General features: G+C 59.1%; 204 protein-coding genes and 1 other RNA gene (1 of these 205 cut by a window edge). 140 read left to right on the top strand and 65 right to left on the bottom strand.

The window, feature by feature from the left end; translation table 11 throughout:
• The 7 genes from F4V60_RS08505 to F4V60_RS08475 all read right to left on the bottom strand — a co-directional run.
• Positions 1–78: the beginning of an ABC transporter ATP-binding protein gene (locus tag F4V60_RS08505; RefSeq protein ID WP_075730192.1), read on the bottom strand. The gene continues 699 nt to the left of window position 1, outside the view; 78 of the gene's 777 nt are visible here — the first part of the coding sequence; the start codon lies at positions 76–78; the stop codon falls past the left edge of the window.
• The gene (locus F4V60_RS08500; protein ID WP_075730191.1) at positions 75–1172 is read right to left on the bottom strand and encodes a FecCD family ABC transporter permease; all 1098 of its coding nucleotides are present in this window, start codon (positions 1170–1172) and stop codon (positions 75–77) included. The genes F4V60_RS08505 and F4V60_RS08500 overlap by 4 nt, the downstream gene beginning before the upstream one ends.
• On the bottom strand, positions 1165–2208 hold the full coding sequence (locus F4V60_RS08495) for an ABC transporter substrate-binding protein (RefSeq protein ID WP_075730190.1): 1044 nt from the start codon (positions 2206–2208) through the stop codon (positions 1165–1167). Before F4V60_RS08495 ends, F4V60_RS08500 begins: the two co-directional genes overlap by 8 nt.
• A gap of 55 nt (positions 2209–2263) precedes the next feature.
• The gene (locus tag F4V60_RS08490; RefSeq protein WP_075730189.1) at positions 2264–2686 is read right to left on the bottom strand and encodes a hypothetical protein; all 423 of its coding nucleotides are present in this window, start codon (positions 2684–2686) and stop codon (positions 2264–2266) included.
• A gap of 264 nt (positions 2687–2950) precedes the next feature.
• Positions 2951–3625: an HAD hydrolase-like protein gene (locus F4V60_RS08485; RefSeq protein WP_075730188.1), complete on the bottom strand. Its 675-nt coding sequence runs from the start codon at positions 3623–3625 to the stop codon at positions 2951–2953.
• A 15-nt stretch (positions 3626–3640) separates the two neighbouring features.
• Positions 3641–4639: an SURF1 family cytochrome oxidase biogenesis protein gene (locus tag F4V60_RS08480; protein WP_075730187.1), complete on the bottom strand. Its 999-nt coding sequence runs from the start codon at positions 4637–4639 to the stop codon at positions 3641–3643.
• 10 nt (positions 4640–4649) lie between these two features.
• Positions 4650–5114 (bottom strand): low molecular weight protein-tyrosine-phosphatase, encoded by a 465-nt coding sequence (locus F4V60_RS08475; protein ID WP_075731234.1) that lies wholly within the window; start codon positions 5112–5114, stop codon positions 4650–4652.
• A 218-nt stretch (positions 5115–5332) separates the two neighbouring features.
• Between F4V60_RS08475 and F4V60_RS08470 the strand changes: the two genes are divergently transcribed.
• From F4V60_RS08470 to F4V60_RS08450, 5 genes are all read left to right on the top strand, one after another.
• Positions 5333–6508 (top strand): Nif3-like dinuclear metal center hexameric protein, encoded by a 1176-nt coding sequence (locus F4V60_RS08470; RefSeq protein WP_075730186.1) that lies wholly within the window; start codon positions 5333–5335, stop codon positions 6506–6508.
• Positions 6509–7222, top strand: coding sequence for a zinc ribbon domain-containing protein (locus F4V60_RS08465; RefSeq protein WP_075730185.1), 714 nt, complete (start codon positions 6509–6511; stop codon positions 7220–7222).
• Positions 7222–8400 carry a bifunctional RNase H/acid phosphatase gene (locus tag F4V60_RS08460; protein ID WP_075730184.1) on the top strand — a complete coding sequence of 393 codons (1179 nt, stop codon included), beginning with the start codon at positions 7222–7224 and terminating at the stop codon, positions 8398–8400. The genes F4V60_RS08465 and F4V60_RS08460 overlap by 1 nt, the downstream gene beginning before the upstream one ends.
• Positions 8401–8415: 15 nt before the next feature.
• Positions 8416–8836, top strand: an RNA gene (gene rnpB / locus F4V60_RS08455) — RNase P RNA component class A.
• A 26-nt stretch (positions 8837–8862) separates the two neighbouring features.
• Positions 8863–10257 carry an RNB domain-containing ribonuclease gene (locus tag F4V60_RS08450; protein ID WP_075730183.1) on the top strand — a complete coding sequence of 465 codons (1395 nt, stop codon included), beginning with the start codon at positions 8863–8865 and terminating at the stop codon, positions 10255–10257.
• Here the strand turns inward: F4V60_RS08450 and F4V60_RS08445 are convergent.
• Positions 10254–11531, bottom strand: coding sequence for a galactokinase family protein (locus tag F4V60_RS08445; RefSeq protein ID WP_075730182.1), 1278 nt, complete (start codon positions 11529–11531; stop codon positions 10254–10256). The two genes, F4V60_RS08450 and F4V60_RS08445, sit on opposite strands and share 4 nt — an antisense overlap.
• 201 nt (positions 11532–11732) lie before the next feature.
• Here F4V60_RS08445 and F4V60_RS08440 point away from each other — a divergent pair, with 201 nt between their 5' ends.
• The 3 genes from F4V60_RS08440 to F4V60_RS08430 all read left to right on the top strand — a co-directional run bounded on the left by F4V60_RS08440 (position 11733) and on the right by F4V60_RS08430 (position 14490).
• Positions 11733–11927 (top strand): hypothetical protein, encoded by a 195-nt coding sequence (locus F4V60_RS08440; protein ID WP_075730181.1) that lies wholly within the window; start codon positions 11733–11735, stop codon positions 11925–11927.
• A gap of 68 nt (positions 11928–11995) precedes the next feature.
• Positions 11996–13209 (top strand): IS3 family transposase gene (locus F4V60_RS08435; protein ID WP_373862540.1). Its coding sequence is split into 2 segments (ribosomal slippage): positions 11996–12257 and positions 12257–13209, totalling 1215 coding nucleotides; the frame shifts between segments, so codons are not numbered across the junction.
• A 276-nt stretch (positions 13210–13485) separates the two neighbouring features.
• Positions 13486–14490, top strand: a complete 1005-nt coding sequence (locus F4V60_RS08430) for an HNH endonuclease signature motif containing protein (RefSeq protein ID WP_075731231.1) — start codon at positions 13486–13488, stop codon at positions 14488–14490.
• 368 nt (positions 14491–14858) lie between these two features.
• Here F4V60_RS08430 and F4V60_RS08425 read toward each other — a convergent pair whose 3' ends face one another.
• The gene (locus F4V60_RS08425) at positions 14859–16622 is read right to left on the bottom strand and encodes a CYTH and CHAD domain-containing protein (protein ID WP_075730179.1); all 1764 of its coding nucleotides are present in this window, start codon (positions 16620–16622) and stop codon (positions 14859–14861) included.
• Between the two features lie 138 nt (positions 16623–16760).
• A complete protein-coding gene (locus F4V60_RS08420; protein WP_170216837.1) occupies positions 16761–17627 on the bottom strand; it encodes a DUF2786 domain-containing protein in 867 nt (288 codons plus the stop codon).
• 437 nt (positions 17628–18064) lie between these two features.
• Here F4V60_RS08420 and F4V60_RS08415 point away from each other — a divergent pair, with 437 nt between their 5' ends.
• The 5 genes from F4V60_RS08415 to F4V60_RS08395 all read left to right on the top strand — a co-directional run bounded on the left by F4V60_RS08415 (position 18065) and on the right by F4V60_RS08395 (position 24144).
• A complete protein-coding gene (locus F4V60_RS08415; protein ID WP_075730178.1) occupies positions 18065–19402 on the top strand; it encodes a glutamine synthetase family protein in 1338 nt (445 codons plus the stop codon).
• Between the two features lie 8 nt (positions 19403–19410).
• The gene (locus F4V60_RS08410; RefSeq protein WP_075730177.1) at positions 19411–22467 is read left to right on the top strand and encodes a bifunctional [glutamine synthetase] adenylyltransferase/[glutamine synthetase]-adenylyl-L-tyrosine phosphorylase; all 3057 of its coding nucleotides are present in this window, start codon (positions 19411–19413) and stop codon (positions 22465–22467) included.
• A 174-nt stretch (positions 22468–22641) separates the two neighbouring features.
• Positions 22642–22974: a hypothetical protein gene (locus tag F4V60_RS08405; RefSeq protein ID WP_075730176.1), complete on the top strand. Its 333-nt coding sequence runs from the start codon at positions 22642–22644 to the stop codon at positions 22972–22974.
• Positions 22975–22985: 11 nt separating this feature from the next.
• Positions 22986–23414 (top strand): hypothetical protein, encoded by a 429-nt coding sequence (locus F4V60_RS08400; protein WP_075730175.1) that lies wholly within the window; start codon positions 22986–22988, stop codon positions 23412–23414.
• Between the two features lie 10 nt (positions 23415–23424).
• Positions 23425–24144, top strand: coding sequence for an AAA family ATPase (locus F4V60_RS08395; RefSeq protein ID WP_075730174.1), 720 nt, complete (start codon positions 23425–23427; stop codon positions 24142–24144).
• Between the two features lie 15 nt (positions 24145–24159).
• Here F4V60_RS08395 and F4V60_RS08390 read toward each other — a convergent pair whose 3' ends face one another.
• The gene (locus F4V60_RS08390; RefSeq protein WP_075730173.1) at positions 24160–25461 is read right to left on the bottom strand and encodes an MFS transporter; all 1302 of its coding nucleotides are present in this window, start codon (positions 25459–25461) and stop codon (positions 24160–24162) included.
• Positions 25462–25499: 38 nt separating this feature from the next.
• Between F4V60_RS08390 and thrC the strand changes: the two genes are divergently transcribed.
• Genes thrC through F4V60_RS08375 form a run of 4 tightly spaced genes read left to right on the top strand, consistent with a single transcriptional unit; the run spans position 25500 to position 28664 of the window.
• A complete protein-coding gene (gene thrC, locus F4V60_RS08385; protein WP_075731227.1) occupies positions 25500–26942 on the top strand; it encodes a threonine synthase in 1443 nt (480 codons plus the stop codon).
• Complete coding sequence (locus F4V60_RS12535) at positions 26943–27104, top strand: hypothetical protein (protein ID WP_170216838.1); 162 nt, start codon at positions 26943–26945, stop codon at positions 27102–27104.
• Positions 27067–28101: a trypsin-like serine protease gene (locus F4V60_RS08380; RefSeq protein ID WP_232315908.1), complete on the top strand. Its 1035-nt coding sequence runs from the start codon at positions 27067–27069 to the stop codon at positions 28099–28101. The genes F4V60_RS12535 and F4V60_RS08380 overlap by 38 nt, the downstream gene beginning before the upstream one ends.
• Before the next feature lie 26 nt (positions 28102–28127).
• On the top strand, positions 28128–28664 hold the full coding sequence (locus F4V60_RS08375) for an NUDIX hydrolase (RefSeq protein ID WP_075730172.1): 537 nt from the start codon (positions 28128–28130) through the stop codon (positions 28662–28664).
• Here the strand turns inward: F4V60_RS08375 and F4V60_RS08370 are convergent.
• A complete protein-coding gene (locus tag F4V60_RS08370; RefSeq protein ID WP_075730171.1) occupies positions 28661–30202 on the bottom strand; it encodes a glutamate synthase subunit beta in 1542 nt (513 codons plus the stop codon). The genes F4V60_RS08375 and F4V60_RS08370 overlap by 4 nt on opposite strands.
• Positions 30202–34782 (bottom strand): glutamate synthase large subunit, encoded by a 4581-nt coding sequence (gene gltB / locus F4V60_RS08365; RefSeq protein ID WP_075730170.1) that lies wholly within the window; start codon positions 34780–34782, stop codon positions 30202–30204. The genes F4V60_RS08370 and gltB overlap by 1 nt, the downstream gene beginning before the upstream one ends.
• Positions 34783–35265: 483 nt before the next feature.
• Between gltB and F4V60_RS08360 the strand changes: the two genes are divergently transcribed.
• Positions 35266–35679, top strand: a complete 414-nt coding sequence (locus tag F4V60_RS08360; RefSeq protein WP_075730169.1) for a hypothetical protein — start codon at positions 35266–35268, stop codon at positions 35677–35679.
• Positions 35670–36500 (top strand): hypothetical protein, encoded by an 831-nt coding sequence (locus tag F4V60_RS08355; protein ID WP_141256004.1) that lies wholly within the window; start codon positions 35670–35672, stop codon positions 36498–36500. Before F4V60_RS08360 ends, F4V60_RS08355 begins: the two co-directional genes overlap by 10 nt.
• 143 nt (positions 36501–36643) lie before the next feature.
• Here F4V60_RS08355 and glnA (F4V60_RS08350) read toward each other — a convergent pair whose 3' ends face one another.
• The 3 genes from glnA (F4V60_RS08350) to glnA (F4V60_RS08340) form a co-directional block, all read right to left on the bottom strand.
• The gene (glnA, locus tag F4V60_RS08350; RefSeq protein WP_075730167.1) at positions 36644–38080 is read right to left on the bottom strand and encodes a type I glutamate--ammonia ligase; all 1437 of its coding nucleotides are present in this window, start codon (positions 38078–38080) and stop codon (positions 36644–36646) included.
• A 308-nt stretch (positions 38081–38388) separates the two neighbouring features.
• Entirely contained in the window at positions 38389–39852 is a 1464-nt protein-coding gene (locus F4V60_RS08345; protein WP_075730166.1) for a carboxylesterase/lipase family protein, read from the bottom strand.
• 195 nt (positions 39853–40047) lie between these two features.
• Positions 40048–41481 (bottom strand): type I glutamate--ammonia ligase, encoded by a 1434-nt coding sequence (gene glnA, locus F4V60_RS08340; protein WP_075730165.1) that lies wholly within the window; start codon positions 41479–41481, stop codon positions 40048–40050.
• 118 nt (positions 41482–41599) lie between these two features.
• Between glnA (F4V60_RS08340) and F4V60_RS08335 the strand changes: the two genes are divergently transcribed.
• Positions 41600–42073 (top strand): RDD family protein, encoded by a 474-nt coding sequence (locus F4V60_RS08335; RefSeq protein WP_075730164.1) that lies wholly within the window; start codon positions 41600–41602, stop codon positions 42071–42073.
• A 123-nt stretch (positions 42074–42196) separates the two neighbouring features.
• Here F4V60_RS08335 and F4V60_RS08330 read toward each other — a convergent pair whose 3' ends face one another.
• The 8 genes from F4V60_RS08330 to sucB form a co-directional block, all read right to left on the bottom strand.
• On the bottom strand, positions 42197–42979 hold the full coding sequence (locus tag F4V60_RS08330) for a DUF4191 domain-containing protein (RefSeq protein ID WP_075730163.1): 783 nt from the start codon (positions 42977–42979) through the stop codon (positions 42197–42199).
• A 49-nt stretch (positions 42980–43028) separates the two neighbouring features.
• Positions 43029–44093 (bottom strand): lipoyl synthase, encoded by a 1065-nt coding sequence (gene lipA, locus F4V60_RS08325; protein ID WP_075730162.1) that lies wholly within the window; start codon positions 44091–44093, stop codon positions 43029–43031.
• A gap of 151 nt (positions 44094–44244) precedes the next feature.
• Positions 44245–45066, bottom strand: coding sequence for a lipoyl(octanoyl) transferase LipB (gene lipB / locus F4V60_RS08320; RefSeq protein WP_075730161.1), 822 nt, complete (start codon positions 45064–45066; stop codon positions 44245–44247).
• Positions 45067–45254: 188 nt separating this feature from the next.
• Positions 45255–45644 carry a glycine cleavage system protein GcvH gene (gene gcvH / locus F4V60_RS08315; RefSeq protein WP_075730160.1) on the bottom strand — a complete coding sequence of 130 codons (390 nt, stop codon included), beginning with the start codon at positions 45642–45644 and terminating at the stop codon, positions 45255–45257.
• An 81-nt stretch (positions 45645–45725) separates the two neighbouring features.
• On the bottom strand, positions 45726–46838 hold the full coding sequence (gene gcvT, locus F4V60_RS08310; RefSeq protein WP_075730159.1) for a glycine cleavage system aminomethyltransferase GcvT: 1113 nt from the start codon (positions 46836–46838) through the stop codon (positions 45726–45728).
• 3 nt (positions 46839–46841) lie between these two features.
• Positions 46842–49691, bottom strand: coding sequence for an aminomethyl-transferring glycine dehydrogenase (gcvP, locus tag F4V60_RS08305; protein ID WP_075730158.1), 2850 nt, complete (start codon positions 49689–49691; stop codon positions 46842–46844).
• A gap of 182 nt (positions 49692–49873) precedes the next feature.
• Positions 49874–50308, bottom strand: coding sequence for a MepB family protein (locus tag F4V60_RS08300; protein ID WP_075730157.1), 435 nt, complete (start codon positions 50306–50308; stop codon positions 49874–49876).
• A gap of 182 nt (positions 50309–50490) precedes the next feature.
• Complete coding sequence (sucB, locus tag F4V60_RS08295; protein WP_075730156.1) at positions 50491–52539, bottom strand: 2-oxoglutarate dehydrogenase, E2 component, dihydrolipoamide succinyltransferase; 2049 nt, start codon at positions 52537–52539, stop codon at positions 50491–50493.
• 123 nt (positions 52540–52662) lie between these two features.
• Between sucB and F4V60_RS08290 the strand changes: the two genes are divergently transcribed.
• On the top strand, positions 52663–53058 hold the full coding sequence (locus tag F4V60_RS08290; RefSeq protein WP_075730155.1) for an oxidoreductase: 396 nt from the start codon (positions 52663–52665) through the stop codon (positions 53056–53058).
• A 49-nt stretch (positions 53059–53107) separates the two neighbouring features.
• Here the strand turns inward: F4V60_RS08290 and F4V60_RS08285 are convergent, their stop codons facing one another.
• Positions 53108–54655, bottom strand: a complete 1548-nt coding sequence (locus F4V60_RS08285; protein ID WP_075730154.1) for a leucyl aminopeptidase — start codon at positions 54653–54655, stop codon at positions 53108–53110.
• A gap of 113 nt (positions 54656–54768) precedes the next feature.
• Here F4V60_RS08285 and F4V60_RS08280 point away from each other — a divergent pair, with 113 nt between their 5' ends.
• Positions 54769–55866, top strand: a complete 1098-nt coding sequence (locus F4V60_RS08280) for a branched-chain amino acid aminotransferase (protein WP_075730153.1) — start codon at positions 54769–54771, stop codon at positions 55864–55866.
• 100 nt (positions 55867–55966) lie between these two features.
• Here the strand turns inward: F4V60_RS08280 and F4V60_RS08275 are convergent, their stop codons facing one another.
• Both F4V60_RS08275 and F4V60_RS08270 read right to left on the bottom strand, forming a co-directional pair.
• Complete coding sequence (locus F4V60_RS08275; protein WP_075730152.1) at positions 55967–56956, bottom strand: nicotinate-nucleotide--dimethylbenzimidazole phosphoribosyltransferase; 990 nt, start codon at positions 56954–56956, stop codon at positions 55967–55969.
• A 22-nt stretch (positions 56957–56978) separates the two neighbouring features.
• On the bottom strand, positions 56979–57671 hold the full coding sequence (locus F4V60_RS08270; RefSeq protein ID WP_075730151.1) for a DUF3043 domain-containing protein: 693 nt from the start codon (positions 57669–57671) through the stop codon (positions 56979–56981).
• 207 nt (positions 57672–57878) lie between these two features.
• Between F4V60_RS08270 and F4V60_RS08265 the strand changes: the two genes are divergently transcribed.
• Positions 57879–58232, top strand: coding sequence for a HesB/IscA family protein (locus F4V60_RS08265; RefSeq protein WP_075730150.1), 354 nt, complete (start codon positions 57879–57881; stop codon positions 58230–58232).
• Between the two features lie 163 nt (positions 58233–58395).
• On the opposite strand, the gene asnB is transcribed toward F4V60_RS08265, so the two are convergent.
• The gene (gene asnB / locus F4V60_RS08260; protein WP_075730149.1) at positions 58396–60318 is read right to left on the bottom strand and encodes an asparagine synthase (glutamine-hydrolyzing); all 1923 of its coding nucleotides are present in this window, start codon (positions 60316–60318) and stop codon (positions 58396–58398) included.
• Between the two features lie 403 nt (positions 60319–60721).
• Here asnB and ctaC point away from each other — a divergent pair, with 403 nt between their 5' ends.
• The 6 genes from ctaC (at position 60722) to qcrB (ending at position 67230) form a co-directional block, all read left to right on the top strand.
• Positions 60722–61804, top strand: coding sequence for an aa3-type cytochrome oxidase subunit II (gene ctaC, locus F4V60_RS08255; protein ID WP_075730148.1), 1083 nt, complete (start codon positions 60722–60724; stop codon positions 61802–61804).
• 17 nt (positions 61805–61821) lie between these two features.
• Positions 61822–62253, top strand: a complete 432-nt coding sequence (gene ctaF / locus F4V60_RS08250) for an aa3-type cytochrome oxidase subunit IV (protein ID WP_075730147.1) — start codon at positions 61822–61824, stop codon at positions 62251–62253.
• 567 nt (positions 62254–62820) lie between these two features.
• Positions 62821–63432: an aa3-type cytochrome oxidase subunit III gene (ctaE, locus tag F4V60_RS08245; protein WP_428840512.1), complete on the top strand. Its 612-nt coding sequence runs from the start codon at positions 62821–62823 to the stop codon at positions 63430–63432.
• 71 nt (positions 63433–63503) lie between these two features.
• Positions 63504–64391: a cytochrome bc1 complex diheme cytochrome c subunit gene (gene qcrC / locus F4V60_RS08240; RefSeq protein WP_075730145.1), complete on the top strand. Its 888-nt coding sequence runs from the start codon at positions 63504–63506 to the stop codon at positions 64389–64391.
• Positions 64388–65608, top strand: coding sequence for a cytochrome bc1 complex Rieske iron-sulfur subunit (qcrA, locus tag F4V60_RS08235; protein ID WP_075730144.1), 1221 nt, complete (start codon positions 64388–64390; stop codon positions 65606–65608). Before qcrC ends, qcrA begins: the two co-directional genes overlap by 4 nt.
• Complete coding sequence (qcrB, locus tag F4V60_RS08230; RefSeq protein ID WP_075730143.1) at positions 65608–67230, top strand: cytochrome bc1 complex cytochrome b subunit; 1623 nt, start codon at positions 65608–65610, stop codon at positions 67228–67230. Before qcrA ends, qcrB begins: the two co-directional genes overlap by 1 nt.
• A 94-nt stretch (positions 67231–67324) precedes the next feature.
• Here qcrB and F4V60_RS08225 read toward each other — a convergent pair whose 3' ends face one another.
• Positions 67325–68704, bottom strand: a complete 1380-nt coding sequence (locus F4V60_RS08225; RefSeq protein ID WP_075730142.1) for a PepSY-associated TM helix domain-containing protein — start codon at positions 68702–68704, stop codon at positions 67325–67327.
• An 834-nt stretch (positions 68705–69538) separates the two neighbouring features.
• Between F4V60_RS08225 and F4V60_RS08220 the strand changes: the two genes are divergently transcribed.
• From F4V60_RS08220 to F4V60_RS08195, 6 genes are all read left to right on the top strand, one after another.
• Positions 69539–70162 (top strand): C40 family peptidase, encoded by a 624-nt coding sequence (locus F4V60_RS08220; RefSeq protein ID WP_075730141.1) that lies wholly within the window; start codon positions 69539–69541, stop codon positions 70160–70162.
• Positions 70163–70317: 155 nt separating this feature from the next.
• Positions 70318–71388 (top strand): C40 family peptidase, encoded by a 1071-nt coding sequence (locus F4V60_RS08215; protein WP_232315907.1) that lies wholly within the window; start codon positions 70318–70320, stop codon positions 71386–71388.
• A gap of 11 nt (positions 71389–71399) precedes the next feature.
• Positions 71400–72533: a glycosyltransferase family 4 protein gene (locus tag F4V60_RS08210; protein WP_075730140.1), complete on the top strand. Its 1134-nt coding sequence runs from the start codon at positions 71400–71402 to the stop codon at positions 72531–72533.
• 39 nt (positions 72534–72572) lie between these two features.
• Positions 72573–73526: an ROK family protein gene (locus F4V60_RS08205; protein WP_075731221.1), complete on the top strand. Its 954-nt coding sequence runs from the start codon at positions 72573–72575 to the stop codon at positions 73524–73526.
• Positions 73527–73557: 31 nt separating this feature from the next.
• Positions 73558–74316 (top strand): lysophospholipid acyltransferase family protein, encoded by a 759-nt coding sequence (locus F4V60_RS08200; RefSeq protein ID WP_075730139.1) that lies wholly within the window; start codon positions 73558–73560, stop codon positions 74314–74316.
• A gap of 3 nt (positions 74317–74319) precedes the next feature.
• On the top strand, positions 74320–75501 hold the full coding sequence (locus F4V60_RS08195; protein ID WP_075730138.1) for an acyltransferase family protein: 1182 nt from the start codon (positions 74320–74322) through the stop codon (positions 75499–75501).
• Here F4V60_RS08195 and F4V60_RS08190 read toward each other — a convergent pair.
• Positions 75404–76675, bottom strand: coding sequence for a glycosyltransferase family 87 protein (locus tag F4V60_RS08190; protein WP_075730137.1), 1272 nt, complete (start codon positions 76673–76675; stop codon positions 75404–75406). The genes F4V60_RS08195 and F4V60_RS08190 overlap by 98 nt on opposite strands.
• 92 nt (positions 76676–76767) lie before the next feature.
• On the opposite strand from F4V60_RS08190, the gene F4V60_RS08185 reads away from it, so the two are divergent.
• Together F4V60_RS08185 and F4V60_RS08180 are read left to right on the top strand one after the other, a co-directional pair.
• On the top strand, positions 76768–77298 hold the full coding sequence (locus F4V60_RS08185; protein ID WP_075730136.1) for a polyadenylate-specific 3'-exoribonuclease AS: 531 nt from the start codon (positions 76768–76770) through the stop codon (positions 77296–77298).
• A 24-nt stretch (positions 77299–77322) separates the two neighbouring features.
• Positions 77323–78711: a class II 3-deoxy-7-phosphoheptulonate synthase gene (locus tag F4V60_RS08180; RefSeq protein WP_075730135.1), complete on the top strand. Its 1389-nt coding sequence runs from the start codon at positions 77323–77325 to the stop codon at positions 78709–78711.
• Positions 78712–78770: 59 nt separating this feature from the next.
• On the opposite strand, the gene F4V60_RS08175 is transcribed toward F4V60_RS08180, so the two are convergent.
• Complete coding sequence (locus tag F4V60_RS08175) at positions 78771–80132, bottom strand: serine/threonine-protein kinase (protein ID WP_075730134.1); 1362 nt, start codon at positions 80130–80132, stop codon at positions 78771–78773.
• A gap of 81 nt (positions 80133–80213) precedes the next feature.
• Between F4V60_RS08175 and F4V60_RS08170 the strand changes: the two genes are divergently transcribed.
• Positions 80214–80606 (top strand): Rv2175c family DNA-binding protein, encoded by a 393-nt coding sequence (locus F4V60_RS08170; RefSeq protein ID WP_141255930.1) that lies wholly within the window; start codon positions 80214–80216, stop codon positions 80604–80606.
• On the opposite strand, the gene F4V60_RS08165 is transcribed toward F4V60_RS08170, so the two are convergent.
• The 3 genes from F4V60_RS08165 to F4V60_RS08155 form a co-directional block, all read right to left on the bottom strand.
• Complete coding sequence (locus F4V60_RS08165) at positions 80603–82177, bottom strand: alpha-(1->6)-mannopyranosyltransferase A (protein WP_075730132.1); 1575 nt, start codon at positions 82175–82177, stop codon at positions 80603–80605. The genes F4V60_RS08170 and F4V60_RS08165 overlap by 4 nt on opposite strands.
• A gap of 121 nt (positions 82178–82298) precedes the next feature.
• Complete coding sequence (locus F4V60_RS08160) at positions 82299–83390, bottom strand: polyprenyl synthetase family protein (RefSeq protein WP_373862521.1); 1092 nt, start codon at positions 83388–83390, stop codon at positions 82299–82301.
• Between the two features lie 35 nt (positions 83391–83425).
• Positions 83426–83992 (bottom strand): GNAT family N-acetyltransferase, encoded by a 567-nt coding sequence (locus tag F4V60_RS08155; RefSeq protein WP_075730131.1) that lies wholly within the window; start codon positions 83990–83992, stop codon positions 83426–83428.
• Positions 83993–84297: 305 nt separating this feature from the next.
• Here F4V60_RS08155 and F4V60_RS08150 point away from each other — a divergent pair, with 305 nt between their 5' ends.
• From F4V60_RS08150 to ileS, 22 genes are all read left to right on the top strand, one after another.
• The gene (locus tag F4V60_RS08150; protein WP_307722795.1) at positions 84298–84744 is read left to right on the top strand and encodes an SAV_6107 family HEPN domain-containing protein; all 447 of its coding nucleotides are present in this window, start codon (positions 84298–84300) and stop codon (positions 84742–84744) included.
• A gap of 148 nt (positions 84745–84892) precedes the next feature.
• Positions 84893–85291: a DUF3040 domain-containing protein gene (locus F4V60_RS08145; RefSeq protein ID WP_075730130.1), complete on the top strand. Its 399-nt coding sequence runs from the start codon at positions 84893–84895 to the stop codon at positions 85289–85291.
• Positions 85292–85860: 569 nt separating this feature from the next.
• A complete protein-coding gene (gene mraZ / locus F4V60_RS08140; RefSeq protein WP_075730129.1) occupies positions 85861–86295 on the top strand; it encodes a division/cell wall cluster transcriptional repressor MraZ in 435 nt (144 codons plus the stop codon).
• A 212-nt stretch (positions 86296–86507) separates the two neighbouring features.
• Positions 86508–87593, top strand: a complete 1086-nt coding sequence (gene rsmH, locus F4V60_RS08135) for a 16S rRNA (cytosine(1402)-N(4))-methyltransferase RsmH (protein ID WP_075730128.1) — start codon at positions 86508–86510, stop codon at positions 87591–87593.
• The gene (ftsL, locus tag F4V60_RS08130) at positions 87590–88435 is read left to right on the top strand and encodes a cell division protein FtsL (protein ID WP_075730127.1); all 846 of its coding nucleotides are present in this window, start codon (positions 87590–87592) and stop codon (positions 88433–88435) included. Before rsmH ends, ftsL begins: the two co-directional genes overlap by 4 nt.
• A gap of 325 nt (positions 88436–88760) precedes the next feature.
• The gene (locus F4V60_RS08125) at positions 88761–90626 is read left to right on the top strand and encodes a peptidoglycan D,D-transpeptidase FtsI family protein (protein ID WP_075730126.1); all 1866 of its coding nucleotides are present in this window, start codon (positions 88761–88763) and stop codon (positions 90624–90626) included.
• Between the two features lie 95 nt (positions 90627–90721).
• Positions 90722–92302: a UDP-N-acetylmuramoyl-L-alanyl-D-glutamate--2,6-diaminopimelate ligase gene (locus F4V60_RS08120; protein WP_075730125.1), complete on the top strand. Its 1581-nt coding sequence runs from the start codon at positions 90722–90724 to the stop codon at positions 92300–92302.
• Complete coding sequence (locus F4V60_RS08115; RefSeq protein WP_075730124.1) at positions 92299–93825, top strand: UDP-N-acetylmuramoyl-tripeptide--D-alanyl-D-alanine ligase; 1527 nt, start codon at positions 92299–92301, stop codon at positions 93823–93825. Before F4V60_RS08120 ends, F4V60_RS08115 begins: the two co-directional genes overlap by 4 nt.
• A 92-nt stretch (positions 93826–93917) precedes the next feature.
• Positions 93918–95024 (top strand): phospho-N-acetylmuramoyl-pentapeptide-transferase, encoded by a 1107-nt coding sequence (mraY, locus tag F4V60_RS08110; protein WP_075730123.1) that lies wholly within the window; start codon positions 93918–93920, stop codon positions 95022–95024.
• 72 nt (positions 95025–95096) lie between these two features.
• A complete protein-coding gene (gene murD / locus F4V60_RS08105) occupies positions 95097–96533 on the top strand; it encodes a UDP-N-acetylmuramoyl-L-alanine--D-glutamate ligase (protein WP_075730122.1) in 1437 nt (478 codons plus the stop codon).
• 117 nt (positions 96534–96650) lie between these two features.
• Positions 96651–98204: an FtsW/RodA/SpoVE family cell cycle protein gene (locus F4V60_RS08100; RefSeq protein WP_075730121.1), complete on the top strand. Its 1554-nt coding sequence runs from the start codon at positions 96651–96653 to the stop codon at positions 98202–98204.
• 35 nt (positions 98205–98239) lie between these two features.
• The gene (gene murG / locus F4V60_RS08095) at positions 98240–99400 is read left to right on the top strand and encodes an undecaprenyldiphospho-muramoylpentapeptide beta-N-acetylglucosaminyltransferase (RefSeq protein WP_075730120.1); all 1161 of its coding nucleotides are present in this window, start codon (positions 98240–98242) and stop codon (positions 99398–99400) included.
• A 1-nt stretch (position 99401) separates the two neighbouring features.
• On the top strand, positions 99402–100871 hold the full coding sequence (gene murC / locus F4V60_RS08090) for a UDP-N-acetylmuramate--L-alanine ligase (protein ID WP_075730119.1): 1470 nt from the start codon (positions 99402–99404) through the stop codon (positions 100869–100871).
• 1 nt (position 100872) lies between these two features.
• Positions 100873–101562 (top strand): cell division protein FtsQ/DivIB, encoded by a 690-nt coding sequence (locus tag F4V60_RS08085; RefSeq protein ID WP_075730118.1) that lies wholly within the window; start codon positions 100873–100875, stop codon positions 101560–101562.
• A gap of 253 nt (positions 101563–101815) precedes the next feature.
• A complete protein-coding gene (gene ftsZ, locus F4V60_RS08080; RefSeq protein WP_075730117.1) occupies positions 101816–103129 on the top strand; it encodes a cell division protein FtsZ in 1314 nt (437 codons plus the stop codon).
• 30 nt (positions 103130–103159) lie between these two features.
• The gene (pgeF, locus tag F4V60_RS08075; RefSeq protein WP_075730116.1) at positions 103160–103915 is read left to right on the top strand and encodes a peptidoglycan editing factor PgeF; all 756 of its coding nucleotides are present in this window, start codon (positions 103160–103162) and stop codon (positions 103913–103915) included.
• Positions 103916–103968: 53 nt separating this feature from the next.
• On the top strand, positions 103969–104706 hold the full coding sequence (locus tag F4V60_RS08070; protein ID WP_075730115.1) for a YggS family pyridoxal phosphate-dependent enzyme: 738 nt from the start codon (positions 103969–103971) through the stop codon (positions 104704–104706).
• A gap of 128 nt (positions 104707–104834) precedes the next feature.
• Positions 104835–105284, top strand: coding sequence for a cell division protein SepF (locus F4V60_RS08065; protein WP_075730114.1), 450 nt, complete (start codon positions 104835–104837; stop codon positions 105282–105284).
• 90 nt (positions 105285–105374) lie between these two features.
• Entirely contained in the window at positions 105375–105668 is a 294-nt protein-coding gene (locus tag F4V60_RS08060; RefSeq protein WP_075730113.1) for a YggT family protein, read from the top strand.
• 299 nt (positions 105669–105967) lie between these two features.
• Complete coding sequence (locus tag F4V60_RS08055; RefSeq protein ID WP_075730112.1) at positions 105968–107134, top strand: DivIVA domain-containing protein; 1167 nt, start codon at positions 105968–105970, stop codon at positions 107132–107134.
• A 106-nt stretch (positions 107135–107240) separates the two neighbouring features.
• A complete protein-coding gene (locus F4V60_RS12770; RefSeq protein WP_075730111.1) occupies positions 107241–107567 on the top strand; it encodes a hypothetical protein in 327 nt (108 codons plus the stop codon).
• Between the two features lie 329 nt (positions 107568–107896).
• Complete coding sequence (ileS, locus tag F4V60_RS08045; RefSeq protein ID WP_075730110.1) at positions 107897–111082, top strand: isoleucine--tRNA ligase; 3186 nt, start codon at positions 107897–107899, stop codon at positions 111080–111082.
• Between the two features lie 200 nt (positions 111083–111282).
• Here the strand turns inward: ileS and F4V60_RS08040 are convergent, their stop codons facing one another.
• The 3 genes from F4V60_RS08040 to F4V60_RS08030 form a co-directional block, all read right to left on the bottom strand.
• Positions 111283–112290, bottom strand: a complete 1008-nt coding sequence (locus tag F4V60_RS08040) for an HNH endonuclease signature motif containing protein (RefSeq protein ID WP_075731215.1) — start codon at positions 112288–112290, stop codon at positions 111283–111285.
• Positions 112291–112538: 248 nt separating this feature from the next.
• On the bottom strand, positions 112539–114050 hold the full coding sequence (locus F4V60_RS08035) for a mannitol dehydrogenase family protein (RefSeq protein WP_075730109.1): 1512 nt from the start codon (positions 114048–114050) through the stop codon (positions 112539–112541).
• 93 nt (positions 114051–114143) lie between these two features.
• Positions 114144–115502 (bottom strand): RbtT/DalT/CsbX family MFS transporter, encoded by a 1359-nt coding sequence (locus F4V60_RS08030; RefSeq protein WP_075731213.1) that lies wholly within the window; start codon positions 115500–115502, stop codon positions 114144–114146.
• Positions 115503–115920: 418 nt separating this feature from the next.
• Between F4V60_RS08030 and F4V60_RS08025 the strand changes: the two genes are divergently transcribed.
• Together F4V60_RS08025 and xylB are read left to right on the top strand one after the other, a co-directional pair.
• Positions 115921–116754, top strand: coding sequence for a DeoR/GlpR family DNA-binding transcription regulator (locus tag F4V60_RS08025; RefSeq protein ID WP_075730108.1), 834 nt, complete (start codon positions 115921–115923; stop codon positions 116752–116754).
• A 44-nt stretch (positions 116755–116798) separates the two neighbouring features.
• On the top strand, positions 116799–118202 hold the full coding sequence (gene xylB, locus F4V60_RS08020) for a xylulokinase (RefSeq protein ID WP_075730107.1): 1404 nt from the start codon (positions 116799–116801) through the stop codon (positions 118200–118202).
• Positions 118203–118289: 87 nt separating this feature from the next.
• Here xylB and F4V60_RS08015 read toward each other — a convergent pair whose 3' ends face one another.
• Both F4V60_RS08015 and F4V60_RS08010 read right to left on the bottom strand, forming a co-directional pair.
• Positions 118290–119474, bottom strand: a complete 1185-nt coding sequence (locus F4V60_RS08015; RefSeq protein WP_075731211.1) for an MFS transporter — start codon at positions 119472–119474, stop codon at positions 118290–118292.
• A 149-nt stretch (positions 119475–119623) separates the two neighbouring features.
• The gene (locus F4V60_RS08010) at positions 119624–120274 is read right to left on the bottom strand and encodes a GntR family transcriptional regulator (protein ID WP_075731209.1); all 651 of its coding nucleotides are present in this window, start codon (positions 120272–120274) and stop codon (positions 119624–119626) included.
• A gap of 202 nt (positions 120275–120476) precedes the next feature.
• Between F4V60_RS08010 and F4V60_RS08005 the strand changes: the two genes are divergently transcribed.
• On the top strand, positions 120477–121901 hold the full coding sequence (locus F4V60_RS08005; protein WP_075730106.1) for a DNA polymerase IV: 1425 nt from the start codon (positions 120477–120479) through the stop codon (positions 121899–121901).
• 13 nt (positions 121902–121914) lie between these two features.
• Here F4V60_RS08005 and F4V60_RS08000 read toward each other — a convergent pair whose 3' ends face one another.
• Entirely contained in the window at positions 121915–122853 is a 939-nt protein-coding gene (locus tag F4V60_RS08000) for an asparaginase (RefSeq protein ID WP_075730105.1), read from the bottom strand.
• A gap of 170 nt (positions 122854–123023) precedes the next feature.
• Here F4V60_RS08000 and F4V60_RS07995 point away from each other — a divergent pair, with 170 nt between their 5' ends.
• Complete coding sequence (locus F4V60_RS07995) at positions 123024–123644, top strand: WKL family lipoprotein (protein ID WP_075730104.1); 621 nt, start codon at positions 123024–123026, stop codon at positions 123642–123644.
• Between the two features lie 310 nt (positions 123645–123954).
• Complete coding sequence (locus F4V60_RS07990) at positions 123955–124962, top strand: HNH endonuclease signature motif containing protein (RefSeq protein ID WP_075731207.1); 1008 nt, start codon at positions 123955–123957, stop codon at positions 124960–124962.
• Positions 124963–125027: 65 nt separating this feature from the next.
• Here the strand turns inward: F4V60_RS07990 and F4V60_RS07985 are convergent, their stop codons facing one another.
• Positions 125028–125990: a hypothetical protein gene (locus F4V60_RS07985; RefSeq protein WP_075730103.1), complete on the bottom strand. Its 963-nt coding sequence runs from the start codon at positions 125988–125990 to the stop codon at positions 125028–125030.
• A gap of 32 nt (positions 125991–126022) precedes the next feature.
• On the opposite strand from F4V60_RS07985, the gene lspA reads away from it, so the two are divergent.
• From lspA to F4V60_RS07965, 4 genes are read left to right on the top strand one after another with little or no spacing between them, the layout of a single operon-like run.
• Positions 126023–126526, top strand: coding sequence for a signal peptidase II (gene lspA / locus F4V60_RS07980; protein ID WP_075730102.1), 504 nt, complete (start codon positions 126023–126025; stop codon positions 126524–126526).
• A gap of 40 nt (positions 126527–126566) precedes the next feature.
• The gene (locus tag F4V60_RS07975; RefSeq protein WP_075731205.1) at positions 126567–127445 is read left to right on the top strand and encodes an RluA family pseudouridine synthase; all 879 of its coding nucleotides are present in this window, start codon (positions 126567–126569) and stop codon (positions 127443–127445) included.
• Positions 127442–128029: a hypothetical protein gene (locus F4V60_RS07970; protein WP_075730101.1), complete on the top strand. Its 588-nt coding sequence runs from the start codon at positions 127442–127444 to the stop codon at positions 128027–128029. The genes F4V60_RS07975 and F4V60_RS07970 overlap by 4 nt, the downstream gene beginning before the upstream one ends.
• Before the next feature lie 24 nt (positions 128030–128053).
• Positions 128054–128326: a hypothetical protein gene (locus tag F4V60_RS07965; protein ID WP_075730100.1), complete on the top strand. Its 273-nt coding sequence runs from the start codon at positions 128054–128056 to the stop codon at positions 128324–128326.
• On the opposite strand, the gene rarD is transcribed toward F4V60_RS07965, so the two are convergent.
• Positions 128323–129210 (bottom strand): EamA family transporter RarD, encoded by an 888-nt coding sequence (gene rarD / locus F4V60_RS07960; RefSeq protein ID WP_075730099.1) that lies wholly within the window; start codon positions 129208–129210, stop codon positions 128323–128325. The two genes, F4V60_RS07965 and rarD, sit on opposite strands and share 4 nt — an antisense overlap.
• A gap of 89 nt (positions 129211–129299) precedes the next feature.
• Between rarD and dnaE the strand changes: the two genes are divergently transcribed.
• Both dnaE and F4V60_RS07950 read left to right on the top strand, forming a co-directional pair.
• A complete protein-coding gene (dnaE, locus tag F4V60_RS07955; RefSeq protein WP_075730098.1) occupies positions 129300–132872 on the top strand; it encodes a DNA polymerase III subunit alpha in 3573 nt (1190 codons plus the stop codon).
• A 171-nt stretch (positions 132873–133043) separates the two neighbouring features.
• A complete protein-coding gene (locus F4V60_RS07950) occupies positions 133044–134246 on the top strand; it encodes a cobalamin-independent methionine synthase II family protein (RefSeq protein ID WP_075730097.1) in 1203 nt (400 codons plus the stop codon).
• Between the two features lie 25 nt (positions 134247–134271).
• Here the strand turns inward: F4V60_RS07950 and F4V60_RS07945 are convergent, their stop codons facing one another.
• Positions 134272–134757: a hypothetical protein gene (locus F4V60_RS07945; protein ID WP_075730096.1), complete on the bottom strand. Its 486-nt coding sequence runs from the start codon at positions 134755–134757 to the stop codon at positions 134272–134274.
• Between the two features lie 201 nt (positions 134758–134958).
• Here F4V60_RS07945 and ilvA point away from each other — a divergent pair, with 201 nt between their 5' ends.
• Genes ilvA through F4V60_RS07925 form a run of 4 tightly spaced genes read left to right on the top strand, consistent with a single transcriptional unit; the run spans position 134959 to position 137561 of the window.
• Positions 134959–136242: a threonine ammonia-lyase IlvA gene (ilvA, locus tag F4V60_RS07940; protein WP_075730095.1), complete on the top strand. Its 1284-nt coding sequence runs from the start codon at positions 134959–134961 to the stop codon at positions 136240–136242.
• 11 nt (positions 136243–136253) lie between these two features.
• The gene (locus F4V60_RS07935; protein WP_075730094.1) at positions 136254–136901 is read left to right on the top strand and encodes a YigZ family protein; all 648 of its coding nucleotides are present in this window, start codon (positions 136254–136256) and stop codon (positions 136899–136901) included.
• 25 nt (positions 136902–136926) lie between these two features.
• Complete coding sequence (locus F4V60_RS07930; protein ID WP_075730093.1) at positions 136927–137166, top strand: hypothetical protein; 240 nt, start codon at positions 136927–136929, stop codon at positions 137164–137166.
• Positions 137167–137174: 8 nt separating this feature from the next.
• Positions 137175–137561: an RNA-binding S4 domain-containing protein gene (locus F4V60_RS07925; protein WP_075730092.1), complete on the top strand. Its 387-nt coding sequence runs from the start codon at positions 137175–137177 to the stop codon at positions 137559–137561.
• Here F4V60_RS07925 and F4V60_RS07920 read toward each other — a convergent pair.
• The 4 genes from F4V60_RS07920 to F4V60_RS07900 all read right to left on the bottom strand — a co-directional run bounded on the left by F4V60_RS07920 (position 137558) and on the right by F4V60_RS07900 (position 143582).
• Positions 137558–138589 carry a GTP pyrophosphokinase gene (locus F4V60_RS07920; protein WP_075730091.1) on the bottom strand — a complete coding sequence of 344 codons (1032 nt, stop codon included), beginning with the start codon at positions 138587–138589 and terminating at the stop codon, positions 137558–137560. The two genes, F4V60_RS07925 and F4V60_RS07920, sit on opposite strands and share 4 nt — an antisense overlap.
• 810 nt (positions 138590–139399) lie before the next feature.
• Complete coding sequence (locus F4V60_RS07910) at positions 139400–140782, bottom strand: exonuclease domain-containing protein (protein WP_075730090.1); 1383 nt, start codon at positions 140780–140782, stop codon at positions 139400–139402.
• 21 nt (positions 140783–140803) lie between these two features.
• Entirely contained in the window at positions 140804–143011 is a 2208-nt protein-coding gene (gene glgX / locus F4V60_RS07905) for a glycogen debranching protein GlgX (protein WP_075730089.1), read from the bottom strand.
• Positions 143012–143060: 49 nt separating this feature from the next.
• A complete protein-coding gene (locus tag F4V60_RS07900) occupies positions 143061–143582 on the bottom strand; it encodes a TetR family transcriptional regulator (RefSeq protein ID WP_075730088.1) in 522 nt (173 codons plus the stop codon).
• A gap of 223 nt (positions 143583–143805) precedes the next feature.
• On the opposite strand from F4V60_RS07900, the gene F4V60_RS07895 reads away from it, so the two are divergent.
• Both F4V60_RS07895 and F4V60_RS07890 read left to right on the top strand, forming a co-directional pair.
• Positions 143806–144498 carry a hypothetical protein gene (locus F4V60_RS07895; protein WP_075730087.1) on the top strand — a complete coding sequence of 231 codons (693 nt, stop codon included), beginning with the start codon at positions 143806–143808 and terminating at the stop codon, positions 144496–144498.
• Positions 144485–145003 carry a hypothetical protein gene (locus tag F4V60_RS07890; protein ID WP_232315906.1) on the top strand — a complete coding sequence of 173 codons (519 nt, stop codon included), beginning with the start codon at positions 144485–144487 and terminating at the stop codon, positions 145001–145003. Before F4V60_RS07895 ends, F4V60_RS07890 begins: the two co-directional genes overlap by 14 nt.
• 3 nt (positions 145004–145006) lie before the next feature.
• On the opposite strand, the gene F4V60_RS07885 is transcribed toward F4V60_RS07890, so the two are convergent.
• Positions 145007–145936 (bottom strand): YbjN domain-containing protein, encoded by a 930-nt coding sequence (locus F4V60_RS07885; RefSeq protein ID WP_075730085.1) that lies wholly within the window; start codon positions 145934–145936, stop codon positions 145007–145009.
• A gap of 209 nt (positions 145937–146145) precedes the next feature.
• On the opposite strand from F4V60_RS07885, the gene hisD reads away from it, so the two are divergent.
• The 14 genes from hisD (at position 146146) to pyk (ending at position 158523) form a co-directional block, all read left to right on the top strand.
• Positions 146146–147459, top strand: a complete 1314-nt coding sequence (gene hisD / locus F4V60_RS07880) for a histidinol dehydrogenase (RefSeq protein ID WP_075730084.1) — start codon at positions 146146–146148, stop codon at positions 147457–147459.
• Positions 147460–148563 carry a histidinol-phosphate transaminase gene (locus F4V60_RS07875; RefSeq protein ID WP_075730083.1) on the top strand — a complete coding sequence of 368 codons (1104 nt, stop codon included), beginning with the start codon at positions 147460–147462 and terminating at the stop codon, positions 148561–148563.
• A gap of 11 nt (positions 148564–148574) precedes the next feature.
• A complete protein-coding gene (hisB, locus tag F4V60_RS07870) occupies positions 148575–149177 on the top strand; it encodes an imidazoleglycerol-phosphate dehydratase HisB (protein WP_075730082.1) in 603 nt (200 codons plus the stop codon).
• 3 nt (positions 149178–149180) lie between these two features.
• Positions 149181–149348, top strand: coding sequence for a hypothetical protein (locus tag F4V60_RS12530; RefSeq protein WP_170216827.1), 168 nt, complete (start codon positions 149181–149183; stop codon positions 149346–149348).
• A gap of 65 nt (positions 149349–149413) precedes the next feature.
• Positions 149414–150604, top strand: a complete 1191-nt coding sequence (locus tag F4V60_RS07865) for an MFS transporter (RefSeq protein WP_141255901.1) — start codon at positions 149414–149416, stop codon at positions 150602–150604.
• A 3-nt stretch (positions 150605–150607) separates the two neighbouring features.
• Positions 150608–151246 (top strand): imidazole glycerol phosphate synthase subunit HisH, encoded by a 639-nt coding sequence (hisH, locus tag F4V60_RS07860; protein WP_075730081.1) that lies wholly within the window; start codon positions 150608–150610, stop codon positions 151244–151246.
• A 14-nt stretch (positions 151247–151260) separates the two neighbouring features.
• Positions 151261–152040, top strand: a complete 780-nt coding sequence (priA, locus tag F4V60_RS07855; RefSeq protein WP_075730080.1) for a bifunctional 1-(5-phosphoribosyl)-5-((5-phosphoribosylamino)methylideneamino)imidazole-4-carboxamide isomerase/phosphoribosylanthranilate isomerase PriA — start codon at positions 151261–151263, stop codon at positions 152038–152040.
• A gap of 3 nt (positions 152041–152043) precedes the next feature.
• Positions 152044–152817 carry an inositol monophosphatase family protein gene (locus F4V60_RS07850; protein WP_075730079.1) on the top strand — a complete coding sequence of 258 codons (774 nt, stop codon included), beginning with the start codon at positions 152044–152046 and terminating at the stop codon, positions 152815–152817.
• 108 nt (positions 152818–152925) lie between these two features.
• A complete protein-coding gene (hisF, locus tag F4V60_RS07845; protein WP_075730078.1) occupies positions 152926–153702 on the top strand; it encodes an imidazole glycerol phosphate synthase subunit HisF in 777 nt (258 codons plus the stop codon).
• Positions 153703–153779: 77 nt separating this feature from the next.
• Positions 153780–154163, top strand: coding sequence for a phosphoribosyl-AMP cyclohydrolase (gene hisI / locus F4V60_RS07840; protein ID WP_075730077.1), 384 nt, complete (start codon positions 153780–153782; stop codon positions 154161–154163).
• Positions 154156–154845, top strand: coding sequence for a TIGR02234 family membrane protein (locus F4V60_RS07835; RefSeq protein WP_075730076.1), 690 nt, complete (start codon positions 154156–154158; stop codon positions 154843–154845). The genes hisI and F4V60_RS07835 overlap by 8 nt, the downstream gene beginning before the upstream one ends.
• A 130-nt stretch (positions 154846–154975) precedes the next feature.
• On the top strand, positions 154976–155806 hold the full coding sequence (locus tag F4V60_RS07830; RefSeq protein ID WP_075730075.1) for an indole-3-glycerol phosphate synthase TrpC: 831 nt from the start codon (positions 154976–154978) through the stop codon (positions 155804–155806).
• Positions 155807–155924: 118 nt separating this feature from the next.
• On the top strand, positions 155925–156905 hold the full coding sequence (gene lgt / locus F4V60_RS07825; RefSeq protein ID WP_075730074.1) for a prolipoprotein diacylglyceryl transferase: 981 nt from the start codon (positions 155925–155927) through the stop codon (positions 156903–156905).
• A 187-nt stretch (positions 156906–157092) separates the two neighbouring features.
• A complete protein-coding gene (pyk, locus tag F4V60_RS07820) occupies positions 157093–158523 on the top strand; it encodes a pyruvate kinase (protein ID WP_075731199.1) in 1431 nt (476 codons plus the stop codon).
• A 95-nt stretch (positions 158524–158618) separates the two neighbouring features.
• Here the strand turns inward: pyk and F4V60_RS07815 are convergent, their stop codons facing one another.
• On the bottom strand, positions 158619–161006 hold the full coding sequence (locus F4V60_RS07815) for a glycogen/starch/alpha-glucan phosphorylase (protein WP_075730073.1): 2388 nt from the start codon (positions 161004–161006) through the stop codon (positions 158619–158621).
• Between the two features lie 127 nt (positions 161007–161133).
• Positions 161134–162336, bottom strand: coding sequence for an amidohydrolase (locus F4V60_RS07810; protein WP_075730072.1), 1203 nt, complete (start codon positions 162334–162336; stop codon positions 161134–161136).
• A gap of 36 nt (positions 162337–162372) precedes the next feature.
• Between F4V60_RS07810 and F4V60_RS07805 the strand changes: the two genes are divergently transcribed.
• The gene (locus tag F4V60_RS07805) at positions 162373–162774 is read left to right on the top strand and encodes a hypothetical protein (RefSeq protein WP_075730071.1); all 402 of its coding nucleotides are present in this window, start codon (positions 162373–162375) and stop codon (positions 162772–162774) included.
• 67 nt (positions 162775–162841) lie between these two features.
• Here the strand turns inward: F4V60_RS07805 and F4V60_RS07800 are convergent, their stop codons facing one another.
• Positions 162842–163951 (bottom strand): glycerate kinase family protein, encoded by a 1110-nt coding sequence (locus F4V60_RS07800; RefSeq protein WP_075730070.1) that lies wholly within the window; start codon positions 163949–163951, stop codon positions 162842–162844.
• 115 nt (positions 163952–164066) lie between these two features.
• On the opposite strand from F4V60_RS07800, the gene gdhA reads away from it, so the two are divergent.
• Together gdhA and F4V60_RS07790 are read left to right on the top strand one after the other, a co-directional pair.
• Positions 164067–165413, top strand: coding sequence for an NADP-specific glutamate dehydrogenase (gene gdhA / locus F4V60_RS07795; protein WP_075730069.1), 1347 nt, complete (start codon positions 164067–164069; stop codon positions 165411–165413).
• A 100-nt stretch (positions 165414–165513) separates the two neighbouring features.
• Complete coding sequence (locus F4V60_RS07790; protein WP_075730068.1) at positions 165514–166215, top strand: DivIVA domain-containing protein; 702 nt, start codon at positions 165514–165516, stop codon at positions 166213–166215.
• Between the two features lie 39 nt (positions 166216–166254).
• Here the strand turns inward: F4V60_RS07790 and F4V60_RS07785 are convergent, their stop codons facing one another.
• Positions 166255–166818: a hypothetical protein gene (locus F4V60_RS07785; RefSeq protein WP_075730067.1), complete on the bottom strand. Its 564-nt coding sequence runs from the start codon at positions 166816–166818 to the stop codon at positions 166255–166257.
• Positions 166819–167004: 186 nt separating this feature from the next.
• Here F4V60_RS07785 and F4V60_RS07780 point away from each other — a divergent pair, with 186 nt between their 5' ends.
• From F4V60_RS07780 to F4V60_RS07765, 4 genes are read left to right on the top strand one after another with little or no spacing between them, the layout of a single operon-like run.
• Positions 167005–167562, top strand: a complete 558-nt coding sequence (locus F4V60_RS07780) for a YceD family protein (RefSeq protein ID WP_075730066.1) — start codon at positions 167005–167007, stop codon at positions 167560–167562.
• On the top strand, positions 167559–168329 hold the full coding sequence (gene rnc / locus F4V60_RS07775) for a ribonuclease III (protein WP_075730065.1): 771 nt from the start codon (positions 167559–167561) through the stop codon (positions 168327–168329). Before F4V60_RS07780 ends, rnc begins: the two co-directional genes overlap by 4 nt.
• A gap of 9 nt (positions 168330–168338) precedes the next feature.
• Complete coding sequence (mutM, locus tag F4V60_RS07770; RefSeq protein WP_075730064.1) at positions 168339–169187, top strand: bifunctional DNA-formamidopyrimidine glycosylase/DNA-(apurinic or apyrimidinic site) lyase; 849 nt, start codon at positions 168339–168341, stop codon at positions 169185–169187.
• A gap of 11 nt (positions 169188–169198) precedes the next feature.
• Positions 169199–169684: a hypothetical protein gene (locus tag F4V60_RS07765; RefSeq protein ID WP_075730063.1), complete on the top strand. Its 486-nt coding sequence runs from the start codon at positions 169199–169201 to the stop codon at positions 169682–169684.
• Positions 169685–169752: 68 nt separating this feature from the next.
• Here the strand turns inward: F4V60_RS07765 and F4V60_RS07760 are convergent, their stop codons facing one another.
• The 4 genes from F4V60_RS07760 to F4V60_RS07745 form a co-directional block, all read right to left on the bottom strand.
• Positions 169753–170346 carry a GNAT family N-acetyltransferase gene (locus F4V60_RS07760; protein WP_075730062.1) on the bottom strand — a complete coding sequence of 198 codons (594 nt, stop codon included), beginning with the start codon at positions 170344–170346 and terminating at the stop codon, positions 169753–169755.
• A gap of 187 nt (positions 170347–170533) precedes the next feature.
• A complete protein-coding gene (locus F4V60_RS07755) occupies positions 170534–171127 on the bottom strand; it encodes a DUF6892 domain-containing protein (RefSeq protein WP_141255899.1) in 594 nt (197 codons plus the stop codon).
• A gap of 57 nt (positions 171128–171184) precedes the next feature.
• Entirely contained in the window at positions 171185–171688 is a 504-nt protein-coding gene (locus F4V60_RS07750; protein WP_075730060.1) for a DUF7738 domain-containing protein, read from the bottom strand.
• Between the two features lie 42 nt (positions 171689–171730).
• Positions 171731–172210 carry a hypothetical protein gene (locus F4V60_RS07745; RefSeq protein ID WP_075730059.1) on the bottom strand — a complete coding sequence of 160 codons (480 nt, stop codon included), beginning with the start codon at positions 172208–172210 and terminating at the stop codon, positions 171731–171733.
• 239 nt (positions 172211–172449) lie between these two features.
• Here F4V60_RS07745 and F4V60_RS07740 point away from each other — a divergent pair, with 239 nt between their 5' ends.
• The 14 genes from F4V60_RS07740 (at position 172450) to ffh (ending at position 191203) form a co-directional block, all read left to right on the top strand.
• Positions 172450–173091, top strand: a complete 642-nt coding sequence (locus F4V60_RS07740) for a hypothetical protein (protein WP_075730058.1) — start codon at positions 172450–172452, stop codon at positions 173089–173091.
• Positions 173092–173231: 140 nt separating this feature from the next.
• The gene (locus tag F4V60_RS07735; RefSeq protein ID WP_075730057.1) at positions 173232–173513 is read left to right on the top strand and encodes an acylphosphatase; all 282 of its coding nucleotides are present in this window, start codon (positions 173232–173234) and stop codon (positions 173511–173513) included.
• Positions 173514–173571: 58 nt separating this feature from the next.
• Entirely contained in the window at positions 173572–177093 is a 3522-nt protein-coding gene (gene smc / locus F4V60_RS07730; protein WP_075730056.1) for a chromosome segregation protein SMC, read from the top strand.
• A 95-nt stretch (positions 177094–177188) separates the two neighbouring features.
• On the top strand, positions 177189–179006 hold the full coding sequence (gene ftsY / locus F4V60_RS07725) for a signal recognition particle-docking protein FtsY (protein ID WP_428840511.1): 1818 nt from the start codon (positions 177189–177191) through the stop codon (positions 179004–179006).
• Positions 179007–179293: 287 nt separating this feature from the next.
• Positions 179294–182272 carry a DUF4040 family protein gene (locus F4V60_RS07720; RefSeq protein WP_075730055.1) on the top strand — a complete coding sequence of 993 codons (2979 nt, stop codon included), beginning with the start codon at positions 179294–179296 and terminating at the stop codon, positions 182270–182272.
• Entirely contained in the window at positions 182272–182784 is a 513-nt protein-coding gene (locus F4V60_RS07715) for a cation:proton antiporter subunit C (RefSeq protein ID WP_075730054.1), read from the top strand. The genes F4V60_RS07720 and F4V60_RS07715 overlap by 1 nt, the downstream gene beginning before the upstream one ends.
• Complete coding sequence (locus tag F4V60_RS07710) at positions 182785–184326, top strand: monovalent cation/H+ antiporter subunit D family protein (RefSeq protein WP_075730053.1); 1542 nt, start codon at positions 182785–182787, stop codon at positions 184324–184326.
• Positions 184327–184854: a monovalent cation/H+ antiporter subunit E gene (locus F4V60_RS07705; protein ID WP_075730052.1), complete on the top strand. Its 528-nt coding sequence runs from the start codon at positions 184327–184329 to the stop codon at positions 184852–184854.
• 3 nt (positions 184855–184857) lie between these two features.
• Complete coding sequence (locus F4V60_RS07700; RefSeq protein WP_075730051.1) at positions 184858–185148, top strand: cation:proton antiporter; 291 nt, start codon at positions 184858–184860, stop codon at positions 185146–185148.
• 2 nt (positions 185149–185150) lie between these two features.
• Complete coding sequence (locus tag F4V60_RS07695) at positions 185151–185513, top strand: Na+/H+ antiporter subunit G (RefSeq protein WP_075730050.1); 363 nt, start codon at positions 185151–185153, stop codon at positions 185511–185513.
• Between the two features lie 106 nt (positions 185514–185619).
• Positions 185620–187026, top strand: coding sequence for an ammonium transporter (locus tag F4V60_RS07690; RefSeq protein ID WP_075731195.1), 1407 nt, complete (start codon positions 185620–185622; stop codon positions 187024–187026).
• A gap of 3 nt (positions 187027–187029) precedes the next feature.
• Positions 187030–187368 (top strand): P-II family nitrogen regulator, encoded by a 339-nt coding sequence (locus F4V60_RS07685; RefSeq protein WP_075730049.1) that lies wholly within the window; start codon positions 187030–187032, stop codon positions 187366–187368.
• Positions 187369–187376: 8 nt separating this feature from the next.
• Entirely contained in the window at positions 187377–189512 is a 2136-nt protein-coding gene (locus F4V60_RS07680) for a [protein-PII] uridylyltransferase (RefSeq protein WP_373862518.1), read from the top strand.
• Positions 189513–189559: 47 nt separating this feature from the next.
• Positions 189560–191203 (top strand): signal recognition particle protein, encoded by a 1644-nt coding sequence (ffh, locus tag F4V60_RS07675; protein ID WP_075730047.1) that lies wholly within the window; start codon positions 189560–189562, stop codon positions 191201–191203.
• Positions 191204–191308: 105 nt separating this feature from the next.
• On the opposite strand, the gene F4V60_RS07670 is transcribed toward ffh, so the two are convergent.
• Together F4V60_RS07670 and F4V60_RS07665 are read right to left on the bottom strand one after the other, a co-directional pair.
• The gene (locus F4V60_RS07670) at positions 191309–193585 is read right to left on the bottom strand and encodes an acyltransferase family protein (protein ID WP_075730046.1); all 2277 of its coding nucleotides are present in this window, start codon (positions 193583–193585) and stop codon (positions 191309–191311) included.
• 191 nt (positions 193586–193776) lie between these two features.
• Complete coding sequence (locus F4V60_RS07665) at positions 193777–193968, bottom strand: hypothetical protein (protein WP_141255896.1); 192 nt, start codon at positions 193966–193968, stop codon at positions 193777–193779.
• Here F4V60_RS07665 and rpsP point away from each other — a divergent pair.
• Positions 193967–194479, top strand: coding sequence for a 30S ribosomal protein S16 (gene rpsP, locus F4V60_RS07660; RefSeq protein ID WP_075730045.1), 513 nt, complete (start codon positions 193967–193969; stop codon positions 194477–194479). The two genes, F4V60_RS07665 and rpsP, sit on opposite strands and share 2 nt — an antisense overlap.
• Before the next feature lie 280 nt (positions 194480–194759).
• Here the strand turns inward: rpsP and F4V60_RS07655 are convergent, their stop codons facing one another.
• Positions 194760–195767, bottom strand: a complete 1008-nt coding sequence (locus F4V60_RS07655; protein ID WP_075731193.1) for an HNH endonuclease signature motif containing protein — start codon at positions 195765–195767, stop codon at positions 194760–194762.
• A 288-nt stretch (positions 195768–196055) separates the two neighbouring features.
• Between F4V60_RS07655 and rimM the strand changes: the two genes are divergently transcribed.
• From rimM to F4V60_RS07590, 13 genes are all read left to right on the top strand, one after another.
• Positions 196056–196556 carry a ribosome maturation factor RimM gene (rimM, locus tag F4V60_RS07650; RefSeq protein WP_075730044.1) on the top strand — a complete coding sequence of 167 codons (501 nt, stop codon included), beginning with the start codon at positions 196056–196058 and terminating at the stop codon, positions 196554–196556.
• Positions 196553–197419, top strand: a complete 867-nt coding sequence (gene trmD / locus F4V60_RS07645; RefSeq protein ID WP_075730043.1) for a tRNA (guanosine(37)-N1)-methyltransferase TrmD — start codon at positions 196553–196555, stop codon at positions 197417–197419. The genes rimM and trmD overlap by 4 nt, the downstream gene beginning before the upstream one ends.
• 165 nt (positions 197420–197584) lie before the next feature.
• Positions 197585–198235: a hypothetical protein gene (locus F4V60_RS07640; RefSeq protein ID WP_075730042.1), complete on the top strand. Its 651-nt coding sequence runs from the start codon at positions 197585–197587 to the stop codon at positions 198233–198235.
• A 135-nt stretch (positions 198236–198370) separates the two neighbouring features.
• The gene (locus F4V60_RS07635) at positions 198371–200692 is read left to right on the top strand and encodes a Tex family protein (protein WP_075730041.1); all 2322 of its coding nucleotides are present in this window, start codon (positions 198371–198373) and stop codon (positions 200690–200692) included.
• 188 nt (positions 200693–200880) lie between these two features.
• Positions 200881–201225 carry a 50S ribosomal protein L19 gene (rplS, locus tag F4V60_RS07630; RefSeq protein WP_075730040.1) on the top strand — a complete coding sequence of 115 codons (345 nt, stop codon included), beginning with the start codon at positions 200881–200883 and terminating at the stop codon, positions 201223–201225.
• A gap of 341 nt (positions 201226–201566) precedes the next feature.
• Positions 201567–202334 carry a signal peptidase I gene (gene lepB / locus F4V60_RS07625; protein WP_075730039.1) on the top strand — a complete coding sequence of 256 codons (768 nt, stop codon included), beginning with the start codon at positions 201567–201569 and terminating at the stop codon, positions 202332–202334.
• Complete coding sequence (gene lepB / locus F4V60_RS07620; RefSeq protein WP_075730038.1) at positions 202309–203043, top strand: signal peptidase I; 735 nt, start codon at positions 202309–202311, stop codon at positions 203041–203043. Before lepB (F4V60_RS07625) ends, lepB (F4V60_RS07620) begins: the two co-directional genes overlap by 26 nt.
• Entirely contained in the window at positions 203030–203671 is a 642-nt protein-coding gene (locus F4V60_RS07615; protein ID WP_075730037.1) for a ribonuclease HII, read from the top strand. The genes lepB (F4V60_RS07620) and F4V60_RS07615 overlap by 14 nt, the downstream gene beginning before the upstream one ends.
• A 65-nt stretch (positions 203672–203736) precedes the next feature.
• Positions 203737–204042 (top strand): DUF2469 domain-containing protein, encoded by a 306-nt coding sequence (locus tag F4V60_RS07610; RefSeq protein ID WP_075731191.1) that lies wholly within the window; start codon positions 203737–203739, stop codon positions 204040–204042.
• A 184-nt stretch (positions 204043–204226) separates the two neighbouring features.
• A complete protein-coding gene (locus F4V60_RS07605; RefSeq protein WP_075730036.1) occupies positions 204227–204610 on the top strand; it encodes a YraN family protein in 384 nt (127 codons plus the stop codon).
• Positions 204597–206183, top strand: coding sequence for a YifB family Mg chelatase-like AAA ATPase (locus F4V60_RS07600; RefSeq protein ID WP_075730035.1), 1587 nt, complete (start codon positions 204597–204599; stop codon positions 206181–206183). Before F4V60_RS07605 ends, F4V60_RS07600 begins: the two co-directional genes overlap by 14 nt.
• Positions 206180–207367, top strand: a complete 1188-nt coding sequence (dprA, locus tag F4V60_RS07595; protein WP_075730034.1) for a DNA-processing protein DprA — start codon at positions 206180–206182, stop codon at positions 207365–207367. The genes F4V60_RS07600 and dprA overlap by 4 nt, the downstream gene beginning before the upstream one ends.
• Positions 207368–207434: 67 nt before the next feature.
• Positions 207435–208334, top strand: coding sequence for a tyrosine recombinase XerC (locus F4V60_RS07590; RefSeq protein ID WP_075730033.1), 900 nt, complete (start codon positions 207435–207437; stop codon positions 208332–208334).
• Positions 208335–208337: 3 nt separating this feature from the next.
• Here the strand turns inward: F4V60_RS07590 and F4V60_RS07585 are convergent, their stop codons facing one another.
• Positions 208338–208889, bottom strand: coding sequence for a M23 family metallopeptidase (locus tag F4V60_RS07585; protein WP_084559266.1), 552 nt, complete (start codon positions 208887–208889; stop codon positions 208338–208340).
• A 411-nt stretch (positions 208890–209300) separates the two neighbouring features.
• Between F4V60_RS07585 and rpsB the strand changes: the two genes are divergently transcribed.
• The 5 genes from rpsB (at position 209301) to F4V60_RS07560 (ending at position 213786) form a co-directional block, all read left to right on the top strand.
• Entirely contained in the window at positions 209301–210137 is an 837-nt protein-coding gene (gene rpsB / locus F4V60_RS07580) for a 30S ribosomal protein S2 (RefSeq protein WP_075730032.1), read from the top strand.
• 269 nt (positions 210138–210406) lie between these two features.
• Positions 210407–211219, top strand: a complete 813-nt coding sequence (gene tsf / locus F4V60_RS07575; protein WP_075730031.1) for a translation elongation factor Ts — start codon at positions 210407–210409, stop codon at positions 211217–211219.
• A gap of 287 nt (positions 211220–211506) precedes the next feature.
• Entirely contained in the window at positions 211507–212193 is a 687-nt protein-coding gene (gene pyrH, locus F4V60_RS07570) for a UMP kinase (RefSeq protein ID WP_218024730.1), read from the top strand.
• A 68-nt stretch (positions 212194–212261) separates the two neighbouring features.
• Positions 212262–212819, top strand: a complete 558-nt coding sequence (gene frr, locus F4V60_RS07565) for a ribosome recycling factor (protein WP_075730029.1) — start codon at positions 212262–212264, stop codon at positions 212817–212819.
• Positions 212820–212871: 52 nt separating this feature from the next.
• Complete coding sequence (locus tag F4V60_RS07560; protein WP_174775545.1) at positions 212872–213786, top strand: phosphatidate cytidylyltransferase; 915 nt, start codon at positions 212872–212874, stop codon at positions 213784–213786.
• A 55-nt stretch (positions 213787–213841) separates the two neighbouring features.
• Here the strand turns inward: F4V60_RS07560 and F4V60_RS12970 are convergent, their stop codons facing one another.
• Positions 213842–214381 carry a LapA family protein gene (locus F4V60_RS12970; protein WP_084559172.1) on the bottom strand — a complete coding sequence of 180 codons (540 nt, stop codon included), beginning with the start codon at positions 214379–214381 and terminating at the stop codon, positions 213842–213844.
• A gap of 93 nt (positions 214382–214474) precedes the next feature.
• Here F4V60_RS12970 and rlmN point away from each other — a divergent pair, with 93 nt between their 5' ends.
• The 3 genes from rlmN (at position 214475) to F4V60_RS07540 (ending at position 218127) form a co-directional block, all read left to right on the top strand.
• A complete protein-coding gene (gene rlmN, locus F4V60_RS07550; protein WP_075730027.1) occupies positions 214475–215581 on the top strand; it encodes a dual-specificity RNA methyltransferase RlmN in 1107 nt (368 codons plus the stop codon).
• A gap of 67 nt (positions 215582–215648) precedes the next feature.
• Entirely contained in the window at positions 215649–216503 is an 855-nt protein-coding gene (locus F4V60_RS07545; protein WP_075730026.1) for an ABC transporter ATP-binding protein, read from the top strand.
• Between the two features lie 103 nt (positions 216504–216606).
• Positions 216607–218127 (top strand): hypothetical protein, encoded by a 1521-nt coding sequence (locus F4V60_RS07540; protein WP_084559171.1) that lies wholly within the window; start codon positions 216607–216609, stop codon positions 218125–218127.
• 92 nt (positions 218128–218219) lie between these two features.
• On the opposite strand, the gene F4V60_RS07535 is transcribed toward F4V60_RS07540, so the two are convergent.
• Positions 218220–218672 carry a DUF2631 domain-containing protein gene (locus F4V60_RS07535; protein WP_075730024.1) on the bottom strand — a complete coding sequence of 151 codons (453 nt, stop codon included), beginning with the start codon at positions 218670–218672 and terminating at the stop codon, positions 218220–218222.
• Between the two features lie 156 nt (positions 218673–218828).
• Here F4V60_RS07535 and dxr point away from each other — a divergent pair, with 156 nt between their 5' ends.
• The 5 genes from dxr to map all read left to right on the top strand — a co-directional run bounded on the left by dxr (position 218829) and on the right by map (position 225321).
• Entirely contained in the window at positions 218829–219989 is a 1161-nt protein-coding gene (dxr, locus tag F4V60_RS07530; RefSeq protein ID WP_075730023.1) for a 1-deoxy-D-xylulose-5-phosphate reductoisomerase, read from the top strand.
• A gap of 16 nt (positions 219990–220005) precedes the next feature.
• Positions 220006–221214 carry a M50 family metallopeptidase gene (locus F4V60_RS07525; RefSeq protein ID WP_075730022.1) on the top strand — a complete coding sequence of 403 codons (1209 nt, stop codon included), beginning with the start codon at positions 220006–220008 and terminating at the stop codon, positions 221212–221214.
• 105 nt (positions 221215–221319) lie between these two features.
• A complete protein-coding gene (ispG, locus tag F4V60_RS07520) occupies positions 221320–222483 on the top strand; it encodes a flavodoxin-dependent (E)-4-hydroxy-3-methylbut-2-enyl-diphosphate synthase (protein WP_075730021.1) in 1164 nt (387 codons plus the stop codon).
• A gap of 72 nt (positions 222484–222555) precedes the next feature.
• Positions 222556–224409: a penicillin-binding transpeptidase domain-containing protein gene (locus tag F4V60_RS07515; protein ID WP_075730020.1), complete on the top strand. Its 1854-nt coding sequence runs from the start codon at positions 222556–222558 to the stop codon at positions 224407–224409.
• 42 nt (positions 224410–224451) lie between these two features.
• Positions 224452–225321: a type I methionyl aminopeptidase gene (gene map / locus F4V60_RS07510; protein ID WP_075730019.1), complete on the top strand. Its 870-nt coding sequence runs from the start codon at positions 224452–224454 to the stop codon at positions 225319–225321.
• 56 nt (positions 225322–225377) lie between these two features.
• Here the strand turns inward: map and mtr are convergent, their stop codons facing one another.
• Together mtr and F4V60_RS07500 are read right to left on the bottom strand one after the other, a co-directional pair.
• Positions 225378–226769 (bottom strand): mycothione reductase, encoded by a 1392-nt coding sequence (gene mtr / locus F4V60_RS07505; RefSeq protein ID WP_075730018.1) that lies wholly within the window; start codon positions 226767–226769, stop codon positions 225378–225380.
• Positions 226770–226869: 100 nt separating this feature from the next.
• The gene (locus F4V60_RS07500) at positions 226870–227892 is read right to left on the bottom strand and encodes an alpha/beta hydrolase (RefSeq protein WP_075731187.1); all 1023 of its coding nucleotides are present in this window, start codon (positions 227890–227892) and stop codon (positions 226870–226872) included.
• 273 nt (positions 227893–228165) lie between these two features.
• On the opposite strand from F4V60_RS07500, the gene mqo reads away from it, so the two are divergent.
• Positions 228166–229662, top strand: coding sequence for a malate dehydrogenase (quinone) (gene mqo / locus F4V60_RS07495; RefSeq protein WP_075730017.1), 1497 nt, complete (start codon positions 228166–228168; stop codon positions 229660–229662).
• Positions 229663–229990: 328 nt separating this feature from the next.
• Here the strand turns inward: mqo and F4V60_RS07490 are convergent, their stop codons facing one another.
• Positions 229991–230554: an HNH endonuclease signature motif containing protein gene (locus F4V60_RS07490; RefSeq protein WP_075730016.1), complete on the bottom strand. Its 564-nt coding sequence runs from the start codon at positions 230552–230554 to the stop codon at positions 229991–229993.
• Between the last annotated feature and the right edge of the window lie 132 nt (positions 230555–230686).

Here is a 230686-nt window from a genome sequence, read left to right as displayed (position 1 = left end):
GATGGAGACATCGTTGACAATGTTGCGACCGTTGATGGACCAATGGAGATTGTTGGCTTGGAGGAGAGCAGTGCTCATGAGCGTTTACCTCCGGCCTTGACCATGACCGCCACGAATACCGGAACGCCGATGACGGCGGTGAATACCCCGACAGGAATCTCTTGAGGCTCAGCCACGGTGCGCGCCAGGGAATCAACCCATACGAGCATGACCGCGCCGATCAGCATGGACACCGGCAGGAGACGCCCATGGCCGGGGCCCACCAACATTCGGGCGATATGGGGGACGACTAGACCTACGAAGCCGATGGCGCCGGAGGTTGACACGGCGACTGCGGTGACGATCGCGGTGACAAAAAGTAGCATCCAGCGCAGCACCGCGATGTTGATTCCCAGGCTGGTGGCGGCGTCTTCGCCGAAAGCCATGGCATCGAGGTTGGCGGAGACGGCTAGGCACACAAGCATGCCCGCGACCAGAATCGCACAAGTGATCCAGACCTCTGACCACGACGCGGAACCGAAGGAACCGAGCATCCAAACCATCACTGAACGCGTGGTGTTGGGATCCGCACCAAGCATGACCACGAGCGAGGTGATGGCGGAGAAAAATTGTGTGGCGGCGATACCTGCCAAAACGATGCGGTCGGAGGTGCCGCCGGCCATCCTGGCCAATAAGAGAACCACGGCGAAGGAGAAGATCGCTCCAACGAAAGCGCCGCCGCGCATACCGATGACGCTGCCGCCGACGCCGAGCACGATGACAAGCACCGCACCAGCGGACGCCCCAGAACTGATGCCAAGAATATATGGATCGGAGAGGGGATTGCGCAGCAAGGACTGCAAGATGACGCCGCACATAGCTAAAGCTGCGCCGACGAGTGCTGCCAGCAGCGCGCGCGGCAGGCGCAGATTCCATACGGTCATCTCCTGCAAGGTGGTGATGTCGCCGCTCAGGGAGGAGACAAGTCCTAGCCGGTGAGCCACGATGTTCCACACCTCAAGCGGGCTCAAGGAGACTGGCCCGAAGGTCACAGCAATGAGTATCGAGGCGCACAGGAGGAGAATGCCGCCGGTGATATAGGCAAAGACCTTCCACCCGCCCGCGCCTCGTGGCCGGGGCAGCGCATAAGTACTCTTGGTGCCGCCTGCGGCGCTTCGCTGGGTCTTAAGCATTATTGAGGTTGAACTCCGTCAAGCCTTTGGCAACCTTTTCGATACCGTCAACGGTACGGATGGAGGGATTCATGTCTGCGCCGGCGACGGAGACGAAGCGCTCGTTCTTCACAGCGTCGAGCTGGCTGGCAACGGGGTGCTTCTTCAAGAAATCGATCTTGGCCTTGGCGCTTTCTGCGGAGAAGTTATCGCGGGTGAGGTCGCCGACGACGATGACATCTGGGTTCTTCTCTACGAGGGCTTCCCAGCTGACCTGGGGCCACTCTTCCTTGCTATCGGCAAAGACGTTGTCGAGGCCGAGAGTATCGGAGATGAGCTGCGGAGCGCCGACGCCGCCAGCCATGTACGGTGCCTCAGAATCGGAGAACCAGTAGGCCACGGATACGTTGTCGGTCTTGGTGGTGCGTTGCGCGGAGTCCATGCGTTCTTGCAGGTCTTCTACGAGCGCCTCTCCCTTGTCCTTGACCTCGAAGAGGGTAGCGATGTCAGAGATGTCGTGATAAACCGCGTCCATGGTGACGCGCTCTTCGCGGGCGCCGTCGTTGGCAAGAGAAGTCTTGGAGCAGTCGCTGTAGGCCAAGTAAGCCGGCACGCCGACCTCAGCGTACTTCTCGCGGTTTCCTCCGCCGGACTCAGAGAGGGTGGGGTAGAAGGAAGCGGCGACGGAATCAGGCTCAGCCTTGAGGACCGTTTCCAGGGAGGGGATGTTCGCCGAGATACGCGGAACCTGCGAGTTTGCATCCTCCAGATCCTCGCGCACAGGGTCCGTCCACGTGGCAGTTCCGGACATTCGGTCCGCCAGCCCCAGGCTGAGCATGATCTCGGTCATTCCCTGGTCCAAAGAAACAGCGGACTCGATGGGCTTGTCTATCTCGATCTCGGTGCCGCAGTTGTCAATGCTGACGGGGTAAGCGCCGTTGGCTTCGCTGCTGGATTCCCTGCCGGCCTGGGTGCTGTCCGCATTAGAGCCGCAGGAGGTGAGGAGGAGGGCGGCGGTGGCCAAGGCGGTGGGCGCCAGGAGACCTGCAAAGGTCATGAAGGTGTTCTTAGATGATGAGGAGGATATGAGAATTCAGGGATTGATGCGAGCGTTACTTGCTCAGCAAGCCGCGGTTAAGGGCCCATCCGAAGATGGCCACAGGAATCGCGGAGAAGAACACTGCGCTGGCGATGTTCTGGGAGGTATCTGCGGTGAGAACCGTGGTGGTGTCGCTGCCAAGCATGAGGAAGGCGCAGACCGCGGCGGTAGCGATGCCCGCAGCGAGGATGCACAGGCCGAGCACTTGGGTGCTTGACGACGCCGCCGCGCTAGCATTCGTGCGCCGCGTCAAGGCTAGGAGCACCAGCAAGACGACCATGCCGACGAGGAGAGCGGAGGCGGTGGCCCGCGGTTCCTTGGCGTTGAGTGTGAAGTAGACACTGGCGAGAACGGTGAGTGCGGATACCACTAGCATCGCTACGGCCAGAGCCGTGGCGGGAGCCGTCTGGTCCTTCTGGGACTTTTCTTGGAGCATGTAGTGCGCTTTCTGTAGAGAGTGAAAAGAACAGAGAGAAACTCAAGGAAAAACTGAGAAAGGGGGGGATTTGTTCATGGTCCCGGAGGAAGCTCTCCCCCTCGGGAACTCCTATTGGGAACGAACATAACGTATACAAGGCAAGCCTTAACTAAACAAGTTTAAGAAACGCTACATAAGGTTATGCTAACCCCAAAGGGTGGCCTCAGTTGGCGTCGCGGGATACGCCATGGGGGTATGTGTGGGGTGGTTAACCCTGGGACATTAAAGTCGGTCTACGATGGCCTTGAGCTCGGAAAAGTCAGAGGCGAAGAAGTCAGCAGCGCGGTATTCAGCAGGGCTGCCGTGGCCCCAGCCCACCAAAACGGTAGGGATACCCAAAGGCCGCGCGCCGTCGATGTCGTGATGACGATCTCCCATCATCAACAAGTGGTCTATGTCGGGGCGCAAACCGGTGGAAGCAAGCACCCATTCGATGACTGCCCGCTTGTTTTGGCGGGTTCCGCCCATATCATCCGCACCGCCGATGAAGTCAAAGAACTGTGCCGCACCGAGGTATCTCAGCATCTTTTCCGCCACGGCCTGATCCTTGCTCGTGGCCGTGCACAAAGTAATCCCGGCCTCTTTCCATTCGGTGAGGGCTTCTTCCCAGCCGGGAAAGAGCCGACAATTCGACCACCCTGTGGCACGGTAGTAGCTCCGGAATTGTGCCACGGCGGCCGGGAGAATCTCCGGCGAAAACCCAAAATTCTGCAGTGTGACGGGCAAGGGCGGCCCCGGCAGGCGGTGCAACTGTTCTTCCGCAGGAACCGGAAGGCCAAAATCGATCATCGTCTGCACAGCGCAGGCACGAATCCCGGGGTAGGAATCAATCAGGGTTCCATCGACATCGATAAGCACGGCTCTACGTGCAGGCTCCAACGGGGTGTGAGGTGCCATGGAATTTCTTAAGTCCTAGAAACGTTCTTGGTTGCGCTCGCGCAGCTTCGAGTAGAAATCCGGCTTGGAGGAGCCGTAGCGTGCGCGGGACCTGCGGCTAGGCGCGGCCCCAGCATCCGCGCCTTCCTCAGCTGCGCTGGGCTGCGGGGCATGCTCGCCGGTGTCCTGAACAGGAGGCACAGCGCTTCCTGCGGCGACCGCGGCTGAGGCTTCCGTATCTTCCGTATCTTCTGTGTCCTCTGTGTCCTCTGAGTCCGTCGAGGCTTCTAGGGCGAGTTTCTCAGCGCGGGCAAGACGGCGCTCCTTGAGCTCAGACCAGACAAAATAGCCCAGGCCGAGCGGTGCCATAATGCCAAAGGCTATCCACTGATAGCCGTAGGAAAGGTGATTTCCTCGCTCCAATTGCGGCACGGGCATGGGGTTGAGAACACCCGGCTCTTCATCCGATAGCTGCAGGTAATCCTGCCCCATGGCAACTCCGGTGAGCTCCCCAACCTGCGGAGGGTTGATGGAATAGACCTGCCCGTAGCCCTCTTGGAAGATAGGCGCCGATTGGTGCACGGCCTCAGCCTTGCGCACCATTCCCACGATGGTCACCTCATCAGAGGGAGCGCGGGGAATATCAGGAACCGCATTGCCCTCCTCGGCTTCCACCCAGCCGCGGTTGACCAAGATAATCAGGCCAGAATCAGTGTGAAAAGGAACCAGGGACTGATAAGAAGGCCCCGTCCCAGCTGGGCGCAGGCGCAGCAGCACCTCGTCCTCGGGGAGGTACTTTCCCTTTAGGATCGCGCGTGACCACTCGTCTCCCACGATAGATCCCTTAGCATCGAGCACCTCATCCACGGGGCGCGGATCTTGCTCGTAGGCCTCGGTGATGTGTTGGTTGCGTTCCACAATCTGATCGTCTTTGCCCAACTGCCACGGCGCCAAGACCGTAAAGGCGAAGTAAGAGAAGGCGATGACGAAAAGGAGCAGGAGTACCCAGCCCGGTTTGAGGAACGTCTTCAGCATGTCGCTTAGTCTAGTCCTTGTGGAGAGAAACCCAATCGAGCAGGCCCGGGACGGCAGCTTCGATCTCGCGCCTAGTCCGCGCAAAATCGGCGTCGCTCCCGTAATAAGGATCCTCTACCTCTGCGCCTTCAGGTGAGTGCGGGTCGAAGCTGCGCAGGAGGAATACTCGCGCGGGATCGATGCCGCGGGCGAGGAGCTCGGCCTCATGCCCAGCGTCCATGGCGATGAAGGCATCGGCGCAAAGATCGGCTTCCCCGAGTTGCGCCGCGCGATGGGAGGCTCCGTCGTGCCCACCGCTGCACAGTTGCGCGACTGCGCGCTCGTCGGCGCCTTGGCCCACATGCCAGCCGCCGAGCCCGCGAGAGCACGCCTTCGCAACGGAATCGAGCCCGCGCTCCTCGAGAGCATCACGGACAATGATTTCGGCCATGGGAGAACGGCAGATATTTCCAGTGCAGACGAAGACCAACTGCATGACCTTTGAACTCGCATCCTGTCGCTGGAAGGCGCGGTCGGAGGCGGGGACAGCGGTGGAAACGGAACGACCCGGGGTAGTGGATACCAAGTGAAAAACCTTTGCGCGAATAGGGCAGCATGACAACGAAAGTTAGGATATAGCAGTACCGTGGTCTGGGAGAAAAAGACCCGGAGTTCTCGCCCCGCAACACGCCATCTTATAAGGAGTCTCAAACTATGGCAGCAGGTCACACCCAACCTCGCGCCTCCAGCCAACTCACGGTTGGGGACATCCGCGGCGTCCTCGACGCTGCCTATCCGCCTAGCTTGGCGGAGTCTTGGGATGCAGTGGGGCTCATCTGCGGTGACCCGCAGGACCCAGTCAACTCAGTTGGCTTTGCCCTTGAGTGCACACAGGGCGTGGCGCAGCGTGCGGTCGAGCGGGGTCTAGACATGCTGGTGGTGCACCATCCCCTGCTGCTGCGGGGTGTGGATTCCGTTGCTGCGGATACCCCTAAGGGCAAGGTCATTCACACCTTGGTGCGCGCCGGGATTGCACTCTTTGCCGCGCATACCAATGCTGACAAGGCTCGCCCGGGCGTCAACGACCGCTTGGCGGAACTGATCGGCATCAGCGCTGGACGCCCGGTTGTCCCGGTGGATCCACAGATCCTAGATAAATGGGGAGTTCAGGTCCCGCCGGAGGCAGTGGAGCAGTTAAAGAACGCGCTCTTCGAGGTCGGCGCGGGCCAACTCAGCAACTATTCTCACTGCAGCTTCGACATCGCCGGTACCGGGCAGTTCCTGCCTCAGGAGGGGGCGCGGCCGGTTGTGGGCGGCGTCGGCAAGCTGCAGCGGGGCCCCGAAACCCGCATCGAGTTCGTGGCGCCTTCTACCTTGAGAGCGACGTTGACAGCGGTGCTCAAGGAGGCACACCCCTATGAGGTGCCCGCCTTCGATCTGGTAGAAATGGCCGCGAGCGACACGGCGCTGGACCAGGGGTTGGGTCTTGGACGCGTCGGAGAACTGCCGGAGGCGATGACGCTGGGTGAGTTTACCCAGCAGGTGGCCGATGCCCTGCCGGAAACGGTCTGGGGAGTGCGTGCGGCTGGTGACCCACAGCGCCTAGTCAAGAAAGTCGCAGTGTGCTCTGGTTCGGGGGATTCCCTCCTCAGTGCGGCGGCGCGGCTGGGCGTTGACGTGTACCTAACCTCGGATCTTCGCCATCATCCCGTAGATGAGCACCTGCGGGCGGGAGGACCCGCGGTGATAGACACCGCGCACTGGGCCAGCGAGTTTCCCTGGACTGCCCAAGCGCGGGATATCTTAAAGAGAGAAACCGGCGTGGAAACTGAAATTATCAACATTCGTACCGATCCGTGGACGATATCCGCGCATCCAAAGGAGTCTTAAGTGAAACTGTCCCCGCAACTGCAGCCCACCTTGTTGGAGCTGGCCAACCTTGAGCGTTCGCTGGACGTTCCGGTTAGTCAGACCACCCCGGAGGAAGAGGCCTACGAGCGCGCCCGCATCGAGCACAAGCGCCTGCTCGATGCCGCGGGCTCGGCACAAATGGCAGTCGATGATATGGAAGCCGAAATCCTGCGGATCCAGGCGGATGAGAGCAAGTTGCGCCGTCGTGTTAAGGACGACAAGGCTCAGCTCGGCGCCGAGACCGATCCCGAGCGTCGCCGCGACATCGAGCACGATCTTTATGCGGCGAAGTCCCGCATCGCCGACTTGATGAGCGAGCTCCAAGAGGCGCACAACGAGATACATGCGCTGCGCGCCAACGTGGATGTCCATGGGGCGCGGCTGACGGATTCGGAAAGAAAGGTAGAGAAGCTGGGGCGTGCCGCCCAGGCAGCGCGCGATGCGCACGACAACGCCCCGGCACCTGCCGAGCGTATTGCGCAGCTGCGTGCGCAACTGCCGGAGGATGTCCTTGCTGAGTATGACGCCGTGCGTTTGGAGAACAAGGTGGGGGTTGCGGCTTTCAAGGGTCGTGCCTGTGGAGGCTGCTACATCGTGCTTCCTCCAGCCGAGCAGAATGCCATCCGCAACGCACCCGCCGATGAGCTTCCCCAGTGCAGCAACTGCGGCTCCTATCTGGTGCGGGCAGCCTAATGAAGGTCATCATCTATGCCGATGGGGGATCGCGGGGAAACCCGGGAATCGCCGGCTCTGGCACCGTTGTATATTCCGCCGACCGCAGCACAATCCTGAAGGAGATTGTCTACGTCGCGGGGACCTCTACTTCTAATAACGTTGCTGAATACAACGGGCTCTTGCGTGGCTTGGAGGCTGCTACTGAGCTGGGGGCCACGGATGTGGAGTTCCACATGGATTCCAAACTCGTCGTTGAGCAGATCAACGGGCGCTGGAAAATCAAGCACCCCGACATGCAGCAGCTGGCTCTGGCCGCGCGCAAGCTCATCAAAGGCTTCAACAATTTCAGCCTCGCCTGGGTGCCCCGGGCAAAAAACAAGGCCGCGGATAAGCTCTCCAACGATGCCATGGACGCCGCGGCTGCGGGCCACCCAGTAGGAATCGTGGGCGCTCAGGCTGAAGGTCCGCCCAGCGCCGCGCAAGAAGGCGCCGGTGATGTCGCGCCTGCGGACGAAGTCACTTCCGCCCAGGCAGACACTGCAACCACCGCACAGCCGGGGGACTGGCGTGCAGATCGGGGCCCCGTCACTCGTTTCATTCTGCTACGGCATGGACAAACCCCCATGTCGGCCGCGCGACAATACTCCGGACGGGCCAATCCCGCCTTAAGTGAGCTGGGAGAAAAACAAGCCCTCGCCGCGGCGCAAGCCTTGGCAGACGTCGAGCTTGATGCCATCGTGGCCTCACCGCTGCAACGTTGTCAGCAGACGGCGCGGGCCGTGGCTCAGGGAAGAGACCTCGACATAGAAACCGTGGAAGATCTCATCGAGGTAGATTTCGGCCAATGGGAAGGCAAGACTTTTGCGCAGGCCAGCGCGGCAGACCCCGAGCTGCATGCGCGCTGGATGGAAGATACCGGCGTGGCCTGCCCCGGTGGCGAGTCCCTCCAGGCGGTCCATCTCCGGGTGCGTCGCGCACGTATCGCACTGTGCGAGCGCTTTGCGGGAAAGACAGTGTTGGTCGTCTCTCACGTCAACCCCATCAAGTCCTTCGTTAGGCAAGGCCTCGATGCTGGGCCCTCCGTATTCCACCGGCTATTTTTGGATCTGGCCTCAATCTCTCGGGTTGAGTTCTGGGATGGTGGCGCCGTCGTGCGCGGAGTCAACGATGTGGGGCATATGGATGGTCTGCGCTAGACTCTCAGGTGCGAATGAGCCAGCCGGGTGATCGCGGCAAACGAACCGGCGCCCTCCCCTAGGGCGGCGTCAGGCGGATGCCGAGGAAAGTCCGGACTCCACAGAGCACGGTGGTTGCTAACGGCAACCCGGGGCGACCCGCGGGCAAGTGCAACAGAAAGTAGACCGCCCAGTTTTCTGGGTAAGGGTGAAACGGTGCGTTAAGAGCGCACCAGCGCTGTCAGTGATGGCAGTGGCTAGGTAAACCCCACCGGGAGCAAGGCATCATAATCCGCCTTATGGCGGGTTTGATCAGGCGTTGTAGGGTGACTCGCCCGAGCCTGAAGGTAGCTGCTTGAGGTCAGCCGGCAACGGTTGATCCAGATGGATGATCACCGCGCGCGGGCCTGCGGCCCGCGCGAAGAGACAGAATCCGGCTTATAGGCTGACTCATTCGCCCCAGCTCTGCAAGAATAGGGCAGCATGAAGCTCTACGCAGCCCCCCTAGATTTCCGCGCCATCGTGGCCGAGTACTCTGTGCCCACCGAATTTCCGGAGGAGGTCATCCAGGCTGCCCGCGACGCGGAGGACCGCTTTCGCGGCGTGCGCGATGACGCTCGAGACGTAGAACTAGTGACCATCGATCCTCAAGGCTCTATGGACCTCGACCAAGCGCTGTGCATCTCGCAACGTGGCAGTGGTTTCCGCGTCTACTACGCCATCGCTGACGTCGCCGCTTTCATCGAGCCGGGTGGGCCGATAGAAGCAGAGTCTCTGCGTCGCGGGCAGACAATCTATCTCCCCGATGAACCCGCTCGCCTGCATCCCGCGGAGCTTTCTGAGGACAAGGCTTCGCTGTTGCCGGGCCAAGACCGTCCCGCCATCTTGTGGAGCTTTGACTTGGATGAGAACGGCGAGGTCGAAGCCTTTAGCCTGCGCAGGTCGTTGGTGCGTTCCAGGGAAAGACTCGACTACGACGGCGTTCATGCTGACCTGTTGGCAGGGAGCTTACATCCCTCGATTGCTCTTTTGCCGCAGGTAGGAAAGTTGCGGCAGGCCTCGTCATTGCGGCGCAACGCGATTTCTTTGCGAATGCCTTCTCAGCGCGTAGTAGAAGAAGACGATGGGCGCTTTGGGCTAGAAATTGAGCCGCGTTATGAAATCATGGACTATAACTCGGAAATTTCGCTTTTGACCGGCATGTGCGCGGGTCAGCTCATGGCGAGCCGGGGTGTAGGCTTCCTGCGTCCACTGCCGGGAGCAAGCCCCGCAGCGGAAAAGGAGTTTCGCGCTGAGATTCAGGCCTTGGGATTTGCAATGGGCCAGGCCTCTATCTCGGAGTTCCTCTTGAGCATCGATGCAGATACCCCCAAGGGCATGGCCGCCATGCGGGAAGCCCAGCGCCTACTGCGCGGGGCAGATTACATTTGGCTGGCGGAAAGATCAGCTGAGATTCACGCCGGAATCGGCGGCTATTACGCGCACGTGACTGCCCCTCTGCGGCGCCTGTCTGATCGCTTCGCCGCAGAGGTATGCCTGGCGCTATCGACTGGGTCGGAGCTTCCCACATGGGTCAGTACCAGGGCACACGACGTCGTCGCGGCCATGCGCGCCAGCTCCCACCTAGCGGCGCAGGTGGACAAGGCCTGTCTCAATCTCACAGAAGCAACCGTCCTTGCACCATGGGTGGGTAGTATCTTTTCTGCCATCGTTGTTCACAACAACGAGAAACGGCAGCGTTCGCGCCTTTTTGTGGCTAACCCGCCGGTATTCGCTGCATCGATCGGCACTCCTGAGATGGGGAGGGAGACTGCGGTTTCACTCATCACTGCAGATACAGCCACGCGTGAGGTGCTTTTTGCCTGGCCGGCTGACTAGGCCTCGAGCACGGCCGGCACACCGGGGTTGAGAGCGCAAACTGCGAGGCGATCTCCGGCCAAATCAGCCGCGAAATTCAAGGCGTTCTTGGCTGGGACGTAGGCGATCACAGAGTTGAAAACACCGGCAAAGGCACAACGAGCGGCAAGTGCGCCGCGGGACATTGCAAGCTGGGCCAAGTGCGGGGCGGCTCCCAGATCGTAGACGCCATTAAGCCCGCCCTGTGACTGTTCTAAAAGCGGGAAGAGTGCAGCGCCGCGACGTGAGCGCAACGCGCTGGCGAACTCTTTAGCGCGCTGAGTCTCTTCCTCGTAGAAGGCTAACCACTGTGTGGCCTCCGCAATGGAAGGCTGTCCTTGAGCTCCATAGACTTTATGGACCGCCTGCAACCAATCAATCACACGCTGCGGGGCATCAGGCAGCATCCTTAAAGACTCAGTCCCAAAGGCATGGCAGGCGGCATCAATGAAGCGTTCGCGGCGACGTAGCTCTGCTCCTGCCTCTACAGCGTCGAAGTCCTGGGGGGCGGTAATTGCGTAAGCCTGTACTTCTTGGGTAACTGGGTGTGGTGCGTGAGTCACGGATCCATCGGCGTAGTCGACTATGGTCACGGCATCTTCGGCCCCGCGCAGCGCACTTGAGTGGCGTGCGTGAACCGGCGGAATGGCGGAGAAACATCCTGCAGCCTGTGTGCACACATCTGCGATTCGGGCGCGTACAGGAGCGTCCTTGAGTTCTGAGTCCTCGCCCACTAGAGCAAGCGCGAGGGCAACATCCACGGCAGAGTAGGCTCCAAGACCAGCGTTGCAGGGAATATCAGAGACCACCGTAATATCGAATCCCGCGGTATCGCGGGAGAGTAACTGACGGTTGATCATGGTGTGGACAACCCCGCCCCAACGAGCAGCCATTCCGCCTGTAGGCGGGTCGGGATAGACCGTTAGACCTTCAGAATCCGTGCCAAGCTGTTGCGCGGCGGCCAGCTCTGCGAGCTGCGCCAAAGTAATGGAATCCTCTTGGGGGGAATCCGAATCTGCCGAACAAGTATAGGAGACGTTTATCGCCCCATCATTGCGTGCGCTAACTGCGACTGCAACGCGCAGATCTGACAACCCTGCGATAACTACACCACCGAAGTAATCGACATGCTCACCGATGAAAGCCCACGTAGCCGGTGCCGACGCAATGTGAGTGGGTGCGATCCCTATGGCGTCGACATGGGCGGCGCTTACCCTTTGAGAGATAGGGGCAGAAGATGGGGACCGCAAAGGCATCGTGGAATTACTCCTTCAAGATATTTGGCAAGACATTCGGGGCACATGGCAAAAGTCATTGTGTGACGTTCACATTCTAGCTGGCTCGCAGACACAGGCGGGGGACTTAGTGACTGTAGTCTTGAGTCATCGCACGCCCCAAGGTACGGGAGACTAACCCGAACCTTGGTTACTCGTATGATTAGACACAAGGAGAAGACCATGGCTGATTCAGAGAAGAAATGGTATTTCGACATGAGCACCGGCGAAGTTTCCCAGGGCAAGAAAGACAGCTGGGGAAGCCGCATGGGGCCCTATGATTCGGCGGAAGAAGCCTCTCACGCCTTAGAGATTGCCAAAGCCCGCAACAAGGCGGCCGATGCGCAAGATGCCGCTGATGAGGATTGGGGAAAGTAAACCGGATCTGAGGTTACCCTCGAGTAGTGGACACCCTATTAGTACGGATTTTGTGTCCGTAGGAGAGGATGTTCATTGTGAGTCAACAACGCAAGAAATATACCCCGGAATACCGGCAGGAGGCAGCTCGGCTGGTGCTCGAATCCGAGCGTCCGATTGCGCATGTAGCACAGGAAATTGGCGTATCAGCCACAATTCTGGGCAGGTGGGTAAAACTCGAGCGGGAACGCCAAGGATCGGCTGATGGCCGCAGTGATGCCGATATACGAGCCGAAAACACTCGTTTGCGTCGTGAATTGGCTGAGGCAAAGATGGATAATGAGTTCTTGTCAAAAGCCACCGCCTTCTTCGCTGCGAAGCAACGAGATCGGAAAAATTTGAGCTAATACAGCTGGAGAAGGCGAATTACAGTATTAAACGAATGAGCAGGTTATTAGAGGTTTCTCGTTCGGGATACTACAGATGGGCACACACGCAAGCTAGTCGAGAGCGTGGAGAGGATAATCGTCAGAATTTTCTCGACCAATTGGACAAGCGAGTCCACGATATCTGGGAGGAGTCTGGCGAAGTTTACGGTGCTCCTCATATTACTGCAGAATTGGTTGAGGAAGGCATCTTTATCAATCGTAAAACCGTGGCTAAGCGCATACGGATGATGGGTATTGAGGGTATCTCGCCCAGGGCGTTTGTTCCAATAACCACGATCCGATCCAAGTACAAGTCCGTGCTTCCTGACCTGGTGAAACGATTGTTTGATCGCGGTCAGCTTAACCGAGTGTGGATGTCAGATATTACCTATCTACGCACCGGTGAAGGTTGGCTGTACATGTGCGCGATCCGAGACGGACATTCCCGACGTGTTTTGGGCTGGGCCATGGATAGCGTGCAGGATTCTCATCTGGTTGAACGCGCTTTGCGTATGGCTCATACTCTGCGTGGTGAGATACCTGATGGGCTGGTATTCCACGCGGATCGCGGCACTCAGTTCACGAGCGAGCAATTGTGGCAAGTCTGTCAAGAACTGGGTATAGCCCAATCTGTCGGCCGGACTGGTGTGTGTTTCGATAATGCGATGTCAGAATCATTCTGGTCAGCGCTAAAGACCGAGTTTTATAACCGGAAGAAATGGTCAACCCGAGATGAAGCCCGAAAGGCTGTAGCTCGCTGGATTGAGATCGTCTACAACCGGCGCCGCCGTCACTCAGCCATCGGGATGGTCAGCCCCGTCGATTTCGAAACACAGGTCAAATCCCAACAGGATAAGAAAAAAGCCGCTGCTTAACCACTAAGTAGCTTAACTAAGTGTCCACGATTTGCGGGCAACCCCAGATCTTCCGGTTTTGGAGTGGAGTGTTTTTGTTGGCCAGTCGTCCTGAGTACCGACATGAGATTAACCATTCAGGATAGGCCGGATGGCCTTGCTACCGCACTGCCGAGTTCTGGTTAGGCGGCCCGTCTGTGGATAACCGCCCCGGGCCTGGTGGGTTATCCACAGTTTCCTTACTGGGTGCGGGTCTGGGATTGTCGTACCGCGTGGCGGTGGCTTAGCGTGACGGGCATGGGCTTGCAGGAGTACTTCGCACAACTTAGCCGAGGTGTTGACCTCGTAGCCGAGTGCTCGGGGCTATCTGCCCCAGACCTTGAGAAGATGGGGGCTAGCGCGCAGGATGCCGCCGAGCTTATAGGCCTGCACACCATCTACTTCGGCCCCACACCTTATACCGGCAAGCAGCGCTTAGCCCTTGATGCTGCTCGGCGCAATGGGCACGCCCTGAGCACCCTGCACCACATCGAATCTTTTACCCGGCGCATTACAGGGAAACTGGATGCGTGGAACCTGCGGCTAGAATTATGTTCCACGTCAAGCGAGCAGGTTACTGCGGTAGCCAGGCGCCGGCTGCGTGAGTTGCGTGTCCCCCGCACGTATTGCGAGCGCGCACTGCTGCGCCAGCACCCCAACGGGCTAGCCACCCTGACAGTGACCGGCAATGGGTTAGATATGGCAGATGCTTTCCGGACTATTGACCATAAGCATCCGGGTAAGAGTTTTATCGCCCGCATGCTCGGCAAAGCAGACGAGGCCACCACACGTACTCGGGTGACGACCATGGCAGTCCTCCAGTTGGAGGACTACGGGAAGCTTGTACGCCGCGAGGGCGATGATGTGATGATACGCACCACTAGTGGGGCTGTTATCACCGGCGCGCAGCTTGTAGAGCGTGCCTGTGCCAACGAGGGTCTTATTACGGTGATAAGCCGGGCGCAGGGGCCGGTGGACTTGTACCGCTTTGAGCGATTCGCATCGGTCAAGCAGCGCACGATGCTGGCAGCAGAGCACCCTACGTGTGCGTGGCCGGGCTGTAACACCCCAGCAGAAAGAGGGCAGTTTCACCATCTCACCCCGTGGAAGCACGGCGGGGAGACTAACGTTGCCAACCTGGTGACCTTGTGCAACTACCACAATGGTGTTAATGAGGATGATCCGAATGCGCCGCCACGGCGCGGGCGCCTTACCCGCGACGGCGGGACAATAGTCTGGCAGCCCCCGCACACCAGCCGTTAGGACAACACCGCCTAACGGCGACTTTCAGCACCCCAAAACAAACCCCAGCGGGCAAGCACCAACAATGAGCAGGACTATGACTGCGCGGTGGAGATGATCCCGGGAAATACCGACATTATCGCAGTCAGGACACCGATCAATGGAGGTTTAGGCGTCAGCTTCGATAAGGGTGACATCCCCAGCAGAATCCATGAACACCGTCCCCTTGTCGGTTATGACTAGATTCGATACCTCAACCATCACCGACAAGGGGACTTACTTCTTGTCTGCCACTCCCACCACGCACTCTAAAACCGGAAGAGTGAGTGAAACCTTTACCCCGATCGCAACATGCCGGGCTCCATTTGGAGCCCGGCATAAGGCTGGTTTTACTTGGCCTTGCGCAGTTTCTTCTCCAAAGGCTTGAAGGCGTCCTTGATGTCCTTGTAGGACTTCTCATACTCCTGTAGGGAGCCCAAGCCCACTGCGCGTTCTCGCTGGTAGAGAAGCCCGTAGCCAAAGGTGTCCTCGCCTCGCCGGCGTGCAGCGGCCGCCAGTTCAAGCAGCTTATCGCGCGAGGTCACAGAGTCTTGGAAATCCCCTAAGACCGATTGCATCTTCTTGCAGGACTTGTAGAGGCGCTTGGTTTTCAATGTGGTTGCTGCACCGGCTGCCTCTGCGGCATAACGCAGCTTCTTCGCTGCTTTGCGCATGTCGTGGAAGTAGCTTTCGCGTTCGTGCAGTGAAAGCTCGGGATTACCCCAATTGCTTACTGCTTTCTTATGGCGCTTCACCAGTTTTTGATAAGCAGCGCCCAAGTGCTGGGCTAAGACAACCTCGATGTCGTGGGCAGGATCCTCGTGGACTTCCTCCACGGATTCAGTGGGTGCGGGGGGCTCCGCTGCAGATTGTAGTTCTTCAAGAACTGTCACTTCCGCTGAATCCTCTGGAAACCCAGTTGCTTCAGCAGCCTCAACACCGTCGATATTCTCGGTTACTTCAGTGGGCTCAACCTCTGCAGTGCCGTCATGCTCGGCAACGGGAGGATCCGCCAAGAAGCAGTCGAGTGACTCGAGGAGATCGAGGTAGCGATCAGAATCTAGTGCAGTGATTACTCGCCGGTGTGCCCGACGGTAAGCCCGCCCCATATCGTGGGCGATGTGCTCGCGCGTAGGTGCGTCGAGAGTGTCCGAATCTTCCGACGCAAGCAAGGCTTGCCAGCGTTCTTCGACCACCTCGGCGTCACGTGCCACACCCAAGAGCCCGGCTAGGGTCTTAAGCTCCGACTCGATGCGCTCCACCTGCGGGCCCACCACGATCCCGTGGAAAGTCTGCAGGTGGCTGCGCAGCTCGCGGGTGGCCACCCGCATCTGATGCACGGAATCCCATTCATTGCGGCGCACACGAGGATCGAATTCGACGAGTTTGTCGCGATTAGCACGCAACGCGGCCACCACCGCAGCAGCTGGGGAATCCGGGTCTACGTTTGGGGTTAGCAAAGAAGGCGGAAGAGGCGCGTTGTTGATGGAGTATCCGAGTGCGGTAGCGAGCTTGGACGGGGAAGAGGAAACCCGTGCGCCCGCTCCAATCAACAGGGACGTGGCGTTGCGCAGTGCTGAAGCCCCGTGCTCCGTCGCAGCAATGCCCTCCGCTAGCTCGATCTCCCACTCCCGCCAGGAATTCTGTTGGCCGCCGGGGAGGAAAGAGAAGCTGGTGACGTGATCATCACAGAACTCGGCGACTGGCTTGCGCTGTGAATCGGCCAAGAGGAGCTCGGTGCGGTTGTTATCTACTTGTGCGATGGGCGCGACGGGATTCTTGCGGATGATTGAGCGAACGGCGTGCAGAAGGTCGGCCGGAACCTCATAACGGCCATCGATCGGTTCCCCCAGCTCGGCGCGTATCTCGGTGCGGCCGTGCTTGCCGGGGAGCTTTATATGCCAACCGTCATCGTTGCCGCCCGTGCGCCGGCGCAGCGTGATCTTGGCACGGGTGAGGCGGAGATCCGCAGTGTCATAGTAGATGGCTGAAAGGGCGAAATGGCGGGTCTCGGCGATGGACTCCACTCCCTCGAGACGCGTGAGCTCGGGTGGCGGGGTGGACTCGGCAACAGCAAACTTGGCTTCGACCTCAAGAAAAGTCTTCGTAGACATACTCAAACACCTTATGGTTTATATAACTTCAATTGCTTAGGTGAAACACTACCCGCACAATGACAGCCATAAGCGCCGAGCAGCCAAGACTGACCGCTTAAAGGGGGCTGATACTCAGTGCTTTAGGCACGGAGCGCTTTAAGCACTGAGCTCGCGCCGCGCCTGCAAGTTTGGGGCACAGCCACTCCAGTGGGAGTTATCCGCCGCGAGCAAACCGTCCCGAGCCCCAGTCCAGTCACCGATGCGCAGAGAGAATGAAGTCAAGTCTGGAAAAAGACGGTCCCGGGCAGCTTCCGCGAGTAGCTGTCGCTGTTCTAGGAGAACCAAGTAGGGCGCTAACTCTAGGATTGGAGTCTGCGCAAAGCCGCCGGGTGCATCAAAGCCATAGCGGTCGAGCAAGACTTCTTCGGAGTCTGGAGTGACTGTCGCCCCACGGGAATTCGCATCAGTAAGCAGCTGCGCTATCCGCGTGGCGTAGGAGGAACGGAAGGAACGCCTATAGGACGCACATTGCCCTCTGGTGCTGGCTTCCTCTGCACTGGGGCCTTGGCGCATAAAGAAGTCACATTGCCGGTTGAGGGATTCAAAAAGGCTGCTCGTGTACCTTGCATCCGCCATCTCTCCTAGAATGCAGGCCACTCCGGCAGGGTGGACAAGCACACAGGAGCAGCCATTAGCCTGTGCAATGGCGCTTAGCAGCCCGAGTTGATGCTTGATATAAGGAGGGTGCAGGTGGATACGGAGTGAGCGGACAAGGTCTGGGTGCTCGCCCGTGCCATCCGCAGTGGGAATTCTATCCGCCATGGAAAGGTCGTGGAGGCGGTGGCGCTGTTGCAGCAACTGTGCGCGTTCCACTAAGGCCGCAGCCTCGTGTTCGAAAGTAGTTGACTCCGCCTTCTCGAGCAGGCGGCGGATCTTCTCTTGTACCCTAGCCCTAGAGCCCATCCCAGACCTAGAATTATCATCCGTGGCGAAGGCATCTCCGAGGATTGCGGTGTCTTTCATTGCGGGGAGACAGGAGAGAAGCCGGACGCATTTGGCCAGAGACTGCTTACGTGCTCGCAGTCGCGCGGGAGGATCGAAGTGAAGCCATTCTCTTCTTAAGTGATTCGAACTAATGCGCGCTGGAACGCGTATAGCTGCACGGTAAATGATCCCGTGTGCCTCTTTGCCCAAGATGTGGAGGAGATCTAGGGGAGACCAGCCCATTTGGGCAGCTTTGAGGATGAGATTAAAGGCTTGGTTGCTGAGGGGATCTAAACGGTTGTCCATCATTTTCCTTAGTACGTGTGTTCGTTTATGGAATGATTCAAGCATGACCCAACGACGCGACTGCCCGGTTCCTCCCCTCCGCACTACCCCCGCCATAACGGCTCTACCTGCGGCAACCTATCGAGTAAACCCGTCCATTCCATTAAGCAACGCACGGTAAGGTCTAAAGCATGAATAGCCAACATGAGTTCGTCCTCCGCACCGTCGAAGAACGCGATATTCGCTTCATCCGCCTGTGGTTTACAGATATTCTGGGTGCCTTGAAATCCGTCGTCATGAGTCCCTCGGAGTTGGAATCGGCTTTCGAGGAAGGCGTGGGCTTTGACGGTTCTTCGGTTGAGGGTTTCTCGCGCATTTCGGAATCGGACACCATCGCGCTTCCGGATCCTTCTACCTTCCAGATTCTTCCTTTCGATCAGGATGAACCGGACTTGCAATCCGCACGCATGTTTTGCGATATTGCGCAGCCAGATGGCCAGCCAGCCCTCGTGGACCCGCGTCACATCCTGCGCAGGCAGGTCACTGAGGCGGCTAATGATGGTTTTACCTGCATGGTCTCGCCAGAAATAGAGTTTTACCTTCTGGAAAACACGCAAGACATCACCAAGCTTTGCCCGACGGATAATGGCGGTTACTTCGACCAGGCTACGCACGACAACGCACCGAGCTTTAGGCGGCGTGCCATGTTGGCATTGGAGTCAATGGGGATTGCCACGGAGTTTAGTCACCACGAGACCGCGCCGGGACAGCAGGAAATAGACTTGCGGCACGCGGACATCTTGTCCATGGCAGATAACATCATGACCTTCCGGCACCTCATCAAGGAAGTAGCACGGGCCCAAAGCGTGCGTGCGACGTTCATGCCCAAGCCTTTCGAACATCTTCCTGGCTCCGGCATGCACACGCACATGAGCCTTTTTGAGGGCACATCCAACGCCTTCCACGATCCGGATGATGAGTTTTCGCTCTCGGATACTGCCAAGCAGTTCATCGCCGGCATCTTGAGGCACTCGCTCGAGATGACGGCAGTGACAAATCAGTGGACCAATTCCTATAAGCGCCTCATGTTTGGCAGCGAGGCGCCAGGTGCGGCCACGTGGGGCGTTTCTAATCGTTCTGCGTTGGTGCGTGTTCCCACCTATCGCCTAGGCAAGGCGGAGTCGCGCCGGGTGGAAATCCGCTCGATCGATTCCGCGATGAACCCGTACCTGGGCTACGCGGTGCTCCTTGCGGCAGGGCTTAAAGGCATCCGTGATGGCTATGAACTGGGAGATCCGGCTGAAGATGACGTACACAAGCTCACGCACCGTGAACGCCGCGCCATGGGGTATCAGGATTTGCCACTTAGCCTTGATCATGCGCTGCGGCTTTTTGAGAAGTCGGAGTTTCTGGCTGAAGTCTTAGGTGAGCACGTCTTTGAATATTTCCTGCGCTCCAAGTGGGAAGAGTGGCATCTATACCAAAAGCAGATAACCACCTTTGAGCTCAAAAACAACCTCAACTTCTAGGGAGAGTCATGCGTCCTGCCACAGTGCCTTCACCGGCAACTTTGGGGCTAACCCGTGCTAACGCAGCGGCCGATCTAGCGGAACTGGGTTGGAATAACCTGCAGTCGGTCGATCTTTTGTGGACTCTTGCTGCTGCGGGCAACCCTGACCTGGCCCTCAACACGTTGATCCGCATCTACGAATTGGCACCCGAGTTGGATAGTCACGTTCGCGATAACGAAGAATTGCGTGTGCGGCTCATTGCTCTCGTCGGTGGTTCGACAGCCTTCGGAGATCATCTCGCCGCCAATCCTCATCTGTGGAAGGAATTGGCCAAGCCTCTGCCAACTCCAAAGCAGATGCTGCAGGAGTTACTGTCCGTGGTGGGCGCGCAGCCTGCTACTTATGCGCAGAATGTGGATCGACCCGATACCGCACGGGACGATCTTTCGACGCCAGGCACGTATCGCGCTGCTGAGGGAGACTTTCATTCCGAGCTCAAGGCTGCCTATCGTACGTTGATGATGCGCATTGCCGCCTTCGATCTTGCCGGCACTTTTTACTCCCGCAAGGGTCAGAACAAGCCCCAGCCGCGGATTGAGTTTAGCGAGGTAACGAAGCTCACCACCGCGCTTGCCGACGCCGCTCTTACAGCAGCCTTGGCCGTCGCCGTGCGCCGTGTTTATGAAGACGCCCCGCTTGATGCGCAGCTAACGGTTCTTGCGATGGGCAAGTGTGGGGCGGGAGAGCTGAACTATATTTCGGACGTCGACGTGATTTTCGTCGGCAGTGAGGCATCCCAGAAAGTCACCCGCCTGGCCTCCGAGTTCAACCGAGTGGGTTCGCAGTGCTTCTTTGAAGTAGACGCCAACCTCCGCCCAGAGGGGAAGTCCGGTGCCCTAGTGCGCACACTGGAATCCCACGTGGCCTATTACCAGCGGTGGGCGGAAACCTGGGAGTTTCAGGCTCTGCTCAAGGCCCGCCCACAGACGGGCTACCTACCGCTGGGCCAGGACTATCTCCGCGAGATTGGGCCGATGGTCTGGACGGCCTCGCAGCGTGAATCTTTCGTCGAAGACATCCAAGCCATGCGGCGCCGGGTACTGGAGAACGTGCCAGATGAGCTCAAACAGCGTGAGATCAAACTCGGCGTGGGCGGCCTGCGTGACGTGGAGTTTGCCGTTCAGCTTTTACAGCTGGTGCACGGGCGCTCCGATGAGTCTTTGCGCGTGCTCTCCACCGTCGATGCTCTTTCGGCCCTCATTAAGGCCGGGTATGTTGGACGCGAGGACGGCATGCAGCTCATCGACGCCTATGAGTTTATGCGCCTTCTGGAGCACCGTCTTCAGCTAGAACGCTTCCGGCGCACCCATACGCTTCCTCCGGATGATGACCAGCCCGCGCTCAAATGGCTTGCCGTTATTGCGGGCTTCTCCGCCCAGAGCAATAAGTCTGCGGCGCAGAAGATGAATGATTACCTGCGCAAGGTCCGTTTGCGGATCTCTGAGCTGCACTCGCGGTTGTTCTACCGCCCGCTGCTCAATTCGGTGGTATCGATGTCTGCGGACGAACTCAAGCTCTCTCCGGAAGCAGCTAAGCTGCAATTGGCAGCCTTGGGCTACATCTATCCCGAGCGAGCTTTCGAGCACCTGAATTCGCTGGCGGCCGGCAATTCGCGCAAGGCGCGCATCCAGGCCATCTTGTTGCCGACCTTGATGAACTGGCTCTCGAGCACCGCCGACCCGGATATGGGTCTGCTCAACTATCGCAAGCTGTCTGAGGCAGCGCACGATAGCTCGTGGTTCCTGCGCATGCTGCGCGATGAAGGGATCGTCGGCCAGCGCCTCATGAAGATTCTGGGGACCTCTCCTTTTACATCCGACCTCATCATCGCCGCCCCAGACGTGGTCAAGCAGCTTTCCGACGGCGCTTCGGGCCCTAAGTTGTTGGAGACAAAGCCCGAGCAGGTTTCTAAGGCGCTGGTCAATTCCACCAAGCGCCACGCTAACCCCGATAAAGCGGTGGCGGTGGCTCGTTCGCTGCGCCGCGTCGAGCTGGCCCGCATTGCCGCAGCCGATCTGCTGGGGTTGATGTCCGTGCAACAGGTCTGCCATGAGTTGTCCACCATCTGGGACGCGGTGCTCGAGGCTGCGTTGCGAGCCGAGGTTCGCGCTTGGCGTAACGAGAGCGAGAGCCTGCCTCCCGCCCGCATCGCCGTCATCGGCATGGGGCGCCTGGGAGGAATGGAACTTGGGTTTGGCTCGGATGCCGATGTTATCGTCGTCGCCGACCCCGTGCCGGGACAAGATGAGTCAGATGCCGTCAGATGGGCGATAGGGATTGTGGATAAGCTGCGGCGCAGGCTATCTAAGCCTTCGGGTGATCCGCCCCTCGACGTGGACTTAGGCTTGCGCCCAGAGGGGCGATCTGGTGCGGTGGTTCGCACGATTGCCTCTTACGAGCGCTATTACCGGCAATGGGGCGAATCCTGGGAGATGCAGGCTTTGCTGCGCGCCGCCTTTGTTGCTGGAGACCACGAGGTAGGAGAGCGCTTCCTGGCTATGATTGATGAGTTCCGTTATCCCGCTGACGGGGTGAGTGAGGCCGTTATAAGGGATATTCGCCGGATGAAGGCGCGAGTAGACAATGAGCGCTTGCCGCGAGGAGCGGATCGCAATACTCACACGAAGCTGGGGCGAGGCGCTCTGACAGACATCGAGTGGACGGTTCAGCTCCTGACCATGATGCATGCCCACGAGTATCCGCAGTTGCATGATCCCTCCACGCTGCGGGTGCTCGATGTCCTGGAAAAAGAGGAGATTATTCCGCCGTCCCAGGTCCAAGACCTGCGCGCGGCCTGGCTTATGGCTACCGACGCCCGCAACGCGCTGGTGCTTGTGCGCGGCAAGCGCGTCGATCAGCTGCCCACACCCGGCCCCCAGTTGGCGCAGGTGGCGGGAGCGGCCGGCTGGCCCCCGGAGGAAAATCAAGAGTTCTTGGAGTCTTATCTGAAGCTGACCAGGCACGCGCGCAAGGTCGTCGATGAGGTCTTTTGGGGCGAAGCGGAGTCCTTCGAGCACGACTAGGTGACATCCCTGATCTTTCCCGGAGCTTCGCCATCCCGGGTGCCGAGCCCTGGGCTACGCGTCTAGTCTGGGGCTATCAATGCCACCTACCTACGGGCACGTTCTCAAACATTGAGGAAGCATTGATGGCCCGACGCGTGGTGGCGTGCCGCGAATAGAAACCTAAGGAGAATCATGTCCCTCACTTTGTCGCTAGACCTCAGTTCTGCCAGCGTGGCGGAGCTCTCGGCTCTGCTTGCAGCCGCCCGTGCTGCCGGCGTACAACCCTCAACGAAACTGTCGGTGGAAGGCTCGGTGCTCACAATTGACGTCACGCAGCCAGAAACCAATCCGGCCCGCCAAGAAGGGTGGGAGGACCTCCGTGCTAACACTGGACGCACAGGACGCTCAGATCGTCCGGTGGGGGAGACGACTATTCGCTCTCTGATCGACCTCTTGAACGAGCGCCTCGATCCCCCGCGTGGTTCCTTTGGCTCTTTTCTCGATCCGGATGGAAATGGCCGCTAGGATAATGCGGTGTGAAGAACTATAAGATCCTCTACCTATGGGCGGTGGTGGTCCTTGCCATCGCCGTCGTCATAGGCTGCGGGGTATGGGCCAGCACGCGAAATGATACACCGGTAGGCTCGCGCACGGTCAGCGAGGCCATTTCCGGTGGCGTTAGTCAAGAACAGCAGTCAGGCAGCGCTTCTTCTCTTCAAGATGACCAAGTCCTCTCCTTGGCATCCTCGTTGGGGATTCCCTTGGACTCCGTTCCGCGCGGAATCCTCAAGGAGCAAAGCTCGCGCGAACAAAATCGCGAGGAGCTGCGGCGCACACTCAACGTGGCAGTGGAAAACGGCTTGCTCACCAGCTTTGAGGCCCACGGCGTAATGCAAGCATTTGATGCTGGCCTGGTTACCTCAGCGGTCGATAGTTTTGTCGCAGAAAGCAGCCCTGCTCGATAGGCTCTAGTTCATGCTGGTTGAAAACTTCTACCTAGATGGAACACCCACCGAGGAGTTCTTGCTCGACCTGCCCTGCGTGAGCTACCTGGTCGACCTCCCTCACTTTGCGCTGCGCCAACCCGTGACCTGCTTCGTGGGTGACAATGGGATTGGCAAGTCCACTTTGTTGGAAGCGATTGCCTTAAATCTGGAGTTTGACGCCCGCGGTGGGAGGATAGCGGACCCAGCGCGCGTGAACAGGGACTCGCCACTGGCACGAAACCTGCGCTGCACGGTGAAAGAAAACCTTCAGCGTGGCTATTTCTTGCGGGCAGAGACCCATAGCGAGTTGTTGGAAGCCGGAAGCACCGAGGAGGAGCGTGGCGGGCGCTCGCGGCTAGACCCGAATATCGATCTCCATTCGCGCTCGCACGGTGAGTCTCTCTTTGACGTTATAGAAGAGCACGTCTCTGGGACGGGAATCTACATTTTCGATGAGCCGGAGGCGGGCTTAAGCGTGGTGCGGCAGATGGCGCTTATAGCGGAGATCTATCAGGCCGTAGAGCGCGGAGGGCAATTCATTATAGCCACGCATTCGCCCATCCTCTTGGGCTACCCAGGTGCAGACATCGTGGAGCTTAACTCGCTGGGATTCGAAAGAATCGACTTTGACTCCGCCGAAGCAGTTGCTGCCACGAGGGAGTTCCTAGAAGATCCGTGCGGGTCGGTGGATTACATTCTCCACGGCTAAGTTTGCTCAGTGTTTTTAGTCTTCTTCGATGGCCTTGACTGGCGGGCGTGTGCCGCCCGAGCGAGCACGCAGAATGTGGGTGATTATGACTCCCACGATGCCGATAGTCCAGATGGCCAGCACCGCTAGCGAAGCCACGCGGAAGTCGCCGAATCCATAGTCGGGCGCGCTGCCGCGGTGGTCAAGGATGATACCGAAGATCTGGGCGCCGACCATAGCGGAAATGAATCCTCCCATGTTGCCCAGCCCCGTGGCGGTGGCGACAACCTTACGGTCTAGGAACTCACGGACGATGTCGAATCCATAGTTGGAGGAGGGCGTGCACGCCGCCATGACGAAGATCAGGATCAGCATCGAGGCTAGGCCTGTGCCAAAGGCGAAGAAGACAAACCAACCCACAATGTGGATGAGCGCAAAAACTATAGCTGTCCAATCCCGGGTGCCACGCGCGCGTGCAGAGATGCTTCCGTGCAGGGGGCCGATGAGGATGATAAATACGGTGTAGGCCGTGAGTACCCAACCTGCGTGTATGGGGGTGATGCCCATGCCCTGAGTCATCATGGGCATGCCCCACAGCATGATGAAGACGTTGGGGGTAAGCATTCCGATGTAGTGGATGAAGAATGCCTGCCAGGCCACGGGGGAACGGAACACAGTGGCCAGCTGTTTGCCCACCGAGGCAGAACTCTCCCCGGGCTGTTCGCTCAGTGGCTCGAGGATTCCGAGCTTTTCGGGGGAATCAGCCACAGCAACGGCGGCGGCGACGCCGATGAGGATTCCGACTGCACCTAGGGTCACAAAGGCAACCGTCCAGCCGCTATAGCCCAGCAGCCACAGGAAAGGCACTGCGGATAGGAATTGTCCTACCTGTCCCAAAGATACGGTTACCTGGGTAAACATGGGCGTGCGATGCAGCGGGAACCAATAAGGCAAGATGCGCATGACTGACAGGAATGCGGTGGCATCGCCGGCGCCAATGAGTACACGGGCTGCGATGGCCACCCAATAGCTTGAGGTAAAACCCAAAAGGACCTGACCCACGCCCATGACTATTGCTCCGACAACGAGCAGTTTGCGCGGACCGAACCTGTCTATGAGTAGACCGGTAGGTATTTGGGCAAAGGCATAGACCCCCAGTTGCACTGAGGTAAAGACGGCAATTTGGGAGGCCGTGACTCCAAAACGGTCTATGGCATCGAGCCCGGCCACACCAAAAGAGGTGCGTCCGGCTATCGCCACGATATAGACCAGCACCGCCGCGACCCATATTGAAAGGGCCTTGGTGGTGACAACCTCACGAGGATTGGGCGCAGACATGGCTGATACTTTACGCGTGCCCTACTAAGATGCTTGATGTGAAGTACATTTCTACACGCGATAGCGACCGGACCCCAGCCGCCTTTACCGATATTCTCCTGGGAGGCCTAGCCCCCGACGGTGGGCTTTTCCTCCCGGAGGCGTATCCGCAACTCGATAGTGCCACCTTGAATAACTGGCGCAGCCTCCTCGCGGAGAAGGGGTATGCGGCCCTCGCGGCGGAGGTGTTGAAAGTCTTCGTCGACGATATTCCGGGCGAAGACCTCGAGGTCATCGCCGCGCGCGCCTATACCTACCCCAAGTTTGACTCGCCGGAGATTGTCCCGGTCAGTGAGCTAGGTAATGGGCTCTACATCGGTCACCTCTCCCAGGGTCCTACTGCAGCCTTCAAGGATATGGCCATGCAGCTCCTCGGTGAACTCTTCGAGTACGAGCTCGGAAGGCGGGGACAGACCCTCAACATTCTCGGTGCCACGTCGGGAGACACCGGATCTTCGGCCGAGTACGCCATGCGGGGACGCAAGGGTATTCGCGTATTCATGCTTACCCCTGCAGGCCGGATGACCCCGTTCCAGCAAGCACAGATGTTTGGCCTCGAGGACCCGAATATCTTCAACATCGCTCTCGATGGTGTCTTTGATGACTGCCAGGACGTGGTCAAGGCGGTTTCTTCTGACGCTGAGTTCAAGGCCAAGTACCGCATCGGAGCGGTTAACTCCATCAACTGGGCGCGGCTTATGGCGCAGGTTGTCTACTACATCAGCTGCTACTTCAAGGTGACCGCGGATAATGAGGAGAAGGTGTCCTTCTCCGTCCCCACCGGCAACTTCGGTGACATCTGCGCGGGACACATCGCGCGCCAGATGGGGCTGCCCATCGATCGCCTTATCGTCGCAACCAACGAGAACGATGTGCTCGATGAGTTCTTCCGTACCGGTAGCTACCGCCCCCGCCCCGCCTCCGAGACGCTGGCTACGTCTTCTCCCTCGATGGATATTTCACGCGCCTCCAACTTTGAGCGCTTCGTCTTCGATCTTTTGAGCCGCGACGCTGCAGAGACCTCCGAACTCTTTGGAACCAAGGTCAAGCAAGGCGGATTCGTCATCGACGCCGATCTTGTAGAAAGAGCGCGGGATGAATACGGCTTCGTCTCCGGTTCCTCCACTCACGCTGAGCGCTTGGAAACTATCCGCGACATCGAAAAGCGCTACGGCTACCTTTTGGATCCGCATACCGCCGATGGAGTAAAGACCGCACAGCGTGCGCAAGAGGCAGGGGTGCAGACCCCCATCGTGTGCCTGGAGACGGCGTTGCCGGTGAAGTTCTCCGAGACCATTGAAGATGCCACAGGACACGCGCCCGCAGTGCCGGAGCGCTTTGCGGATATTCTCGCCGCGCCGCGCCACATCAGCGACTTGCCTAATGACGCCGCCCAGGTCAAGGACTTCATCGTCCATTCAATCGAGAAGACGGAGGTTTAGATGGCTCAGGAGAGGTTCGCCGCAGCGGAGTACTTCAACGAATTTGATCCGGAGAAGTTCATTCGCGAGCTAAATAAAAAGAACGAACAATGCCCGGTGGAAAGTACTTCCACCGAGGACAACAATGGCGAAGAGACTGACGGGCCTGGTGAGAAGCGCTAAGACCGCGCGGAGCGCACTGGCTGCAGTATCCGCGTGCGCGTTGCTCGGTTTCTTGAGCGCGTGCAGCGGTATCAGTGAGTTTTCCGAGCAGTTTTTGCCTGACAAGGGCGCCGATACGGGGGATGCTCCCGAGAGCGGAACTCAGGGCGGTCCTGGAGCAGGGATCCATGACCACCAAGCGGAAGGCGCGTTTGATGGCCAAGGTGATAGCCCGGGTGATAATCCAGACGCTAATGCACAAGACGCGGATCGCGCGCCGGGCATGACCTCCTATAAACCGGCGCTTGCGGCTTTGCCGCCTGGCACGGCGATTGATATTTCGGGGCAGGTGCCAACTCCTGGGGCTTCTTTCAACTTTCAGGTCTGCACCGCGGCATGGTCTTTTCAGCTGGAGGATGGCCGCAGCATTGCCGTCGCGGCATCGCATTGCGCGAAGCCGGGAGAGAAGGTGTGGGCGGGAGTGCAATCGGGGGAGTTTCGCTACCCGGCCGAGCCCATCGGTGAAGTGATCTACTCGGATCTCTATGCGCAACCAACGCATGACTTGGACGTGGCATTCATCGAGCTCTATCGCAATGCCGAGTATTACACTCCTGAATGGATGGGCACAGAGATCGCACAAAGCCTAGATCATCTTCCCAGCCAGGTGTGCAAGCTGGGGCGCAGCACCGGGCAAACATGCGGGCAGTTCAGTCACGACACTCAGCCATCCAAGCTGCTGGCCGGCGAGGATTCTCTTGAGTCAAACGCTGCCAGCGCGTCGGTGTGCGCTGCGGCGGGTGATTCCGGCGGGCCGGTCTATGCGCAACTGTCACAAGGACCCGTCATCGTGGGGTTGGTTTCAGGGACGAACCGGCATTTGGAGCCAGGGGAGACGTGTAGCACGGGGAGTGAGACGGGCATCGCGGCAGAGAAAAGCATCGAAATGTCTTTTACCCCGGCATCTGATATCGACGCTCTCATTCACCAAGTGCTGGGCACTCCGGCGCGGGCCTAGGCACGCGCTGCGCTAGAATGCGGACTATGCCAACTCCGGATTTCATCATTCGTTTGCGCGAGAAAATCGGCCACGATCCACTCTTTCTTCCCGGCTGCGTCGCCGTCATTGTGCGGGACGTTCCCGTTGGGGCGCCGTTGTGGGAGGTTCCTTCAGTGCTTCTAGTGCGCCGAGCCGATACCGGTGCATGGACGCCTGTCTGCGGGATCTGCGAGCCCGGCGAAGACGTCGGGGAAACGGCAGTGCGTGAGGTCAAAGAAGAGGTGGGCTTAGACGCTCAAGTCGAGGCGCTGCTGGGAGTGGGGGCGGGAGAACCCGTCACCTATCCCAACGGAGACCAGTGTTCCTTCATCGAAACTGCACTGCGCCTATCAGTCGCAGATGACGCGCAGGCCAGCATCAGCGACGAGGAAAACACTGAGTTGCGTTGGTTCTCCGCGACCCAGCTTCCGCAGGAGATCAATCCGCGCCACCGCATGATGATCGCAGATGGCGTGGCGCAGATGAAGCACCCCGCAGGCTTTCGCCCGCGGGTGGGATTCCACAAACGCTCGCGGGCTTAGACTCGCAGCGGGTTGGTGCGTGGGGTGACGGCGACGGGCAGGGCGGTCTCGCCCATGAGGTCGGCGTCGACAGCCGCGGCGGCAGCGCGGCCTTCCGCGATGGCCCAAACAATGAGGGACTGGCCACGCCCATTGTCGCCCGCGACATAGACCTTGGGCTTGAAGCCGGGGAAAAGCGGCTTTACCTGGGCGCGGTATTCCTCGTCGCGCACCATGCGGCCGCGCTCGTCGAAGGCGACTCCGAGTTCATGGATGAGCCCGGAACGCTCCGCGCCTTGGAAGCCAAGGGCGATGAGTACGAGGTCGGCATCCAATTCGAAGTCCGTATCCTCCATGGGCTGGCGGCGCCCGTCGACGACCTCCACCTCGTTGCCGCGCAGCGAGGTTACTCGGCCTTCTGAGCCGTGGAAGGAGACGGTGTTGACGGAGTAGATACGGTTGCCAAGAGTGTTCCCCGGCACGCGGGTGGCAAGACCCAGGGCGGCGATTTCCTCGGCGGATTCGTCGCCGGAGATGGTGTACTCGCCTTCCTCGTGAGCGGTAGCTGTGCGGTAGAGGAGCGGATACATTGGCCACGGCGTGGAGGCAGCCCGGTTGCGGGGCGCGCGCGGGCGGATGTCGAATTGAGTAACCGAGGCCGCACCTTGGCGCAGTGCGGTGCCGAAGCAGTCGGTGCCGGTATCGCCGCCGCCGATGATAACAACTTTCTTTCCCTGTGCTGAGATAGCGGACTCTTCGTAGTCGCCCTCATTGACGCGGTTCTGCCAGGTCAAGTACTCCATGGCCGGGAAGATTCCAGAGAGCTCACGTCCGTCGACGGGAAGATCGCGGGGCACCGGGGTGCCCGTGGCGAGGACTACTGCATCGAATGCGGAGAGGTCCGCGGCGGTGGGGGAGACTCCCGTGCGGAACTCGGTGCCCTCTTCTTCCATTTGGGTGATGCGGCGATCGATCCAGCGGTTATTCATCTTGTACTCGGGCACTCCGTAGCGCATGAGCCCGCCGAGACGATCATCACGCTCAAAGACAGTGACCTTGTGACCTGCGCGAGTCAGCTGCTGGGCTGCGGCCAGACCTGCGGGCCCAGAGCCGACGACGGCGACGGCCATGCCGGTCACAAGTGAGGGCCGGATGGGCTGCACCCAGTCCTCGTCGAAGGCCTTTTCGACGATGGTCAGCTCAACGTTTTTGATTGTCACGGCATCGTCATTGATGCCGAGCACGCAGGCTCCCTCGCAGGGGGCTGGGCACAGGCGGCCAGTGAACTCCGGGAAGTTATTGGTCGCGTGGAGCCGGTCGTAGGCCTCACGCCAGCGGTCTTGACGCACGAGATCGTTCCACTCGGGAATAATGTTGCCCAAAGGACAGCCCTCGTGGCAGAAAGGGACGCCGCAGTCCATGCAACGAGTGGCCTGCTGTTCGATCTGGCCGTCGGGGGCCTTCTCATAGACTTCGCGGAAGTCGAGCAGGCGCAGCGGCACGGGGCGGTGTGCGGGTTCGCGGCGGTCATACTTTTGGAATCCATGTGGATCGGCCATTATTTCACTGCCTCCATGATTGCTTCGTTGATGTCGCGACCCTCTTGGGAAGCGACGTCGATGACGTTGAGTACGCGGCGGTAAGGGGCGGGAACGATCTTCACCATGTCCTGCGGGCGCGCGGTGGTTGTGGAGCTGGTGCGGGCAATGTGCTCGGCGATGATGGCGGAGAGGAACTCGATGTCCTCCTCGCCCAATTCCTCGATTCCGTCGGCCACGTCCTTGCTCAAGCGCGACTGCACATCGGGGCTGTTGAGGAGGTAGGCGGTTCCGCCGGACATTCCGGCGCCGAAGTTATCTCCCACCTCGCCCAAGATGACGACCTTTCCGCCCGTCATGTACTCGCATCCGTGGTTTCCGGTGCCTTCCACCACTGCGGTGGCACCCGAATTTCGCACGCAGAAGCGCTCGCCTACGGTGCCGCGGATGAATAGCTCGCCCGAGGTTGCGCCATAAGCGGTGACGTTTCCCGCGATGATATTCGGGTTAGTGGGCAGCTGCCGCGGAGTAGCAGGGGAAGGCCGGACAACGATGCGCCCGCCCGATAGGCCCTTGCCTACGAAGTCGTTGGCGTCACCAACCAGGTCCAAGGTGAGCCCGGAGGGGATGAAGGCACCGAAGGAGTTTCCGGCCGAGCCGGTGAAACTGATGGTGATGGTGTCCTCGGGCAGGCCCTTGGCACCGGAAGCGCGGGTAATCCGGGAGCCCAGCATCGTGCCCACCGAGCGATCGCGGTTGGAAATGGGATGGTGCAGGTGCACGGAAGGGTTCTCCGAGGCACTCATCCAGCTGGGCGCGTTGGCTGAGGACTTCGCAGCGGCGGCGTCGATTGTCAGCTGGGACTCGGAGATGAGCAGGTTGTCGAGTGCGTTCTCCAGGGAGTGATCCTGGGTGCGCGTGCACCGCAGGTTCTGGTTGCGGAAGTGCGGGGATTCAACGCGCTCGAAGATCGGGCTCAAGTCCAAGGCGGCGGTGCGCTCGCTCGGAGCCTCCGTGCGCTGGTTCAGGACCTGGGCCTGACCCACCGCCTCGTCGATGGAGCGGAAGCCCAGCTGGGCGAGGTACTCGCGCACCTCTTGGGCAATAAAGGTGAAGAAGTTGACCACGTGTTCGGCGCGACCCGTGAACTTCTTGCGCAACTCCGGATTCTGGGTCGCAACACCGACCGGACAGGTATCGAGGTGGCACACGCGCATCATGATGCAGCCCTCGACGACGAGGGGGGCGGTAGCAAAACCGAATTCCTCGGCGCCCAGCAGAGCGGCGATGATGACGTCGCGGCCCGTCTTGAGCTGTCCGTCGCACTGCACGCGGATGCGATCGCGCAGACCATTGAGCAGCAGCGTTTGCTGAGTCTCCGCTAGGCCAAGCTCCCAGGGGCCGCCGGCATGCTTGAGCGAGGTCAGCGGGGAAGCGCCGGTGCCACCGTCATGGCCGGAGATGAGGACGACATCGGCGTGGGCCTTGGAAACACCCGCGGCGACGGCGCCGATGCCCTGCTCTGCCACGAGTTTGACGTGGATGCGAGCGTCAGGATTAGCGCACTTGAGGTCGTGGATGAGCTGGGCCAGATCCTCGATGGAGTAGATGTCGTGGTGCGGCGGCGGGGAGATGAGGCCGACGCCTGGGGTCGTGATGCGGACCTCGGCGATCCACGGATAGACCTTGTTCGGCGGCAGCTGACCACCTTCTCCGGGCTTGGCGCCCTGCGCCATCTTGATCTGGATGTCGGTGCAGTTGTTGAGGTAGTGGCTCGTGACACCGAAACGGCCGGAGGCCACCTGCTTGATGGCAGAGCGGCGCCAATCGCCATTGGCCTCGATGTCGAAGCGCTTGGGGTCCTCGCCACCCTCGCCGGAGTTGGACATGCCGTGCAGGCGGTTCATGGCGATGGCCAGAGTCTCATGCGCCTCGGAGGAGATGGAGCCGTAGGACATCGCACCGGTGCTAAAGCGGGTGACAATATCAGCGACGGGCTCGACCTCATCGACGGAGATGGCCGGGCGATCCGGTGCGAACTCGAAGAGCCCGCGGATGGTAGCCAAGCGCTGGGATTGGTCGTTGACCGCGCGAGTGTAGTCCTTGAAGATCTGGTACTGGCCGGTACGGGTGGCGTGCTGCAGCTTGAAAATGGTCTCCGGGTTGAACAGATGGAACTCGCCCTCGCGGCGCCACTTATACTCGCCGCCCAGCTCCAGCTCGCGGTGCGCGTGCTCCTCGGGGCGGGGCAGGAAGGCGCCGCGGTGGCGGGCCTCGACGTCGGCTGCGATATCGTCCAAGCCGATGCCGGAAATAGGGGAGTTGATTCCGCCGAAGTACTCGTCGAGGAGCTCTTGGCGCAGACCCGTGACATCCGCAAGCTGGGCGCCGCGGTAGGAGGACACGGCGGCGATACCCATCTTGGACATCACCTTGAGCACGCCGGTCGTGGCGGCCTTGATGTAGTTGGCGCACGCCTCGTCGAGGGTGAACTCGCCGAGCTGGCCTTTAAGCCGCAGCTCATCGATGGTCTCGAAGGCCATGTAGGGGTTGATGGCATCGGCACCGAAGCTGATGAGCATCGCCAGATGATGTACCTCGCGAGCGTCACCAGTTTCGATGACCAAGGAGGCACGCGTGCGGGTGCGCTCGGCCACGAGGTGTTGGTGGATGGCAGAAGTAAGCAGAAGGGAAGGGATTGGGGCGAAGCGCTCGTCGGATTCGCGGTCAGAGAGCACGAGGAGGGTTTTGCCCTCGGCGATGGCGGCGGAGGCTTCGCGTCGCACGCGAGCAATAGCCTCGCGCAGCCCGCGGCCGTGGTGCGCCACGGGGTAGAGCCCGGAGATGACGGCGGCGCCAAAATTCTCGGCTTTGCCCTCGTCATTGGCGTGGACCAGGGTGGTAAAGGCCTGGTTGTCGATGATGGGGCCGTCGAGGTGGATGCGGCGGGCGGCCGTGGCATCGGGGTTCAAGACATCGGACTGCGCACCTAGCAGGGTGTACATCGAGGTGATGTTCTTCTCCCGGATGCTATCGAGCGGCGGGTTCGTTACCTGCGCAAAGCGCTGCGCAAAGAAGTCGAAGAGCATGCGCGGGCGGTTGGACAAGGTGGCTATGGGAGTATCAGAGCCCATGGAGCCGATGGCCTCGGAGGCGTTGAGCGCCATCGGCCGGATGATAAGGTCCACATCTTCTTCGGTGATTCCGAAGACGCGCTGGCGCAGCACCGCCCGGTTGTGGGGCATGTAGTTGTATTTGGTTTGCGGCAGGTCATCAATGTGCACGAAGTTCTCACGGATCCACTCGCCATAAGGCTCTGCGGTGGCCAAGGCGTGCTTGATTTCCTCGTCGTCGATAATGCGGCCCTGTGCGGTGTCCACCAAGAACATGCGGCCAGGTTGGACGCGGGTGCGCTTGACGACGCGCGCTGGGTCGATGTCGAGCACTCCAGCTTCAGAAGCCATCACGACGAGGCCTTCATCCGTGATCCAGATACGTCCTGGGCGCAGTCCGTTGCGGTCGAGAACAGCGCCCACGACGGTTCCATCCGTGAAGGCGATTGCCGCAGGCCCATCCCAGGGCTCCATGAGGCAGGAATGATACTCGTAGAAGTCCCGCAGCTGGGGGTCGAGCGCATCGGCGTGCTCCCAGGCTTGGGGCACCATCATCATTACCGCGTGGGGCAGGCTACGCCCGCCGAGGTGCAGGAGCTCAAGTGCTTCGTCGAAAAGCGCGGTGTCAGAACCGGAGGGCGCGCAGATGGGAAGCACGCGGTCGAGCGGGCCTAGCTGCGCCGACTGGATGAGGGACTCGCGGGCGCGCATCCAGTTCTCGTTGCCCTTGACGGTATTGATCTCGCCGTTGTGCGCGACCATGCGGTAGGGGTGGGCAAGCGGCCACGAGGGGAAAGTATTGGTGGAAAAGCGCGAGTGTACGAGAGCGATGGCAGATTCCATCAAGGGATCGCGCAGGTCGCGGTAGAAGCTCGCCAGCTGCGGGGTAGTGAGCATGCCCTTGTAGACAATGGTGCGCGAGGACAAGGACGGGAAATAGATGGTCTCTTCGCCGTTCTTGGTGCCGAGCTCGCGTTCGCAGCGCTTGCGCACGAAGAACATGACTCGGTCTAAGTCAATGCCCTTCTTGCCGTCGGCGCTCAGGAAGATCTGCTCGAAGTGGGGCATGGCCTCCTTGGCCATTTCACCCAGCTCGGCTGGGTTGACCGGAACTTCGCGCCAGCCTAAGACGGTGGCGCCTTCCTCGGCGGCGATCGCTTCGATCTCGCGCTTTGCGTCCAACATGGACATGCGCTTCTTGGGCAGGAAGGCGATGCCGGTGGCGTAGCTTCCTGCTGCCGGAAGATCAAATCCCTCCTGCGCGGCGGCTGCACGGCAGAAGCGATCAGGGATCTGAATGAGGATGCCGGCGCCGTCACCCGTATTGGTCTCCGCTCCCGCGGCACCTCGGTGCTCGAGGTTGACCAGCGCCTGGATTCCCTTCTCCACGATGTCGCGCGACGAACGTCCATACATATCGGCGATGAATGCCACGCCACAAGCGTCATGCTCGTGCGCGGGATTGTAGAGGCCTTGTTTCTTGGGCATATCTACCTCGTTTACTCCATGGCAGTTCGGCCTCCTCTCGCCGCTTCTCCCAGGGGTAGGGGGAGTAGAAAGCAGTTGCGAGGGTGGAAACCGGTCCACCGTTATCTATTGCACGATAGAAAGATTAGCCTATCCCGCTATAGAAAAGCCAATTTTTTATTTATCTACCCCGCATAGACCACCCGCATGGGAGCTCCGCGACGCCCGCCTGTACCCACGTTGCACCGTGCTCGAGTATGCGGGCAGGGGAGCGTTCCCCACAATCTTCGAGGCAGGCAAAAAGCTGCGTAGCGTGCTCTTTAACAGAGAAACGCGCAAGCGTAACTCTCACTTCTCTCTTCCATGATTCTTTCTCAATAAGGAGCATTTCACCATGTCCTACACCTTGTACCAATCACTAGGCCTTGACCGCTCATTACCGCCGGAGGCCCTTGCCGCGCAGATGGAAAGCATGCTGGCCCAGCCTGGCTCGAAGCCTATCGCATGGGTGAATTGCAGGCGGCACACGCCATCTTGGGCAACCCCAGCAAACGCGGCATGTACGATAGGCGCATCGATGATCCGGCGGCACCTCCCATGACTGTGGCCGAGATGCAGGCCCTAGCCGCTGACCACCTGGGTGGGAACCCCGGCAGAAATGCCAGCGAGGACCCGAGGGAAGGCCTCCGAGAAGACCGCCGAGAGAACCAGACGCTTGGCTCGATACCTGCAGCAGCAAGCTCAAGGGCAGGCGCGAAAGACTCTTTTGCCGCGGTGGGCACGAAACTCCACGACAAGCTGCCTGTCGCACGTGCTGCCATCTCCCGCGGCGCAACGGCTGCCAAGCAGCGCTTTACCCAGGCCTCGGCCCCGTTCGCGCGGGCGTTGCGGCTGGTGCCGTCGCAGTTGTGGCTTTAGGGGCCGCCGTGGGCACGGGCGTCCTCGACGGGAAGGGTGGATTGCGTGGGGGAGGACAGATCTCTGCTTATGACGAGGACGATATCCGCAAGGTGGCGGAGAGCAACTTTGCCGAGCAGAAATTCCTCAGTCCGGGTGATGAAGTAAAGATTCGGACCGGCAAACCCTATACATATGAAGACGGACGCGTAGAGCGGACCGGAGGTATGGAGCTCGGGGTAAAACTCGACAACTTCCGCTTGGTTGATGAGATTTCCAAGGGGGATCCAGACGCCCCTGCGGATCATCCGACTCACAAGGACCACAAAACAGGCACGTGGCTGTGTTATGACCTAACTGGCCGGATAATCGGTGCTGATGAGAAGGTTAAGGCAGGTTTGGAGGCGAATTCTGCAGAGAAACTGAAGTCTGCGATGAAAGAGTTCAATAGTGGCTTTAAGGCAGGTGTACAACCGATTATCGATGACTCTCGGTCCGGTCTTACTCTGACGGATAGTTACGATGTTGAGGTGCCACCTGGATCCGGTACCCCGTTACAACGAGTCTATGAAACGGGCATGCCCAATGTTGTGGACGAGCGGGACAAGGCCGTATTCGACGAGACAACCAATTCTCTTGTGACTAGCAAGTGCGTTGCGGTGACTGGCCCGGCTGCCGACGAATCCAATGATTTGGATCTCGGGACTACAGTCAGCGAGCAGGCTGATATTCCGGAAGGGGTCACCGGTTTCACTTTCACACCCAGCCTCGATCACGTGGAGAGCTATGATGCCGAGCCTAACTGGTTTACGGAGGTTTCTGGCTGGAGGGCCGACCTTTAGGAGGCATCCTTTGAGCTTGACGTCTAAGCGCTTAGGTGCCTAGCACAAAAAGCGCCCGCCCTTCCGTGGTAGGAAGGGCGGGCGCTTTGATTTTGGCTCTAAGGCCTGCCTGGTGTTAAAGCCGGGCTGGCGCTAGGCGCGATTTAGCAGTCGAAGTACATCTCGAACTCCTGCGGGGTGGGACGCAGGCGGGTCGGGGCGATTTCGTTGTCATACTTGTACTGCAGGTAGGTGTCGATGAGGTCTTCGGTGAAGACATCGCCCTCGGTCAGGAAGGAGCTATCCTCTTCCAATGCCTTGAGGGAGGACTCCAAGGAGGTGGGGGCCTGCGGGATGGCGGCGGCCTCTGCCGGCGGCAGCTCGTAGAGGTCCTTGTCCACAGGGGCGTGCGGCTCGATACGGTTCTTCACGCCGTCGAGGCCGGCGAGCATCATCGCAGCGAAGCCGAAGTAGGGGTTGCCTGAGGGGTCCGGCGCGCGGAACTCGATGCGCTTTGCCTTGGGGTTGGAACCGGTAATCGGAATGCGGATGGCCGCAGAGCGGTTACGCTGCGAGTACACCAGGTTGATGGGGGCCTCGAAACCAGGGACCAGGCGGTGGTAAGAGTTCAGGGTCGGGTTGGTGAATGCCAACACGGCGCCAGCATGCTTGAGGATGCCGCCGATGTAGTAACGGGCAATATCGGACAGGCCTGCGTATCCAGCTTCGTCATGGAAGAGGGGCTTGCCGTCTTTCCACAGAGACTGATGAGCGTGCATACCCGAGCCGTTGTCACCTGCCAGAGGCTTAGGCATGAAGGTTGCAGTCTTGCCATTCTTGGCGGCGGTGTTCTTGATGATGTACTTGAAAGTCTGGATGTCATCAGCCGCGTGCAACAGGGTGTTGAAGCGGTAGTTGATTTCCTGCTGTCCGCCGGTGCCCACCTCGTGGTGGTAGCGCTCAAGGGCGAAGCCTGCGTTGGCGAGGTTGATGGCCATCTCATCGCGCACGTCGACCGTCTGGTCATAAGGTGCGGTGGGGAAGTAGCCGCCCTTGATGCGGGTCTTGAACCCAGTGTTGGGGGTGCCGTCGAGGTTGGTCTCGTTGCCGCGGTTCCACCAGCCTTCATTCGAGTCGACCTCGTAGAAGGAGTTGTTGATGTCAGTGGAGTAACGCACGGAGTCGAAGAGGTAGAACTCTGCCTCGGCGCCGAAGTTACAGGTATCGGCGATGCCGGTCGAGGCCAAGTACTCCTCGGCCTTGCGGGCGACGTTGCGTGGGTCACGGGAGAAAGGCTCCAGCGTGAAAGGATCGTGGACGAAGAACTTGATGTTCAGCGTCTTCTGAATGCGGAATGGATCCAGCACTGCGGTGGCCGGATCTGGCAGCAGCGCCATATCGGACTCATCGATACTGGTGAAGCCGCGAATGGAGGAGCCGTCGAAGGCGAGTCCCTCGTTGGCAGCCTCCTCAGTGAACTGATCCGCCGGAATGGTGAAGTGGTTCTCGGTGCCAGGGACGTCGGTGAAGCGGACGTCGACGAAGCGGACGTCCTCATCCTTGATGAACTTGACCACGTCATGAATAGACTCGAAAGCCATGGTTTATCTCCTCGAATGCAACTTTGTGCGCTGTCTTGATAGTCTCCTGAGCAGCTCAGAGGCAGGGCTAACTTGCCCGTGAAGCGCATGCTCAATAGGATATCTATAAACTAGCAGTTAGCGCAGATAATTCCTATTGAATAATAGAAAAAAAATCACTTTTTGCTTTTCTTTTCCCAGATTTCTCCAGCTCAACCGCCAAATGTGGCGTTGGTTACCCCCGGTATTGTCGGTAGGTGTTCAGAGTTAAGTGTTCGGGGCTTGTGTTCTGAGGCTGGGATTCCCTCAGAAGCCTTCAACGAAGCTTTCTAGCCAAGGAGAGGACCCAGCCCAGCATAGCCGTGTTCGGAGAAACTCACAGGAGCATCTTCCTTTCCCAGCACTGCAATCCGTCCGTGGACGTCATCCCACTGGGGCCAATCGGGGCCCACGCCTTCGACAAGCTTCACTGCTGCGCCGTGAATAGCGTTCGCTAGGGCTTGGGGAGGTCTACCACCGGCAATCGGACCCACATCCGCGCGATCGAGTACGTCCCAGAAGAAAGGAAGATCCAAGCAATGGATTGCTCCCTGCTTGGTCGGGGAGGGCCAGCTAAAGCGATACAGGTGCGTGCTGGCCATGGCCTGAGCGCGGACGCGCGCCACCCGGACCACTTGGCGGCGGAAAACGCGGTCGGTGACTTCTTGGTCGAGCGTAGCCGCCGCGCCGCTAACGCCGGCAAGGCGTTGCTCGCTTTGGTAGTCCCGCAGCTGATGGCCGCGCAGCCCCGTGGCGTAGAGAAGCACAGCATCGGGCACAAGGTCGAGCCACCGGGGCAGGGCCTTTTCCGGAAACATAATCTCTTGATCATTGGAGCCCACGACCAAGTCCACGTGTCTGCCACTGCCATGTTCTAAGGCATCGAGTGTGGGCTCAACAATGAGCTCGCCATCGACAACGGGGCTATAAAAGGGCGAGTATTCAATGAGTCTAGATAGCGAGACACCGCGAGGACGCGCCGCCTTCATCTGCTCGGCAAGGATTGTTTCTTCCGTGACCGCAGAAAGACCCTCCCTCGTTGCAGCTACTCCCAGACGCTTAGCTAGACGCCTCGTAGTTTCCTCGGCCTCGGCGCGAGTGCGCACCGGCAAGACCGGCGATGCGGCCCACGCGGCGCGGAACAATGATGTTGCTGCCGGGATTCCCAGAAGAGTTAAGACCGCGCCCGCCCCAGCGGATTGGCCCGCTAGGGTGACGCGCTGTGGGTCACCGCCGAAAGCAGCAATGTGCTCTTGAACCCACTTGAGCGCAAGAATCCAATCGTGAACACCGAGGTTGGCCTCGGCCCCAGGGATGGCTGCAAAGCCCGCGAAGCCAAGCCGATAGGAAACAACTACGGTGACGATCCCATCGCGGGCAAAGCTTCGGCCGTCATACCAAGGGCTCGCCGGCGATCCGCCGGTATAAGCACCGCCGTGGATCCACACCATCACGGGCAGCGCCGCCAGTGGATCAGGGAAAGGGGTATAGACCGATACGTTGAGGATATCCTCGCCGGGAATCGCAGGCTCAGGAACCAGCCCTGCCTCTTCTATTTGCAGCGGAGTGGGGCCAAACGCGGTGGCCGGGCGCACACCCTCCCAACTTGATGCAGGAACTGGCAACGCGAAGCGGAGCCCATTAACCGGAGCTTGTGCATAAGGAATGCCATGAAAGGAAGCATAGCCCGAGTGCCGGATGCCCTCGAGTTTTCCATTGGGGGTGATGACTATTGGGCCACGGATTTTAGACATCGATTCGCATTTCTAGGAGAAGACAATGGCACTTCAGCAACAAAAGTGCCTAAGCATTTAAAGTGCCTAGAACTCTTAACTTAGAGAAATCAGCTGGCCGGTGCTGATTAAACACCGAGTAGATGAGAAAATCCCCCACATTGCTCTAAGAATGCGGGGGATTGGGGCCGAAGACGAAGTATCTTCGTGATGCCTCTAGCAGTCGAAGTACATCTCGAACTCCTGCGGGGTGGGACGCAGGCGGGTCGGGGCGATTTCGTTGTCGTACTTGTAGTTGATGTAGGTATCGATGAGGTCCTCGGTGAAGACATCGCCCTCGGTCAGGAAGTCCATGTCCTTCTGCAGGGCCTCAAGTGACGCCTCCAGGGAAGTGGGGGCCTGCGGGATGGCGGCTGCCTCTGCTGGCGGCAGCTCGTAGAGGTCCTTGTCCACAGGAGCGTGTGGCTCGATGCGCTTCTTGATTCCGTCGAGGCCGGCCAGCATCATCGCACTGAATCCGAGGTAGGGGTTGCCTGAGGGGTCCGGCGCGCGGAACTCGATGCGCTTTGCCTTGGGGTTGGAACCAGTAATAGGGATACGGATGGCTGCAGAGCGGTTGCGCTGCGAGTACACCAGGTTGATGGGGGCCTCGAAGCCAGGCACCAGGCGGTGGTAGGAGTTCAGCGTCGGGTTGGTAAAGGCCAGTACGGCGCCGGCGTGCTCCAGAATGCCGCCGATGAAGTAGCGGGCGAGATCGGACAGACCTGCGTAGCCAGCTTCATCGTGGAAGAGCGGCTTGCCATCCTTCCACAACGACATGTGGGCGTGCTGCCCAGAACCATTGTCCCCAGCCAGCGGCTTGGGCATGAAGGTGGCGGTCTTACCGAATTCCGCGGCAGTGTTTTTGACGATGTACTTGAAGGTCTGGATGTCATCCGCCGCGTGCAACAAGGTGTTGAAGCGGTAGTTGATCTCGTTTTGCCCGGCACCGACCTCGTGGTGGAAGCGCTCGAGCGAGAAGCCTGCCTTGGCTAGGTTTAGCGCCATGGCGTCACGGACCTCGCCGTGCTTGTCATAAGGAGCGGTGGGGAAGTAGCCACCCTTGATGCGGGTCTTGAACCCTGTGTTGGGGGTGCCGTCGAAGTTTGTTTCCTCACCACGGCCCCACCACCCCTCATCGGAGTCGACCTCGTAGAAAGAGTTGTTGATGTCGGTGGAATAGCGCACGGAGTCGAAGATGTAGAACTCTGCCTCGGCGCCAAAGTTACAGGTATCGGCGATGCCGGTCGATGCCAAGTACTCCTCAGCCTTGCGGGCGATGTTGCGTGGGTCGCGGGAGAATGGCTCCAGCGTGAAAGGGTCATGGACAAAGAACTTGATGTTGAGCGTCTTGACCGAGCGGAAGGGGTCCAGCATGGCGGTGGCCGGATCCGGCAACAGAGTCATGTCGGACTCATCGATGCTGGTGAAGCCGCGAATGGAGGAACCGTCGAAGGCGAGCCCTTGCTCGGCTGATTCCTCGGTGAACTCGCTGGCGGGTAGGGAAAAGTGGTGCTCGGTTCCGGGAACGTCGGTGAAGCGGGCATCGACGAAGACGACGTCTTCTTTCTCGATGAAGGCGATGACGTCCCGAATGGTCTCAAAAGACACTGTTGACTCCTAGTGGTTGAGCTTTATATTCTCCCTCCAACCCTACTAGGTTCAATTACTTTGGGTGCATATGTGTCCTTGTTTCCTTAATGGATCGGCGCCCGCTAAATTAGTGACCATGGCTGATAAGCGAACGTGGCTCGATGGCCCGAATATTCCGGGTGAGAACGACGATATGTCCGGCCCCGGCAAGTGGCCGGGGGAGAAGCTCGGGTTGCCGGAATCGGGGCCAGGATCTTTGGCCCCGGTCGCACGTCGCGCAGGCGCGGTGCTTATTGATTGGATAGTGTGCATGCTCCTGGCCAATCTCATAACCATGTTTACCTCGGTCCTCGGGGACGTGGCCTTTTTGGGCTACCTCCTGTGGGCCATCGTGGGAATCCTCGGCGGCTGGCTTTTCGCCCGTACCCCCGGGATGCTGCTGTTGGGAATGGGCGTCGCTCGTTTGGACGTGCCGGGCGAAAGGGTCGGTTTGTGGCGCGCGGTTGTTCGCACCCTGTTGACGGGTTTGATCTTCCCCGCAGCGCTTGTCGACGCCGATGGGCGAGGCATCCATGACCGCGCCACCGGTACCGCGGTCATTCGCTCCTAGAGTTTCTACCGCCTCAAGTCAAGTGCTAAAGGACTATAAAGACAGCAAAAAGCGGCTTCTATTTCCTCTACCGTTGTTGGGCGAGGAAATAGAAGCCGCTTTTTAGGCTCTTTAAGTGGCTTTTTATTTGCCCTTGCGCTGCTGAGCGCGACGCAGCCGCCGGTTCATGCCGGCCATGTTTTGAGCCTGGCGTGGCATAGGACCCTTGGGCATACCAGGCATGGCGCCGGGCATGTCATCCATGGCCTCGATCTTGCGGATGTAAGCGTAGGTCTCATTCTTGTTGAAGTTACGCGGTAGACGCATGATCTTGCTGCGCAGCTTGGAGACAGGAACCTCATCTTCGCCGGTGCCCACGTAGATGACGTGGACGGGAGCGCCAGCCGCGAGTTTATCAATGCGGTGCTTGAGCTGCTTGATGGTCGGGGCGAGGTGGTTGCGATTTCCCTCGCAGACGAGAACCACGCCGGGGTTACCAATGACGCGGTGCACGAGATCCTGCTGGCGGGTAGCGGCGATGCCGGTCTTGACCTTCCAGACCACACCGATGGTGTTACGCAGCTGCTGCTCGAGAGCCCAACCGGCGACGCCCGGTTGGTCCTCAACGCGCTTGTACATATCGCGCTCGAGGCGGCGGGTGAACAGAAACATGGCGAGGACGGCACCGAAGCCCAAGCCCAAGACCAACATGAACCACTGGCCGTTGAAGAGCAAGCCGATAAGGAAGAACAACAGGCCCAAGCCCAAGAAGGCGGCGAGCATGATAGGAATGAGCGCCTTATCCTGCTTGCGCTGCATGTTAAACGCTTGCCACATTTGCGAGCGGGTTTGCTTGCGCCGCGCGCGCTTGCTTGCGCGTTCTTGCTTCTTTGCAGCTTTCAGCGCTGCCTTGTCGTCTTGTGCCATGACTCCTACTTTAAAGCTCAGCCTAGAGAATTAATAAACCACCCCCAGCCTAGCGAACGGTCGCAGCAGCCGAAGCGCTGTGGGCAGGGGTCTTGACTAGACGGGTGGTAACCGGGGTCTCCTGGGAGGGTCCATACTTGTCAATGAGCGTGGAAGCCTCTTGGGCCGTGGCTCCCTTGGAGGTTTCCGCCAGGTGCTGGAGACTAGCCGGCAGCTCGAAGCCGCGCGCCTCCATGGCTTGGACATAAAGCCGCCCAGCCCGGTAAGAAGAACGCACGAGCGGTCCGGACATGACACCACCGAAGCCGAGGCTCTTGGCGAGCTTAGAGTGCGCGACGAATTCTTCGGGGCGTACCCAGCGCTCGATGGGGTGGAAACGCGGCCCAGGGCGCAGGTACTGAGTGATGGTGATAATGTCGCAGCCCGCGGAGCGTAGATCCCGAAGCGCCTCCTCGATCTCCTCGGCGGTTTCTCCCATGCCAAGGATCAGGTTTGACTTGGTGATGAGCCCGAACTCATGTGCCTGCCGGATGACATCGAGCGAGCGCTCGTAGCGGAAGGCGGGGCGGATGCGACGGAAGATACGCGGGACAGTCTCTAGGTTATGGGCAAAGACCTCTGGCCGCGCCTCAAAGACCTCCTGGAGGAGATCAGGCTTGCCGGAGAAGTCCGGCGTAAGGTTCTCTACGCCCGTGTGAGGGTTGAGCTCATGGATCTTGCGGACAACCTCGGCATAGAGCCAAGCGCCCTCATCCGGGAGATCGTCACGAGTAACACCGGTGATGGTGGTGTAGTTGAGGTCCATTTCCTGGATGTTTTCGGCTACACGCCGTGGCTCATCACGGTCAAGAGCCTCGGGACGCCCCGTGGCGATGTCACAAAAGTCGCAGCGGCGGGTGCACTTATCGCCACCGATGAGGAAGGTTGCCTCGCGGGATTCCCAGCACTCATGAATGTTGGGGCAGCCGGCTTCCTGGCACACGGTGTGCAGCGAGGCACCGGAGACGCGCGACTTCATGTCTTCATAACCTGGTCCGGTCCGAACCTGGTTTCTGATCCAGCGGGGCTTCTGCTCGATCGGGGATTCCGCATTCTTCTTCTCGATGCGGAGCATTCTGCGTCCTTCAGGCTTTACAGTCACGGCACTCACTCTACGCGGTTGATTTGGTCATGGCTAATACCCCTAAGGGGGTCTATCTTCTTCAATTCCTCGCAGAGCGAGGTTATTCCGGCCTACCCCCGCTTGTTCGCCGTTCAACTACCGTTTATCTGCCGCCGTTGCGCGCAGCTGCTTCCGCGTGGCGCCGTTCGCGGGCTTTCTTGTTAGCAATCTTGGTTGGGTCCGGGGCGGAAGCGAAGGTGTGATCGGCAACGACGAGGCTGCCGGAGAGGGCGTCTTCGAGCGCGGTCAACAAAGGAGAGGCGGCCTCCTCCAAAGCGACGGGGCGGCCGAGCTCGAGCGACAACGTGGTCACGTCGGCGTCGTCAATGCCACAGGCCACGATGTGCTCGTAGTAGTCGAGGGTATTAGAGCAGTTTAATGCCAATCCATGCATGGTCACGCCCCGGGTGATGCGGATTCCCAGCGCTGCAATCTTGCGGTCGCGACGTGGAGCTTCAGGTGAGGCAGGCTCGGTGGTGGAGGGCACCCATACGCCCGAGCGGCCATCGATGCGCCCGGCAGTGGACACCCCGAGCTCGCGCACGGCAGCGATGATGGCCTCTTCGAGGCGGCGGACATAATCAACGACATCGACGGGCTCGGCGAGCCGAATGATGGGGTAGACCACGAGCTGGCCCTCGCCGTGCCACGTTATACGCCCGCCTCGATCGACCTTGATCACCGGCAAACCGTTATCGGGCATGTCCTCCGGCTGGGTGCGCTTGCCGGCGGTGTAGATATTGGGGTGCTCGACTAAAAGGATGGTGTCGGGCACCTCGTCACGCGCCCTCTTGGCCGCGAGATCTGCCTGAAAGTCCCACGCCTCCTGGTAGTCCATGCGGCCCATATTCCGGATATCCAATGCTTCACTTGAGGCGCGGATAGAAAGGTGCGCCGGGAAGAAAGGTTTGCGTGGAGCAGTCATGAATAGTCCTTGTGCGGGCGGGGAGAGGGGAAAGCTTAAAGCCTGTGATCTGCATCTTAGGAGCGCGGATTCGGCTTAAGCAAAAGTGCAGTACAACAGACCGACAGCAGCCCATCAAGAGGCCAACAAAAGGGCCAAGGAGAAAGGCCTCCTCCTTGGCCCGAACACCAGTATGCGTGGAGTTCTAGTTAGACACCGTTGGCGGCGCTGTAGTGCTCTGCGGACATGAGATCGCCGGCCTCTGTGACCTCGACCTCCCACAGCCAGCCCTCGCCGAAAGGATCGGAATTGATGAGGGAGTAGTCTTCTCCGATCGCCTCGTTGATGGCGGTGACGGTTCCGGTTACCGGGGAGTAAAGATCAGACACGGACTTGGTGGATTCGACCTCACCGCAGGACTCGCCTGCGGTCACGGCATCACCGACGGCGGGAAGCTCGGCGAAGACAACCTCACCCAGGCGATCAGCTGCCACCGAGGTGATGCCTACGCGCACGGTCTTGCCTGCGACGTCATCAGCAGGGGCGTTGATCCATTCGTGGTCTTCCGAGTAGGAATAATCAGCGGGTAGTTGAGACATAATGGGGAAGGTTCCTTTCTGGGAAACAGCAATCCGGAAAAGCAGCTAACCGGAGTTAATGGAAAAGATTCTAGCCAGTGATTAGTGCTCGCGCTTATAAAACGGCAGAGCACTGATGGTGAAGGGATAACGCTTTCCCCGGATGTCTACTTCGACGGCATCTCCAGGCTGAAGCTGTGCAGCGGTATCTACCAAGGCGAGGGCGACGGGGTGGCCCAGCGTGGGCGAGGGCTGGCCGGAAGTTACCGTCCCGACCTGCTTTTCCCCGGCATAAATGGCAGATCCGCTGCGTGCAGCACGTTTTTGCTCGGAGGTCAGACCGATAATGGAGCGCTGCGGACCTTCAGCCGCGCGCTCACGCATGACAGCAGCGCCGACGAAATCGACGTCCTTCTTGGCAAAGGCGCGTGCCATACCGGCCTCTACCGGGGTGATGTCGCGAGAAAGCTCATTGCCGTATAGAGGCATGCCAGCCTCCAAGCGCAGAGAGTCTCGTGCTGCCAGGCCGGCTGGGCGCAGGCCGAATTCTTCGCCGGCTTTGAGTAGCTCCTGCCACAACTCGGGGGCGTCAGCGTTGTAGACGATGAGCTCGAAGCCATCCTCCCCGGTATATCCGGTACGGCAGATAAACGCGTACTTGCGGGCGATTTTGCCAGTCATCGCGGCATAGTAGGGCAGCTCGAATACTGCCTCTTGCTTGTTGTCTTCCACGAGCGGGACGAGGATCTCCGCTGCCTTTGGGCCTTGGATGGCGATCATAGCTACATCGCGGGACTCATTCTTCAGATCAACGTCAAAGTCCGCGGCGCGTTGATTAAGCGCTTCCCACACGGCATCCGTGTTGCCCGCATTGGGAACGACGAGAAACTTAGTTTCCCCGAGACGGTAGGTGATGAGATCATCGATGATGCCGCCGTCTTCCGCGGTGATCATGGAGTACTTGGCTTTGCCGATCTTCAGGTTGCTGAAGTCCGAGATGAGGCTATAGCTCAAGAAGGCAGCTGCGTCGGGGCCATTGACCCAGATTTCGCCCATGTGAGAGAGATCGAAAAGGCCGGCTGAAGAGCGCACTGCGCGGTGTTCTTCGAGTTCGTTGCCATACTTCAGGGGCATATTCCACGGTCCAAAGGCGGTGAAAGTCGCGCCCAATTGCTCGTGCTCGGAGTGCAAGGGGGAGGTCAAAAGCTCGGTCATGGTCTAGTTCTCCTCTGTGGAATCGGTGCTGTAGTCAAAGGCCTCGGGCGGTGGGCAGGAACAGACGAGGTTACGGTCTCCGTAGGCCTCGTCCACTCGGCGCACCGGCGGGAAGTACTTATTCTGACGCAGCGCAGGCACGGGGTAGGCGGCCTTCTCGCGGCCAAAGCCGTAATCCCAGGTATCCGATACCAGGGATTCGGCGGTGAAGGGGGCGTGGTGAATAACGGAGTCCTCGTAGGAAACCTTGCCTTCTATGATCTCCTGGATCTCGGCGCGAATCTGCCGCATGGCAGCAATAAAGCGATCAAGCTCTCCCAGGTCCTCGGATTCGGTGGGCTCCACCATGAGGGTTCCCGCGACGGGGAAAGCCAAGGTCGGCGCGTGGAAGCCGTAGTCGATGAGCCGCTTGGCGACGTCGGCCGCAGTGACCCCGGAAACCTCCGTCAGCTCGCGCAGGTCGAGGATGCACTCGTGGGCTACTAAGCCCTTGTTTCCGGTATAGAGCACGGGGAAAGACTCTTGCAGGGAGGTGGCGATATAGTTTGCGCCGAGGATAGCGTGTGCTGAGGCATCAGCGGCACCTGCGGAGCCCACCATGGCCAGGTAAGCCCAGGAAATGGGCAAGACTCCCGCCGATCCATATTTGGTGCTGGAGATGGGAACCCCCGTGCCGACTGGGGCCGGTGCAGCCGGATCGACGCCCGGGCCATTGGGATCAGCAGGAAGGAAAGGAATGAGGTGCTTGGCCACGCCCACCGGACCTACGCCGGGGCCGCCGCCGCCGTGCGGAATGGTGAAGGTTTTGTGCAGGTTGAGGTGGCTGACATCGCCGCCAAAATCCCCAGGGCGGGCCCAACCAGTAATGGCGTTCATGTTCGCGCCGTCAATATAGACTTGACCGCCAGCGGCGTGTACCTTATCGCAGACTTCGCGGACCTCTGGGTCGAATACCCCGTGGGTGGAAGGATAGGTGATCATGATTCCCGCGATGTGCTCACCGTATTTCTCAATCTTGGCATCGAGGTCGCTCACGTCAATTGAGCCATCATCCGCGGTGGCGACGACGACGACGCGTAGGTTCGCCAGGGTGGCGGAAGCGGCGTTCGTACCATGCGCGGAGGCGGGGATAAGGACGACATCGCGGCCAGTATCTCCGTTGGCGACGTGATAGCGCCGAATGGCAAGCAACCCGGCCAGCTCGCCCTGCGAGCCAGCATTTGGTTGAATCGAAATCTTGGCGTAGCCGGTGATCTCAGCCAGCCAGCCTTCGAACTCTGCAATGAGCTCACGCCAACCCGCGGTGGTTTCCTCCGGGGCATAGGGGTGAATACCCGCGAATTCAGGCCAAGAGATGGGCTCCATGGCTGCAGTGGGGTTGAGCTTCATGGTGCAGGAACCGAGCGGAATCATGGTGCGGTCCAGCGCCAGATCCTTGTCCGCCAAGGTGCGCAGATAGCGCATCATCTGAGTCTCGGAGTGGATCCGATTAAAAATGTCCTCCTGCAGAGGCGCTTGTTCACGCACCAGCTTCTCTGGGATGGAGGACTCTGCGGAGATAACCTCGGCGCCAAAGACCTCTGCCAAGACAACCAGATCGGCTTGACTTGCGGATTCGCCGAAAGAAACCGAAACCTTGTCTGGGCCGATGGCGCGCACGAGGTATCCCAGGTCTTGCAGCTCCGCCTTGATGGAAGCCGAGTCCACACCGGAGACGGTTACGGTATCGAAGAAAGAATCCGAGACAATGTCCTTGCCCGCATCAAGCACAGAGGCTGCAAAGGAGGAGGCCAGACTGTGGACCCGCTCTGCTATCTTTTTGAGCCCTTGGGGGCCGTGGTAGACGGCGTACATGGAGGCAACATTTGCCAGAAGCGCCTGTGCGGTACAGATATTGGAGGTAGCACGTTCGCGGCGGATATGCTGTTCGCGTGTTTGGAGCGCCAGGCGGTAGGCGGGACGCCCCGCAGCGTCGATGGAAACACCGACGAGGCGGCCAGGCATCTTGCGCTTAAGCTTGTCAGCCACGGCCATATAAGCCGCGTGTGGGCCTCCGAAGAAGAGCGGAACGCCGAAGCGTTGCGCAGAGCCAATGACTACGTCTGCACCGAAAGAGCCGGGGGCTTCGAGGAGTAGCAGAGAAAGCGGATCAGTGACCACCGTTGCTAGTGCGCCACGAGCGTGCAGATCAGAAATGACGGATTGGGGATCAAAAATATCGCCCTCGGTCCCCGTGTATGCGATGACGGCTCCGAGCAGATCCTCACCGACAATGCCGGCGCGAATGTCGATGACCTCGACCTCGATGTCAATCGCTCGGGCGCGAGCGGCAGCTACGTTGAGAACCTGCGGATGTAAACGCGAGTCCAAGAGAACACGCCGACCCTTCTTGACCGAGCGAGCCATGAGGCCAACGGCCTCGGCGGCTGCGGAGGCCTCGTCGAGGAGCGAGGCATTTGCGATGGGAAGCCCTGTAAGGGATTCGATCATGGTCTGGAAGTTCAGCAACGCCTCCAACCGTCCTTGAGAGATCTCAGGCTGATAGGGCGTATAGGCCGTGTACCAACCCGCATCCTCGAGGAGCCCGCGGCGAATGACTGCTGGCGTGAGGGTGTCTGAAAAGCCCTGACCATAAAAGGACTTCAAGACAACGTTGTGGTTGGCGTATTCACGGAGCTTGTCTTGCGCTGCTTCCTCGCTCAATGCATCTGGAAGCTGGGGTAGCGCGGCGGTGCGAATGCCTTGTGGGATAGCAGCGTTGACCAGGTCTTCGACTGATGCATAGCCAACGGCCTCGAGCATGGACGCACGCTCCGGTGCGTTGGGGCCGAGATGGCGGGAAAGGAAAGCCATGAATTCAAGTGCTCCTTGTGAAATGGGCTGAGGATAACCGTAGCTAAGTATAAAACCTCGGAGCGACATAAAGGAACGTTTTCTGTTCGGCTTAGCTCTGCAGGCACTTTTAAGGAGCCATGCCAAGCCGTGTTCAGGAGTAAAGAACCCGGGTGGCAAAGATTTAGGAATAGCAGGGGGCTTCAGTACTCTTTGAAGGCTGATGCCTGTGCACGTTGCGTTTCCTTTGCTCGAGAGTTCAAGTCTTCGCACCAAGCGGGATAGGCGCGAAAGCCGCGTTTGCCTGGTTGGTTGGATCCGAAAGTGATGCCCAACTGTTCAAGATGTTCGGGAGTAAAAGTGAATACTCCGCGTCGACCTTGCTGCTCCACGAATACCATAAGGCCAGAATTCATCTCATCCCCACTAAATGGACGCGTCCGTCCATCCACCCCTCGGCACCAAAAGGCCACGAATGCTCCTGGTTTTGAGGGTGTGTTCCTAGCAGTTCGAATATGCCACTCACAGCCTGCAATCTGAGCCACACCTGATTCGTAGTCACTAGTTTGTTCCTCAGCCTTCACTGAAACAGTAAGTCCTACCTCGGAAGCCCAGAGCTCCAACGCACTAAATCCCATAAGGGAAAACCCTAACAGTGTTTTCGGGGCTATCCTGCACGCAGCCTATTCGAGTCATTGACCGAGACATCACCGCTCGGAAAAAGCAGATACCGCCCGATACGCTCTGTCCCTGTAGGTGGGAGAAGGTATCGGACGGTAGAACTACGAAGCTGGGAGGGGAATCGAAAACGGGAGGGGAATTAGAGTCCCAGGTCAGCCTCGAAGTTAGCGGTTTCCAACCGGTCCTTAATGGTGGTTACGAAACGGCCGGCATCTGCACCATCAACAACCTGGTGGTCGTAGGTGAAGGGCAGGTAGCACATCTGGCGGATGGCAATAGCATCCTGACCGTCCTCAGTCACGACAACCGGGCGCTTGGTGATAGCCGCGGTGCCCAGGATTCCGGCCTGCGGCGGAACCAGGATCGGGGTATCGAGCAGTGCACCTTCGGAGCCAATGTTGGTGATGGTGAAGGTAGCGCCGGTCAGGTCATTCGGCTTGAGCTTGTTGTTGCGTGCCTTATCAGCCAAACCGGCGATGGCCTGAGCGATCTCTGGCAGGCTCAAATCCTGAGCCTTGTGGATAACCGGGGTCAGCAGACCACGTGGGGTATCGACGGCGATAGCAACGTTGACGTCGGAGTGATAAGTCATCTCCTTGGTCTCCGGGTTGTAAGAGGCGTTGACGTTCGGGTGCGAAACCAGCGCCTCGACGGTCGCCTTCACGATGAAGGGCAGGTAGGAGAGGTTGGCGCCGTATTTCTCAACGAAAGCAGGCTTGTTCTGCTTGCGCAGGTTGGCCACAGCAGTGATGTCGACCTCTTGAACATGGGTGAGCTGAGCAGAAATCTGCAGAGCCTCGACCATCTTCTTCGCGGTGATCTCGCGGATCCGGTTGACCTTCTGGGTGGTGCCAATAAGCTCCTGCTTCTGCGGATCCACCGACTTGGTGGACCAGCGTGCGCGCGGATCCGAGGAAGCTGGTGCAGCTTCCTGGGTGGAAGCCTCACCCTGGCCTGCAGCGGCCATGACGTCTTGCTTACGGATACGTCCGCCGACACCAGTGCCGTTGACAGTGTTGAGGTCCACGCCGTACTTATCGGCGAGCTTGCGTACCAATGGGGTGACGTAGGGGATGTTATCGCCCTTGTTCACCGGTGCGGAAGCCGGCTTCTCTTCCTTCTTAGCGGCAGGCTTTTCTTCCTGGGATGCTGCCTTGGGTGCTTCCTCTTCCTTGGCTTCTGCCTCAGGCACTGCCTGCTTTTCTTCCTTGGCGGGCGAGGATTCCTGTGCCGGCTGTGCGTTGGCATCACCGATGCGGGCGATAACGGAGCCGACCTCGATGGTGTCGTCCTCGTCGGCGAGGATCTCTACGAGGATTCCTGCGACGGGGGAGGGGATTTCGGTATCAACCTTGTCGGTGGAAACCTCGAGTAGGGGTTCGTCGACCTCTACGGTGTCGCCGACGGACTTCAGCCACTGGGTGATGGTGCCTTCGGTGACGGATTCGCCGAGTTCGGGCATTTCGACGTCGGTGGCATCGCCGGAAGCGGCAGGCTTTTCTTCCTGGGCTGCTGCCTTGGGTGCTTCCTCTTCCTTGGCTTCTGCCTCAGGCACTGCCTGCTTTTCTTCCTTGGCGGGCGCGGATTCCTGTGCCGGCTGTGCGTTGGCATCACCGATGCGGGCGATAACGGAGCCGACCTCGATGGTGTCGTCCTCGTCGGCGAGGATCTCTACGAGGGTTCCTGCGACGGGGGAGGGGATTTCGGTATCAACCTTGTCGGTGGAAACCTCGAGTAGTGGTTCGTCGACCTCTACGGTGTCGCCGACGGACTTCAGCCACTGGGTGATGGTGCCTTCGGTGACGGATTCGCCGAGTTCGGGCATTTCGACGTCGGTGGCATCGCCGGAAGCGGCAGGCTTTTCTGCCTTGGGTGCTTCCTCTTCCTTGGCTTCTGCCTCAGGCTCTGCCTGCTTTTCTTCCTCTTCAGAGGAGGAAGATGCAGATTCGCCTTCATCACCGATGATGGCGATGACGGAGCCGACCTCGATAGTGTCGTCTTCGTCGGCCTTAATCTCTATCAGGGTACCCGCTACCGGGGAGGGGATTTCGGTATCAACCTTGTCGGTGGAAACCTCGAGTAGTGGTTCGTCGACCTCTACGGTGTCACCGACGGATTTCAGCCACTGGGTGATAGTGCCTTCGGTGACGGATTCGCCCAGTTCGGGCATCTCAACGGAGTGCGCCATGAGTAATAAGACTCCTCGGAAGTTGGAATTAAATATCGCTGTCGACCAATCCTACAGCGTCATTGAAACCAGCGCGTATATCCGGGTCTGATAGTTACCCTCATGAGGGTAAGATGTGAACTTATGTTTAATATCTTCCGCCGCAATCAATCCCGATCGCAGCTTCGTCCCCCGCGCGCACCGGGAGACACCATCAGGGCGGAAGATGCGCGCGCGTTGCAGCAATGGGCTGCTGGGAGGGCTTTTATCGAGGCTTTCATCGAGCCCGAGACCGTCCTCAACGAGATGTCTGTTGTGGTGGTGGACCACGAGGGAGAGTTCACCCGCCGCAGAATCGGGGGGCCAAAAGGGATCGATGCTGTAGCAAAGCTGCTTGATTGCGCCGTGTATGACGTCGAGGAGACCGGCTACCCACAGCGCATGCGTGAGCGAATGGAACGCGAGAGGATTCTGCGTCGCAGGGAAGAACAACGCGAAAGGCGCGCCAGGTTTAATCGGGGCGAGACCCCCGAGTCCTAGGCGCGGCCACAGCGATAGCAGTTATTACTGCTGATGCTTCGTTGTTTCTCTATTTCTTGTCTTGTGCTGCGATTTCTTCCAAGACGGCCACTACCGTGCGTACCGGTACGCCAGTGGCGCGCTTAGGCGTGTAGCCGCGGGGACCGCTGCCGTTCCAGGCTGGGCCAGCGACGTCGATGTGCGCCCAAGCGATGTCCTCCCCGACAAAGCGCTGGAGATAGGTGGCTGCAAACTCCATTCCGCCCTCGCGCTTGACGTGGATGTTGCGGATGTCAGCGGCGGGGGTTGAGATCTCCTCGTCGTGCTCCTCGAGCAGTGGCATGGCCCAAGCGTTTTCGCCGACTTCTCGACCCACTTCGGCCACGCGATCGCGGAAGTCTGCCGTGCCCATCACTCCGGCGGTGCGGCTACCCAAAGCGACGATCTGGGCACCGGTCAAGGTGGCAGTATCAATAAGGTAATCGGGGTCGTCTTCGCTTGCGCGGGCGATGGCATCGGCCAAGACAAGGCGGCCTTCTGCATCGGTGTTGAGCACCTCGGAGGTGATTCCGCCGTAGTGGGTGATGACATCGCCCGGACGGGTAGCAGAGCCCGAAGGCATGTTCTCTGCGAGTGGCAAGGTAGCAACTACCTTGACAGGGATTTCCAACTTGGCGGCGGCCAGTACGGAAGCGACCATAGCTGCGGATCCGCCCATGTCAGAGATCATGTCCCACATTCCGTTGCCAGGCTTAAGGGAGATTCCGCCGGTATCGAAGGTTATTCCCTTACCAACCAGCGCGACAGTCTTCTTTGCCTTCTTAGGGCTCCAGGTCACACGAACAAGACGCGGGGGGCGCTGCGAGCCTTTGCCTACCGCAAGGATTCCACCGAAGCCCTGCTTTTCCAGCTCCTTCTCGTCGAGGATCTCGACATCCAGACCGGCTTCCTTAGACTCGGCGCTGATGAACTGCGCGTAGGACTCGGGGTAGAGAACATTGGCCGGAGCGTTAACGAGGTCTCTGGCTAGGATGACGGATTCCGCAGTGATCTTTGCGTGCTCGAAGGCGTCTTTTTGATCCTTTCCACCAATGAAGTAGAAAGTTCCAGGCTGCTTCTTCTCGGCGGCCTTATCTTTGGATGTTGCCTTGTCCTTGTCAGAGGACTCGGGCGAGTGGATTCCACGGTACTCATAGCCGCCAAGGAGTACTCCTTCTGTTGCTGCTGCAAGCAGGGGAGCGGGGACGTCAATTACTGCGGTCTCCACCTTGCGTAGGTGGCGTGCCGCGGAACCTAGTGTGCGCCGCGCCTGCTCCGAGTCGAAGTCTTCCATATTATCTAGGCCCAAGGCCACGACCGAGGTGAAGCCGGACTTGGCAGGGGCGGGTACGCGCTTGAGTTCACCTGCCTTGCCGGTGGCACCAACGGCAACGAGCGAATCAAATACGGTGCGGGTGGCGCCGGCATCCAGCAGTGAGGTAGCGCAAAGCTCGAGGCCGTCCTCGCCTTTGACGGCAAGCACGATGAGAGCTTCCGCGTGCTTGGGGGCCTTCTTGAGTAATTCGACGCCGGGAAAGACGCCGCGAGCCGGTAGTGCAAACGTGGAAGTAGCCACCATTTTCCTCCTGAGAACTGAAAGATTCGATTACCTCAAACATCATACGCGTGGACGAGGAGGTCCTCTCGGGGCCTTTTAGCCCGCATGCGTGGCCTGCGGAGTATTGTGTAGGCATGCTTAATTTCACGGTAACCCGCACTGATAATCCCACCTCCCCGGCCGAAATCGCAGAGATTCTTAAGAATCCTGGGTTCGGCAAGTACTTCACTGATCACATGGTGACCATCGACTGGAACGAAGAAGAAGGCTGGCACGACGCACAGGTTCGTCCTTATGCCCCTATCGAGCTCGACCCGGCCACCACGGTTTTGCACTATGGGCAGTCGATCTTCGAAGGCATCAAGGCTTACCGCCAGGCAGATGACTCCATCGTCACCTTCCGCCCTGACCAGAACGCTCAGCGCATGATCAATTCCGCCAAGCGCATGGCCATGCCGCCATTGCCTCAGGAGGACTTCATCGAGTCTTTGCGCCAGCTGGTTGAGGTCGATAAGGCCTGGACCCCGGCTGCAGGCGGAGAAGCTTCCCTTTACATACGTCCCTTCATGATCTCTACTGAGGTTTCCGTTGGTGTCCACCCCGCAAACGCTTATCGCTTCATGGTCATCGCCTCGCCGGCAGGTGCCTACTTCAGCGGTGGCATCAAACCAGTCTCGGTCTGGGTCTCTACCGATTACGTTCGTGCCGCACCAGGTGGTACCGGCGCTGCCAAATTCGCAGGAAACTATGCTGCGTCCCTGTTGGCACAGGCCCAAGCCGAAGAAAAGGGCTGCGATCAGGTTGTGTGGCTCGATGCCATCGACCGCAAGTACATCGAAGAGATGGGCGGCATGAATCTGATGTTCGTCTACGGATCCGGCGCGGATGCCACTATCGTCACCCCGGCTTTGTCTGGTTCCTTGCTGCCGGGTATCACCCGCCAGTCCTTGCTGCAGGTTGCCCAAGACTTGGGCTATGGGGTTGAGGAGCGTCGCATCACCATCGATGAGTGGCGCGAGGACGTCGCCGCAGGCAAAATGACCGAAGCCTTCGCCTGTGGCACTGCCGCAGTCATCACTCCGGTTGGTCGCGTCATGAGCAATGATGGCGAGTTCGAAGTCAACGACAACAAGGCTGGCACGATCACCATGCAGCTGCGCGAAGAGCTCACCGGAATCCAGCGCGGTACTGTCGCTGACAAGCACGGCTGGCTCTACCCGCTGACCAAGTAATTCCTTGTTCGAGTTCCTGTTCCTGTTCGCGGGTCTCGTTGGGGTGAGAGGCGGGCGCTGCAGGACAGGGGGAGAGGAAGAGCCCAAGCTCCCAGTTAGCCTAGTCCAGCTGGGAGCTTATGGCTGTGACCTCATCTGCGGCTAGGTCAAGGGCACTTTCCACCAAGGGCAAAGCAAGCAAGGCTCCGCAGCCTTGGCCGGCGCGAAGCTCAATCCGAAGGAGTGGCTCAAGACCCAGATCTTCGAGCGCCAAATGGTGGGCAGGCTCAAGACCTTCACTCGCTGCGTAGAGCCATTTCTTGGTGCCGGGAGCGAGACGCTCGGCGATGACGGCAGCGGTGGCAACCAAGGGGCCGTCGACAAGCAGGGGCGTGCGGCGAGTCGCCGCCTGAATGATGAAGCCAACCAGCGCTGCAGTGCTGGGGGAGGAAGAGACTTCCAAAAGCTCTTCAGGGTCGAGATTGCGGGCCCTAAACATCGCATCACGGATGACCGTAACCTTGGTCTTCCACATGGAATCCGTGGTGCCCGAGCCAGGGCCAACAATGGCCACAGGCTCGGTTGAACTCAAGGTTCCCATGATGACTGCGGCGACTGTGGTTGCGCCGACGCCGAGCTCCGCTGGGATGAGCAAGTCAGCGCCCTCGTCGATCTCCACATCGGCCGCATGCTGGCCCGCCGCGAGCGATTCATTGAGTACCTGCGCCGACATGGCGTCCTCAGTATCAATGGGGGCGGAACTGGGCAGGGTGACTACTCTAATTCCTGCATTGACGCGGCGCGCGATGGCGTGCGTAGGACCAGCGCCGACGTTGAGCTCTTGGAGAATCTCCGCATCGGCCTCGGGGGCGAAAGCAGATAGTCCGACCCCTTCAAAGGTTCTGCCGACAATGCCGTGGCCGCCAGCAAAAACCACAACGCGCGCGCGTTGAACTTGCTCAGCGGGTACCTGCCCGCGGCAGCCGGCGTACCACTGAGCGACTGAGCGCAGGCGTCCGAAAGAGGCGCCGCGAGGTGAGGAAGCAAGCCCCAATTCCATCGCTGACCGTGCCTCGAGGTCGGGGCCGGGAATGGACTCAAACTTAAGCATTGGACGTTACCTTTACCTGGAACTAGACGCTTGCGCCGCGCTCGACCTGGGGGCGGGGAGTGCGCCACTTCCGGGGCTGGGTTGCGCGGGAGTAGGCGTAGAAGCCTAGCCCGAAGCCGGCCTCAGTGGTGTTCGGGAACTTGAGGCGAACCGCATTGTTGCATCGACGGCCCAGGAAGATGCCTTCGAAGGCGAAGACCGCGATGAAAGCCATGGCGACGATAGAGGTGATGTTGGCAAAAGTGGGGTTGGAGCTACCCAAGAAGGTAAAGAGCAGCAGGATAAGGGCGAAAGGCATGACCCATTCGGTCAAGAAGCGCTGGGAATCCACCCAATTACGCACGAAGCGGCGTACCTCGCCCTTATCTCGCGGTAAGAGGTATTGTTCCTCCCCGGATTCCATGCGCTTTTGCGCAACTTGGTTGCGTTCGCGGATTTCCTGGCGTTCCTTCTTCTTATAGGCTTTCCACTCTTCTTTAGACATGGAGGCCTTGAGTTCCTTGCGCCGCTCACGGCGCTGTGGATCGCTCGCGCGGTTGGGATCGCGGATTACGCCCTTGGCAATTTCCTGGTCATGCCTTTTGGGGGTGGGCCTGCCTTTAGGAGGGGTAAATCCCTTGGGGTAGGTCACCTCCGGGTGCTCGGTGTCTTCCGCCCCCGCGTGCGCTGCAGCTTTGTCGGAGGTCTTATTGTCTTTTTGCCACGGTAGTTTCACGTCATTTAGGTTACAAGGTTGCCGGCCCTGAGTGGGAATAGGCCCGCGAGCGAGAGTGTTGAACTACACATAGCCATTGCCTCCGTTCTTTTTCATCTTTTCTCGGCTTAGGTGGGAGGGTAGGATGGTGGCAAGAAATTTTCCACACGTCGAAACCGAATATCGATAACGAGTATTCGAAATCAAGTCTTTGTTTGAGGAGAAGAAATGACCGCTCCAACTTCCGCAACTTCCGCAACTGGCGTTATCCTGACCGATGCTGCAGCAGCTAAGGCTAAGGCCCTGCTGGAGCAGGAGGGCCGTGATGATCTTTCGCTGCGCATTGCCGTACAGCCCGGTGGTTGCGCCGGCCTGCGCTACCAGCTCTACTTCGATGATCGCACGCTTGATGGCGACAAGGTCGATACCATCGGCGGAGTGAGCCTCGTGGTTGACAAGATGTCGGTGCCCTATCTCAGTGGCGCGAAGATTGACTTCTCGGACACCATCGAATCCCAGGGTTTCACCATTGATAACCCGAATGCGGGCGGCTCTTGCGCCTGCGGCGACTCCTTCAACTAAGGAACCTGCTCAGCGCATCTCAAGCGGAGAAATCTAGCTTCGCATTGTGCTTCACATAGGTTTAAGGCCCGCACTTTGACGTGCTCTTTCTTAATCGAAAGGGACAGTCAAGGTGCGGGCCTTTTGCTTCTATTGCGGCGGTACCGCGCAGGGTGTGCGGCGGCTAGAGCCTGACGGGGTAGTCGCGCTGTTCGATCTTGGGGTCGATGCGCTTTTCCACGAAGATTCCGTGCCAGATCATGAAGGAGATAACCGTCCACAGCCGCCGGGAATGATCAGAAACGCCGTCGCGGTGCTCCTTGAGCATCTCTAAGACTGCCTTCTTGTTGAAGATGTTCTCGGTCTGGGACTCCTGAATAGTCTGCTGAGCCCAGCCGTAGAGCTCTTCACCGGCGAGCCAGTGGCGCATGGGTACGGGGAACCCGAGCTTGCGGCGGTGCAGAACATGTGGCGGAACGATGTTTTCAAGGGCCTTGCGCAGGGCATACTTGGTGGTGCTGTGGGCAATCTTGAGGTCATAAGGAATTGTCTCCGCCACCTTAAATACCTCTTTATCTAGGAAAGGCACGCGCAGCTCGAGAGAGTTGGCCATGTTCATCTTGTCGGCCTTGACGAGGATATCTCCGCGCATCCAGGTGAAAAGGTCGAGATGCTGCATGCGTGCGACGGGATCCATCCCCTCAGATTCCGCATAAATCGGTGCGGTAACTTCGCGGTGATCCCACTCGCGCTTGGCCCAAGGCATGACGCGGTGGAGCTGGTCGAAGTTGAAGGAACGCGCGTTGCCGTAATAACGCTCCTCCATATCCATCGAGCCACGCTCTAGGAGTGACTTTCCCTTCATCCCATCGGGCAAAACCTTGGAGAGCCTTCCCAGTCCACGGCGAAGCGGGGACGGTAGCTTCTCAAAAGGAGCTAGAGAAAGGGGTTCCTTGTAGATGGTGTACCCGCCGAAGAGCTCGTCCGCACCCTCACCGGAGAGCACTACCTTCACGTGCTTGCGTGCTTCCTGTGCCACGAAATACAGGGGAACGAGGGAAGGATCGGCCACAGGATTGTCGAGGTACCACATGATTCTCGGCACGGCATCCGCGTATTCCTCGGGCGAGACAATCTTGACAATATGCTCAACGCCAATGGCGGCAGCAGATTCTGCGGCCACGTCGACCTCGGAGTAGCCTTCGCGCTCGAATCCAGTAGTAAAAGTCAAAAGGTTGGGGTTGTGCCGTTTGGCCAAGGCAGCAATGGCGGTGGAATCGATGCCACCGGAAAGGAAGGAGCCGACAGTCACATCGGCGCGCATGTGCTTTTCGACGGAGTCTTCTAAGGCCCGGGTGATCCGGTCAAAGAGGTCCTGTTCCTTGCCCTTAGGCACTTGTTGAACAGGGAAGGTGGGACGGAAGTAGCGCTTGGCCACAACATCTTCTCCCGGGTGCAGGGTAACGGTGGAGCCAGACTCGACGCGGCGAATATGGGCGTGCAGAGACTCCGGCTCGGGAACGTACTGCAGATCGACGTAATGCTCGATGGCGCGCTTATCAAGGTTGAGTTCTAGACCAAGAGCCTCCGCCATCTCGAGGATGCACTTCATTTCGGAGGCAAAGACGGTGCCTGCTGCAGTAGTGGCGTAGTACAAAGGCTTGATGCCGAACTGGTCACGGGCGGCGAACATGGTCTTCGTCTCGGTGTCCCAGATGACAATGGCAAACATCCCGCGGAGGTGATTGACTACGTCCTCGCCCCAGTGATGGAAGCCAACGACGATGGGCTCGCCATCGCCCTCAGTATTAAAGGAATAACCTTCCTTCTTCAGCTGCTCGCGCAGTTCAATGTAGTTATAGATCTCCCCGTTGAAAGTCATGGCGTAGCGCTCAGGATTCTCGGCGGGTCCCCAGCGCAGTGGCTGGTGAGAATGCTCAATGTCGATGATGGAGAGCCGGTTGAAACCGAAGGCGGCGTCGGCATCGTGCCAGGTTCCTGCCGCATCAGGCCCACGGTGACGCATGCAGGGGAGGGCCTTTTCTACGGCCTCCACAAAGTCCTCAGCGTTGTGTTTAGCCGCTAATAAGCCGCACAATCCGCACATAGAATGTCTACTCCTTTAATATGAGGTTCTTTCTAGGCAACACTTTACGGCTATCTCTGCCATTTCCCGCAACACGCCACGGGGAGGCGAAGCGGCATCGGGCGCATCGCGGGTCAGAGAAGCCTGAGAATCTTCCCCGTAATGGTGCGAACTTTCGTATGATGACCTCCCTGCCTCTTTGTGAATTGTCACACAGAATAGCGGCGGGCCTATATGCTTGCGTTATGGCATTGTGCAGGTGGGGCGGTAGCATCTTCCGCATTGACTGTCGTGGGGCGGTGTAAGCCCTGCGGTCGAGGGCCGTTAAAAGGTCTGTGGCAGCATTCCTATCAACTATCCTAGTTGGGTAGGGATGCTCTGTGAGTATTCGAGAAGTTTGTGTGGACAGAAAGGCAGAACACACGTGGGACAGCGTAAAAAGCGCAACCTTGCCCGGAAAGCAGGCATCGCCGGCGCACTCGCACTTGGCGGCCTTACCTTGGCAGGTTGTGAGACGGCGGCACCGACCGCGGTCGAGAATATTCTAGGCTTTGGCTGGCCAAAGGGAATTACCCCAGAGGCTGAGTCGATGTACAACTTCTGGATCTGGGTATGGGTTGCCGCGTGGATCATCGGCTTCGTCATGTGGGGTCTTTTCCTTACTGCTATCTTCCGCTGGAGCGCGAAGAAGGCCAAGAAGGACGGCAAGGGCGAGTTCCCGAAGCAGACGCAGTACAACATCCCGCTAGAAATGGTGCTGACGATCGTCCCGATCCTCATCATCATGGGCATCTTCTTCTTCACCGTTCAGGCGCAGCAGAAGGTTACGGCCTTGGACAAGAACCCAGAGGTCACAGTTGACGTCACCGCTTATCAGTGGAACTGGAAGTTTGGTTACGCCGAGAACAAGGTTAACGGCGAGAACTACAACGGTGCTGATACCGAGCGTCAGCGCTTGGCTGAGCAATCTGCCAAGGATCCGGAAGGCGTTAAGAACGCCAACCCGATTCACGGCAAGTCCATGGGTGACCTTTCCTACTTGAACTACAACAAGATTGAGACTGTAGGAACCACCGAGGAAGTTCCGGTTTTGGTTCTTCCTTCTGGAACTCCAATTGAGTTCCGTTTGGCTTCCGGCGACGTATCCCACTCATTCTGGGTTCCGGAGTTCTTGTTCAAGCGTGACGTTTATGCGCACCCCGAGAACAACTCTCAGGAGCGTCGTTTCCAGGTTGAGGAAATCAATGAAGAAGGCGCCTTCGTCGGCCGTTGTGCTGAGATGTGCGGTACTTACCACTCCATGATGAACTTCGAAATCCGCGTGGTATCCCCAGAGGACTTCAACGAGTACATGGCCTTCCGTGAGCAGAACCCGGACGCGACCAACGCCGAGGCGCTGGAAAAGATCGGTCAGGAGCCTTATGCAGTGAGCACCTCACCATTTAGCTCACAGCGTGACACCGCCGATGCAGACAACTTCGTTGACGCTAACAACGCCGCGGCATAAGAGATAAGGAAAAACAAATGCGCGCAACATCCATGGTCTTCTATTCACTTGCGACCTACCTGTTTGTTTCCCTCATCGTCTACATTTTCGGCCTTAACCTCGTTAAGGATGACGGTTACCTCTACGGCCCGGAGTGGGCGGGAATAGTGGCCTTGGCCCTTTCCTTCCTGCTGTGCATCATGCTGGGTGTTTACCTCCACTTCACTGATAAGCGTGTAGACATTGCTCCCGAAGACTGGGAGGAGGCCGAGACTGAAGACGGTGCAGGCATCCTCGGATTCTTCTCTCCGAGCTCCATTTGGCCGCTCGCTATGACCGGCTCGGTGGCTGTCCTCGGTTTGGGCATCATCTTCTTGTACTTCTGGTTGATTGCTTTGGGCGCTGTCTGCCTCATTGCTTCCGTAACCGGACTATCCTTGCAGTACGGTCTGCCGAAGGAAAAGCACTAAAGCCGCTCATACTTTCGGCTTAGCTTTCGCACACTTCTCAAGCCCTTTCCCGGCCTTTTTGGTCGGGAAAGGGCTTTGGTGATCTCGCGTCGTATACAGGTCAGGAAAAGTTCCAAACGATCTGGAAAAAGTTCAGGGGAGTGCTCTAGCTGTGACAGCTAGAGGGGAGTGCGCGCGGGATATGCGCGCATGCGTCTAGGGGAGTATGGGCACGTAGATGGGCATTTTTGTTGGGGGTCATACGAAAGTTGCAAACCTGCAATTATGCGCCGGTGTGTAAATGTGATTTATCTCATGGACTATTTTGGGCAAACCGCTTGCAAAGATTGCTCTTTGGTTGGTCCGGGGTTAGTCCTTATTGACATTCCTTGTGTTGTTAGGCCTAGCGCGCGTGCGCTACCTGCGCTGATGTGGGTTCGTGACCTATGCCATATAGTTCCCCGGGGGGAGGATGGCAGCTGTATGTGGCATGGCTTGGTGGAGGCTTCGGGGCGGGTCGGTTAAAGGATTAAAGGAACGGGGGGAAGCGAAGTGACTTAGGGGGCGCTCCCGTCCATACTTATATGCGTGACGAGCGTAGTTTCTAACCAAGGTATGGCAGCACCACGTGTAGCCTCGCTGAACCGACCCAATATGGTCAGCGTGGGCACCATTGTGTTCCTGTCTCAGGAATTGATGTTCTTTGCCGGACTGTTCGCGATGTGGTTCACCTCGCGAGCTAACGGTATGGAAGGCGACTGGGCGGAGCATACCGCCCATATCAACGTGCCGATGGGCTTTCTCATCACGGCAGTGTTGATTTCTTCTTCCGTTACCTCCCAGTTCGGCGTGTTTGCAGCAGAAAGGGGTGACGTTTATAAGCTTCGCATTTGGTACTCCGTGACTCTTGCGCTTGGTGTCGTGTTCTTGGGCATCATGGCCTTCGAGTGGACCGAACTTATTCTTCACGGTGTGACCGTGCAATCCAGCGTGTTTGGCTCGGTGTTCTACATCATCACCGGCTTCCACGCCGCGCACGTGACAGCAGGACTTATTGCATTTGCCATCATCTTGGCACGTATTTCTAAGTCCAAGTTCACGCCAGCACAGGCAACGGCAGCGATGGCAGTTTCTTATTACTGGCACTTCGTCGACGTTGTTTGGATCGGCGTTTTCACTGTCATTTACTTGATTCAGTAGGCCGTAGAATGCCGAAGTTCATTCCTCGGCCTACAGCCATTCATTTCCGTGTACGAGTTATCTAAAGGAAAATGATGGATAACAATCCGCAGACCGTCTCAGTGGAAGCCTCCACTGACTCGGCAAAGAAGACCCGTCGCCGTCGTAAGGTCAAGCGCACTCTAGCCGGCGCCTTTGCTCTTACGGTCGGCCTATCCGGGGCGGGCGTCCTCGCATCTGCATTGACGCCAGACGCACAGGTAGCCACCGCTCAGAAAGATGACCAGGCCCTCATTCAAGAAGGCAAGGACATCTACGACACCGCTTGCATTACCTGCCACGGTGCCAACTTGCAGGGCATCGATAAGCGTGGACCTTCGTTGGTCGGCGTGGGTGCTGGTTCCGTGTACTTCCAAGTGCACTCCGGCCGCATGCCCATGATGAGCAACGACGCTCAGGCCGAGCGTAAGACTCCTCGCTACACCGAGCAGCAGACGCTTGCTCTTGCCGCTTTCGTGGCTGCCAATGGTGGCGGCCCCGATATCGTCTACGACGAGAACGGAAACATCGCACAGGAGTCTCTGCGCGGCGCCAACTTCGACGGCAACATCCAGAACGAGGATGTGGCAAAGGGCTCTGAGCTCTTCCGCATGAACTGCGCTTCCTGCCACAACTTCACCGGTCAAGGCGGTGCGCTTTCCTCTGGTAAGTACGCGCCTGCGCTGGCACCGGCGAATGAGCAGGAGATCTACCAGGCCATGCTCACCGGTCCGCAAAACATGCCGAAGTTCTCTGACCGTCAGCTCACTGCTGATGAGAAGAAGGACATTATCGCCTACATCAAGTCGGCTAAGGAAACGCCCTCCCCGGCAGGTTGGGATTTGGGTGGCCTCGGACCAGTGGCCGAGGGCCTAGCAATGTGGATCATTGGCATTAGCGTTTTGTGCGCTGCCGCAATGTGGATTGGATCGCGCTCATGAGCAACGTAAAGAAGAACTACACTGAGGCCGAGCTCAACAACATGAACAATGACGAACTCGCTGCACTCGGCACGCAGCTCGATGGCGTCACCGTTGCCTTCCGGAAGGAGCGTTTCCCTGTTGAAGGTGATCCGGCAGAGAAGCGTGCTTCCGCCAACATCATCATCTGGCTTGTGCTTTCCGTGCTCGGTGGGTTGGCCTTCCTAGGGGTCTACCTTTTCTGGCCTTGGGAGTACAAGTCCCTTGGCGAGGATGGTCTGTGGTGGCACACTCTCTATACGCCGCTTCTCGGAATTACTTCCTTCGTGGCTATCTGTGCACTCGGTATTGCCATTGTCCAGTACGTTAAGCGGATCCTCCCAGAGGAAATCTCCGTTCAGCGTCGCCATGATGGTCCTTCGGATGAAGTTGACCGCCGTACACTGACCGCTCTTCTCAATGACTCTTGGAAGACCTCGACCTTGGGTCGTCGTACCACCATCAAGGGTCTGCTCGGCGGAGCAGGAGTGCTCTTCGGTTTGACCGTCATTGCTCCCCTCGGCGGCACCGTCCGCAACCCTTGGAAGGTTCGCCACGATCTTGATTACTCCGGTGACGGCACGTTGTGGACCTCCGGCTGGACCTTGGCAAACGAAGGCGTCAAGCTCTACCTTGCTCGTGACACCAGCACCATCGCCGAGATGCACGATGGCGAATCCGGTTCGCACTACAGCACCAAGGGCCTTGCCCGTCTGGTGCGCGTACGTGCAGAGGACTTGGCTGCCGGCGGCATGGAGACCGTGTTTCCGCTTGCGGAGCAGGACGTCAACGATGGTGACAAGTGGTCTAAGGACAAGGAAGTCTACGAGAATCACATGCACTCCATCCACGGCAACCGTAACGCCGTGATGCTCATCCGCCTGCGTCACTCTGACGCACAGAAGGCTATTGAGCGTGAGGGTCAGGAAGACTTCCACTACGGCGACTACTACGCCTACTCCAAAATCTGTACACACATTGGCTGCCCGACCTCTCTCTACGAGGCGCAGACAAACCGTATTCTCTGCCCGTGCCACCAGTCGCAGTTTGATGCTTTGCATTACGGCAAGCCGGTCTTCGGTCCTGCCGCCCGTGCTCTTCCGCAGCTGCCGATCACCGTGGACGAAGAGGGATACCTCGTCGCGCAGGGTAACTTCATTGAGCCTGTCGGCCCGGCATTCTGGGAGCGTAAATCATAATGAGCAAGAAACTCGCCAAGATTGGCAATAATATTGATTCCCGCTACACCGCAGCGGGGATGATTCGTACACAGCTCAACAAGGTCTTTCCGACCCACTGGTCCTTCATGTTGGGTGAAATGGCGCTCTACAGCTTCATTATCCTTCTGCTGACCGGTGTCTATCTTGCCTTGTTCTTTGATCCTTCGATCACCAAGGTCATTTATGACGGTACATACGCGCCTCTCAATGGCGTTGAGATGTCCCGCGCTTATGCAACCGCCCTCGATCTTTCCTTCGAGGTCCGTGGTGGACTCTTCGTTCGCCAGATGCACCACTGGGCAGCGCTCATGTTCATGATGTCCATGATTGCCCACATGCTTCGTATTTTCTTCACGGGCGCCTTCCGGCGTCCCCGCGAGGCCAACTGGATCATCGGTTGCTCGCTCATTCTTTTGGGCATGATCGAGGGCTTCCTCGGTTACTCCCTTCCAGATGACCTTCTTTCCGGTGTTGGTCTGCGCATTATGTCGGCCATCATCTTGGGGCTGCCGATTATCGGTACCTGGCTGCACTGGGCCATCTTCGGCGGTGACTTCCCCTCGGATCTCATGCTGGACCGCTTCTACATCCTGCACGTCCTTGTCATCCCCGGCATTATTCTCGGCCTGATCGCCGCACACCTTATCCTCGTCTGGTACCAGAAGCACACCCAGTTCCCCGGACCTGGCCGTGCTGAGAACAACGTTGTCGGCGTGCGCATCATGCCAGTATTCGCCACCAAGGCTATTGGCATGGGCATGATGGTTGCTGGCGTGCTGGCGCTTATGGCCGGCGTCCTCACCATTAACGCCATCTGGTTGCTCGGACCCTACAACCCCTCGCAGGTCTCTGCTGGTTCCCAGCCTGATATTTACATGCTCTGGACTGACGGTGTGGCTCGTGTCATGCCCGCGTGGGAGCTGTACTTGGGTAACTACACCATTCCTTCCGCTTTCTGGGTGGCTCTGCTCTGTGGTCTCATGGTTGTACTGCTGTTCGCTTACCCGTTCATCGAGAAGAAACTCACCGGTGATGACGCGCACCACAACTTGTTGCAGCGTCCTCGCGATGTCCCCGTTCGCTCGGCGATTGGTGCCATGGCTATCACATTCTTCCTGTTGGTCACCATGTCTGGTGGTAACGACCACGTCGCGCACTTCTTCCAGATTTCGCTCAACGCAATGACCTGGGTGGGACGTATCGGCCTGATTGTTCTGCCTCCGATTGCTTACTTCATGACTTACCGCATCTGCGTTGGTCTACAGCGCTCTGACCGCGAGGTCCTCGAGCACGGTATTGAGACTGGTGTCTTGAAGCGACTCCCGAGTGGCGCCTACATCGAGATCCACCAGCCTCTCGGCCCGGTGGATGAGAACGGTCATCCAGTGCCCCTCGAGTACGCGGGCGCTCAGGTTCCCAAGCAGCTCAACCAGTTGGGCCTCGCAGACTCTGAGACCCAGGGCTGGTTCTCGCCGGATGATCCGCAGCTGATGGACCGCGTCCACGAAATTCATGAGGAGAACCATGAAGAGGAGGCGGAGATGTTCCGTCGTCTCAACGAGGCAAACCGCCGTGAAGACGAGGAGAACGGTCGCAGCTAGTCCGACCGCCTTCTTTAACACGCTCACAAGCTCACCGGCTCCCTTATATATAGGGAGCCGGTGAGCTTTTTGTTTTTATGTGTAGGGAGGAGCGCTACTGGGTTGCTGTGGCTTCGCTACGGAGCTGGAGGAGATGCCGTGCTTGCGCGAATGCGACATCGATAAGCACGAAGGCGAGCAAACTAAGCCCGAACAGTGGAGCAAGCAGTGAGTAGGCAATGAGGAGGATAACTACCACCGTGCGTGCCAAGGGGCTCGCCTTCTTCCATTGTCCGGCAGTGGGGAGGCTTCCAAACCCCTTGTCGCGCCCTCGCATCCACCACATTCGGTATCCCAGACAAATGATGTCCAGGAGACCGGCAGCGACCATTGCCAAAGCCAGTTGATTGATCCAGCCGAACAGCATTCCCATATGCAGCTGAATCATCCAGTTCGAGAGCCTTGCTGCGATGGGCCACTGGTCGGCCTCGACCTTGTCAACGACCGCCCCAGTGGACCCATCAATGGATACTGCGTCGTTGCTGAACGTCCATGGCTGGCGAGCTTCCTTGACCACCCACGCGCTGTTGGAGCCTGCTGGGACGGTGACGTCGAGTAGCCCGCTTAGACCTTCGGCGCGCGCCGCGTGGACCACAGTGTCCACCACGGCACTGCTTTGTGAAGCCACTATATCGTGAGCTGCGTGTCCTTCGTGGAGGGAATGATTACTGTGTTCCTCGTGCGCCCCGTGTCCAGAGTGCTCGGCGTGAGCTGTGTGTTCGCTATGGTCGTTGTTAAGAACGCTAGTCGAGGAGGCACTCAAGGAGGTTGCCGGCTTTGGCTCAAGCCAGTTCAATTCGGCGCGAAGGTCGCCTATGGTGGCCCCAGCGACCATTGACCACGTCAATCCAGTAACGGTGAGGAAAAGGAAGCCAGGTAGGAGCCACAGACCTAGTCGGGAGTGTAGTTTCTCCAGGCGCCTGCGGGCGCCAGGTTTCCGGGTACGCGCGGATGCTGCTAGGCGACGTCTCCGCGACCACCAGACCCATGCACCGGCCAGAGTGATGGCACCCAACCATGAGGCCGCGGTCTCGGAATAGACGCGCCCTGGTTCGCCCATCCATAGTGAACGGTGGCCCTCGGAAATCCACGTCCGAAGCGGCAAGGCCTGGGAAGATCCGTATTGAACGAGATCGCCCCTGATCTCGAGGCTGCCTGGATCGACGAACACTGCTCTCTTGTAGCTCGAGCCCGGAAACGCCGGATCGGTGAAGAGAACTCGGGTAGTAGTCGATTCGTCGTCGGATACCTGCATTCCTGAAATAGCAAGCTCTGGGTGAAGGGCCTGAGCCACCTCGGCTTGGGACTCCAGTGATTGCGCAGGAATGCCCGGATTCGCGTGCATGGCATCGCGATAGACCCAAGCTTCGGCCGTTGGGGTCACCGCATAGAACAACCCAGTTAGGGCAGCGAGGAAAAGCAGGGGGGGCGACAAAAATGCCAGCTAAGATATGGATTCGGCGCACCATGCCTTCTACGCTGAGCTGCCAGCGCTTCGCTGTTGCTTTGTTTGGTCGACGCGGTCGCTCCCGTGCCGGGCTGATTGCAATATCCATAGAGAACTAGTCGCCACGTTGCCGAAAAAGTTCCCGGGACAACTCTCTGTTCTTAGGTGTTGCCACTCCTGGTTTGAACCCGCCCAAAGTTCCCACGGTCCCTGAGTTGTGATGAAGATCTGGAGAATCACTCGCCGCCCGGGGCCACCGTATACCGGTGACTGATGTGAACCATGTTGCGAGATTAAAGATTCCAACAGGGCATGTGAGCAAGAACACATCAGTAAAGATTTCGCTCGAGGAGTTCGTGAAGTGCGCCCGACTGGGTTTCAAAGGTGTTGGTTGTCTTGTAAACAACCGTGCAGGTTATACGGCGACAATGCGCTAATGGTCTATATACATGTGTTGCCGATCGGCATTCCATTTCGGTAGGGTCTACTTTTGATAACGGGAAGATAACGATGCGGCCCGGCCTCGAAAATTCGACATGATGCGTGATGATTTCGTAACCTGATTGAGACATTGAGTTACTCACCGATGAGTTGCCCAATAAGAACTAAACACTTGAACACCGCATCTGGCCCCTTTCAATTGGGGGCCGAGTGGAGACAGTCCTAAAGGAATGGATTGTCGTCGAACGCTAGGCCCGTCCACGGGCTAGAGCCTCGCAGTCCTAGATGGGACCAAAAAGAGAGTGACTTCAAGGCAGCTTTAAAGAGTTGCCGTTCTCTTTTGCGCGGGGTAGGTGAAATTAAAGATTTGGAGTTTTATTCGTGGCTAAGCACCGTCGTCAGGGCGCAATCATTACCCGTCGTTTCGCAACCAGCGCAGTTATCGCTGCGGCTGCTGCTGTCACCGTTCCTGGTGTCGCACAGGCTGCCGAGGTCGTCGTCCCTAACACTGACTACCGTTTCGAGGTAGCCGGCTTGGAGAACGTCCCCAACATCGACCAGGTCCCTAACATCGGTACCTACGTTCCCAGCCAGAACCAGGCTAACAACTACTCTGCACCAGCTGCTGCTCCTGCAGCTGCACCGGCACCGGCCGCGCAGACTGCTGGTCAGAAGGCTCTTGAGGCTGCTCGCTCCGCGATTGGCTCCCCATACGTTTATGGTGCTGCCGGCCCCAGTGCTTTTGACTGCTCTGGTCTGACTTCTTGGGCTTACCGCCAGGCTGGCGTTGAGATTCCTCGCACCTCGCAGGCACAGGCTGGTGCTGGCCAGAAGGTTGCTCTGGATGCGCTGCAGCCGGGTGACATCATTGCCTACTATGGCGGTGCATCTCACGTCGGTATCTACACCGGCCACGGCACCATCATCGACGCTCTGAATGACGGCGTTCCGGTTCAGGAGCGCGAGTTGAACTACATGCCGATCCACTCGGCGGTTCGGTTCTAAGCGGCTGCGCTAGTCCCTAACTACACCCCGTTATCCCGCGTTGTTGCAGCGTTGGGAAGCGGGGTATAGTTATTTTTTAGTTTTTACTGGCAACCTTCGTTCTTTGGGGTACTCTTTAGCTGGTTATTACACTTTCTTAAGTTGAGGGCTTAATTGTGTCTGGTTTTTACTTTCGCCGCGGCTTGCTGTCTGCTCGCGTAGTCGGCGGTGCCGCCGTTTCGGCCATGCTTCTTTCTTGCGTTTCCACTGCACCTGCTGCCTTTGCTCAGGAGACTGTGGAGTCTGCAGCTAGCGTAGACGTGGCGGATCTCGTCGCGCGCGTGTCTGACGTGGCGCAGAAGGTTTCGGCCAAAAATGAGGAAGTAAAAGGGATGGAGGATCGCCTGGGGGAGGCGCAAGCTCAGGTCGATGACTACACCCGCAAAGCACAGGAAGCCGAGGACGCTGCGGAGGCAGCTGCCGCCCAGGTCGCCGAGAAGCAGGGTCGCGTCGACGGAATAGCACAATCCCGTTACCGCGGTGACTCCCGTGACTTTGTCCGCGGCGCATTGGCTGCCCAAGACCCAGCCACGGCGGTAGAGCGCATGGGTTACCTGGGCGCAATTTCGCAGACGGCTAAGAAGCAGTTGGATGCAATGTCCGCCGCAGCAAGGGACGCGCGGGGGAAGAAGAGTGCGGCAGATGAGGCCGTAAAGGTTGCCCATGCAAAGGCAGAGGATCTTGCCAAGCAAAAGGAGCAGCTGTTCAAGGAAAAGGAGAGCCTCGATAAGCAGCAACAGGACATCGAAGCTCAGGTCAACGCCCTCAGCCCTGAACAGCGCGCCCTGTGGGAGTCTCAGTTCGGCGGCTCCACCAAGATTGATCTTGCCTCACTGGGAAGTGGATCTTCTTCTGCAGCGGTACAAGCAGCTCTCACGAAGCTCGGCGCCCCTTATGGATGGGGAGCAGTCGGCCCAGACGTCTTTGACTGCTCAGGCCTCATGCTTTGGTCCTATCAACAGATGGGCAAGAGCATTCCGCGTACCTCTCAGGCGCAGATTGCGGGAGGGACCCCGGTTCCAGTTGCTCAGCTTCAGCCAGGAGACATCGTTGGCTACTACGAGGGTGTTACCCACGTTGGGATGTACATCGGCGATGGTCAGGTAGTTCATGCATCCACTTACGGAGTACCGGTTCAGGTCGTCCCGCTCAACTCGATGCCCATCACCGGTACCGCTCGCTACTAGGGTAGGGGCTTATGGCTCGTATCCTTCTCGTCAGCAACGACTTCCCGCCCACTATCGGTGGCATTCAGTCCTACTTACGTGACTTCGTCGACACCCTAGACCCGGCCGAGGTTCTCGTATTCGCTTCGACCCAGGATAAGGCCGCGGCGGCCTCTTATGACGCCGGATTGTCCTATCGTGTTATTCGCTGGCCGCGCAGAATCATGCTTCCCACTCCGGCGACTATAAAAGAGATGCAGCGTATCATTCGGGAAGAGAACATAGAGATCGTTTGGTTCGGCGCGGCAGCCCCGTTGGCATTGATGGGCAGGGCTGCTAAGGATGCGGGGGCGAGGAAGGTTGTCGCCACCACCCATGGGCATGAGGTGGGCTGGTCCATGCTTCCCCTCGCCCGCACGGCCTTGCGTCTTATCGGCAATAGTGCGGATTGCGTGACATACATTTCTGAGTACACCAAGCGGCGTCTCGTGGCGGCTTTTGGTCCGCATCCGCGCTGGGTGCATCTTCCCTCCGGCGTGGACTCGCAGGAGTTTCACCCGGGCACCGCAGAACAAAAACTCGCCGCCCGCCGGCATTTCGGCCTTAAGGAGCATGGCCCACTCATCGTGTGTATTTCGCGGATGGTTCCGCGCAAGGGCCAAGATCAGCTGTTGCGTGCCATGCCAGAGATTCTAGAACGCTTTCCTGACGCGCAGCTTCTCCTTGTCGGGCGCGGGCGCTACCGCGCAACTATAGAAAAGCTGTCCAGCATATACTTTCCCAGAGCAGTAATTCATGAGGCCAAAGACTCGAAAGAATTAGCGCAAGCTCTGCACGCGGCTGATGTTTTCGCCATGCCTGCGCGTACTAGGGGGGGCGGCCTTGATGTGGAGGGGCTGGGAATTGTCTATCTCGAGGCCCAAGCGGCAGGCTTGCCTGTCGTGGCAGGAAATTCCGGTGGCGCACCAGAGACCGTAACGGGGGCCACTGGCATCGTGGTAAATGGTGCTAGCGTGCCGGAACTGACGGCTGCTCTCATAGCTCTTCTTAGTGATCCGGTGCGAGTGCGGGCCATGGGGGTGGCGGGGCGTGATAACGTAGAAAAGCACTGGAGCTGGGACATTATGGGTAGTCGGCTTAGAGAGATCCTAGCGAAAGAGCGATGAATGTGACCCAAGGCCGCGTTGCGGTATATCCTTTTGTTCATGCTTGAACATACTCGCCCCGCCGCGGGGGCCGACGGATCCTGCTTGAGCATCGGGTTCGATATCGGCGGCACCAACCTGCGGGGTGGGGTAGTTGATGAGAACGGAACCGTCCTGGAGACTCGCACCGTCCCCACATCCCAGGACGCGCGCGCTCTAGAGGACGATATTGTCCGGGTAGTAGAGGACTTAGGGGCCAAGTACAGCATTTCGGGTGTCGGGCTGGCGATAGCCGCCTTTTTGGATCCCGGCTGCGAGAACGTCCGCTTTGCTCCCCACCTGCCGTGGCGGGATTCTCCGGTTCGCCAAATCTTGAGCGACCGACTCGGAGTGCGAGTCAGGCTCGAGCATGATGCAAACTCTGCGGCGTGGGGGGAGTGGCGTTATGGAGCAGGCCGAGGCGCTAAAGACTGGGTATTTTTCGCGGTAGGCACCGGCATCGGCGCTACGTTGATGACCGAGGACAAGATTTACCGGGGAGCTTTTGGTACAGCCCCTGAATTTGGACACCTCGTGGTGGTTCCAGGTGGGCGGGAATGCTCGTGTGGAAAGCGCGGTTGTCTAGAGCGATACGCCTCCGGAACCGCCTTGCCTGATACCTTTGCCGAGCTTAAGCCGTATTACGAGACATCTTTGCCAGGCGCTCCAACCGGCGAGCAAATTGCACAGAGGGCGCGCGAAGGTGACGCATTGGGCCAAGCCGTGATGAATGATTTCGGCCTCTGGCTGGGACAAGGGCTATCTATTGTGGCCGATGTCCTCGACCCCGAGCTCATAGTTCTTGGCGGCGGAGTTTCCAAGGACGCAGACTTATTTCTCGATATTTCGCGGCAGGCAATGTCCCGGGAGATAGTGGGGGCCGGATACCGGCCCTTAGCGCGCGTAGCGGTCGCCGAGTTGGGATCTGCGGCAGGTATGATTGGTGTCGCTGACCTTGCTCGAGAAAACCGATAGCACCTTTGAGAAGAAACGTTGAGGACGCTCGATGAACAACAAATGGTACTGGGCCTTTAAGTACGTCTTTTTCGGGCCGGCTCTCCGCCTATGGAACCGCCCGTGGACAGAGGGGATGGATAATATCCCCGACCGCGGTCCGGCGATCCTCGTATCCAACCACCAATCGGTGATGGACTCTTTCTTCTTCCCGCTCATGTGCCCGCGGCAGATCACCTTCCTTGCGAAGGCCGAGTATTTCAATTCCCCCGGTCTGGTGGGAAGGGCGCAGGCATGGTTCTTCAAGGCTGTTGGCCAATTGCCGGTCGAGCGCGGTGCAGATTCCGCAGCAGAGGCCATGATTTCTGCTGCGAAGAAGGTTCTCGAGAAGGGCGATCTTTTCGCTATCTATCCGGAGGGAACGCGCTCCCCGGATGGGCGTATCTACCGCGGGCGAACTGGCATGGCTCGTTTGGCTATGTTGACGGGCGTTCCCGTGATCCCTTTGGCCATGTTTGGTACCCGTGAAGCTAACCCCATCGGTACCTGGGTCCCTCGCCCGAAGAAGGTGGGGATGAAAGTAGGGGATTCCATAGCTCCCTGGGAGTGGGCAAAAGAGCGTGACCTCGATGTCAACAGCCGCGAAACGGCACGCGAGTTCACCAACTTCATCATGGACAAGCTGGTGGAGCTCAGCGGCAAGCCTTACGTAGACGTTTATGCATCAGACGTGAAAGCATCACTTAATGCGGGGCATGGTTACCCGGCCGGGTCTGAGCCAGGGGGACCGAGAGAGACGGAGGCGCGCTAGTCAGTGACTTCTAGTACTACAACTCGCTTAGCTTGGCCGGATGTGGCCAAAGGAATCTCCATTTTGGGCGTGGTCTTACTCCATGTCACCCTAGCCGTGCCCGAGGCTCAAAATGCGTGGCTTGCGCATTTCAATGTCTGGCTCGACCCGCTCCGCCTCCCGCTGTTCTTCTTAGTTAGCGGCTATTTCTCAACCAAGGTGCTGCGTTTTTCTTTCGTGGAACTCTTCACTCGCCGCCTCTGGTTCTTCCTGGTTCCTTATTGCATCTGGGCCGGCATTGAGCTGTGGCTGAAGAAGATTGAGTATCACTGGGTATTCGATACTCCGCTGCTGCAAAAAGAGGACCTGTTCCACGCTTTGTTTTTCGGCTCCACCATGGCGTGGTTCCTGCATGCTCTCATCGCCTTCAATATCTTCCTGTGGGCGGTTCGCAAGCTTCCCGCATGGCTCGCCATTGCTCTGAGCTTTCTACCCATGCTCTTTATGGCGTGGAATGCGCAGTTTAGCTTCATTTCTAAAGCCGTGATGTTCCTTCCGATCTTTATCGGTGCGGCCTATCTCAAGGACTTCATCACGAAGTATGCACAGGCCCTTGCTGTGCCTTTCCACAGCAGGCTGAACGCTTTAAGCCTGTGGGCGTATGGCGGCACGTTCGTGGCTTATGCTACAGGATTCATTCTGCGCCGGGCGTGGGACAAACAGGGTGATGAGGTGCTCTTCCCGTGGCTCCTGCCCGGTGCAGACATGCTGGGGCATGATGACCTCAACGTGCTAATTCGCTTTGCGGAGCAGCTCCTAGAGGTGCCACTCGGGGTTTTGCTTGCCGTAGTGATTTCTCACCTTGGAGGACTATCCCAGGCGTTGCAATTTGTGGGGCGCCACACGCTGCCCATTTATCTGGGCCATCCCATTGGGATGACTCTCGGCGTCGGCTTTTACCTGGCGTGGAACCCACGGGCCATCTCCCTTGCGGGGGACTGGCCTATGGACAATACCTGGTTCTGGCTGACAGCCTGCATGGTGTGCTCCGGCTTAGCCGGCCTAGTGCTGTGGTTGATAGGCAAGACTCCGGTGCTTAAGTGGTCCCTCACGCCACCGCCTTTGGCTGGGCGTTATCGGCAGTTTCGCGAGTGGACGAGCCAGAAAAGCTCGAAGCCGCAGCCAGCGCAATCAGAGCGCAGGTAAGCCAAAGATAGTCGTTGCCTGGTACTTGCTGCCACAGCGACCACGTCAGTTCTTGATCGTTCGTGCTCGGCACGAGCCAGTGTCCGCGAGCGAAAAGCACGAGCCACGAGAGTGCTGCCGCCCAGTAGCAGCGCCGCACCGTAAGGAAGGCGGCGGCCAAGGTGAGCCAGATGAAGTGATGCGACCACGACACGGGTGAGCATAGCAACGCCGCTGCAGAAGCCAACAGAAGCAGCTCGACGTCGCCCACAGTGCTGTTGGGCGCCTCCGGACGGGCCGGCTGAGTTAGGCCGCTTTGAGAGACGCGGTGCATGATCCACCACAACGCTGCGACCACGATTAGACAGGTGATGAGCCACGCGGCGCTAGCGTGCTCAGGGGCGACGCGGGAGAAGAATCCCCTTAAGGACTGGTTGGAGGCGTAGGCCAAGCCACCGATCCGTTCCGAGTTGCGCAGAGTCTCAGTCCAGTACTGCAGAGAACTTGAGGCGGAGAACAGAAAACCCAGTGCAGCACACGCTACGAAAGAGACAAGCGTGGTAGCCATTGCCCTCCACTGCCTGCGGATGAAGAAGTATCCCAAGAAAACTGCGGGAGTGAGCTTGATGGCCACGGCGATGCCGGTGAGAACGCCACGCCAGCGTGAAGTGCTGGGGACGGCGAGAATGTCAATGACGACGAGAGCAACGAGGATAATGTTGATCTGCCCGAAGTTGATGGTCTGGGTGACCGGCTCGGTCAGGCACGCTGCCACGAGGAGCCAACAGGCCCAAGTCAGGGTTGCGCCAGTGCTCTTTTCTGGCGCTGCGCTGCGGACAAACAGGTACAAAATACAAAAGAGCAGAGCCAAGGAAGCCAGGGCCAGCAGCAAAGAGTTGAGACCATAAGGCAGCCAGGCGAAGGCGGCGAAAAGTGCGGCGGCAAACGGGGGATAGGTAAAAGGCAACGTGATGGATCCGCTATGGCGGGGGTCTCCAACGACGTAGTCCTGCCCATAGAGGTTTTCGCCGCTGAGCAGTGCCTGCCCGCCCTTGCGATAAACGTCAAGATCGATCAAATAAGCCAGCCGAAACCCTTGTGGAGAGTTCCAAGAGGAGAAATCGACGATGAGGGCGGTAACGATCGTGATGCTGATGAAGAGGGGAAAGAGCTGGTACCAGCGGAGTTTTTTCACTTGACCAATTCTATACAGTTGCATAAGCTGCGCAAAAAGCATGAGCACCCTCAAACGGCTCCGGCAGGACCACGACGGCTACTATGTAGTCCGTGCGTTACTTTTATGACACCGAATTCATCGAAGACGGTGAGACCATAGAGCTCGTCTCCATCGGCATCGTCGGGGAGGACGGCAGCGAGTACTATGCCGTCTCCACGGAGTTTCATCCCGAAAGGGCGAATGCGTGGGTGCGTGAGAATGTTCTACAGCAGCTTCCCAGCCCTTGTGATTCGGTGTGGAAATCCCGGCGCACCATCCGCGAAGATGTGTATGCCTTTTTGAACAAACACTCGACTCCAGTTGAGCTGTGGGCGTGGGTAGGGGCTTATGACCATGTGGTTATCGCGCAGTTATGGGGCGATATGAAGTCGCTTCCCAAGAGGCTGCCGCGCTATACCAGGGAGCTCAAGCAATACTGGGAATTTGCCGGTCGTCCGGCCCTTCCGGAGGTACCTAGGGGCAACCATGACGCGCTTGTCGACGCCAGGCACAACCTCGCCAAGTTCAAGGTGTGCGCGGCTGCACTCCCCCTCGAGAAGGGGAATCGAGTCTCGAAAACCTGTTTAACTTCCTATAACTAATCTCTGAATGGTTAAATAGCTGGTGTGAGTTGGACAGTAGATATTCCCAAAGAAGCCCTTCCCGATCTTCCTCCCCTGCCGGAAGGCATTGAAGAGGTCTTTCAGGACGTGGTCAAGCGTGATGCCAAGCAGCAACCCAGCTGGGATCAGGCGCAGGCTGACAACGTCCGGAAGATCCTTGAATCTGTGCCTCCCATCGTTGTCGCGCCGGAAATCGAGGTTCTGAAGAAGAAGCTCGCCGACGTCGCTTTGGGCAAGGCATTTCTCCTCCAAGGTGGCGACTGCGCCGAGACCTTTGAGTCCAATACCGAGCCGCACATTCGTGGCAACGTTAAGACCCTCCTGCAGATGGCTGTGGTATTGACTTACGGCGCCTCGACCCCAGTGGTCAAGCTGGCACGTATCGCCGGCCAGTACGCCAAGCCGCGTTCTTCCGATATGGATGCAAACGGCCTGCTTAACTACCGCGGTGACATCGTCAACGGCGTGGAACCTACCGAGGAAGCCCGTCGCCACGATCCGGCCCGCATGGTGCGCGCTTATGCAAACGCCTCCGCAGCCATGAACCTGGTGCGTTCTCTGACGGGTTCCGGCACGGCGGATCTCTACCGCCTCCACTCTTGGAACCGCGAGTTCGTTGCTCAGTCGAGCGCCGGTGCACGCTACCAGGCACTGGCGGATGAGATCGAGAACGGCCTTAAGTTCATGAATGCCTGTGGCGTCTCCGACGAGACCCTGCGCTCGGCAGACATCTACTGCTCGCATGAGGCACTCCTTAAGGATTATGAGCGCTCCATGCTGCGCCTTGGCCAAGACGCCAATGGCGAGACCAAGCTCTATGATCTTTCCGCACACCAGGTGTGGATCGGTGAGCGGACCCGTGGCCTCGAGGACTTCCACGTCAACTTCGCTGCTCTCATTGGCAACCCCGTCGGCATCAAGCTTGGCCCTGGCGTGACTCCAGAGCAGGCCGTAGAGTACGCCGAGCGCATCGACCCCAACCGCGAGCCTGGTCGTCTGACCATGATCGCGCGCATGGGCCACGACAAGGTACGCACTGTATTGCCTCCCATCGTCAAAGCTGTTGAGGAATCCGGGCACAAGGTGGTCTGGCAGTCAGATCCCATGCACGGCAATACCTTCACGGCCTCCAATGGTTATAAGACCCGCCACTTCGACAAGATCCTCGATGAGGTTCAAGGCTTCTTCGAGGTGCACCGCGAGCTCGGTACTCACCCAGGCGGAGTCCACTTGGAGTTCACCGGAGAGGACGTCACCGAGTGCTTGGGCGGCGCCGAGGACATCACCGATGTCGATCTGCCGGGTCGCTACGAGTCCGCCGTGGATCCTCGCCTGAACACGCAGCAGTCTCTTGAGCTGTCTTATCTCATCGCGGAGATGCTCCGGAACTAATCTCTGGAACTGGTTTCCGGGAACTGGCCGGCGGGATTAGGCTCTGCCGATCCCGCGGCCTAGTAAAGGCGCCAGAGCACCGGAATCTCGCCATAGGAGCCTGAACCGAACCACCAGGCTCCTATGGCTACGGCGCCTGCGCCTAGCGCTACGACGATGAAGAATGCCAGCAGGGCTAGCGGCCCGCGGTTGCTCAGCGGGCGTTCTGGCGGTTCTTCCTCCGTAGCTAGTGCCGTGCTCGCGCTTCCGACGGGCCTGGGTGAAACTCTCTCAGGAGAAGCAACGGGCACGTTGGGCACTGGCGTGGCAGGGGGCAGGGCAGGCGGGATCGCAGCGGGGGCCTGCGGCATATCTAGACGTGTCTCGAAGCCAAGCGGTGCGCGTTGCGAGAAATCTCGTGTGAGATCCGGACTCGGGGATAGACTCTCCGGTTCGTGGGGGCCAACTGCCGGGGGTTTCGTGGGTGCTGGGATATTCGTCGTGGCATCGAAGATTCCTGTGTTGCCTGAAACGCTGAAGCTGGTGGGTGCTGCAGCGGTTCTGGCGGCAGCAGAGTTCTTAGGAACCGGCACAGTAAAAGGCGGAAAGCTAAGTTCGCGGGCCACATCATCTACGGCGGCGAGAAACTCGCCGGCGTCGGAAAAGCGCTCATGCGGATCGCGCGCGGTGGCTGTGGCCACGAGGGCGTCGACAAGCGTGGGAACCTCGTAGGTGGCGCGGGCGGATGGAGGACTGACCACGCCCTGCAGCCGCGCCGTCGCGTGCAAAAGGGGAGTATCGCCGCGGAAGGGGACCGTGCCAGTGAGAAGTTCGTAGAGGACGATTCCTGCGGAGTAGACGTCAGAGGCGGGGGTGATTGCCTCCCCGGTTACCTGCTCTGGAGAGAGATAAGACACGGTGCCGACTATCTGTCCAGACGTGAGCTGGTGTGCGTTGGAGGAACGCACGAGCCCGAAGTCTCCGAGCTTGATGCGGTGATTGGCGGTAATGAGAACATTGTCGGGCTTGATGTCTCGGTGAACAAAGCCCGCCTCATGAACCTCCTGCAAACCCGTGAGCAAAGAGTGCATGACGGCCACTGCGCCATGCGCAGGCATTGGGCCACGTTCTGCCAACAACTCGCGCAGAGTGCCGCCGGTTATCAGTTCCATGATGAGGTAGATGGGCTCGCCATCAGCCGAAAAGTCATGCACGGCTACGAGATTGGGATGCTGGAGGCGTGCCATGGCTCTAGCCTCGCGCTTGAAACGCTGCAGGAAGACTGGGTCATCCGCGTAGCGCTCATCCATAACCTTCGCTGCTACGGCCCTGCCGAGGCGTAGGTCTATGCAACGGTAAACCGTCGAGGTACCGCCCCGCGCGATCGCACGGTCGATGCGGTAGCGATCCTCAAGAATATCTCCCACCTCTAAGCCAGTCATAGCAACCAGTATGGTGGATTTGAGGGCAAATGTGTTACCCGCACTACTACTCATTTGGGTTATCGCACTAGGGTAAGGAGAGTGACTAATCTAGATAATCGCTCGCAGGATTCCGCGCCGGATCTTGTACAGTTGCTGGCCGGAGAAGAATTACTTACCCTCGCAGACGTCGCGGAGAGGCTAGATCTAGCCATCACCCGTGCTTATGACTTGCTCAATGACCGCAAGTTCATTGCGTGGCGTAGCCCGGAAGGCACCAGGCTCGTGCCGGCGTCTTTCTTCAACGACAAGGGCAGTATCAACAAGTATGTCTCTGGCGTCATTACGGTCTTGAGCGATGGCGGATACAACGATGAAGAGATTCTTGCCCACCTTTTCAGCGCGGATGACTCACTTCCCGGGCGGCCGATTGATGGCCTGCAGGGGCATCTGGCGCGCGAGGTAATTCGCCGCGCGCAGGCAGCAGCTTTCTAGCTCTGCGCGCCGCCCACTGGAGTGCTTTTCTCGGTAACGCCATCATTTTCTTTGTCTACCGCTTGCCCTAAAGGAGTTTCCTCACCGGAGGAGGGGGCAACGCCGGCGAAAACCCATTGAGTCATAAACCAAGCTCCAATGATGAGGCCGATGTCCCACCACCAGTTATACATTTGGTGGTTGCCGTCTCCAGCGAAGGAGAGCCCGATAAAGACTGTGGCACCGGTGGTGAATTTGACCAGCCATAGTGGCGGGCGGAATGTGCCCATGAGGGTGAGCACGGAGGCGTAGTACCATGGCAGGGTAACAGAATTAAAGAGGAATGCTGCCTGGTAGGCGGCAGCGGTTCCCGCGATGGCGCGTCGTGCACTGCGGCGGCTGAGCCACCAGACAACCGCCAAGCAGAGGAGCATGACCACCATCGAGGCGTTGCGAAGCACGGACAGGATCGCATTATAAGTGGCGTCCGGGGAAAAGACCTGTACTAGTGGAACTACGATGTCGGCTGCCAGAGTGGGGCCGGCGAGCGGGTTGACCACTTTTGAGTTGCCACTGATTTGGCTCAGCCAGCCCCAAGAAGATCCAGAAACCCAGGTTATGAGAGCCACCGTTGCTGCAATCTCGACCACCGCGATGATTCCTGAGACAACAAATGCTATGCACTGCCTTATGCGGCCACGCTGTTGTGGCGCGTAGTGCAAGACCATCAGCCAGACAATGAAAGGCATGGCAAAAATCGCGGTGGCTTTCAGCGCCACGGCAATTCCTACGAACACGAATCCAACCTGGAAACGGCGATGCAGCGCGGCGAGGAGAGCTAGAGATACTAGCGCGACCATGACCGATTCATTGTGCATGCCGCCCACCAAGTGCAAGACCACCACTGGGTTAGCGACGCCCAGCCACAACGCCAGCGTGGGATCTCCGCCTAGTGCCCGGGCGATTTTGGGAATCGCCCATGCGATGATGGCAAAGCCCAGAACCGAGATCAGCTTATACGTGATGATTCCCGCTGCCACGCTATCGCCGACGAGCCGGGTAACGCCCTCTCCCATCCACAGGTGGAGGGGTCCGTAGGGCGTCGTGGTATTGCGCCAGTCGTGGGAGACCTCGAGGAGGAAAGGGCCGGGGTTGACCGCGGCGCCTTCCGTGTAGGGATCGAAGCCGTCACGCACCATGGCTCCTTGCATGAGATAGGAGTAAACATCGCGGGAGGCCAGCGGAGCTGCAAGAAGCAGCGGAAGGACCCACGCCCACATCATGGTGCGGATGCGGCGAAAGCTCTCGTCATCCTTGGGCGAAGAAGACTTGAGATGAGGGGCAAGCACTTGGCGGCCAGCCAAAATCCAGGCCGCTACTAGTCCAAACAGTCCCACCCAGTACGCGACCATGCCGAGGTTTCGGCCATGTCCATAGGCAAGGAAGCCCACGTTGAGAACTTCAAGAAGCCCGCCGCGGTTGCGGGTTGCGCCACCGGAGAAAGAGGCCAGCATCAACACGACTGATGCCATCACCCCCAGCGTTAAGGCCTGGGGGATTCTTATACGGACCTTGGTGGAGGAGGAGGCCATATTAACGCTTCTCTTTTCAGGACTCGGACGGAAACAAAACATGGAGGTCAGTAGCTCGACAAGCTCGACATGGGGCTAGTGGCTAAATAAATGCAGGCAAAACAAGTGCAGAAACAAGCACCTAACTCCGACGAGCGGTGGCCTTAAGCGCAAGCGCTTCGAGTGTCTCAGTCACTTCTGGGGCCACCCCGGACTCACGCAGATGGCGTAGCCCTGAGGACGTAAGCGCTGCGATTCGCTGCTCGATGAGCGCAGGGGCGCCGGAGTCCGTGATGATCTGCGCGAGGCGCGCTATGTCTGCTGGGTCCTCAACGTTGCCGATTTTCGCTCGCAATTCCGCTGCCGCAGCTGGGTTGCTTTCGTCGGCACGTTGGAGAGCGAGAGCTAGCAGCACCGTGCGCTTTCCTTCCCTCAAATCATCACCGGCTGGCTTGCCGGTGACTTCCGGGTCTCCGAAGACTCCTAGCTGATCATCGCGCAGCTGGAAAGCGACGCCGATATCGCGACCATAGCCCCTGAAAGCGGCGATGAGGGCCTCGTCGGCTCCTGCAATCGCAGCTCCCAAATGCAGTGGCCTTTCGATGGTGTAGGCGGCAGTCTTGAAACGGTTGACGGAATTCGCCAGATTCTCGTCCTCTGAACCAGCGGCCTCGAGGGATACATCGAGTAGCTGGCCGCCGATCACCTCGGTGCGCATGCCACGCCACGGATCGCGCGCTCGGCGCAGCGCTTGGAAGCTCAATCCCGAGTCTTGGAACATATCCTCTGCCCAGACAAGGGCCATGTCGCCCACGAGGATCGCTACAGACTCTCCGAAGGCCTCCGGATCACCTAGGTGCTGCCGGCTGCGGTGGACGGCTTCTACTCCTCGATGCACGGTGGGTTGCCCGCGCCGAGTATCAGAGCCATCAATAATGTCATCGTGGATGAGGGCGGATGCCTGGATGAACTCCAGGGACGCTGCAGCACGGAGCATGGCCTCAGGATCCTCGTCTCCATCGAGCCCTCCGGCGCCGACGAAGCCTGCCCATGCATAAAGCGGACGTATGCGCTTTCCGCCACCTAAGACAAAGGACTCGAGGAAAGCCGTGGCGTTAACCACTGGGGCGCCGATCTTCTCGATCTCGGGGCGCTGCGCACTGACAAACGCTGACAGCTCTTGATGGACAGCCCCGGGAATCTCATCGAGGTTGGGAGTATGGTGCAAAGTCACGAAGTTGAGGATACCGGCTGGCGCGCCTTATTAGGTCAGGCAGGCGGGTGCAGCGGCAGCGTGGCGCCCAGAATTGCGAAAGCACGTGAGTCTGCGGGGTACTCCAGATTACGAAGAACATCAAAGAAACCCAATGAACGGTAGAGCCCAAAAGCTGAATTAGCTTCATGAGCGACTTCTGGGGTGGACAAGAGTACGAAGCGGGCAGGGATGTTCCACACCAGACTCTCCAGCAACTTACGTCCGATTCCTTTGCCCTGGTAGCTGGGGAGAACATGGATCTCGGCCAGCTCAAAGTAGCTGTGCAGAATCTCGTAGTCTTCCGGGGTAGGCCCGCCGGCCTCGAAGAAGCCTCGGCGCAGCTGCCGGTCCCACCAGGTATCGGGGGAGCCGAGGAAGCCATAGGCAATGCCGAGGATCCCCTCGCCGTCCTCTGCGATGATCGCGCTAAAGCCAGGTTTGATGACTTCAGCGCGCCACGAGCTCACTCTATTGGAACGAATGCTGGGGCTATAGCCCATGGCTTCGATATAAATCTCAACCAATTGTGGGGCCAGCAAGGAAAACTCCTGCGGGCTGAGGCGGCGGATCGTGATACTCACGTATTCAATAACAGCAGATTAGCCACTCCTAATCCGCGGTTTCGGAAGAGAATTGTTCTTCAGTCTGCGCGCTATTGAGAATCGCCAGGGAGCCTGTGTTCGAAAACAGGCCGCCTAAGGAGGTTAAACCCTTGATAAATTAGAACATACGCTCTAAAATGAGGGTAGTTGTCGTGGTTGTTGCTTAGTCTCTGTGTCAAAGACCAAGCAAAGAAACCAAGCAAAGAAACTAAGTAAAGAAACCAAGCAAAGAAACTAAGTAAAGAAACCAAGTGAAGCAAAAGCGTGGAGTGTAAAGGAGGAAGATGATGGCTCAGATTATTTCCGCAACGGCCAGGCTCAAGGGAGCTGGGCGTCAAGCACCGGGGGAGTTGAAGCGAGATCGCTTCCTTCGGCAGGCTAGCGAGTTGATTGCCTCTGCTCGCGGTTTTGCCGCGGAGAAACGCTGGGACCGGGCATTGGAGTTGGCTTACCGGGCTGGTCTACGCACCGCCGGCGCCCGCGTCGCGGTCTCTCCGGTGGCTAAGCGGCGCCGTCTTCCTAGTAGCGCCTGGGAGCAGCTGTCCTTGGTTTCCGCCGCGGATAAAGCATGGGCCGCAGAGTTCTCGCGTTACTCCCGTATTCGCTCGCGTGTGGCCTCTGGGTTGGAGGATGCTCCTTCTTCAGAAACTGTGTTTGCGGTGCTTGAGCTTGCGGCGCGATTCTTGGACGCAACCGTTTCTGACGGGGAGTTCGATGACCTAGCGGCTTAGCCAAGCGCGGTATTGGGTGCTAATCCGGCCGGCGCTTCGCTTGGTTCTAGGGGTTGAAAAGAACTCGTCTGTATTTGTGGGAACTAACTCGCTAGTCTAAGCGTTGAAGCTAGTAGATATATAAAACCCACACTTGGTTGGAGGAACAGTGTCTCTTTCAGAGCAGGAGCAGCGCGCTCTCCGCGAAATTGAGCAGTCTTTGCTCGCGGATGATCCAAAATTTGGCGCCTCAGTTGGCACGGCTTCCTCCTTTGGTAACCCCAGAGGCGGTGCATTAACCCTTCGGGGCGTGGCATTAGTCGTCGTCGGTCTCCTAATGTTGGTGGGCGGCGTCGCTTTGGCCCAACAGAGCATCTGGTTCATCGGCATTTCTATAGTGGGCTTCCTGCTCATGTTTGGCTCCGGGGTATGGATGCTTCGCGGCTCGGGGGAGTCGGCAGGGGGACGGTCGCCTCGTTCGGGGTCGGGGAAGCGGGCTCCGCAGAAGAGCGGCAGAGTCTCTGGCAAGCTCGAGGAGAATTTCCGTCGGCGTTTCGAGGAGAAGTAGAAACATGGGGTAGGGGCGAAAGCCCCGCCTCATTGTTCTCTCACCAAGGAGCTTCCAGCTTCTAGGTTTCTGAAAAAGGCTCCGGCCCTCACCGCACGAAAGTGCAGTGAGGGCCGGAGCCTTTTTCATGCCTGGTTTGCTGAGCATTCTTGTACTCTCCCTTATCTCCCCACTTTCCCCCACATACTAGATTTTGGTGGAGATTGAGGTGGCACCTGCGGGGGTTATGCTTATTCTTCAATGCGGATGAAAGGGCAATTGTTCCTGTTCGCGCGTGGCTCTAGGGTCAGAAGAGATGATGTGGGGTAGTTCTTAAACATGGGGCAGTGGTGATCTGCCGTGCCGTATAGGAGTGGGATCGAGGAAGCTTTGCGGGCTTTTCTCCCACAAGGAAAACCCTCATTTTACTTGGTTTTTAGGATTTGTTTATAGGGAAATCTGCCTCTGGGGTATTGGAAGTGGGGGAAAGTGGGGTAGAGTGGGGCGCAGCGGAGGAAGTTATGTCTCTCAGGCGTGCTTTTCGCCGCTAGAGGAATCTGGCGTCACGAGTTAAGGAGGGTGGACCCGGGATGTTTCTCGGAACCTACACTCCGAAACTGGATGACAAAGGAAGGCTGACGCTTCCAGCGAAGTTTCGTGAGGAACTGGCCGGTGGCCTGATGGTCACCAAGGGCCAAGACCACTCGCTCGCGGTGTATCCGCGGGAGGAGTTTGCCTCACGGGCGAGGAAAGCGGCTGCAGTATCACGCACAAATCCTGATGCGCGCGCGTTCATTCGTAACTTGGCAGCAAGTGCGGATGAGCAAAGGCCGGATGGACATGGGCGGATTACGTTGTCGGCGGCTCATCGCGAGTACGCGCACCTGAGCAAGGAGTGTGTGGTCGTAGGTTCAGTCGATTTCCTTGAAATCTGGGACGCGGGCGCGTGGGCCGAGTACCAGGCGCAAACTGAAGATGCCTATTCAACAGCAGATGCTGATGATGTGTTGGCTGGTCTGCTCTAGTGAGCTAGCCGCTGTCACAAAGACAAGTGTGTGTAAGGACTCTGCCCGAGGTGGATGCTCTGGTGTACTTCCCCGATATCAGAAACCTGCCTCGGACAGGGCCCTATACGCACTTAACTTCTATTCCAAGGTCCATTGGGGCTAGCCCAAATAAAAGTTGAAGCAAAAAATCTCGGTAGGAAAAGTGCAACCACGGAAAGGCGGTGAAGAAAATGACCAAGGCTTCTCAGGCGGAGAGCGGATTCAATGGCAACCGCGGTGCTAGCGAGGGCGTTGACTATGACGTAGTGCATAATCACGGCCACGTTCCTGTGATGCGTGAGCGCATGGTGCAGTTGGTGAGACCTGGCGTCGACAAGCTCGGCGCAGATGCCGTCATCGTCGATGGAACCCTCGGCGCGGGTGGACACACGGAGTATTTTCTCCGCAGCTTCCCTCAGGTGCGCGTCATTGGCGTAGACCGAGACGCGGCTTCGCTAGCCGCAGCCACGCGCAGGTTGGCGCCCTTTGGCGAGCGCTTCCTAGGCATCAATGCCCGCTTCGATGAAGTGGGGGAGAAGATCGCGCAGGCAGACTCCGAGATTTGTGCCGTCGCCCGTGAAAACGGCGTGGCGGGGGCACTTTTTGATCTCGGAGTCTCATCCATGCAGCTAGATCAGCTGGAAAGGGGCTTTGCCTATCGAGCGGATGCGCCCTTGGATATGCGCATGGACCCCTCAGAGGGAATGACCGCCGCTGACGTGCTCAACACCTACAGTCACGGAGACTTGGCGCGCATCCTTAAGACTTATGGCGATGAGCGCTTCGCAGGCAAGATTGCCAGCGCGATCTTGGAGGAGCGCCAGAAGCAGCCTTTTGAGACTTCGGAGCGTTTAGTTGAGCTCTTGTACGCGGCCATTCCCGCGGCCACCCGCCGTACTGGGGGGCACCCGGCCAAGCGGACCTTCCAAGCTTTGCGGATTGAAGTAAACCGCGAGCTGGAGGCCATCGAGTACGTGCTTCCGGTGATAACGGATGCGCTGGCGCTCGGCGGTCGGGCTTTGTTCATGAGCTACCAGTCTTTGGAGGATCGCATTGTTAAGGCGGCTTTCAAAGAGTTGACCGCTTCAACCACGCCTCCCGGGCTGCCGATGGACCTTCCCGGCACAGCCCCGAAGTTTCACACGGTAACGCGTGGAGCGGAAAAGGCTAGTGCGCAGGAAATAGAAGAGAACCCTCGAGCCGCATCTGTGCGGGTCAGGGCTATCGAGCGAGTAGAAGGCCAACCAGACTTTCATGCCCCGAGGAGTCAACGATGAGTGCCACACAAGCCAGAGATACTGAGAGCCGATACAGCGTTAGAGAGGGCCGCCGCACCATGGGCGCTAGCCGTGACTTCACGAGCAGAGGCGAGGGAGATGCTTCCGCGGCGTTGCTTGAGCGCGGAACTTACTCCGCGCCGGGGAGGACGCCACGTCGCGCGGGAACTGTCCACCGGCCGGAGCTGCCACGCCGCACTACGCGGAGGTTGGGATCTAAGCAGGTCGTCAGCAGACGCGGACGCCAGATACACCAGCCCTTGGCCAAGTACGCGCACCTTGCGCGCTTGGGTGGAGTGGCGATCCTCCTTCTCGTTGTCGGAGTGATCGTGTCGATAGCGCTTTCCGGAGTCTCAGCGGCGCAGACCTTCAAGATTCAGCAACTCACGGTTCAAGAGTCCGATCTGGGCAACCAACTGGAGACCCTCAACCGCGATTTGGAGAACGTCCGTTCCTCGGCAGATGTTGCGCGTCGTGCAGAGGACAGGAATCTGGGCGTGCCCACCACGCCTGGCATAGTCGAGGTCGATGGTTCCGGCGAGGTGCACACCAAGCGTGAGGCACAGCCGGGAATGGAATCGCTTTACGACGTCAACGGAGAGCCGATTCGCCCCGGACAGGCCTCGAGCGATCCGCGCGAGACCTCAGACATCAGCAACAGTCTCTCGGCTGTTCCGCAGGGCCATCAGCACGCGGGCAATGATGCGCAGCGAGGCGAGAACAGTGAGCGCGATAGGGCAGAGCAGGCCGGAAATCAGCCTGCTGCAGGAAGCGACTCGGGAGCAGATGATGCCGCCGAGGCACCTGCTTTTCCCGCTAACGCGCCCTATGCAAACCGGTAGATAAGAGAAGCGCACTTGGAGAGCAGATGAAGTGATGCTGGCTGTAGCAATATCGCCCGGCTCGCGCGTGGTTGCGCGAGCCTTAGCGCTTGCTAGGGCACAATGACATCAGCAGATTTGCTGGAAATATGTGGCAGATCGTTCAAGTGAGTGCAAGGGAAGGAGACCGCGGACTGTGACTCCACCGAATCCGGGTGGTCGGCGAGCAGGTGATGCCGGCCGTCGCTATGGTGCTAACCGTAGCACTCGGCCAGCACCGGGTCCCCAGGCCAGCGCGCAGCCGCGAACAAGTGCCCGCGCGGCGAGCCCCACGCAAAAGGGCATCATGCGCAAGCGCTTTAGGGTCGTTATCGCGGCATTGTTGGTACTCACTGTTGTATTCGTGGGCCGTTTGGGCTGGATTCAATTGGTGTGGGGTCCGGACCTAGCTGCGAAGGCCGTCGAACAGCGCTCGCGGGTCTATCTTGATCCCGCGCGCCGTGGCGAAGTAGTAGACCGCGATGGTCAACGTCTTGCCTACACTATGCAGGCGAGGTCGCTGACGGTGTCTCCCACGCGTCTGCGTTCGGAGCTCAAAGAGCAAGCAGAACTCGAGGGTGTGGCCGAGGGCAAGTTTAACGGCATGGATGAGGCTTCACGCGAGGCGGCGCTCGACAAGTCTGTACAAGAAACTCTCGACGAGATGGCCACTGCAATTCCGGAGATGATCAAGGAAGCTGGGGCGGCCACAGGCAGCGTCGAATCAAAGCAGATCCTAGCCAAGCTCAAGGCGGATACCCAGTACGAGGTCCTCGTTCGCAACGTCGACCCCGATATTGCGGTGAGCATATCCAACCGCTTTCATGGTGTTGCGGCAGACCATCAGGACATTCGGCAGTACCCGAATGGTTCTATCGCCGAGAACGTCATCGGCAAGGTGTCGATGGATGGTCAAGGACAATTCGGCTTCGAGGCATCCGGGGATTCACTGCTGACCGGCATCGACGGGCGCTCCACCGAAGACGTATCGACTGACGGACAGGTCATCCCCGGTACGCTGCGCGACGAGGTTCCCGCAGTCGAGGGCAAGGACATCACCTTAACCCTTGATCTAGATCTCCAGACCTACGTCCAGCAGAAGCTGGAGAAGGCCAAGGCTAACTCTCAGGCCGATGGAGCGCAGGCAGTGGTCCTCGATGTGGCCACGGGCGAGGTCCTGGCCATGGCGAACACAGGAACGGTGGATCCTAATAAGGACGTCGAAAAGCAGTTTAAGGAAGGCAAGGACTTCGAGAACCGCGCCGTCTCCCACCCTTATGAGCCCGGATCCGTAGCTAAAGTAATCACTGCCGCCGCAGCTTTGCAAGAAGGGGTGACCACCCCGGACGAAGTGCATCAGGTTCCTGGATCCATTGATATGGCCGGCGTCACCGTGAGTGATGCCTGGCAGCACGGCGTGGAGCCTTATACCACCACCGGTATCTTTGGTAAGTCCTCCAACGTGGGCACGCTCATGCTCGCCCAAAAGCTTGGTCAGGAAAAGTATTCGCAATATCTCGAGGCATTTGGCCTGGGCCAGACCACCGGTATTGAGCTCCCTAACGAGTCTTCTGGGCTGGTGCCGCCTCTAGAGCAGTGGTCAGGCGGAACTTTTGCCAACCTGCCCATCGGGCAGGGCCAGTCATGGACAACTCTGCAGATGGCCAGCGTCTACCAGGCCTTGGCCAATGGCGGTGAAAGGATTGAGCCGCGCATCATCTCCTCGATTGCAGGAGAGGACGGAGAGCACGAGAGGCCCGCGCCTAAGACCACCCAGGTGGTGAGCCCCGAGACTGCGAAGACCACGGTTGAGATGTTCCGCTCTGTGTTCCAATCGGATCCCAGTGGCATCCAAAACGGAACGGCCGGCGGGAACTCGATCGAGGGATACCAGCTCTCGGGCAAAACGGGTACGGCGCAAAAAGTTGATCCCAACACCGGTAGCTATTCCAATTCCGCCTACTGGATTACCTTTGCCGGCATCGCGCCGGCCAACGATCCTCGCTTCGTCGTCGCGGTCATGCTTGACGAGCCGAAGTCCGGGGTCAACGATGATGGATCGGGCGGGCAATCGGCTGCGCCCGTGTTCAAAGACATCGCTTCCTGGCTGCTCAACCGCGACAACATTCCGACCACTGAACCAGCGGAGCAGTTGACACTGCGAGCGCAGTGATCGCAAGCATGAGGCGCCACAGACGCGAATAATAAAGACTTATAAGAATTGCTTTAAAAGGAAATCCTCGGAATACAGGGAGCGAGAAGAAGAAAATGGCAGTGACACTCCACAAACTTGCGGAGATCTCCGGCGGGCGAGTTATCGGTGACGCGCGTGTTGAGGTTTCCTCGTGTGGCCTTGATTCCACCAGTATCGCTTCAGGAGCGCTGTTTGCAGCCCTGCCCGGAACCCATGCGCACGGTGCCAAGTTTGCGGCAGACACTCCAGCTGCGGCGATCCTCACGGATGCCGCGGGCCTAGAGATTCTCTCAGAGGCAGGGGAGCAGCGCCCGATAATAGCCGTGGAGGATATACGCGCGGTGCTCGGCACGATAGCGGCCGAGATTTATAATCACCCGAGCTCGCGTCTGACCGTGGTAGGGGTAACGGGAACGTCCGGAAAAACCACCACCAGCTACCTGCTTGAGGCGGGTCTGCTTCACGCCGGCTTTTCGGTAGGGCTCATTGGGACCACCGGCACCCGAATTAATCGCGAGCCTGTGGCAACTAAGCTGACCACGCCGGAGGCTCCGACGCTCCAGGAGCTTTTCCTGCGCATGCTCGAGCAGGGCGTGACACACGTGGTCATGGAGGTCTCCTCGCACGCATTGGAGCTAGGACGAGTGCGCGGAACCCGCTTTGCGGTGGGAGGCTTTACTAACCTGAGCCAGGATCACCTAGATTTTCACCCGACCATGGAGGCCTACTTCCACGCCAAGGCTCGCCTGTTTTCCGGTGAGCAGGCTGCCCGCCAGGCCGTCGTCTGCATCGACGATAAGTGGGGCCGAGAGATGGAGCACGTAGCCCGCGACTCAGGGCTCGAGGTTAGCTCGGTGGCCACTGATCCTGCACAGGAGGATGAAGCAACCTACTTTGCTCAGCAGGTTCGCGCGGAGGCATCCGGCGTCCAAGAGGTAGAGGTGCGCAGCGCTCATGGCGAGGTGGACTTCCGTCTGCCTTTGCCAGGGAAGTTCAACATCGCGAACGCGGCATTGGCGCTGGGAATGGCGCGCGCCATTGGCGTCGATAGTGAAGTATTCGCTGCAGGGCTGGCTCATGTCTCGGTGCCTGGGCGGATGCAGGCTATCCATCAGGGCCAGGACTTCCTCGCCATCGTGGATTATGCCCACAAGCCAGCGGCCGTGGCCGCGGTGCTCGATACCCTGCGCGGGCAGCTTTCAACAGACTCTGCCAGGATCGCGGTGGTCATCGGAGCCGGCGGTGACCGCGACACCACCAAGCGCCCGTTGATGGGTGCCGCAGCGGCCCAGCGTGCTGATTTGGTGATTGTCACTGATGACAATCCGCGCAGCGAGGACCCTGCTCTCATTCGCTCTGAGGTACTCGAAGGCGCGCGGCAACAAGGTGGCGCGCGGGAGGTCCGTGAGATTGGCTCCCGGGCGCAGGCAATTCAGGCTGCTGTCGAATGGGCACAGCCTGGAGATGCGGTTATTGTCGTGGGTAAAGGCCACGAAATAGGCCAAATCATCGGAGACCACACCTATCACTTCGACGACCGCGAGGAACTTTCACAGGCAATCGAGGATCGGATTGCCCGCGCGGCTGGGAACTCCCCATCCGCGCAATCGAGAAGTGACGAAAATGGCGTCACTGACATAGAGGAGCAGAAATGATTCCCTTGACATTGCAGGAGATCGCCGATATCACCGGCGGCACGCTCGACCACGTGGATAATCCGCACCAACAGGTGAGCGGGTTCGTCGAGTTCGACTCTCGCAAGGTAACTCCTGGCGGGCTCTTCCTCTGCCTGCCCGGCGAGCATGTTGACGGCCATGACTTCGCCGCGCAGGCAATAGAAAAGGGCGCGGTGGCCGTCCTAGCCGCACGGCAGGTGGGCGTCCCCGCCATTGTGGTTGAGCCACACGGCAAAATCTCCGGGGAGGGCGCTAATGCTGACATCTATGCGCACGACGTTGATGGTTCGGCCGCGGCGGTTGTAGCGGCGCTGTCTGCGCTCGCGCGTGCCGTCACCCAACGCCTGGCCGCTCAGCACCAACTGCGCATCGTAGGTATTACGGGTTCCGCGGGAAAGACATCCACAAAGGATCTCATCGCCACCATCTTTCGCGCTGCGGGGGATACGGTTGCACCCCCTGGCTCGTTTAACAACGAGGTCGGGCTGCCCTATACGGCTTTGCGCTGTGATGAGCATACTAAGTACCTTGTGGCTGAAATGTCGGCGCGGGGAATTGGGCATATTCGGCACTTGGCGTCCATCACCGCGCCAAAGGTGGGGATCGTGCTTAACGTGGGGACCGCCCACTTGGGCGAGTTTGGCTCACGTGAGAACATTGCCTTGGCAAAGGGCGAACTCGTTGAGGCATTGCCTTCCGCCGGCGAAGGCGGAGTTGCGGTGCTCAACGCCGACGATGATTTTGTATCCGCCATGGCCCCGCGCACCCAGGCAAAGGTGGTCTACTACTCCGCTTCTACTCCGCCGGCCTCGCAGGCACAGTACTATGCCACGGGCGTCCAGCTTGACGACGTCGCCCGCGCATCCTTTACCCTGCATACCCCGCAGGGCGAGGCCTTTGAGATAAAGCTGCAGGTCTTTGGTCAGCATCAAGTCTCCAATGCCGTCGCGGCAGTGGCAGGGGCTATCGAATCCGGTGTGGATCCGGCGCTTGTTGCGCACGCTCTATCGGGGCATCGTATAGCTTCCAAGCACCGGATGGATGTGCATACCCGCGCCGATGGCGTGACAATCATCGATGATTCCTACAACGCGAACCCGGAATCGATGCGCGCGGCGATTGCGGCTCTGGCCTATACCTCGGCCGCCCGCCCTGACGTGCGATCAATTGCGGTGCTGGGACAGATGGGGGAGCTGGGCAACGAGGCTCAGGAGGCGCACAGCGAGCTGGGGGCTGAGCTGGCCAAGTACAACGTGCAGTATCTCGTCGCGGTAGGAACGAACCCGAATACGCAGGCAATGGCGCAGGCCGCCGAGGCACAGGGTATAAATACTACTGTCTGCGCGGATGTCGAGCAGGCGGCTCAAGCCGTCGAGGATATTTTGCGCACGCCGCCGATCTCCGCGGAGGATTGGGATCGGCGCAGCGCTAAGGATGTTGTTTTGGTCAAGTCTTCCAATGCCCAACATCTATGGAAGGTGGCTGATGCTCTTGTGCGTTAAGTGCTACCACCCACAAGCAGCGCCGATAAGCAGCGCATTCTCCACACGTTAGTTACCGCCGTAACTAAAAAGAATTAGAAAGACTTTAACCAGTGACTCAGATTATTATTTCCGGAGTCGTGAGCTTCCTCGTCGCGATCTTTAGCACCCCGGTTCTCATCCGCTACTTCTCCGCTTTGGGCAAGGGGCAAGAGATCCGCGAAGATGGGCCGAAGTCTCACCTGCGCAAGCGCGGTACGCCAACGATGGGCGGGCTATCGATCCTGGCGGGCATCGTCGTTGCCTATGTCGTGGTGGGCATCTACGGCGAGATACAGGGAATAGGGGGCTTTACTGCCTCCGGGCTCCTTGTACTCGGATTGACGCTGGGCCTGGGTGCTCTTGGTTTCGCCGATGACTTCATCAAGCTTTTTAAAGCCCGTAACCTCGGCCTCAACAAGACTGCGAAGCTTCTGGGTCAGCTTGTTCTCGCACTGGGCTTTGGCTGGCTGGTTCTGCAATTTAAGGATGACAACGGGCTCACGCCGGGGTCTACGAATCTTTCCTTTGTCCGCGAGATTGATACCTTCAATATCGCAGTCGGCGGCGCGATCGTAGGCACGATTATCTTCCTAATCTTTATGTACCTGCTCATCGCGGCATGGTCCAACGCCGTCAATCTGACCGATGGCCTGGATGGCCTAGCTGCTGGTACCACGGCGATGGTCATGGGCGCTTATACCATCATTACTTTCTGGCAGTTCCGGAATTCTTGCGCCACCGCGCTCAGCGCTGGGTGCTACCAAGTCCGCGATCCGCTGGATTTGGCGGTTCTTGCCGCTGCCGGACTGGGCGGTTGCCTAGGCTTTTTGTGGTGGAACGCCGCTCCAGCCAAGATCTTCATGGGTGATACCGGTTCGCTCGCCTTGGGTGGCCTTGTAGCCGGGCTTTCGGTGACCACTCAAACCGAGCTGCTCATGGTCATCATCGGAGCAATCTTCGTGGTGGAGACTGTTTCCGTTGTTATCCAGATCGTAGTATTCCGCACCACCGGCAAGCGTTTCTTCCGTATGGCACCCATCCACCACCACTTTGAAAATGGCGGTTGGGCGGAAACCGCCGTCGTCATTCGCTTCTGGCTGCTGGCGGCAATGGCCGCGATGGCCGGCACCGCCATCTTCTACGGTGACTGGCTTCTCAAATCCGGACTTGGGATCTAGTTTCCAAGTTCCCAATGGCTTCTCCACTGGATTCTCCCCAATGACTACTGAAAGGCTCGGTTAATCCTCCTGATGGACATCTATGATGCCTCGCGTGTTCCCGCCAGTCTGCGCGGTAAGGTTCTCGTTGCCGGGGCGGGTGTGTCTGGGCGGGGATGCGTGCGCGTCCTGCACGAGCTAGGAATTGATACGACGGTCGCTGATGGAAATGCGGACGCACGTCAGTCCATGGAAGCTCAGTTCGGAGTTGACACGCTTAGCCCCGCGGAAGCGTTGCAAGCCACCGGCGATTTCGATCTCGTTGTTACTTCGCCGGGATGGCGCCCCGATACGCCCCTGCTCGTGGGTTTCGCACAAGCAGATCGGGAGGTCATCGGCGATGTCGAGTTGGCCTACCGGCTGGATCGCGCGGGCGTCTTTGGTGCCCCGCGTAAGTGGCTGGTGGTAACAGGCACGAACGGGAAGACCACAACGACCGGAATGCTGGCTCAGATCATGCAGGTCGACGCCCAGCGCACCGGCCGCCGCGCCTTGGCAGTGGGCAACATCGGGACTTCTCCTTTCGACGCCTTGCGCGCTACCCCGCGCGTTGAGGTGCTGGCCGTCGAGTTGTCATCTTTCCAGCTGCACTGGTCTTCGCAGCTGCGCCCCGCTGTGGGCGTGCTGCTTAATCTGGCAGAGGATCATATTGATTGGCACGGCTCCTTCGACGCCTATGCGCGCGCCAAGGCGAAGGTCCTAGCCGGCCAGGTCGCTGTCTATGGGCGCGATGACTCTAGGGTGTGCCACTATGTCGAGCTCGCTAAAGAGCACGGGCAGTTGGTCAGCCACCTCTATTCTTTTGGCGCGGGGGAGCCCGGTCCTGGCCAGGTTGGCATCGCCGGGCAAGCCCTCGTCGCCGAAGATCTGGAAACCCCAGGTCGAGTAAAACTCGGCCCCATCGAAGGAATTGAGCCTCCCGGTCGGGCAGGCGCCCTTGACGCAGCCGCAGCCGCTGCAGTGGCGGCACTGGCCGGTGCTGCTCCAGAATCTATTGATCAAGGGCTACATGCCTTCACCGTGGCTGGTCACCGAGGCGCAATAGTGCACCGGCACGCGGGGGTGGACTTCATCGACAACTCTAAGGCGACCAATCCTCACGCGGCTGACGCGGCGCTGCGCGGCTTGGACTCCGTTGTCTGGGTGGCCGGTGGCCAACTCAAGGGCGCGGACGTGCATCGCCTTATCGCGAGCCACGCCGGGCAGATTAAGGCTGCCGTCGTCTTGGGAATTGACCGGCATCTCATTGCACAGGCGCTGCAGGAACTCGCGCCGCATGTCCCAGTGGAAGTCATCGACTCGACTGACCCGCAGGAGGCGATGGACGCAGCAGTTTCCTTTGCTCTGCATCACGCCGTGGCCGGGGATACCGTCCTTTTGGCCCCTGCTGCGGCATCGTTGGATATGTATAGCGGGATGGGCGAGCGTGGCGACATGTTTGCCCACGCTGCGCGGCGCCTCGACCACTAGGAACCTTAAAAGTTATAGACTCGTCAGCACCACGAGAAACTTTGACAACACAAGTATCGCCCGCGCTAGTTGTATCGCGTTAGTTGTAGTTGTTCTTCCAGGTAGGTAGGAGACACCATGACAGCCACTTCTTCGCAGCCCCAAGGCGAGGTGCCTGGGCCGGCAAATCAGTCGCTGTCCCAACGCCTTGTGGAACTACGCGCGCACTTGAGTACCCGCGCGGGTCTGGACTACACCATGCTGCGTTTTTGCGTGGTCGCGTTGGTGTCAATAGGTATCCTCATGGCCTTCTCCTCCTCGATGGCCACCTCTTTGGCAGAGAGCGGCACGGTGTGGAGCGAGGCCATGCGCCAGATGCTCTTGGTCGCCTTGGGCCTGGTTGCCTTCTGGGTAGGCCTGCGCATTCCGCCGGATTCTTTGCGGAAAGTCGTGCCCCTAGCTTTGGTCGTGGCGGTGCTGTTGCTCATCGCTGTTCTTATCCCTGGCATTGGTACAGGTAGGGAAAGCGTCGGCTCCCAGTCGTGGATCGTTCTCGGACCCTTAACCCTTCAGCCCTCCGAGTTTGCTCGCGTCGTCGTCGGCCTGTTCGGCGCCTCAGCGCTGGCGGATAAAGTGTGGAATGGCTGGAAACTATCTAATCCATTTCTGGTCTATGCCGTAATCGCCGGATTCATGTTGATCCTCATCATGGCGCAGGGCGACATCGGCATGGCCATGTCCTTTGCCCTGGTTGTCATCTTCACCCTGGCTTTCGCCGGCGTCAACTGGCGGGTGTTTATTCCCATCGCGGGCTTGGGCATCCTTGGTGCTGTGCTTCTCTTTTTTAGCGGCGGGTTTCGCTCACACCGCTTCCACACCTACTTTGATGCTCTGCGCGGAAACATCGAAGATACCCAGGGCGCTGGCTTCCAAGCTTATCAGGGCTTCCTCTCGCTTGCCGACGGCGGGTTCTGGGGCGTGGGCCTAGGCCAGTCCCGCGCCAAGTGGTTCTATCTTCCGGAAGCCAAGAATGACTTCGTCTACGCAGTCATCGGGGAAGAGCTGGGTCTATGGGGCGGTGCTCTAGTTATCCTCCTCTTCGCCACGCTGGGATATGTTGGCATCCGCACCGCTCGCAGGGCTCGCAATCAGTACCAGGCTCTGCTGGCAGCCACATTGACTGTCGGCGTGGTCAGCCAGGCCTTTTATAACATCGGCTACGTCATCGGCCTCTTGCCGGTTACCGGTATTCAGTTGCCCATGATTTCCGCGGGCGGTACGGCAGCCATCATCACGATTGGTTCTATGGGCATATTGTGCAACGTAGCCAGGCACGAGCCCATGCAGGTCTCAGCCATGCAGAACTTCGGCCGTCCTATATTCGACCGTGTCTTGGGGATTCCGGAGCCACGCACGGCGCCGGAGGTTATAGTGCGCGGCAATGGCAGGCGCTCGCGCCCAGCCGCGAGCGTGCCGAATGGATCTTCGCGCACAGCTTCCCAGCCACGACCCCGTGGCTCTGCGGCCCACGAAGAAGGGGAGCGGCGTCGACGCTACGGGCGTCCCGTCACCGAGCGCGGGCAGGGCCGTTCTTCCTACCGCGAATCAACGTCGCGCCGCGAGTCTAGGGGTGCAGAAGCCCCGCGGGTGCGCCGTGATCCGCGCATCCGCCATCGTTCGCGCGGCGAGTGATCTTCTAGGCAGGGCGCGCTGGTAGCCTAGTTTCTATGAATTCTCTGCCCATTTCCGTCGTCATCGCAGGTGGCGGCACTGCCGGACACATCGAACCAGCGCTTGCAGTAGGGGAGGCATTGCGGGATCGACACGGTGCTCGGCTCACGGCGCTCGGCACGTCCCGCGGCCTTGAGCGGGACATCATTCCGGGGCGCGGAGTTGATTTGCGCCTGATAACCCCGGTGCCAGTCCCGCGAAAGCTCAATGGGGACCTTCTGAAACTGCCCTTTAACGTGGCCAAGTCTTTTCGCCAGACCCGCCAAGTGCTCAAGGACGTCGATGCAGACGTGGTCTTTGGCACCGGCGGATACGTCGCTGCACCGGCCTACCTCGCCGCAAAGTCATTGGGTGTGCCTTTCTATGTTCTAGAGACCAACGCCTTGGCCGGAATGGCCAATAAACTGGGCGTCAGGCTGGGGGGAATTGGGCTCAATGCCCACGCGGATTCCGGGATGCCCGGTGAGGTCGTTGGCATCCCGGTGCGCCCTGGCCTAGCCACCGATCCAGATGGCAGCGTGGCTGCTGCTGCGTGGAAGAAATGGAACCTGCGCGATGACATGAAGACGATTTTGGTCACCGGCGGCTCTCAAGGCGCGGTGAGCATCAACAGCGCTCTGGCAGGTGCTGTTGAGAACCTGAGCAAGGACTATCAGATTCTGCATGCCTACGGTAAGAAGAACCAGGCTCCCGCAGCCCACGAGAACTATGTTCCCCTTCCCTATATCGAAGACATGGCAGGGGCCTTAGCAGTCGCGGACCTAGTTGTGTGCAGGTCTGGGGCCATGACAGTGGCGGAAGTCAGCGCAGCAGGGCTTCCTGCTATCTATGTTCCGCTGCCTTTTGGCAACGGTGAGCAGGCTTTTAACTCCCGTGAGCTCGTCGAGGCCGGTGCGGCCGTGCACATCCCCGATGCCGAGTTGAGTGCAGAACGCTTGATTGACCAGGTTCGCTCAATTCTCGGGGATCCGCAGCGCTTGGCGGCCATGCAAGAAGCCGTCGCGCGCGCTAGCGCGGGGGACGTGGCCTACACCTTGGCAGACCGCATTGCCAGCAGCGTCACTAGAGCAGGGCGCGAAGTAAAACAAGAACACGATAAGTCCCGCAAGCCTGGGCGCGGAAGCAAAACAGCAGGCACTGAAGAGAAAGGAAACTAACATGGCAGACGCTTTGCCTTATGACCTCACGAGGGTGCACTTCATTGGAATCGGCGGTTCTGGGATGTCGGGACTCGCTCGCATCCTCGCCGCCCGCGATTGCGTAGTTACTGGCTCCGATGTTAAAGATTCCACCCCGGTTGCGGTCTTGTGTTCAATGGGAGCCAAGGTCGCCATTGGTCACCGTGCTGAGAACCTTGAGCTCGCGGGCCAAGAACCTACGACAGTAGTCACTTCCTTTGCCGCCATTCCACAGGACAATCCCGAGCTGGTAGAGGCCAAGAAGCGGGGGATCCCAGTCATTCGTCGCTCTGATCTCCTGGCTGCTCTGATGGTCGGCCACACACAGATTCTGCTGGCTGGCACACATGGCAAGACCTCGACCACCTCGATGACCGTGAGTGCTATGCAGCGTGCGGGCCTGGATCCTTCCTTTGCTATCGGCGGGCAGCTCAATCGGGCCGGTACCAACGCCCACTCTGGTACGGGTAAAGCCTTCGTCGCGGAAGCCGATGAATCGGATGCCTCACTTCTGCGCTACAGCCCGGATATTGCGGTCATCACCAACGCTGAACCCGATCACCTCGATTTCTTTAAGACTCCTGAAGCTTATTTCCAGGTATTCGATGACTTCGCAAACCGCGTGACCGAAGGAACCGGATACCTAGTGGTGTGCCTAGAAGATCCGCATGCAGCAGCCATCGGGCAGCGTGCTCTCGAAAGAGGCGTCAACGTGCTGGGCTATGGCAGCGAGGAGGCGGGGGAGAAGTACCCAGAGATTCCACTGGCCGGCGCTCTCGTTGGCGAACACATCGATGAGACTGGAATGCACGTAGCGGTTCGCCTGCGCCTGCCAGGCAGCGCGGAGCAACACGCGGAGTACGGGCTGCAGATTCCGGGCCACCACATGGTTCTTAACTCCGTGGCCGCGTTGGCGGCCTCAGCTTTGGCCGGAGGCGATGTCACAGAACTCGCCCAGGGCTTGGAGGAGTTTAGCGGCGTGCGCCGGCGCTTTGAGTTCCGAGGGGCCGTATCCTTTCATGAGGGCCCTGACGTGCAGGTCTTCGACGATTATGCGCACCATCCCACGGAGGTGACTGCGGTGCTCAAGGCCGCGCGCCAAAAGGTAGAGGCGGCAGGCCAAGGTGGGCGCGTCATCGCGTGCTTCCAGCCACACCTCTACTCGCGCACCATGGCCTTCGACGCTGAGTTTGCTCAGGCACTTTCGTTGGCGGATGCCGCGGTGGTTCTAGACATTTATGGTGCGCGCGAGCAGCCGGTCGAGGGCATTACCTCGCGAATTATCACGGATAAAATGCCGGAGGACATGCAGGTCATTTTTGAGCCAGACTTCTCAGCGGCGGCGGCAGACGTAGTTTCTTTGGTGCACCCTGGCGATCTCGTCCTGACGATCGGGGCTGGCTCGGTTACTCTACTCGCCGCTGAAATCTTGGATAAGTTGAAGGGCTAAAGTGCGCAAGGACAAGGGCGTTCGAAGCCCCGCCAAATGGATTGCAGGCGTCATCGCCGCGATAGTCGCTGTAGGGCTACTTGTGGGCGCCGCGTTGTGGGTTTTTCCCATCCTGCGTGTCGGCGGCTTTGTTGTGGAAGGCAATGAACACATCGACAGCGCCGCAGTGGAGGAGGCAACCAGGGTTGGGATAGGGACAAACCTCGTGCGGGTCAATGCGCGCGAAGCGGCGGCCGGGGTTGCTTCCTTGCCCTGGGTTGAATCGGCAACGGTGTCTCGCTCTTTTCCCTCGAAGCTCAAGGTTGAGCTGGTTGAGCACAAGGCCATCGCCTTCAAGAAAGAAGGCGATGATTCCGAGCTCATCGACGGCGCCGGTGAAGGTTTTGTGCGCGAGACCCCGCCGGAAGGCACTGTAGAGATAACAGGCTCTGTTGAACCTGGCAGTGAGCAGATGGCCCAAGCAGCCGCTGCTATCTCCGCTCTTTCCCCGGAGCTGCGTGCGCAGGTCGAGAGCCTCGAAGTCAAAGATGCCTACTCTCTTAGCTTTAATTTGCGGGATGGGCGCAGTGTCTTTTGGGGGGCCAGTGATGGCGATGATGCAAACAAGGCCCGTGCCTTTGCCACGGTGCTAAAGATGGATGGTCAGCACTGGAATATTTCCAACCCGGAGCTAGTCACCGCGCGGGACTAAAGGGCGACGTCGCCAAGCATTGCTGTGGCGGATGTGGCGGGTGTGATCTGAATACCCGCACGTCAGCAACCCTAAAGTAGTCCTTGAGGGTACCGACACGCGGCGAAATGAACGCGAATTTTCCGCCACATTCATCGAAGATGGAAGCAACCGCTTCTTGGCTTAAAGGGGCGCACGGATGCGGAATGCATTTTTCCTCGTTTACGGTCTACGCAACTGCAGTTTTTATTAGCGAAAGGTGAGCACACCTCACATGATCTCTTCCAGCAACAACCTTGCGGACATCAAGGTCGTCGGCGTCGGCGGTGGCGGCGTTAACGCCGTTAACCGGATGATAGAAGAAGGCCTCAAAGGCGTTCAGTTTGTCGCCATCAACACCGACTCCCAGGCACTGATCTTCTCTGATGCCGATACCAAGCTCGATATCGGACGCGAGGCCACCCGTGGCCTGGGCGCCGGTGCCAACCCCGAGGTGGGCAAGACCTCCGCCGAGGATCACAAAACCGAGATTGAGGAAGCCTTGCAGGGCTCCGACATGGTCTTTGTTACCGCGGGTGAGGGAGGCGGAACCGGCACCGGTGCTGCGCCGGTAGTCGCCTCCATCGCGAAGAAGATGGGCGCGCTGACCGTCGGCGTGGTTACCCGTCCCTTCAAGTTCGAGGGTGCGCGCCGCACCCGCCAGGCCATGGCCGGCATCGAGGAGCTGCGCGAGGTGTGCGATACCCTCATCGTCATCCCCAACGACCGCCTCATGCAGCTAGGTGGAGAGGAGCTTTCCATCGTCGAGGCCTTCCGCGCCGCGGACGAGGTGCTCCATAACGGAGTGCAGGGAATCACGAACCTCATCACCATTCCGGGCATGATCAACGTTGACTTTGCGGACGTTCGCTCCGTGATGTCGGATGCGGGCTCCGCCCTCATGGGAATCGGTTCTGCCCGCGGCGACAACCGCGCTATGACCGCCGCAGAGCAGGCCATCAACTCGCCGCTGCTTGAGTCCACCATGGAAGGCGCCAAGGGCGTGTTGCTCTCCATCGCTGGCGGCTCTGATCTAGGCCTGCACGAGGTCAACTCCGCGGCATCGATGGTTGAAGAGCGCGCGGACGAGGATGCCAACATCATCTTCGGCACCATCATTGATGACACCTTGGGTGACGAGGTGCGCGTTACCATCATCGCAACCGGCTTCGATGCCCAGGCTAATATGGCCGCTCAGGCGCAGCAGCAGGATAAGGCGGAGGCGGAGCGCAAGCCCGGTTCCCTTTTTGATAGCCGCGACCGTGGCGAGGCCGAGCCCGTTACCCCGGCCCCGGCACCAGCCTATGCCGAGGATCCGGCTCAGGACCGCTACGCACCGCGCCACTCCTATGAGCCTCGCGCTGGCGAGCGCGAGCCCCAGGCTCCTAGCCGTGGGGGCGAGTCGGGCGGCCTCTTTACCAGCTCCGAGCGTTTCCAGCGCGATGATCGCCGCGAGGAGGGTCGTGATGACTACCGTCTCTCACGCCCTGCCGCGCGCCACGATGACGATGGTGATGATGACCTCGACGTGCCTTCCTTCATGCGCTAAGCGTTACTCTAACGCGCTAATCTGGAGTGCATGCCAGTAAACGAGGAAGCACCTTTCACCGCGCCAGATGCGCGTTCCCGCCCCGTCCGCATGGTTTTTACAAGCCGTGCCGGCGGGGTTTCCGCATCTCCCTATGATTCTTTCAACCTGGGAGATCACGTGGGTGATGATCCACAGGCCGTCGCAGCAAACAGGGCGCGGCTCTCACGTGTCCTAGGCCTCGAGGACATCGTGTGGATGGAACAGCTCCATACCAACACAGTCACTGTGGTCGAGGTCCCGCGCGAGGACCCAGTGCCCGCGAGCGATGCCATAGTTACTCAGTGCCGCCGCCTCGGGTTGGCGGTGTTGGTGGCTGACTGCACCCCGGTCCTGCTTGTCGACGTCGAGGCTGGGGTGATAGCCGCAGCCCATGCGGGCAGGCTGGGCGCGCGCAACGGTATAATCACGGAGACTGTTCGCACCATGGTGGACCTTGGCGCGCGGCCCGCAGCTATCCAGGTGCTCATGGGGCCTGCTGCGTGCGGGGCGAATTACGAGGTCCCAAAAGCGATGGCAGTAGACGTCGACAAGCACCTGCCCGGGTCTAAGGTGCGCACCTCTAAGGGGTCATGGGGCGTCGATGTGCGCCGTGGACTTGTGCGCCAATTGCTCGGGCTCGGCGTAATGGCGATTCACTCCGATCCGCGCTGCACCATTGAGGATGAGGACTTCTTCTCCTATCGGCGCGAGGGAACAACCGGCCGGCAAGCTGGGGTTATCTGGCTCGAGGCGGCGCAAGACTAGGCCTGTAACAGAGGCCGATAGAAGCATAGAAAAAGACTGAAGGAAAAACACTAATGAGCAAGCAGGAATCCACTGCCTTGACACTGGAAGCGGCGAGCAAGCGCAAAGAGGAGCTGCGCCGGGGGTTGGAGCGCACCCGGGCCAGCATTGCGGAGCTTTCTCAAGCGGCGGGCAGGGAACAACCGCAGCTTTTGCCGGTGACGAAGTTCCATCCCGCGGAAGACATCGCCTTACTGGGGGAGCTTGGCATCACAGATGTGGCCGAGAATCGCGAGCAAGAGGCCCGAGCCAAGGCGGCGCAGTTGCCCGAGATCGGTTTCCATATGATTGGCCAAGTGCAGACGAAGAAGGCTAATCACGTTGCGCGCTGGGCTCGAAGCGTACATTCTTTGGATTCTTCAAAGCTCGCACAAGCCCTCGACCGCGGGGTAGCCCTTGCATGTGAACGCGGTGAGAGGGAAGGGGGCCTAAACGTTTTCATTCAGGTTTCTGCCGATGCTGACACTGCACGCGGTGGCGTACCTGTCGCGGGCGTCGGTGACTTGGTGGCTGAGGTAGAAAAACTAGAGCACCTTAGTCTCCAGGGCCTCATGGTTGTTCCCCCTCTCGGCGGCGATGCGAGTGAGGTTTTTGAACAGACGCGTGCGCTCACCGATGAGATGACGGAGGGCTTGGGTCGCAAGCTTTTGCTTTCTGCCGGAATGAGTGCGGATATGGGTGCTGCCATCGCCGCGGGCACCGATATTGTGCGTGTCGGAACCGGCATCATGGGGCCTCGGCCAGTAGTTTGAAAATCATCGTAAACGCGCACTTCACGGTATAAATCACTCAAGTAACATCAGTAACAATAGCAACTTTAGTTGCCGGTATTTTTTGGGATTCTGGCACTAGCGTTCTCGGTCACGAGGGAGACCCATCAATGGAATTTTTCAACAAGACGAAAGAGTTCTTCGGCCTGGGGCCGATGGACGTCGAAGCTGACGAGGCTTATTTCGCGGAGGATCGTCGCTACGAGAGCAACGGTGCTGCGGCCTATGCCCCGCGTTCTGCTTATGGCTCTGTCGCTGTTGTTGAGGAGGAGCAATTCGTGCCCCGCATCGTTGCCATCTCCCTGACTTCTTTCAATGACGCGGCCCGAGTGGGCGAACCCTTCCGTGAGGGAGATGCCGTAGTCTTCGAATTGACCGATGCTGAGCGCGGTGCGGCTAAGCGTTTCGTCGACTTTGCAGCAGGCCTGTGCTTCGCTTTGGAAGGGCGCATGATCAACCTGACCAAGGTGCTAAAGACTGACCGCAAGGTTTTTGCCATCGTTCCCAAGGACGCAGACTTCAGCAACGCGGAACTTGAGCACGAGGCCGGCCTGCGTTAGTGGCGCGCTCTCGGGCCGGCGTGCGGCGAGACGCAACGGGACTGGCCTAAATCTGCAAAGACGGGGGTAGTTCCGATAGGCTCGTTTAACGTGACTGAATTTGGAATCATTTTAATTTTCTTGGTGAGAATCTATACGTGGATTCTCATCGCCCGCATCCTCATCGAGATGGTCCAGTCTTTCTCGCGGCAATTTAACCCGCCGCGGTGGTTTATGGTCCTGGCTGAACCGCTCTTTGTAGTCACGGATCCGCCAGTTAAGGCCCTGCGCAGGATAGTTCCCCCGCTGCGCCTGGGTGGGGTCGCCCTCGATGTTTCCATCATCGTTTTATTCCTCATTTTGTCTTTGCTTTCCATCGTTCTGCGCATCATCTTCTTTGGATAGATTCGGGCCGCCAGCGTTTAAAACGCTGTGTACGTCCGTGGGTGCGAGAGGATAGGGCGCGCGTGCGTCGAGAGGCGCTAGGGGCCCAAATCCTAAACCCCAACCCTTTTGTTGATATTGAGACTGTGGCCAACGTGGGATAATGTTAGCGATTGGTTACAATGATTTAAGACAATACGTATTATTGACCGCACAAGATTGATTGTGGATTCGACCCGCGTGTTAGCGCGGGAAGGGTTTGCATCTTCACAGCTCTGGAACTACCGGGGCCGAACCGACTTGAAGGGGAAGAGAAGTCAATGCCACTGTCACCAGCTGATGTCCACAACGTCGCTTTCAGCAAGCCGCCGATTGGCAAGCGTGGCTACAACGAGGACGAGGTAGATCAGTTCCTCGATCTCGTAGAGGACACCCTTGCCCAGCTGCAGGATGAGAACGATGATTTGCAGGCGCAGGTCGAGGATCTCACCTCCCAGGTTAAGTCAGGTACCGGTGCAGCTCCCGCCAAGGGCGCTGACGAGGCTGCGATTCGCCACGAGGTTGAGTCCAAGCTGCGCGCGGAATACGAGACTAAGCTGGCGGACTCCAAGTCGGAGATTGCAAAGCTTAAGGACGAGGCTCGCACCGCCCAGGAGCAGGCTAAGACCGCAACTGCTGAGGCCGCTAAGGCCAAGCAGGCTTCTGCCTCCGAGCGCCCTGCAGGCTCCGCTTTCGCGGCGGCGTCCTCCGCAGGAAATGCCGATCTAAAGTCTGCGCGTGAGGAAGCCGCGCAGGCCAAGAAGGAGCTAGAGGCAGCACGCGCTGAGGCTGCACAGGCCAAGCGCGAGCTGGAGCGCTCGAAGAAGCAGGTCGAGGATCTGAAGAAGGCTACGCCGGCCAAGGCCAGCACCGCTGCTGCGGCTGGTTCCGCTGCTGCTAGTGGCATTGCCACTCCGGATACCCACATGCAGGCCGCCCGCGTCCTGGGCTTGGCTCAGGAAATGGCAGATCGTCTCACCTCCGAGGCCAAGGCCGATTCCAGCTCCATGCTGGCGGATGCCCGCGCTGCTGCCGAGAAGCAGCTCTCTGAGGCGGACACGCGCTCCAAGGCTCAGCTGGCTGACGCACAGAAGAAGTACGATGCACAGCTGCTCGACGCTGGTAACCGCGCCAAGAAGCTCGTCTCTGACGCTGAGGCGAAGGCTAGCCAAACCGAATCCGAGGCCAACGCCCGTGCTGAGGCCCGTATCCGCCAGGCAGAGGACAAGGCTGCCGCGCTCCAGGCAGATGCTGAGAAGAAGCACACCGAGGTCATGAACACGGTGAAGCAGCAGCAGACTGCACTCGAGGCTCGCATCTCCGAGCTGCGTACCTTCGAGCGTGAGTACCGCACTCGCCTCAAGACTCTCCTGCAGTCCCAGCTCGAGGAGCTGGAGACCCGCGGCACCGCTGCCCCCAACGGTGACGCTGGAAAGTCCCATAACTAGCGGTAGATTATCTCCGCTCTCCGTGTAGCGCTCCCGCCACTTAGTGGCTGGGGGCGCTATTGTGGTTTTATCGCAGCCACCACCCCTGAGTAGGAAGGGCACCCACATGCTCATAGCCACCCTCGTGTTGGCCTTCGTGTCCTTCGTTGCCTTTGTTAACTACATTTTGAACCCCGCTACGTGGTCGCTCGTCGTGCTATTTGTCACTGCAGGCCTAGGGCTTATTCTTTTTGTTATCGATTGGACGAGCAAACAGCGTCAAGACAAAGCAAAGAAAGCTCAAGTGGAAGCCTTTGAGGCTGTCTCCGGCACACACGAGGAAGAAGAGCCTGAGCACCATCCATCTTCTCGCAGCCACAGTCGCGAGTTTCCCGGCATTGGAAAAACCACGAGCGACTCAGGGGAACCTGGTCCAAACAGCCCCTCTGTCTAAGCCCTCCCTCTGCTTGATTCTGTTGTGCACTCCAAGTTGAAGAGAATGCGTGACTCTGCGCTGGGTGCCCACCTCAAGTGCACTGTGTGTTGACAGGCGCGCTATACTCTTCGCAGATGCATTGATCCGGCTATCACCGTGGGAGCATTTCGGAAGAAAGTGTCGGCGCTAAGCGCAGGCATCATTAGAACCGAGCGGGTGGGACCGAAATCTCCTTCACTGCCAATCAAGCGGGCACCTAGAGCAGGCGCCAAACAGGGTGGTACCGCGCATCTTTGTGGATGCGTCCCTGTGCACCGTAGATGACGAGTGAAGGATTGATTGCACAGATGAGCGTAAACAACGTGGGCGGGGTGTATCCCAAGGTCGACATGACAGGCGGTTCCCACCGTTTCCCGGATATGGAAGAGCAGGTTCAGAAGTTCTGGAAGGACGATGACACTTTCAAGGCTTCCTTGGCCAGGACTGAGGATTGCCCGGAGTACATCTTCTACGATGGCCCGCCTTTTGCTAATGGTTTGCCGCACTATGGTCACCTGCTTACCGGCTATGTCAAGGACATCGTTCCGCGCTATCGCACCATGGCGGGCAATTATGTGCCGCGAGTATTCGGCTGGGATACCCACGGTCTTCCTGCTGAGCTAGAGGCGGAGAAGCAGCTAGGCATCACCGACAAGGCTCAGATTGAGGAGATGGGTCTGGCCAAGTTCAACGAGTACTGCGCCAAGTCCGTGCTGGAATATACCGATGAGTGGAAAGACTACGTCACGCGCCAGGCGCGCTGGGTAGACTTCGACAACGGTTATAAGACCATGGACCTTGACTACATGGAATCGGTCATGTGGGCTTTCAAGGAACTCTACGACAAGGGCCTTATCTACCAGGGATTTAGGGTTCTTCCTTATTCTTGGGCAGAGCATACCTCGCTGTCTAATCAGGAAACGCGTCTCGATGACTCTTATAAAATGCGTCAGGATCCGACTCTCACGGTGACCTTCCCGGTCGTTGGCGCATTGCCGGGGACTGCAGCGGAGACTACGTTGGCTGAGCACCCTGAGCTTGGTGAGGCCGACTTCATCGCGTGGACCACCACGCCGTGGACGCTGCCATCCAACTCGGCTTTGGCCGTTAATCCTGACATTGATTATGTTCTGGTCCAGGTCACCGCTGAGGGCGCTTTCGCCGGAAAGACTCTGATTCTGGCAGATGCCCTGCGTGGGGCCTATGCCAAGGAGCTGGGCAAAGACGCGCCGGTTCTTGCTACTTTCAAGGGTTCTGAGCTCGCTGGCTTCCGCTACCAGCCAATCTTCGACTTCTTCCCGGATCTGAAGAACGGCTACCAGATCATCGAAGCAGACTATGTCACCACCGAGGACGGCACCGGTGTTGTTCACCAGGCCCCGGCTTTTGGTGAAGACGATATGAGTAGCTGCAACAAGTACGGAATCGAGCTGGTGATCCCCGTCGACGAGGATGGTAAGTTCACCTCCCAGGTACCTCCTTACGCCGGCCAGCTAGTCTTTGGTGCCAACAAGAACATCATCAAGGATCTCAAGGCTGCCGGTCGCGTCCTTCGTCACGTCACCATAGAGCACTCTTATCCGCACTCTTGGCGCTCAGGCGAGCCGCTCATCTACAAGGCGCTGCCTGCGTGGTTTGTTAAGGTCTCGGAGTTCCGTGACCGCATGGTGGAGCTCAACCATGAGGAAATCGAATGGCTGCCTGACCACATCCGCGATGGACAGTTTGGCAAGTGGCTCGAGGGCGCCCGTGACTGGAACATCTCCCGCACTCGCTACTGGGGAGCGCCGATCCCGGCGTGGGTATCTGATAACCCGGATTATCCCCGCGTGGACGTCTACGGTTCTCTTGACGAGCTGGCGCGTGACTTCGGCACCCGCCCCACGAGCCTGCACCGTCCTTACATCGACGAGCTCACACGTCCGAACCCGGACGATCCCACGGGCCAGTCCATGATGGTGCGCGTGCCTGACGTGCTCGACTGCTGGTTCGAGTCTGGTTCCATGCCCTTTGCGCAGAAGCACTACCCCTTTGAGAATAAGGAGTGGTTCGAGACTCACTCGCCGGCAGACTTCATTGTCGAGTATTCCGGGCAGACTCGTGGATGGTTCTACGTCATGCACGTTCTCTCCACGGCGCTCTTTGACCGTCCGGCCTACAAGAAGGTCGTGGCTCACGGCATCGTCTTGGGCAATGACGGGCTGAAGATGTCGAAGTCGAAGGGCAATTACCCCAACGTCAACGAGGTCTTCGACCGGGACGGTTCTGACGCTATGCGTTGGTTCCTCATGTCCTCACCCATCCTGCGCGGCGGTAACCTCATCGTCACCGAGCAGGGCATCCGAGAGGGCGTGCGTCATGCCATCTTGCCCATATGGAATGCATATACCTTCCTGCAGCTCTATGCCGGAAAGGAGGCGAAGTTCGATACCAGCTCGACCAATGTGCTTGACCGCTACATCCTGGCCAAGGTGCATGACTTGGTGGAAAGCGTCAATGCGGCACTTGCCAACACTGACATTGCCACCGCGACGGAGGAGGTGCGCCTTTTCGCCGATGCTCTGACGAACTGGTACGTACGTCGCTCTCGCGAGCGTTTCTGGGCTGGCGATGAAGAGTATCCGGAGGCTTTCAACACCCTGTACACGGTTCTAGAGACCGTAACCCGCGTGGTTGCGCCGCTGCTCCCGCATATCTCCGAGGTCATCTACCGCGGACTGACGGGGGATCGCTCCGTACACTTGACGGACTATCCGCAGGCATCCGATTACCCCGCCGACGCAGAACTAGTGGCCTCGATGGATGCGACTCGCGCTGTAGCTTCGGCTGCGTCTTCGGTGCGCAAGGCTAATAAGCTGCGCAACCGTCTGCCGCTTCCCAAGCTCACTGTGGCGATGGCTGGCTCTGCTCAGCTGGCGGATTTCAAGGACATCATTCGTGATGAGGTCAACGTCAAGGATGTCGTCCTCACCGATGATGTGAGTGCGGCAGGCACCTTCGATGTGGTCTGCAACGCCAAGGTTGCCGGTCCGCGTTTGGGTAGGGACGTACAGCGTGCCATCAAGAATCTCAAGGCTGGCAATTATGTGCGCCAAGGCTCCGACGTGCTTGTCGACGGCGATATTGTGCTCAGCCCCGACGAGTACACGGAGCGCCTCAAGGCAGCAGACCCGGATTCCACCGCACGCATCGAGAATCTCGAGGGACTTGTGGTCCTAGACACCACGGTCACTGAGGAACTCGAGGCCGAGGGCTGGGCTGCCGACGTCATCCGTGGGCTCCAGGACGCCCGCAAGGCCTCGGGACTCGAAGTCTCGGATCGCATCCGGGTTGTCTTGGCAGTCCCAGCAGAGAAGTTGGAGTGGGCGCAGCGCTTTAGTGATCACATCGCCAGCGAGGTCCTAGCCACGGAGCTATTTATCACGGACGAACTCCCCGCCGGGGAGGCTCACGACGTGGTCGAGGGCGTGAGCGCCACCGTGTCCAAGAACTAGGCTCAGGGCTCCCAACCAAGGGCCTTGAGAGGTTCTTCCGGTTAAGACTGAGTGGTGGGAGTGGCAGGCTAAACGCGAGTCCCTTGCCGGTATTTTCCGAGACCATCTCCACCGCACAGTCACAGTCTTGACCATTGTTGGTGCTTGGCCGGCTGGGTTTGTTTTTGGGGTGCCGGAAGTCGCCGTTAGGCGGTGTTGTCCTAACGGCTGGTGTGCGGGGGTTGCCAGACTATTGTCCCGCCTTGGCGGGTAAGGCGCCCGCGCTGTGGTGGCGCATTCGGATCATCCTCATTAACCCCGTTGTGGTAGTTGCACAAGGTCACCAGGTTGGCAACGTTAGTCTCCCCGCCGTGCTTCCACGGCGTGAGATGGTGGAACTGGCCCCGCTCTGCCGGGGTGTTACAGCCCGGCCACGCGCACGTGGGGTGCTCTGCTGCGAGCATTGTGCGCTGCTTTGTTGAGGCGAAGCGCTCAAAGCGGTATAAGTCCACCGGCCCCTGCGCCCGACTTATCACCGTAATAAGACCCTCGTTAGCACAGGCACGCTCTACAAGCTGCGCGCCGGTGATAACAGTCCCACTGGTGGTGCGTATCATCACATCATCGCGCTCGCGGCGTACAAGCTTCCCGTAGTCCTCCAACTGGAGGACTGCCATGGTCGTCACACGAGTACGCCCAGCCGGGGCCCCGTCTGCCTTGCCGAGCATGCGGGCGATAAAACTCTTACCCGGATGCTGCTGGTCGATGGTTCGGAAGGCATCTGCCATATCTAACCCATTGCCGGTCACTGTCAAGGTAGCTAGCCCGTTGGGGTGTTGGCGTAGCATCGCGCGCTCGCAATACGTGCGGGGGACACGCATCTCGCGCAGCCGGCGCCTGGCTACCGCAGTAACCTGCTCGCTTGGCGTGGCGCATAGTTCCAACCGCAGGTTCCACGCATCCAGTTTCCCTGTAATGCGGCGGGTAAAGGATTCGATCTGGCGCAGGGTACTCAGAGTGTGCCCGGTACGCCGAGCAGAGTTAACGGCCGAGCGTTGCTTGCCGGTATAGGGTGTGGGGCCGAAGTAGATGGTGTGCAGGCTTATAAGCTCGGCGGCATCCTGCGCGCTAGCCCCCATCTTTTCAAGGTCCGCCGCGGATAGCCCCGAGCACTCAGCAACGAGGTCAACACCTCGGCTAAGTTGTGCGAAGTACTCCTGCAAGCCCATGACCGCCACGCTAAGACACCGCCACGCGGTACGACAATCCCCAACCCGCACCGAACAAGGAAAACTGTGGATAACTCACCCGCACCGCCCCGGTTATCCACAGGCGGGCCGCCTCGCCAGAATTAGGCAGTGCGGGAGCAAGGCCATCCGGCCTATCCTGAAGGATCAGGCCCAAGCGGAGGACAACCGACCAACAAAACCAATGCATTCTAAAAGCGGAAAAGCCCCTAGAGAAAGACCCAGGCAGGCTAAACTAGCTCCGCGAGCAGCGTGTCGAGGGTATCCTCCGCGCCGCGCTCGTGGAGCAGGGTCAGGATGCGGGCGTATTCGCTCGTGAACTCCGGCTCGTCGATGAGGTCACCAAAGACCTCACGGTCGCGCAGGAAAGCGAGAGTATCCTCGCGGTTGTGTGAGGCAGATTCCTGCAGGCGTTGTGCCATCCGATCATTTATCGCGATGGGCTCGCCATCTTCATCGACCCCTTCCGCGTAGCGCGCCCAAGAGGCGACGATGGCCGCGGATAGAGTAACTGGGGCCACACCGCTGGCGAGGTTCTCTCGAACCACGGGGAGTAGCCACTTGGGAATGCGATCCGAGGACTCGGCGCACAGGCGTGCGACCGTGTCTTTGACCGCCGCGTTGCCAAAACGTGCGATGAGTTCCCGGCGATAGGCGTCGAGGTCTACTCCCGGCAGCGGACGCAGGGAGGGGGTTCCCTCGCGTTCCATGTACGCCAGCAGGAAGTCAGCGAAGCGCCGATCCGCCATGACATCGTGGACGAGGCGGTGGCCCGCCAAGTATCCGAAGTAGCACAGGCCCTGGTGAGAGGCGTTGAGCAGGCGGAGCTTCATCAGCTCATAGGGAACAACGTCCGTGACCATCTCGACGCCGGCATCGGCGTGGGGCGGACGCCCGTCGACAAAGTTGTCCTCAAGAACCCACTGTAGGAAGTCCTCGCATACGACCGGCCATTCATCGACGTAGCCGTAGGCGCTTTTGATTTCTTCCCTTTCTGCGTCCGTGGTTTCGGGAGTGATGCGATCAACCATGGAGTTGGGGAAAGATACCTCCGCGTCGATCCATTGCGCGAGTTCGGCATCAACCGCACCGGCGAAAGCGAGGAACATGCGGTGGGCCATCTCCCCGTTGCCCTGGATATTGTCACAAGACATGACGGTAAAGGGTTTTTGAGCGCTGGCTCGCCTGGCAATCAGGCCAGCGGTGATAAGGCCGTAGAAGGTGCGCAGACTCTCGGTGCGTCCTTCCTTGAGCTCTGCTATATCGGCGGCGACGCGCTCGTTTGTGAAGTCGAATTCTCCCTTGACGTGGTCGAAGTTGTACCCGCCCTCGGTGACCGTGAGCGAGACAATTTTGGTGGACTCGCGTGCCAGTACGGAGACCGCCGCCGCCGGATTGTCGGGAGCGAAGACATAGTCAATGATGGAGCCGATGATGCGGGAGTTGAGGGTGCCATCGGGAGACTTTTCGGTGAGCGTGTAGAGGCAGTCCTGGGAGTGCAGTGCGTCGCGCATGCGGGCGTCGGAAGGCATGACGCCCATTCCCACGATCCCAAAGTCGAAGGCCTCACCCTGCCGCAGGAGGCGGTCAATGTAGAGCGCTTGGTGGGCACGGTGGAAGCCACCCACACCGAAGTGGACGATTCCGGGCTTTATGGCTGAGCGATCGTAGCCGGGAACGTGCACGTCAGTGTCTCGGGCGATGGTGTCGAGAGCAGAATTGGATAGATGGATAGTGGACATGGGGTGGGAGTTCTCCTTTGCGGAAGGTACAGAAACAGGTTTCAGAACTAGACTTCGGGACTTGAGTTATGAGGTCGGAGGGGGCAGGTTAGGCTACCGGGACGGGTCTTTGACCTCGTCGCGTGCGGCAGCCTCCTCGAAGGTCTCCTTGACGCTGAGCGCGGGAACGCCGTCGAAGCCTGGCTGGGTCCCGCGTAGCGAGCGCGTCATCAACGCGGCGAGGAGGAAGAGGCCGACGAAGATGCAGATGAGGCCAGTTGCTCCCACGAGCGGGTAGAAGATTGCCACCAGTGCGGGGCCTGCGGCGACAGCGCCACCCACGCCCAGGTTGTATGCGGCCATGGCAGCGCCGGGGCGAGAGGGGTTGAGGGATACCGCGATGGGAGACAGTGGAACGAATCCGGCCAAGGAGATGCCGAAGAGCGCGCCGCAGACCAGGGTGAGGGCGAAGCCGACGCCATCGGGCAAACCGAGGCCGACGGAAATCATGGGGACGAAGTACACCAGTGACAAGGTCACGGCGCAGGCAAGACAGCCTGCCCAGACGACGGTCTTGGACCAGCCGAGCTTATCTCCCACGCGTCCGTAGAGCGGGTTGAAGGGAAGGTTCACGGCGTAGATGACGGTGGTCAGAATAAGGAACCATGCCAGCGGCCAGTCGAGGCGTTCGGTGAAGTACACCGGGAAGAACACGGCCATGGCATAGGTGGGGATGGAGTTAATGGTGCGGATGTAGGCGACGAAGCGAGCGCGACGATCCCGGGCTAAGAGCCGGAAGGAGGCTCCGAGAGTGGCGGCGACATCTTCGGAGTTTTCCACCAGGGGCGCGCGGCCGATGCGTTCTTTGACGCCGATTAAAGCGCAGAGAGCACCAATGATGACGAGCACCAGCGAGAGCCAGAGCGTCTCGTAGAAGTCGAGGTTAAATAGGGACATCGAGATTGTCGCTGTGAGCGCGCCCAAAGTGGGGAGACCTGCGGAGAATGCGACGTAGAACCAACCGGTGCCCGTGCCTAGCTTGGCGGCGGGGGAGACGGCTGTAATCCACACGAGGAATCCATAGGCAAAGAGCGGGTAGCCAAAGCCGCGGAGTCCGTAGCACAGGAACACGAGGACGGTGTTGCTCGTGGTGAGCGCCACGAGCAGGAAGAGCAATTCAAATACCACCCAGATGCTCGCGCCGAGCATCATGACTTTGCGTGGGCCCCAGAGATCTGAGAGCGCTGCTGCAAAGAAGGCGGCCGCCGCCACGGCGACACCGTAGACGGTAACGAGGGTGCCCACCGAGGAGACGGTGAAACCGTGCTCGCCGGAGAGGAAGGGCTCGAGGATATTGGTTTCCACGCCGTCGCCGATCATGAAGATCGCGAGGCCGATAAAGCCCCACAGGAGGGGGCGTGGTAGGCCCATCCGTTCTATCAGAGTTTCGGGAGGTGCGACATCGTGCGCCATGAGGAGGAACTCCGTTTCTAGAGTCGAATGCTTGTGTGAGTTCATGCGTCACATGCGGAGGAGGCACCTAGAGAGCACCCGGGCCCAAGGAATACGTGAACGATGAATTATGTGAAATCTTGTTAGTATGTCAAGCGATGTGAGCTACATTTCATAAACTAACACCAAAATAACAGAAGTCAACATATTTACGTGAAATGATGTTGACTATGTGTGATTAACTACCCCTCGTCGAGGCGCGCGCATGGGGACTGGGCCCGTTTAACAAGGAATTTCTCATTCATTCCCGGATATATGTGATATTTTTGTTAAAAACCGGCGCAGTTTCACGCTGGCATTGAAAAGTTGGATTGAAAAACAAGAAACAACTAACAGAAGCAACTAACACTGTGCAGACGAGGTCAAGGAGGTGCTCCCCATGGACGATGCGGCAGAAACGCGCTTGGGCGTGGACTCGCGCAGGGCAGAGATTCTGGACAGGATTCGCGTCGAGCGTCATGCCCGCACTGAGGAGTTGGCGCGGCACTTTGGGGTAAGTCCCATGACCATTCACCGTGACTTGGAGCAGTTGGCGGAAGCCGGGAAGCTCGAGCGTATCCGCGGGGGAGCACGTGCCATCGAGGAGGAGTTCACTGAGCGCGATGTCGTTATCAGGCGCGCCACCAACACGGCGGTTAAGAGCGCGTTGGCTCAGGAAGTGGGAACTCTCATAGGTAAGGGTGATGTCGTTGCGCTCGATGATTCCACCACAGTCGAGGCCTGCTTGCCCTTCGTTCTAGCGGCCCAGCCTTCTGGAATCATCACACATTCCCTCAAGCTCATGACGGTGGTGAGTAAGTCCACTCCGCACTTGGTGCTCACCGGCGTGGGCGGGCGCTACGTCGCCGCCACAGATTCTTTCTTAGGTACCGCAACGTGCCGAGCCGTGGACCGTCTGCACGCTTCGGTGACTGTCGTGTCCACCACTTGCATCAACGGCACAGGCATCTATCACCCAGATGAGGACGCGGCGATTACGAAGGCTTCCTTCGTTAAACTCGGCACGCGCAAGATCCTGGTCGTAGATTCCTCGAAGTTTCTTAACTTCGGCATGCACTTCGTGGCGAGCCTAGCGAGCTTCGATGACATTGTGATCGACTCCAACCTGAGCACCGCCCAGAGCGAGCAGCTGCGTGAATCGGGTGCAAGGATTCACCTTGTGGATACCCCGGCTCCTGAACCGACACTGCCTACCGCCGCAATCCTTAAATAGCGTTCCGAAATAGATTCTGAAATCAAATAAAAGAAAGCACAGCAATGACCTATGTACTTGGCATCGATTCCTCGACGCAGTCATGCAAAGCCCTGCTTGTCGACGCCGCCACTGGCCGGATTGTAGACGAGGGCCGCAGCACCCACCCGGCAGGCACCCAAGTGGATCCCGCAGCGTGGATTTCAGCGATGGACCGGGCTACGGCCGGCCTCATCGAGCAGGCGGATGCCGTCTCGGTTGCGGGACAACAACACGGCATGGTCCCCCTCGACGCACGGGGCGAGGTGATCCGTGACGCGATGTTGTGGAATGACACTTCCTCGGCACCGCAGGCTGCGCAGCTGGTTGAGGAGTTGGGCGGACCTGCCGAGAGCGCCAGCCTGACCGGTTCGGTGCTGGTGGCCTCCATTACCGGCACGAAGTTGCGGTGGATGCGCGACAACGAGCCTGACAATGCCGCCAGGACAGCGGCTGTAGTCTTGCCCCACGACTACCTGACTTGGCAGCTGGGCGGAAGAAAAGAATTGACGACGGATCATGGCGATGCCTCTGGCACCGGCTACTACTGCCCGTGGCAGCGCAAGTTCCTCCCGCAACTAGCCGCGCAGTATCTCGGCCACGAGGTAACCCTCCCGCGGGTGGCAGAGCCCAATGAGATCGTGGGCACCACGGCCTCCGGGGCCGCCATTGCCGCAGGTACAGGCGATAACATGGCGGCGGCGCTGGGGCTTGACCTGCAGCCGGGCGACGTGTGCGTCTCGGTGGGGACCTCGGGTGTGGCCAGCGCGATTAGTGATCACGCGGTCGCTGATCCTTCCGGTCTTGTCACCGGCTTTTGCGATGCGAGCGGAAAGTACTTGCCTCTGGCCTGCACTCTTAATGGTGCGAAGGTCCTTGATTTCGCAGCCATGCTCTTGGGCGTTGACCACTCCGGGCTATCTGAGCTGGCACTGGCGGCTCCTCCCGGAGCGAACGGTGTGACACTCTTGCCTTATTTCGATGGGGAAAGAACGCCCAACCGCCCGAACGCGACCGGCATGTTCTCGGGACTGCGCACTGACACCACTCGCGCCGACATCGCGAGGGCAGTGGTCGAGGGGCTCTTGTGCTCTATGTTTGATGCCGTCGAGACCATCGAGCGGGTCACCGGCTCCCCGGCCAAGCGTGTCTTGCTCATCGGCGGGGCGGCCAAGAGCGAGGCTATGCGGATCATCGCGCCGCAGATCTTCGGCGTGGACGTGGTGGTCCCAGAGCCGAGCGAATACGTTGCTCTGGGCGCAGCTCGCCAGGCAGCGTGGGCACTGAGCGGTTCTGCCACCCCGCCGCAGTGGAGCGCAGCCGGGACCACGGTCTATACCGGGGACCACGATCCACTGCCAGTGCAGCGCTATCAACGCCTGCGCGATATGACCGAAGACTTCCAAGCTCTCGGTGACTTGCAACTCTAATTGCCAGCACTATGGCCGCAAAACAGTGCGGCGGTCTAGAACCCACATCTGGGAACTAGACCGCCGCATTGTTTTAGTTACTACGCCCTAGCGGCGCGTGCCTGGCAGGTGCGAGCGCCAAGCGCAAGCAACATTGACAAGGCAGACGACGGCGAGGCCTGCGCCGATGATGAAGAGGTTGGTGAACCCAATCAGCGGGGCAAGCGCGCTGAAAGCCATCGGGATGAAGAATCCGGTGTAGGCAATGGAGTAATACACTGCAGTCAGGCCAGCAAGTTCACGCTCGCCAGCGATACGCTGTACCTCAGACAGGCCGGCAACGAGGGCCAAGCCATAACCGGCACCCATGCTGGCTGCTGCGGCGATGCCCAAAGGCAGCGACAACGTCTTTGCAGCGATGGCACCCAAGATGGTGCCGACGGTGATGACTGCCATTGCGATAGCGGAGGCACGAGCTGACTTGTGAGTATCGATTACTCGGCCGACCATCTGAACGCCTACGCCGCAACCCAGGGTGATGACTGTCATCAGGCCGGAAAAGGCGATAGGTTCCTGGCCAGCTGAGCTCGACAAGAGCTGCGGCAGCAGAGCATAAGCAGCGCCGGCACAACCAAAGACCCACGGTGCAACAGGGACGACCACGCGCAGGAAGCGCTTGTGAGCTGCAGTAGGAATGTAGAGCATGGCCAGCATGTCGCGAACGCGCAGCTCAAGGATGGTCTCTTTGACCGTCACATCGTGCGGCTGCCTAGTCTCTGGGGTCTTGGTGAGCCAGATGGCAGTAACCAAGGTCAAAAGGATGTGCAAGACATAGGCCAAGTGTGTAGGCCATGGTCCCCACTGCGCCAGCACGGAAGCGATCCCGGCACCGACGAGGAATCCTACGGTCAAGCACAACGAAGCTTTACGAGCACCTGCGGCTGGATCGCCGCCAGCACGAGCAACCAACTCGGTGATCCATGTCGAACCCACGGCCATGACTAGGCCCAAAGCCATGCCGCACAAGATGCGACCCAAGGCAATGACGAGGGGCTCATGCGGGGCGATGGACAGGAGGAAAGAGCCGATGAGGGAAAGCGGGGCAGCGGGAAGAAGGCTGGGGCGGCGTCCAATGAGATCGGAGAGCGGGCCGCCGATAAGCAGCGCGGGAATGATGCCGATGACATAGGCAGCGAGTAGGCCGTTGACTGTGACCTGGGAGAAGTTTGACGTCTCCCGGTACATCACGAGCAACGGGGTGAATTCATTACCGCCCCAAGCCACGGCGATCATGGTGCCGGCTACGGGGAACCATGAGTGCTTGGCGTAGGTCTTTCCGGCGACATCAATGTCGAGCTTGGGGGTTTGGACAGAAGCTTCTTTGGAAACTTCTGCGACGGGTGAACCCTCCTTGACGGTGGGGTTGGGTTGTGCAGAGACAGTCACAGTTGCTTCCTTGAGGAATTGAGATGGTCGTCGAGGATGGACAAATAGGAAGTCAAATCGCCGGCTTGCAGGGCAGCACTTAGTGTTTTGTGTTGGGCTACGTAGGCGCGGGCGCGCTCCAAGTTGCGCCCGACTGCCTTGGCGGTAAAGCGCTGTTGGCGCTCGCGAAGGGTATGGCCTAAGTTCGCCAACAGGCTGTTTCCGCCGTTATCCATGATCGTTTGGTGAAACTTGGCATCGAGTTCAGCGTAGGTGCCAAGATCCTCAGCGTCGAGCGCGGCGGTTTGCTCCGCGATGATGGCATCCAAAACGTCCGCGATGGCGTCGCGTTCGGAGCCGCTGAGGTTGCATATATGCGTTGCAGAGTGCTCGTCGACAAGCATGCGAGCCTCGAAGACCTCGCGGATTTCCCGCGGGCTAATCGGGACCACAAGGGCTCCGCGTTTGGGATAGAGCTTGATAAAGCCCTCAACCTCGAGACGCAAGAAAGCCTCACGCATGGGGGTTCGGCTCATGCCTAGTTGCGAAGCCAAGGCCGCTTCCGAGAGCATCTCCGAATCATCGAAGGTGCCTTCAATGATGTTGGCCTTGACGAAGCAATAGGCGCGTTCCGCCGCCGGCGGGGTAGCTGTGCTTACATTCTGCATGTGTACAGCTTGCATGCAAGAAGTACTTTTTGTCTACTTGTCGTGAGACATTGCTCATAGTGCGCGAACGTGAGAGCTAAGAGATACACAGGGCCCGCCATGTCTTAAGCCTCAAGGTTGAGCCTCACGTCTCAAGCGGAGAGGTTAAGCGGACGGGAGGCAGCTTTGCTCGAATAAGGGCGTTGTTTCTACACTAAAATACATGCAGCGCTGGGTCCTACACATCGACATGGATGCCTTCTTTGCCTCCGTCGAACAGCTCACCCGGCCGACTTTGCGCGACCGGCCAGTTCTCGTGGGCGGCCTAGGAGGCCGTGGCGTGGTTGCGGGGGCATCCTATGAAGCACGCGAATATGGGGCGCACTCGGCCATGCCGATGTTTCGTGCGCAACAGCTCGTGGGCTCGCGGGCAGTGGTTGTAATGCCACGTCATGCGGTGTATTCAGCTGCCTCTCGGCGTGTGTTTGGAATCATCGCTGCCCACGTCGGTGTCATCGAGCAGCTATCCATCGACGAGGCTTTCATGGAGCCCGTGGCCCTGCGCGGGGCCAGCGCCGGGGAGGTTTTTGAATGGGCAGAGAATCTGCGTGCCCTTATCCGTGAGGAGACAGGACTGCCGTGCTCCATTGGTGCTGGGTCGGGTAAGCAATTTGCCAAGATTGGGTCCGGGGAAGCCAAGCCCGATGGGACCTTTGTCATTCCTGTAAACAAGCAGATTGAGATGCTGCACCCCCTGGCGGCGAAGAAGCTGTGGGGCGTGGGGCCGGTTACTGCTTCGAAACTAAGCTCCATTGGGGTGGAGACTATTGGCCAGCTGGCGAACATGACTCAGAAAGAGGTAGAAATCTCGCTCGGCAACACGGTTGGTATTCAGCTGTGGCGCCTCGCGCAGGGGATAGATGAGAGGGAGGTTGCACCCCGTGCCATTTCCAAACAAATCTCCACGGAGCATACCTACCCCAAAGACCTACTCAGTGTCACAGAGGTCGATGCCGCGATCCTCAGAGCAGCACAGGGAGCGCACCGGCGTCTGCTGAAGGACGGGCGCGGCGCCCGGACTGTGACGGTGAAGCTGCGGATGGCGGATTTCCACATCGAATCCCGCTCATCAACGCTGCCTTATGCCACCGACGATATTAAGGTGCTTCAGGCCAGTGCGCTCCGGCTGGCCAGGTATCCCGAAGAGCTGGGGCCTATAAGACTTGTTGGGGTGAGCTACTCGGGACTGGAGGAGGCCAGGCAGAACGTCCTCTTCCCTGAGCTAGATCGCGAGCTGGTTCGTCCGCCTGCCCCAGACAACGACTTTGAAACCGGAGTCGGGGGAGCAGTCGTGGGGCCAGAAGGCGAAGCCATGTCCTCGGAGACGGTGGTGGAGGGGCTGACGCTGAACGCGAAAGACCCGGGAGACGCAGAAAAGACGTGGCGGACCACGGAAGATGTCTATCACCCCGATTACGGCCATGGCTGGGTACAAGGAACGGGGCACGGGGTGGTCAGCGTGCGCTTTGAAACTCGAGCGACGGGTCGGGGAAAGAGCAAATCCTTCGCTGTTGACGATCCGGCGCTAAAACCTGCGGATCCGCTCGACTCGCTGGCTTGGTCGGAGTGGTTTGCTGCTGAGAGCTAGATGAAAGGGAGTGCTAAAACGCCGGGGCAGTGGCGAAGGCTTCGCTCACAGGCACGCCGCTGGCCAGTGCGGCGGAGAGCAGGATTCGAGCCTGACCCGGGCGAAACTCGCCAGCGCTCACCGCGCCTTTGGCATTGAGCCTGGCGCCGCCGCCATCGCCGCCATAGACCATGGCGGTCGCGCCATAAGGTGCCCGCGTGCAGATGACCACAGCCACGCCGCGGTCGAGCGCGCGTTCCACGGCCTGGCCCATGGCGGTGCTCATGTTTCCGGAGCCCAAGGCCTCAATGACGATGCCGGGGAAGTGTGCAGAGGCGACATCGACAAGCGTGGCTTCCGCGCCGGGATAGGCGGCGATGATGGCGACAGGATGGGCCGCAAGTGAGGCTGCAGGCAGGGGAAATACCCCGGGAAGCCCGGGGGAGACGGCCATGGCCTCGAAAGCCACGAGGGAACTTGTGTGGCGCTTGCGTGCCCCCCGAGCGCGAACGCTGACCCCGCCGAATTGGATATACACACCTGCAGGCTGACGGCGCATGAGTCCCACGGCATCGCACAGGTTACCCGGGCCATCACCCTTGGGATGGTCGAAGGCGCGCTGCGCGCCGGTAAGGACGATGGGCTTATCGCTCCCGTGGAAGATATCGAGTGCGAAGGCGGTTTCCTCCATGGAATCCGTGCCATGAGTTATCAATACTCCGGAGATGTCTGGACGGCGTAGCTGTTGGGCCACGACGGCGCGCAGCGCGTCAAGATCGGCCAAAGAAATATCGGACGAATCCAACTGCCGGAATTCAATAACTTCTATATTGGCTGCAGAAGCAAGGCAAGCAGCCAAGTCCTGTCCAGTCACGGTGGGGACGAGTTCAACTGCGGCGTTAGTGGTGCACGCGATGGTGCCGCCAGTGGCTATCAGCGCTATGGTCTGGTGCGGGGCAGTGGAGAGGCTCATGCATTCCTAGGTTAGACCATGGATTAATCGTGGCGTTGACTGTGAGTTGGCTGGCGAATTAGGTGTTCGCGGGCACGGGATAGCGGGTATAAGCCTGCGTCCCTATACAGTGGAGGGTTAGAAATTGGTGCGTGTACGCCGCGCGCTTTTACACTTTGTGAGGAGAAACAGTGAAATTCACCAAATTAAGTGCGGGTTTGTTGGCCGCTTGCGCTGCGACTGCGCTTGCTGCCTGCTCGTCTTCGGACGAGGGCTCCTCGGCGGCCAGTAGTTCAGCCGCTCCGAACACCGCCGCCCAGGAAACCACCGATGCGCAGGCTCAGACCCCGACAGCGGCCGATCTTAACGCGATCCTCGCCCGGGCTGCTGACCCTAATGTTCCGCTGGAGGAGAAGACCGTCACGGTCCAGGGTGGACAAGATGCCCCCGAGCTCTTCGACACCATGGCGAAGTCCCAGGCTGAATCCGGCGCAGTTTTCGAGGTAGTTGATCCTGTATTGCCCGGTCTAGTCCCGGATTCCGCCTTGGCCACGGTCAACTTCTCTACGCCAGATGGCCAGGGGCAGACCGCTGACCAGGTTGAATTCATTTACGAGGATGGGCACTGGAAGCTCTCGAAGTCGTGGGCGTGCACGTTGGTGACCAATATCGTTCCTCCGGAAGAAGTCCCGGCTATGTGCGCCGACACCGCTGCTGGCGCTTCCCCGGCTGATCAGGCTCCAATGCAGGAAGCTCCCGCTGAAGGCGCCCCCGCCGAGGGAGCACCCGGAGAGGAAGTCCCCGCTCAATAAGAGTTCTCAATAAGTATTCGTATTGAGGGGCTATGCGCGTCTTAAGAATCGCTCGCGGCGGCTTTTTGTGGGCTCTGGGGAGAGGCGCTTAGCAGGATCTTCCGGTTTTGGAGTGCATTGATTCTGTTGGTCAGCACCGAGACCGATCATTCAGGATAGGCCGGATGGCCTTGCTACCGCACTATGGAATTCTGGCTAGGCGGCCCGCCTGTGGATAACCGGGGCGGTGCGGGTGAGTTATCCACAGTTTCCTTACTGGGTGCGGGTCTGGGATTGTCGTACCGCGTGGCGGTGTCTTAGCGTGGCGGTCATGGGCTTGCAGGAGTACTTCGCACAACTTAGCCGAGGTGTTGACCTCGTTGCTGAGTGCTCGGGGCTATCCGCGGCGGACCTTGAAAAGATGGGGGCTAGCGCGCAGGATGCCGCCGAGCTTATAAGCCTGCACACCATCTACTTCGGCCCCACACCCTATACCGGCAAGCAACGCTCGGCCGTTAACTCTGCTCGGCGTACCGGGCACACTCTGAGTACCCTGCGCCAGATCGAATCCTTTACCCGCCGCATTACAGGGAAACTGGATGCGTGGAACCTGCGGTTGGAACTATGCGCCACGCCAAGCGAGCAGGTTACTGCGGTAGCCAGGCGCCGGCTGCGCGAGATGCGTGTCCCCCGCACGTATTGCGAGCGCGCGCTGCTACGCCAACACCCCAACGGGCTAGCTACCTTGACAGTGACCGGCAATGGGCTGGATATGGCAGATGCTTTCCGAACCATCGACCAGCAGCATCCGGGTAAGAGTTTTATTGCCCGCATGCTCGGGAAAGCAGGCGCGGCCCCGGCTGGGCGTACTCGTGTGACGACCATGGCAGTCCTCCAGTTGGAGGACTACGGCACGATCCTGCGCCGCGAGGGCGATGATGTGATGGTGCGCACCACCAGTGGGACTGTTATCACCGGCGCGCAGCTTGTGGAACGCGCCTGTGCCAACGAGGGGCTTATTACGGTGATAAGTCGGGCGCTGGGGCCTGTGGACTTGTACCGCTTTGAGCGCTTCGCGTCGGTCAAGCAGCGCACGATGCTGGCAGCAGAGCATCCCACGTGTGCGTGGCCGGGCTGTAAGACCCCGGCAGAGCGGGGGCAGTTCCACCATCTCACGCCGTGGAGTCACGGCGGGGAGACTAACGTTGCCAACCTAGTGACCTTGTGTAGTTATCACAACGGGGTTAATGAGGATGATCCGAATGCGCCGCCACTGCGCGGGCGGCTTGCCCGCCAAGGCGGGACAATAGTCTGGCAGCCCCCGCACACCAGCCGTTAGGCCAACCGGCCCAACGGTAACTTAAAGCACCCCAAAAACCCAGCGCGCTTAACCGAAAGAGCCGCTTAGCTTGCTGCGGGAGCGAAATCGAGGGCAGTATTGGTGGACTGCACCACGCGCAGATCTGAATCATCCGTGCCGTAGATGACCTTGGTATCGAAGGCAACGCTGCCCTCCACAGGCAGCGGCTGCGTGAGATCGATGGAGAGCTCTCCGGTTGATTCGGTATGCGAATCAAGAACCTTGAGTTCCTTGTCTGCGAGTTCAGTTCCCTGGGCTGTGCCCTCGAAGGATAGCGCGCCGAGGGAGGGGCGCTGCTGGACTGAGACGCCCAGTTGAGCCTTATCGCCCTCTAAAGAGTTGAGGGTATAGGTGGTGGTCTGCAGCAGGGTGGATTCGCCGGCAACACGGGAATCAACGGTCCATCGTGCGCCCTCGCCGATTTCCTCGGTAGGGAAGACCACAGGAAACGAGCTCAGCTGGGTTACTGCCTGCTCGACTACCTGACGAGCGTTGTCGGAGGCTCCCTGCGGCGCAGCGAGACGCAGTGAGGACATCTGCCCGGAGTCTTCCGCGCGCCAGCCGAATTGGAAGCCCTCCGCGCTGGAGAGATCTTCTTCGCCACTATAAGTGGGCACACCAGAGGTCACGAAGGCATTGCGGGTGGCGGGTAACTGCCCTTCCACAGCTTCGGAGGCAGCCTCGACGCTGGCTTGCAACGGCAGCGTGACCTTCGGGTCGTCGACGGAGGAAGCCTTGAAAGCAGCTGCGGCAGTGGAGTTGAAGAGATCCTGTTGGAAGCCCTGTGCGAAGGAATAGTCGAGCTTTTGCTCGGAATCAATATCCTTAAACTCTAAGACGCGCTTTTCTCCCCGCCCGGCGTCGATGACGGATACGCGGGGCGCATCAAGGGTGAGCCCCACTGGCTGTTCGACCGGAGGTCCGGGCTTTTCATAGGAGCAGCCAGCTAAGGCTCCTCCGCTAAGGGCAAGGGCGGAAAGGATGACAAGAGTCTGCACACGAAACACGCATTCCAAAATACCGGACGTCGCGGTTTAGAATGGTGCGGGTGAGTCAGATTCGAAGGAGTTTCCTTAAAACCATGGTCGCGGTCGTGCTTTCCGTGGCGGCCGTTGACCAGACAGTCAAGCAGCTCATGCTTACTATCCTGACCGAGGGCGAGCCGCTGCCGATCGTGGGGGATTGGTTCCGGCTTTATCTTCTTTTTAACCCCGGCGCGGCTTTTTCCATGGGCGGGGATTCAAGCACGTGGCTTTTTACCACCATTCAGCTCTCCTTCGTTATCGGCGTGGCCATCGCGGCTCCACGCATAAAGGATCGTGGCCAGGCAATCGGTTTGGCGCTGATCGCTGGAGGTGCACTAGGCAACCTCCTCGACCGCCTCTTTCGCGAGCCGGGCTTCTGGTTCGGGCACGTCGTAGACTATATCTCGGTGGGGGACTTCGCAGTCTTCAACATTGCAGACGCCTCGATCACCTGCGGGGTGCTGGTATTCATTGTGTCCATGCTGCGAGAGGAAAGGAGGCACAAGCTTGAGCAATAGGCAGACACGCACCTTCCTTGTTCCCGAGGGCCTCGATGGAATGCGGGCCGACGCCGCACTGGCCAAGCTCTTGGGGCTCTCGCGCTCAGTCACAGCGCAGCTGTGTGCTGACGGCGATGTGGTGATCGATTCGGCCGCCGTGTCCAAGTCGGACCGCCTCCAGTCCGCGACCATGGTTGAGGTCACGTTGCCGCAACCAGATGCACCACTCGTGCCTAAGGAAGAACTCGTCGAGGGCATGGATGTGCTCTACGCCGACGAAGACATCATTTGCGTGCAGAAGCCAGTCGGGGTTGTCGCCCACCCCACCCTAGGATGGGAAGGCCCCACGGTCATCGGAGGTCTGCGTGCGGCGGGGTACAAGGTCGCAGAGTCCGGTCCCACGGAGCGGCAGGGAATAGTCCACAGGCTTGACGTGGGTACCTCCGGGGTCATGGTTGTCGCTTCCTCGGAGCGAGCCTACTCCGCGCTCAAGCAGGCCTTCAAGCAGCGCACCATCACCAAGACTTATCACGCCATTGTGCAGGGTTTGCCCGACCCAATCGAGGGAACTATCGACGCCCCCATTGGAAGGCACCCCTCCGCAGGGTGGAAGTTCGCCGTCGTAGACGAGGGTAAGCACGCGGTCACGCACTATAAGCTCCTCGAGGCTTTCCGAGAAGCAAGCTTGCTGGAGGTACACCTCGAGACCGGGCGCACCCACCAGATCCGCGTCCACATGGCTGCCGTTGGACACCCCTGCGTGGGCGACCCCATGTACGGCTCAGATCCCAATCTTGCCCAACGCTTGGGGCTCAAGCGGCAGTGGCTGCACGCGCTCAAGCTCGGGTTCACGCATCCAGGGACGGGCAAGTGGTTTGAGATAGAGGCGCCCTATCCGCCTGATCTGGCACATGCCCTGCAGGTCTTGCGCTCATGAGGGTTTCTGCCCCATCCGCGCAGCGCATCTACCGGCGGCGCCGCGCTGCAGGAGGAATGTTCCTCGCGGGGCTTCTTTTGCTCGTGGTTTTCCTCTTCGGCGCCTTCGGGACGCACTCATCTACAGGCCTGCAAGGAGACCGCTTGGGGCCGGATGAGGAAAGTCGGGCCGAATATATCGCGCGGGCGCAGAAGCAGTTGGCTGAGGTTGACGCTGATTCGCCTACCTACGCTCTTGTCTCTTTCGATCATGATCTTTCAGCGACGGAGACTGCCGCAGCGGTGTCTCCGATCCGCCGCCTCAACGCTGTAATCATTGCGCAGTCGGCTCCTTTGGCCGTGCCTGAGCCCATTGCGGGTGAGGAACGCACGGACGTCTTAGACAGGCTTTTTGCTCGCGTGAGCTCGAGCCTTTCCGGAGTTGGCACGACCCCAGCCCTGGATAAGGCGAGCGCGGTGCTGGTGTGGGACGATGGCGCACACCTGCAGGAACTCGCTGACAACTCCTTGATTGCTGCGGTTGAGCCTGCGCCAGCCGACGCCCCCTGGGGATCCTTCGCCGTTCGGCCGCTGGGCACGGATTAAACAACGGGTAGGCTCGGTTTGATCATGAAGAGCTTTAAGAACTGGCCACCAAATTATCGCTTTGCCTATGTGCTTTGTGCACTTGGCCTAATCGTGTGCGCCGGTGCAGTTGTCTGGCGTCTCGGCGGCGCCGAGGGGATGGTGATGGCTGGGCTGGGATTGCTGAGCTGTGCGGTGTTGCTGGTGATGATGCCGCGGTGGGCGCTCGACGGCAATGAAGAAGGCGAGCGCCGAGCGCGTGCCAGAGCAGCGCGCGAGGAGTTGCGGCAATCGCGCCGCGGGAGCTCCCAGAACTAGAAATCCTCGATCTGGCGAAGCTTGTGGGAATGGCGGGTTGCCCTGCGCTGCCTGATGAGATCGGTGACGTAGATGGCCACCGCTATCCAGATGATGCCGAAGCCAATCCACCGCGCTGTCGACATGTGCTCATTGACCACGAAGAGCGCCCACAACATCTGCATAACCGGAGTGATGTACTGCAGCATGCCGATGGTAGCCAAAGGCAACTGTTTGGCACCTTTGGCAAAGGTCATCAGCGGCAGGGCGGTGATGATGCCGGAGCACACGAGCAACGCCACGTGGGAGGGCCCCTCGCTCAGGAAGGTCGATTCCCCGCGGATACTCAGATAGATGAGGTATCCGAGTGCAACGGGAACCATGACTAGCGTCTCAGCTGCGACGGAAGTGGCGGCTGAAACCTGCAGCTGTTTTTTGACGAGTCCGTAGATGCCGAAGCTGAAGGCCAAAAGGAGCGAAATATACGGCGCTTGGCCGGTCATAAACGTCAACCACAGCACCGCCACGAAAGCAACGCCCACAGAAGCCGCCTGCCAGCGATTGAGTGTCTCCCGCAGGAAGATGATGCCCAAGGCGACCGAAACAAGCGGATTAATGAAATATCCCAAGGCCGCGTCAGCCACATGCCCGGAGTTGATCGCAAGTACGTAGACACCCCAGTTGATGGTGATGAGAGTGCCGCAAGCAGCCACCTTGCCCCACGTGCGCAGGGTGAAACCGCGCAGCTCGCGCCAACCTCCGGTGAAAAAGAGGAAAACGCATACTAGAAGCGCGGTCCAGATGACGCGGTGCGCGAGAATTTCTAACGGCCCGGCGGGCTTGAGCAGTGGGAAAAACGCTGGGAAAAATCCCCACATGAGATAGGTAATTACGGTGTAGAACATCGAGGGCTAATGCTACTCCCAGTATAGCCAATGTGAAGCACGGGTTCGCGTTTATTTTCGCCTCTTGCGTCGACCGCTAGAATGTTCGCATGGCCAAAAACTCCTCCTTCGTTCACCTGCATAATCACACCGAGTTTTCCATGCTCGACGGCATGGCAAAGGTGGACCTGCTTGCTGAAGAGGTTTTACGTCAGGACATGCCAGCGGTAGGCATGACGGACCACGGCAACATGTTTGGCTCCAACGCCTTCTACCAACGCATGACCAAGGCGGGTATCAAGCCCATCATTGGCATCGAGGCCTATATGGCGCCGGAATCCCGCTTTAATAAGAAGCGCGTGCTGTGGGGAACCCCGGATCAAAAGCGGGACGATGTCTCGGCCTCCGGCGCGTACCTGCACCAGACCATGCTCGCGGAAAACGCCACCGGCCTGAAGAACCTTTTCACGCTTTCCTCCCTGGCCTCCTACGAAGGCCAGCTGGGAAAGTGGCCGCGCATGGACGCCGAGCTCATCGCTGAGCATGCGGAGGGAATCATCGCCACCACCGGCTGCCCCTCGGGAGACGTACAGACGCACCTGCGTCTGGGCCAGTTCGATGAGGCTTTAGAGGCCGCCGCGATGTGGCAAGACATATACGGCAAAGACAACTTCTTCCTTGAATTGATGGACCACGGACTCGACATCGAAAAGCGCACGCGTGACGGGCTCCTGGAAATCGGACGCCGGCTGGACTTACCTCCCCTAGTGACCAATGACTGCCACTACGTCCTGGAGTCACAGGCTCCCGCCCACGAGGCCATGCTCTGCGTACAGACCGGCAAGACTTTCATGGACCCGGATCGCTTCAAGTTTGGTGGAACCGGCTACTACATCAAGTCCGCAGCGCAGATGCGTGAGACGTGGGATGACATGATTCCCTCCGGCTGCGATAACACCCTGTGGATTGCCGAGCGGGTCCAAGACTATGGCGAGATCTGGGAGGAGCACTCCCACGACCGCATGCCTATCGCCGACGTGCCGGAGGGCCATACGCCTACCTCGTGGCTCACCCACCAGGTCATGGCGGGACTGCAGGATCGCTTTGCGGGACAAGAGGTGCCGGAGAAGTACCTGGAGCGCGCCCAGTATGAGATCAGCGTCATCGACATGAAGGGCTACCCTTCCTACTTCCTTATCGTGGCCGAGCTCATCAAGCATGCGCGTTCCGTCGGCATTTGGGTGGGACCAGGCCGTGGTTCGGCGGCGGGTGCCCTCGTTGCCTATGCCTTGACCATTACCAATATCGATCCTATCGAGCACGATCTGCTCTTCGAGCGCTTTTTGAACCCCGAGCGTCCCTCCGCACCGGATATCGATATTGACTTCGATGATCGCCGCCGCGGTGAGATGATCACCTACGCCGCTGAACGCTGGGGCGAAGACAAGGTCGCGCAGGTTATTACTTTCGGTACGGTCAAGACCAAGCAGGCCATCAAAGACTCCGCGAAGGTGCACTTCGGGCAGCCGGGATTCCAAATTGCTGACCGCATCAACGGCGCGCTTCCCCCGGCGATTATGGCCAAGGACATCCCGCTCAAGGGAATCATGGACCCGGAGCACGAACGCTATTCCGAGGCCGCTGAGGTCCGGCAAATGATCGAGACTGATCCCGATGTCAAGAAGATCTACGAAACCGCCCGCGGCCTCGAAGGCGTGGTGCGCCAAGCAGGTGTCCACGCCTGTGCGGTGATTATGGCCTCGGTTCGCCTCATGGACCACATTCCGATGTGGCAGCGCCCGGCGGATGGGGCGTACATCACCGGCTGGGACTACCCTGCGTGTGAGGCCATCGGTCTGTTGAAGATGGACTTCCTGGGATTGCGCAACCTCACCGTGATCGGTGATGCCCTGGCCAATATCAAGCGCAACCGTGGCGAAGATCTGGAGTTGGAGGATCTCCACGCTGACGATCCCGCGGTCTCCAAGGTCTATGACCTGCTCTCACGTGGCGATACCTTAGGCGTGTTCCAGCTCGACTCCGGCGGAATGCAGGAACTGCTGAAGCGCATGAGACCGACCGGCTTCAAAGACATCGTGGCCTCCCTGGCCCTGTACCGGCCCGGCCCCATGGGTGTCAACGCGCACTGGGACTATGCCGACCGTAAGAATGGTCGCAAGGACATCACCCCAATCCACCCCGAATTGGAAGAGCCGCTGCGCGAAATCCTCGACGAGACTTATGGCCTCATTGTCTACCAAGAGCAGATCATGCGTATCTCTCAAAAGGTGGCTAACTATACCGCCGGTGAGGCCGATGGCTTCCGTAAAGCAATGGGTAAGAAGAAGCCCGAGGTCCTAGCCCAGCAGTACGATAAGTTTTGGGGTGGCATGAAGGAAAACGGCTATTCCAAAGCCGCCATGGACGCCTTGTGGGGAACCATTGAGCCCTTTGCCTCCTACGCCTTTAACAAGTCTCACGCCGCAGGCTACGGACTAGTCTCTTTCTGGACCGCCTACCTCAAGGCTTACTACGCCCCAGAGTACATGGCGGCGTTGTTGACCTCGGTGGGAGACAAGAAGGATAAGTCTGCGATCTACCTTTCTGACTGCCGCCACCTGGGAATCCACGTGCTCTCGCCGGATGTCAATCACTCGGAGGAGAACTTCCAGGCCGTGGGCGAGGACATTCGTTTCGGCATGGGGGCCATCCGCAACGTTGGTTCCGAGGTGGTCGAATCCATCGTTAAGACCCGGCAGGAGAAGGGCGAGTTCACCTCTTTCTCGGACTATCTGGACAAGATCGAGCTGGCGGCCTGTTCCAAGCGTGTGACCGAATCACTCATCAAGGCCGGGGCCTTCGATTCCTTGGGCCATCCGCGCAAGGGCCTCATGCTCATCCACGAGGATGCGGTTGATTCAGTGCAAACCACCAAAAAGGCCGCGGACAAGGGGCAATTCGATCTCTTCGCCGGCTTTGGCGGGGAGGAGAACTCTAGCGCGGTGAGCGCCTTTGCTATCGATGTCCCTGACGAGAGTTGGGACCGCAAGCACGAGTTGGCCCTCGAGCGCGAAATGCTTGGCCTCTATGTCTCGGGGCACCCGCTCGACGGCTTCGAGGATGCACTAGATTCTCAGACGGATACTGCTTTGCCCAAGATCCTCGCCGGCGAGGTCCACAATGGCCAAGAGCTCATCATTGGTGGCATCATCTCGGGCGTGGATCGCCGCTATTCCAAACGCGACGGTTCTCCCTGGGCCATTGTCAACGTGGAAGACCATAACGGTGCCCAGGTAGACATCCTGGTATTCAATCAGGTCTATTCCTTGGTCGCCCCCCAGATCGTCGAAGACAATATCATCCTTGCCAAAGTCAAGGTGAAGATCCGCGACGACCGGATGTCACTGTTTTGCTCCGACATCAGGGTGCCAGACTTGGGCCCCGGCGGGGGAGCAGGTCTGCCGTTGCGCCTGACCATGCGCACGGATCAGTGCACCCTGGACAATATTGCCAACCTCAAACAGGTACTGGTCAATAACAAGGGTGAGTCCGACGTCTATCTCACGCTTGTCGACGGCGACCAGTCAACCATGATGGTTTTGGGCGAGCACCTTCGGGTGGAGCGCTCCGGAAATCTCATGGGCGATCTCAAGGCAAAGCTGGGGGCGGGAATCCTCGGCTAATAGGCCGCACCTTCTTTTACTCTTAATAGCCCTTTTTACGCAGCACAGATAACAGCGACATGAATATAATGTCGCTGCGGTGCGGGTCGCACAAAGGAACCCAGCTAAGGTAGACCGCATGGTCTATTGAAGGCTAGATTCATTTCGCGTTGAAGAGGAGTTTTAAAAAAGATGGTCAATAGGATTCGCACCACCCATGTGGGTTCGCTACCCCGCACCAAAGAGCTGCTCGCAGCCAATCTCGAGCGTTCCGCTGGAACCATCTCTCAGGAGGAGTTTCACGAGATTCTGCGCCGCTCTGTTGAGGACGTTGTCCAGCGCCAGGTAGATCTTGGCATCGATATTCTCAACGAGGGCGAGTACGGTCACGTCACTTCAGGGGCCGTAGACTACGGCGCCTGGTGGAACTACTCCTTTACCCGTCTTGGTGGATTGACCATGACGGATAAGGATCGCTGGGAGATTGGGGAGCAGATTCGCTCGGAGCCTGGGAAGGTGCGCTTGTCCTCGATGAAGGATCGCCGCGACCGTGCATTATTTGCGGAGGCTTATAACGACCCGGATTCCGGGATCTTCACCGGTCGCAAGAAGGTGGCAAACCCGGAGTTTAGTGGGCCGGTAACCTACATCGGTCAAGACCAGGTCAATGCCGATGTCACCCTTCTCAAAGACGCGATGGCGAAGGCTGGTGCTCAGGACGGCTTCGTTGCTGCGCTCTCTCCGGGCGCGGCGGCGCGACTGCCCAACAAGTACTACGAGGAAGACATCGATCTCGTGCGCGCCTGCGGTCAGGCCCTCAAAAGCGAATACAAGGCCATCACGGATGCAGGGCTGACCGTGCAATTTGACGCCCCCGATCTTGCCGAGGCCTGGGACAGCGTGGTTCCAGAGCCCACCGTGGTGGACTTTCAGGCCTTCCTTCGTGAGCGCATCGACGTCCTCAATGAGTCGATTAAGGATCTCCCACGCGAGCAAACCCGCCTACACATCTGCTGGGGATCCTGGCACGGACCGCACGTGACAGACATTCCCTTCGCGGACATTATCGGTGAAATCCTGCGTGCCAAGGTCGGTGGCTTCTCCTTCGAAGGCGCATCTCCGCGTCACGCGCACGAGTGGCGGGTCTGGCAGGATCACCAGCTGCCCGCAGGAACGTTAATCTATCCCGGCGTCGTGTCTCACTCGACCAATGCTGTGGAGCACCCGCGGCTGGTGGCAGATCGCATCATCAAGTTCGCTGAGCTAGTTGGCCCTGAGAACGTTGTGGCCTCCACTGACTGCGGGCTCGGTGGCAGGTTGCATCACCAGATCGCCTGGGCCAAGTTGCAGTCCCTCGTGGAGGGCGCAGAGCTGGCCACGAAGGAGCTCTTCTAGTTTGAAGATGGCGGGGTCAGAGGGTCTAGAGCTGGATGCCCGCCTGTTTGAGCGCGGCGCGCAGCGGCTCGAGTATGGAGGGATCAGATTTAGCGATAAGCGCCAGCCCCTGGACCGCCGCTGCGCCGAGGCCCAAAATTGCCCCGGCCCAAGCTATGCCTTCCGCGGTGGCAGTACCCGGGCGCAGGAACTGCACGAAATCGGGCATCTCGTCCCATTTCTGATTTTCCACTTCTTTCTCGTGCTCAGCCACGCAGTCCGGCGGGGTGGGCATCCCGGAAGATCCATATCCATTGGCTAATCCCAGCATCAGTTCCTTGGGCCCCATGAAAGAAGAACCCGCGGTTCCGTCGTCGACCGCAGCCTGGTGCGCCGCCTTGGCATCCTCAACTTCCTGTTGGCACGACTCAGTGAGGCCACCCTCCTCGGCTTGGGCGGCGACAGGGCTGAGTATAGCGACGCCGGTGGCGCCAAGGGCGACAAGAGCGACTGAAAGACGAGAGCGGGACATGGGTTTTGACTCCTTGGAGGGTGAGGGACGCAGGAAGCGTGCCCCCACAACTTAGCAGAGCAAGAACGGCCCCGCCATGGCTATAAGCGCGAAGCCATTCTAAATACCGGTCTGGCTACCGGTATTTCCCGACGAGAAGGCAACCAATTGAGCGGCAGGTAATGCGACGCTTCGCATACCCTGGGGCTAAGATGAATACCCATGAGTAGTAACACCGCAGTTTTTGAGCCCATTCATGCCTCGGACATCCAGTCGGCCCAAGCACGAATTAGCTCGGAGATTGCGCCGACTCCGCTGCAGTATTGCCCGCGACTTTCCCGCCAGACCGGCTACGAGGTTTACCTCAAGCGCGAGGATCTGCAGGATGTGCGTTCTTATAAGATTCGTGGTGCCGTCTACGCGATCTCGAACTTGAGTGAAGCGCAGCGGGAAGCCGGCATCGTGGCAGCATCTGCCGGCAACCATGCCCAGGGCGTCGCCTATGCCTGCCGCACCATGGGGATTTTTGGCAAGATCTTCGTGCCCAGCCCCACCCCAAAGCAGAAGCGGGACCGCATCCTCGTCCACGGCGGGGACATGATCGAGCTCGTTGTCACAGGCGCCAACTTCGATGAGGCGGCGGCAGCCGCGCATGCAGATGCTGAGGCCCGCGGGGCCACCATCATTGAGCCCTTCGATGCCCGCGACACCATCACGGGTCAAGGCACCGTGGCCGCAGAGATCCTCACGCAGCTCTCCGCCCTGGGTAAAACCCTCAACACCGTCGTCGTCCCGGTCGGTGGTGGCGGACTGCTCTCCGGCATCACCAGCTACTTGGCTGACATGTCCCCGCGAACCGCGATAATCGGGATCGAGCCCGCCGGCGCGGCTTCGCTAACCGCAGCTTTTGAGGCAGGAGGGCCTGTCACCCTCGATACCGTCGATCCTTTCGTCGATGGTGCGGCTGTCAAGCGCATCGGCACGCTGCCCTATCAGATCCTTGAAGCCAATCAAGGCCGCTTGCATTGGGATACCGTCTCCGAAGGCGCGGTGTGTACTGAACAGCTCGATCTCTATCAAAGTGAGGGCATCATCGCCGAGCCCGCTGGGGCTCTCTCGGTGGCAGGCCTGCGCACGCTCAATCTGCAACAGGGCTCCACGGTGGTCTGCATCATCTCCGGCGGCAACAATGATGTCTTGCGTTATGCGGAGATCATGGAGCGTTCCTTGGTTCACCGCGGATTGAAGCACTACTTCCTCGTGAACTTCCCGCAAGAACCTGGCCAGCTGCGCCACTTCCTGCAGGACATCTTGGGACCAGAGGATGACATCACGCTCTTTGAGTACCTCAAGCGCAATAACCGGGAAACGGGTGCTGCTTTAGTTGGCATCGAGCTTGGTACAGCCTCTGCTATTGATGGTTTGCTCAAGCGAATGGACGCCTCCCGTATCAAGGTGCAGCAATTGCGTCCTGGCACCCCGGAATATGATTTCCTCGTCGCTTAGTTTCTTTTTTGATGCTGAGCACGTACCAGCGACCGGTAGAACACGAGGTCTGTGAGCACGAGATAGAGATCAAGCGATCGCGTTTCATCACGCTCATCGGCAGGGCCGATAGTGAGGCGGCAGCGCGTGACTTCATCGAGGCCGCGCGACTGCGTTTTCCCGATGCGCGGCATCACTGCTCGGCTTTTATCATTCATGTGGATGAGGCCAATCCTATCGAGCGTTCGTCCGATGATGGTGAGCCTTCCGGAACTGCAGGAAAGCCCATGCTTGAGGTCATCAAGGGAACGGGGATGCTCGACATCTGCGTGGTGGTAGTTCGCTACTTCGGCGGAATTAAGCTTGGCGCCGGAGGGCTCGTGCATGCTTACGGTGATGCGGTGCGCCAGGCGCTCTTATCGCTGGATAGGGTAACCCGGAGTAGGAAAGAGCTTTATTCCTTGCGTTTGACCCATGCACGGGCGGGGCGGGTCGAAGGGGAGCTTCGCAACCGTGGCATTTCTATCGTCGATGCGGATTATGGCGCGCAAGTGACGCTGACAGTAGCTCTTAATCCTGGCGCGCGGGAAGACTTTGATGCCTCTGTGGCGGCACTTACCCAAGGCGAATCCAATACAAAGCCTGTCGGGCACGCCTGGATAGAGCGCCCCGAGCGTTGATGGATAGTACGGTAGAATATCCGCCATGACTATGCAGCCACGTCCCAATAACCCAATTCAGAAGAAGAAGCAGGAAGTCCGCAAGCACGCTCGCAACGGTGTCATCTGCGTGGCAGCGGGGCTCGGTGGTGGATTCCTCCTCGGACTAGCTGCAACGTCCTTCGTTACTTATATGATGCTCGGCATCATCGTTGCCGTTGCTGGCGGAGTCTACAACTGGTCCAAGATCCAAAAGATCGTGGGCGAGAATAACAGCCAAAACTAGCGGCAATCATGAGTAATGATTCTGCAGGCCTACCGGTCAGAATTGATGCTTGGGTATGGTCGGTGCGGATGTTTAAGACCCGCTCTGAAGCGGCTGATGCGGTTAAAGCGGGCCATGTTAAGCTCAACGGCAACGCAATTAAGCCTTCTCAGCAGGTAGTTCCCGGGGATCGCGTTCGGGTATGGCGCAATCATCATGAACACGATCTAGAAGTTCTGGCTACTGTGCGCAAGCGCGTCGGCGCATCAATCGCGCGCACCTGCTACAAGGATCACGCACCTCCTCCTCCTCCCCGGCAATTTCTTCCCGCCGTTCCCGTCCGTGAGCGCGGTGCAGGCCGCCCGACGAAGAAAGAGCGGCGTGACATGGAGAAATTCCGCCGCAATACGCGCTAGTTCTTTTCGCGCGTATTGCGCTCGGAGTCCTTTGCACTGTGCGCTCGGAGCGCCTGCAGGTTTTTGAAGCGCCCATTGAGCCTTCTGCGCCGGTCTGCGCGGTCTCCGATGGACCAGGTTGCATCGATATGCTTCTTGCCAAACTTGTTGAGCAAGAGGTCATCGATGAGGCGGACCTGACCGGGGCGGAAGCGGTAGTGCATGGCCTCGTGGACAAAAGCTATATCCCCGGCATTGAGTAGGGCCTGCAGCTGACCGAGCGAGGTGACATTGTTGGCTTCGAGCAGTTCCGAGAGGAAGCGGTAATGATCAGAGCGAGAGCGCGGGAAGCGTCCGCCTAAGACCACAGCCAAGACCCCCGGCAGCGTTTCAGCATTGAGTTCCACGTCTTCATCGGTGTCGCCACTGGGATCCTTCAGTGCAGCAATCTCATCGAATTGTTGATCTGCTAATTCAATCAGCCCAGCCGCTAAGGTAAAAAGCCGATCCACCTGTGGAGAAGGTTGATTAGGACCCTGCTTGTAGCGGATATCGTGCTCGAACTCTGCCCAAGCATGTTGCAGCACCGTGCGGATCTGTACCTCAAATGTCAGCCCTTCATAATCCGACAATTCCTCAATGGCGTTTGTAACTGTGAGGATCAAATGGTGGGAGCCGTAGCCGAAGCCGCCGGAAATGCGAGTTTGTGCTGCCTTGTCCACAGAACGAATGACCTTGAAAGACTCGCCGAATACCTCTAGGGCCTCCGGTATGGCGGTGGAGTGAAAGACTGTCACCCGCACACCAAGGACATCGTGGATTTCTTCCCACGGACGTGGATACATCAACGTGCCATCGGGGAAACGCTTCTTGGCCTTAGCCTTGAGCGATGGCCAGCCCTTGACACGGGGCGAGACTCGGTCGAAGATGACGCCTGCGTCATTGAGCAAATCCTCGATGGCATCACCGAACTCGACCGCGGCGGTAGGATGCGCCCTTAACCACTCGTGGTATTGATTTCCTAGCTTGGAGATGCCGTTATCAGCCATGGTGATACTCTAAGCTCCTTATGCGTTTCATCAGGTTAATTCTTGCGGGAACCCATTGCTCAAGACCAAAGGGTGCGCGCTAATCAGCGGACTATGAGCTGGACGCACCTGCGCGCTGGTGTGTGCCCACAGCCGTGCCGCTTCCGCTGTAGGTGCACGAAGTACAAACACCCGAGCTGAGTAGGGGACGAGATACGTAAGTCTATCGCATCGAAGTACTCGGCGGAGATGGCCGTCTAAGGTGCTAAACGTTTGGGGATGTGCAAGCCAAGCACTAATAGGCGAGCCAAGTACACGAACCTCTACTCCTGGGCAACCGGGTAAAGAATGGACAGCAGGGCGAGTCCAAAACCGCAAGCCCTTCGGCGTCAAAGCTCGCCTCTGCAGGTTTGCCGCAGCCACCGTCCACGCCGCGTGGACGCTAAGTCCTAGCTCATCGAGGCCACGCTGGCTGAGATGACGAGACTGTTCCTTCGAGTGCATAACGAGCGCCATGGAAAGCCGCGAGGAAAGCGCAATGGTGGCGAGGGAGTCACAAAAACCATCATCAGAAAGGCGCGGCGACTCAACACGCTCCCGTTCGTACAAGGCGGGTACCAAACCGGCGATTGTGGACTCCGCATCGGCTGCAAGGTGAGGGCCACGCGGCGACTCTTGTGGTGCGGGAACAGGTGTTACGAGGCCTTTTTCACGAGCAAGGGCTAGGGGCATGAGGATTAAGCTCTTTTCAGTCCGTATCAAACAAGGTGTTGAACTCTTGTCTGAATTAGACTCCAGCATCCACGTGGCGGTTCCAGGCCGCGAAAATTCCTAGAAGGGAGGTTCCTCGTCAAGGCTGAGCTCTGATATGAGCTTGCTCGCCGGCCACAGGGCAATGTCTTGACCCTTCGCGATGAGCTCTTCCGCTCGCTTTTCTTTCGACGTCTTCGTGGCCCATTGACCGAGCACCAATATGGTTGTTTTCTTGGTGACGTTCTTTCCCACCTGGCCACCGCGCTGCGCGATACCAGACCACAAAAGCCCCTTGTCAAAAGGCTCAAAATCCCCGGTTAGGGTGACGTGCTGGCCGTAGAGTGCTCCTTGAGGATCAGCGTCGCTGTTGGGTTCTGGGATGGTGGTGGGCGTTGCCACCGATTGCCATGGAGCGGGCCCCTTGCGGGAGGATTCCTTGCCTTGGCCTTGGCCTTCACCTCGTGGCTTGGAGGCTGTGCCACCTGCACGCGATACATCCCGAAAGTCTGTTCCTGCGCCGAGGTCTGCAGGGGAGGTCGGCGCGGTATCGGAACGCAGCACCGGGATGACTGAGTCCTGGCTCATGGTGCCGAGAGCAAAGCCGTGGATGCTAAACAAGTGGGAGAGATCGCCGCTATAGTTCCACCGAGAGGCAAGTCCAACGACGATGAGCCCTGCTGCGCGGGCATCTTCCGCGGCATCATGATGGCGAAAATCGCCGGCGCCTATGGCTTTCGCCACCGTGGGCAGGCGGTGATTTACAACCTCAATGATTCCCGCGCGCGAGGCCTCGCGAGACAGGGCCAACGAGCAGGCGAGTGGCACTTCCGGCACGGGCGCCTGTGCATAAAGCAGCCCGGTGCGCAGTGCCGTGGAATCAAACTGGGCGTTGTGAGCCACCAAAATATCGCTGCCCAAAAAATCGAAGAGCTCGGATGCTACCTGTGCGAAGGCAGGGGCGTCTGCCACATCCGAGGCCGTGATTCCGTGAATAGATATATTCACGTCGGCGAAGCTCTCGAGGCCTGGAGGTGGGGTGCACAGCCAGCTGCGGGACTGCGTCTCCTTGCCATCGCGGAAACGCACCGCACCGATCTGGCAGATAGATCCCCAGTTGTCATTGGCGGTCTCAACGTCAACCGCAGTGAAATCGAGCGCCGGAATGCCGGGGGAAGACTCTGCGATGGTGGAGGGGGCATCTCCCCGTTTAGCGGCATCGATGGCTCGCGCCAAATCCTCTGGTTGCTGGTGGGGCGCGAAGAGAATGCGGATTCCGGGGCCCACTAGCGTCAGGGAGCCGAAACCGGTTGCGGTGGGCTCGACCACTTCAGTGTCGCTCACTTTATCCAATGGGATAGACACGGTGGCCTCCTTCCCGAGGGAAGACGCCAGAAGCGTGTGGTGGAGCACGATCGCTTCGGAGGTGACGTCTATGGAGGCTCCGTGGGCGGTGATCGACACGTGAAGTTACCTTTCTAGGGTTTAGGAGGCGGAATCGAATACTGGGGGTTCGACCTGCCTCAAAAGAAGCGTCGAACGCGGCTGGACTGTGATCGTACCCTGCGCATCAATGATCGTATCTTCCGCAGGGTAGCCCCCTGAATCCGCAGTGTCGACGATGAGCTCCCACTTGGCCCCCAGATCTCGTTGTGGCAGGGTGAACTCAATATCCCCGTCGTGCGCATTGAAGATCATGATGAAGGAATCATCATCGATGTCTTCACCCCGTGCGGTTTTTTCGCGGATGGCGCTGCCGTTGAGATAGACCATGAGAGAGCGGCCGAAATCATGATCCCAGTCATCCTGAGTCATGAGCCGCCCCGATGGTACGAGCCAGGCAATATCGCGGTCTTGGACATCAGAGCCAAGAGGGCCGCCAGCCAGGAAACGCTCACGACGGAAGGCAGGGTGGTTGCGCCGAATGGAGATAAGGCGCTTGCAAAAGCCGTGTACGGCGGCGAACTTTTCCTCTTTGAGAAGGGACCAGTCCATCCATGCCAGTTCATTGTCTTGGCAATAGGCGTTGTTATTTCCGCTTTGAGTACGGCCCATCTCATCCCCGTGGGAAATCATCGGAGTTCCCTGCGAAAGCAGCAGCGTGGTGAGGAAGTTACGCATCTGCCGACGGCGCAGTTTCTTTACATCTTCATCATTGGTGGGGCCCTCCACGCCATGGTTCCACGAGCGGTTGAAGGATTCCCCGTCACGGTTGTCCTCACCGTTGGCGTCATTGTGCTTCTCGTTATAGGTCACTAGGTCACGCAGGGTGAATCCATCGTGCGCTGTAATGAAGTTGATGGAGGCAGTGGGGCGGCGATCGTTATTGCCGTAGAGGTCAGAGGATCCAGTGATGCGGGAGGCAAACTCGCCCAGCGTGGCAGGTTCGCCGCGCCAGAAATCACGCACCGTGTCACGGAACTTTCCATTCCACTCGCTCCAGATCGGAGGGAAGTTTCCTACTTGATAACCATTGTGGCCCACATCCCAGGGCTCGGCGATGAGCTTGACCTGGCTGACCACGGGGTCCTGCTGGACCAGATCAAAGAAGGTTGCGAGCTTGTCGACGTCATCCAACTCCCGCGCCAAAGTCGAGGCAAGATCGAAACGGAAGCCGTCCACGTGCATCTCCGTGACCCAATAGCGCAGAGAATCCATGATGAGCTGGAGCGAATGAGGATGCCGCACGTTGAGGGAGTTGCCCGTTCCCGTGTAGTCCATGTAGTGCGCTTTATTATCTTCGACGAGGCGATAGTAAGCGCCGTTATCAATGCCACGGAAGGCGATGGTGGGGCCTAAGTGGTTGCCCTCAGCCGTGTGGTTATAGACAACATCGAGGATGACCTCTATGCCAGCCTCGTGAAAGGCGCGAACCATAGTTTTGAACTCGGAGACGGCTTCGCCGGGCTGTTGGGCGTAGGCATAGTCGAGGTGAGGTGCGAAAAAGCCGAAGGTGTTATAGCCCCAGTAATTGCGCAGCCCGAGCGTGCGGAGGCGATCATCCTGGAGAAATTGATGAACCGGCATCAGCTCCACCGTGGTAATCCCCAGGTCTGTGAAGTAATCAATGATGGCGGGGTGAGCCATGCCCGCATACGTTCCGCGCAGTTGCTCAGGAACGTCCGGGTGACGCATGGTCATTCCCTTGACGTGCGTTTCATAGATCACGGTCTCACTGTGCGGGGTGAGGGGGCGGCGATCCCCGCGCCAATCAAAGAAGGGGTTGATGACCACGGAAAGCATGGTGTGGCCGAGCGAGTCCTCTTGGTTGCGCCCTGCGCCAAGTTCCGGGGAGTGAATGTCATAGGAGTATAGAGAGGAATCCCCGTCAAACTCGCCGTCATAGGCCTTGGCATAGGGGTCTACGAGGAGCTTTGAGGGATCGCAGCGAAAGCCTTGCTCGGGATCATAAGGCCCGTAGACTCTGAAGCCATAGCGCTGGCCCGAGGTGACATTGGGAAGGTAACAGTGCCAGACGTGGGCATGGACTTCAGTGAGCTCGATGCGTTCTTCTTCACCGTTGTGGTCGATGAGGCAGAGCTCAACCTTTTCCGCAACCTCGGAGAATAGTGCGAAGTTTGTTCCAGATCCGTCGAAACTGGAACCTAGTGGATAGGCCTCACCCGGCCAGACCTGGCGCCGCTGATTAGGGGAGGAGTCGGCGGCGCGACTCGGTGTTGGGGAAGTTGTCATGGCCAAGATCTTAATCCTTGCAGTGGACATTGGGGCGGGCGACGGGGGTTTAGCTCTGAGAAAGCCCGCTGAGGATGATGGCTGTCGCGCTCCTGATATCGGATTCGCCGTCGTAGTCAGGTTGAGGCGTACCTATGGTCTCCTGAAGTTGCGCCCTAGATTGCTCCATCAGCGTGGCGCCGAGCACCAAGTGAATGATGGATAGGGCGGCCACGCGCGCTGCTTCGGAGTCGTCGTCGATTGAGGCGATGAAGCGCTCGACCAACTGCTCCCAGGCCTTCGAGCCTGGCAAGGAGAGCCCTGCGATGGTTACCTCAGCACCATCGCGATGGGAAAGAAGCACGCTGCGCAAGTTGAGAGCAAGATCCTCAGTTGTGGAGCCATTCAGCGGTTCAATGATCCGGCTGGCCATGGCGGCTATCAGATCCTGCTTGTTCTTTATGTGCCAGTACAAGGCACCGGGTGCGACGGAAAGTGTGGTCGCCACACGGCGCATGGTGACATCTGCCAGACCGTAGGCCTGCAGCAATTCGAGGGCCGTCTCGATGATTAAATCCCGTTTAAGTTGCACGCTTAGCCATTGTAGCGATCGGCTTTGATGGCCCGTGTGGATATTAGTATTCCAGGAAGGCGGGTCACGAGGGCAACCTAAGAAAGGTAGTCCTCACAGGTAGTTATGAGATAACGCTCAGCGCATCATTATTGAACACTTGTTAGTATGTCCAAGTTAGATTTTTAGGCAGCAAGCAGGCTGTTGTGTTGTTTGTCCGTTATTTTTCCCTCAGGAGTGAGCGTTGACCTTGAAGAGCCCAGTGAAAAAGACTGTCCTGTCTTTGGCAATGATCGTGCCGCTCGCGCTGAGTGCCTGCGGCTCCAGCGATGATGCAGCGGAGGATTCTACGGGCAGTAGCGCTGCGGCTTCTTCGGGGAAGGCGGGCGCGACTTCGTCAAGCGCAGCTCCCTCCTCGGAGCAGGCTTCATCTTCCGAACAGGCGCCTGCCGGCGCTGACTCGGAAGATGCGCAGGCGTTGGCTAATGGCGAAACCCCGCTGGGAAATGTCCCCGTGGTCAAGCCAGTGGAAGGCGGCCAGGCTGCTTCTCAAGCGGACGTTGACGCAATCAACGGTCTCGTTCGCGGTCTCTATGAGACAACTACCTTGCGCCAGTTTTTCCAGTACATGCCTGACCATGCTTGCCAGGCTGTACGCAATGCCAATAACGGCGAGCTAGCCAACATGGATTACAACCAAGTCCCCGACGTGCCTATGGATTCCCTGAAGTCCGGTATGGCTGCTGAGGGACAAGACACCTCCGGCCTCGAGGGCTTCGATTGGAATGCCACGGGGGTTGACTCCGTCAATGATGTCCTTGTCAACGGGGACGATGCCTCGGCCACCATCAACGTCAACACCAATAACGGCGTTGATAGCTCCACCATGCGCTTTAAGCGTGAGGATGGAAACTGGACTTTCTGTGGCGAGTACTAGTCCTTTGGGCTGGAAACTACCGCGTATTTCCCGCAGCATTGGCTACTGTGCGGGTGTGCTGGCGCTGTCGCTGTGTGCATTTTCTGCCGTCGGCGCAGTGTGGGGTCTGCTGCGCCCGGAACTGACTGGTCACGCAGCCAAAGGCGGCGGATACGTGCTGGACACGGTGGACAACGTTGAGTTCACCTCCTTTATTACCTTCACGCTCATCACTGGTGCGATGGCCATGGTCTTGGCGTTAGTCACCTATGTCAGGGCTCCGCGGCTGCACAGCGCTGCGATGATTTACTGGCTGGGAGTAGTGGCGCTCGCTGCCACCGCCGCTTTCTATGTACTAGGCGGAGTCACAGCTACCCATGCGCCTGCGGATCCCGGAGAAGTCGTGCATTTCGTCCCTACGTTTAGTCCCGGAGTGGCATGGGTCGTGGCGCCATTCCTGGCGATGTTTAGCTACTGGTCTGCACTGTTTATAAACAGGGAAACTGAAGAAGTAGCGCCTAGATAGGTTTTAAGGCCACTTCACGGGAGATGACCCCACCGTATTGCGCGCGATGTCATCGACGCCATGCAGAATGGCCCGCAGGGCGCGGCCGAGCGTTAGCCGGAGCTCGGAATCGGTCAGACCCCCAGAAGTGATGGCTGCGTAGTCCAGACGGACTTGAAGGCCATCGGCGTTAATATGACAAAACGCAGAAGCCGAGTAATTGCCGCGGTTCCAGTCGTTGCAGATGAGAAAGACCCGCAGGAACTCCTTCTCCTCGATATTAGGATCCCAATGGCCCTTGATAAGCAGGCTGGGACCGTTGTCTAAGGCAAAGGCGAAAAGGATGTCGTTGATCCAAGTGTAGATTGCCTGCTCACTGGCGATGTGAAACCGAGATATTCCCAGCGCCGGCAGGGCTTCCATCAGACGGTCGAGGTCTACGGCGCTGGGGTGCTCGCCTGGTTCTTCCCCCTCCTCCGGTGAGGCAGGGGCGGGCACGCGGGCGATTTCTGGGAAGGCCTCAAAAAGAGCCTCTAGATAAGACTGGGCATTGAAAATAGCCGGCAGGAGGGCGGCTTCTATCTGCTGAGTGGTGGGTGCGTCCTCCACAAGGAAGAAAGTATGACCCCACAGCTGTACCGACTCGGGGGAGCCGTAATCGAGGATGAGCGTCGGCGAGAGACAGTCATGGTTCCACGCGTTGACAAACTGCGCAAGGCGGGAGACATCCCCAAACTGGAGGTGAGCCGTATGCCGAGTGAAGAAGCGAAGAAGGGGATCCCCGCGGGTATCCATGCTCAGACGTGTCTCCCCCTGGTGCGGATGGGGAAACAACAACTCCCGTGATTCCACGCGAATGCACTCTAGCTCGGCGCGCCTAGCGCACTCGTAGACGCGGCTAATGAGGCCCGCGTCGGCAGCATGCTCGCCGGCCTCCGGATTAAACCCTTGCATCGCGTCACATCCTTCCCAGTTTGCTTCAACTTAGCAGGGAAAAGCGCTATTCTTGCGTGGTGCCGAGTCTATAGGCATGCCCCTGCCCCGCGCTGTGAAATTCATATCGGTATATTGGTCATGTTATAGATTGCACGGATTCTCTCCACGCCTGCGGCAAAGGGCAGTGGAAGAGCCTAAACATTTGTCACTGTCACTAAGGAGCCCGAATGCTTCAGACCATCGACCTTCGAGGGAAAGAACTCAGTACATCGCAGCTGCGCCGCGTTTTGCCACGCGGTGGCACCGATGTCGCTTCAGTCTTGGACAAGGTTGCACCGATGGTTCATCATGTACGCGAGGAGGGGGCAGCGGCGGCCCTCGACTACGGTGAGCAATTTGATGGTGTACGGCCCGCCCAATTGAAGGTCAGCCCAGAAGCACTGGAAAAGGCTGCGGCCGAGCTGGATCCGGCGGTGCGCGAGGCAATTGAGGAATCCATCGCCCGCGTGCGCAAGGTACACGCTGAGCAGAAGCCCGCGCGCCACACCACCGAGTTGGCACCGGGTGCGCAGGTCACGGAAGTATTCTTGCCCATAGACAGGGTCGGTCTCTATGTTCCTGGGGGCAAGGCTGTTTATCCTTCCTCGGTAATTATGAATACCGTGCCAGCGCAAGAAGCCGGCGTTACTAGCCTGGTCGTGGCTTCGCCACCGCAGAAAGAGTTCGGCGGATTGCCTCACCCAACGGTGCTGGCTACCTGCTACATCCTCGGCGTCGATGAGGTGTGGGCAGTAGGCGGCGCACAGGCAATCGCGCTGTTGGCCTATGGAGACGATTCCGCCGCTCTTGAACCGGTGGACATCATCACTGGTCCCGGCAACATCTTTGTCACTGCCGCCAAGCGCCTCGTTCGCGGAATCGTGGGCACAGATGCAGAGGCAGGACCCACGGAGATCGCCATTCTTGGGGATAAGACGGCCGACCCAATATACGTGGCTTATGATCTTATTTCCCAAGCAGAGCACGATCCTATGGCCGCAAGCGTGCTCATTACGGATTCGCCAGAGTTGGCAGAGCAGGTACGCCTAGAGGTCGAGGCACGCTATACCGCCACGCTAAATGCGGAGCGCGCCGCGCAGGCCCTGCGTGGCCAGCAGTCTGGCATCGTCTTGGTCGATGACATGGAGGCTGGCATCGCCGTCGCCAATGCTTATGCGGCTGAGCACTTGGAGATCCAGACTGCACAGGCGCGGGCTGATGCCGAAAAGATCACCCACGCGGGAGCAATCTTCGTGGGTGAATTCTCACCCGTGCCTCTGGGGGACTACTCCGCGGGCTCAAATCACGTGCTGCCTACCTCCGGGACGGCGCGCTTTTCCGCAGGTCTTTCCACCCACACGTTCTTGCGCCCGGTCAATATCATTGACTACGACCGCGCCGCCTTGGGCGAAATCGCTGATAAGGTTATCGCCTTTGCCAATGCAGAACAGTTGCCTGCACACGGAGAATCCATCCGCGCCCGGTTCGAAGAGGAGAAGTAAATGGTATCCATCAACGATCTACCTTTGCGCGAGGAATTGCGCGGTGAATCTGCCTATGGGGCGCCGCAATTGCACGTGGCCTACCAGCTCAACACCAACGAGAACCCTTACCCGCCCTCGCAAGCGCTTATCGATGATCTCGTCAACGAGGTGCGCGAGCTTGCACCGCAGCTCAACCGCTATCCAGAGCGAGACGCGGTAGAGCTGCGCGAGGCGCTGGCGGAGTATGTTTCGCGTCAGACCGGCGTGGTGGTCAGCCGCGAACAGGTGTGGGCAGCCAACGGCTCCAACGAGGTTCTCCAGCAACTTCTGCAGGCTTTCGGAGGCCCAGGCAGAAGTGTCCTAGGATTTACGCCTTCCTATTCCATGCACCCCATCCTCGCCGCAGGCACCCAAACTCGTTTCATTGAGTGCCCGCGTGGCGCGGACTTCCGCATCGATATAGAGGCAGCTCTGTCTGCCGTGGCACGCCACGAGCCCAACATTGTTTTTATTACGACCCCGAATAACCCAACTGGGGATGTAACCCCTTTGGAGGACGTCGAAAAGCTCGTGCAGGCTGCGCCTGGAATCGTCATCGTCGATGAAGCATATGCGGAGTTCTCACCCTCTCCTTCGGCGACAACTCTGCTGGAGAAGTACCCCACCAAGCTGGTGGTTTCGCGGACGATGTCCAAGGCCTTTGATTTTGCCGGTGGACGCTTGGGCTACTTCGTGGCAGATCCCGCCTTCGTTGAAGCCGTAATGCTCGTGCGCCTGCCTTATCACCTTTCCGTGCTCTCCCAAGCTGCGGCGCGGGTTGCGCTGCGCCACAGTGAGGATACGCTCGCAACGGTGGCTAAACTCGCCGCAGAGCGAGACCGAGTCGTCGCCAAGTTGAACAAGATCGGCTTCGAGGTCGTGCCGAGTGAATCTAACTTCGTATTCTTTGGCAAGTTCAAGGATCAGCATTCCGCATGGGAGGCCTTCCTAGACAACGAGGTGCTCATCAGGGATGTGGGCGTCACGGGTTATCTGCGTGCCACCATTGGGCTTCCCCAAGAAAACGATGCCTTCCTTAATGCCGCCGAAAAGCTGGCGGCTACAGTACTAGTAAAGCCATAGAAGGAGCGCACATGAGCAACCGCATTGCAACCTCGCAGCGAGTGACGAGCGAGTCTCGCATCGAAGTCGAGATCAATCTTGACGGCACCGGAAAGTCCGAAATCTCTACCGGCCTGCCTTTTTTCAATCACATGCTCACAGCCTTTGCCACCCACGGCTCTTTCGATCTGCGGGTGAGTGCAGAGGGAGACACGGAGATCGATGCCCACCACACAGTGGAGGACACGGCAATTGTCCTCGGCCGTGCTTTTTTGGAAGCTCTGCAGGATAAGGCCGGGATCCGTCGTTTCGGATCGCAGCTTTTGCCCATGGATGAAACCCTGGTGGAGGCAGTCGTTGACATCTCCGGGCGGCCTTATTTTGTCATGAATGGGGAGCCGGAGAACATGCAGTGGCAGATTATAGGCGGGCACTACGCAACCGTCATCAACCGTCACTTCTTCGAGACCTTCGCTGCGCATTCTGAGGTAACGCTGCACCTCAACGTGCGTTATGGGCGCGATCCGCACCATATTACTGAGGCGGAGTACAAGGCCATTGCCCGTGCGCTGCGCCAAGCTAGCGAATCGGACCCCCGCGTCACAGGAATTCCCTCTACCAAGGGTGCGTTGTAATTTATGAATGTCATGATCCTGATCCTGTTTTTGCTTGCAGGACTACTGGTAGGGGGAACCTATTCCGCCTACCAGGCTGGATCGCGGTTCTTCAGCATCGTGGCCGGCCTGCTAGCTGTTGTTAGCTTGGCGGCGGCGCTGGTGTGGATGGTAGGAAAAATGAACTGGTAGGAGGACATAGCGCGGTGACCCACAACGCCCCCAACGTCTGGAAAGTTCCTGGCTATACGGAAACAATGGTAGCTATCGCGGCGGCCTTTGGCGCATGGTCAATCCTCCTTCCTGTCGTTCCTCTCGCTGTCCTTGACGCGGGGGGTAGCGCCTCTCTTGCAGGCGGGACCACTGGGGTGTTCATGGCGGCAACAGTCATCACTCAGATCTTGACCCCGCGCATGCTGCGTTCTTTCGGGTATAGGCCAGTCATGATGGCGGCGTCGTTCATGCTAGGGGTGCCTGCCTTCGGGCACCTTTTGGGCGAAGAAGCCTGGGTGACCCTGACTTTTTCTGCGCTGCGCGGGATTGGCTTCGGCGCGCTAACTGTCGCGCAGTCTGCACTCGTGGCAGAGCTTGCCCCCGTTGGCTTGCGAGGAAAGGCAACCGGCATGATAGGCGTGTTCGTGGGGCTTGCGCAGACTCTATTCTTGCCGCTCGGTTTGGCCATGTCTGATTGGTGGGGCTATTCCAGCGTCTATATTGCAGCCGCTGCAATAGGGCTTTTGGCCGTGGCAATGTGTATTCGCCTTCCACGCATTAAGGCACAGCGAGTGCAGCCTGGCGTGACAGCGCTCCCGCAGGTGCCTACGTGGAAACTGGTCGCCGTACCCGCCTTGGCACTGACCACTGTATCCATTAGCTACGGAGCCATCTCTGCCTTCCTCTCGCCAGCTGTGCGGGAGATCGATCCCCGCACGGGTGCGACTTTGGGCGGAATCCTGCTCTCGCTCGTGGGGGCAGCCAGCTTAGTATGCCGCTACCTCGCGGGGGTATTTGCGGATCGGGTCGGCATGGCCGGGCGTCTGTATATCCCAGCCCAGATAGCGGCCTTCGCTGCAGTGGCCCTCATAGCATTGGTCCTGCACCAACAGTGGTCGGTGTGGTGGATAGTCCTAGGCGTAGTTATTTTCGGCGGCGCTTTCGGGATAGCCCAAAACGAAGCTCTGCTCTCTATGTTTGAAAGGCTCCCGCGCGAGCGTGTCTCAGAGGCTTCGGCCATCTGGAATGTGTTCTTCGATTCGGGAACCGGAATCGGATCCACCGTCTTGGGCGCCATGGTCGTGGCTGTGACCTATAGCGGGGCCTTCGGCGTTGGGGCAGTTATTTTGCTGCTCGGTGTGGCGATGAGCTGCGCAGACTTCATGCTCGGGCGTTCCCGCGTGAGTGAAGTCGATGACATTAAAACAAGACTCAGAAGGATGCGTAAGGTATAGCCCATGACTTCGAAGAAGACGGTTGCGTTATTGGACTACGGTGCCGGAAACTTGCGTTCGGCCCAAAGAGCATTGGAACGCGTAGGCGCGGACGTGGCCGTGACCTCGGATCCGCATGTGGCGGTCAACGCGGATGGACTGCTGGTTCCCGGTGTCGGAGCCTTCGCCTCGTGCATGGCGGGTCTGCGGGCGGCGCAAGGACCGCGCATCATTGGGCAGCGCCTCGCAGGTGGGCGCCCTGTGATGGGCATCTGCGTGGGAATGCAGGTGCTTTTTGAGGAGGGCAATGAGCATGGGGTAGAAACTGCGGGCTGTGGTGAGTGGCCTGGGCGCATTGAGCGCCTGCACGCAGACATCCTTCCTCACATGGGGTGGAACACCGTTGATGTGCCAATGGGCAGCGAGATGTTCGCCGGGCTAAGTGAGCAGGAGCGCTTTTACTTTGTGCACTCTTATGGTGCACGCAGCTGGGATCTGGTGACGGATATAACCATTCCGCCGCTGGTTACCTGGGCGGAGCACGGTGGAGATAGGTTCGTGGCAGCCGTAGAAAACGGTGCGCTCTGGGCTACACAGTTCCACCCTGAGAAGTCGGGGGATGCGGGAGCTACCCTGCTGGAAAACTGGATGAAGACCCTCTAGGTAGGATGTGACCCATGACCTTTACTTTGTTGCCGGCTGTCGACGTCGTCGATGGCCACGCCGTGCGCCTAGATCAGGGCGAGGCTGGAACCGAGAAATCCTACGGAGCCCCTCTTGAGGCTGCACTGAAATGGCAGGCGGACGGGGCGCAGTGGCTCCACTTCGTCGACCTCGATGCGGCTTTTAACCGCGGATCCAACCATGAGTTGATGGCGGAAATTACCAAGAAACTTCACATCGATGTCGAACTGACCGGCGGCATCAGGGATGATGAGTCGCTTCTCCGCGCTCTCGGAACGGGCGCGCGCCGAGTCAATATCGGCACCGCCGCGCTCGAAAAGCCAGACTGGATTGCGCGGGTCTTGGGGGAGTACGGCGATAAGATCGCGGTCGATCTCGCTGTGCGCTACATCGATGGTCAGTGGCGCACCCGTGGTAATGGCTGGGTGTCTGATGGCGGTGACCTGTGGGAGGTCCTCGAAAGGCTGGATTCAGCCGGTTGCCAGCGCTTTGTCGTCACGGATGTATCTAAAGATGGAACGCTGACGGGGCCGAATGTTGAACTGCTGCGCGAGGTCGCCATGGCCACGCAGGCAAGTGTGACGGCCTCGGGCGGAATCTCCACTTTGGATGACGTACGCGAGCTCGCGGTCTATCAGAACCAGGGAATTGATTCCGCCATAATCGGCAAAGCTCTTTATGAATCGCGCTTTACTCTCGGAGAGGCGCTGACGGCAGTGGCTGAGGTCGAGCCCCTGCCTGCTGAGGAACCCATCGATCTCGAGGAGCTCTAACTCATGAATGATCCACGGGAGCTAGTGGCGTTGGCGGAGTCTGCCGTGGATCATGTGGCGGACTTGTTCGTCGCTGGGCTGGGCGCACCGCCCGCGGTATTCAAGGGTGAGACGGACTTCGCCACCGAAGTTGACTTGCGCATTGAGAAAGAACTGCGGGCGACGTTGACCCAGTTGACTGGAATAGGCGTCTATGGGGAGGAGTCCGGCGGTACTTTGAGCGATACCATCTGGGTCGTGGACCCAATCGATGGCACAGCTAACTACTCAGCGGGAAGCCCGCTGTGCGGGATTCTAGTATCGCTGGTGCACGAGGCACGACCTGTTGCTGCGGTGGCGGACTTTCCACTCTTGCGCCGCCGCCTCGTTTCTGCTGAAGGTGGAACCTTTCGGAGTTTCGGTGGGGCACACCCGTCTGATGTGGTGGGCCAGGCCGCGCCAGGATCAGCCACCCCGGGCCACGGCTTTGTGGGGTGCTCTTCTTATCTCGCCACGGAGATTTTTCATGGTCTGCGTGTCACCGGCTTGCGCCCGCGCATGACAGGCTCCGTTGGACTGGATAATGCCTTCGTGGCACAGGGCGTATTCGATGGCACCGTGAACTTTTCCCCTCACGCATGGGACAATGCCGCAGGGGCCTTGCTTGTCAAAGCCGCAGGCGGGGTAGTCACGGACGCAAGTGGTGAAGAGTGGAATGCCTATTCCACGAGTTTCGTGGCTGGCACGCCAAGAACCCATGAGACCATCCTCGACGTTATTTCGCAGCATTCTCCTTAAACAATCTGCTTGAGCCCTGCACAGCAGAAGCCGCGTGCGAGGTGAGGATACTGAGTCTTAGGCTTTTCTATATTTGCAGTACATCTATTTTTTAAAAAGGAGTCCGCGATGGCATTAGCAGTGAGGGTCATTCCCTGCCTCGACGTCGATAACGGAAGGGTAGTCAAGGGAATCAACTTCGAGAACCTGCGTGACGCCGGAGATCCCGTAGAGCTTGCCGCGCGTTACGACGCCCTCGGTGCAGACGAGCTCACGTTCCTCGATGTATCCGCTTCCAAAGACGGACGCGGCACCATGCTCGAGGTGGTACGCCGAACCGCCGATCAGGTATTCATCCCCCTGACAGTTGGTGGCGGCATTCGCTCCGTCGAGGATGTTCGTGAGCTCCTGCGCGCCGGCGCGGACAAGGTCTCAGTAAACTCATCGGCGATAGCGCGCCCTGAGCTCCTACGGGAATTGGCGGACGTTTTTGGTTCGCAGTGCATCGTGCTCTCCGTCGACGCCCGGCGTGTGGCGGAGCCAAATGAGGACCATCCTTCTGGGTTTGAGGTCACCACCCATGGTGGCACCCGCTCGGCAGGGCTTGACGCTGTGGCGTGGGCTGCCCGCGGCGCGGAGCTAGGAGTGGGGGAGATACTCCTCAACTCCATGGACGGTGATGGCACTCGGGAAGGCTTCGATATCGAACTCATCGAGGCTGTACGTGCAGCGGTTGATGTGCCGGTCATTGCCTCGGGCGGTGCAGGCAAAGCAGCAGACTTCCCACCCGCAGTGGCCGCCGGGGCCGACGCAGTACTGGCAGCCTCCATTTTCCACTTTGGAGATGTAGCAATCTCCGAGGTTAAGGATGAACTGGCACGGGCTGGACACGAAGTTCGGCGATAGTTAGGCCAAAAGCTAGGCAGCGTATTAGCGCGCTGCGGATTCTTGGGAAACAGTGATTGAAAGTGACGAGGACAGCAATGAAAGATAGCCCCTCTGCCAACCCGGCAGACTACGAGCTCAGCGAAGATATCGCAGCCCTTCTCAAGCGCAACGATGCTGGCCTGGTACCTGCAATCGTGCAGTCAGAGGAGGGAGAGGTGCTCATGATGGCGTGGATGGATGATCACGCCTTGGCCTATACTCTTGCCTCGAAAAAGGGAACCTACTTTTCTCGGTCGCGCCGTGCCTACTGGATCAAGGGCGAAACTTCCGGCCATACCCAGCAGGTGCTCGATGTTCGCCTTGACTGCGACGGGGACACCATCTTGCTGAAAGTGCGTCAAAAGGGCGGGGCGTGCCACACCGGTGACCGCACCTGTTTCGATGCGAAGGATCTGATGGGGGAAGAGTTAAATGGGTAGGCGCGTAGGCCCGCTTCTTATCGCCCTTGGCTCCATCTTGCTGTGGTTTTCCTCCCGCTCCACGTGGGTTCTGGCGTTAAGCCAGGACGATAAATCTGGAACGGTCGAAAGCGCTATCCTCGGATCCTCATGGTCCATTGAGCTCATGGCTCTCACCTTGGTCTTGCTCGCTGGAGCCGTGGCAGGAATTGCACTGCGGCGAATCGCGCGCCGAGTCGTGGCAGGCATCTGCGCCCTTGCTGCAGCCGCAGCCGCGTGGAGTCCGGTCAGTCTGCTGACCTATGGCCCCGACCCAGCCAAGGCACAGCGCGTGCTGCAAGGCGCAGCCGCCAACAAGACGGCCGTCGACACCGCACATATCTCCGAGTGGGCCATGGTCACCGCCGTGGAAGTGGGCAAGCTGGGGCCGATCCTAGCAGTCATCGCGGCTGCATTGGCTCTTTTTGGAGCCGTACTTCTTATCATGCGCCCAGGTGCGGATAAGCCGCGCTCGAGTAAATATGAGACCCCAGCTAGCCGGCAGGCGAAGTTGGCGGAGGAGCTTGAGACTTCAGCTGATTCCGGGCGGGTCATGTGGGAGGCTCTCGACGCCGACATCGACCCGACGGATGTTTCTTCTTCCTCTGCAGACGGCGCGGGGGAGAGTCCCACTCAGCACGAGCGACGAGACAAAGCTGAATAGCATCTAACCTCCCGCGGGGTGCTTTCCACCCCCTAGCGGGGGGCAGGTGCCCGGAGCGGAGATTTCCTTCTAGCGGCATGATCACGCTAGCCTAAATGTGATCTTTATCGCCCCTCGAAGGGAGGTGCTGATGCCCACTCCAATTGCAGTCGATCACCTTGTGGCAGGTGTGCTTGAAGATGTCGCTGCGCGGGAAGCGCAGGTTTCTTTCCAAGAAGTCAAGGCCCGCTCGCGGGATATGGAACCGCCGCGCGATGCTTTCGCCGCTCTGATGCGCAATGGCTGTTCTGTGGTCACGGAGTTAAAACGCGCGGTGCCTTATGCCGGGGAGATAACCCAGTTGAGCTCACCGGATTCGGTGGCGCAGTTGGCACAAAGCCTGGAAGCCGCGGGCGTTCATATGATGGCATGCCAGACTGATCGCCGCCGCTTTCATGGTTCTTTGGAAGACATGCGTGCCGCGCGCGCCGCCATAGAAATCCCCATGATGTCCCGCGACATCATTGTTGATCCCTATCAGATCCACGAGGCGCGTTGCTACGGCGCGGATGCCATCCCCCTACAGGTGGAGCTACTTGAGCAGGTGCGTTTAGAGGCTTTGCTGGATCGTATCGAATCGCTAGGGATGACAGCGATTCTGGAGGTCCGCAATTGTGCGGAAGTAGATCGGGTCATCAAAGCAGGAGGCAGTGTCGTCGCCGTTAACGCGTGGTCTTTGACTTCGGATGCGATAGACAGGTTTGCTTTCTCCGAGATTGTGCCGGGCCTTCCGGAGTCCATGCTGCGCATCGCAATTGGCGGAGTAAACGTCCCCCGTAATGTTTTGTCCTATGCCTCGCATGGCGCAGATGCCGTTCTCGTGGGTGAGGCCGTCATGACGGCCAAGGACCCCGTGGCGTTGGCACGCTCACTGGTTGCCGCGGGCCAACACCCCGCGTGTCCTTCGCGCAAACGTTCCTGATTGCTCAGCTGCTCTTTTACAGGCGGTTTCTGTGCTTTCTCCAGCCCAGCCCGTTCGCTGGGGAGATGAGGGGGGGTAATCTCGGTATTCTCCTGCAGGGTAGTGCACACTAGTTGTCGTGCACACTCAGATTCTTGCCAATATCCCGTCGCCGCCCCAAGGGGTGTGGCATCTTGGACCTCTACCCATTCGCGCCTACGCACTTTGCATCATTCTGGGCATAGTGGTGGCCATGTGGCTGACGTATCGGCGCTATACCGAGCGTGGGGGCAACCCTGATACGGTATGGGACGCCGTTATCGTCATTATCCCTGCTGGAATCATTGGCGGGCGCGTCTATCATGTGGCAACCGATTACGATAAGTACTTCTGTGCGGACTGCAATCCCGTGGATGTCCTAAAGATCACCAATGGCGGCCTAGGCATCTGGGGTGCGGTCGCTTTGGGGGTCCTCGCCATTTGGGTGATGTTTAAGGTCAAGAAAGTGCCAATGGCTCCTTTCGCTGACGCCGTTGCTCCTGGGCTGATCCTCGCGCAGGCCATAGGGCGGCTGGGAAACTGGTTTAATCAAGAGCTCTATGGGCGAGAGACTACCGTCCCCTGGGCGCTCGACATTTACTATCGCGTTGATGCTTCGGGGGCCTTTGCGCCCGTGTCAGGGCGTTCAACGGGCGAGGTCATAGCGAGCGTGCACCCCACCTTCCTCTATGAGTTGGTGTGGAACGTGGCCGTCTGCCTGTTCCTCATCTGGGCACAAAAGGCATGGAAGCTTGGTCACGGGCGGGTATTCGCCTTATACGTTGCCTCCTATACCTTGGGCCGTTTCTTCGTGGAAAACATGCGCAGTGACGAGGCGACACACATATTCGGCCTGCGCATTAACGTCGTGATGTCGGTGATTCTCTTTGTCATTGCGGTTATCGTTTTCTTCCGCCTTGGCAAAGGACAGGAGAGCGCCCAGGAAGTTGATCCGCGTTTCTTTGCAGCGAAGCAAGAGAAAGAAGACGGAGATTCGCTCACTATCGGCGGGGGACAAGGAGGCTCTGTGGCGAAGCAAACAGCAGAGTCGGATGAATCACACAGCGGAAAAGATCGCTGAGTAAGACGCGCCGGCGATTTCCAGTTATGCCCGGTCATATCCGGAAAATGTCCGTTCTATTTTTGCTTTTGGTCGCTGAGAGTTAGCCTCAAAGACAATAGAGAAAGGGCTTGGCAGTGGCCGGGAATTACTAACGCGGGTACTTTGGGAGGCGTCAAAAGTTCCCCGACGAAGAGGCCTTTCAATGCTGGATAGAAGAACAAAAATCGTCTGTACGCTCGGCCCAGCCGTAGCTAGCGAGGATGCAATTCTGCGTCTTGTCCAAGACGGCATGGACGTCGCCCGACTCAACATGTCTCACGGCGTCCCCGAAGATCATGAGAAGAACTACCACTGGGTCCGCAACGCGACCGACAAAACCGGGCGCGCGGTCGGCATATTGGCCGACCTGCAAGGACCGAAGATTCGTCTCGGCACCTTTATCAACGGTGAAGAGCAGTGGAAGAACGGCGAGATCGTTCGCATCACGGTCGATGATATCGATGGCACCCACGACCGCGTTTCCACAACCTACAAGGGCCTGGCCAAGGATGCCCGCCCCGGCGATCGCCTCCTTATTGATGACGGCAAGGTTGCCATTGTCTGTACTTCGGTAGAAGGCAATGACGTTGTCTGCGAAGTAGTTGAGGGTGGTCCAGTATCGGATCACAAGGGTGTCTCCCTGCCAGGCATGGACATCTCGGTGCCGGCCCTGTCTGAGAAGGACATCAAGGACTTGCGCTTTGCGCTTCGCTTGGGCGTCGATTTCATCGCGCTGTCCTTCGTACGCTCGCCTGCCGACGTGGACTTGGTCCACGCCATCATGGACGAGGAAGGCCGCCGCCTCCCAGTCATCGCTAAGCTCGAGAAGCCAGAGGCAGTCGATGCACTAGAGTCCATCGTTCTTGCTTTCGATGCCATCATGATTGCCCGCGGTGACTTGGGCGTCGAGGTTCCGCTTGAGCAGGTTCCGCTGTTCCAGAAGCGCGCCATCCAGATCGCTCGCGAGAACGCCAAGCCCGTCATCGTGGCTACCCAGATGCTTGATTCGATGATTAGTAACCTGCGCCCGACCCGCGCTGAAGCCTCTGACGTAGCTAACGCCGTCCTCGACGGCGCAGATGCAGTCATGCTCTCCGGCGAGACTTCCGTGGGTATCGATCCCCAAAACGTCGTTCGCACGATGAGCCGCATCGTACAAAGCGCCGAGGCCGATGGAACCGTGCCCCCGCTCAAGCACGTGCCGCGCACCAAGCGAGGAGTTATCTCCTACTCCGCACGCGACATCGCAGAGCGGCTCAACGCCAAAGCCATCGTTGCCTTCACCACCTCTGGTGATACCGCAAAGCGAGTGGCGCGTTTGCACTCCACTCTGCCGCTGCTGGTATTTACCCCGAACCAAGAGGTACGCTCACAGCTCGCTTTGACCTGGGGTGCACAAACCTTCTTAAGCCCCAAGGTTAAGAGCACCGATGAGATGATGGAGGCCATCGACGAGGCATTGCTCGAGATGGACGCCTACGAGGAAGATGATCTCGTGGTTGTTGTTGCTGGTACGCCTCCAGGAATCTCCGGTAACACCAACATGATCCAGTGCCACCTGCTCGGTGAGAACAAGAAGCGCGCAAACAACGCTTAAGTTCTTATGACCTGCCTAGCGGTACTCGCCAGGCAGGTCATAGACGCAAAGGATCTAAAAAGAGCCACGGCACTGCCGCGGCTCTTTCTTTTTATTTAACGCTGGAGGCGAGTTGGCTTAATCTTCCAGACTTCGTTGGCATAGTCGGCGATGGTTCGGTCTGCCGAGAAGCGGCCCGATTCGCAGATATTGGCCCAGCACATCTTGGCCCAGTGCTCAGGGCGGTCAACGTAGTCCCGTGCCATCTGGTCACGCGTTTGGCGGTAGGAGGCAAAATCGCCGAGGACGTACCAGGTGTCCTGGGCGTAAACACCATAGCCATCGACCAAGGAGGAGCGGAGGTCACCGAAGAGCCCGCGGGTTTCATCCCCGAGCGTCCCATCGGTCAAAGCATCTAGGACGCGAGAGAGCCCAGGCACCTCTGCCACGAGCTTGCCTGGATCGTATGTCTCGCGCAGGGTGGGGATCTCCTCATTCCTCGCGCCAAAGATATAGGCGTTTTCTTCTCCTGCGGCCTCCACAATCTCAATGTTGGCGCCGTCGAGCGTACCTAGCGTGAGAGCACCGTTCATCATGAACTTCATGTTGGAGGTTCCCGAGGCTTCTTTGCCTGCCAACGAAATCTGCTCGGAGACGTCGGCGGCGGGAATGATGTGCTCCGCGGGGGAAACGTTGTAGTTCTCAACAAAGATGACGCGGATGATGCCGTTGGTATCAGGATCATTGTTGACCAGGTCTGCCACCGAGTTGATAAACTTGATGATCTCCTTAGCACGAACGTATCCGGGTGCGGCCTTTGCGCCAAAGATGAAGGTGCGCTTGGGTACGTCCTCGCCGTCTTCCTTGATGCGGAAGTAGAGGTCCAGGATGTAGAGCGCGTTCATGAGCTGGCGCTTGTATTCGTGCAGGCGCTTGATCTGGACGTCGAAGATTGAATCTGGATCGACCTCAGCGCCCTGGTGCTGCTTAATCCATTGCGCAAAGTCACGCTTGTTTGCGGCCTTGATATCCATGAGCTCTGTGAGCACCGCAGAATCCTCACCGAAGTGACGCAGCTCCTTGAGCTGTGAAAGGTGAGTAACCCAGTCATTCGATCCGCTCAGCTTGGTGAGTAGTGCGGAAAGACGCGGGTTGCACATCCTCAACCAGCGGCGTGGAGTGACGCCATTGGTCTTATTATTGAACTTCTCCGGCCACAGCTGGTACCAGTCCTTCAGCGTCTCAGCCTTGATGATCTCAGTGTGGATGGCGGCGACACCGTTGATGGAAAAGGCGGCATAACAGGCGATCCAGGCCATGTGCACCTGGCCACCGGAGACAGGCGCCATGTAGTCGATCCGAGCTTGGTCGAGGCCGCGTTCTGCCATGTCGATACGGAAGCGGCGATCAATTTCCTCAATGAGTTCCCAGATGCGCCAGAACAGTTTCTGGAAAATGGAGATCTCCCAAGACTCCAGCGCCTCGGCCAAGACCGTGTGGTTGGTATATGCAAAGGTTTCGGTGACGACTTTCCAGGCGTCATCCCAGCTCATGGCGTGGTGGTCGAGCAGGATGCGCATCAACTCTGGAATGGCGAGCACGGGGTGCGTGTCATTGAGCTGAATGCTGTTATAACGGGCAAAGCCGCTCAAGTCTCCGCCGTGTTGGGCGATGTAGTTGTCCACCATGGCTTGTAGGGAAGCCGAGACGAAGAAGTACTGTTGGCGTACTCGCAGGACTTTTCCCTCGTAGGTCGTGTCATTGGGGTAGAGGACGCGGCAGATGTCCATAACGCGCTCGCGTTCGACAATGGCATCAGTAAAGCGCTGGGAATTGAAGGCGTCGTAGTCGAATTCGTTGATGGGCTCGGACTTCCACAGCCGCAGTGTGCCTACGTTGTCGGTGCCATAGCCGGTGATAGGCATGTCATAGGGGATGGCGCGGACATCTATGTCATCGAAGTGGACGCGGCGTTGCTCGGAGGCTCTGCGGATGACGAAGGAATAGCCATTTTCCATCCAAGAATCCGGCTCTTCCTTTTGGAAGCCGTTCTCAAATGTTTGGCGGAAGAGTCCGTAGCGATAAAGCAGACCATAGCCGGTAACAGGAAAATCTTGGGTCACGGCGGAGTCAAGGAAGCAGGCGGCAAGGCGCCCGAGGCCGCCATTTCCCAGCGCTGCGTCATGCTCGGCATCGAGGACATCACTCAGCTCGTGCCCGGCCGCGGCGGCGGCAACTTTGGCATCTTCCACGAGGTCCAAGTTGGTTAAGTTGTTGAGTAGGGCGCGGCCTTGGAGAAACTCGGCGGAAAAATAGTGCTGCTGGCGCGTGGCGGCGTAGGTAGCGCGCGTGGCTTCCCAGTTATCTGCAATATGGTCGATGACTCCCGCGGAAATACCGGACCAAAACTTCAGGTCAGTGGCGCGCTGCGGACTGACTCCGGCCGCTGCGCGCACGTGTGCGGGAACTGCGGATTCGAATGCGGAATGCTGTGGTTTACTCATCGATGTACCTTCTGTCTGGCAGGGGGGGCGAGTAGCGAGAGATGTGCTTTGCGAGACTCCGCCAGTTTATCCGCATTGGCCAGTCCCCGCAGGCCCGCACGAGCCCTACCAAGCTCGCGCCTGCGTCCTAGCGGGACAGATAAGTTAGCACCGCGGCAGCAGCTGCCTTCGTAGACGCCGCAACGGTTGGCTTGTAGTCAGGCAGGAAAGTCGGCTGGTGGTTGACCGGAGGGTCATCGAGTTGCTCAGCGGGAGTGGAGCCGATGAACCAGAAGTAATAGGGCACGTTCCATGCCTGTGGCAGGTAGCAGAAGTCCTCCGAGGCGGTGGAGGGTTCGGCATCGACCGATTCTGCGCCAAAGGTGGCGTCGAAGACCTCGCGAATGGCGACATCGGCCGCTGGGTCGTTATCGGTGACTTCGCCGTGGGCGAAGTACTCAAAGGTGGGTTCTGCCGGGCTTCCCGAAGCCGCGCATTCCGCTTTCACCATTCGCTCTAGGGAGGCATAGACTCGTTCTGCCAGGGCTGGGTCGTAGAAACGCGTGTTGAGCACGAGTTCAGCGGTTTCGGGGATGATGTTGTTCTTGTCGCCGGAGTGGATCTCGCCTACGGAGATGACGAAGAACTCTTGCGGCGCGACCTCGCGGCCGACGATTGCCTGCAAGCGAATGACAATCATCGCAGCGATATAAGTGGGATCGATGGAGTTATGCGGCATTGATGCGTGAGCGGACTTACCGAAAATTCGGATGCGCAGGGAGTCGCAGCCGGCCATGATGGGTCCCGGCTTGCTGCACACTTGGCCGGCTGGGCCGGGCATAATGTGTTGGCCCAGACATAGGTCGGGGGCAGGAACCAGAGCAGTCAGTTCGTCGGCAAGCATAAACTTGGCGCCCATTGATGATTCCTCCGCCGGCTGGAAAAGCGCCAGGAAGGTTCCGGTCCAGTGCTCGCGCCCTTCGTCGAGAAGCGCGCACGCCCCCAGCAACGCGGTGGTGTGCATATCGTGGCCACAGGCGTGCATATTCCCGTCGGTCGCGGCATAGGAAACGTGGGTCTCCTCGGCCACGGGGAGGCCGTCGAAGTCGGCGCGGAAAAGGACCGTGGGTCCCGGCCCATTGCGGAAGATAGCGACTATGCCGAAGCCGCCGATGCCGTCCACGATCTCAGCGTCCATGAGGGAAAGCCGCTCAAGAATCTTGGCCGCGGTGCGTTCCTCGGTGTGGGAGAGCTCCGGGTGCATATGCAGGTCTTGGTAGAAATCTTCTTGCCAAGACAGGTCGGGCGCGCCGGGCCCGAAGACTGCGGAGAGATGTGGGGAAAGTGACATAGCCTTAATCCTTTTCATTTGGGTAGGGTTGCCTACATGCCGACTATTCAATTTGATGTATTGGTCCCCGATGCGCAGGCGGATCGGGTCTCAGAAATCTTCAGTGCCGCAACAAGTGAACTGGTGAGCAAGGGATCGCTCCACAGCGCTGACGTTACCCGCGTTAATGTGGACGCGTTTCCAACGGGGCTCGAAGAGCAACTGCGCCAGACTTACCGTGACGAACACGAAGAGCGTGACCTCGACGGCGCACATGTCTATCGCTATGACATCGCCGTCGACGGCGTAACGGGCTCGGTCAATCAGCTGGCCATGGTGCTCTCCAGGCTGCTGACCCCGCACGCTGTACTGCCCAAGGACCACGTTCTATTGGAGGACGAGGTTGCTCACGAACGGCCGGCGATCTTCCCCTGGTCCATCAACATCAAACCAGAGTAGACACCAAAAACGCAGGCGCTCGCAGCGCTTAAAGGCCTAAAACCTACGGGGAAACCTACAGTGAAAACTATAGGGAGCGGGCCTGGTAGGCGCGAGCAACTTCTTGGCCAGCATTAAAGAGGCGATCCGGCATCGAGCCAGAGCCTTCTAGCTCGACGCCGAAAGTCTCGGGGGGTACATCGGCGGCGATGTCACCGGCAACGATACCCAGGGGGGTGGGGGGAGTGCTGGTAGCGCACAGCTGGGCGATGGTGCCGACAACCTTTCCGGTTGTGGATTGCTCGTCGAAGCGCCCCTCACCGGTGACAACGAGATCCGCGCCGGAAATTCTCTCGGGCAGGCCTAAGGCCTCGGCCACATACGTGCCACCGGAGGAGACGGAAAAATGCCCGCCGTTGCCCCAGAGGGTTGCAGAAAGCCACGATAGGGCGATGGGGGTTCCACCGGCGGCCCCGTAGAACTCACTGTTCTTATCCACTCCCGTGACTTCGCACAAGTGCAAAAGTGCGCCGGCCAGAAGTGCGACTTCCTGTCGGTCCGCGCCTTTCTGGGGTGCGTACATCGTGGCGGCCTCGAGCGGAATAGCGCGCGTATCGGCTAAGAGGGTGTAATCAAGAGCGCCGGCCTTGATGTTGAGCTGCGCTGTATCGATAGTGGCCAAGCGCACGTTCGCGGCTCCGCCTTTGGGTAAGGCATAACCTCGTAAGTCGTGGCCATAGGCGCCGAGTGCGGAAAGGATGCCCATGCCTCCGTCGACGCTGGCGCTGCCTCCTAAGCCGAGGACGATGTGCTGCGCGCCGCGCGACTGTGCGTCGGCGATGAGGACGCCTGTGCCATAGGAGTCGGCTTGGGTTGGGTTGAGACTGTCCGCCACGGCGGGCAGGCCGGTGGCAGCGGCGACGTCGATAAAAGCGGTGGTGCCCGCGAGATAGTAGCTGGCCTCGATGAGACGCCCCACGGCGTCGGTAGTTGGCAGCGTGATGGTGTGGACTAGAGCTCCGTCGAGAGCTGCAGCGTTGGCTAGGGCAGCGGCAGTGCCTTCACCGCCATCGGCCATGGGGAGGCTAACAACTGTGGCCTCGGGGAGTACAGACCTGATGCCGGAGGCAATTCCTTCAGCCGCCTCGACGGCGGTGGCAGTTCCTTTGAAAGAGTCGGGGGCGACGATGATGAGCATGCCCGTGATTATAGAGAGCCACTCGCGCTAGCTACATTCCATTTGCGTTTTTTGATGTATGCGGGGAAACTATTGGTCATTTGACCAATACTTAACTCTCCAAAGGGGACCATCCGTGTCTATCGATCAGCAGATTTCCGAGTACTACGACAAGCTCCTCAAGCGCAATGCCGGTGAACCGGAGTTTCACCAGGCAGTGTCCGAGGTGCTCGACTCCCTCAAAGTGGTTTTGGGCAAGGACCCGCACTACGCTGACGACGGCCTGGTGGAGCGCCTGTGTGAGCCGGAACGCCAGTTGATCTTCCGCGTCCCGTGGATCGATGACAAGGGTGACATCCAGGTTAACCGCGGCTTCCGTGTGCAGTTCAACTCTGCGCTGGGCCCCTACAAGGGTGGTCTGCGCTTCCACCCCTCGGTCAACCTCGGCATCATCAAGTTCTTGGGCTTCGAGCAGATCTTCAAGAACTCGCTCACTGGCCTGCCCATCGGCGGAGGCAAAGGCGGTTCTGACTTCGACCCCAAGGGTCGCTCCGACCGTGAGATTATGCGTTTTTGCCAGTCCTTCATGACTGAGCTGCAGCGCCACATTGGTGAGTACCGCGACGTTCCCGCAGGTGACATCGGCGTCGGCGGTCGTGAGATTGGTTACCTCTTCGGGCAGTACCGCCGTCTGTCCAACCAGCATGAATCCGGCGTCCTTACTGGCAAGGGCCTGACCTGGGGCGGCTCCCTCGTGCGCACCGAGGCAACCGGCTACGGCCTGGTTTACCTCACTGCGGAGATGATGCGCACCCACAAGGAATCCTTCGGTGGCGCCAAGGTCATTGTTTCCGGCTCGGGTAATGTCGCGCTCTACGCAGCAGAAAAGGCTCAGCAGCTCGGCGCGACCGTCGTTGCTATGTCGGATTCCTCCGGTTACATCACCACTCCCAACGGCGTGGACGTGGACGCACTCAAGGACATCAAGGAGGTGCGTCGTGAGCGGATCTCCGCTTACGTCGAAGAGGTAGGCAATGGTGCGCAGTACCACGCCGGAGGCAATATCTGGGAGGTAGAGGCGGACGTAGCACTGCCTTGTGCCACCCAAAACGAGCTCGATGGTGAGTCCGCCAAGCTGCTCGTAGCCAACGGCATTCGCTACGTGGCAGAGGGCGCCAACATGCCCTGTACGCCGGAGGCTGTTCACTACTTCCAGGCCAATGGAACCGCCTTTGCGCCAGGCAAGGCCGCTAACGCCGGCGGCGTGGCAACGTCCGCCTTGGAAATGCAGCAGAACGCTACCCGCGATTCCTGGTCATTCGAGTACACCGATGGCCGCCTGCACCAGATCATGTCCAACATCTTTAAGAACGTCGAGCGTACCGCCCGTGACTATGGCTGCGAAGGTGACTATGTGGCGGGCGCCAATATCGCTGGCTTCAAAAAGGTCGCTGACGCGATGCTGGCGCAGGGCGTCATCTAGCACTGCCAGCACTGCTTATATAAACCTTCGCGCAGTTTCTTTGTCCCCGCACCGCGTGGGATAAGGCGGCTGCGAGAGGTATTTAGGTACGCTATGGCGCATGTACCGCGTATTTGAGTCCCTCGATGAACTTGTTCGTAATCTGGAACAGGCCCACAGCGTGCCCATGACATCGAACTGCTTAGTGCCGCGCCACGAGATGCTGGCACTGCTCGATGATCTTCGTAATGCGTTGCCGGTAGAACTCGATGATGCGCAGGACGTGCTGGATAAACAGGATGAGATCATTCACGGCGCGGAGGATCGCGCCGCCCAAACCATTGCTGATGCTAATGCTGAGGCCGATGATGTCCTGAGCCGCGCCCAGACGGACTCTGAAGCCATGGTCCATGACGCGCAGCAGCACGCGGATTCCACGCTCTCGCGGGCAGAGGAGGACGCGCGCACCCTCATGGACAAGGCACACGATGAAGCCGAGCGCACTGTCGCCCAAGCCAATAGCGAATATGATCGCACCGTGGCGGATGCGCGCGCGGAGCAAGAGCGCCTAGTTTCCCAGGCTGAGGTAGTTCGTCGCGCCAGCGAGGAGGCGCACCGCATCGTCGAGGCTGCACACACCGAGTCGAACCGGCTGCGTAGCGAGTGCGATGACTTTGTCGATAGCAAGCTCGGTGAGTTTGAAGCCTCCCTCGGCGGCCTACTGCGGACCGTTAACTCGGATCGCGCGGCACTGCGTCGCGGAGCAGGAGTTCGTTCCCGCGGAGCGGGGGAGCGCGCGCCGCGCACCGAACGGGAGCGCTAGGGAGGCAGCAATAGTTCTCGGATAGAGACCCTATTGCCGCTAGCCAATGATGCGGCCGCGCGTCACGCGCTGGTCGTATTCGTGTTCAGCCTTGAGCGAACTGAGGATGACGAAAGCAGTGATGATGGCCGCGACAAAACCGGGGAAAGCATAGACCGTCCACATGGTGGCGATTTCTCCGCGCAGGACGTCGAGATAGTCTGCTCCGTGCACTCCATAGCGGCTGAAAAACAACAGCGACTCGAAAGCAGCTGCCCCAGCGAGCATCGCGGGGACGCTGATGAATACACCGGAGATGACATCACCGGTGAGCCATTGCAGCACGGCCACGAAGACGCAGAAGCACAGGGCGCCAACCATCACGGCGAGCTCGAAAGGCAAAGGGCTTAGCGTTCTGGCGCCGACGATACTGCCGGCCAGCACGGCTAAGAAGGCAATTCTCCTTGCTCCGAACCTTCCGGTACCGCGGGCCCTCAGCTTTAACAGGGCTAGCTTGGGTGGCAGGAGCCGGTGGCATATACATCCGAAGGCGAAAATCCCCAGGGCCGGAGCCAGGCCGACGAGGACGAGCTCTGTGAAAACTTGTCCCGCTACGGTGGTCATGCTTGGTTCCATGATCCATAGCCTAAAGCACAGTTGAGCGCTCGTTAAAGGCCCTTGGCGCAGCACATAGGGGCTTATGACGCAGCTTCCAGCCCCTTGCCAGCTTGAAAGTTGAGGAAGGGGCCTGCCGGAGTAGTCTTTCAAGAATGCTTGAAGCCGGTTCTACAGGGTAGTGTGTATAGCGTTATGACATCACCGCTTAAATTCAATGTTGCTGATCTTCTCCGCAGCCAGGGTGCAGAAGCCATGCCTGAGCAGCGGAGCCAGACCGGTCCCGCCCCAGAAAGAATCGGCCTTTCCATGATCGCCGTCGAGAAGGGCGATGACATCACCGTCGATGCCACCTTGACTCCGCTGGGATCCGGCGTATTGGTCGATGCCGATGTAACTGGAACACTCACAGCTCAGTGCGCGCGGTGCCTACGCGAGCTGCATCCGCACCTCGATCTCCATGTCTCCCAGGTGTTTTCTGCCGATGATTCCTTCGTCACGGGCGATGCCGCCCCCGAGGATCTTGGTTCAGGCGATGAGATTCCCGCCATTGTGGCCGATGATCTCGATCTCCTGCAGACCGTGATCGACGAGGCAGGGCTCAACCTTCCTTTCGCCCCGGTATGTGAGGAAGGCTGCGAAATCGATACGCCAGAGGGCGTGGAAACCGGCGTCTTGGATGACGGGGATGACGCTGAAGAAGAGGAAGAAAAGGTCGACCCACGGTGGTCGGGTTTGGAGAAGTTCCTGTGAGCAAGAAGAAGAAACTAACCGGTGAGGAGGCGCTTTTCGCGGCCTTCGCTGCCGTCGATCACGCGCCATTGCTCGCGCAGTTGGGCGTCGAGATGTCGGAGGAGTACTTGCGCCATGCTCTGACGCACCGCTCCTTTGCCAACGAGAATGGTCACCTGCCCAATAACGAGCGCCTCGAGTTCTTGGGCGATGCGGTGCTGGGCCTTTCCGTGGCTTCCAAGCTTTATACGGTCTATCCCTCGCGCCCGGAGTCCGATATTTCCAAGATGCGGGCCTCCATAGTCTCGCGCTATGGCCTCTCCGATATCGCGCGGGAAATTGAGCTGGGCAAGCACATCCTCCTCGGCAAGGGGGAGCAGTCCACTGGTGGGCGCGATAAGGACTCGATCCTGGCGGATACCACCGAGGCGATCTTCGGCGCCATCTACCTTCAGTTCGGTTTCGAAACCGCGCGTGAAGTCATCTTGCGCCTCTTTGCCAAGAAGATTGAGAATGCTTCCATTTCCGGGCGCCACCTGGATTGGAAGACCACTCTGCAGGAGCTCTGCGCTGATCTGCATGCCTCCATGCCGGTCTATACCGCCACCTCCACTGGTCCCGAACACGATCAGACCTTCAGCGCCGTCGCCACAGTGGCGGGCGTGTCGGTGGGTCAGGGAGTGGGCCACAACAAGAAGCTTGCCGAGCAGGAAGCTGCCCAACAGGCATTTCATACCCTCCGCGAGACGCCCTTGTTGGTGCAAGGCACGGCCGACAAAGAGCGATAAAGAGAGCCAATGCCCGAATTACCGGAGGTCGAGACCGTTCGCCGCGGGCTCGAGCCTTACTTGAAGGGGCGTAGCTTCGCGCAGATGGAGGTACTGCATCCGCGTGCGAACCGCGGGCAGGAGGCACCGCTCAAGCAGCTCCTTGAGCGAAGAACAATCCGTGGCGTGGCGCGGCGAGGAAAATTCCTGTGGCTTGAGTTTGCGGACGAGAACCTTAAGGACCCTTCGCGTGATGTCATGTTCATTCATCTGGGCATGTCGGGGCAGCTGCGCATCGGCCCTAGCGATTCCAAACACGTGCGCATCCGTACGCGCTTGAGCGACGGCACCGAGCTGAGCTTTATCGATCAACGCACCTTTGGCTACTGGCTTTTCGCGCCCTGGCTGAAGATTGCACACATCGCCCCAGATCCTCTGGAGGCAGACTTTGATGCTGCGGCCGCCGCGCGCAAGATCCGTGCCAAACGCACAGTGATTAAGACGGCGCTGTTGGACCAGACGGTGGTCTCTGGCATCGGCAACATCTATGCCGATGAGGCATTATGGCGCGCAAAGATTCACCCCCAAACCAAGGCCTGTGATCTCTCGCAGGCCAACGCCCTAGCGCTTGTCGATGCCGCCACCACCGTCATGCGCGGGGCCCTCGCCGTCGGCGGCACCAGCTTCGATGCGCTTTATGTCAATGTCAACGGCGAGTCGGGGTACTTTTCCCGCTCGCTGCATGCCTATGGCCGCACGGGGAAGTCCTGTGATCGCTGCGGCAGCCCAATTCGCCGCATCGTTGTCGGCGGCCGTTCTTCGCACTTTTGCCCCCGCTGTCAGCGCAGAACCTCAGCGAGGTCACGGGTGCGGGAGTAGTATCACGCCTCATGGGGATTGATGCGGTGCTTCTCAGGCGGATTCTTCGTGCCTTGGTTCAAGTCTTGGTTCTCGGGCTCGGTTGGTGGGCGCGGAAGTACCCGAACACGGTAAAGACGCGGCCGAATCGTCAACGTATGCCGAAGTTCATTGCGATTTTCGGCTGGGTTCTTTTCGTCGTTGGTGCAGTGCAGGCGGCTATCGGCCTTCCCACTGATCCAGCGCGCGCAAATAATTTGAAGGGAATGCTGGTTGCGTCGGCGCTCATGATCCTCGCTAGTTTGGTGTTCGTTGTAATCCAGCACAATTGGTTCGTCGAGCCAGGGGCCGATCGGGTGGATTTTCGCACCGTATTCGGTCGCGAGAAGCACATCGAGTATCAAGATATTGTCCGTGTGCGCGAGTACAGCGCGCAGGGGCAGCCGTTTATCCAAGTGCGGGACTCACATGGCACCAAACTCGGTCTGAGCCTGCAGCTTTATGACATGAGCCCCTAGCTGGACTACCTCGACGCGCATCCCCCGCAGTCCACCCGGAACTGAGCGTTCCCAGCTGGTCCGCTGGTTTAGAGCCCATCCTTGAGGCGTTCCTGCAAAGCGAATCTCACGGTATTCCACTCGGATTCTATAATCGAGAAAACGACAGTATCTCTAACCGTGCCGTTCTCGAGCAGAATGTGATTTCTTAGGACACCGTCTTGTTTCGCTCCGAGTTTTTCAATGGCCGCGCGAGATTGGCGGTTGTGCCAATGAGTACGGAACTCCACTGCGAGGCAATCTAGTTCTTCAAAAGCTCTGGAGAGCAGTAGGAGCTTCGCTGCAGGGTTGATCAGCGTTCCTTGAGAGGCGTTCCCAAGCCAGGTGGAACCGATTTCCACACGTCTATTCGCAGGATCGAGATTCATGAAGGTTGTCATTCCGACTGCCTTTCCCGAAATCTGATCAATGATTGCCCAAGGCGCCATCGTTCCTTTGGCTTGCAAATCCAGCCGCTCCGAAATGACCTTCGACATGGTTTCTGGCGAAGGTATATGGGTGTACCAGACCTTCCACAGGTCATCGACTTTTACCGCCGCGATGAGGTCTTGCTCATGGGACAAGCTCAGGGGCTCCAGACGAACAAAATGGTTGTCAAGAATTGGAGTGTCTGCAAAAGGCATGGTCAATACTCCTAAGTATGTGCCGATTTTGAAAGAAGAATGCGTGTGGGGGGAGGACGTCTAAGGTGAGGTGAAGGCTGCGAGGCAGTGGAGATACAAGCGCCTCAACTGCTCACTATATGCTTGTTGGGCTCTCCAGCTCACGCAGCAAAGAATTGGCTTTGCTGTCTAGCGCACCTGCTTACTATCAGATGACCTCGACTCCGCAACGAATGAGTGCTGTGCGTGCTTGCAGGCCGAGGAAGCCGCTAAGATCCTGCACCTTCTTGAGCTGGGGGAGCGCAACGATATCGCTTTCACTGAGACTTTCCATATGGAAGGCACCGGCTTCACCGTCCCACTGGGGGATGAGTTGAAGATAGATTTCATTACCTCCATCGAAAACAATCTCCTCCACTCTTTCAGCAAGTCGCGCTGGAATCGGAAGAGTCCGGAACCACTCGAGCACTGAGGGAATGCATTCGAGCCCGGTGTCTTCAGGGTTAAAGGATTGATCGCCTTGATCTGCGGCGAAGTCGTAGACGTCAAAACGGGGCTTGAGAAGATCTTGTTCATACATCAACTCTTGGATCACCGCGAGGCGGAAGGGCAGCGATAGGAACTCGAGTAGAGGTTCATCACTAACGGGGTGTTTCCATCTGCCTGTTGGCGCTCTCTCGAGGGAAGGCCGGTTGTCACTGGGCGGCGCATTGTAGGTGATGCTCACCCACGCAAAGCGATGCGCTGCGGCGCGGACATAATCCGTCAGCTCGTCAGTCGCAGCTTTGGCTTTTCTTTGCACGAGATTGAGTGTGCGGAGATCGCCACATTCCGTTGCATTCAGGAAGAACGTCGCTGTCTACTCTCCAGCATGCGTATCCAGGGAAATATATGCTGTGCGCAAGTCCGCCTGTGGAATGGAAGACTGCGGTGAGCGACCTTCGACGGTGAGGGAGCCAGGAAAGAGCTGGGAAGGCCGCTTGCTGGCAAAATCAAAGTACATGGCTGCTTCACCTACTGGATCCTCTGCAAGGCGAACACCGAGTTCTGTAGTGTCTTCGCCATCCACGGTGAAGGCGAAGATGCCCACCTCATCCCACATTGCCAGCGATTCATAGCCCTTGCGCTCGAAATCTCCCGAAGCTCCAGTCGAGGACACTAATCGTGCCGGGCTGAAAATCTCGGCGAGTGAAGATACATTGAGGGTCTTTAGCGGCTTGTCATTGATGCAGATGCCCGTGGCTCTAATATCAAGGTGAAGTGGGCTGTAATCGTGGCAGGCAGCAGTCTTGTGCTCGCTGGAATCCCGCGGATCTTCTTGAGGCGCTTGAGCCTTGTTGCGGCGATGGAAAAATGACCACATGTCAGTGCAGTGTAGCGGATTCACCCAGCCTGAGCAGTCTGTTTAGCTGAACCAAGCGACGCTGGAGTTGCCTGATGCATGCCCAGCCGGCGCTGGCTTCCACGACAGTTGAAACTCGCTTATCTCAGCTGTTTGTTGAGTCAGTGTGAGCAGGTAGGTTCCCTCAGGAACTGGGAGGTGAAGTGCGGAGGAGGAAAGCGCGGAGGTATCGCTGTATTGTGCCGCCATGGTCAGCTGAGTGTAATCCGTTAACCAGAGTCCTAGGGGTCCGCACTTCACCACACCAAGCGCTTCTCGGAACGGCTGGCTGGGGGTGGAAGGGACATCGATAAGCAGTGGGGCGTCTGCGTGGTTGGGGCCGGGGTAGGCAATGAAGATGCTCCCGAGGTTGCCTTGTTGGGCGACGTGAGCCAGCAGCTGGTCTAGGGTCCAGTCCTCGGCCACGAATCCAGAGTAGAAATCCTTCGCTATGACACAAACGAAGCCGTCTTCGTCGACGCCTTGGTTGAGGGCTTTAAACATGAGAATAACCTTAATCTTTGATTGTGGCCTCCCTTAAAGGGTGGGAGGGCGTAGGTTGCTTGATGTGGAGCGTACTCCACCGCTCTGAACTGTGTTAAAGCTTTCTGAGTGTGGTGAAGGTGGCAGCTATAACAGGGCTGGGCGATTCGATAAATCGTTATAGTGCTTAAGAATTATTAGAAAAACTTAGAGTTTAGACGGCGGCCAGAATGACAGTGACCGAAGGAGTTTAAAAAGTAATGGGATATTTTAATCTGAGGCCATGGAAGAAGGCGCCTGAGCTCCCAGCTAAGACTGTCGAGCCCGAAGTTCCACCCACCAGCATTTTGTTGCGTCGGGCTGAAGAGTATCAGCAGATGGTTGCTGATGTGCTGGAAGCAGGAGCCAGCGAAGATGAACTTCCGATCGCTGAGCCGGTGGCAAACGGTGTGGTAGAGATGTGGTCTATTGACCGTGGGGACCATTTTGAGCATCTCTCACAACGCCACCTTGACCAGGCTGGGCTCAGCTTCGAAGCTGTTCGTCACTCCGCCCTTGAGCAGCTGCGCGAGGCGGCGAAGGGCCTACGCATTGAAGGTGGCGACGGCCGCTTCAGGGTGAGCTACCCTGACAATCCAGATCTGTGCGCGTCCTTCATCCTGGTCGCCGATGAGTGGCTGGATACGTCTTCATTACTCGGGGAGGCCGTTTATGCTGTGGGAACGCGTACGCTCCTCCATGTGTGTGGCTCCGAGGACGCAGCTGCAGTCGGCGGAATGATTCAGATTGCGGAGACCTTCTACGAGGCGGGCCTGTCAGATCCGAAGAACAATGGGATGCCTTTGTCTCCCCGTCCTTTAGTCATGCAGGACGGTGTTCTCGCCGACTTTACTGAGGAATAACGCCGCGGTAACTCCGAAGAATAGCAACAGTAGGTAATGCTCCTAGGTGAGCACGACCGCTCCTCGTGGTGGAAGCGTGTCCAAGAAGCGAAGCCAGGTTTTGGGCTAAGGTACAGTGTCCACAACAAGGAGTGATGTAGATGACCGAGCGTCTTACGGCATTTGTCCACGGGAGTGTCCAAGGTGTGGGCTTTCGTTGGTGGACCCGCTCACGAGCTCTAGAGCTGGGGCTTTCCGGGCATGCAACGAACATGAATGATGGTCGGGTGCAAGTGGTCTGCGAGGGGCCACGCACCGACTGCGAAGCTATGCTTGGACTGCTGCGGGAGCAGCCATCAAGTACCAATCGCCCCGGCTTTGTCGACGGCGTTTTCGAACAATGGTCTGCGCCTAAGGGCGAGCAAGGCTTCATTGAGCGTTAGTGCTGCACTTGAGCGTCGAGAGTCAACGCTGCCGCAGTGACTTGCTAAGATTCTGGGAATGCACCTCAAATCGCTCACGCTCAAGGGCTTCAAATCCTTTGCGTCGGCGACGACCCTGAAATTCGAGCCCGGAATCTGCGCCGTCGTCGGCCCCAACGGATCGGGAAAATCCAACGTCGTCGATGCGTTGGCGTGGGTCATGGGGGAAGGCAGCGCAAAGACCCTGCGCGGAGGGAAGATGCAGGATGTCATCTTCGCCGGCGCGGGTGATCGCAAGGCTCTTGGCCGCGCGGAAGTCTCTTTAACCATAGACAACTCCGATGGGGCGCTTGGCATCGATTACTCGGAAGTCTCCGTCACCCGCCGCATGTTCCGGGATGGCGCGAGCGAGTACGAGATCAATGGTGCCAAGGCACGCCTGATGGATATTCAGGAACTACTGTCTGATTCCGGCATTGGGCGCGAGATGCACATCATCGTCGGCCAAGGAAAACTGGCGGAGATTCTCGAGTCCCGGCCCGAAGATCGCCGCTCCTATATTGAGGAGGCGGCCGGAATACTCAAGCATCGCCGCCGCAAGGAGAAGGCGCAGCGCAAGCTCGTTGGAATGCAGGCCAACCTAGACCGGCTCGAGGACCTCACTGAGGAGCTTGGAAAACAACTCAAGCCTTTGGCACGGCAGGCTGAGGCGGCCAAACGCGCTGCTACCGTGCAGGCGGATCTCCGTGATGCGCGCCTGCGTATCGCCGGTGCGAAAGTGGTGGAACTGCGAGCCAAGTTTGAGGATTCCCAGCAGCAAGCAGAGATGCTTGCTGCGCAGGTTGAAGAGTTATCCGCGCAGCTAGAGGAAAACAGCCAGCGTCAGGCAGAGGTCGAAGCGGAGCTAGCTGAGGTTGCCCCACGCACGGAAGCTGCCCAGAAGCTGTGGTTTGATCTTTCAACCTTGTCGGAACGCATTTCTGCGACGCAAAGGATTGCTGCTGAACGGGCAAGCAACGCGGGAGCGCAGGTGCCTTATGCGGGTGAAGACCCCGCCGAACTAGAAGCGCGGGCGGCCGCGGCGGATGAGGAGTTCGCAGAACTTTTGGCTGGGGCAGAGGAAACGGCAGAGACGCTGGAGGCTATCCGCGAGGAAGTCGCCGAAAAGAAGGAAGCCTTCGCGGCCGCAGAGAAAGAGCACTTGGCGCAGTTGCGGGCACTAGCGGATCGCCGCGAAGGCGTAGTGCGGCTCATCGCCGCCGAGGAAAGCCTGAGCCAACAAGTCAATGCTCGTGAGGAAGAACGCTCGCGCCTGAATGAAAGCGTGGATTCTTTTAAGCAGCGCACAGTCTCCGCGAAGCAGGAGGCCGCCGAAGTGGCTGCAGCGCAACGCAACCTTGTTGCTGAGCGTAGCCCCTTGGAAGAAGAGAAGGCGCGCCGGACACAGGAAGCTGCAGCGGCGGAGGCACGTCTCGAGGAATTGCGGGAACTGCAAAGGCAGCGCGAGGGTGCTGTCTACGCTCTGCGTTCGAGGATCGAGACCTTGGAGCAGACCATTCCGCAGTCTGCGGACCTGGGGGAGGAGTTTCGCCCAGTGGCGGGGTTTGTTTCGACCTCGCTGGAGACTGCTGTTGCCGCAGCGCTGGGGCCTTTCAAAGAGGCCTTGGTCGGAGAAGCTGGACCCGAGATTATCGCGCAGCTGGAAGAATCTTCGCGCACCGCGATTGTTGACGTGGATTCGAGCCTTGCAGGAACGCAATGGCGCGTCGAAGCAGATCTTCCCGCAGGAGCCACGTGGCTCTTAGATCATCTCACTCTGGCTGACGAGGTGGCGGTGGCGCTCACGCGCCTGCTAGCGGATGTCGCCTTGGTCAACGACATTGAAGCGGGGCGGCAACTAGTGGCGGCGGACCCACGGCTGCGGGCAGTGACCGCCCGCGGAACCCTCATGGGGGAGGGCTGGCTGCAGGTGGGCACCGGCTCTGCCTCGACCATCGAGGTCAGCGCGCGCATAGAGAAGGCCAGCGCAGAGCTGTCGACGGCTGGGCGGGAGCTTGAGGAGCTCTCCGGAACTCTTGAGGGTGCTAAACTCGCGGCGGAAGAAGCGCGGGTGGCTGCTGCCGCCGCTACCGCTGCCCTGCGCGAGCATGACTCGCAGGTAGAGACCTGGGAGCGTGACCATCAGCGGCTGCGCAAGCAATACGAGGCAAATAAGGCAGAAGAAGAAAAAGCACTGTCCCGTGCCGAGACGCTCGATGAGCAGATTGCCCGCCTACACGCCGAGCTTGAGCAAGCACGGGATCGCCTTGCTCGCGCTGATGATGACTCAAACGCGGAGCCCGAAGAGCCTGCGGCGCAGACTCGCGACATGGCTTTTAGTGCGCTAGAACAGGTGAAGGCGATGGAGATGGAAGCGCAGTTGGCCGCCCGCTCCGCCCAGGACCGAGTAGCCCAGGTGCGTGGGAAGGGTGATGCGCTGCGCCGCCAGGCTCAGCACGAAAAGCAGGCGCAGGCACGCCACGAGCAGGCGATGGCGCGGCGCAAGGCGCAGGCTGAACTGGCAAGGGTTGTCAGTGCACATGCACGCGATCTTGCAGCGCGCACCGATTTTGCCCTGGACAAGGCCGCGGCCCAGCGTGAAGAGTTGCTGGCGCGGCGTGCTGCTCTTGGCGCCCAGCTGCAAGAGGTCAAGAAAGAGGTATCAGCGACGCGCGCGCACGCGGAGCGGCTGAGAAACACTGCCCATAGCAGTGAGATTGCCCGCTCCCAGGCTCAAGTGCGCCTGCAGGAGTCGGAGTCAAAGATAGTCGAGCAACTGGGAGTATCCATTCCTGACCTGCTGCGGGACTACACCCCGGATGAGGACTTCGACAGACAAGCAGAAAACTCCCGCCTGAAGCAGGCGGAGAAGGATCTCAACTCGCTCGGCAAGGTCAACCCGCTGGCTCTCGAGGAGTACAAGGCTCTCGAAGAGCGCTACTCTTTTCTCTCCCAGCAGCTGGCGGACGTGGTCCAGGCCCGTGAGGATCTCACGGGTGTTATAGCGGACGTCGACAAGCACATCCTGCGCCTCTTTAGTGATGCCTGGCGCGATGTGGAAGCTGAGTTTCCTAGGGTCTTTGCCACGCTGTTTCCCGGTGGGGAGGGGCGCCTTATCCTTACGGAGCCGGAATCGCTCCTCACAACCGGCATCGAGGTTGAGGCGCGCCCACCGGGCAAGAAAGTCAAGCGCCTTTCCTTGCTCTCTGGCGGAGAAAAGTCATTGACCGCGCTCGCCATGCTTGTCGCCATCTTCCGTGCCCGGCCTAGCCCCTTCTACGTCATGGATGAGGTGGAAGCCGCGCTCGATGACGTGAACCTACGGCGGCTGATTGCGCTTTTTGAGGAGTTGCGTAAGGATTCGCAGCTCATTGTTATCACTCACCAGAAACCCACGATGGACGTGGCTAATGTTCTCTACGGCGTGACCATGCGTGGGGACGGGATAACGCGTGTGCTCTCCCAGCGCATGCATCCAGCGGGGACGGCGCCTGGTGCGGAGGCTGCTGCTAGCGACGCCGCGCGCCTCGGAGTGGATGCGCCATCGCTGCCGCGTGAATAGGACAACCTTGGTCCCATTGTGGGGAGAAGCCCCGGAGAAGCCCCGGAGAATTTCAAAGCGGACTTTGAGGCGGGACCTAGCAAGAAGTGGGCTTAATGATGCCAGGCGCCCTCAAGCCTGGCATCATGGAATCCATGAATACTCCTGTGTTGATTGGCATTATCGTCGCGGTGGCGCTTATTGTGCTGCTCATTCTCCTGATTGTCGTTGGCAAAAAGCGCGGGGAGGCCAAGCAGGTTTCCTTCGAAAAACCAGAGGATGAGAAGCCCAAGGAGCTTACCCAGGAACAAAAGTCTGGGAACTACCAGGCAAAATCTGGCTTCAACTTTGCTCCAGCCACTGCGCCTCAGGAGCGCGAACCTGTACGCAAGCTACAGGGGCAGCAACAGGATCACCAGGCTGAGCAGCTTAAGGATGCCACGGCGATAGCCAATGCACAGTTGGCGGGCAAGGATCCTTCTGCCGTCGCTGAGACAGCCCGCACCGCGCAACCGGCAACACAAGCACAAGATGAACATCCCCTTGAGGATCAGTCGGAGGAGACTCAAGTGGCAACGTCCCCTGATGAAGCTACCTCCGCTGAGGAAACAACTTCGGTCGATGAGGCCGTGGAAGCACAGGAAGTAGAAGAAGCAACGTCTGATGCGCCTGCTGCGGAGGCTGCTAAGCCCGAGGTAGAGCCCGCACATCTTGCCCTTGAAGCATCTCCCGATGAAGACACCGTGGAGCCTACTCCTAAGGAAGAAACCGCCGAGGAGACTCCCCAGGTCCAGGACGCCGCGGAAAACGCAAAGGAAACCCCTGAAGCTGCTGAATCCACAGGAGAAGAAGCAGAAGCCACCGCAGCCTCTGCTGAAGAGGCGGCAGCGGCCGCAAGCGCACAGGTGGAGTCGGCGCAAGAAGCCTTGGCACAGGAGCCTGGCGAGCAGGAGGTTTCTGAGGACGTCGAGGTAGTTGAGGCCCCTGCGAAGCCGCAGGAGGATATTGCCCCGGCCGGCGGCCGCTTGGGACACCTGCGTGGGCGCTTGTCCCGTTCGCAGAATGCTATTGGCCAAGGACTGATGGGTATTCTCTCAGCCGGCGATCTCGATGAGGACGCGTGGGAGGAGATCGAGGACACCCTCATCATGGCGGATCTAGGGACCAAGTCCACGCTTAAGGTGACGGAATCCTTGCGCGAGAAGATTGCGCAACAGGGTGTCTCCAGCGAGGAGGAAGCTCGCGATATGCTGCGTGCCGCGCTCATTGAGGTTGGCCACCTCGAGATGGACCGCTCAATTAAGGCCATGCCCAACGAAGGAAAGCCTGCTGTCATCATGGTTGTCGGTGTCAATGGCACAGGCAAGACCACGACTACTGGCAAGCTGGCCCGCGTGCTCGTGTCTATGGGGCGCACAGTATTGCTCGGGGCCGCTGATACCTTCCGCGCCGCTGCGGCCGATCAGCTAGAGACCTGGGGCCGTCGCGTGGGAGCGTCAACCGTTCGCGGCAAAGAGGGGGCGGACCCTGCTTCTGTTGCTTTCGACGCCGTTGCTGCTGGTGTGGACAAGGGAGTGGACGTGGTCCTCGTCGATACCGCCGGGCGTTTGCACACCTCGGTTGACCTCATGGATCAGCTAGGAAAGGTCAAGCGCGTTGTGGAGAAAAAGGCCGCGGTCGACGAGGTCTTGCTCGTCCTCGATGCCACGGTTGGCCAAAACGGTCTCACCCAGGCGCGGATCTTCCGCGATGTCGTAGACATCACCGGTGTGGTTCTTACTAAGCTGGATGGCACGGCCAAGGGCGGAATTGTATTCCAAGTTCAGGAGGAGCTCGGGGTTCCAGTCAAGCTCGTCGGGCTTGGAGAGGGCGCTGATGACCTTGCGCCATTCGAGGTTGAAAGCTTCGTCGACGCATTGCTAGGGGAGAAGTAGCGCCCTTTGTTTTTCTTTCGAAAGGTAGAAATAGCGAGGTAGATACTTCCTTCGAATAATTGCCGTCCAGCCCGTGCGTGAAGGACAATAACCGCAGTTAAATCCGGTTATTGTGGCCATCGCGTGCGGGCTGTGATGTGTGTAGGAACCTATCGGGTGATAGCCTGGGAACACTGTGTTTTCTCTATTCCAGTTGTTCATTAGTATTCCTATGTCCCTGGGATAGCTGAGAATCCTGCACTCTCTATGTCGATGATCTCCACCCCAGTAAGTGAGGCAAGTTTTCCGTGACGCTGCTCTATGTGATTCTCCTTGCATCCGCAGCCGTAGTTCTCGCCCCTGCAACGGTGAAAGTCGCAGATCGCGCCGCAGGCTATCCGCTGGCCGCAGTCTTTATCTTTGCGGCAGCGCTCCTTGCCCGTCACTTGCCCGAGGTGGGTAGGGGACAGGTACTGGAGTTCTCTCTGACGTGGGTCAAGGACTTCCTAGCCCCCGGAGTAGACATTAATTTTTCCCTGCGCGGCGACGCGTTGGGACTCTTCTTTGCCCTGTTGGCGCTCGTCATCGGTGCGGTGGTTTTTGTCTACTCGGCTGCCTACCTCCCCAAAGGCAAGGGCAGCACCAGCTTTTATGTGCTGATGACGGCCTTTACTCTGTCGATTCTGCTGCTGGTCTTGGCCGATGATGTGGTCGTGCTGTTCCTTGCTTGGGAACTGGTATCTCTGGCTTCTTTCCTTCTTATAGCGCGCTCCGGAAAAGCCGGAGAGGATGGCTCGCAGCGAACCCTGATCCTCACCTTTATCGGAGGATTGACTCTTCTAACGGCGGTGGCCATTGCGGCTACCTCCGCAGGAACCACAAATCTAACGGAGATCTTGGCATCCCCGGTATGGGGCGAAAGCCCAGCCCTGAGTGCTTGGGTGGCGCTCCTGGTCGCAATCTCGGCCTTTAGCAAGTCCGCGCAGTTTCCCTTCCACTTCTGGTTGCCGGAAGCCATGGCTGCCGCGACTCCGGTCTCGGCCTTCCTGCACGCGGCTGCGGTTGTCAAAGCCGGCATCTACCTTCTGTTGCGCTTTTCCACCATTTTCCACGACGTCGCGTTATGGAACTGGCTGCTTATCGTGGTGGGCATGGCTACGGCGGTGATGTCTGCCGTGTTCGCCTTGCAAAAGACTGACCTGAAGAAGCTCACCGCTTATTCCACGGTCTCGCACCTGGGCTGGATCGTGGCGACAATCGGTGTGGGTACTCCGCTGGCGATTACCGCTGCGGTGGTGCATACCCTGGCCCACGCCTTGTTTAAGTCCTCCATCTTCATGTTGATAGGCGTCATCGATCATGCGGCGGGCTCACGCGATATTCGCCGGCTCGGAGTCTTATGGAACAAGCTGCCCTGGACCTTTGGATCTCTGCTCATCGGCACGGCCTCTATGGCCGCGGTCCCACCGCTGCTGGGATTCGTTTCCAAAGAGGGGATGCTCGCCGCTTTTGAGGAGGCTCCCATAGGAACCGGCCCGCAGATCATTCTCTTGGTGGCAGCGGCTGTCGGTGCATTCTTTACATTCAGCTACTCGGCGAAGATCATCTTCGGAGCCTTCTTCGATGGTCCACGCCCCATGGATGGCGTACACGAGGCGCCAGTACGCCTGTGGCTGCCAGCCGCCTTGCCCGGTGTGCTCTCCCTGCCCTTGGTATTCATGCTGGGCTCCTTCGATCGCCCGGTCGACGCCATTGCCCAGTCCATCGGTATGACGAGCCGCTCTCACCTGAGCTTGTGGCATGGCATCACCGTCCCGCTGCTCATTTCCGTTGCCGTGCTCATCGCGGGCGTGGTAGCTACTGTTTACCGCCGCCAGCTATGGGCGCTGGTGGAGGACAAGGCTCTCTTCCCACGTAGCGGCAACGAAGCCTTGAGTGCAATTCAAAAAGCGAGCCAGAAGTTGGGCAAGGCAGCCGGCAAGATGTCGGATACCCACAACCCCTCCTTCTTGCTGCTGCCGATCATCATCTTGATCATCGTCCTAGCTGGCGCGACCTTGCTTGGAGAAGGCATCGACGGAGTTCCGCTTGCACCGCGGGTGTCAGGCCTAGACAATGCCTGGGATCTAGTGCCTTTGGCCATCATTGCGCTGGCAATGAGCGGCCTCGTGCGCACCCGAAACCGCCTGACTGGGGCTGTCCTCATCGGCATGGTCGGCGTGGGCGTGACGTTGCAGATGCTGCTCATGGGCGCACCGGACGTGGCGTTGACGCAGTTTACTGTCGAAGCCCTTTCCGTCATCGTCATGATGATGGTGCTGCGCTATCTACCGGAGAAGTTCCAGCCGGTGCGCAATAAGCCGCGCTGGATAAGCTCCATCGTCATCGCCATTCTGGCCGGTATAGCCGCATTCCTGGCGGTGTGGGCGCTCATCGGCCGCCACGAACGCTCTGACTTGGCGTTGTGGTATCTCAAGGAGGCTCCCGGGATTACCGGTGGTGACAATGTCGTTGCCACCATCATCGTTGAGTTCCGTGCTCTTGATACCTTGGGCGAGCTTTCCGTGCTGGGCATGGCCGCTGTCGTCATCGCTGCCGTCGCTGCTTCCTTGCCTCGCTTCCCCTTCACGCCGGGCACGCGCCCAGCTCCCTTCGGCCAATCGCAGCTGAACTCGGTGCCGCTGCGCAAGGTGCTCGTCCTCGTGGTACCGGTGCTGGTCATCGTTTCTGTCGTGGTATTCTTCCGCGGACACAATGCCTCCGGCGGCGGATTCCCCGCGGCGCTGATTATGGGCGCTGCCATCGGGTTGACGTACCTTTCGCGCGGCTCCGATGAGATTGTCTTTGGCAAGATGACTCCTATTCACCTCACCGGCATCGGAATCATCGTGGCGCTTTCGGCCGGATTCATCGGCTACTGGCACGGTGGATTGGGCAACGGCGGCTTCCTTACCGCGATTCACGGCCATGCCTTTGGCCAGCACTGGACCACCTCGCTCATTTTCGACCTCGGCATCTACCTCGCGGTGCTTGGCATGCTCACCATGGCGATCAACGCCTTGGGTGGATATCTTCGTCCCGGTACGGAACGCGAGTACTTGCCTTGGATCCACGACAAGGACTCGGCGCTACCGGATACCCCGCGGGTGGTCCTCGAGGACGAGGACGATCCTTATCCCGAACCGATTAATCCCTCGAGCAATCCGTTGGCTTTGCTCAACAAGGCCGAGGCACGAACCAAGAAAGAGTCCCCACGAGCCGTGCGTAAACGCGAGGGGGAGAACTAATGATTCTGGCATTAACCATTGCAGTACTCGTCGGCGGAGCCGTCTACCTCATCCAACAGCGCGGGCTAGTCCACATCGTGCTGGGAATGATGTCCTTTGGGCACGGCGTCAACCTGACGCTTCTGGCCACGGGGGTCTATTCCTACCGCGGAGAGGCCTTTCCCTCCCGGGTTCCTTTTGAAGAGATGTCCGATCCGCTACCGCAGGCCTTCGTCCTCACAGCGGTTGTTATTTCGATGGCCACCTCGACCATCCTGCTAACCATGGCGGCCATGGGAGCCAATGACGACACCAATGTCGTCGAGCCGGTGGATGACAACACCGTGGATCACGCTTTTTCTACCTTGGGGCGTGACTCGCAGAATCGAGAGATCCTAAGCCGCTCGGACGAGCACATGCACGCGCTGCGGCGCGGTACCCCGCCGGCTGCGCACGAGAACCCTGCCTCCGCAGTTGCTGATGGGGCAGAGGGACGCCGCGACCAAGACAATGACAAGAATGAGGAGGCATAAATGAATGACCTAGTAAGTCAGCTCCTCCCGCTGTTCCCGGCAGTGCCACTGGTCTCTGCGGCTTTTGCGCTCTTGGCCCCATGGCGTAGGGTGCGCGATTCCATCATGGTTATAGTCCCCGGCATCGGCATCTTTGCCGGGCTGGCGCTCTTGGTCTATACGCTAAACGAAGGCGTGGTTGCGCACTCGGTGGGCCTCTACCGCGGCAACGCCGGCATTTCTTTCGCGGCGGATTCTTTCTCCGCGCTCATGATTGTCAGCACGATGATCGTGGCCTTCGGCGCCAACTGGTTCGCCATTGTCAGCGGGGAGACCAAGTCCCGCTACTATCCCTCCCTGACGCTTATCCTCATCACCGGCGTCTGCGGTGCTTTGCTTACAGCGGATCTCTTCAACTTCTTCGTGTTCATCGAGGTCATGTTGTTGCCTTCCTACGGGCTCATCACGATGTCTGGCACGTGGTCACGCCTGGCGGCGGGTCGCGCATTCGTCTTGGTTAACCTTTTCGCCTCCACCTTGTTGGTGGTCGGCGTTGGCTTCATGTACTCGGTGACCGGCGTGGTCAACCTTGCGGCCCTGGAGGGCGCTGCGGCCGGTAATGGTCCTGCCACCGTGGCCGGTGCCATCATTGTCATCGCTATTATCACCAAGGCCGGCATCTTCCCCGTGCAGTCGTGGCTCCCGCGCACCTATCCAGGCACCTCGGCCGCGGTCATGGGGCTCTTCTCGGGCCTGCACACCAAGGTCGCGGTGTACATGCTCTATCGCCTCTACGTCCATCTTTTCGGCATGGATGAGCGCTGGGGAGTGCTCATCATCGTCCTGATGCTGGTATCGATGCTGGTGGGCTCCTTCGGCGGGCTCGCGGAGAACTCCATCCGCCGCGTCCTGGGCTATCAGATGCTCAACGGCATCCCCTTCATCGTCATCATGCTGGCCTTCAGCACCGCGGATCCGCAGCGCGCTCTGGCTGCAGGCATCTTGTACACCGTCCACCATATGCTCACCCTTGGCTCGCTCATCCTTGCCTCCGGCGCCATCGAGGAAACCTACGGCACGGGCCGCCTGAGGAAGCTCTCAGGCCTAGCACGCCGTGATCCCATCATTGCCTGGATATTTGCCGCAGGATCCTTCGCGGTGGTGGGATTCCCACCCTTTTCCGGTATGTGGGGCAAAGTCCTCATCGTTGTTGAGATCGCGCGGGATGGCGGGATCTGGGCCTGGGTATCCATCGCCGTTATCATCATCGCCTCCTTTGCCGCTTTCCTGGCCATGCTGCGCGTGTGGCGCAAGGTATTTTGGGGCAAGGACCTCCCCGCGGAAAAGGTCCCAGATGAGCTCGTTATTCGCAAGAAGCTGATGGCTCCCTCGGCCGCATTGATCTTGGGTTCCGTGGCGATGTTCGTCTTCGCCGGTCCCGTCATCGGAGTCGTGGAGCAGGCTGCTGGGGACTTGCTCAACACCGACGCCTACGTCGACGCCGTGCTTGGCGACGACCCCGTGGCCATGCCCGATCTCGACTCCATTCAGGAGGGCCGTTAAATGCATGTCATCTTCTACATTCCATGGCTCATCAAGGAGATCTTCGTCTCCGGCTTCACGCTGGCCTTTGCCTCCTTCAAGCGCGATACGGGATATCGCCCGGTCATCGTGAGGTATCCGCTCCGCGTGACCTCGGCGTGGCAGATCTTTTGGTTCAGCACCTCTATCACCGCCACCCCAGGTACTCTCTCGCTGGGCTTGCGTGAGCCCACGCGCGAGGGAAACCCGCGCATCCTTATCGTGCAGGCGGTGATGGGATCCGATCCCGCAGAGGTCGTCGCGGGGTTGGCGGATATGGAGCAGCGCATGGCTCCGCACGTCAAGGAGATTGACTATGGTGTGCCTGGCCAGGGCGAGCATGCGGAGTTGGACCCAGCCTTTTATGAGTATCCCCTGGAGACCCTGGGCAGGCAGATGCGTGCTCCCGATATGGTCGGGGAAGAGGACACCCCACTGGCGGCATCGGAGGCGGAGAAGTTCTCCGTGTGGCCCGTGCGGGCGCGGCGCGACCAAGGCGAGAGGAAGTAGCAGATGTTTGATCCTGGATCCTTGAGTCCCTTTGGCTGGGTGGTGACCGTGTGCATCGCGGTCATGGCCGGCTCGATCATGGCGGGCATCATCCTCGCCTTACGCAGCCGCGACGAGCTAACGCGGACCGTGCTTTCTGATCTGGTCTTCTACGGCATGCTGTGCGTCTACTTTTCGTGGTCGCTGCTCAATGACGCCGCCCTAGTCTACGACATCGCGGTACTGGGTGCGATTGCTGGCGGTGTGCTGCCCACGCTGTCGATGGCACGCGTTATTTCGAAAGGACGTCGTTAAGCATGGCTCTCTATGAAGTCTTCGCCTCGATCCTTCTGGTGCTGGCTACCGTCATGGTCGTTGCCACCGTTATTGCCCTGTGGCGCGCCCCAGATGCCCTGACAAGAGTCAATCTCTTGGGCCCCACCGTGGGTGTTGCTGTCCCCTTGACCCTCGTGGCCAAGTTCATCGTTGACTGCGCACAGGAGGGCTTTTCGGTTGTGTCCTTCATTAAAGTCCTCATAGCCTGCGCTGGGATATGGGTAGTGGCCTCCGTGGGTTCCTTCTACATGGGGCGTTCCATCTACGGGGTGACGGTCACTGACGTTAAGTATGCGCGTCGCCGCTACGCCGAGATGGAGCGGGATGGTAACAATAAAGCTTAGGCGCGCGCTGTGATATATCTGTCGAGAGACTAAAACTTGCAGTTTCTATAGTCCTACCGATAATCTATTTCTTGTATCTATAAGACTATAGAAAAGTTGGTGAATGATGACTCCCGATCAGGTGACAGCGGTGGCGGGGAACTCGAGTTGGATGCTCATTAGCGCATCCCTCGTTCTGCTGATGACCCCGGCGCTCGCATTGTTTTATGGCGGTATGTCAGGCCGCCGCAGTGTCCTCAACATGATGATGATGTCCTTCGGGGCAATGGCCGTGGTCAGCATCATCTACGTCCTGTGGGGCTGGTCCATGTCCTACGCCACGACGTCGTGGGCAGGAATTACCGGAAGTCCCTTCGAGTTCTTTGGTCTCAAGGACCAAATCGTGGACGAGGCTGGAAACTACGTAGAGGGAGCCTCTGGCTACCCCAACATCATCGATATCGGATTCCAGCTCACCTTCGCGGTAATCTCCACTGCCCTCATCTCGGGTGCCTTGGCAGGCCGCGTTAAGTTCTCCACCTGGTTGGTATTCAGCGGTGCATGGGCCACCTTCGTCTACTTTCCGCTGGCCCACATGGTCTGGGGCGGGGGACTGCTCTCCCACGCTGAAAACTCTGTGTCTGCCTGGTTGTTCGGCGTCACCGACGGCGAAGCCACCATCGCTCCTATCGACTTCGCGGGCGGTACCGTCGTCCACATTTCCGCAGGTACTGCGGCCCTCGTCCTTGCCCTAGTCATCGGCAAGCGCCGCGGCTTCCCCAAGTCCATTGGTCGCCCGCACAACCTGCCCATGGTCATGACCGGCGCTGCCTTGCTGTGGTTCGGCTGGTTCGGATTCAACGGCGGCTCCGCCTTCGCGGCAGATGGTCTGGCAGGCCTGGCCTGGCTCAACACCACCGTGGCAACCGCAGCGGCGATGGCCGGCTGGATGGCAGTGGAAATGATTCGAGACAAGGCAGCTACCTCCTTGGGCGCTGCCTCCGGTATCGTCGCCGGGCTTGTCACCATCACCCCAGCTGCCGGCGCCCTGACCCCACTGACCTCCATTATCTTGGGGCTCATCGGCGGAATCCTGGCCTGCCTCGGCGTTGGTCTGAAGTTCAAGTTCGGTTACGATGACTCCCTTGACGTCGTCGGCGTGCACCTCGTTGCCGGCCTCTGGGGCACCATCGGCCTGGCATTCTTCGCCAGCGAGGGCGGCATCTTCACCGATGAGGTCGGACCTGGATTCAAGCTGCTGGCCGTGCAGTTCGCCATCGCCGTGGCAGCGATGCTGGTTTCCGGCATCGGAACTTTCATCATCGCCATCGTGCTCAAGGCCGTCATGGGCTGGCGCGTCGATGACGAGGTTGAATACAACGGTATCGACTACACCGAACACCGCGAGTCTGCCTATGACTTGCAAGGTCCGGACAATATGCGAAGCGGCTTGGTCTCGAGCGCTACTATGAAAGAAGAAGGAAGCAGCGGATCATCGCCCGTTATTCCGCCTCGTACCGAAGCTAAGGAGTAAGACATGAAACTGATTACCGCCGTAGTTAAGCCGTTTACGCTTCCCGATATCCGTGAGGCCCTCGAACAGCTAGACATTCACGGACTCACCGTCACCGAAACACAGGGCTTTGGCCAGCAGCGCGGCCACAGCGAGGTCTACCGTGGCGCAGAATATGCCACGGACTTCGTGCCCAAGGTTAAGCTGGAAGTCCTCGCCGTCGATGAATCCGTGGACGAAATCGTCAACGTCATCGTAGAAGCGGCCTTCACCGGAAAGATTGGTGATGGCAAGATCTGGGTTACCGCAGTCGAAGAAGTTATTCGAGTGCGTACCGGCGAGCGCGGAAACGCCGCTCTCTAAAGCGAGGTATTGTGACGCGCAATCCAGCGCAACTGCGTGACGAGGCATATAACAAGGCCTCGGAACTACTTAAGACCCTGGAGCTGCCTGCCGGCTACGCCCTGGCAGCTACGGGGTCTTTCGCACGCCGAGAGATGACCCCGCGCAGCGACATCGACCTCATCCTGCTTTATCCCGATGGAGAGTTGCTCGATGAGGAGAAAGCCTCGCAGCTGTGGTACCCGGTGTGGGATGCCAAGTATCACCTCGACTATTCCATGCGCACTCCTTCCGAGTGCGCCCAGATAGCGGCCGAGGATACGTCGGCGGGATTCGCCCAGCTCGACCTCAGCTACGTGGCCGGGGACAAGATGCTGGTGGATGAGGCCCGCGCCAAGATTCTGGCTGCCTGGCGTCTGCAGCTTCAGCGGCATTTTGAGGACTTCCTCGCCGCAACTATCTCGCGGTGGCGGAGATCAGGAACGCTTGCTGCTATGACCAACCCGGACATCAAGAACGGGCGCGGTGGTCTACGCGATATCCAGCTCCTGCGCGCCTTAGCGCTGGGAAACCTCTGCGATGCTCCGGATCTTTCTGGGCCGCGGCGCCTGTTGCTCGACGTACGCACGCTGCTGCATGTCCACGCGCGCAGGCACCGCGATACCCTCGATCCCGAGTTCGCGGCTGACATCGCCGCCGATCTCGGCTTCGCAGATCGCTATGAGCTCTCTGCCGCGCTGGTATCTGCCGCGGCTACCGTGGACAAGGCCGTAGAACGGGGTTTGAGCGCTGCCCGCGACCTCGTGGGACGCCGCAGCCACAATACAGTGCGCAAACCCCTTGACCTCGACGTGGTTGAGTCGCGCGGCTACGTTACCTTGGCGCGCAATGCGGACCTTGCTGACCCAGCCTTGGTGCTGCGCGTGGCGGCCGCCGCTGCGCGTACTGGCAAGAAGATCGATCCCGGCGTCTGGGGAAGTCTTGGCAGCCTGCCGCCCTTGCCCGAACACTGGATTTCTTCCTGCACGGACGCCTTCTTTGCTCTGCTCTCTTTTCCCACCCAGACCCATCGCGTCATAGCCCAGCTTGACGAGCACGGCCTGTGGGAGAAGATCGTGCCAGAGTGGCCGCATATTCGCGGCATGATGCCACGTGAGCGCACGCACCTGCATACCATTGATTTTCACAGCGTTCTTACTGTGGAGCGCTGCGCCGAGATGCGTACTCACGTGGCCCGGCCAGATCTCTTACTGCTGGCAGCTCTCTATCACGACATTGGAAAAGGCTATGGCCGTCCTCACGAGCAGGTGGGGGCGGAAATGGTGACCAAAATGGCCGCGAAGATGCGCTTGAACCTGGCGGATCGCTCACGTGTGCAGACGCTCGTGGCCGAGCACACCACGCTGGCCAAGATCGTCACCAGGATGGATCCCGCCTCAGATGAGGCGCGCGACGCGCTGCTCGACGCCGTGCATTTCGATCATCTCACGGTGAACTTGTTGAAGGTCTTGGCCAAGGCTGATGCCGAATCCACTGGCCCCGGGGTGTGGAACCAGCGTATGGAGCGTGGAATCGAGGTTCTTACTCGCCGAGCCCTCCGGGAGTTGCAGACCTTCGTTCCAGTGCGTCCCCGAGTCCATACCGAAGGCGAGATCGGGCTGCGTGCCAACGCTGCGGAGAAAGAGCTCACGATCTTCTGGCATGGTTCCTATCAGCGTGAGGTCATTCGTGTATTGGCTCTCATCGCGGCATTGGGCTGGAGCATCGTCAAAGTCAGGATGGCGCGCGTGAGTGCTGACTCCGAGCAGGGTCTCGATGCTGGCTATGCCGCAGAGTTCGACGTGCGCACAGCGCAGGAGTCTTTCGCCGCCGCCGCCGACGAAGACCGCTTCGTGCAGGCTTATAAGTCGGGGGTGTACACCGTTCTTCCTCCCATAGAGGGGGGCGCACCGGCAACTGCCATGTGGAATGCCGGTGGAGTATTCGAGGTGCGAACCCCCGATAGGCCCTACGTGTTTGGGCACGTGCTGGCCAAGCTGCCAGATTGTGAGTGGATTACGGTAGATAACCCGGGAGCGACCATGGTGCTGCAGGCACAGCCTATCGGGGACGTTTCGCGCGCCTCGGTGGTGAGAAATGTGACCCAGGTACTGGCGACCGGCTAAGCTGGGGGAGTTAAGAATTACCCCGAGTATTGAGGGAGCACTCAGAAGTGTTTGAGTCTTTGTCCGACCGCTTGCAATCTGCCCTATCGGGTCTGCGTGGCAAGGGCAAACTAACCGAGGCGGATATTAACGCCACCGCGCGCGAGATCCGTCTCGCGCTGCTCGAGGCCGATGTTTCGCTCAATGTTGTCCGCGGCTTTATCAAGCGCATCAAGGAGCGTGCTGCAGGCGCAGAGGTCTCCGAGGCGCTTAACCCGGCCCAGCAGGTCATCAAGATCGTCAACGAGGAGCTCGTTCAGATCCTCGGCGGCGAGACACGGCGTCTGCACCTAGCCAAGAACCCACCCACGGTCATCATGCTTGCCGGTCTGCAGGGTGCAGGTAAGACCACCCTTGCCGGAAAGCTTTCCAAGCACCTGGCCGGTCAAGGGCACACGCCTATGCTCGTGGCCTGTGACCTCCAGCGCCCCGGTGCCGTACAGCAGTTGCAGATTGTCGGTGAGCGTGCAGGAGTTCCTACTTTTGCTCCCGATCCCGGCACCTCCGTCGACTCTTTCGAGCACGAGATGGGTACCTCCCACGGTGATCCCGTAGCGGTGGCCAAGGCCGGTATCGAGGAAGCCAAGCGCACCCAGCATGACGTGGTGATCATCGATACCGCCGGCCGCTTGGGCATCGACGAGACCCTGATGACCCAGGCGCGCAACATCCGCGATGCGGTCAATCCTGACGAAGTCCTTTTCGTCATCGACTCCATGATCGGCCAAGACGCCGTGCATACGGCGGAGGCCTTCCGCGATGGCGTCGACTTCAGTGGCGTTGTTCTTACCAAGCTCGATGGCGACGCCCGTGGTGGTGCCGCGCTCTCTATCCGTGAGGTCACAGGCAAGCCCATCATGTTCGCCTCCACCGGTGAAAAGCTCGGGGACTTCGATGTATTCCACCCCGAGCGCATGGCCAGCCGCATCCTCGGTATGGGTGACTTGCTCTCCCTGATTGAGCAGGCTGAGCAGTCCCTGGATCAGAAGAAGGCCGAAGAAGCCGCAGCCAAAATTGGCTCCGGCGAGATGACCCTTAATGACTTCTTGGATCAGATGCTCATGATTCGGAAGATGGGGCCCATTGGCAACCTGCTCAAGATGATGCCCGGCGGCAGCCAGATGAGCCAGATGGCGGACATGGTTGATGAAAAGCAACTCGACCGAATCCAGGCCATCATCCGCGGCATGACTCCCCAAGAACGCACGGATCCCAAGATCCTCAATGCCTCGCGCCGCAAGCGCATCGCCACTGGTTCCGGTGTCAGCGTCTCCGACATCAACCAGCTCATAGAGCGCTTCAACGAGGCTAAGAAGATGATGTCGCGCATGGCCGGACAATTCGGCATGGGCGGCGGCCTGGGGCGCTCTGCTACCAAGAAGCAGGCCAAGGGCCGAAAGAACAAAAAGGGCAAGCGCAAGAAGGCCAAGGGCAACTCTTCGCGTGGTCCGCAGATGCCAGGTGCAATGCCCGGCATGGGCGGCGGTATGCCCGGCATGCCAGGAATGGGCGGCGGCATGCCTTCCATAGAGGAGCTGCAAAAACTCCAGCAGCAGATGGGCCAAGGCCAGGCGGGCCCATCGCCGAAGATGCCCAAGGGCATGGAGAACATCGACCTCAATAACCTCGATTTCGGCCAGGACAAGAAGTAGCGCTGGAAGTAGTGCCTTAAACAACTAACCCCCGCGATAAACCTCTTTTGTGAGGGGCATCGCGGGGTTTCTTCTCTCTCAGGAGAGAAACGAACTTCCGTATTCCTAGACTGGGTTGGCTGCGGCCGCGCCATAGACTGGGTAGGGAACCGGCTGTACAGGCTCGGCGGGAGCTAGCTGTGGAGCAGGACGGACAGGCTGTGGCTGTTCTTCGCTCGTCTCCTCTGGAGTTTCCTGCTCCTCGGGTGCTTCCTGTTGCACAGTTTCGCCGTCGAGGAAAAGCTGAATAGCATCCCTCAGCATCGGCATCGCGGAGTCGGCGAAAGCACTAGAGATATGGTGCATGTCGCGATAGACCATCACATTGCCAATGACTACAGGGCAAGAACCGTCCCGGCAGAACCACGTCGAAGTGTCCAGACCCAGCATGTTGGAATACTGGGAGAGAACGAAGGCGGAGGGATCCACGGGCGCGTACACACGCTCGCTGGGCATTCCACAGCCCACAACATCCTCAGTGGTGACGTAGCACTCGTCGAAGCCGCGGGGCATGCCCTCAGGGGTAAAGCCCCAAGGATTATCCCGCAAGCCGAGGAAGGGGATGTCATTATTTGCTAGTTCTTCCCAGAAGGCGGCGTATCCCGGCGGCACGTAGTCAGGGCCGTGACCGGCAGGGTCCTGGGGCCGGGTGCTGTTTGAGATGACTAAGGCAGGTTTTGCGTCAATGATGCGTTCGGTCACCAGCTTGCCCCACTCAGCGCACTCAGGAGATACCGTGAGATCATCACCGAGCTCGATGGGACAACCAACGCGCAGCATAGGGACAACCTTGAAGCCCATCTGGCGGCCCAGTTTATCCAGACCGGAAATCCACTGCTCAGCATGGGAGCCGCCGACCACGTAGACCTCTTTCTCGGCGTCTTGATCACCAAAGAGGCAGGGGCCGCCGTCAACTCTTTCGGAGGGGAAGAAGTCAGGGGCCTCTTCCTCGCGGATGAAGCAGTGCGCTACCGAGGTAGGAGGCGTTATGCCACCCACCAGTATCGGATCCGGGCGGTATTGAATCCCCTCTGGCACGGGAACATCAAGCGCATAAGCAGCGGCGCCCGGATAATCGCGAGGGTTGAGAAGCTCAGAATCTGCGCTATTAAGAGAGGAGATCCATGAGGGGTGAATGGTCAGCAGAGCGACGGCGCAGGCAGTTACGACGACGCCTCCCACGCCGCGTGCGGCCCCAGCCCTCTGGCGCAGTGAGGACAGTGCCTTGTTGACTGGGAGGTCGTCGATAAGCGGGCGCTTGCGGTGCTGACGCAGGGGCTTTTCCACGAAGCGGTGCGTGAGATCCGCCAAGACGAGGGAGATTGCGATGATGATGATGCCCAGCCACCAGGGCGGGGTATCAAGTTTCAGCGCGGAGGTCGAAACAATGAGAAGCGGCCAGTGCCAGAGGTAGAGGGGGTAGGCAACATCGCCCAACCAACGCGCGGACTTGGAGGCCATGGCCCGCGAGATCCTGCCACCGCCTCCCAGGATGATTAGGACCGCGCCGCCCAGCGGAAGCAAAGAGAGAGGCCCAGGGTAGGCAGAAGTATCGGCGATAATGGCACCGGTAAACATGAGGCACAGTAGACCAAACCCAGTGAAGAGATCCGCGAAGCGCTGGGGGATGACCCACTTGGAGCCGTAGATTGCCAGCACCGCGCCCAAGGTCAGCTCCCATGCCCGCGACCATGTTGAGTAATAGTTCTCAGGAGGCCCGTAGAGGCCAAAGCGCGAGGCATAGGCGAAGGAAGCGATGGTGACGACGATGAGAATCGGGCCGGCCATCTCGTTGACGGTGGGAAGCGTGCGGCTTTTAATGTTGCTTCCTGTAGGCCGGTGCTTAACTATGGCGGCGAGGATAAGCGCAAAGATTATCCCCATGAGATAGAACTGTCCCTGCACGGCCATCGACCACATGTGCTGCAGCGGCGAGGTAGTGGAGGAGGCAGCCACGTAATCCGCGTTTTGAACCGCGAGCTCCCAGTTCTGGAAGTAGAGCATCGTGGCGGTGATCTGCTGCGTAAACTCCGTGCTCATCAGCTCCGGTGCGAATGCACGAACTAAGAAGTAAGTAGCGCCAATGACCAAAGCAAGGCTGGGTACGAGGCGCCGGGCAGTGCGCCACAGAGGCCACCACGGGTTGAGGGAAGCGTCAGGATTGGCCGCATAACGCAGCTGAGAACCCAGGAAGAAGTAACCAGAAAGCAGCAGGAATACATCCACGCCGCCAGAGACCCTTCCCACGAAAACGTGGTAGATAACCACGAGCGCGATGGCGATTCCCCGCAAACCGTCGAGGTCATAGCGGTACCGGAAATTTCGTGGGGATTCTTTGTTCATATACATTCCATTAAAGCCATTTAAGCCGGCGGAGCAGCCGAGATTCTCGGCGTGGATGGGCATGATTCGCGCGGATAAGGATACTAGGTTCAGAGGGCTAGAGTCGAACGGCGCGAGCGGCAAGTCCAGATCAGTTCTTGACTAAGGCGGTGATTTCTCAACGGACCGCAAACAGGGTAGTATGACTGAGGTTATTTCGCGTTGCGCAGAAACGCACGGAAATGGCTGACATTTAAATAAGTAAAGTTTTCCTGCATAACACCGTCACCGACTACGGTCGGCCGGTACGTCACATGCAGTAAATCCAAGGGTTGAACCGGCCAGTCAATGAAGAACGTGACAGGCGTCTGAACTGCCCAGTGACTAGAAAAGGAGGCCATCATGGCCGTCAAGATTAAGCTCCAGCGTATTGGTAAGATCCGCAACGCCGAGTACCGCGTCATCATCGCTGATGCCCGCACCCGCCGTTCCGGCAAGGCTATCGAGAACATCGGTATCTACCAGCCCAAGCAGGAGCCTTCCCTCATTCAGATCGACTCCGAGCGTGCACAGTACTGGCTCTCCGTCGGCGCGCAGCCGACCGAGCCCGTCCTCGCCCTGCTCAAGGTCACCGGTGACTGGCAGAAGGCCAAGGGCCTGCCCGGTGCTGAGGGAACCCTGAAGGTTGCAGCGGAGAAGCCCTCCAAGCTGGATCTGTTCAACGCTGCCCTCGCTGAGGCCAACAATGGCCCCACCATCGAGGCCATCACCGAGAAGAAGAACAAGGCCAAGGAGGCCGCTGAGGCCAAGGCTGCTGCCGAGAAGGAAGCCGCAGAGAAGGCCGCCGCTGAGGCCGCTGCCGCTGAGGCTGAAGCAACCGAGGCTCCTGAGGCCGCTGAAGAGTCCGCAGAGTAGTTTCTCGCTCTAGGCTTTTGTTTTAAGGCCCGCCGCTTTTAATCCCTGCAACGTCCTCGCACACCGCTCATGGTGTGGGAGGTAAGCTGAGGGAAGATGAGACGGCGGGCCTTTTTCATGCGGACAAGGCTTAGCGGCTCTTCTGGGTTCTAGAGTGCGTGATAAGCGAGTCCCTTGTGGGTATTTTCCGGGATCATCTCCACCGCAAAGCCCGATTCCTGCCTGCTTGCCCGCTGGGGTGTATTTTAGGGTGCGGGAAGTCGCCGTTGGGCCGGTTGGCCTAACGGCTGGTGTGCGGGGGCTGCCAGATTATCTTTCCGCCGTCGCGGGTAAGGCGCCCGCGCCGTGGCGGCGCATTCGGATCATCGTCGTTGATGCCGTTGTGGTAGTTGCACAAGGTCACCAGGTTGGCAACGTTAGTCTCCCCGCCGTGCTTCCACGGCGTGAGATGGTGGAACTGGCCCCGCTCTGCCGGGATGGTACAGCCCGGCCACGCACACGTGGGGTGCTCTGCTGCGAGCATCGTGCGCTGTTTTGTTGAGGCGAAGCGCTCAAAGCGGTACAAGTCCACCGGCCCGTGTGTGCGGCTAATCATCGTGACAAGTCCTTCGCCTGCGCAGGCGCGTTCCACAAGCTGCGCGCCGGTGATAACAGCCCCACTGGTGGTGCGTATCATCACATCATCGCCCTCGCGGCGTACAAGCTTCCCGTAGTCTTCCAACTGGAGGACTGCCATGGTCGTCACCCGAGTACGCGCAGCCGGGGCCCCGTCTGCTTTGCCGAGCATGCGGGCGATAAAACTTGTCCCTGGCCGCTTGTGGTCAATAGTCCGGAAAGCATCCGCCATATCCAGCCCATTGCCGGTCACTGTCAAGGTAGCTAGCCCGTTGGGGTGTTGGCGTAGCATCGCGCGCTCGCAATACTTGCGGGGAACACGCATCTCGCGCAGCCGGCGCCTGGCTACCGCGGTGACGTGCTCGCTTGGCGTGGCGCATAGTTCTACGCGTAGGTTCCACGCCGCTAGGCGCGCTTTAACGCGGCGGGTAAAAGATTCGATCTGGTGCAGAGTGCTCAAGGTGTGCCCGTTGCGCCTGGCCGCATTAACGGCCGAGCGTTGCTTGCCCGTATAGGGAGTAGTACCAAAATAGATGGCGTGCAGGCCTATAAGCTCGGCGGCATCCTGCGCACTAGCCCCCATCTTCTCAAGGTCTGGCACAGATAGCCCCGAGCACTCAGCTACGAGGTCAACACCTCGGCTAAGTTGTGCGAAATACTCCTGCAAGCCCATGACCGCCACGCTAAGCCACCGCCACGCGGTACGACAATCCCAGACCCGCACCCAGTAAGGAAACTGTGGATAACCCACCAGGCCCGGGGCGGTTATCCACAGCTGGGCCGCCTCGCCAGAATTAGGCAGTGCGGGAGCAAGGCCATCCGGCCTATCCTGAAGGATCAGGCCCAAGCGGAGGACAACCGACCAACAAAACCAATGCACTCCAAAATCGGAAGAGCGGCTTTAACGGCGTTGTCTCGGCTCGTTACTTGTTGGAGCGTTATAGCGTTTAAGATTCCTGCCATGGAATTAATGATCGGTCGCGTGACTAAATCGCATGGAATCAAGGGCGAGGTATCGGTGGACATCACCACCGAAGACCCACAGGCCCGTTTTGCGGTCGGGCAGGTGCTGCACGGCCGGCAGGGGGCCAAGTCCCACGAACTGACAGTTGCCTCAGTGCGCCCGCATAAGGGCCGCTTGCTCGTCTCTTTCGAGGAGATTCCTGATCGCACTCAGGCTGACGGTCTGCGTGGCACGCAGTTCTTCGCGCCACCACTGGAGTCAGAAGATGATGACGGCTTCTACGATCATGAGCTCGAGGGCCTGCGTGTGATGCACGAAGGGCAAGATATAGGAAAAGTCACGGGTGTCACCCACGGACTGACGCAATCCCTGCTCGAGGTGGAGCTCGAGGGTGGCAAGGCGGCGCTCATTCCCTTCGTGGAGGAGATCGTGCCCGAGGTAGACCTCACGGAAGGCATCTGCGTTATTACCCCGCCGGAAGGGCTGCTCGAGCTATGAGGATAGATGTCGTCACCATCTTCCCGGAGTACCTCGATCCGCTTCGCCACGCCCTGTTGGGCAAGGCTATTGAGCAGGGCAAGCTCCAGGTCGGAGTGCATGATCTGCGGCAGTGGGCCAATGATGGGCATAAGTCCGTCGATGACTCTCCCTATGGCGGGGGTCCAGGCATGGTCATGAAGCCGGAGGTATGGGGTCCCGCGCTGGACGATGTCGCCGCGGGGCGCACGGCCACGCGCGAACTGGATTCATCGCTACCGCACCTCAACCGGCCGCGCCACGATGAGGTTGAAGGGATCGTCGCCCAGCCCTATGGTGCCCCAGCACAAGGCGTTGCGCAGGAGCTGGAAGAAAACCTGCCGCTGCTCATCGTCCCTACTCCTGCGGGAACGCCGTTTACTCAGGCGGATGCCCGCGCGTGGTCGCGCGAGGAGCACGTTGTTTTTGCCTGCGGGCGTTACGAGGGCATCGACCAGCGCGTCATCGAGGATGCCGCCCAGCGCTACCGCGTGAGGGAGGTCTCCATCGGGGACTACGTCCTCATCGGTGGGGAGGTGGCCGCGCTGGTGATTTCTGAGGCTATTGTGCGTCTTATCCCCGGAGTGTTGGGGAACCAGCGTTCCCACGAGGAGGATTCTTTCTCCGACGGGCTTTTGGAAGGGCCGAGCTATACCAAGCCGCGCGAGTGGCGGGGCCTGTCGGTGCCGGAGGTGCTTACCTCTGGTGACCACGGACGCGTGGATAGGTGGAGGCACGAGCAGTCCTTGTTGCGCACCGCGCAGCGCCGACCCGAGCTGCTAGAGAGCGCAGAGCTAAGCCGCAGCGACCGTGAATTCTTGGAAAAGGAGCGCGGAGGCGCTTAAAGAGCCCTGCGGGGAGACTGCGAAAAAGGGGAGTGCTCCCCACTTTTGTGCTGGGGCGTGCAGAGGCGTTTTAGAGTAAGTGACATCGCACAGACAAGAACCTAGTTCATGGCTGTGACCTCGATTTTCTCTCATTCACGTGCTCAGCAGAAGAAGGTACCTCACATGTCTACTCCCCACAACTTTGCTCCCGATTACTCCGTCGCCGAAGCCGCCGCATGGACGGGTGAGCCGGCAGGCAACAAACGTTCCTCGCTTCCCATCATTGTCGGCGTGGTCGGTGCCGTGGTGGTCTTGGTCGCAGCCATCGTGGTCTTTGCCCTCAACTGGGGCAGCGGATTGACCTCCTCCCCGCGGGCCGAACAAATTGCGATGACGCAGTCTGAGTCTGGCGCGCAGATTGCGCGGGGTACTTCCGCCCCGGCTAGCGCAGCGACTGCGTCTTCTGCTGGTGCCTCTACGGCGGCACAAGAAAAAGAAACCGAGACGGTCACGGTGGAAAAGCCTGCCCCAGCGCCAGCACCAGTACCGGCCCCGGCCCCTGCTCCCGTGCAAGGCTCGCCTGCGCCGGCTGCGGGCGGAGTGTCCTGGAATGACTACACGCAATACTCCGCACGGACGAGTAATACCTCTGCGGGATTTGCGCAGAACGTCTATCAGGCTTTTATGCAAAGCTATGTCTCGACCGGTTCGCGCTATGTCACAGTGAGCGCCTATTCGCCGGCCACTGGCGGAAACTACACGATGAGCTGTGGCGGCTCTGTTTCCCGCGTCATTTGCTCGGGTGGTGACAACGCCTCAGTATCTATCTACTAGTCACCAGGCGTGGGCCTCGAATGCGTGCCGGGCTTGCTTCCTCTCCTCCGCAATGATGAAGGGGGAGAGGATTTTGGTGTCTAGGTAGTGGGGTAGGTTGGGTGAGTCCGAATGAAAGAGTGAAGGATTTTTCTTGTGAAGATTGCAGCCATCATTGCCACCGAGATAGGTGTCAAGGAATCTCAGGTTGAGACCACCCTAGAGCTTCTGGCGGAGGGCAACACCGTGCCCTTCATTGCCCGCTACCGCAAGGAAGCCACCGGCGGGCTCGATGACTCCCAGCTGCGCACCATCGAAGAGAGGGCGGCCTATCTGCGGGAGCTCGAAGAGCGAAAGCAGACCATCCTGGCCGCCATTGAGGAGCAGGGAAAACTCTCTGACGCGCTGCGAGCGGCCATCATGGGTTGCGAAACCAAGGCTCGCCTTGAAGATCTTTACTTGCCTTATAAAAAACGCCGCAAAACCAAAGCTGATATTGCGCGGGAGGCGGGACTAGAGCCCTTGGTTGATGAGCTCGTCTCCAATCCAACGGCAGACCCACATGTCTTGGCTTCCGCTTATCTCAGCGAGGGTTTTGCAGAAGAAAAGAAGGCCCTTGGAGGGGCGCGATCGATCCTCATCGACCGCTTCGCCGTGGATGCTGACCTCGTCGGCGCCGTGCGTGAGAAGATGTTTTCCAGCGGTTCCATGCAAGCAAGCGTCGTCGCAGGAAAGGAAAAGGAAGGGGCGAAGTTCAAGGACTACTTCGAATTCTCCGAGCGTTTCACGGATCTTCCCTCGCACCGCATCCTGGCACTCCTGCGGGGGGAGAGCGAAGGCGTGCTGCAGCTCCACCTCGATGCGGGAGAGGATGAACTCTACGAGGGGATGATTGCCCAGCGCTTTGATCTGGACACCTCCTCACCATGGTTGGCGGAAGCCGTGCGCTGGGGTTGGCGCACCAAGCTATATATCTCCTCCGGACTCGATACCCGTATGCGTTTGAAGGAGGTCGCAGAAGAAGGAGCACTCAAGGTCTTTGCCACGAATCTGCGCGATGTCCTTTTGGCCGCCCCCGCGGGGCAGCGGGCAACTCTGGGGCTTGATCCCGGCTATCGCAACGGCGTTAAGTGCGCGGCGGTTGACTCCACAGGCAAAGTACTCGATACCGTCGTGGTCTATCCGCATCAACCCCAGAATCGCTGGTCCGAAGCGGTGCAGAAACTCGCTGGGATCTGCGCTGAGAACTCCGTCGATCTGCTGGCCATTGGCAACGGAACCGCTTCGCGGGAAACGGAGAAGCTGGCGGGAGAAGTCGCAGAACTCCTCGTGCGTGCGGGCGGCGCACGTCCTACGCCCGTTGTGGTCTCGGAGGCCGGCGCATCGGTTTATTCCGCCTCTCAGCTGGCCGCAGAAGAGTTCCCGGATATGGACGTCTCCTTGCGTGGCGCGGTTTCTATCGCACGGCGTCTGCAGGATCCATTGGCGGAGCTGGTGAAGATTGATCCGAAGGCCATCGGTGTGGGCCAGTATCAGCATGACGTCAACCAGACCTCCCTCGCCCGTTCCCTCGACGGCGTGGTGGAGGATGCGGTTAACGGGGTCGGCGTGGATCTGAATACCGCCTCGGTGCCACTGTTGGAGCGGGTCGCCGGAATCAACTCCACTATCGCTGCCAATATTGTGGGCTACCGTGATGAGAACGGCGTGTTTTCCTCGCGCAAGGAGCTCAAGAAGGTTCCGCGGTTGGGGCCGAAGGCCTTTCAGCAATCGGCCGGCTTCCTTCGCATCAGCGGCGGCAAGGATCCGCTCGACGCTTCTGCTGTGCACCCTGAGGCCTATCCGGTTGTCAACCGCATTGCCAAGGCCGCAGGCTGCGGGGTGGCCGAGCTCATCGGCAACTCGCGAGTGTTAGGAAACCTCAACCCAGCGGACTTCGCGGATGAGACCTTCGGCATTCCCACCGTCACTGACATCCTCTCCGAGCTGGACAAGCCGGGGCGCGATCCACGCCCAGAGTTCAAGACAGCCACTTTCAAGGAGGGCGTCAACAAGATTTCGGATCTCACTCCGGGAATGATCCTCGAGGGCACGGTGACAAACGTGGCAGCCTTCGGCGCCTTCGTGGATGTGGGAGTGCATCAAGACGGACTAGTGCACGTCTCGGCCATGAGCCGGAAGTTCGTGCAGGATCCCCACGAGGTGGTCAAATCCGGCCAGGTAGTCAAGGTAAAGGTTATGGAGGTAGACACCGAGCGTGCGCGCATTGGGCTCTCCCTGCGCCTCGACGATGAACCCGGTCAGGCTCCTTCCAAGCCGCGACAAGCCCGCGGCGCGGGGGAGCGCACACCGGGCGGCCAGCGGGGCAAGAAGAACCAGGGCGCGGGTGCGCGGCGGCAGCGTGCGAGCGCAAAGAGCCCGAATCTGGCAGGTGGCTCGCTCGCAGATGCGCTAAAGAAGGCCGGGTTCGGCCACTAGCGCATGTTTGGGGCAACGCTAGGGCTCGTTTAGCTCAACAGTCCCGAAGGGGTACCTTCAGATTTTGAGAAGCACCCCAAAGCTGGCACAATGGCTTTGTTCTATGAAACGGGCACGAACCGGTTAGTTGTTCCACCTCTGTGGGATGGCGCTAGGGTCCTCTGTCTCAAATTGAAAAGGAAATTGCAATGAGCAACATTCTCGACAAGGTCGATGCAGCCCAGCTGCGCAACGATATTCCCGCCTTCCGCCCCGGCGATACCCTTGACGTCAACGTCAAGGTCATCGAGGGCAACAACGAGCGTACCCAGCTGTTCAAGGGTGTGTGCATCCGCCGTCAGGGTTCCGGCATCCGTGAGACCTTCACCGTGCGTAAGGTCTCCTTCGGTATCGGCGTTGAGCGTACCTTCCCGGTTCACTCCCCGAACATCGCCTCCATCGAGGTAGTTCGCCACGGTCGCGTTCGCCGCGCGAAGCTCTACTTCCTGCGCGATCTGCGCGGCAAGAAGGCTCGCCTCAAGGAGCGCCGCTAATCCAGCGCGCGTTTCCGCATCTCCCCACCTCGCCGTCCTTGGCGGGGTGGGGATTTTTCTCTATTCAGCGCAGGTTGAACCTTGAATTCTGGTCCCATGTTGCTGCCCATAAGGGCGACCAGCTAAGGAAAACACGCGCTTCCATCAACTCTTTTGACCCCCAGTTTCGGTGGTTCTTTTGGCTTTAACGTGAACACGTCGGCCTAGTTCTCGCTGTTGCTGCGTGCAAAGATTCTCAATTGGGAAAATGGCAGGCAGTGCACTGATGAAGCTGTCAGATTCCGGGGAATTTCCCGCACGAAGCGCTGGTCTTTCCGATTAGCGGCGCTGCAGTTGCTAGGATGTTTCGCGTGAACGATGACAGCGCAGCATCCGAGAAATCAACCGACTCCGCTAAAGAGAAAAAACAGCTACCGTGGTTGGTAGAAACGTTTCTGGTGGTGGCGGCGGTTCTCGTCGTCGTGGGGCTCTTTCAGAACTTCATCGGTCGGCAGTACGTCATCCCCTCCGGCTCCATGGAGCCCACGCTGCACGGTTGTACAGGGTGCACCAACGATAGGATTTTTACAGAGAAGATTTCCTATTACGGTGACAAGAGCCCCCGCCCAGGTGATGTCGTGGTATTCAAGGGCACAGAGGATTGGAACACTGCTTATCGCTCGCCGCGCAGTGAGAATCCGGTCATCCATGGCATCCAAGACGCCCTGAGTTTTGTTTCTTTGGCGCCGCCGGATGAGAACAACCTAGTCAAGCGCGTGGTTGCCACGGGCGGTCAGGTTGTTTCCTGCCAGGCTGGGGACCCAGCTGTGATGGTGGACGGCAAGCCCATTAACCAAGACTATGTGATGAACCCGCCGACTTATCCCGTCGATCCTTCCACCGGTTCGCAGTCTTGTGGTGGCGCGTACTTCGGCCCTATCACCGTGCCTGAGGGCAATATCTGGGTGATGGGGGATAACCGCACCGCCTCGGCAGATTCGCGCTATCACATGCAAGATGAGTACCAGGGCACCATCCCCGTGGCCAATGTGCGTGGCAAGGTGATGTTCGTGTTCTACCCCTTTAACCGCATCGGCGGGGTCGATGACCCAGACATCCAGGCCTCCTAAAAGCGAGGGCGTGCGTACGCGCGACTTTCTTGGACCAATCGCCGCGGGCTTTGTCATCCTCGTGCTCATCCAGGCTTTCGTGGGGCGCATGTACGTCATTCCCTCCGGCTCGATGGAGCCCACGTTGCACGGCTGTGCCGGCTGCAGCAACGACCGCATCGCTGTGCAGAAGATAAGCTATTACTTTTCTGATCCGCGCCCGGGTGACGTCGTAGTATTCAAGGGTCCCGCTTCTTGGAATAATTCATTCAGCGTCGAGCGCTCCGACAATGTGCTCTTGCGCGGCGTGCAGAACCTCATGGCGGGGATCGGCCTTATGTCCAACGGGGAAAACATACTGGTCAAGAGGGTCATTGCCACGGGTGGACAAGTGGTGAGCTGTCAGGCAGGGGACCGGGCAGTCATGGTTGACGGTCAGCCCATCTCCCAAGACTATGTGCTTGATCCGCCGGAGATTCCTGTGGATGAGGCTGCGGGTTCGCAGCAGTGCGGTGGGGCGTACTTCGGCCCAGTGGAGGTTCCCGCCGATAGCGTGTGGGTTATGGGGGATAATCGCAGCAATTCGCTGGACTCGCGCGCGCACCTGGGGGACATGCTCCAGGGCACCGTTCCCACGTCCAATATCCGCGGCAAGGTCGAGGCTGTAGTCTTGCCTTTCTCGCGCATGGGGAAGGTAGAAAGCCCGGACATTTCTCATGCGGCGTCTTAAGCAGCTGCGCACCTATGAGGTGGCACTGTCCAAGGCAGGTTTGGGGCCAGTCGCCGGCGTTGATGAGGCCGGACGAGGCGCCTGCTGCGGGCCGCTGACCATCGCTGCGTGCATTTTGCCGGAGCGGATAATACCGGAGTTGGCCAGCCTGACAGATTCCAAAAAGCTCAGCCCTGCCACTAGGGAGCGTCTTTTTCCTATCATCCAGGACAAGGCGGTGGCCTGGGCGGTGCTCCACATTGGGGCCCGCGACATCGACAAGCACGGCATCCAGCACGCGAATATTTCAGGCATGCGCCGCGCCGTGGCTCAGCTCGGCACTCGGCCGCATTATGTGCTTAGCGACGCCCTCTTCATCCCCGGCGTCGGCCTTCCCCAGCTGCCGATTGTCGGCGGCGATGGCGCTGCGCGGTGCATCGCCGCCGCGAGCGTCTTAGCCAAGGTTTCCCGCGACCGGATCATGGCTGAGCTTGACGCGCGCTACCCCGGATATGGATTGGCTGGCCACAAGGGATATGGGACCGCCGTGCACCGCGCGGCCATTGCACGGCTTGGGGCGTCGCCGCAGCACCGACTGAGCTACCGCAACGTGGCCGAAGCCCACGCGGAGTTTCTCGCGCGCGCCTAGCGCCGGCGCTCGCGCAAGGGGGTTAGGCTATAGCTCGTTATCCCTAAAGAGCGGAGGTAGTGCCCGTGAGCGCTGAGGAACTCGACAACTACGAGGCAGAAGTAGAGCTGTCCCTGTACCGCGAGTATCGCGACGTAGTCAGCCAGTTTTCTTATGTGGTTGAGACTGAGCGTCGCTTCTATCTTGCCAATGCCGTCGAGCTGATCCCCCATACCTCTGGCGCGGATGTCTACTATGAGGTCCGCATGTCCGATGCATGGGTCTGGGATATGTACCGCTCCGCTCGCTTCGTGCGCTACGTGCGGGTCATTACCTTCAAGGACGTCAATATCGAAGAGCTGGATAAGCCAGACTTCGTCCTACCTGATTAAGCCGAGTACTTCCACACTTAAGTCCCCGGTTCCCCCGAAAGTTGTGGATAAAAAGCCGTCGTTTCGCGTTTATCCACAGAATTGGCGTCTCTGCACATATTCCTCCTTGCCTCAAACCGCAGGCTCAACTGAGCTAGAGGGCGAAGCTTTTTTCAGTCGAGATTCGTTTAATCGGGGAGGAATAATGATCAATAAGGGAGACAATCGGCGGGACTTTCGCCACCGCTTGGGAAGAAAGGGCGAGGCCTTTGCCGCGCAGTTCTACCGGCACAGGGGAGCAGAAGTCATCGCCGCAAATGTGCGCTATGCAGTCGGGGAGATAGACCTCATCGTCCGTGAGGCGGATGGAACCCTTGTATTCGTGGAGGTCAAGACTCGCTCGAGCCGCGCCTATGGCGTGGCGGAGGCAGTGACCGGTGCAAAGCTGGCCCGGATGCGCAAGGCCGCGCGGCACTGGTTAGACGGGCGGCCTTTGAGCTCAGTGCGCTTTGACGTGGTCGCGTTGACCCAAGCGGGGGCAGGCTTTGATCTCGAGCACTTCGCGGGGGTGGAGCATGGCTCTCGGTAGGTGTTTGACCACCGCCTTAGACGGCATTTTGGCGCATGTGGTTGGAGTTGAGGCCAACGTGGGGGCGGGGCTGCCTGGGATCCACGTCGTGGGGCTGGCTGATACTGCCATCACAGAATCGCGCTCGAGAATACGTACCGCCATTGCGAACTCTCACCTTCCGTGGCCAAAGACGAAAATTGTGGTCTCCATGTCCCCGGCTTCTTTGCCAAAATCCGGCTCACACTTTGATTTGCCCATGGCGCTGGCGATCCTAAGCGCCGAGCTAGGGGCCCAGGAGCTACCCCATGGCAGCTTCGTCTCCTTTCACGGCAGTCATCCCGGCGCGCGCTTGGACTCAACATTGGTGCTCGGTGAACTAGGTTTGGATGGTTCCGTGCGTCCGGTCGCGGGCATACTGCCCGCCCTTTTGGCGGCGCGCGCACAAGGCTATGACACTCTGGTCATTCCTCCAGGCAACGCCTCAGAGGCAGCTCTCGTTTCCGATGTAGAAGTGCTCGTAGCTCCTACCTTGGCCGATGCTTTTGCCTGGGCGTGCGGTGCGCGGGTCTTATCCAAAGCAGCCGTCGTTGCCAAGCAACTTGTACCCAGCGCTGAGCGTCGCGGATTCGAGCAGGCCGCGGATTTTGCAGATATTGCGGGTCAGGCGCCGGCTAAGAAGGCCGCGGAGGTGGCTGCAGCCGGTGGGCACCACCTGATGATGGTGGGGCCGCCCGGCTCTGGAAAGTCGATGATCGCCGCGCGCCTGCCCTCCATTCTGCCGCCTTTAAGCAGGGCACAATCGGTCGAGGCGACCGCCATCCACTCTCTCACCGGCGTGCCGGGGCAGGTTATCCGGCGTGCGCCACTCGTTGCCCCCCATCCTTCCATTACCCGCGCTGCCCTTCTCGGCGGTGGAAGTGGCACTCCACGTCCAGGCGCTGTGAGCCTGGCGCATCATGGTGTCCTTTTCCTCGATGAAGTTAGTGAAGTCGCAGCCCCAGTCCTCGACGCCCTGCGTGCGCCTTTGGAGGAAGGGCACGTGCGTCTCGCGCGTGCTCGCCGTGAAATCCGTTATCCCGCGCAATTCCAGTTGGTTATGGCGGCCAACCCTTGTCGCTGTGCCACCGAAGATCCGGCCAAGTGTTCGTGCCGTTCAGCTGAGCGGCAGCGGTATCTAGCTAACCTTTCTGGTCCTTTGCTCGATCGCCTCGATATCGTCATCGATGTATCGGGGCAATCCGCGGTCATCAACGCTCAGGGCGAGGAGACTTCAGAGACAATAGCGCAGCGTGTTGCTCTGGCACGCGAGCGCGCTGCCCAGCGCTGGGAAAAGGACGGGCTTGAGGCCCGGATCAATGCTGCGGTATCCGCTGGTTATCTGCGCCGGCACCGGCCGGCCTGTGACTCAGCGATGATCCTGCTTTCCGCATATTTGGCGGAGGGCGAGCTTAGTCAACGTGGGGTAGACCGAGTCCTGCGTTTGGCGTGGACACTCGCGGATCTGGCAGGCCGGGCGCAGCCAGATGTCGATGACGTCGGTCGCGCCTTAGATCTGCGGGGCGCAGCGAGCGTGGGAAGGCTAGTGGCATGAGCGAGCTCAATCTCTCCACGCCTGCCCATGTCTGGGCCTATCTCAATCGCGTTGTAGAAGGCCCTAGTCACACGCTGTCGGCATTGTTGGCCCAGTACCCCGCGGAGGAGATCGCTCATGGAATCTATAACGCGGCTGACTGGCTGGGGCCTTTGGCCGCGCTCACAGCCTCGCGCCGCGACTGGCTGCGACAAGAAGTAGATCTCGCAGCAGCCGAGCGCGTGGGCGCCAGGATCATCAGCAGCGACAGTCCCGAGTGGCCGCTGCAGCAGTTTTCCCAGGCCTTCGGCTTTTACCGCAGTGGACAGTCAAGCGCGCCGGCCACTTTCGACGATCAGGCGGCAAGTCCCCATAGCCTGTGGGTGCGGGGAGGAAACCTCGCCGTGGAGCTCTCCCAAGCCCTCGCGCTGGTGGGAACGCGGGCCATTAGCCGCTACGGGTGGGATGCAACCCGGCTTATCGCAGGCGGCCTCGCGGCACGGCAGTGGACCATAGTCTCTGGCGGAGCGCTCGGCGTTGATACCGCGGCTCACTCTGCAGCGATAGAACAAGGGGGGCGCACCGTGGCAGTGGCTGCTTGCGGGATCGATCGCTCCTATCCAGCGCGCAACCAAGGGCTCTTTGACAAGATTGCCCACAACGGCTGCGTGGTCTCTGAGTTCGCGCCGGGCACGGTGCCCAAACGCCACCGCTTCTTAACTCGCAACAGGCTCGTGGCCGCGATGTCAGAGGGTGTTGTGGTGGTAGAAGCAGGCTTTCGCTCTGGGGCTTTGAATACGCTCAACTGGGCAGAGGCCCTTGGCAAAGTTGCCATGGCGGTGCCCGGCCCGGTGACCACGGCAGGTTCTCTGGGTGCTCACTTGCGTATTCAGGAAGGTCGTGCGCAGCTAGTGACCTCAGCAGATGAAATTCGGGCGCTCGTGGGCAAAGCCGGCTCTCTGGATCCAGGGGGACAGTACGAGCTAGATTATGCCCCTTCGCCCCTGCAGCGACTCTCACGCAATGAGCTGCGGGTCTTTGATTCCACGCCGCTGGAGGATGCCGATACTGCCGCGAGTGCGGAGGAGATTGCCGGTGAGGCGCGGCTGAGTGTTGCGCTTACAATCCACCTTCTTGTCACTTTAGAAAAGGCTGGCTTGGTAGCCCGCGCAGGCACGCAGTGGAGAAGGGCAGGAAACTACTAAGTCACGGGGGCCAACCAGCCACAGGGCTTCGCCCGGTATAAAAGTGAATTGAGTACACTCATGTGGCATGAGTCAATCACGAGCGTTCGCGGGGAGTCAGCTGGAAGAGGCGATCGAGGACTTCGCCGACTATCAGCGCCTCGTGCGCGGACGCTCTGAGGCTACGGTGCGTGGATACGCCAGCGACCTGCGGGACCTCGCAGCAAGGGTAGAGACTTTTGAAGGACTAAGCCTCAATGTTCTGCGCGAGTGGTTGGCCGCAGCCGTTGCGGCCGGTAAGTCCCGCGCCACGCTAGCCAGAAGGACCGCGTCTATCCGCGCCTTTAGTTCTTGGGCAGTGCGTGAGGGCTATCTAGATACCGACATTGCCGCGCGGCTCGTCTCGCCCAAGGTCCCCAAGCATCTGCCTACGGTCCTCGACGCGCAAGAGTCTAAAGACTTGATGGAAGTCTCGCTCACGAGTGACGAGGCTGAGCAACTGCGTGATAGCGCCATGCTCGAAGTCCTCTACGCAACCGGAATGCGCGTGGCAGAACTGGTGGGGTTGGACGAGGGAGATATTGATTTCTCCCGCCGGGTTGCGCGCGTTACGGGTAAAGGCAATAAGCAGCGAATAGTGCCTTTTGGCCAAGCCGCAGCCACAGCACTCGAGCAGTGGCTGGAGCGCGGACGTCCACTCATGGCCAAGGAAGGCCCGGCTGTGTTTGTAGGCTCGCGTGGAGCGCGCATAAACCAACGCCAAGTGCGACGGGTGGTAGAAAAGGCCGCCGCAATCATCGGGGAAACCGGGCTTACTCCGCACGGGCTGCGGCACTCGGCGGCGACCCAGCTGCTTGAGGGGGGCGCAGATCTCCGAGTGGTTCAAGAAATCCTCGGACACTCTTCCTTGCAGACCACACAGGTCTATACCCACGTGTCGGCACAACGCCTCAAAGAGGTTTACTCCCAGGCGCATCCGCGTGCCTAGCTGCTAGAGCACATTCAAGGGCTTGAGGCGAATGACGGGCATGTCTAAGAGAAGCAGGGGGTTCATGTACGTGTCTTTGCCTGTCAGCACTCCCCAGTGGAGTCCGGGATAACCATCAACGGGGTGTCCCAGCGTGCCGATGACCTGGCCCTCGACGACCGCATCGCCCGCTCTCACGCGGGCGTGGACGGGCTGATACGTGGTGCGCAGCCCATCGGGATGATCGATGGATATAACAGGCTTCCCGGCGACCGAACCGGCAAAAGTCACCACGCCGAACTCGCTCGCGCGCACTTCCGCACCCACATCTAAGGCTAGATCGACGCCGCGGTGGCCAGCTGACCACCTGTGCTCGGGAGCCTTGAAAGGGCGCAGTACCTGACCCGCGGTGGGATCCCCAGTACTGGGGTCTACATAGGCAGCCGCAGGAGCGGGGTAGAAGGTGAGCAGAAGCAGGGTCGCTAAGGCTAAGAGCTGCCCAAGAAGCTTGGCACGTGTACTGCTGTGCCCGGCTATGGATCTTAGACTGGGTGCCAGTTTCGAATTTCTAGTCATGTCAACCAGCATGTGTAAAGAGCGCCGCGCGGCGATAGAGCCAATCGCGCCGCGGTGGATAAAGTGGTGCGCATGGGGCAAAAAGAGCCGCTTGGGGATGTCTGGAGGCATCGCGGGCACAGGCTTTGTGGAAAAGTGGCGGTGCGTTTGGAAAATAGGCGTGTTCGCGGCTATTATTTCTGCCAGCAGTGTGTCTGCTTCCGTGGAGGCCTAAGTTTCCAGGTTAAAGGCACGTTGACTACGCGCGACGAAGCTGTTGCCTTTCCTTCGTGGAGTAGGTGGCCATCCTGAATGACGTGGTCCCCAAGCAATTGGGGTGTTAGACAGGGCTTTCGTTGCTAGGGTGCGGAATAAAACACCGCACATACTTCATTTGAAAACCGAAATACACACATAGAAAGCGAGCGAATCATGGCAGTTGTAACCATGCGCGAGCTCCTCGACGCAGGTGTCCACTTTGGCCACCAGACCCGTCGCTGGAATCCGAAGATGCGTCGTTTCATCTTCACCGACCGTAACGGCATCTACATCATTGACTTGCAGCAGACGCTGACCTACATTGACGAGGCTTTCGAGTTCGTCAAGGAGACCGTTGCGCACGGCGGAACCGTCCTTTTCGTGGGCACCAAGAAGCAGGCTCAGGAAGCTGTCTCCGAAGAGGCAACTCGCGTGGGCATGCCTTATGTTAACCACCGTTGGCTCGGCGGCATGCTGACCAACTTCCAGACCGTTTCCAAGCGCCTCAAGCGTATGAAAGAGCTTCAGGCCATGGATGCGGCAGAGGACGGCTACAAGGGCCGTACCAAGAAGGAAGTTCTCATGCTGACCCGCGAGCGCACCAAGCTCGAGCGCGTCCTCGGCGGCATCGCTGAAATGACCAAGGCTCCTTCCGCACTGTGGATTGTTGATACCAACAAGGAGCACATCGCGGTCAAGGAAGCTCACAAGCTCAACATCCCGGTTGTTGCCATCCTGGACACCAACTGCGATCCAGATGAGGTTGATTTCCCCATTCCGGGCAACGACGATGCTATTCGCGCCACCCGCCTGCTGACCGGCATCATCGCCACCGCGGTCGAAGAGGGCAAGAAGGCTCGCGAAGAGCGCCAGCTCGCCGCGGCCAAGGAAGCTGCCGGAGACTCCGCAGAGAAGGATTCGCGCGACGCCGCTGAGGCAGCTGCCGCTTCCGACCCTGCTTCAGCAGCACCTGAAGCTGAGGCTACGGCAGAGGAGAAGGCTGCAGAGTAATTCTGCAGGCGCCGGCCTCCCTTCCTACGATTAAGGGAGTAAGCGCCCTGGCCTTTCAAAGCTTTATGCGAGCCCCCGCCACCGTGTTCTACGGCGACGGGGGTTAGCTTTTCTTAAAGTGCCACTGGTATTGACGGTGGCGCTGCACTTCAACCACGGCGGTTGGGGGAATAGGCAAAGAAGCTCACCCCTGACACGGCGCGATGACCTCGCGTCGGCTACGCTAATTCAACGAATACTGTTTGAACTCAAGGAGGATCGCCCCAACTATGGCGAACTACACTGCTGCAGACGTCAAGGCGCTGCGTGAAGCAACCGGTTCCGGAATGCTCGATTGCAAGAAGGCTCTCGAAGAGGCCGGCGGCGACTACGAGAAGGCCGTCGAAATCCTGCGCATCAAGGGTGCCAAGAACGTGTCCAAGCGCGCTGAGCGCGAGGCTACCGAAGGCCTGATTGCTGTTTCCGGCAACACCATGGTCGAGGTCAATTGCGAGACCGACTTCGTTGCCAAGAACGAGGCATTCAAGGCCTTCGCTGCCAAGATCGCCGAGGCAGCTGCTGCCGCAAAGGCGAACTCGCCGGAGGAATTCAACAACGCTGAGGTCGACGGCAAGAAGATCTCTGAGGCTGTGGACGAGGAGTCCGCAAAGACTGGAGAGAAGCTGCAGGCTCGTCGCGCCGTCACCATCGAGGGCGACAACATTGCGGTTTACCTGCACCAGCGTTCCGCAGACCTGCCCCCAGCAGTGGGCGTGTTGGTGTCCTACGAGGGCAACGCTGAGGGCGCGCACTCCGTCGCTTTGCAGATTGCCGCTATGCAGGCCGAGTACCTCACCCGTGAGGACGTTCCTGCTGAGGTCGTAGAGAAGGAGCGTGCTATCGCCGAGGCCACCACTCGTGAAGAGGGTAAGCCGGAGGCCGCTTTGCCCAAGATCGTGGAAGGCCGTCTCAACGGCTTCTTCAAGTCCATTGTCTTGCTGGATCAGCCTTCTTTGTCTGACTCGAAGAAGACCGTTAAGCAGGTCGCTGATGAGGCCGGCACCACCATCAAGGGCTTCGTTCGCTACGAGGTAGGCGCCTAAAAGCGTCTTATCCCGGTTCATTACGGGTCACATTTTCTTCACGTTCGCGGGTCATACCGTGAGCACGGGTGGAGTTTGAAACCTCCCCTTCCCAGTGCGGTCGCACGAGGAAGGGGAGGTTTTGTCGTTGCGGGCAGGAGTGCGGTGGGGCACCCGTCGGTGTGAGGTCGGTGTGAGTCTGCGTAGTGAGTGTGGGTAAGATGGAACGGACTGAAAACCAGCCGCGTTAAGGAGACGATGAAGGCGTGACTACCCCCAAACCCGAGCGAACCGGATACAAGCGTGTGATGTTGAAGCTGGGTGGTGAGATGTTCGGCGGCGGCAAAGTCGGCATCGATCCTGACGTTGTGGAAAACGTGGCGCGCCAGATCGCCGAAGTGGCACAGGATGGCGTGGAAATCGCCGTCGTCATCGGCGGCGGAAACTTCTTCCGCGGCGCCGAGCTTTCCCAGCGCGGAATGGACCGTGCACGCTCGGATTACATGGGCATGCTCGGCACCGTGATGAACTCTCTGGCTTTGCAGGACTTCCTGCAGCAGCAGGGCGTCGATTGTCGCGTCCAAACTTCCATTAATATGGCTCAAATCGCCGAACCCTACCTGCCGCTGCGCGCGGCCCGCCACCTGGAAAAGGGGCGCGTGGTTATCTTCGGCGCAGGCATGGGAATGCCTTACTTCTCCACTGACACCACGGCAGCACAACGAGCTTTGGAAATCGGGGCAGAGGTGCTCTTCTTGGCCAAGGCCGTTGACGGTGTCTATTCCGATGATCCGCGCTCGAACCCGGACGCCGAGCTGTACACAGAAATCACTCCCCGTGAGGTCATCGAGAAGGGTCTCAAGGTGGCAGATGCTACTGCCTTCAGCCTGTGCATGGATAACAAGATGCCGATCTTGGTTTTCAACCTCTTGACCGAGGGCAATATCGCGCGCGCCGCCGCTGGCGAGCCAATTGGAACCTTGGTCCAGTCCTAACCACGGTGGGTGCCAACCTGCTACATTTTTCACCAGTACTATTCTGATTTTCTAGGGAGCCTAGCCTCATGATCGACGATATCCACCTCGAAGCCGAAGAGCACATGTCCGCCTCGGTGGAACACACCCGCGAACAGCTGGTTACCATTCGCACCGGCCGCGCGAACCCGGCCATGTTCAACGGCCTTGTCGCCGAATACTACGGCGCCCCCACGCCTATCACACAGATGGCGACCATCGCCGTGCCAGAGCCGCGCATGCTGTTGATTAAGCCCTATGAGCAGTCAATGATCCATGAGATTGAAAATGCGATCCGCAACTCCGACTTGGGCGTAAACCCCACCAATGATGGTCAGGTCCTGCGCGTGACAATCCCGCAGTTGACTGAGGAGCGTCGTCGCGACATGGTCAAGCTGGCCAAGAGCAAGGGCGAGGACGGAAAGATTGCCATTCGTAACGTGCGTCGCAAAGCAATGGAACAGCTCAAGAAGCTCCAGAAGGACGGGGATGCCGGAGAAGACGAGGTTGTTGCCGCCGAAAAGGAGATGGAGAAGATCACCTCGGGCTATATTGATCAGGTAGAGAAGCTCGTCGCCAACAAGGAAGCGGAGTTGCTGGAGGTTTAAGCCCCGCGTTCTGCGCGTCGCTGTGCTTTTAGTGTGCGGCGGCGCTTTTTCTATGAACCTGGCGAGCCACACGCGCCAAAGGAAGGACTACCCAGTGAGTGAAACCCTTGGTCGCCGTCTGCCTAAACCTAGAAATGGTGCGGGCCGTAATGTGCCTACTGCCATTGGGGTGGGCGTCGGACTTGGCGCGCTCGTCGTCTTTTCTGTCTGGGCTGGGCCCCTGGCGTGGTATCTCGTGGTCTCGGTCGCCATTGGCGTGGCAATGTGGGAAGTCCTCACCCGTCTGCGCGAGCACTCTTACTACATACCCCGCACGATGCTTATCATCCTGGGGCAGGCCATGGTGTGGATCTCGTGGTGGATGAACGCCGCGGGCCTCGTGGCCGTGTATGTCACCGCGGTTCTCGTGCTCATGTTCAGCAGGCTTTTCCACAACGGTCGGCACCGTCCGCCGATCAATTACTTGCGCGATACTGCCGTGGGAATCTTTGTCCTGACGTGGATACCCCTCTTTGGCACTTTCGCGGCTATGCTCTCGCACGCGGAGACTCCCTTCGCCTCGGGCGCAGCATCCATTGTCACGTTCATGCTCTGCGTAGTCGCTTCCGATACCGGCGGTTACATCACAGGGGTGATGTTCGGCTCGCACCCGATGGCGCCTGCAGTAAGCCCCAAGAAGTCCTGGGAGGGCTTTGCCGGTTCCATCGTGTTCGGGGTTATCACCGGTGCCCTAGCGTTCAAGTTCCTCCTGCATCACGATGCCTGGGTAGGCGCGCTGATGGGGCTGGCACTCGTATTCTGTGCCACGTTAGGGGACCTCGTGGAATCCCAGTTCAAACGCGAACTCGGAATCAAGGACATGTCCGCCATTTTGCCTGCCCACGGCGGCCTCATGGACCGGCTCGATGGAATGCTTCCCTCAGCCATGATTACGTGGGTGGCAATGAGCTTCCTCACCACGCTTTAGATTTGCTGCGCTCAGGCAGAAAAGCAGGCGTGCTGGCGGTGCCTGCCTGAGTTTCTTAGTTACGCTTGCGCTTGGCCTGTTTGCGCACTTGACGACGTAGCTCCAGCATCCGCAGGCCACCGACCAAGGCCATCAGGAGTGCGCCGGCAACGGCGAAGATGAGGTAGGCAACCCCGGCTGGGAACTCGCCGGACCACTTAAGGAAGTTCATGGGTACCTGTTGTTGATTCTGCATAATAAAGACAATCAACAAGATGAGAAGCAAGAATCCTACGATGAGCCCCACCCAGGTGCTTGCGGCTAGAGATCCCTGAACCTTCTCGGCTTTGTGTTCTTGCTTTTCCTGCTCTTTTTGCAGAGCCTTCTTTTCCTTGCGGCTCAGTTGCGGATCCTCTAGGGCGCCCTCGTAGCTGGCGGGGGACTCGGTATTAGTGGCGCTGTGGTCTGAGGCTGCTTCCTCGAAGGATGGGGTGGCGTCCAACTCCGTAGGGGTGGTGTCGCCAGATTGAGGGGACGCCGATGCTGGAAGATCTGAGGAGGGCCGCAGGGAAGGGTCGGAGGGTAGGTTCTCAGCGGGTTTATCAGGAGTTGTCATATATCCATTTAATCCCGTTCAGTGTCAGTTATGCCACTTCGGCGCACGGGCAATTGGCCAAAAGGCCCAATAAAGTGGAAAATAGGGCGCACCATGGTTGAATCTTTAAAATTAAACTTTTCCGCCCCGCGGCGTGGCCTGCCGCCCAAGCACTTCGCGGATCTTACTGACAACGAGCGTATAGATAAGCTCGCCGAGTTGGGCCTGCCCAAGTTCCGGCTTAAGCAGCTGGCTAAGCACTACTACGTCCATCACACCGATGTAGTCGAAGACATGACGGACATCCCTGCCGATAAGCGTCAGGCTGTACAGGAAGCGCTGTTTCCCACGCTCATGGAGCCCGTCAAGACCACCTCGACCGATGACGGGGAAACCACGAAGTCCCTGTGGCGCCTGCACGATGGAACTCTCCTAGAGTCGGTGTTGATGCGCTATCCCGGCCGAGCTACGCTGTGCATTTCCTCGCAAGCGGGCTGTGGCATGGCTTGCCCCTTCTGCGCCACCGGTCAAGGTGGGCTGGACCGCAATTTGTCCACAGCGGAGATTGTCGAGCAATTCCGGCACGCCGCAGCAGCCATGGACGCGGAAGGCGGCCGCGTGAGCAACGTCGTGTTCATGGGCATGGGTGAGCCACTGGCAAACTACAAGCGCGTGGTGAGCGCCGTGCGCCAGATAACCGGGCAAGACGGCGCCGGTTTCGGGCTTTCGCAGCGTAGCGTCACCGTTTCCACGGTGGGGTTGGCTCCGGCCATCCGCAAGCTTGCCGACGAAGACTTGGCCTGCACCCTCGCAGTTTCCCTGCACACCCCAGATGATGAGCTGCGCGATAGCTTGGTCCCAGTCAACAATCGGTGGCCGGTCGAGGAGGTCCTTGAGGCCGCACGTTACTACGCCGACAAGTCCGCGCGCCGTGTCTCTATTGAGTATGCGCTCATCCGGGATAAGAATGATCAGGATTCCCGCGCCGATCTGCTGGGCAAGAAGCTCCACGCCGCTTTGGGCTCCAAGGTCCACGTCAACGTCATCCCTCTTAACCCCACGCCGGGCTCTGAGTGGGATGCGGCGCCCAAAGCGCGCCAGGATGAGTTTGTCCGCCGTGTCATTGCGCAGGGCGTGCCTTGTACCGTGCGTGATACCAAGGGCGATGAGATCGCTGCGGCCTGTGGCCAGCTCGCTGCTGAAGAGCGCGAGTCGGCATAGGCGCTTTCCCGGACACGTCTGGGTGCGCTTGAGCGCTATGTAAATTGGCACACTAGGGTGGAGAGTTATGTTCTCTCCACACATAGCGCCGGTCCAGCCTGACCCTGCTGGGGCCGCCTTTGCAGTTCGCAACCTCTCCAAAGCTTTCGCTGGAAAGGCCGCGGTTGATGATCTCAGCCTCGATGTTCCGGTGGGCTCGATCTATGGAATCGTCGGCCCCAATGGCGCGGGCAAAACCACGATGCTGACCATGGCTTGTGGTCTCTTGCGTCCCGATAGCGGCACTTCCTTCATCGTGGGGCACGATATTTGGCGTGATCCACTGCCGGCCAAGCGGGCAATGGGCCTTCTGATGGACGGTGTGCCGGTGTTTGACAGGCTCACCGGTGCGGAATACCTCTATTATCTCGGCGCCCTGCGCTCATTGGATGAGGCTGAAGTGGCTCGGCGCTCCCGAGACCTCCTGGCTAATCTCTCCCTCGCTGAGGCGGCAGATAAGCGCATCGTGGATTATTCGGCAGGAATGACCAAGAAGATTCTCCTCGCCGGCGCGGTATTGCATGATCCAGAGGTCCTCATCCTTGATGAGCCTTTGGAGGCCGTGGATCCTGTTTCCGGAAGAATGATCCAGCAGCTCTTGCGCGCTTTCGCTCGCCGCGGGGGAACGGTCATCCTGTCCTCGCACGTGATGGGGTTGGTTGAGGGGTTGTGTGATCACGTCGCCATTGTCGCCGAAGGGCGGGTGCTCTCCAGCGGCACAGCCGAAGATGTGCGGCAGGGCAGAACCCTCAGTGACATCTTCATCGAGTTGGTCGGCGGGGAAGACCTTGACCCGAGCTCGTTTTCTTGGCTTCGCACGGCTCCAAGCGGACCCGATAGCGCTCGGGGATCAGCTGGGGAGGTCAGTCCTGATGCCAGCTAGAAGCAATGCTCCTGCATCGGTGACCTCAACCATAGTGAGGCTGCACCGCACTTTATGGCTTCGAAGCTTTAGGGCGAATCCTTCGCAGCTAGTTATCTCCCTCATGCTGTTGCTCTATGGCGCGATTGGCTTGGCATCGTTGAGCGCTTTGGCAGCCGTAGAGATTTTCGATGGAACCGGCAACCTCAACTCCCTCGTCGCAGTCAACGCCGCAGGCATGGTCACCTACATCATGCTGGCGCTGTTCATGCCCTCTGGGGAAAACCAAGTGACAGTGCGAAGGTTGGCGGTACTTCCGCTGGGACTCAACCAGGTCCGGCCCGCGTTGATGCGCACCAGCCTGCTGTCCTCCCGAGTCCTTATCGCAGCCGTGCTCAGCGTTCTTTTCACAGTTGCGGGCGGCGCAATGCTCGCCATCAGCCTGGCGCAGCAAGGCGGGCGAGTGGCAGCCGTCATCGCCTTCGCGGCTGCCATGGTCTTGTCTTGGGCCACGACGATACTTTTCGCAGAGTGCATCATGCACTTAGGAGCCTCGGTCCTCGCGCTTAAGAGCGATAAAGCAAAGGCAGTGGGCGTTGTGGCTATCGTCGCACTGATGTTCGCCGTAATGAGCTTGAGTGGATCGCTTGATTCCTCCCTGCCCCTCGGCACGATCGGTTCCATCGCGGCGTGGACGCCATTGGGGGCCGCCACCGGCTGGGCCACTGCATTGGCCGCTGGGCACGTGGGTTCAGCCTTCGCGCAACTCGTCATTGCATTCGTGACCGCCGCCATCCTGTGGTGGTTGTGGCGCCGAGCCATTGCCGCTGAATACGCTCGCCCAGCCATAGTGGGCTCTGCCGCCAAGTCCGACAAGGCTCGCGGGGTTTCCCGCTTAAGGCTCGGCGGCTGGGCCTATCGAGGTCCAGGCGCAATGGAGTTTTCCCGTTCCCTGGTCTATGTAGCGCGTGATTCCCGCTTCGCCGGAAGCCTGCTTATTTTGCCGCTTCTATCGGTTTTCGCCTTTTATCAGTTGTGGCGCGGGGAAGAGTACCCCGCCTATGCCATGCTCATTATGATTGGCCTGCTCGGCGGGCTGACCGCCGCCAATGACTACGGATATGACGGTCCCAGCGGCTGGCTCAAGATGGCTGCTCCTGTTCCTCCGCGGGTCTTTCTGCGCGCACGGCACTTCGCACATATTCTCCCCGCTGCGGTGGTCATTATTCTGACTGCGGCGGTCATCGTTGCCGTGGCGCCGCAGAAAGTGCTGGCGGCCTGCATCGCCTTTGCCGCCTTGGGCACGCTAGCATCCTCAGCGGCACTGTCAGTGCTTTTCACGGTCTTTAACGCCTATCCCACTTCAGCGCCAGGAGCCAATCCCTGGACAGATAAGTCCGGTTACTCTGCCGGCGCATTCATTGCTGCTTTCGTGGGGATCTTCGTGGGCTGGATTCCTATCCTCCCTGGGATGGTTCTCATTACTTTCGGTGCCGCACGAGATGCACTGTGGATGCCGGTGGGTGCCGCTGTGTGCATCCTTGTTCCTGGGATTGTCTACGCGGTGGCCCTAGTGATAGCGAGCAAGCGAGTGGATAGGCGGATGCCGGAAATCTACAGCAAGACCAAGGCATGGGTGGTCTAGGAAAGATCGCAGAAAGCCGCGGCCTTGTCCTTCCCAGAAAGTGGAAAGGGCAAGGCCGCGGCTATGAGTTTTGGGCGCTTTAGCGGGCCGTCTTAGCTCAGGTGCTTAGCAGCCTTGGCGCGGGAGGTACCCGGCTCAACGCGCAGGTTGGCTACGCGGGAAGGATCGATGTTGAGAGCACGCAGCTGGGAGTCGGTGAGCTCGGAATAAGCCCCGGAGACAGTCTTTTGGTCGTAGACCCAATCCGGGGAAATGTAGCCGACTGGCTGGTTGCGGGCGGTTAGGGTGCGTACTTGGCTCAGCTTGGGGGACAGGGCGAGCAGCACGAGGCCGATGGCAATAAGGACGGCGAAGGAGACGAGCCAGATAGTCTCGACGTGGCCGTGGTGGTTGCCAAAGTTGTAGGCCAGCAGGAAGACGACGCTTACCCAACCAGCGATCTGCACGCCAGTGTGGCTGATGCGGGACCAACCAAAGCCTGCGGATGGAACGTCCTCGGTGGAAACTCCGTCAAAAACCTGTGGAACCGGCTTGTGGGAAGACACTTGCTCTCCTTCGCGTTTGCACGCGGCTCCTCGACATGGGGCCGCAAGAATGCCATTTATACCCACCTATCCTAAAACAATGCGCAGGCGATAGCGATCAGATACCCCCGCAGACTGCTTGGGTAGCCCGATTAAGAAACGGCTAGGGTTAGGGGGGTGAGTACACAGCGCATTCTAATTCTCGGCTCCACCGGTTCTATCGGCACCCAGGCACTGGAAGTCATCGCGGATAATCCTGAAAAGTTCACCGTCGTGGGCATCGCGGCCGCAGGCTCTAATCCGGGGATCATCATCGAGCAGGCACGGGCTCTCAACCTTTCGTTTGACCACGTGGCAGTGGCGGACCCCGCGGCCGCCCGCGAGGTTTCGGAGGCCTTGGGCGGTCAGGTAATCGATGGCCCTGACTCCGCGGAGCGCCTGACACGCAGCGTCGCCGCGGACAAGGTCCTCAACGCCTTGGTCGGTTCTCTGGGGCTCAAGTCCACCATTGCGGCCATCGAGCAGGGCCAGTATCTGGCGCTGGCTAACAAAGAGTCCTTGGTAGCAGGCGGTCATCTCGTAACCCAAATGGCACGTGCGGGGCAGATTATCCCTGTCGATTCCGAGCACTCGGCCATGGCGCAATGCCTGAGGGCGGGGACGGAGACCGAGTTGGATCATCTGGTGCTTACCGCCTCAGGAGGACCTTTTCGTGGCTGGTCCCGCGAGCAGATGTGGGATGTCACTCCGCAGCAGGCGGCTCATCATCCTACGTGGTCGATGGGTCAGATGAACACCCTCAACTCAGCCAGCATGGTTAATAAAGGTCTCGAGCTCATTGAGGCCACGCTGCTTTTTGATCTCGCTCCAGAAAAGATCGAGGTCACCGTGCACCCGCAGTCCATCGTGCACTCGATGGCTACTTTCCGTGATGGGGCGACGATTGCCCAGGCCTCCCCGCCGTCGATGAAGCTGCCGATAGCGCTCGCGCTCGATTGGCCGCACCGCGTCCCAGGCGCGCAGCCAGCTCTTGACTTCTCCCACGTCCATGATTGGCATTTCGAGCCGCTTGACGACGTCGCCTTCCCCGCCGTCGCCCTCGCCCGCGCGGCGGCGGCCGACGGTACCGGGGTAGTCTTCAATGCCGCCAACGAAGAGGCGGCCGCAGCGTTTTTGGCGGGCCGAATTCACTTCCCGCAGATAGTCGATGTTGTGAGCGAGGTACTGGGCACCGCGTCTCGGTATGCTGGTGTACCCTCAAGCGTCGATGATGTTCTCGCCACCGAGCGCGAGGCACGCGCCCGCGCGAATGCGCTGGTGGATTCATTAGCTGATTAGAAAGCCTTTTTAAACAATGGCAAATGTCCTGGGTATCATCTTCTTCGCCCTGGGTATCGGGGTGACCGTGGCCTTGCACGAGGCCGGGCATATGCTCACGGCCCGTGCTTTTGGCATGCGCGTGCGTCGCTACTTCATCGGTTTTGGACCGCGTGTGTTTTCCTTTCGGCGTGGGCACACAGAGTATGGACTGGCGGCCATCCCGGTCGGCGGCTACTGCGACATCGCGGGAATGAGCGCCCAGGATGAGTTTCTCACGCCGGAGGAAGAGCCCTACGCCATGTACAAGAAGCCGGCCTGGCAGCGCATAGTTGTCATGTTCGGCGGGGTGGCCGTTAATCTCTTCCTCGGCTTCCTTATTCTCTTTATCATCGCCGTGAGCAGTGGGCTGCCCAATCCCCACGCTGATGTACGCCCACGAGTTGGTGAGGTCACCTGTTCAGCTGATCAAAACCAAGCGGGCGAACTTGGCTCGTGCACGGGCCAAGGGCCAGCAGGGCAGGCGGGAGTCGAGCCGGGCGATATCGTTCTTGCTCTTGATGGTCAGCCCATTGACTCGTTTACGCAGCTGCGGGACGAGGTGATGATGCGCCCCGGCCAGGACGTCACCTTGAGCGTGGAGCGCCAAGGCGCCGAGCGCGATATCCCCGTGCATCTCGATACCGTCAAGCGCTTGGACGCCCAAGGGAACCTGGTAGATGCCGGGTCTATAGGGCTGAGCAACCAGGTGATAGACATCGTCGAAAAGCACGGCTTTGTCTCCGCCTTCCCAGCAACCTGGGATTACTCCGTCTACGTCGTGGATGCGACAGTGAAGGGAATCGCACAGTTCCCTTCGAAGATTCCGGGAATTGTCGCCTCTATCTTTGGGCAGGAGCGCGATATTAACGGGCCGATGTCGGTGGTCGGCGCCTCGCGCGTCGGTGGGGAACTTGTGGAACGCAACCTGTGGACGGCCTTCTTCATGATGCTGGCTACATTGAACTTCTTCCTCGCCTTGTTCAATCTCATTCCTCTGCCACCATTTGACGGCGGCCACATCGCGGTGGTCATTTATGAGAAGATCCGTGACTTCATTCGCCGACTTGTGAAGAAGCCGGCCCTGGGACCTGCTAATTACACGCGGCTGATGCCCGTTACCTATGCCATGGCGGCGTTGCTCATGACGGTGGGCGTCATTATCATCATCGCTGACGTGGTCAATCCCATCCGTCTCTTCGGATGAGCTAAGGCCAGTTTGGCCAGCGGTGCTAGAGTGGGGACGTTAAACACGTAGGACCCCACCTGGGTACTTTTAGTGTTGTAGAGCGTTTCATAGCAAGGAGCATCCATGTCGACCACTATCGGTCTAGGAATCCCAGACGGCCCGCCGCCTACTTTGGCGCCGCGCCGCACTACCCGCCAGCTGTTTGTAGGCCCAGTGGGAGTCGGTTCCGAGCACCCCATCTCGGTGCAGTCGATGACGACAACCAAAACCCATGACGTGAATGCCACGCTGCAGCAGATCGCTCAGCTAACGGCCACCGGCTGCGACATCGTGCGCGTGGCTTGTCCCAAGCCTGTCGATGCGGAAGCGCTGCCGGCCATCGCCCGGAAATCACCTATTCCCGTCATTGCTGATATTCACTTCCAGCCCAAGTACATCTTCCAGGCTATCGATGCCGGCTGCGCTGCCATTCGTGTCAACCCGGGAAACATTAAGGAATTTGACGGTCGCGTCAAGGAGGTCGCGAAGGCGGCCGGGGATGCTGGAATCCCCATCCGCATCGGCGTCAACGGCGGATCCCTAGATAAGCGCCTGCTAGAAAAGTATGGGAAGGCCACGCCGGAGGCGCTGGTGGAATCCGCTATTTGGGAGGCCGGACTCTTCGAAGAATACGGCTTCGGCGATATCGCCATTTCCGTGAAGCACTCCGATCCGGTTCTCATGGTCGAGGCTTATCGCCAGCTGGCTGCGAAGACGGATTACCCGCTGCACTTGGGCGTGACTGAGGCCGGACCGAAGTTTATGGGTACCATCAAGTCCTCTGTGGCTTTCGGCGCTTTGCTGTCTGAAGGCATCGGGGATACCATCCGCGTCTCATTGTCTGCGGATCCGGTAGAGGAGATCAAGGTCGGCGATCAGATTCTGCAGTCGCTGAATCTGCGCCCCCGCAAGCTGGAAATCGTCTCCTGTCCTTCCTGCGGTCGAGCACAGGTCGATGTTTATAAGCTGGCGGAGGAAGTCACCGCCGGTCTTGAGGGGATGGAATTCCCGCTGCGCGTGGCCGTCATGGGCTGCGTGGTCAACGGCCCGGGTGAGGCACGTGATGCCGATCTGGGCGTGGCCTCCGGAAACGGCAAGGGCCAGATCTTTGTCAAGGGTGAGGTTGTTAAGACCGTGCCCGAGGCACAAATCGTAGAAACCCTCATCGAAGAGGCCATGCGCATCGCCGATGAAGAGGGCCTCGAGGCGGTAGAGGGAGCGCGCGCAGAGGTACGCGTCACCCGCTAACGCAATTCGCGCTCTCACTCTGCGGTGTGGGGTGCGGATTTCTTCGTGTCAGTGCTGCTAATATCCCAAGGCATGAAGAAGATGATGTCGCTGCTGTGCGCCGCCTTGTGTGCAGCGACGTCGCTTGTGGCATGCACGCCCAAGCCGGTCTCAGCGCAGCCTGTGGCCGAGGAGTTTATTGAGGATTTCCAGTCTCGCAACAGCGATGGCTTAGCCGCCCTCGTTGATGAACCCGACGCGGCGACCGCTGCCATTGATTCCACCTTCTCGGGCCTGCAGGCAGAGGGGGTGGATATTCAGCTGCATGACGTGAACCAGCAGGAATCGATAGCGACGGCCAAGTACACGATGAACTGGGAGCTTCCCAGGGATCGCACCCTGAGCTATGACACCGAGATGACCTTGACCAAGAAGGGCTCTCAGTGGCAGGTGCGGTGGCTTCCCAGCCTTATCCACCCGAGCCTAGGCGCGCACCAGGCCTTGCAGCTGCGTTCCATTCCCGCCGAGCGCGCCAGTGTGGTTTCCTCCGACGGTGTTGAGCTCATGGCTCCGGGCTTGAGCTACCGGGTGGTTGTGGACAAGGAAGGCATCGCCGATGTGCGCCCTCTGGCGGCCAAGGTATCGGGCATTATTGATAAAGAGCACGCCGCCGATGATTCCGTGTCGCAGGTGGATGCCGGGGACCTAGCCAAGAATCTCGAAGACACGGATGGCTCCTATTCCGTTGGCGTGTATAACGAGAAACAGATAGAGCCCATGCGCGCTGAGCTTGAGGCTATTCCCGGGGTGCGCGTCAACGAGGAGCCGGCGCTCATTACCAAAGAAGCTGGCCTAGCCCCCGATATTCTCTCGCGCGTTCGCAGCATCGTCTCCGATGACACGGAGGGCGCGGCCGGCTGGTCCGTCGCGGTGGTCAACGATAACGGCGCCGCGCTGAGCGATGTCGAGTACCATAAGCCCGCACCCGCCCCAGCGGTGCGCATTGGCTTGGACTATAACGTGCAGCGCGCGGCGCAAGAAGCAGTGGACCTGCGCCCCGAGTCCGAGGCGATGCTCGTGGCCATCCGGCCCTCAACGGGGGAGATTCTGGCGGTCGCACAGACCGCCGCGGCCGATAAGAAGGGCGATATCGCTTTGCAGGGACAGTACCCGCCGGGCTCGGTCTTTAAGATCATCACTGCTTCCGCGGGAATCAAAGACCAAGGGCTCAATTCGGCAAGCATTGTCCCTTGTCCCGGCACCATGAATATCTATGGCCGCACGGTGACCAACTACAACGGCTTCTCGCTCGGTTCGGTCCCGCTTTCTGAGGCTTTCGCGCAATCGTGCAATACCACCTTTGCCGATATCTCAACCAAACTGGACAAGGGCCAGTTGCGCGACATCGGCAAGGAATTTGGGTTCGGCATCGACTTTGACATCCCCGGGCTTACTACCATCACCGGTGCTATTCCTGAAGGCGAGACACCTTTGGAGCGCACCGAGGCCGGCTACGGGCAGGGCGCTGATCTAGCCAGCCCCTTCGGCATGGCGCTGGTATCTGCCACGGTGGCAGCAGGCAAGACCCCGCTTCCCACGCTCATTGCGGGACATGAGACGAAGGCCTCTGACCAGGCTCCGGCTCCCGATCCGCAGGTGCTGGACAATGTGCGGACGATGATGCGCCAAGTGGTTGTAGCCGGTACCGCCGCAGGTATGAAGGCTGGCGGAACGATCTACGGCAAGACCGGTGAGGCCGAGTTCAACGGCGGATCGCACGCCTGGTTTACCGGTTATCGCGACGACGATATCGCCTTTGCCACCCTCGTACCTTCAGGCGGCGGATCCACCGTTTCGGTGAATATCACCGATAGCTTCCTGCAAAAACTCGATGCCTACCGCGCTGCTCCCGCCGGGGCCGCGGTGCCTGTTCCGGCCGAAGGCTAACCGCGTTCTACTAAGTCAGCATGAGGGGACTAGCATGCAACTATGAGTAATCGCGCAAAGCTAAAACCAGAAAAGCCCACCCCCATCCTTTCGGTGCCTGATTCCATCGAGCGCCCGGAATATGCCTGGAAAGAAACGGTACAAGAAAACGTCGGTGAGCCTTTCATCCAGACTCCCGAGGTCATCGAGGCCATGCGGGAATCCTCGAAGATTGCCGCGAATGCCCTGAAAGAAGCCGGCAAGGCCGTTGCCCCAGGGGTAAAGACTGCCGAGCTAGACCGGATCGCCCACGAGTACATGCTTGACCACGGCGCATACCCCTCCACCTTGGGATACATGGACTTTCCAAAGTCCTGCTGTGTCTCGCTCAACGAGATTGTCTGCCACGGCATCCCGGATAACACCGTCATCGAGGACGGGGACATCGTCAACATTGACGTCACCGCCTATAAGAACGGTGCCCACGGCGACACGAACGCCACTTTCTTTGCTGGCAACGTCTCTGAGGAGCACAAGCTGCTCGTTGAGCGCACGCACGAGGCCATGATGCGCGGCATTCGGGCTGCCAAGCCAGGCCGCGAGATTAACGTTATCGGCCGAGTCATCGAGTCTTATGCCAAGCGTTTTGGCTACAACGTCGTGCAGGACTTTACCGGCCATGGCGTGGGAACCACTTTTCACAACGGGCTCGTTGTCCTGCATTATGATTCCATGACCTACCGCGACATCCTCGAGCCGGGCATGACGCTGACCGTGGAGCCGATGATTAACCTCGGCTCACTGGATTATGAGATCTGGGACAATGGCTGGACCGTGCAAAACGTTGACGGCAAGTTCAGCGCCCAGTTCGAGCACACACTCGTCATCACGGATGATGGAAACGAGATTCTAACCCTCCCGGATGAGGATTAGAATCTCGTAGTCGGCGCTTGTTTCTCTAGCGCTTAAATCTCGCTAGTACTGGCATCCTAGTCTTCCCATTCCAAACCCAGGATCGCATTTTCTACGACCTCGGGCAGGGCAGGATGAATCCAGTACTGGGAGCGGGCGAAGGTCCGCATATCTAGGTCATAGACCATGGCGGTGATGAGCTGTTGGATGAGCGTCGAGGCCTGCGGGCCTAGGATATGAGCTCCCAGCAGCTGCCCAGTCTTCTTATCCGCAATGAGTTTGCAGATGCCCGTGTGGTCATTCATGGCCCAGCCATAGGCTACATCCCCGAAGTTCTGCACTTTGACCGTGACGTCATAGCCCATGGCCCGTGCTTCCTTCTCATCCATACCCACCGTGGCGATCTGCGGATGAGTAAAGATGGCCGAGGGCACGAAGTCATGGGGCATTGCGTGCAGGTCATCAGGGTGCAGAAGATTGTGCTGGACAGCACGCGTCTCGGCGTTGGCTACGTGCTTGAGCATGTAGGGGGAGGAGACATCGCCAAGCGCCCAGATGCCATCTGCGGTGGTACGCCCGTACTCGTCGACCTTGATGCGGCCATCCTCGTGCATCTCTACCCCCGCATTATCTAGCTGCAAGAGATCCCCGTTGGGCGTTCGTCCTGTAGCCACGAGGATCGCTTCCGCTTCGATGACATCCCCATTGTCGAGGGTGAGCCGGACTCCTTCCGCGGTCTCCTCGAGCTTCGTCGCCGTACCGAAGGAGATGTCAAAGCGGCGCTTGGCGATGTCGTTAAAACGATCACTGATGTCCTCATCGAGGAAGCGCAGTAGCCTAGACGAGCGGTTAACAATGGTGACTTTAGTGCCCAAGCCATCGAAGACGTGCGCGAACTCCATCGCGATATATCCGCCGCCGACCACGATGAGGCTGCGTGGCTGCTTCGGCATCCGCATGATGTCCTCGTTGGTGTAATACTTCACCCCAGAGGTTGCATAGACCTCAGGGATGGTCGGGCGCGAACCCGCGGCGAGGACGATGCGCTTGCCACGGATGACATGTTCACCAATCTTGAGGGTGCGCGGGGCAACGAATACGGCGTGCTGATCATAAACGGTGATGTTGGGGGTTTCCTCGCCCCGCCGGTACTCCTCGCCGCCTTGGGCAATCTTGTCAATGCGGTTGGTAAATACGCGGTCGATGATGGCCTGCCAATCCACGTGATTGACGCTCATATCTAGTCCGAGATGACCAGACTCGCGGGCGGCCAACGCTAGATCAGCGGCGTAGACGTACATCTTGGTTGGAATGCACCCCACATTAAGGCAGGTGCCGCCGAAGCGGCCCTCCTCGACGATGGCGATCTTCTGGTCATCGAACTCCGGTGCAGGGATGGAATTGCCGGAGCCGGTGCCAACGATGATGAGATCGTATTCTTCCTCGACCGTGTAGGTGGGGGTGGCCATGTATTTTCTCCTCTGAATCTGGCTGGAACTGTTGCACACTATTATTTGAACTGTATATGGCTCGAAGAGCCGAGTCTAACTTCTGGTGAAAGATGGACGCCTAAGACGCCGAGGCGGCCGGCAGCGTGCGTTTCAGCCACGCGTCGCAGGCGGCGAAAGCCTCAGCGCGCGGACCGGCCATTGACAAGAAGACATCGTGCCTTGCGCCACGGATGCGGTGCAAGGTGTAGTCAAGGCTGAGTTCTTTTGCCCAGCGCTGCGTTTGTGCCACGTCTATAACAACGTCGGCCTCGTTGGTTTTATTCGAATATGGTTGTCCCAGGTAGGACTTGGTTGAGCATAGTGTCAACACCGGCACGCCCACCTTCGTGCGCCCGGAGTGAATCTCATCGAAGCCTTTGAGAATAGCCGCTAGCCAGCCTACGTACTTACGGTGGCCGCCGAGGGGTTTGAAGGTCAAATTGAAGTCCCACTCACCATGCTGGCTCTTGTGGATCGACTGCCCGAAAGTGGCTAGCCCACCACCGGGAAAGGGAGCCCGCGGGATGATCTTGCTCAAGGCGTTGATGGCCGGTTGCAGGGCCTTGACGGTGGTAGGAGAAACTCCCATCATTCCTAGCCAGGGGCTATCGAGGATGAGCCCCTTGATGCGGTGGAAGCGGGAGGGATCCTCACGGCGAAGATGGTCTAGCCACAAAGGCGTGATGAGGCCCCCCGTGGAATGCGCGATGAGTGCCACGTCCGGGTTCGGGATGGCATCGAGGGCAGCGGCGAGATCAACGAAGTAGAGCTTCAAGTCGGAGACGTAGTGCCAGGTTTGCTCCTCGGTCCTTGAGCGCCCACACTTGCGTAGATCCAGGGCATAAAAATCGTATCCACTGTCAAAGAAGTGCCGCGCCACGTGCTCTTGGAAGAAGTAATCCGTCATCCCGTGGACCCATAGCAACGCTGGTCGCGGGGGAGAGGGGTGGTCTTTGGCGGGGTCTTGGCCGCCAGGCCGATAGCGAACCAATGTTGCAAAGACCTCTCCTTGGCCATCGGGGTCCTCGCCCAAGTCCAAGGTTGCGGCCTGATAATCCTCCCCGAGGATATCGGTTTTCCATTGTGGTTCTTGCTCAATCATGGAACCGAGTTTAGGCAGAGCGCGTGACTTCGACATCTGGGGGAGTATCTGCTTGGGGAAGTAGGGGGTAGCAAGATGGTAAAAACCGGACATTCAAACGGGGTTGGAATATCACTCCCTGCTCTAAGAGCGTAGAGTGAATTGCTAATGCGCGGCGCATTCCCGATGCACCTGGTGGATACGTCGCGACGGTACTGCAATAATTCGTGCGATGCCGAGGTTCCCCGCCGGGCATCGCTTGAGTCAAACTCCAATTTGAAGAGGTAAAAATAGGTGTCCTCCGCTAAGAAAACAGCACAGGTTGTAGATGAGGTCGATGTAGCACTTATTGGTGCCGGTATCATGAGCGCCACCTTGGGCGCCATGCTCCGCGAGCTAGAGCCTAGCTGGACCCAGATCGTCTTCGAGCGCCTCGACGGCCCGGCCATGGAATCCTCCGCCCCGTGGAACAACGCAGGTACCGGCCACTCCGCCCTGTGTGAGCTTAACTACACCCCGGAAAAGAACGGCCGGATTGATATCTCCAAGGCGATCGGCGTCAACGAGAAGTTTCAGCGCTCCCGCCAGTTCTGGTCTCACCAGCTCGATAACGGCATCCTCAGTGAGGCCCGCGAGTTCATCAACCAAGTCCCTCACGTGTCCTTCGCGCAGGGAGAGATTCAGGTTGACTACCTCAAGCGTCGCTTTGAGGCCTTGAGCGCTAATCACCTTTTCCCGGATATGAAATTCTCTGCGGATCCTTCTACTTTCACCGAGAAGCTTCCCCTCATGTCCCAAGACCGCGACTTCAATAACAAGGTCGCCATCTCGTGGACGGAGGCTGGAACGGACGTCAACTTCGGCGCTCTGACCAAGCAGTTCCTCACGGCGGCTAAGGCCTCTGGAACCGAGATCCGTTACGCGCATGAGGTCATTGACATCAAGCGCGACGGCAGCGCCTGGAAGGTCTACACCAAGAACCTGCACACCAAGGACATCACGGTAGTTAAGGCCAAGTTTGTATTTGTCGGCGCCGGCGGATACGCCCTCGATCTGCTGCGCAAAGCCGGTGTCAAGGAAGTTGCTGGATACGCCGGCTTCCCGGTTTCCGGCCTGTGGCTGCGCGCTAAGAACCCGGAGCTTATCTCTCAACACGAGGCCAAGGTCTACGGCAAGGCAGCGGTGGGCGCACCCCCGATGTCGGTTCCGCACTTGGACACTCGCGTCATCGACGGTGAGAAGGGCCTTCTCTTTGGACCTTACGGTGGCTGGAGCCCGAAGTTCCTGAAGAAGGGAAGCAACCTCGACCTCTTCAAGTCCATTCGCCCAGACAATCTGACCTCCTACCTTGGCGTGGCTTTCCAAGAGTTTGGCCTCACCAAGTACCTCATCGACGAGGTACGCAAGTCTTTCTCGGACCGCGTCGAGGCTCTGCGCGAGTACGTTCCCTCTGCACGTGAGGAAGACTGGGAGACTGTCGTTGCAGGTCAGCGCGTCCAGGTGATCAAGCCTGCAGGCGCACCGCAGTTTGGCTCCCTGGAGTTTGGCACCACCTTGATCAACAACCAAGAAGGCTCCATCGCCGGCATCTTGGGCGCTTCCCCGGGAGCTTCCATCGCACCGGCCGCCATGCTGGAGCTGCTGGAGCGTTGCTTCGGTGAGCACATGATCCAGTGGGGCGACAAGATCCAGGAGATGATTCCTTCCTACGGCATTAATCTGGCCAAGGACGAGAAGCTCTATGACGAGATGTGGGCTTATACCCAGAAGACTCTCAAGCTCGATAAGTAGTTAGAGCAGCATAAGCGGCTCTTCCGGCCTTAGAGTGCATGGTGGGAGCGGCAGATATAAAACGAGTCCCCTTGTCGGTGATGGTTTAGGTATTGAATCTAGCCAGTACCAACAAGGGGACTTTGTTCATGGAATCTGCTGGAGATTTCACCCTTATCGAATCTGACGCCTAAACCTACACAAGTTGGTGTCCTACCTGCGATGTTGTCGGTATTTTCCGGGAACATTTCCACCGCAAAGCGGGTTACCCGCTGGATTGTGCAACGCTTAGCTATCGCAAGGCTGGGTTTGTTTTGTGGTGCTTTAAGTTACCGTTGGGCCGGTTGGCCTAACGGCTGGTGTGCGGGGGCTGCCAGATTATCTTCCCGCCGTCGCGGGTAAGGCGCCCGCGACGTGGCGGCGCATTCGGATCATCGTCGTTGATGCCGTTGTGATAACTACACAAGGTCACCAGGTTGGCAACGTTAGTCTCCCCGCCGTGCTTCCACGGCGTGAGATGGTGAAACTGTCCTCTTTCTGCCGGGGTCTTACAGCCCGGCCACGCACACGTGGGATGCTCTTCTGCAAGCATCGTGCGCTGCTTTGTTGAGGCGAAGCGGTCAAAGCGGTACAAGTCCACCGGCCCCTGCGCCCGGCTTATCACCGTAATAAGACCCTCGTTGGCACAGGCACGCTCTACAAGTTGCGCGCCGGTGATAACAGTCCCACTAGTGGTGCGTACCAGCACATCATCGCGCTCGCGGCGTACAAGCTTCCCGTAGTCTTCCAACTGGAGGACTGCCATGGTCGTCACACGAGTACGTGTGGTCGCCTCGTCTGCTTTGCCGAGCATGCGGGCGATAAAACTTGTCCCTGGCCGCTTGTGGTCAATAGTTCGGAAAGCATCTGCCATATCCAACTGGGGTTACCCTCTTGTTGTGGACACCTAAACTAGCGGGACCACGTGGTCTTGCGGAAGGATGTTCATATGGGACAACGACGTCGATTCACCGAGGAGTATCGCCGTGATGCGGCCAGCATCGTT

This window comes from Corynebacterium flavescens, assembly GCF_008693105.1.
GTDB classification, from domain to species: Bacteria; Actinomycetota; Actinomycetes; order Mycobacteriales; family Mycobacteriaceae; genus Corynebacterium; species Corynebacterium flavescens.
Note: the sequence above shows the minus strand (reverse complement) of the source record. Positions and strands in the feature narration are given on the sequence as shown.

Bases quoted from the DNA above. Each gene is read 5' to 3' on its own strand.
- F4V60_RS08500 (WP_075730191.1), bottom strand. From the start codon at position 1,172: ATGCTTAAGACCCAGCGAAGCGCCGCAGGCGGCACCAAGAGTACTTAT.
- F4V60_RS08495 (WP_075730190.1), bottom strand. From the start codon at position 2,208: ATGACCTTTGCAGGTCTCCTGGCGCCCACCGCCTTGGCCACCGCCGCC.
- F4V60_RS08490 (WP_075730189.1), bottom strand. From the start codon at position 2,686: ATGCTCCAAGAAAAGTCCCAGAAGGACCAGACGGCTCCCGCCACGGCT.
- F4V60_RS08485 (WP_075730188.1), bottom strand. From the start codon at position 3,625: ATGGCACCTCACACCCCGTTGGAGCCTGCACGTAGAGCCGTGCTTATC.
- F4V60_RS08480 (WP_075730187.1), bottom strand. From the start codon at position 4,639: ATGCTGAAGACGTTCCTCAAACCGGGCTGGGTACTCCTGCTCCTTTTC.
- F4V60_RS08475 (WP_075731234.1), bottom strand. From the start codon at position 5,114: ATGCAGTTGGTCTTCGTCTGCACTGGAAATATCTGCCGTTCTCCCATG.
- F4V60_RS08470 (WP_075730186.1), top strand. From the start codon at position 5,333: ATGGCAGCAGGTCACACCCAACCTCGCGCCTCCAGCCAACTCACGGTT.
- F4V60_RS08460 (WP_075730184.1), top strand. From the start codon at position 7,222: ATGAAGGTCATCATCTATGCCGATGGGGGATCGCGGGGAAACCCGGGA.
- F4V60_RS08450 (WP_075730183.1), top strand. From the start codon at position 8,863: ATGAAGCTCTACGCAGCCCCCCTAGATTTCCGCGCCATCGTGGCCGAG.
- F4V60_RS08445 (WP_075730182.1), bottom strand. From the start codon at position 11,531: ATGCCTTTGCGGTCCCCATCTTCTGCCCCTATCTCTCAAAGGGTAAGC.
- F4V60_RS08440 (WP_075730181.1), top strand. From the start codon at position 11,733: ATGGCTGATTCAGAGAAGAAATGGTATTTCGACATGAGCACCGGCGAA.
- F4V60_RS08430 (WP_075731231.1), top strand. From the start codon at position 13,486: ATGGGCTTGCAGGAGTACTTCGCACAACTTAGCCGAGGTGTTGACCTC.
- F4V60_RS08425 (WP_075730179.1), bottom strand. From the start codon at position 16,622: ATGTCTACGAAGACTTTTCTTGAGGTCGAAGCCAAGTTTGCTGTTGCC.
- F4V60_RS08420 (WP_170216837.1), bottom strand. From the start codon at position 17,627: ATGAAAGACACCGCAATCCTCGGAGATGCCTTCGCCACGGATGATAAT.
- F4V60_RS08415 (WP_075730178.1), top strand. From the start codon at position 18,065: ATGAATAGCCAACATGAGTTCGTCCTCCGCACCGTCGAAGAACGCGAT.
- F4V60_RS08410 (WP_075730177.1), top strand. From the start codon at position 19,411: ATGCGTCCTGCCACAGTGCCTTCACCGGCAACTTTGGGGCTAACCCGT.
- F4V60_RS08405 (WP_075730176.1), top strand. From the start codon at position 22,642: ATGTCCCTCACTTTGTCGCTAGACCTCAGTTCTGCCAGCGTGGCGGAG.
- F4V60_RS08395 (WP_075730174.1), top strand. From the start codon at position 23,425: ATGCTGGTTGAAAACTTCTACCTAGATGGAACACCCACCGAGGAGTTC.
- F4V60_RS08390 (WP_075730173.1), bottom strand. From the start codon at position 25,461: ATGTCTGCGCCCAATCCTCGTGAGGTTGTCACCACCAAGGCCCTTTCA.
- F4V60_RS12535 (WP_170216838.1), top strand. From the start codon at position 26,943: ATGGCTCAGGAGAGGTTCGCCGCAGCGGAGTACTTCAACGAATTTGAT.
- F4V60_RS08380 (WP_232315908.1), top strand. From the start codon at position 27,067: ATGGCGAAGAGACTGACGGGCCTGGTGAGAAGCGCTAAGACCGCGCGG.
- F4V60_RS08375 (WP_075730172.1), top strand. From the start codon at position 28,128: ATGCCAACTCCGGATTTCATCATTCGTTTGCGCGAGAAAATCGGCCAC.
- F4V60_RS08370 (WP_075730171.1), bottom strand. From the start codon at position 30,202: ATGGCCGATCCACATGGATTCCAAAAGTATGACCGCCGCGAACCCGCA.
- gltB (WP_075730170.1), bottom strand. From the start codon at position 34,782: ATGCCCAAGAAACAAGGCCTCTACAATCCCGCGCACGAGCATGACGCT.
- F4V60_RS08360 (WP_075730169.1), top strand. From the start codon at position 35,266: ATGGGTGAATTGCAGGCGGCACACGCCATCTTGGGCAACCCCAGCAAA.
- glnA (WP_075730167.1), bottom strand. From the start codon at position 38,080: ATGGCTTTCGAGTCTATTCATGACGTGGTCAAGTTCATCAAGGATGAG.
- F4V60_RS08345 (WP_075730166.1), bottom strand. From the start codon at position 39,852: ATGTCTAAAATCCGTGGCCCAATAGTCATCACCCCCAATGGAAAACTC.
- F4V60_RS08335 (WP_075730164.1), top strand. From the start codon at position 41,600: ATGGCTGATAAGCGAACGTGGCTCGATGGCCCGAATATTCCGGGTGAG.
- F4V60_RS08330 (WP_075730163.1), bottom strand. From the start codon at position 42,979: ATGGCACAAGACGACAAGGCAGCGCTGAAAGCTGCAAAGAAGCAAGAA.
- lipA (WP_075730162.1), bottom strand. From the start codon at position 44,093: ATGCTCCGCATCGAGAAGAAGAATGCGGAATCCCCGATCGAGCAGAAG.
- lipB (WP_075730161.1), bottom strand. From the start codon at position 45,066: ATGACTGCTCCACGCAAACCTTTCTTCCCGGCGCACCTTTCTATCCGC.
- gcvH (WP_075730160.1), bottom strand. From the start codon at position 45,644: ATGTCTCAACTACCCGCTGATTATTCCTACTCGGAAGACCACGAATGG.
- gcvT (WP_075730159.1), bottom strand. From the start codon at position 46,838: ATGACCGAGCTTTTGACCTCCCCCTTGCACTCCGAGCACGAGCAATTG.
- gcvP (WP_075730158.1), bottom strand. From the start codon at position 49,691: ATGGCTTTCCTTTCCCGCCATCTCGGCCCCAACGCACCGGAGCGTGCG.
- F4V60_RS08300 (WP_075730157.1), bottom strand. From the start codon at position 50,308: ATGGGATTTAGTGCGTTGGAGCTCTGGGCTTCCGAGGTAGGACTTACT.
- sucB (WP_075730156.1), bottom strand. From the start codon at position 52,539: ATGGCGCACTCCGTTGAGATGCCCGAACTGGGCGAATCCGTCACCGAA.
- F4V60_RS08290 (WP_075730155.1), top strand. From the start codon at position 52,663: ATGTTTAATATCTTCCGCCGCAATCAATCCCGATCGCAGCTTCGTCCC.
- F4V60_RS08285 (WP_075730154.1), bottom strand. From the start codon at position 54,655: ATGGTGGCTACTTCCACGTTTGCACTACCGGCTCGCGGCGTCTTTCCC.
- F4V60_RS08280 (WP_075730153.1), top strand. From the start codon at position 54,769: ATGCTTAATTTCACGGTAACCCGCACTGATAATCCCACCTCCCCGGCC.
- F4V60_RS08275 (WP_075730152.1), bottom strand. From the start codon at position 56,956: ATGCTTAAGTTTGAGTCCATTCCCGGCCCCGACCTCGAGGCACGGTCA.
- F4V60_RS08265 (WP_075730150.1), top strand. From the start codon at position 57,879: ATGACCGCTCCAACTTCCGCAACTTCCGCAACTGGCGTTATCCTGACC.
- asnB (WP_075730149.1), bottom strand. From the start codon at position 60,318: ATGTGCGGATTGTGCGGCTTATTAGCGGCTAAACACAACGCTGAGGAC.
- ctaF (WP_075730147.1), top strand. From the start codon at position 61,822: ATGCGCGCAACATCCATGGTCTTCTATTCACTTGCGACCTACCTGTTT.
- qcrC (WP_075730145.1), top strand. From the start codon at position 63,504: ATGATGGATAACAATCCGCAGACCGTCTCAGTGGAAGCCTCCACTGAC.
- qcrA (WP_075730144.1), top strand. From the start codon at position 64,388: ATGAGCAACGTAAAGAAGAACTACACTGAGGCCGAGCTCAACAACATG.
- qcrB (WP_075730143.1), top strand. From the start codon at position 65,608: ATGAGCAAGAAACTCGCCAAGATTGGCAATAATATTGATTCCCGCTAC.
- F4V60_RS08210 (WP_075730140.1), top strand. From the start codon at position 71,400: ATGGCTCGTATCCTTCTCGTCAGCAACGACTTCCCGCCCACTATCGGT.
- F4V60_RS08205 (WP_075731221.1), top strand. From the start codon at position 72,573: ATGCTTGAACATACTCGCCCCGCCGCGGGGGCCGACGGATCCTGCTTG.
- F4V60_RS08200 (WP_075730139.1), top strand. From the start codon at position 73,558: ATGAACAACAAATGGTACTGGGCCTTTAAGTACGTCTTTTTCGGGCCG.
- F4V60_RS08175 (WP_075730134.1), bottom strand. From the start codon at position 80,132: ATGACTGGCTTAGAGGTGGGAGATATTCTTGAGGATCGCTACCGCATC.
- F4V60_RS08165 (WP_075730132.1), bottom strand. From the start codon at position 82,177: ATGGCCTCCTCCTCCACCAAGGTCCGTATAAGAATCCCCCAGGCCTTA.
- F4V60_RS08150 (WP_307722795.1), top strand. From the start codon at position 84,298: ATGATGGCTCAGATTATTTCCGCAACGGCCAGGCTCAAGGGAGCTGGG.
- mraZ (WP_075730129.1), top strand. From the start codon at position 85,861: ATGTTTCTCGGAACCTACACTCCGAAACTGGATGACAAAGGAAGGCTG.
- rsmH (WP_075730128.1), top strand. From the start codon at position 86,508: ATGACCAAGGCTTCTCAGGCGGAGAGCGGATTCAATGGCAACCGCGGT.
- ftsL (WP_075730127.1), top strand. From the start codon at position 87,590: ATGAGTGCCACACAAGCCAGAGATACTGAGAGCCGATACAGCGTTAGA.
- F4V60_RS08125 (WP_075730126.1), top strand. From the start codon at position 88,761: ATGCGCAAGCGCTTTAGGGTCGTTATCGCGGCATTGTTGGTACTCACT.
- F4V60_RS08120 (WP_075730125.1), top strand. From the start codon at position 90,722: ATGGCAGTGACACTCCACAAACTTGCGGAGATCTCCGGCGGGCGAGTT.
- F4V60_RS08115 (WP_075730124.1), top strand. From the start codon at position 92,299: ATGATTCCCTTGACATTGCAGGAGATCGCCGATATCACCGGCGGCACG.
- murD (WP_075730122.1), top strand. From the start codon at position 95,097: ATGGACATCTATGATGCCTCGCGTGTTCCCGCCAGTCTGCGCGGTAAG.
- F4V60_RS08100 (WP_075730121.1), top strand. From the start codon at position 96,651: ATGACAGCCACTTCTTCGCAGCCCCAAGGCGAGGTGCCTGGGCCGGCA.
- murG (WP_075730120.1), top strand. From the start codon at position 98,240: ATGAATTCTCTGCCCATTTCCGTCGTCATCGCAGGTGGCGGCACTGCC.
- murC (WP_075730119.1), top strand. From the start codon at position 99,402: ATGGCAGACGCTTTGCCTTATGACCTCACGAGGGTGCACTTCATTGGA.
- ftsZ (WP_075730117.1), top strand. From the start codon at position 101,816: ATGATCTCTTCCAGCAACAACCTTGCGGACATCAAGGTCGTCGGCGTC.
- pgeF (WP_075730116.1), top strand. From the start codon at position 103,160: ATGCCAGTAAACGAGGAAGCACCTTTCACCGCGCCAGATGCGCGTTCC.
- F4V60_RS08070 (WP_075730115.1), top strand. From the start codon at position 103,969: ATGAGCAAGCAGGAATCCACTGCCTTGACACTGGAAGCGGCGAGCAAG.
- F4V60_RS08065 (WP_075730114.1), top strand. From the start codon at position 104,835: ATGGAATTTTTCAACAAGACGAAAGAGTTCTTCGGCCTGGGGCCGATG.
- F4V60_RS08055 (WP_075730112.1), top strand. From the start codon at position 105,968: ATGCCACTGTCACCAGCTGATGTCCACAACGTCGCTTTCAGCAAGCCG.
- F4V60_RS12770 (WP_075730111.1), top strand. From the start codon at position 107,241: ATGCTCATAGCCACCCTCGTGTTGGCCTTCGTGTCCTTCGTTGCCTTT.
- ileS (WP_075730110.1), top strand. From the start codon at position 107,897: ATGAGCGTAAACAACGTGGGCGGGGTGTATCCCAAGGTCGACATGACA.
- F4V60_RS08040 (WP_075731215.1), bottom strand. From the start codon at position 112,290: ATGGGCTTGCAGGAGTACTTCGCACAACTTAGCCGAGGTGTTGACCTC.
- F4V60_RS08035 (WP_075730109.1), bottom strand. From the start codon at position 114,050: ATGTCCACTATCCATCTATCCAATTCTGCTCTCGACACCATCGCCCGA.
- F4V60_RS08030 (WP_075731213.1), bottom strand. From the start codon at position 115,502: ATGGCGCACGATGTCGCACCTCCCGAAACTCTGATAGAACGGATGGGC.
- F4V60_RS08025 (WP_075730108.1), top strand. From the start codon at position 115,921: ATGGACGATGCGGCAGAAACGCGCTTGGGCGTGGACTCGCGCAGGGCA.
- xylB (WP_075730107.1), top strand. From the start codon at position 116,799: ATGACCTATGTACTTGGCATCGATTCCTCGACGCAGTCATGCAAAGCC.
- F4V60_RS08015 (WP_075731211.1), bottom strand. From the start codon at position 119,474: ATGATCGCCGTGGCTTGGGGCGGTAATGAATTCACCCCGTTGCTCGTG.
- F4V60_RS08010 (WP_075731209.1), bottom strand. From the start codon at position 120,274: ATGCAGAATGTAAGCACAGCTACCCCGCCGGCGGCGGAACGCGCCTAT.
- F4V60_RS08005 (WP_075730106.1), top strand. From the start codon at position 120,477: ATGCAGCGCTGGGTCCTACACATCGACATGGATGCCTTCTTTGCCTCC.
- F4V60_RS08000 (WP_075730105.1), bottom strand. From the start codon at position 122,853: ATGAGCCTCTCCACTGCCCCGCACCAGACCATAGCGCTGATAGCCACT.
- F4V60_RS07990 (WP_075731207.1), top strand. From the start codon at position 123,955: ATGGGCTTGCAGGAGTACTTCGCACAACTTAGCCGAGGTGTTGACCTC.
- lspA (WP_075730102.1), top strand. From the start codon at position 126,023: ATGGTGCGGGTGAGTCAGATTCGAAGGAGTTTCCTTAAAACCATGGTC.
- F4V60_RS07975 (WP_075731205.1), top strand. From the start codon at position 126,567: ATGCGGGCCGACGCCGCACTGGCCAAGCTCTTGGGGCTCTCGCGCTCA.
- F4V60_RS07970 (WP_075730101.1), top strand. From the start codon at position 127,442: ATGAGGGTTTCTGCCCCATCCGCGCAGCGCATCTACCGGCGGCGCCGC.
- F4V60_RS07965 (WP_075730100.1), top strand. From the start codon at position 128,054: ATGAAGAGCTTTAAGAACTGGCCACCAAATTATCGCTTTGCCTATGTG.
- rarD (WP_075730099.1), bottom strand. From the start codon at position 129,210: ATGTTCTACACCGTAATTACCTATCTCATGTGGGGATTTTTCCCAGCG.
- dnaE (WP_075730098.1), top strand. From the start codon at position 129,300: ATGGCCAAAAACTCCTCCTTCGTTCACCTGCATAATCACACCGAGTTT.
- F4V60_RS07950 (WP_075730097.1), top strand. From the start codon at position 133,044: ATGGTCAATAGGATTCGCACCACCCATGTGGGTTCGCTACCCCGCACC.
- F4V60_RS07945 (WP_075730096.1), bottom strand. From the start codon at position 134,757: ATGTCCCGCTCTCGTCTTTCAGTCGCTCTTGTCGCCCTTGGCGCCACC.
- ilvA (WP_075730095.1), top strand. From the start codon at position 134,959: ATGAGTAGTAACACCGCAGTTTTTGAGCCCATTCATGCCTCGGACATC.
- F4V60_RS07935 (WP_075730094.1), top strand. From the start codon at position 136,254: ATGCTGAGCACGTACCAGCGACCGGTAGAACACGAGGTCTGTGAGCAC.
- F4V60_RS07930 (WP_075730093.1), top strand. From the start codon at position 136,927: ATGACTATGCAGCCACGTCCCAATAACCCAATTCAGAAGAAGAAGCAG.
- F4V60_RS07925 (WP_075730092.1), top strand. From the start codon at position 137,175: ATGAGTAATGATTCTGCAGGCCTACCGGTCAGAATTGATGCTTGGGTA.
- F4V60_RS07920 (WP_075730091.1), bottom strand. From the start codon at position 138,589: ATGGCTGATAACGGCATCTCCAAGCTAGGAAATCAATACCACGAGTGG.
- glgX (WP_075730089.1), bottom strand. From the start codon at position 143,011: ATGACAACTTCCCCAACACCGAGTCGCGCCGCCGACTCCTCCCCTAAT.
- F4V60_RS07885 (WP_075730085.1), bottom strand. From the start codon at position 145,936: ATGCAAGGGTTTAATCCGGAGGCCGGCGAGCATGCTGCCGACGCGGGC.
- hisD (WP_075730084.1), top strand. From the start codon at position 146,146: ATGCTTCAGACCATCGACCTTCGAGGGAAAGAACTCAGTACATCGCAG.
- F4V60_RS07875 (WP_075730083.1), top strand. From the start codon at position 147,460: ATGGTATCCATCAACGATCTACCTTTGCGCGAGGAATTGCGCGGTGAA.
- hisB (WP_075730082.1), top strand. From the start codon at position 148,575: ATGAGCAACCGCATTGCAACCTCGCAGCGAGTGACGAGCGAGTCTCGC.
- F4V60_RS12530 (WP_170216827.1), top strand. From the start codon at position 149,181: ATGAATGTCATGATCCTGATCCTGTTTTTGCTTGCAGGACTACTGGTA.
- F4V60_RS07865 (WP_141255901.1), top strand. From the start codon at position 149,414: ATGGTAGCTATCGCGGCGGCCTTTGGCGCATGGTCAATCCTCCTTCCT.
- hisH (WP_075730081.1), top strand. From the start codon at position 150,608: ATGACTTCGAAGAAGACGGTTGCGTTATTGGACTACGGTGCCGGAAAC.
- priA (WP_075730080.1), top strand. From the start codon at position 151,261: ATGACCTTTACTTTGTTGCCGGCTGTCGACGTCGTCGATGGCCACGCC.
- F4V60_RS07850 (WP_075730079.1), top strand. From the start codon at position 152,044: ATGAATGATCCACGGGAGCTAGTGGCGTTGGCGGAGTCTGCCGTGGAT.
- hisF (WP_075730078.1), top strand. From the start codon at position 152,926: ATGGCATTAGCAGTGAGGGTCATTCCCTGCCTCGACGTCGATAACGGA.
- hisI (WP_075730077.1), top strand. From the start codon at position 153,780: ATGAAAGATAGCCCCTCTGCCAACCCGGCAGACTACGAGCTCAGCGAA.
- F4V60_RS07835 (WP_075730076.1), top strand. From the start codon at position 154,156: ATGGGTAGGCGCGTAGGCCCGCTTCTTATCGCCCTTGGCTCCATCTTG.
- F4V60_RS07830 (WP_075730075.1), top strand. From the start codon at position 154,976: ATGCCCACTCCAATTGCAGTCGATCACCTTGTGGCAGGTGTGCTTGAA.
- F4V60_RS07815 (WP_075730073.1), bottom strand. From the start codon at position 161,006: ATGAGTAAACCACAGCATTCCGCATTCGAATCCGCAGTTCCCGCACAC.
- F4V60_RS07810 (WP_075730072.1), bottom strand. From the start codon at position 162,336: ATGTCACTTTCCCCACATCTCTCCGCAGTCTTCGGGCCCGGCGCGCCC.
- F4V60_RS07805 (WP_075730071.1), top strand. From the start codon at position 162,373: ATGCCGACTATTCAATTTGATGTATTGGTCCCCGATGCGCAGGCGGAT.
- F4V60_RS07800 (WP_075730070.1), bottom strand. From the start codon at position 163,951: ATGCTCATCATCGTCGCCCCCGACTCTTTCAAAGGAACTGCCACCGCC.
- F4V60_RS07790 (WP_075730068.1), top strand. From the start codon at position 165,514: ATGTACCGCGTATTTGAGTCCCTCGATGAACTTGTTCGTAATCTGGAA.
- F4V60_RS07785 (WP_075730067.1), bottom strand. From the start codon at position 166,818: ATGACCACCGTAGCGGGACAAGTTTTCACAGAGCTCGTCCTCGTCGGC.
- F4V60_RS07780 (WP_075730066.1), top strand. From the start codon at position 167,005: ATGACATCACCGCTTAAATTCAATGTTGCTGATCTTCTCCGCAGCCAG.
- mutM (WP_075730064.1), top strand. From the start codon at position 168,339: ATGCCCGAATTACCGGAGGTCGAGACCGTTCGCCGCGGGCTCGAGCCT.
- F4V60_RS07765 (WP_075730063.1), top strand. From the start codon at position 169,199: ATGGGGATTGATGCGGTGCTTCTCAGGCGGATTCTTCGTGCCTTGGTT.
- F4V60_RS07760 (WP_075730062.1), bottom strand. From the start codon at position 170,346: ATGCCTTTTGCAGACACTCCAATTCTTGACAACCATTTTGTTCGTCTG.
- F4V60_RS07750 (WP_075730060.1), bottom strand. From the start codon at position 171,688: ATGTGGTCATTTTTCCATCGCCGCAACAAGGCTCAAGCGCCTCAAGAA.
- F4V60_RS07745 (WP_075730059.1), bottom strand. From the start codon at position 172,210: ATGTTTAAAGCCCTCAACCAAGGCGTCGACGAAGACGGCTTCGTTTGT.
- F4V60_RS07740 (WP_075730058.1), top strand. From the start codon at position 172,450: ATGGGATATTTTAATCTGAGGCCATGGAAGAAGGCGCCTGAGCTCCCA.
- F4V60_RS07735 (WP_075730057.1), top strand. From the start codon at position 173,232: ATGACCGAGCGTCTTACGGCATTTGTCCACGGGAGTGTCCAAGGTGTG.
- smc (WP_075730056.1), top strand. From the start codon at position 173,572: ATGCACCTCAAATCGCTCACGCTCAAGGGCTTCAAATCCTTTGCGTCG.
- ftsY (WP_428840511.1), top strand. From the start codon at position 177,189: ATGATGCCAGGCGCCCTCAAGCCTGGCATCATGGAATCCATGAATACT.
- F4V60_RS07715 (WP_075730054.1), top strand. From the start codon at position 182,272: ATGATTCTGGCATTAACCATTGCAGTACTCGTCGGCGGAGCCGTCTAC.
- F4V60_RS07710 (WP_075730053.1), top strand. From the start codon at position 182,785: ATGAATGACCTAGTAAGTCAGCTCCTCCCGCTGTTCCCGGCAGTGCCA.
- F4V60_RS07705 (WP_075730052.1), top strand. From the start codon at position 184,327: ATGCATGTCATCTTCTACATTCCATGGCTCATCAAGGAGATCTTCGTC.
- F4V60_RS07700 (WP_075730051.1), top strand. From the start codon at position 184,858: ATGTTTGATCCTGGATCCTTGAGTCCCTTTGGCTGGGTGGTGACCGTG.
- F4V60_RS07695 (WP_075730050.1), top strand. From the start codon at position 185,151: ATGGCTCTCTATGAAGTCTTCGCCTCGATCCTTCTGGTGCTGGCTACC.
- F4V60_RS07690 (WP_075731195.1), top strand. From the start codon at position 185,620: ATGACTCCCGATCAGGTGACAGCGGTGGCGGGGAACTCGAGTTGGATG.
- F4V60_RS07685 (WP_075730049.1), top strand. From the start codon at position 187,030: ATGAAACTGATTACCGCCGTAGTTAAGCCGTTTACGCTTCCCGATATC.
- F4V60_RS07670 (WP_075730046.1), bottom strand. From the start codon at position 193,585: ATGAACAAAGAATCCCCACGAAATTTCCGGTACCGCTATGACCTCGAC.
- rpsP (WP_075730045.1), top strand. From the start codon at position 193,967: ATGGCCGTCAAGATTAAGCTCCAGCGTATTGGTAAGATCCGCAACGCC.
- F4V60_RS07665 (WP_141255896.1), bottom strand. From the start codon at position 193,968: ATGATGGCCTCCTTTTCTAGTCACTGGGCAGTTCAGACGCCTGTCACG.
- F4V60_RS07655 (WP_075731193.1), bottom strand. From the start codon at position 195,767: ATGGGCTTGCAGGAGTATTTCGCACAACTTAGCCGAGGTGTTGACCTC.
- rimM (WP_075730044.1), top strand. From the start codon at position 196,056: ATGGAATTAATGATCGGTCGCGTGACTAAATCGCATGGAATCAAGGGC.
- trmD (WP_075730043.1), top strand. From the start codon at position 196,553: ATGAGGATAGATGTCGTCACCATCTTCCCGGAGTACCTCGATCCGCTT.
- F4V60_RS07640 (WP_075730042.1), top strand. From the start codon at position 197,585: ATGTCTACTCCCCACAACTTTGCTCCCGATTACTCCGTCGCCGAAGCC.
- rplS (WP_075730040.1), top strand. From the start codon at position 200,881: ATGAGCAACATTCTCGACAAGGTCGATGCAGCCCAGCTGCGCAACGAT.
- lepB (WP_075730039.1), top strand. From the start codon at position 201,567: ATGTTTCGCGTGAACGATGACAGCGCAGCATCCGAGAAATCAACCGAC.
- lepB (WP_075730038.1), top strand. From the start codon at position 202,309: ATGACCCAGACATCCAGGCCTCCTAAAAGCGAGGGCGTGCGTACGCGC.
- F4V60_RS07615 (WP_075730037.1), top strand. From the start codon at position 203,030: ATGCGGCGTCTTAAGCAGCTGCGCACCTATGAGGTGGCACTGTCCAAG.
- F4V60_RS07605 (WP_075730036.1), top strand. From the start codon at position 204,227: ATGATCAATAAGGGAGACAATCGGCGGGACTTTCGCCACCGCTTGGGA.
- F4V60_RS07600 (WP_075730035.1), top strand. From the start codon at position 204,597: ATGGCTCTCGGTAGGTGTTTGACCACCGCCTTAGACGGCATTTTGGCG.
- dprA (WP_075730034.1), top strand. From the start codon at position 206,180: ATGAGCGAGCTCAATCTCTCCACGCCTGCCCATGTCTGGGCCTATCTC.
- F4V60_RS07590 (WP_075730033.1), top strand. From the start codon at position 207,435: ATGAGTCAATCACGAGCGTTCGCGGGGAGTCAGCTGGAAGAGGCGATC.
- F4V60_RS07585 (WP_084559266.1), bottom strand. From the start codon at position 208,889: ATGACTAGAAATTCGAAACTGGCACCCAGTCTAAGATCCATAGCCGGG.
- rpsB (WP_075730032.1), top strand. From the start codon at position 209,301: ATGGCAGTTGTAACCATGCGCGAGCTCCTCGACGCAGGTGTCCACTTT.
- tsf (WP_075730031.1), top strand. From the start codon at position 210,407: ATGGCGAACTACACTGCTGCAGACGTCAAGGCGCTGCGTGAAGCAACC.
- pyrH (WP_218024730.1), top strand. From the start codon at position 211,507: ATGTTGAAGCTGGGTGGTGAGATGTTCGGCGGCGGCAAAGTCGGCATC.
- frr (WP_075730029.1), top strand. From the start codon at position 212,262: ATGATCGACGATATCCACCTCGAAGCCGAAGAGCACATGTCCGCCTCG.
- F4V60_RS07560 (WP_174775545.1), top strand. From the start codon at position 212,872: ATGAACCTGGCGAGCCACACGCGCCAAAGGAAGGACTACCCAGTGAGT.
- F4V60_RS12970 (WP_084559172.1), bottom strand. From the start codon at position 214,381: ATGACAACTCCTGATAAACCCGCTGAGAACCTACCCTCCGACCCTTCC.
- rlmN (WP_075730027.1), top strand. From the start codon at position 214,475: ATGGTTGAATCTTTAAAATTAAACTTTTCCGCCCCGCGGCGTGGCCTG.
- F4V60_RS07545 (WP_075730026.1), top strand. From the start codon at position 215,649: ATGTTCTCTCCACACATAGCGCCGGTCCAGCCTGACCCTGCTGGGGCC.
- F4V60_RS07540 (WP_084559171.1), top strand. From the start codon at position 216,607: ATGCTGTTGCTCTATGGCGCGATTGGCTTGGCATCGTTGAGCGCTTTG.
- F4V60_RS07525 (WP_075730022.1), top strand. From the start codon at position 220,006: ATGGCAAATGTCCTGGGTATCATCTTCTTCGCCCTGGGTATCGGGGTG.
- ispG (WP_075730021.1), top strand. From the start codon at position 221,320: ATGTCGACCACTATCGGTCTAGGAATCCCAGACGGCCCGCCGCCTACT.
- F4V60_RS07515 (WP_075730020.1), top strand. From the start codon at position 222,556: ATGAAGAAGATGATGTCGCTGCTGTGCGCCGCCTTGTGTGCAGCGACG.
- map (WP_075730019.1), top strand. From the start codon at position 224,452: ATGAGTAATCGCGCAAAGCTAAAACCAGAAAAGCCCACCCCCATCCTT.
- mtr (WP_075730018.1), bottom strand. From the start codon at position 226,769: ATGGCCACCCCCACCTACACGGTCGAGGAAGAATACGATCTCATCATC.
- F4V60_RS07500 (WP_075731187.1), bottom strand. From the start codon at position 227,892: ATGATTGAGCAAGAACCACAATGGAAAACCGATATCCTCGGGGAGGAT.
- F4V60_RS07490 (WP_075730016.1), bottom strand. From the start codon at position 230,554: ATGGCAGATGCTTTCCGAACTATTGACCACAAGCGGCCAGGGACAAGT.